We start from the raw sequence: 230,686 nt of genomic DNA on the forward strand, positions 1-230,686 counted from the left end.
CATATCGCTATACAAAGCAGGATAGGCGTCCCTGCCCTGACCGGTATCCGGGTCGGGTGATTCATCGTAATCCATATTCGAATGGACATAGTAGGCGGTAATGCCGGCCTCTGTCCGATCGGTGATCCGGCCGTTTAAATTTCCTGCGATGGTGGTGTTGTCGTAGTAGTCAATTTCCTGCGGATCCGGGCTGTCCGCCCTGGATAGGCCGCCAGTGTCCGTACGCGTCGCCTGAAGGCTATAATCGATTCGATTGGTGCCCCCGCTCAGCGCTGCGTTCTCTTTGAAGGTGCTGTACGAGCCGCCCTCGAATCCGGCTGACAGTTTGGGTTTTCCTTCCCATCTTTTGGTAATGATGTTGACGACACCACCCATGGCGCTGGAACCGTACAAGACGCTCTTGGCGACGCGAACCACTTCTATGCGCTCGATATTGTCCGTCCGCAGATTGGCAATGGAAAGCGCGTTGGTCGTCGAGCTGGGATCCTGCACCCGAACACCGTCGATCATGACAATGGTTTGGCCATTTCCGGCGCCGCGGATATAGAAATAGTCTGCACCGCCGGGGGGGCCGTAGGTGTTGATGACAACACCGGGCACGTCATTCAACACTTCGACAACGGTTTGCTGTAAATTGTCAATATCATTCCCATTTGAGGCCAGGGTAACCGCATTTGGAATTTCTTTTCTATTTTTTGATGATGACCCGACTTCAAAGCCAGGGCAGGTACAGGGGCCTGCCCCTACGACCCGATCAACTGCATATTTGCAATTATTTTTGTTTGTTACAACCAGATTAATTTTTAGCCTATTTTTACTATCATGTGAGTCGGCATGGAATATTATAAATGCGGTTAGCCTGCATTTGAGGCCATGCCATTCATGGATTTTGGGAAACGGATAATCCTCAAAAAGACCAGAGACGTATTTTCTCAGTATCATTGATGGTCGCCTGACCATAAGCGATATCATCGAAATCAGAGGGGTCATGACGTTCAGCAGGCGCGCAGCCAAACGCAACCAACAGCACCAAGACGACCGCCCAAAACCCCAAAACGGGATAAGTCCGTTGATTGTCCATCCTGTTTTCCTCTCTCATCTTTTTCACAGGTTAAGTGCAAAGCGCGGCTGTTGGTATTAAAAATTATCCCCCAATCACTTCTCCGGAAGCTTGAAAAAATGCCTTGGCCGATGACCAGGGAACAATTTGGGATGAAAAATAGCGGCCAAATCCGCGATGATCTCATCGGTTTTGTCTATGGATTCCCAATACCATGGCATGGAGCACCAGACATTGCCATCTCTTACCGACTTGATGTCAGCCAGCATGTCGTCTCGGGTAACCAAGGTTTCTATGGAGGAGATGCCGTAGGCTGGAGAGGTTTCCAGTATATAGACATTGGCATGTTTGGCCCGCACATAGAATTCCTCCAGCGTAATATTGCCGTACCCGCCCATATAGCCTTTAAGGTCCAGGTCCTGAAAAATATAGTCTCCCCCACCGATAGCAATCATGTTGGCTGTCACTGATTTCGCACTCGGTACATGGACCTTGCCATCGAATACCCCACCGGCCATGACCCGGGGATGGGTATGGGCCGCCGCACATCGTGCAGATACGGCGGCAATTTTTTTTGCGGCACGATTAAACACCTGTTGGGCATCGTCTTCCCGGTCATAAAAAGCAGCGACAAACTTGATCCATTCCAAACGTCCCAGCGGATGGGCCTCTTCGAAACAATCGATAATGGCAACGGGAATATTCAATTCATCGAGCTTGTGAATCAGCTTTTTATTCCAATTACCGGCAAAGAAAACGTCCGGGCTGAGCACTTTCAATCGCTCGTAGTCCATGGGGCCATCACAACCTAATTTTATGACTTCTCCTTTGGCAATCTTCTTTTTCAGGTCGTCCATATAACAAATGTCCATCCGCACACCAACGCCAACAATACTCTCCAATACATCCAGGGGCCTTAACAACGCAGCGTAAACAGCCGACTCCAATGCCACGCGGTTGACGGGAATCGTGATTGTGGGCAAATTCCGGTAGGCAGACGGGATTGGCTTTCCCCTGGGCGCCAGGAGCAATGATCGCCCCGCGCCGTCGGTCACTTTTCTAAAACCGTCTTCAAGGTGGCCCATCCTGAACAAGCCGGCATGCTGGACGGGCAAACGATCGGCCGCCCAGCCGTCAACACAGCTTGTTGAAATAAGGATAGAGAAAAAAACAATCAGCGTAACGTAACCGATAATCCTGTTAAACGTTCCGGCAGCGCATCCTTTTCCGCAATCCGCTCTATTCATCAAAATACCTTATCATTCTCTCGTATTCGTTTTTAAACAGCCGTATCGTTGCCCCATTCTTTAGACGACCGCCAATTGAAAGTGACGATGCCTTTTCAACTTTTTCAGGCGATTTTCCTTTCCCTCAACTCCTCGGCCAGTTCCGGCAAAAAGCCCGAAAGGTGGACGGCTTCACCAGGACCGACGACGATCTCCCACTCCGGCAGGGCGTTTTCCAGTTGGGCCTTGAACTCGGCGTTGCGGGCGGAAATCACCAGTGTTCGATGGTCCACCCGTTCCTCCAGCTTGCATTTCTTGACGAACCGGACCGTGTTTTCGGCAACGAATTTTCCCTTGTGGGTGCTGTGTAGACAATGGTGGCACCAACACATGACATCCGGCTCGGTGATCCGCTCGAAGCAGAGAAAAACCGGTATACGCGAGACCTCCGCCGCCAGGGAGAGATTGTAATAGGTCAAGGCCCAGGACGATGCAAGGATTAGCGGTGCATGACGATCCGGCTCACCGATTGCGTATACGCCCTCGGGGGTCATCATCGGCTCCTGGGGATCACTGAAAAGCGCCATGCGCTCCATGAGCAGCGGATAAAGACTTTCTCCCTGAAGATCGGAAAGCACCACGATACCGGCGTATTTGGCGATAAATGTAGCTGCGATCAGCGTTTCCATGGATAGGTCGTTGGTCATCTCACAGGGAAAGGTGATGGTCGGATAACTCAAGGTACCGATGGCTTGATGGATGGCCGCACGGCGGATGTGGATCTGGTCGGCGAACGCCTCTTTAAGTGTCCGTACGCCGGGATCCATAACGATCTCTTTCACACCGGCATCCGTTAGCCGCCCGGATAGCTCGCCCAGTTCGGCAAGCCCTTTGGCCTTCGCGACCAGTGGACAGGCGTGTTTGACGGCCAGCTCGGCCATGGATTCGGCATTGTCCGCTGTTGCCGCATAGATCAGGGGTTTCGATTCGGCGCAGCAGGCCAGACCGGCGGCCATGACCACGGGATCATCGCTCATCAGAATCAGCCTGGCATCACTACACCGGGTAATTTTTTCAATCAGCGCGACGAATTTATCAGGATCCTTGGATTGGCCATCGATAGCCAGCAAGTCCGCGCCCAAAAGGCACCCCATACGCTGATAACGAAGTTCACCAAACCGCTTCAGCCGGTCCTTTACGTCAGCGTCGGCCATGGTGTCAGCTATTCGCATGGCCAGACCGGTCGGATTGTTGAACCGCTTGTCATGCCGGAACATGACGGACTCGCCGCCGATTTTAAAAGCCAAGTCACCCCTGCCAATGGTAACCGGCCTGATCGGCGGTGCCTCGGCCTGAGCCAGCTTTTCTTTAACCGCATCCGAAACATACGGACAGGCGGAAAGCTCGATTTTGTCCGCCGCCAGACTCATGGCGAAAGCGATACAAGTGGCCAGTCCGCACTCCCGACAATTGGTCTTGGGCAATAGTTTGTAGATGTCCATTCCTGACAGTGCCATGTTGAACTCCTCTCCTTTTTGATGAACTTCTGTTCATCGTTAACTTGAACGACCATCGTTACCCAATGGATCGTTGCCACGATCCTAAAGATGTCGCTTTGAGGTGTTCACCGGCGGACCCGCCTAACTAAAAATCCCCGTGCCCAAAATGGACACGGGGATTTCCGTTTTTTATCCCTGGCAATGGTATTGATGCCGCAGCCCCCTGAATCCCGAGAGTCTGTACAGCGATCATCACAGGCAGGTCTTCTGGCTTCACTTTCCTTTCTGGCGGCCTTCCCGTTCGATAAACAGTGGCCTTACTTGACTTGCCAAAAAGCGTGCCTTTCAGTATAGCCCTCAAAAGCACGTGTGTTACAGCGGCGGGTCCGCTCCCGATTCGCACGGGATTCCCTATTATCTCCGGTGGAGCACCTGTGAGCAATATCTTAAAACAACGATTTGTCTATTAGAAAGGCAGCGGCGGCATGTCAATACAAAAATCGGTTTTCTGTATCAAGGATCTTAATCCAATGGCTGATTCTGATCGGTGACTTGTGCTTTGACAAGCCTCGATGACATGCCTTATGTTTTATGGATTCGGGGCTCACGTTACCCAAAAAGGCAGAAAAAGGTATGGTAAAAAAACTGGTTATCGCATGCATGGTCCTTATTATCATGGCGCTTTGCGGCGTGGGACTGTCGTACCACCATCTCATGTCATGGGCCGATCAGTCTGGGGCAGCACCGGGGAAAGAGAAATTGTTTACCATCCCCACAGGCCAGGGGCTGAGGCAAACGGCGCGGGTGCTGGAGCAGGAAGGGCTGATCTCCAATGCTCTGCGGTTTACCATTTTCGTCCGGCTTGAAAAACAGGACAAACGGCTTCAGGCGGGGGAATATTTTCTCTCCACCGCGATGACACCAAGGCAGATTCTGGGGCAATTGGTCAAAGGGCGGGTTCACCTTTACCGCGTTACCGTTCCCGAAGGATTCAACCTGGTCCAGATCGCTAGCGCTGTTGCCGCTGCCGGACTGGCCCCGGAAGCGGAGTTTCTCGCCGCCACCCGTAATCCGCAGGTTGCCAAAGACCTGGGGATTGACGCCGATACATTGGAAGGCTATCTGTTCCCGGACACCTATTACTTTCCCAGCGGGATGCACAGCAAAACCATCATCGCCACCATGGTCAAACAGTTTCAAAGCGCCTTTTCCACGGAATGGGCAACCCGGGCCAAAGAGATGGGCATGAGCGTGCATGAGGTGGTAACCCTGGCCTCGATCATCGAAAAAGAAACCGGCGCCCCTGAAGAACGCCCGTTGATCTCTTCGGTCTTTCACAATCGTTTAGAAAAAGGAATGCGTCTTGAAACCGACCCCACGGTGATTTACGGGATTCCCGATTTTGACGGCAATATCAAGCGCCGCCACCTTGAAACCTATACCCCTTACAATACCTATAAGATAAAAGGCCTGCCTCCCGGCCCGATTGCCAGCCCGGGCAAAGCAGCCATGCAGGCAGCCCTTTACCCGGCCCAAAGCGACTATCTTTACTTCGTTTCCAAAAAAGACGGCACGCACCAGTTTTCGGCCACCATCAAAGAACACAACGCCGCTGTGCGCAAGTACCAACTAAGGAAAAGACGGTGAAAAAGCCACCTGAAAAACTCCGCTCCGGGTTTACCACGGGCGCCGCGGCAGCTGCTGCCGCCAAGGCCGGACTTCTATTTTTACTCACCGGCCAGACGCCGGCATCGGTAACCATCCGGTTTCTGACTGGTGAGCCGATCCGTATCGCCGTGCATGGCTGCACGCAAGTTTCCCCGAATAAGGCCCGTGTAACGATCATCAAGGATGCCGGCGATGATCCCGATATCACCCACAAGGCTGAAATTGGGGCTGAAGTAACGCTGGATGATACGGCCTCCCCTGGCACGCGTCATATCACCGGCGGGATCGGTGTCGGTGTGGTCACCAAGCCCGGCCTTGAAATTCCGCCGGGCCAGGCAGCCATTACCCCGGGTCCGATGACCATGATCACCAACAGCATCAAAGAAGTGCTGAGCGAGCATCCCACCGATGCCGGTATCCAGGTGAACGTTTTCGTCCCTGAGGGAGAGCGGCTGGCGCAAAAGACCCTCAACGCCCGGTTGGGCATCCTGGGCGGGCTATCGATATTGGGAACCACCGGTATTGTGCGCCCCATGTCCCACGACGCCTACGTGGCCACCATCGAAAAGGCCATGGATGTGGCCCGGGCCGCAGATGCCACCCACCTGGTGCTGACCACCGGCCGGCGCAGCGAACGCTTTTCCCAAGCGTTGTGGCCACATTTAAAGGATGTGGCCTTTATCCAGATCGGTGATTTTTTTCAAAAGGCGATGTCCGCAGCGGCCCAACGCGGATTTGATTCTGTGACACTGGCGGTTTTTTTCGGCAAGGCGGTCAAGATGGCTCAGAACATTCCCCATACCCACGCGGCCAAATCCGAGTTGACCCTGAAAACCCTGGCACAGTGGACCCTTGAAATATCCGGTAATCAGGTGCTGGCGGATTCGGTTGCAAAGGCCAATACCGCCCGGCACGCCTTTGATCCGCTCATGGCCGAGGCACCGGCGGTAGTAGCCCATGTGGCCGAACAGGCCCGGCGCTGTGCACAAGGGTTTGCCGATCATCGGCTGAAGGTTGGCTATGTGATTTTCGACTATGAAGGCATCGTCGTTGTTGACACCGAAGCGGAATAGAGCTAGAGTATTTGGTCTTGCTTTTTACCAAGCAAGTCGAAGATGACTATCATTTGGCAATGTTCCCGGATGATGCGAAATGTCAATCGCGAGATAAAAGCATCATAGAAAAAAGGCAATCTTAAGTGTCCTCACCAGTCACCATTATCGGCACAGGCGTCAGTCCAGACGACCTGACCGAAAAACAGCGATCCATCATCCGGTCGGCCGACGTTCTCGTGGGCGGCAAGCGGCTTCTGGCCCCATTCGAAGATTTGCTCTGCCGGCGTTTTGTGATCGACAAAAATCTCAAGGCGCTGGGTGATTTTCTGGAGCGGGAGATGATCGACCAGACCATTGTCGTGCTGGCCTCCGGTGATCCCCTGTTTTTCGGCGTCGGTACTTTTCTCATGCGTCGTTTAGGGGGCGACCGGGTACGAATCCTGCCCAATGTTTCCGCCGTTGCCACGGCCTTTGCCCGGCTGGGCGTGCCCTGGCAGGAGGCGCGGGTCATCAGTCTGCACGGCCGCAGCCATACGGGCCAGCTGCTGCATCATCTGTCGGTTGGCGATACGGTGGCGGTGTATACGGATCCGTCTCATGATCCTGTATGGCTGGCCGCGCTGCTTGCGAAAAATGGGTTGGATGACGTGACTTTTACCGTACTGGAGCAATTGGGCACACCCGCCGAGCGCATCACCCGGACCACGCCGGAAGGCGCCCAGACGCAGACATTTTCCGCGCTCAACCTGGTCGTGCTGCAACCCGATTCAAAACGCCAGGCCCGGCCCGCCCTGTTCCCCGGCATGCCCGACGATTGGTTTGTGCACGAAAAAGGGCTGATCACCAAAGCCGAGGTGCGCGCCGTGACGATTTCCCGGCTGCGTCTTTTCGATCGTGCGGTTTTCTGGGACCTGGGCGCGGGCAGCGGGTCGGTCTCCATCGAAGCCGGCCAGTCGATCACGCGGGGAAGTATTTATGCCGTGGAACAGCATGCCTCACGCATCGCCCATATCCATGAGAACATTACTCGTTTCGGCATTGGCAACATCAAGGTGGTCGAGGCCCGCCTGCCGGACGGCCTTGACGAACTGCCTGATCCGGACCGAATCTTCATCGGCGGTGGGGGTGAGAATTTAGGACGCATCATCCGCACGGCGGCGGACCGTCTGAACAAAAACGGCATTATCGTGGTCAATACCGTGTTGATCGACAATCTGACTGCCGCCCGGCAGGCGCTGGACGATTTGGGGTTTGATGTGGATATGGTCCAGATTCAGGTCAGCCGGGGCAAATCCATGCCCTACAGTCAGCGTTTTGAAGCGGCCAATCCGGTGTGGATCATTACCGGGTGCAGGGGCTGCGAGGTGTAAGGTGTAAGGTAGAAGGTAGGGGCTGCGAGCTAAATACAACAAAAGGAAGAAAAAAACAGTGAATGATTCAACTACCGCATCGAAAACCACCAGCACCCATCCGATCATCTTCTGTGGTGCCGGCCCGGGTGATCCGGACTTGATTACCGTCAAAGGCCAGCAGGCCCTGGCCGATGCCGATCTGGTGATTTACGCCGGATCACTGGTCCCCGAGGCGTTGCTCAAATGGACCGCTCCTGATTGCCAGCACCAGAGCAGTGCCGGCTTGCATCTGGATGAAATGGTCGCCATCATGGCCGAGGCCTGGCAGGCCGGAAAACGCGTGGTGCGCCTGCATACCGGCGATCCCAGCCTTTACGGCGCCATCTTCGAGCAAATGGCCAAGCTGGCCGGCAGGGGGATCCCCTACACGGTCATCCCCGGTGTAACGGCCGCCTTTGCCGCGGCAGCAGCCATGAAGGTCGAGTACACCCTGCCCGAGGTATCCCAGACCTTGATCTTGACGCGCATGGCCGGACGGACACCCGTACCGGAGGCTGAAACCCTTACCGCTCTGGCCGGTCACCAGGCGACCATGGCCATTTACCTGAGCATTTCGATGATTGATGAGATGACGCGTATACTTTCCGAGGCCTATGGACTGGACGGGGCCTGTGCGGTTGTCTACCGCGCCAGTCAGCCGGATGAGAAAATCTTTTGGACCACGACCGCAAATCTTGCTGAAACGGTAAGAGAAGCAGGCATCAAACGCACCGCGCTGGTAGTGGTGGGCCGGGTGCTGGATGTGAGCCTGGAAACCCTGGCCCACGAATCCAAATTATACGACCGCCACTTTGCCCACGGATTTCGTGAAGCGGATCAGGCCCGGTGAAAAAAGACGCACCCACACACACTGCCGTCTGGGCCCTGACCCCGGGCGGTGCACGCCTGGCCGGTCAGATTGCCGGTGCCATGCCCGGCAGCACGGTTTTTCTCAAGGACACCGTGGCCGGCACCGTGGACAGGGCCATCCCTTTTTCACGCTTGAAGGATGCCATCCAAAGCCGGTTCAACGCATTTTCCCAGCACATCTTCATCATGGCCACCGGCATTGTGGTGCGCAGCATCGCCGGCCATCTGGTAAACAAAATCCATGATCCGGCCGTGGTAGTGTGCGACGAGCTCGGCCGGTTCGCCATCAGCCTGGTCTCCGGCCACATGGGCGGTGCCAACGCCTTGGCCCAAACCGTATCGGCAATCACCGGCGGCCAACCGGTGATCACCACGGCCACGGATGTCAACCAGAAGCCGGCCATTGATCTTATTGCCAGACGCCATGGCCTGGTCATCGAAAACCCGGCAGCCATTAAAACGGTAAACATGGCACTCATCACCGGCGCGCCCATCTTTGTTCACGATCCATTTAACCAAGTGATCCCGCATCTTCCGGCAAAGCAGGTCAAGCCGTTTGACAACCTGCCCCCTGACGAAAAGCAAGCTGCTGCCGTTTATGTGGACCACATCTGTCTTGACCTGCCCGGGCAGGTACTGATATTGCGACCCGGTTCCCTGGTGGCCGGCATGGGGTGCAACCGGGGCACGGATGTGGGCGAAATGCGCGATCTGCTGGAGCGTACGTTTCGCGCAGCCGGTCTGTGCCTTGCCAGTTTGCGCTGCCTGGCCTCGGTGGACCTGAAGGCTGATGAACCCGGCCTCTTGGCCCTGTCCGAATCATTGAAGGTCAAGATCGCCTTTTTTACCCGACAGCAGCTTAACACCGTCGCCCAGGTCCCCAATCCCTCGGCCATGGTAGAAAAGCACATAGGAGTTCAAAGCGTATGCGAAGCCGCAGCCTTGCTGGCGACTCAACAGGGACGGCTGATCGTCCCCAAACAGAAAACAGCCAACGTCACCCTGGCGGTGGCGGCCGACACCTGTACATCGTCGGCATCGGACCCGGGGGACCGGACCACCTGAGCCAGCGCGCGGCCCAGGTATTGGAAGCAGTGGATGCCGTCGCCGGCTATACCACTTACATCGATCTGATCCGGCCGCTGATCCAGGGCAAACAGATCGTCAGCACGGCCATGAAAAAAGAGATCGACCGTGTCTCGGCCGCCCTTGATCTGGCCCTGGCCGGCACATCCTGCGCCGTTGTCTCCAGCGGTGATCCAGGCGTTTATGCCATGGCTGGGCTGGTGCTGGAGATGTGCCGCGAACGGTCCATTGCCATCGGCGGCACGGATAATCCAGACAATGGGGACCAGCTTTGCATTGAAATCGTGCCCGGCATTCCTGCGCTTTGCTCCGGGGCCTCGCTTCTGGGTGCGCCCCTGACCCATGACTTTGCCGCCATCTCCCTGAGCGATCTGCTCACCCCCTGGGAAACGATCGAAGCCCGGCTCGAGGCCGCCGCCAGCGCCGATTTCGTGATCGTGATCTACAACCCCAAAAGTCGCCGCCGGGCCGATCACCTGACCCGGGCGCAGCAGATCATCATGGCTCACCGCGATCCCTCAACCCCGGTGGGCATTGTCACCGGCGCCATGCGGGAAAACCAGCGCATCAGCCTGACCACCCTGGAACAGTTGCATCAGGCCGAAGTGGATATGCAGACCACGGTGTTTGTGGGAAATTCGAATACGTTTTGCTATGATGGGTATATGGTTACGCCTAGAGGGTATTCGAAAAAATATAACATCAATAAATAGTATTAAGTTTGAAGTGTTAAGTGTTAAGGTAATGAATGCTATCGTTTTTTATTTTCAATCGGCCCGATCCTTCACTTAACACTTAAAACTTAACACTTAACACTTTTTTTTTATTATGTCATTCAAACAAGGCTACATACAAGTTTACACCGGTGACGGCAAAGGCAAAACCACCGCCGCCATCGGTCTGGCGATCCGGGCTGCCGGTGCCGGGCTGAAAGTCTTCATCGCCCAGTTTATCAAGTCGGGCGATTACAGCGAAATCAAGGCCCTTGAGCGCTATGAAGATTTGATTACCGTGAAGCAGTATGGGTATGGACGCTTTTTTAAAGGAAAACCCGCGGCGGAAGACATTGCCATTGCTCGGGAAGGGATAGCGGCCATTCGACAGGCGTTTCTCTCCGGTGACTACCAGGTCGTCATCATGGAAGAAGGCAATGTGGCCGTAACCTGTGGTCTGTTTCCCGTAGAAGAAATTCTGTCCTTGATGGAAGAAAAGCCCGGCCAGCTTGAACTGGTCATTACCGGCCGCGGTGCCAATGTGCAAGTGATTGAAAAAGCCGACCTGGTCACTGAGATGCGGGCAGTCAAGCACTACTACCAGACGGGCGTGGCGGCAAGGACGGGAATCGAGAAATAGCTCTTGCCTGCCCAGAAACGGCATATTTCACCGGCGAACCCGGATGAAATATGCCGTTTCTGGGCAGGCAAAAATGTTCATATAGAGCCATAACAATATGAAAAACAAAACAAATCATTCATTGATAGCCCCCTGTATCGCCGTATTCGGCACCGGCTCCGATGTGGGCAAAAGCGTTATTGCCGCAGCCCTGTGCCGCATCTTTGCCGACCGGGGCTTGAACGTGGCCCCCTATAAAGCGCAGAATATGTCCAACAACTCCGGGGTTACACCGGAAGGGCTGGAGATGGGCCGGGCCCAGATCGTCCAGGCCGAGGCCGCCGGTATTCCGCCCCATGTGGACATGAACCCCATTTTACTTAAACCCACCAGTGACGTGGGCTCACAGGTGGTATTGCTCGGCGAGGCCATCGGTAACCAAAGCGCCATGGACTACCACCAGAAAAAGCGCCGATTGGTGACCGAGGCCAATGGCGCCCTGGACCGCCTGCGTGAGAAGTATGATCTGGTTGTCATGGAAGGGGCCGGCTCCTGCGCCGAAGTCAACCTGATGGATCACGACATCGTCAACTTTCCCATGGCCGAGTATGCCGAGGCGCCGGTGATTCTGGTGGGCGATATCCATCGGGGAGGTATTTTCGCCCAACTGGTGGGCACCATGGAATGCCTGCCACCGGCTTTTCGCAGTCGGGTGGCCGGGTTCATCATCAACCGCTTCCGGGGGGATTTGCGACTTTTCGAGGAAGGGGTGCGCTGGATCGAAAACAGAACCGGCCTGCCGGTTTTTGGTGTGCTGCCCTGGTATAATCACATCCGCATTGATCCGGAAGATTCGGTGGTCATCGAGCGGCCCTGCTCGGTTGGCCCCCAGACGGATGGACGTCCAGCCGTGGCCGTGATCCGCATCCCGCATATCTCCAATTTTACCGATTTCGATCCCTTGACCGCAGTGAGCGGCCTTGGCGTTCACTTTGTAAAGACGCCCCAGGATTTGTCCATGTTCAAGGCGGTAATTCTGCCCGGCTCAAAAAACACCCGTTTTGATCTGGACTGGCTGAAAACCAGCGGCTGGCAATCTAAATTAGATGCTTATCAAAAGGCCGGCGGCCATATCACCGGCATCTGCGGCGGCTACCAAATGATGGGCCTGGCCGTACATGATCCCGGCGGCTTGGAAGGAGCGCCGGGGACCACGGATGGCTTGGCGTTTCTGCCGGTGGAGACTACGCTCAAGGCACCCAAAACAACCACGCTGAGCCGTTTCGACTGGGACGCCATCGCTGGCACCGGGTACGAAATCCATATGGGGCAAACCATTTTAAAGGAGGGTCGCCCATTGCTTGAAGTACACGAGCGCAACAGCCAACCGGCTCATGATGCGGATGGCTGCGTAGCTGAAAACGGCCTGGCCATTGGCACTTACATGCACGGTCTTTTCGACACCCCGGCCCTGATTGCCCATTGGCTTGAAACCGTGGGTATTTCAGGCGTGGATGTACCGGACACGGGCGGCCTGGCAGCCAAGATGGAGCAGTATGCGCTTTTGGCTGAGCATTTTTGTCGGTATGTGGATATGGAGCGAATTGCCAGATTAATAAAGGTTGAAGGTTGAAGGTTGAAGGTTGAAGGTTGAAGGTTGAAGGTTGAAGGTTGAAGGTTGAAGGTTGAAGGTTGAAGGGAAAATGGCAGTATGCTGCCATTTGCGCAAGCAAGATTACGCGGAATGTCAAATTTGATGAAATTAAAAATGATGATCGATTACGATTACGCGCACGAGCACGAAAAACGCCAATGCCCGTCGTGCTCGTGCTCAGTGAAGCGGTGCTCGTAATCGTAATCGGAAAATTCGGCATGGCATGATTACAATTGCTGATGCCACCGATTTAATAAAAAGAGAAACGACCATAATCCTTCAATTGACATTTAGATTTGTCATTTTAGTGGTGTTTAACAGAAGAATTTCTCAAGGTTTTTTTAAATGAGTTCAAAAGAAAAAATCCTGGTTCTGGGCGGTTGCCGCAGCGGTAAAAGCGACCATGCCCTGAACCTGGCTGAAAACATGGGCAGTCGCCGCATCTTCGTGGCCACCTGCGTGCCCCATGACGACGAAATGAGAAATAGGGTCAAACGGCATCAGGCCGAGCGCAGTGATGCCTGGCAAACACTGGAGGTCCCAGTGGATCTGTCCGGTGCCATTGCCGACCATAGTCCGCTGGCGGATGTCATGCTGGTGGACTGCCTGACCCTCTGGCTGAACAATCTACTCATGGAAACCGAGGATGTGGAGCGCATCCGGGAGCATATTGACCAGCTGGCCCAGGCGGTGCAAAACGCGCCGAATGCCATTGTCCTGGTCTCCAATGAAGTGGGCGCCGGCATCGTTCCTGAAAACCGCCTGGCCAGGCTTTATCGTGATCTGGCCGGCTGGACCAATCAGGCCATGGCCGCCGTGTGCGACCGCGTGATCTGGACCGTGGCCGGCATTCCCGTAACCATTAAACCCCCGTTTCAAAGTGCTACCCCATGAACGCCTTCATTGCATCGCTGCAGTTTATCAGTGGCCTGCCGATAGGCAAGCCACGACCCTTTGATCCAAGAGGAATCATCGTCAACTTTCCCCTGGCCGGGCTGGCCATCGGCCTGATCCTGGCCCTGTTCGACGGGCTGGCCATGGCCCTGTGGCCACCAATGGTTGCGGCGGCACTGGATGTCGCCCTGCTGGCGGCGATCACCGGCGGCTTCCACCTGGACGGACTGGCCGATGCAGCCGACGGTCTGTACGGTCAGCGGGAGCGTGAAAAAAGCCTGGCGATCATGAAAGACAGCCGCGTCGGCGCCATGGGCCTGATCGCCGTGGTCTGTGCCCTGCTCGTCAAAACCATGGCCCTGGGAGCGGTGGACCAGACGCGTTTCCTGGCCCTTTGCATCGTGCCGGCCTACGCACGCGGGGCCATGATTTTTGGCATGCGCTACCTTCCCTATGCCCGCGGCGAGGAAGGCACCGGCAGCGCCTTCTTTGAAACCCGGTTGACCACCACGGATTTCAGATATCTGATCGTTCCTGCGGCTCTCTCCCTGTTTCTGGGATGGCGATTTATTGTGCTGAACATTTTTTTCGCTGCTGGGATCGTCGCCCTCTTATGGATCTACAAGAAAAAACTAAACGGCATCACCGGTGATATGCTGGGCGCCATGGCCGAAATTACGGAGGTGGTTTTGTTTCTGGCGGTGAGCGTGGGAGGTGTATCATGATCACGGGTCACGGCGGTAACATCTATGAATTGGCCCAGCGGTTGGGCTGCCAGCCATCCGAGATCATCGACATGAGCGCCAATGTCAATCCGCTGGGCCCCATGCCCGAGTTGATGACTCACCTTCAGGCCAACCTGTCGGTGATCAACGCCCTGCCCGAGGTGGATGCCGGCGGCATCATCCAGACGTTCAGCCGGTTTTATAATGTGGCGCCGGATCAGGTCATGGCCGGCAATGGCACTACCCAGCTGATTTACCTGATTCCCCGGGCCATTGGCGCCAGGCGCGCGCTGATTGTCGGTCCGACCTACTCGGATTACCGGGATGCCTGCGCCATGAATCGCGTGGCCTGCGAGCATCTGATCTGCCGGGAAGCCGATGATTTCGTGCCCGACATGGCGGCCATCGAGAAAAAGGCAGCCGGAGCGGATCTGGTGTTTTTGTGCAACCCCAACAACCCCACCGGCAGCATGGTATCACGCGAGGCCATCGACGCCCTGTGCCGCGCCCTGCCGAAAACCATGTTTGTCATCGATGAATCCTATCTGCCGTTTGCATCGCAGCCTGAGAAGATCAGCATGATCACAACCGATCTTCCCAACGTGATGGTGCTCAACTCCATGTCCAAGGCGTTTCGCATCCCGGGTCTGCGCATTGGCTTTGTCAAAGCAACGCCGGCCCTTTTGGAGAAGTTGCGTGCCTACACCCTTCCCTGGTCGGTCAACAGTCTGGCCCAGACGGCGGTATCATGGCTGATGACCCATCCCAAACCGGTAGGCGCCTTTCTTGCAGCGACCCGGACAATGCTGGGCACTCAAAAAAATGATATTCGGGCCACGCTGCACAGCCAGACCGGCATCCGTTGTTTTCCATCGGCGGCCTCATTTATTCTCATGCGCCTGCCTGACAACCTGAACGCACCGATGGTCTGGCAACACATGGCCAATCATGGAATTCTGATTCGCGACTGCGCTAATTTCACCGGTCTGGACGAATCTTTTATCCGCATGTCCATGAAAAAAGAAGCCCAAAATTACCGGGCCACCAATCTGCTGGTTCAATTCTGCCGTCACCATGACGGTAAAGGAGACGCACCCCATGTACACTGACGGCCTGGTCCTGGCGCTGATCTTCGGCGTGCTCCTGGATATGCTGCTGGGCGATCCGCGCTGGATGCCCCATCCCATCCGCTGGATGGGCAAGGCCATTGAGCATTTAGAGCCCCGTTTTCGCGCCATGCAGCTTACGCCCCAGGTTGCCGGCGGTCTCATGGCGGGAGCACTGGTAATGGCCGTGTGGCTGATCAGCCTGCTGATTGTTGTGTTGGCAGACGCCATTCATCCGTTGATCGGCATCCTGGTCCAGGCCGCCATGATATTCACCTGCATTTCCGCTCGCGGTCTGGCCGATGCCGCCCGACAGGTGGGTAAAGCCCTGGCCGGCTCCGGCCTTGCTGCCGGCCGCCGGGCCGTGGCCATGATTGTCGGCCGGGAAGTAGACCAGCTGGATGAAACCGGCGTTACCCGGGCAGCCGTGGAAACCGTGGCCGAAAACCTGGTGGACGGCGTCATCTCACCGATCTTTTTCGTGGTTATCGGCGGTGCGCCCCTGGCCATGGCCTATAAAATGGTCAACACCCTGGACTCCATGATCGGCTACAAAAACGAGAAATACCTTTATTTTGGCCGATTTGCCGCGCGCCTGGACGATTTGGTCAATTTTATTCCCGCCCGTCTCAGTGTGCCGCTCATCGCTCTGGCGGCCAGCCTTTTTGGCGGCAACTGGCGATCCGCCCTGACCGTGGCCCGACAGGACGCCCGCGCCCACGCCAGCCCCAATGCCGGCTATCCTGAAGCAGCCTTTGCCGGTGCGTTAGGGGTGTGGATGGGAGGGCCCAACCGGTACCACGGCCGCGTGGTTGAGAAACCGGTGATTGGCCAGGGATTGGGCGATGTCGGACCAGCACACATCCAAAAGGCCTGCCGGTTGATGCTCTCCACCTCATTTTTGTCCTACACCATCGCCGCGTTGATAATTCTGGCCATACAGAGCATGGGATAAGTCCGATGGCAAACACCCATTTACATGATCACGCTGTTCCCGACGGATTGAAGACCATCGCCAAAGGCCATTTCCCCTTTTCCCTGGCCTGCCCGTCCTTTATCTTCCGGGCGGATTACGTGGAAAACGTGTGCCGGCTGGCACCGTTCGTGGATGAAATCCAGCTTTTATTTTTCGAAAGCCGGTTTGAAGACAGCCTGCCCTCCCCGGCCCTGATCGATCGACTGACCGAGCTGGGCCGGGAAAAATCGCTCACCTATAGTGTGCATCTGCCCTCGGATATTTTTCTGGGACACCTTGAAAAGGAAGAGCGGCAGTTCGCCGCCGACGTTTTGATCGATATCATCAGGCGTTGCGCACCCCTTGCCCCGAGCACGTTCACCTTGCACCTGGAGCGCGACCCTTCCGAAACAAATGACCAGCGCTGGCAGGCAAACACCACCGCCACCCTTGAATCCGTTCTGGAAACCGGAGTTGACAGCCGCTGCATTTCCATTGAAAATCTGAATTACGATTTTCGACTGGCCGCCCCGATTGTGGAAGCCCTGGATCTGTCCGTGTGCATGGATATGGGTCACTTGCTGGCCCATGGCAGGACGCTCGCGCCTTTTTATCACTACTGGCAGGATCGCATCCCGGTCGTCCACATTCATGGGGTGGACGATAGCCGGGACCATCTGCCCCTGGACCGGCTCTCAACAGATCACGCAACCGATTTGCTGAATCTGATCGGTGGCTTTGGGGGCGTGGTGACGGTGGAGGTTTATTCGGTGGGGGGGCTGGAGGCATCGCTGGGGTGGTTGAAGGAAAGGGTGATGGGTGATGGGTGATGGGTGATGGGTGATGGGAAAAAATCCAATTCTATACGATAAAGCACGCAAAATCGAACTTTTGGCGCCGGCCGGAACGCCCGAGAAACTGGAAATCGCCGTGCACTACGGTGCCGATGCGGTCTACCTGGCCGGAAAGGATTTCAGCCTGCGCAACCTGTCGGGGAATTTCTCACATGAGGAAATGCTGGCGGCAAGGCGATTTACCAGGGATTGCGGCGTGCGGATGTATGTCACCGTCAACATCTACTCACGCAACCACGAGGCGGATGCCATCACCGGCTATCTCGATTTTTTAAAAACCGTGGAACCCGACGCCATCATCGTTGCCGAACCGGCCATCTTTACCCAGGCCCGTAGGCAAACGCCCGACATCCCGGTACACATCAGCACCCAGGCCAACACCACCAATACGGGAACGGCTCGTTTCTGGCGGGACTTGGGCGCCAGCCGGGTCAATGCGGCCCGTGAGCTGAGCCTTGAGGAAATTCGCGAGATCGTGCAGGACAGCGGCATCGATGTAGAGGCGTTTGTCCACGGCGCCATGTGCATGGCGGTATCGGGACGCTGCCTGATGTCCGGCTTCATGGCCGGACGCGAGAGCAATCGCGGCCTGTGCTGTCAACCCTGCCGATTTCATTACACGGTGATGGAAGAGACCCGGCCCGGTCAGTACTTCCCCATAGCTCAGGACCAGCGCGGCGCCTATATCTTCAACTCCCGGGATCTTTGCATGATCGAGCACCTGCCGGCCATGATCGATGCCGGAATCGCTTCACTTAAAATCGAAGGGCGCATGAAAAGCATCCACTACCTGGCCGGGGTGGTCAAGGTCTACCGGGAAGCCATTGACTGCTGGTACAATGATCCGGACCATTATCAGTTTCAGCCCCGCTGGCTCACGGAACTGTCCGCCATCAGCCACCGGGGGTACTGCACGGGATTTTATTTTTCTGATGCGGCTCAGACGGCCGCCAACAGTGAGAACTTGATCGTTCCTGGCCATCGTTTTGTGGCCAAGGTGCTCCAGGATGCGGATGCCGCCGGTGGGGTCCGGGTGGGCGTGAAGAACAAAATCCATGCCGGTGAAACGGTTGATGTGCTGTCTCCCGGGGTTTCCACCCGGCCGGACCGGATCATCAAAATAACCGATGAGACGGGTCTGTCACAGACGCTGGCTCAACCCGGCACCACGGTGACCCTTTACCTTGAAACACCACCCAAATGTCTTGACCTGATCCGCATGCCAACCGATGCTCTGAAGCCAAAAGATTCAGCATCGTGATGTTTGCCCCAATGGCGATTTTTCTCAATCTTTTTTATGCAACATTGGGGGTTGGGTTGCGCCAGCCGTCTGATGCCCGTTCCATTGGCTGGTCGATCGAATGATTGATGGGCGGCAAGTGAGGGCCGATTGAAAACCACCATACACCGTATAATTAAATTTATCTTCCCGATCTTTATTCTCACACTGTCTATTTTTTTCTTTTTCGGCGGCCCGTATTCATATTCCGCCCGCTCCTTTCAAGCCGTTTGGAACTTGGGCCATATCCTTTTTTTCTCGCTGTTGCCGCTTGTTTTATTTTATTTTAAAAAAATCCCAAATAAATTCAGCGTGCATAGCGCCCTGGCCCTCGCCCTGGCCCTCATATTGGGAGCAGGCGTCGAACTGGCACAATCCAGCCTTATTGGCCGGGAACCGGACCTTTACGATTTCTTCCGAGATCTCATCGGAGCGTTGCTTTGCATCTCTTTTTTCCTGCCATCCAGAAAAAGTCTTCCCAAACCGGCCCTGACCGTCATCCAGTCATGCACGCTGGTCCTGATCGTTTTTCAAATTCTACCGCTGATCAACGCGCTTCACGATGAACATCTGGCCCGCAAACAGTTTCCGCTGCTGTGTGGCTTTGAAACACGGCATGAAATCGATCGGTGGTGGGCGGCGACCCAATCGGTGACGGTCGATCAAACAGTGCACCGAACAGGCAAGGCGTCCATGCGTGTCGTATTCGACACGAGAAAATATGCGATGGTGGAATTGGCACATTTCCCAAGAAATTGGGAAGAATTTTCTTTTTTGGAGTTCTCTGTATATAATCCGTCTGCTGAAGAAATTCAGTTCCGTTTGTCCATCCACGATGATGATCCGTCTGAAACCGGCAGCCGCTATAAAGATCGTTTTAAAGGGTACTACCGAATATCAAAAGGGTGGCATACGTATCGGGTCAACCTGGAAAGAGTACGCCAATACCCGAAAAATCGGCTGATCAACATGCAAAAAATCATGGGCGTCGGTTTTTACACGATCAAACTGCCACACCCCCGAGCGATCAATTTGGATGACATTCGACTGATCAAATAACACGAATTAGAAACAAAAACATCATGATTATTGTCGCCGACAATCTGCGTATCACCCAGCCCGCCATCGCCCGCGCCGTGGAAAGGCTGGATCCTGGGCCCATCCAACGTATGGCTGTAGCCTGTCGGAATGCCGGTGCCGACGCCATTGATATCAACAGCGGTCCGCTTTCCCGGGATGCTGAAAAGAAAATGACTTTTCTGGTAGAAACCGTGCAGGCGGCCGTGGATCTGCCGCTGGTGCTGGACACGACCAATCCCGTGGCCATGGCCGCGGGGCTTGCCGCCTGCCGGCAACCGGCGATCATTAACGGGGTGTCCCTGGAGCCCGAGAAACTGGAGCGCATCCTCCCCTTAGCCGGCGAACACGGTGCTGATCTGATCTGCTATCTATTGCGTCCCGACGGCCATGTGCCGCCGGACGCTGATGGACGCATGGAATCTGCCGTGGCCCTGTTCAATGAATGCCAGGCCGCCGGCATCGATCAGGAGTGTTTGATCTTCGATCCCATCGTCGCCCCCCTGGTCTGGCAGGACGGCAATCGCCAGAATATGGCCAATTTGGCGGTTATTCGCGCCCTTCCTGACCTGTTGGGGTATTCTGTGAGAAGTATGGCCGGGCTGTCCAACCTGACCACCGGTGCCCCGGATGCCGATACCCGCATCCGCTATCAGTCTGCTTTTCTGCCCATGCTGGCTGCCGCCGGCACAACGGTGATGCTGATGAATGCGCTGAATCCAAAATTGATGGATCTTGTCCGGGCCTGCCGCAATATTATCAGTGAGGAAATATTTTCCTGGTGATGCGCCTGATTGTTGGGTTTCGTCCCTCAACCCAACCTACAAACTACAAAGCCCACACACCGGTAATCGTAGGTTGGGTCGAGCGCAGCGACACCCAACAATTCACCGCGAATCCTTTTATTGGTAGCGGCCGAACTGCTCAGCCGCCTCCATGAATGCCATCACCTTGATGGGCGCGGCATCAGCCGGGAATTCACACCCCGGGGCGAGGATGAACCCGCCGGGGTTGGATTTGCCGGTTTCAATCACGGATTTGCAAAGCTCAACGATCTCATCGTAGGGTTTCTCGACAATTGCCAGGGTGTCCACATTGCCGCAGATGATATCCTTTTCGCCAAAGGCTTTCATCTGGTTGGCAATGGGCGTTTCCGGTCCAAAAATCCAAATGTAGCGGCCATGCCAGTTGCAGGCTTCTCTCATCTGAACATAATAAGGAATGTTGAGATTCTGGTTGCCGCATGGGTGCATCAATACGGTTTGAATGCCCAATTCCCTGATCTTTTGATTCACTTTCAAATTATACGGATGCACCATCTTCTCGAACTGAGCCGGTGAAATCATGCCATTGACTTCCATGGGACCGGCCTGGAACGGCATGCAATTCTCAGCACCATACTTGTCCGCAAAATAGCACAAGGCATTGATAAACATGTCGCTCACTTTCTCCATGAGCATGTGAACCGCGTCCGGTTTGGACATCACCCAGGTTAAAAACTGCGTTGTCTCCGCGACTTGCGCGGCGGCCGAAAAGACGCTGCCGACCTGGAACCCGGCCGGCATGCCAAGCGCAACACAGCGCTCGGCCGTTTGATCGGCAATGGCATAGGCTCCGGGGAGTTTTTTCTTAAAATCAGGCACCTCAAGCCTATCGATATCCTCAAGGGTTCTCACCGGATGATTGATGACGGCTGGTGCGGTATCGCCATTATTTTTGGGCATCTGGATTTTGCCACCAAACTCCCATGGTCCGCAGGCCGCATATCCATACAAAGGAGATTGCTCATATCCATGCAGGCGCATGCTCATCAGATTGGCGTCAAAATAGCGATCTCCATTTGACCAGAATTCGTCCAGAGGCATCCCTGCTACCCTGGCGGCATAGGCTTGAATGAACGGGACGACCGGGACGCGGTCTGGTTTTTTTCGGTTGAGCACGGCCAGCATGCGTTGTGGGGGGGTCATGGCTTTAGTCACGCAGATGCCTCCTTTGAGTATTCAAGTCATGGACAGAACTTTTTTGACCAGCTTTTCAATTCCCGCACCCACATCCTTGATGCCGGGCCCGAGCATGTAAGCGGGCGTGGTAACGATCTTGTGGGCTTCGTCCACGGCGATCTCGTCTACAGCGCAGAGCTGGTGCTTGACGCCGATGGCGGCCAGGGCACCGATCACGCCTTCCTCTTTTCCTACGGTCATCAGGGGTTTCATATCCTTAAGGGCCATGCCCACGGTGGCCGGTGCGATACACAGGGCGCCGATGGGTTTTCCGGCCAGCACCATGGCCTCGAGCAGTTGCTTGACTTGACTGTTGACTGATGATTCCGGGCCTTTGAAGGCGAATTCGCTCAGATTCTTGGCCGCACCGAATCCACCGGGCAGGATCAGGGCGTCGATCTGGTCGGCGGTGATATCGGCCAGGTCTTTGATTTCTCCCCTGGCGATACGGGCCGCCTCCACCAGCACATTGCGGGGCGGATCCATCTCCTCTTGGGTCAAATGATTGATCACGTGCGCCTGATTGATGTCCGGCGCCATGCAGACCACCTCGGCGCCCTGCTGGTCCAGGTAGAGAAGGGTCAACACGGCCTCGTGAATCTCCGCGCCATCAAATACCCCGCAGCCGGAGAGCAGTACGCCCACTTTTTTGGTTGTCATATTCTTCTCCTTAATTATTCGGATTTCAGTCTAACGTCATCCCCTTCGTAACCGTTGTCGTTGTCGTAATCGAATTACGACTACGCCAACGATTACGACCACGAAAACCAAATGTGTGGATCTGGCCCATAATTTCCTGAAAACCTTTAGCCTGACGATATGGGAGGTTAACCCAATTGCTCCGCAACTAGTTCGGCAATGTCAAACGCCTTTGGATCCTCGGTGAACTTCTTGGTGCCGTCGGTAATCATCAGCAGACAGAAGGGACACGCCGTGGCGATTTTATCCGCGCCTGTGTCCAGGGCCTCCTTACTGCGCCGCTGGTTGATGCGCTCTCCCACTTCTTCGGCCCAGTAGTTGCCGCCGCCACCGCCGCAGCAAAAGCTGTCCGCACCATGGTTGGGCATTTCCACCAGCCGGCCCACCCGGCTGATCAGCTCACGCGGTTCATCGAAAATGTGATTGCGCCGCCCCAGATAGCACGGATCATGGTAAGCAATGGTTGTGCTGCTCCAGCCGGGCGTAATCTTTTTCTGGGCGATCAGCTGCTCAATGAACACAACATGGGGGATCAGGGTATAGTTGCCGCCCAATGGCGGATAGTGCCGGGAAAAACTGTTATAACAATGCGGACACAAGGTAATGATCTTTTTCACGCCCAACGCATCGAATTCCTCGATATTGGTCTGAGCCAGTTCCGAGAACAAAAACTCATTGCCCATCTGTTTGGCCGGGTCACCCGTGCAGCGTGATTCTTCAAGAATACCATAGGAAACGCCGGCCTTGTCCAGAATGCGCACCATGGCACGGGCAATTTTCTGGGCCCGTTCCTCGTAGGTGACCGAGCAGCCGGTCCACAGCAAATACTCGGTTTCCCCGGATGCGAACACCGGCACATCCAGATCCTTACACCACTCCTTGGGGCCGGACCCGGTGCCGAAAAATGGATGTGCGCGCTGTTCCAGGCTGCTCAATGCTTTGCCCATCAGCTCGGGCACCCGCGACTGCTCCATGACCAGGTTTTGCCTGAATTTCAAAATGGTCTTTGGCTGATTGATGCACGCCGGACAGGCTTCCATGCAGGCCGTGCAGGTGGTGCAGGCGAAAATCGCATCGGCCGTGATCTCGTCGATCAAGCCGTCGTCCTCAAAACCGCCATTGGTCAGCCGCTCTGCCAGGGTCAGCATAACCCCTTTGGGAGACAGGGGCTTGCCCGTGCTGGCCGCCGGACACACTTCATGGCACCGGCCGCACCACAAACAGGCGCTGTAATCCAGCAGCCGCTTGCGCGTGAAATCGGCCAGGCTGGCGCATCCCAGGGTCGGCATTTCCTCGGCCTCCTCATCGTCAAAGGTGGCGAAGTCGATCACCCCCATCTTGCTGCCCGGCATGGGATCGGCCAATGCCGCATTGGTGGGCACCAACAGGATGTGCATCATGGGTGAAAAGGGAATCGCGGCAATGAAGGCCATGCACAAGAGTCCATGTCCCCACCAGAGCACCTGATGGGCGTCCAAGGCATCCGCCGGCAGCCAGCCGGCCAGCGCATTGCCCACAAATGCATAGGTGTCCGGGCCGTTGGCGGCGATGCGCAGTCCTTCAAGCAGAAAACCGGAAACCAGGACGATGGCCAACAGGCTGATCTGAAGGACAAACCCGGCCCGGGCCTTGGGAGCCATCAGCCGTTCAGGCGGCATCAGTCGGCGAACGAGAAAAAAGAGCACACCGATCAGCGCCAGAAGGCCGGCCAGATCCAATCCAAAGGACATCACCCATTGGTTGAAGCCCCCTTTGAACACCGGCACCCCCCCCCAGACGTTGAGTACCACCAAGCTCGTGCCCACAAAAAGCACCAGCATGCCCCAGAACACAAAACCGTGAGCAATACCGGTAAAGATCTTTTTGTAGATTTTGGCGCCCAGGATACCTTTGAAGACCAGCGAATGCACAAACACAGGTCCGATCTTGCCGGGCAGATCCTTAACCGGCGTCCGCAATCGGACCTTGCCCTTCTGAATCCGCTTCCAGTGCATCTGGATGCCGTAAACGAAAATTGCCACCGCCACCAGGGCGAAGGCATCGATCAGGATGCCGTAATCAATGTTCCAATAGGGGATGCGCGCCATCTGCTATTCCTCTTTCAATGCCTGAATAAGCGTGGGAATGACCTTTTTATAATCTTCAACAATGCCGAAGCGGGCCCGCTTGAAAATATTCGCGTCCTCATCTTTATTGACCGCCACCACGCATTTGGCATTGGCGATGCCGGCCAGGTGCTGGCTGGCACCCGAGATGCCAACGGCAAAGTAAACCGACGGGGCCACGATGTTGCCGGTCTGACCGATCTGCATGGACGGATCGGCCCAGCCTTCGTCCACTGCGCCGCGTGAGGCCCCCACACCGGCCTTGAGAAGGTCGGCAATCTCCCGGATCATGGTAAAATTCTCTTCGGCACCGAGTCCCCGGCCACCGGAAATGATCACTTCGGCATCTTCCAGGGGGATGCCTTTCACCTCAGTCGCTTTTTCGGAAACCAGGGTAACAGGAGCATTCTCGGAGGTTAACGCTTCGGCTGTTGTCGTGCCTTCAGCTGTCGCCGGTTCAAAATACTTGCGCCGGATGGTCAGAATCGCCGGTGTCTGGCTGAGAGAGAATGTGGCCACGGCCTTCCCCCCGTAAATGGGCCGCGCAACGGTCTTGTCCGCGGACGCCTCGATGACCTCAGTTAGCACGGGTGCGCCCAATCGAACACTCAACGGGCCGGCGATCTCGGTGCCCACCGTCGTGGCGGATAGAAGCACCAGCTCGTAGCCTTCCTGCTGGATCAGCTTGGCGGCCCCATCGATCAAATTGGCGGGCACCGTGTCACCGGTAAAATACGCCTTGCCGAATGTGCCCGGAATTTGGTCAGCCCCCAGGGCCAGGATGTCCGGCGTATCCCCGAAGATCCGGGCCACGGTGACCAGCTCTCCAATTCGTTTCGCATCGACGACCTCTATGATGAGAGTTTTCATAGGTATCTTTCCTCCCTTAATTTGCTCAACAGGATTTTTGACGTCTCTGCGATATCATCCAAAGGCAAAAATTCGCAGACGGATTCCACCGTTGGGATTTCAACGGATTTCTGCTCAACCGTCATCGGCTCTGCAGCGATGCCTTCGATCTTCTCAACAGGTTTCTTTTTGGCCGCAAAAATGGCCCGTACAACGGGAATACGCGGCACGTTTTCAGGGATACTGGTAATGGATAGCACCGCTTTACCGGTAAACGAGAGCTCTCGGGTCCCATCTTCATGAATCTGCGAAACCGTCCACGCATCTGAATCCGCGTTGATATGGCTGACCTGGGAAATAAACGGGGTATTCAACATGCCGGCCAGAATGCCATGCACCAGCCCCCGGTCCATATCCGCCGATTGCTGGCCGGCCAGCACCAGATCCACGTCCCCTATTTTTTCGATGGCCATTTTAAGATTGGCCGCGATCACGAATGGATCGTCCGAATCGCCCATCACCAGATGAAGCGCATCACCGCCCATGGCAATGGCTTTTCTCAGGACGGCAATATCATTGGTGCTGCCGTATGAAATGATGCTCAGCGTCGCCCCGTTTTTCTCTTTCAGTTGGACGGCCGTTTCAATGGCATTCTCGTCATACAGACCGATCATTCGTTTATAGCGGCTGTGGGCACGCCCATCGGTCAACTCGAAATCACTGGCCGGTACCTCATAGTCCGGCACCACTTTGGCAAGTACCGCGATATGCATTTGGCTTACCTCCCTTTAAATCCAAATTTGTTTACAGTTTACGGTTCACAGTTTACAGCTTAACCGTGAACCGATAACTGTAAACTGGTAACCGATTTTACCGCCCCTTCCACTCCGGTTTCCGTTTTTCACTGAACGCCTGGAATCCTTCCTTGCGATCTTCTGTATCCCGCAGTGCGCCCCAAAGCAAGTGGGAGAAAGCAATGCCGTTATCCAGGGTCATGTCCAGCCCCATCACGGCGGCCTGCTTGGCGGCCTTGACACTCAAGGGCGCATTGCCGGCAATCTTCGTGGCATACCCGGTGGCCAGGTCCATCAGTTCCTCTGGCCGGACCACATCGGAAATCAATCCCACACGGTAGGCTTCCTGGGCATCGATCATCTCGCCGGTGAGCAGCATCTTCATGGCCACGGCCTGGGGGATGGCCCGGGGCAGGCACTGGGTGCCGTTGAGGCCGGCCAGGCTGGCCACCTTGACTTCGGTGAGGCCGAACTTGGCGTTGCTGCTGGCAATGCGCAGATCGCAGGCCAAAGCCATTTCCAGCCCGCCGCCCACGGCATAGCCGTTGATGGCGCAGATGATCGGCTTCCAGGTCTTCATGTGCGGAATGATCGGCTGGCCTTCACGCAGCCAGATGGAGGCCATGCATTCCGCCGGCGGCGGGGTCTTTTTCATGTCCGTGCCTGTACAAAAAGACTTCTCACCCGTGCCGGTCAGAATGGCGACGCGGATATCATCGTCATTGCGGACTTCGGCCCAGATCTCGGCCAAACGCATAACGGATTCGGGATCCAGCGAATTCATGGCCTTGGGCCGGTTCAAGGTGATAAACGCGATATGGTTTTCAACTTTAAATTCAACACCCATGCTAATCTCCTTTTTTTTATTCCTCGGTGGCAACGATAAACGGATCATACGGTTTTTTCTGGCGCAGCAGGGTCCGGGCCACGGTCCATCGATGGATCTCGGACGGGCCTTCAAGGATGCGCCAGATCCGTACCATGCGGGACACGTATTCGATGCCCAGTTCCTTGGACAGCCCCAGACCGCCGTGCATCTGAATGGCTTTATCGGTGATATCCCAGAGCATTTCCGTGGCCAGGACTTTCAGGGACGATCCCTCGACACGCAAATCGGTGATGCCCTGATCGCTTTTCCAGGAGGCGTAGTAGAGCATCCAGCGCACACTCTCGAGCTGCATGGTCGCATCGGCAATATAGTTCTGGATCGATTGGCGATCGGCCAGGGGCTTGCCAAAGGTGACCCGGTTGTTGGCCTGATCGATCATCATCTGGATGATGCGCTCGGCCATGCCGGTACAGCGCGAGGCCAGCTCGATGCGGCGCACGCCAAAGCGGTTCTGCAAGGGAATGAAGGCCTTGCCGATATCTCCTAAAATCGCCTCGTCGCCCACTTGTACATCCTCTAATATCAGATCCCAGGTGGGCATGGCGCCGATAACCGGAATCTCCCGTCCCACGCGCACACCGGGCATGTCCTTATCGATGAGAAAGGCGGTGAAACGGTTCTTGGTGGGGGCTTCCTTGTCGGTCACCGCGATCACGATAAAAAAGACATTGTCCTTGTCACACTTGCTGATAAAGGTCTTGGTGCCGTTTAGAATCCACTTGTCGCCTTTTTTGACCGCCGTTGTCTTCAGACCGCTGACATCGGATCCGGCACCCGGCTCGGTACAGGCCATGGCCGAGTCAAGCTTGTCGTCCACATAAGGCTGAAAATATTTCTCACGCTGACCGTTCACACAGCAGCTGTGCAGATAGTAAAGGTTGGGCGCGTCCGGCGGCAGCATGAATCCGTGGGGTGAGAAACCGACGAACGAGCGGCACATTTCCTCGAGAACCAGGGTCTTGGCCAGCATTCCCAGCCCCTGGCCGCCAAACTCCTCCCCCACCTCGATGCCCCAGAATCCCAGTTCCCTGGTGATCTTTTTCAGGCGCTCGGTATCTTCCTTGGGTAGCAGGGGCCCCGGCACGGTCCACAGGCTCATATCACGTTCCAGAAAATCTTTTTCCAGGGGCAACAGCTCGCGTTTGACGAACTCGCGCATGGATTCCTTAAGCATCATGTATTCTTCGGAAATGGCAAAATCCATATATTTCTCCTTGCGTTCAGAAGGTCTCTTTTTTCTCGTTCTACGCTCCCATGCAGAGCATGGGAGCCAGGCAAAATTTCTCCTTGTTTACAAAAGGTCTAAATCAGAATCTTCTCTTCCGTCATCTGGTCCACTTGAGCCTCGCTGTAGTCCAGCATGCCGGTCAACACCTCACGGGTGTGCTCCCCTAACAGCGGAGCTGCCGTGTTCATTTCGATGGGCGTTTTGGAAAAAATCACCGGTGCTCTGTTGTAAAGCGTGGAACCGACCACCTGATGATCGAGATAGGACCAGAACTCACGCTTTTGCAAATGCTTGTCCTCGATGGCGGCGCGTGCGTCATTGACCATACCGGCCTTGACGCCTTTGGCCATCAACAATTTCATTAAATCATCGGAATATTGAGAAGCGGTCCAGGCCTCAATCTTTTCATTGAGCTCGGCTTCGTTGGCTTTGCGGTTTTCAAAGGTTGCGAATTTCTCTTCTTCGGCCCAGTCCGGGTTGCCCATGGCTGCTTTGAAGGCATGCCATTCATTGTCGTTGAAAACGGCGATGGCGATCCATTTGCGATAGCCAAGGGTGGTGTACACGCCATGCGGGGCTGCATTGACGTCGCCATAGCCCAGGGGCTCGAAGATCGTGCCATCGGCGGCATAGGCCATGGCGTCGGTGGGTTTCAGGGCAATGGCCGAATCCAGTTGGGAAATGGCAACGGTTTGTCCTTTTCCCGTTTTTTTGCGTTGAATCAGGGCGGCCATGATACCGAAAAGGGTATGGCCGGGCACCATCACATGATCGGTATAATTCGTGCCCGTGCCAAAGGGCCTTTTTTCAGGAAACGCCGCTCTGGCGGTCAGTCCGCAAAGGGCGTTGAGGTTGTAACCGAATCCCATAAATGAGCTGTGAGGCCCTTTTTCGCCCTGAAGACTCATGGTGACATAGATTATGCGCGGGTTCATTTCCCTTACGTCTTCCCAGCCCAGGTTCCACTTCTCCATCTGCCCGACTCTGAAATTATTGATGATAATGTCGCTTTTCTTAATCAAGCGTACGGCCACGTCTCTGGCATCGGGGTGGCTCATGTTGAGGGAAATACATTTTTTGTTCGGGTTGCGGTTGGCGAAATAGCCGCTTCTTTCAAGGCCTTCGGAATTGCCATCCTTGAACGGATCACCTTTGCGCAGAAGATCGGGCCGGGTGGAACTTTCGATCTTGATGATTTGTGCTCCGCATTGCCCTAATACATTGGTTGTAATGGGACCGGCACCGACCCATGAGAAATCGCAGACCACCAGACCGTCAAGTGCTCTTTTCAGATTAGCCAACATAGATAATACCCTCCTTTGTGAGCGTGTCGATGTCGGATTGACTGTATCCTAACTCACTCATGATATCGGCCGTATGCTGACCGAGGGTCGGGGCGCTATTGCCCAGGCGCCACTTGAAATTACCGAATACGTATGGTGCACCCGGGTAAACCACCTCGCCGCCAAGCGTCTCGTGATGCTGGGTTTTCCAAAACCCGGTATGCTTCAACTGGGGATTTTCCAGAAGGTCCTTGCCGTTGCTGACCGGTGAAACGGCGACACGGAACGACTGGCCTCTTTCGTACAGGGTGAGTTTGTCGTATTTTCTGGTGTAGCGCTCAAAAATGCGGCAGAATGTTTCGTACCCTTCTCTGGACTGGCGATAGGCGGGGCTGATCCATTTGTCGTCTTTAAGGACGTCCAACTCTTCTAAATTTTCTTCTTCCATCCAGTTCAAAAACGTTTTCCACATGGCCTTGTTGGCCCCGATAATGGCAACCAGGGCGATATAACCATCCGTGCACGGATGCACCGTGGCGGAGCCGGCTTCCGTGCCGCGGCCTCTGCGCAGCACGCCTTCAAGGTCCCAGAACTGGGCCGCATTCTCCAGTGCCATGCCCACCGATTCCATGCAGCACACATCTACAAATTGTCCGATGCCGGTATCCTGGGCAAATAAAAGCGCAATGGACGATCCAACGGCGGCATAGGCCTCGGCCATGCGATAGGCCTGATCATCGCAGGCTCTTACGGGCTTGTCATTGTCGGCGCCGGCCAGATAGAGAAATCCGCCCATGGCGCTGCAGGTCAGATCGCATCCGGGAAGATCTTTGTAGGGTCCGAAGCTGCCAAAGGGCGTGATCGCCGTTTGGACCAGCCGGGGATTGACCGCGCTGAGCCGGTCGTATGACAGCCCTAAACCGTCCAGGTAACCGGGAGCAAAACTCTCGAAAAGCAAATCCGCTTCAGCGCACAGCTTCAGGAAAACATCCTTGCCCGCTTCCCTCGTGATATCAAGGGCCATGCCGCGTTTACCAACATTGTAGTAGAGGAATTGAAGACTGCTGTCCGGTCCCGGTTCATTTTTGTAAAACGGTGCGCGTTTTCTGAGCGGATCACCGGCCAACGATTCCAGATGAATCACATCCGCGCCCAGGCCGGCATATAATTTAGCTGCGTATGGTCCCAATTCTCCCGTAAAGTCGAGCACTTTCAACCCTTGAAGAGAATTTTCCTGATTTTGCTCTCCCATTTAAGTCCCCCCTGCTCTATTCAATGAATAAACGCCAAGATTTTCAACCCGGCTCTCAACCCGTCAACCCGAAAACAGGCTCCGGCCACCGCACACATAGATGACCTGTCCGGTGATAAACGCATTGTCGTCATCGGCCAAGAACAGGATCGTGTTGGCGATATCGTCGGTATCGCCCAACCTTCCCGTCGGTTGTTTGGACAACAGAAATTTCTGGTTTTTCTCGGGCAGTTCGTCCCACATGGGTGTATAGATCAATCCCGGTGCAATACAATTGCTGGTAACGCCCTTGCGTCCCAGTTCAAGCGCCAGAACCCGCGTCAGGCCGACCAAACCGGCCTTGGCCGATGTGTACGGCGCCTGTCCCGGCCCGCCCAGCCAGGCCCGGGAGGCGATATTGATGATACGGCCATGATTGTTGGGAACCATATGGTTGTGGGCCGCCTGACTGCACAGAAAAGCGCCTTTAAGGTTGATGTCCACCGTCAGATCCCAGTCCTGTTCAGTGAGTTTGCGCAGCGCACCGGCTCGCTCCATACCGGCATTGTTGACCAGAATGTCCAGACTACCGAAATTATCGACCACGGCCTGAACCATGGTATCCACCGATGCTTTACTGGAAATGTCGGCCACCTGCCCCATCACGGTCAGCCCATCGGCTTTGAATTCCGCGACGGTCTCCTCAACTTTTTCGGGGACGATATCGTTGATTACCACCTTGGCCCCGTTTTCGGCCAACCGGCGGGCGGTCTGTCTCCCCATCCCGCTGGCGGATCCGGTAATCAGGGCGACACGGTTTTGAATTCCCATTCTATCCTCCTTAAGCCCGTGGGCGATGTTGATTGTGTTTACTGCTTAAATGGACATCGAAAAATAGGCGCTTTTGCCGCCACAGACGAAAAAGGTCTGACCGGTGACATATTTGGATGTATCCGAGGCGAAGAAACCAACGGTACGGGCCACATCGTCGGCGGTTCCCATTTTCTGTACAGGAATCCGTTTGGCCATTTTTTCACAATCCTCATCGGACATGGCAGCACTTTTAATATCCCCTTTGGCCACACAGTTGACCGTGACATCGTCTTTGGCGGATTCAAGCGCCAGGGACCGGGTCAAACCGAATATGGCGGATTTTGCGGCCGCATAATTGGATATGCCCGGCAATCCAATGTACTCAAGACTGCTCAGATTGATGATGCGTCCGTATTTATTCTCACACATCACGGGCAGCACTTCCCGGCAGAAATAGAAAATCGGGTTCAAGTTGATATTGATGCCGTCCTGCCACTGGTCATCGGATATTTCCCTGATTGCAGCGCCGTTTGGGGCGTCCACGTTATTAACCAGAATATCCACCCGGCCATAGTCCGCCACCACCCTGGCCACAGACGCTTTCACCTGCGCCGGATCGGTGCTGTCCATAACCAGGCCGATGGCCTGTCCGCCCTCGGACTTGATGCGGGCAACCAGACTGTCCACACTGTCCTGGTCGGTACCGCTACAGATGACCGTTGCCCCTTTTTGGGCCAGACGCGAGCTGATGGCCGCGCCGATTAGATCGGTGGCGTTAGAAACGATCGCGACTCTGTTGTTTACGACCTCCATGATTGCTTATCCTCCTATGCGTTGATGTTGCCCATTAAAAGGACGCGCTTTGGGCGTCGACCGCTGGGTCCGACGCGCCCCCAGGGTCCTGATGCTACCAATCGCTGACCAGCATGTGCATGGTGCACGCGGCGTGTTCGGTGCCCGACAAGCCGCCGCCGGTCACATGGCTCATGGCCACCTTTGGGATGGGCTCCACCTGGTAGCCGTTGCATTGTCCGCGAAGCTGCTTGGTATTGGCGGCAATCTGCGCCGCACCGGATGCGCCGATGGGATGGCCGTAGGAGAGCATGCCGCCGCGGGGACTGAACACGCATTGACCACCATAGGTAGACTGGCCGTCCCGCAGGAATTGGAGGCCATCGCCTTTCTTGCATATGCCCATGCACTCGTAGTAGAGCAGTTCGGCGATGGTAAAGGCATCGTGCAATTCAACGATATTGACATCTTCAGGCCCGATGCCCGACTCTTCGTACAGTTTTTGGCTGGTAAACTCGGTGATGTCATCACCGGTGATGTCGCGGGGACGATTGTGGTAGGGGCCGGAGGTAACAACGCTGCCGGCGACCTTTACCGGCTTTTCAATACCAAGCTTTTTAACCATCTCTTTTGAGCAAACCACCACGGCGCCGGCGCCGTCAGCAATACCGCAGCATTGCTGCAGGGTCATGGGGTAGGCAATCATACGGGAGTTGACCACTTCCTCAACAGAGATTTCTCCTTTGAACCAGGCGTGCGGATTGTGCGTGGCATGCTTTCGGTTTTTAACGGTGATGAGCGCAAAATCTTCAATCGTGGCGCCCCGGTCATGCATATAGCGTGTGGCCCGCATGGAATATTTGGCGGTCATGACGCCGCCGTGCATGCCTTCAAGATCACCTTCGGCCGGGGGGAAAGCGACGCCGGATTTGCGGTGCAGGGTGTGGTTTTCCGCCCCAATGCCCATGGAGACCTCGGTGAGACCGTAGGCCACATCCTTTATAGCCAGATGAACTGCCATGGCACCGGCCGAACAGGCACTCTCCACGTTGATAATCGGAAGGGTGGAGAGCATTCCCAGGTCCTTAAAGATGGTTTGGCCGGTGACCAGGCCGTTATGGGCATTGCCCACATAGGCGCTTTGAACAACACCGGGTTTGTCTATTTTGGCATCTTCCATTGCCTGTCGGGCCGCGATTCTGCCTAATGCGTCAAAATCCAACTTATGCTTGCCGAAAACGGTTTCGCCGACACCGGCAATGTATACGTCTCGTTGTAGTTTCATATGGGGTTTCCTCTTTGACCGCTTTTGATTAAACGGCTGCTTTCTTGAATTTATAACTGGTGATGGGCTTGCCATCCTGATTCATTCGAAGCTCTCCGACGGTAAGTTCAACCGTTTCGCCACACGTAAACGTTTCCACCTCTCCTTCCAGCGTTGCAAATATTCTTAAGTCTTCAGGAAGGTCGACGTACCCGACGATATAGGGGGCCTTCATGCCTGCCTGAGGCGTATAAACATCCGCATAGCTGTAAAGTGTGCCCTTCCTGGAGAGGGGCACCATCTCGAATTCTTCACCCCAGCAGTTGGGGCACGGGGACATTTTTGGAAAATCAAGCTGCCCGCATTTCTTGCATCGATAGCCCTTTAAAAAGGGTGGAGATCCATCCTCTGGCACTTCCAGCAGATCGGGATGAAAAAAAGTGATGTCCGGTTCCTTTTCTTTTGCCTTTGCCATTTAAACCCCCTTTTTAATTGAATGACAATCTCTATTACAAGTTCTTAGAAAATAAGTTATGTCAGTTTTTTTACTATTATATCAATAATTTTAATATTTCTGCGATTTTTTAGAGAACATTTAATAATGATTATTATTTTATTTTTTTCCCTCTTGAGGCTTATTCAAGCATAGTCATCAAAACGTTGTCAATACTTATTTTTTGAACAAAAATCATACAAATCCGCTTATAAAATTGTTTTTATTATATATTTTAATTTTTTGGGTCGGATATTTTTTTATATGCATGAACACATATTAGATAAAAGGGTTTTATATGTTCTTTCATTTATGATTATTTTTCAGAATATACCTCAATAATATTGATGTCGAACTTTAATCAACTTTAATTTTTTGCTAATATTTTTCTTTACCACCATATTTCTTTATTTTATCAATTATTTTAAAGTTTTTGATTAATTTTATATAATAAGCTAAAAAAACCTCTTGACATCATGGGACTATTCATATTGAATGTGGCTCAATTACGGTGAACAAAATTCATTGTTTGACATTTTTTCAAAATCTATTGGGGTAAATGATTCAAAAAAAGCCCTTCCAATCATTTCCCCATCGAATCATGATCTTTTCCAACCTTTGGCCAATACGGCCAATCAGCTAATGGCAGCGCCGGATTCGGATTTGTCTGTTTCCAATCAAGGGACATCGGGTCCGGGTGATATTGTTCAACAAAGTCAAGCATAGGAGGAACGCAAATGGCTATCTGTGGAGAATGCGCACATTTTTTCAAAATTCCGGAAACGGACTTGGATTATGAAGAAGGCAAGGGGGATTGTGTCTGTGAAAGGCAGGATCAGAAAGGCCGTTTTTGGCTGTCCAAGCCTGTATTTGAGAAAGATGCCGGGTGTGACGAGATGAAGCCAAAGCATTGATGTAATCTAAAAGGGGAGGAACCAATAATGCCTACAACGGAAAGAACGAAGAGATTAAAGGAAAGATGCCGCTTCAAACACGTTGCCGGTGGAGAGTACGTCGATCCGGCGGTCAGAGCAGGTGTGGAAAGGGCCCGCTACGTTACGGAAGCCCACAAAGCAACCATCGGGAAACCCGTTTGCATCCAGCGCGCTCGCGGGCTCGAAAATATCCTCAAAAAAATGACGGTTCATATTCAGGATGATGAACTGATCGTAGGCGCCAACACCGAACATCCGGATTACTTTCCATTGTATCCAGAGCTTTCCTATTTCGCCACCATCGATATGGTGGAGAGCCCCTACTGCAAAAATCAGGAGGAAATGCGTGAAATCGCCGAATACTGGCGCCCTTTTACCATTCAGCGAAAAGGCGAATTCTATTTTACCCAGGAGGAACTGGACGTCATGTATTCCGCCACGACGGTCCAGCCGCCCATGTTCGTCACCGCATTCTCCAGTATTATGCCGAACTATGAGTCGGTATTGGAAGACGGGCTGCAAAAACGTCTCGACATGGTCGATACGAAAATCGCCGAAGCCCAGGCCCAAATGCGCCAATCCCCTTGGATCGCCAAAGATAAGCTGCCTTATCTTGAAAAAATTGACCAGTGGACGGCCATGTCCATTGCGCTCAAGGCGGTAATGGCCTGGATTCAGCGCTATGCAAGACTGGCCAAAAACATGGCCGAAAACTTCGAAAACGATGACCGGCGCAAGGAAGAACTGCTCGAGATCGCCGACATCTGCCGGCACATCTCCATTCATCCGCCGCGGGGGTTGCGCGATGCCATGCAGCTCAAATGGTTTACCTATCTTCTCTGCCATTCCATTGAGCGTTACAGCAGTGGCTACGGTCAGAAAGAAGATAAAATTCTCTGGCCCTTTTATAAGGCCAGCGTGATCGATAAGACCGCTCAGCCCATGACCCGTGAGGATGCCGTGGAGCTGTTTGAATGTGAACGGTTAAAAGTATCCGAACATGGCAGCACCAAGGGGCGTCAGTTACGGGAATTTTTCGCCGGGGCCAACGATCTTTTCATCCTGACATTGGGAGGAACCAACGCCGATGGCAGTGACGGCTGCAATGACTGTACGGACGCCATTTTAGATGCCACGGAAAGCATTGTGACCACCGAACCGTCTATCGCCTTCCGCTGGAACAAAAACGGCCGTGTCGAAACCAAGCGTAAGGTATTCAACTGCATTAAAAAGGGATTCGGCTTCCCGTCCATCAAAAACGACGAAAAAAATACCGAGCAGCTGATCAAATACTTCAATGTTCCCGAAGAACAGGCCCGCGAATGGGCGTTGGTGCTTTGCATGTCGCCGGGTGTTACCGGCCGCCGGGGCACGCAGAAGACGAGAAGTGAGGGCGGCTCCGACCTGTATCCCGCCAAGCTGCTCGAAATTGCACTCAACAACGGTTTCGACAGCTTTTTCACCGATATGCAACTGGGCCCCAACACCGGGGATGCCCAAAAATTCCAGAACATCGAAGATGTCTGGGAAGCGCTGAAGGCTCAAACCCGTTATGCCATCGACCTGACGATCCGCTCCAAGGACGTCGGCCGGGTGCTGGAAGCCAAGTACCTGTGCTGCCCGTTCATCTCCAGTATCGACGACGGCTGTGTGGAAAAAGGCATGGACGCCAATGAACTGGCAGAGATCCCCAACCCGTGGCACAACCTCATCGGCGGCAATATCGTCGTCGTCGACTCCCTGGCGGCGATTCAGAAGCTGGTATTCGAAGAAAAGAAATACACCATGGAAGAGCTCTTGACCGCTCTGAAAAACAACTGGGAAGGTCACGAGGAGATGCGTCTGGATTTCTGGAACGCGCCGAAGTTCGGTAACGACGACCCCTATGTCGACAGCATCGCCCAGCGGTACTACGACATGATGGCCGACGAATTCAAGCGGGTTCGCACTTACTCGGGGACCTATCCCCTGCCCTTGGGCCAGTCTGTTGCCGGCTATATCGTTAACGGGCCGAAAACCGGTGCCACACCCAACGGACGCCACGGTGGAGAAGCCTTGGACGATGGCGGTATCTCTCCCTACATGGGATGCGACACCAAAGGCCCCACGGCCGTTCTCAAGTCGGTCGCCAAGGTGGACACCACCAAATACAAGGGCATGCTGCTCAATCAGCGCATGTCGCCTGAGATGATGTCCAGCGACGCAGGCTTCGACCTCTGGCTGTCCTACATGGACACCTGGCATTCAATGAACATCGACCACGTTCAATTCAATGTCATCTCCTCGGACGACATGCGTGAAGCCCAGAAAGAACCGGAAAAGTACCCCAACACCATTGTCCGTGTGGCCGGGTATAGCGCTAAATTCATTGATCTGGCTCGCTATTCTCAGGATACGATCATCGCTCGTACAGAACAGGATTTAAGGAATTGATCTGCTTCGGTGTTTCGTTGTAATAAAACCATCCGACGCATAAAGCAGCGATCAATATGGATGTCGCCTTAGATGAGAAGGCGGCATCCATGACCCCAAAGCGTGTCTGGCCATAACCGATTAACTCGACCCAAAAAAATGGAGACATACCGCCATGGCAACCTGCAAAGACTGTAAATACATCACCCCTTCTCCCACCGGCGATCCAAGCAAAGGTGTATGCATTCAGGCAAGGTCAGAACTGCCGAAAACCCAAAAAACAAGCACAGCCATCAAAGGCAAAATGGTAAAGAAATCAGACGAGGCCTGCGACAAATTCGAAGGCGGTGAATCCTGGAAAAACATCAAGGATCTTTTGTAAACCAATTTGGTTTGTCAATGGTCCCCATCTTCCATTCTGGCGATGCCATCGCACCGGTAGCGACAATCACCACCATTTGACATGCATTGCCCGAAAAGGTTGTGTTGGAGCGCGTTTTATCCCCCGGCTGCATATAGCCGGGGTCAAGGAGGAGCATTCCAATGAAAACCGAATCCCATATCGACGGTGAACAGTTTCTCATCACCAATATTCAACGTTTTTCAGTAAACGATGGCCCGGGTATCCGGACCACGGTCTTTTTAAAAGGATGCCCGCTGCGTTGTGCGTGGTGTCATAATCCTGAATCCATCAGTCCCCTCGAAGAATTCTTTTTCGATGAAGAAAAATGTGTCCGCTGTGGAAGCTGCGTGGACGCATGTCCACAAGGGGCGATCAAGCCCCCGGTAAAACGACGATTCGTTAAAGAGATCGAAGTCAAACCGATCATTTCCTCATCCGGCTCGATTCTCGACAAAATCAAAGACGGCACATTCGGATCTGAAGAGATCGAACGCTCGAGCCAAACCCTCGCCGAAGGTGAGGAAATGGCCGCCGAGATCTCTCCCCCAACCTTTGACCGCGATACATGCGTGCATTGCATGAGTTGCGTCGATGCTTGCCGGTATGGTGCCCTTACCCGCGCGGGACGCAAGACAACGATCACAGAAGTCTATGAGGAAGTTCTGCAAGATAGGAAGTTCTATGACCGATCCGGCGGCGGCATGACCATCTCCGGCGGCGAACCACTGATGCAACCGGATGTAACCCGCGAACTGTTTAAACGCGCCCGCCAGGATAACATTCACACTGCCCTGGATACGACCGGGCTGGCCAAATGGGAAACCATCGAGAGCATTTTACCGTTTGTCAATCTGGTGTTGTTCGATATCAAAACCCTGGATGATGTCAAACACCGTAAATGGACGGGTGTATCCAACCGTTTGATCCTGGAGAATGTCAAAAAAATCGCAGCGTTCGGCACAAAAATCAGACTGCGCTGCGTGATCGTCCACGATGTAAACTACTGGGACCTGGATCATGCACGACGTGTCGTCGCCTTTGCCAATACAATCGGCGATGCCGTGGCGGGCATCGACATCATGCCCTACCACAATTTCGCGGATAAAAAGTACGAAAAGCTCGACCGAAAGCATTTTTTCAAGGGTTTCCCCAATATTTTCAGAGAAGATGTAGAGGACTATCGCCGGTTGATCGAAGAAAACGGCCGCTGGAAACCAACCATCGGCGGCTTGCTGGGAGGCGAACAAGAAAGTGGTCTTGATGCGCCACCCACAGACACGCCCGCAGCGTCCTCGGCCTAAACACCGATTGGCAGAGATAAAATAAATGCAACATTCGGTTTACGGACTAAGAGGTATCCCATTGAACTCGTACGAAAAGAAAAACAGCCTGGAAATTCCGCTCCCGGACCCCTTTTATTACACGGATAGTGAAACCCTCAAAATTCTTAAAATCATACATAATATTTCCCGCAAGCACCCGGTCAACGTACTGGTTTCAGGCAAACAGGGGTGCGGCAAATCGTCTATCGTCAGACAATACGCCGCCTTCTATCAGAAACCGCTGGCCACCTTTCAGGTGGGGATTCTGTCCGAACCCGGCCAGCTTTTTGGTGAATATACCCTTGAAAACGGAGAAACCCGATACAAGCAGTTCCTTTTTCCAGAGGCGATTCAAACGCCAAATTGTGTCATTCATCTCGAAGAGATCAACCGTCCTGAACATCCCAAGGCGCTCAATATGCTCTTTTCGCTCCTCTCCGATGACAGAGAAGTTTGGATGGACGAGCTGGGCACGCTGAAAGTCGCCGATGGCGTGACTTTTTTCGCCACCTTGAATGAGGGTGACGAATATATCGGTACCGAACTGCTCGATCCGGCGCTGCGCGACCGGTTTTATATTCTTCTCATGGACTATTTACCCCGTGAGGTGGAAAAGGAGGTCCTGACCCAGAAAACCGGTGTGGATCAGAACCAGGCCGAAGCGATCATGGAAGCCATCTGCGCCCTTCGCGGTAACGCCGACCTGGCCATCGAGATCTCCACCCGCACGACACTGATGATCGGAGAGATGGTTGCTGCGGGAGGCAGCCTCAGGGACGGAATTGTCACCAGCCTCCAGACCGATAAAGAGGCGCTCGAATCGATCCTTTTGTCCCTTCAGGTTGAAAAAGGCGTCGTCGAAAAAAGGGAGCTGGACTATATCCGGTTTGCGCCCGAAGCGCTTGAGAACTGATGGACATCACCAGACTAAACGGCAAGACGGTGATCGACCGGTTTCACCTCAGCGGTGAAAAAGGATACTCCGAATTCTGGCGGCGGAACAAATCTCCTATTGAGACCTATGAGATGGCCAGACTGCTTGGCGGCCTGCGTAAAGTGGCCTCTTATGTGGGCCGCAACAGCGGAACCATTATCTGGTCCGGGATGGATGCCGAAGGCGCCATCGCCATTGATCCAGCCCCGTTGATGGGACAGTATCCCGTACCGGCGGCCAAGGTGGACCGGGTTATCGGCCAGACCATCAGGAAAGCCTACCGCAAAACGGAATGGTCCGACCGGTTTTTAAATCTGGCGCAAACCAAGGCCAAGCTGCCCGTCCGATATGCGTATAAATTTCAGCTATTTTTCAATATGTGCGAGAACGTTTATCTGGACTGTCTGTCCAACCGGACGGCGCTTGGCTTTTACACCGAAGTGGACCGCAGGCACACCATCAATGCGGCCTTCGATGTGGCCTCGCACCCGCCCACCATTTCTGAACTGTTGCATATCTGGTGGGACATCGCCACCGATAGAAACGGTCAACGCTACAAACAGCCTTATGTGGACACCTCATCGCGGGGAATATCTCAACGCACCAGCCTTGAAAAATTTTACAAAAAGCCCATCGAGTTATTGAACACGCTCGTTGAACCCCTGGTCGACGCATGTCCCCGCATTCAAGGCGTAACCGAAAGGGGTAATTTTCGAATCGATCTTTATCAGATGATCTGGCCGACCCTTTTTGATATCATCAAATTCTGGCCCACCGATTCCAAGGATCCCTTCCTGCTGCTCAGAAAAGTCGGCAAGAATGTCCTGGGTCCGCCAGGCCATGAGGATCGGCCGCCCCCGCCGGTGTATTTTTCCAAAGAGATTCAAAAGATCATGCCCAAGCGCACGATCGAGTTTACCGAGCGTGTGAAAGAGGTGATCATTGACAAGGAAGACGCCGTGGCCCGCGTTGCCAGCAACGACATCGTCATGCCGGCACGCAACAGGCTCAATAAGAAACTGCTGCATCAGCTCAAACTGGTGATAAAAACAGCGGCCCAGAAAAAAACGCTGTTTAACAGAGGGTTGAAAACCGGAAAAATCGATCGCCGCCGACTTTACCGGGCACCGACCACGGGAACGATTTTCCAGACCGGAAAGGATGAATTCGAGCTGGTCAACGATATCATTCTGCTTATCGATGCCACTGGATCCATGGCCTCCCAGGACAAATGGGAGGTCGCCGAGGAGATCTATCAAACCCTTTTCTCGGCGATCAAATCGTATAACAAAAATGCGCGTCTTTTTGCCTATAATGAGTTGAAAGACGTCTGCCAGCTCACCGAGCTGCACCGGCGTGACAAGTTTTACAGCATTTTCCCCCATGGCAAAACCGCATCGGGAGAGGCGCTGATCGCCACGGCCCTGCGTTTTAAAGACACGCATAAACGGCCGTTTATTATCCATATGACCGATGGCGCCTCCAATTGGGGCTGCGGTGTCGAAAACGCGATTCATACCTGTCGGCGCAACCGGATCAATCTTCTCACCTTAGGCATGTGGTGCAGCAAAAGCAGCAAAAAGCAACTGGTCGCTGAATATGGCAAGCTGGTTCAATTTGTCGATCATCTTGATTCACTACCCCGCCTTTTCAGAACCCTTTTGAACCGGAGCAAGTGGAGTTGACAATGGAAAAAAAATCGATCGAAATCGCCAACGGCGAACGTGAGCGTTTCATACAGGAAATTCTCGATTTGGAATGGGACATGTTCCGGTCGGTCAACAGTGCCGCCCCGGCATCCTGCCAGGAAAACCCGGAAACGTTTCGAAAGGTTCGCAGCAGTATCTTTCAGCTGTGGCCACGCAAGCTGCTGGCCGCCTATCTGATCGAGCTGACAACGGCCAAGCGTCGCGGACGCAACCTGTTCACCGAAAAATACGCGCGCATGGACAATCTGATCCCGCCCATCAACACCAATCCGGCAATTGATAAAATCGTCGCCATCGAGGCCCAATGGCAGCAGGAAATAAGTGATTTGTATCCGGCCCTTTACGCCCGTTCCTGCCGGCAAACCGGCCAAGCCGACGGCGGGATGGATTTTTCGGTGTATCTTCGATCTGAACTTGAAACCTATGGCGACACGGCGCTGGAGATATATTACGAATGGGTCGAGCTGGCCAGACGCGCAGGGATGAATTACTCTCTGACCATGCTGAACAATCTCGTTATGAATAGTGGTTTCGACAGCCTTGACGAAGCGGAATCCTACTGGAGTGAAAAGATTGGAATCACATGATGGCGGCCTCACCCCTGCCTATGGCCTGGATCAAGGAAAATGAAAGGGCTAATTTTATCAGAGGAATTCTACCGCTGTGTGGGCAAAAAGATGATCGACGGCAAGTTTGCCGCCGATCAAGATCGGATTGCCGTGGGACTGGTGGGACTCGGTTCGGAATGCTTTGGCTTTGATGATACCCTGTCACAAGATCATGACTGGGGCCCCGGGTTCTGCTTATGGCTGGAGAAAAACGATTTCAACCGCATCGGCGGCGCCCTTCAGGAGGCCTACCGGTCGCTTCCGGCCACCTTCATGGGATTTCGTCGCTCAACCAGCGCATGGGGCGCCGGACGCGTCGGCGTGAGGGAAATTGGAGATTTTTACGCCTCGTTTACCGGGTTGGCAGTCGCCCCCACACGCGTCGACAACTGGCTGACTATTCCCGAGGCCAATCTGGCAGCCTGTACCAACGGCAAGGTATTTCATGATCCCTTACGATCCTTTACAGCCATCCGCAAGCAAATCCAGGCCCACTACCCGGAAGACGTGCGCCTGAAAAAGATTGCCGCCAGGTGCATGACGGCCGCCCAATCCGGCCAGTACAACTATAACCGATGCATCAAACGCAACAATGCCTACGCGGCCCGGCAGGCCCTGCTCACATTTTGCGAAGCCGCCCTAAACCTGGTGTTCCTGCTCCACCGCCGCTACATGCCGTTTTACAAATGGGCCTTGGCAGCGGCCAGACAATTGCCGGCGCCCGGGCCTGAGATTGCCGCCGCCGTGGATCAATTAAACAGACAAGACCGGCAACCGGCCTGTCAGGACGCCATCGACAACATTTGTGCCATCCTGATCAACGCCATTCAAGCGCAAGGGCTGAGCGATGCCAACAGTACATTCCTGCTGGATCACGGGCCTTGCGTCCATGCCGGAATTCGGAACCATACCCTAAGACAACTGGATATATGGTGGGGAGGAAATTGACGTCCAATGAAAAATCTACTCGTTATCGGAGGAAGTTATTTTGCAGGGAGAGTCTTTGTCGAGCTGATGGCCCAATCGGATCGTTATCGCATCCACGTGTTCAACCGGGGACATCTTCGCATGGGTATCCCCGGTGTCGTGCAATTAACCGGGGATCGTGAGATTGCCGATCAAATTTCCGACAGCATCCCGGATCATCACTGGGATGCGGTGGTTGATTTCTGTGCCTATACACCCGGTGCCATCGATACCCTGCTTGACAACCTGCCCGGCACCGTCGGCCACTACATTTTTATCAGCACGACCTCAGTCTATGCGCCCACCCAAAACGTTCCAGTTACGGAAAGCGCCGCCAAGGTGGATGGGCCGCAACCGGAATTGGGAGAATTTGCCGAGTATGGCTATCAAAAATGGCTGGCTGAGTGCGCCGCTCAAAAAAAGTGCCAATCCAAAAATATTGCCTACACGATTCTGCGGCCGTCCATTATCTACGGCCGTTATAATTATGCGCCCCGTGAATCTTTTTTCTTCGATCATATGATTGCCAACAAACCGCTGGTCGTGCCTGAAGATCCCAATATCTTTTACAGTTTCGTTTGGGTCGACGATATGGCGGAAATGGTCGCGGCTTGCCTGGAAAACGAAGCGGTGCAGGGGCAGGCCTTCAATATCGCCGGAGAAGAGATGATCTCTTACATCCGCATGGCCGATACCATCGAAGAGGTGTGTGGTCGCAAAATCGAGCGGCGTCCGTTGAGTATCGAACAGATCATTCACCAACGGGCGCCCATGCCCTTTCCGCCCGACGCGCATCTGCTTTATGACGGCCGGGCACTGAATCAGACAATCGGTTATGAACACACCCCGTTCATCCTCGGTATGGCCAAAACATGGAAGGACTACCAACGGGTGGTGCAACGTAGAATCGCGTCCCAACAAGGGCGGATGAAAGCACGCTCTATCGCTTGATCGTTTAACCTACCAATACAAGCATGGGATTTGAATAGATGACTGAAAAAACCGACCTGACGGTGAAACTGGCCACGGCCCTTGCCCGACATACCGAGAACCAGAAGGTAATCCGCTGCCGGTTAACGGAAAACGAAGACCTTAACGCCCTGTTGAACCGTCTTGACGGTCAATTTGCAGGACTGCGAGCCGTAATCTGCAATGACGGCGCCGATATAGTCGACAGCATCAATGTGTATGTCAATGGCGATAATGTTCGCTATTTGCAAGGATTGAGAACACCGCTTAAACATGGCGACGTGATCAATATTATTCCTGCAGCAGCAGCGGGTTAAGGCGGCAACCACAGACTTCTCAAACAGGCGCTTAGATCCGATTGAGCAGATCCTTAAAAAGGAGAAAACATGATCGTCGACAGACCCGGGTCCCATTTTATTTTCATTGTTTCTCGTGATCATGTGTACAATGATTACAACTATATCCGATATGAAGGCAAACCGCTCACAAACAAAGAGTATTTGCAATATTGGGGCAAGTGGGTGTTCTTCGGTGGGAGGGACACATTAAGGCAGTTTGCAGAAAAGCTGGATCCCTTGGTTGAAGAAAAGACCATTCCAGCGGCCAAATATGATCGGGAAGTGATCGATGCATTTGAACTGGGCGAATGCGTCATGTGCATTTACTGCGATTTCCGGCAGCGGGACGATGTATGGCAGGCGTTGGAATCCATCGGTGTCACGGACAAAATGTGGGTATTCGAAAAGGAGACCATGGAACGGTGGCTACCGGGTGGCCATCTTCTTGAAAAATGGATCCAAGGCAGAGATCTGACATCCGAACAAGCCGATGCGGTTCGTGCTGATGCGAAGCGAACCTTTGAACAGATGTTTGCCGATGAAAATGCTGAGTTTAAGGGTGTGATGCAGTAAACAGCCGGGTCACATTTTCGTTTTCGTAATCGTTGTCGTTGTCGTCATATCCGATTACGATTACGACAACCGCTTCGCTGACAACGATTGAAAGGTGCCATGCCCCATTGTTTTACAAATGATAACAGCCGGTTTTCCAGGCAAATCCGCTTGCCCGAAGTGGGGCCGACCGGTCAAAAAAAACTTCACCGGGCAAGTGTACTATTGGTCGGTTGCGGGGCCTTGGCCTCCTCGGCAGCCTATTATCTGGCTGCCGCCGGAATCGGCAGAATCGGTATCGCGGACCATGACCGTGTTGAAATAAGCAACCTCAACCGGCAGATATTGCACGATACGCCCCGGATTGGGATGCGCAAGGTGGACTCGGCTTACCAGACACTCAAGGCGCTGCATCCCTCGCTAAAGCTGCAGACCATTGCGCGCAAACTGACAACTATCGAGGCGTTGAGCCGGATACTGGCCGGCTATGATATGCTCATTGATTGCACGGATAATTTCCCGACGCGTTATCTGATCAATGATGCCTGCCTGCAACTGAGCAAACCATGGGTATATGCCTCGGTTTCCGGCTTTGAAGGCCAGGCCATGACCATCATCCCCGGCAGGGGGCCTTGTTATCGATGCCTGTATCCGTCGGTGCCGGTCCATACCAACCAAGCAGAATCGGTGATGGGTGTTTCTCCCGGTATCATGGGCATCATCCAGGCCGCCGAAGCCATTAAATATTTTCTCGGTATCGGGAGCCTGCTGGTGGGACGCATGCTGTTTGTGGATTTGCTGGAAATGAATGTCTCACCGTTCAACGTTTCCAGAAATAAGGATTGTCCGGCGTGTGCACGCCATTTCGCATGAAAGGCACAACAGGGCTCATTTTATGACCCTTAGATTGGCCCGTATTTTCAGGGATTCCTTTTTTTGCCGTCTTTGCAGAACCGCTCTCAAGGCCGCTTTGCAAATGACCTCGGGCCGGTCTTCGGTTTGCCAATAGGCGGCATCGTCATGGTAGGCCAGATTGATCATTTTGGCAACGACCATTCGAGCGGATTGGATATTGTTTGAATAACCGCGCAAAGGATAATAGACATTGATGCCACCTTTGTTGGTGTGCATTTCCATCGGACCGAAAATTTCGTCGTCAACGACCTTGTTGCCCATAATTTCTGTGGCCACCAATCGGTCCAGGCTTGGCCCAACAATAGATTCATCTAACTGATATTTATCCATAATATATATCTCCGGAGCTTATTTTCCATGTACCACGGATTGATGACAAATACAATGTCGGGAAAAGTCCTTAAGAAAACCGCCTTTTTGGGATCTATCGTATTATGGCGGACCCATCATAACCCATTTTCAATGGCAACAGTCGCCATGTCTATGAAGTATTACTTCGATTGAAAATATCAAACAGGGCGACAGGAGATTTACTATGGTTTCCCCTCAAATGTTGACAGACCTATCCTTTTTTGAAGAATTATCCGAGTCGATGATCAAGCGACTGGCCTGCCTGGCAGAAATAAAAACGTATCCGGAAGGAGAATTTCTGAACAAAAAAAGAAAAGAAGCCAATTTCTTTTACATCCTTTTAGAAGGAGAAATCAGCCTTGAGGTGGAAAGCCTGACCGGAAAAACAGTTCGCCTGGAAACCATTGCGCCTGGCGCTGCCATGGGATTCTCATCGCTGATCGACATGGCGCCCAAACGCTATCTCAGTGATGCCAGAGCACTGACACCGGTAAAAATATTACGCTTTCCTTCCCATGAGATGAGCCTTCTTTTTTACCAGGATTTTGAACTTGGATACCTGATCATGAAAAAAATCGCTTGGGTAGCCAAGCAACGTTTGATAAACCGCACATACCCTGTTGAAAAACCCTAATCGTGGAGTGTGTTAAATCATGCAATGGAGTGTGGGCAAGATACTCAGCAAAAGAGCCGTACTGACTCCCGAACGGATAGCCATCCGTTTCGAGGGTCAGCCGATTACCTACCAGGCGTTGAACGCAGAGACCAACCGCCTGGCCCATTTGTTCCAGGACAAGGGATTAAAAAAAGGCGATCGCATCGCTGTTGATCTGCTAAATTGTCCCGAAATGGTCGCCTGCTACATGGCTGCAGCCAAATTGGGCCTGATTTTCGTACCGCTTAATTTCCGCATGGTTAGTCGCGAACTGGAGTATCAATTGAATCAGTGCCAATGCCGGTTGCTGATTTTTCATGATACGTTTAAGGACCGGATCGAGCCTATCCGCCACGCTGTTGCGGTGGAAGAAGACAAATTCATCTGTTTGTCAACGGATGCAAAAAATGCCCCGATCCACCCGGACTGGACCATGGACTACCATCAGGCGCTCTCAAACATGGCATCGACCGAGCCTGAAATCGATCGCCCCATTGATCTTGACGACCCGCTGATCATTCTCTACACCTCGGGTGTTACCGGGGCCCCCAAGGGCGCTGTGATCACCCATGGCCAGACCTATTTTAAGTGCTTCCAAAATATCAACTACACGGACATGCGTCAGGACGACATCTTTCAGAGCCAGGCGCCACTATGTCACTCCGCCGGTCTGTGCGCGGTGACCACGCCCGCCCTGTGCCGCGGCGCCACCTTGCTGATGCGCCATCATTTCGATGCGGCCACCTTTGCCAAAGATATCGAAAAATATCGGGCCACCCTCGTATTCGGCTTGACGACGATGTTCCGTTTCATTCTTGAGACCGGCCTTTTGGATTCGCTCGATTTTAGCAGTGTGAGGATGTTTTTCGGCGGTGGAGAGAGAACCTCACAGGATTTTTTGGACACATTGGCTGAAAAAGGAATCCATTTACTGGTCGGTTTCGGTCAGACGGAAAATTCGGCCATGGTGCTCATGCCGGAGTGGGCCGCGGACAGTAAACCCGGCGCCATGGGCCTGCCCAATTTCTTCACCGAGCTGTGGGTTGAAAATCCCGAGGGTGAGCGCCTGCCTGTGGGCGAGATCGGTGAAATCGTCGCCATCGGACCCAATGTGATGAAAGAATACTGGCATATGCCGGAGGAAACGTCTCAGGCCATTGTCAATGGCGTGCTGCATACCGGTGATCTGGGCTATCTGGATGAGGACGGATTTGTGTATCTGGTGGACCGGGCCAAGGATATGTACCGCAGCGGTGCGGAAAATGTCTACCCCGCCGAGGTGGAGGCGGTATTGGCCGATCATCCCAAAATCGAACTGGTGGCTATCATCGGGATTCCCGACCATAAATGGGGTGAGACAGGCAAGGCCTATATCCAATGCAAAACAGGTGAGGACATCACGCTGGCCGAGGTGCATGAATTTCTTGCCGGCAAAGTGGCCAAATATAAATTCCCCACCTGCATCGAAACCATTGACGCGATGCCGAAGACAGTGTGGGGCAAGCTAAAAAAAGCCGAACTCAAAAAAATGCATATGCAACGTCTTGACCCGACCTATACCAGTGGATTGAAAAGAGAAAATTAGTACCTGAATCATGACAAAAATGTCCATGCTCAGGCCGGCGACATAAAGGGCCCCCATCACGCCGATAAGGGCAAGCGGCATTGTTATCAGAATCAGCACGGGTTGCCTGAAGGATTCCAAAATGGCCGCCAGACACAGCGCCACCAGAACGATGGCAACAATCGCGGCTTCGACCAGGCCTTCCTGGGCTTCGGCCATCGTCTCGGTATAGCCGGTAAAACGATAGTCGTACCCTGGCGGAAAGGCACCTGCATCCTGGATGGCAGCGGATATTTTGCTGACGGCCGTACCCAGCGGCAGGTGTTTTTCAAGATTGGCCATGAGTTTTGAGACGCGCTGTTTGTCCTTGCGGGTGATTTGGGACGGCGTACGGGTTTCAGCCACCGAAGATATCGTTTCCAGGAGCACGGGCTTGCCGGGATCGCCCGGAAATTGGAAACGTGATACCTGCACCTTGCCTTCCTGCTTTTCCATCAGTACGACGATGTCATAGTTGCGTGCATTTTGCTTGAAGGTGCCGGCGGTAAGCCCTTCGATGTTTCCTCGAAGGGCCATCCCCAGGGTCGTTGTAAAAATGCCCCTGTCGGACAGCACCGGCCGGATGGGCCGAATGCAAAGTTCGGGCTTGCCGGCGCGAACCGTGGTGTCGATGTCTTTGAGCCCGAAAATGGCGTTGGACAGATGCTGTGTATTCAGGGCCAGCCGGTCCAGGGTGGCCAGAGACGGGCCGGCGATCTCCATCTCAACGGGAACCTCCATCCCGCCACCGACGGTTGCCGGTTTGCTGACCGTGACGATGGCTTCCGGATAATTTTTCAGTCGTGCCCGGATCCTGGCGATGAGTTGATCGACCGGTACGTCGCGCTCATCGCGGTCGGGAAACTTCAGCAGCAGTTGGGCCAGATAGACGCCTTCGGACGACTGACCGATGATGCCCTCGACGTTGCCCACCGTCACCAACTGATGCTGGATTCCCGGAAGATCGGCCAGGCGACGGTCCACTGCCTGAACGCGCCGCCAGGTTTCGTCAAGGGCGTAGCGGGTCGGGTATTCAAGCTTGACGATCACCTCGCCGCGGTCAATGCCCTGGAACAGGTCAAAACCGATCTCAGGTACCAGACGCAGGGTGTATATCAGCATACCAACGACCACGAGAACAACCAGCAACGCCGCGACACGGTATCGTTCGATGAACGCCAGCATTTGCCGGTACCGTTCCACCACGGTGCTAAAACGCCGGTTCCAGCCCGACTCCAGGCGCGCCAGAAGGGTCCGGCGGTTTGGGTCGCGGGGACGAAGGAGAAGCGAACAGAGCATGGGCGTCAGGGTAAAGGAGATGAACAACGACACGAGGGTTACGATCACCATGGTCAAGGCCAGTGGTTTGATGAACATGCCCACGGTCCCGCCCATGATGGCCAGGGGGAACAGCACTACCGTATTGGTCGTCGCACTGGCCAGAACTGCGATAAACGTCTCCTTGGCACCCAGCGCCGCCGCTTCCTTGGGGGGTGTTGCGTCGTCCAGGCGTTTGACGATACCCTCGAGCACGACAATGGAGTTGGCGACCAGGATAGGTCGTTACAATGGTAATAAAAGGCGCGTCCATCTTGGGCATGAATTCCAAGCCCATTTTGCGGGATGCATTCAGGCCCAGCAACACCAGGCCGATGATCAGGCAACTCATCGCTACAGGACGTTTAATGGAAAGATTGGATAGAAACATTACTCCACGTCCGCTTTGACTTCAACAACGGCCATTTTGTCATTCAGCCGTTCCTGCCCCATGCAAACAATCGGCATGTCCGGGGCCAGGCCGTCCCTCAGAACCTGTACCCAGCCGTCGGATTCCAGTCCGGTCTCAACGGCCAGCATCTGCGCCCTGGCGTCTTTTACCGTAAAAACAACCCGTTCCCGCCCTCGCCAAAGGACAGATACACTAGGGATGCCCAGTCCGGTTCGTTTTTGCAGAACCACGGCAACGTTGGCGCGCAGGCCCGGAACGACACCGTGTGGCGGCGCTTTCAGCAAAGCCTTGATCTCGAATGTGCGCAATGTGGGATGGACGGTGGGGCTTTTTGTGGTAACGGTCAGCGCGCCGATATCGATGCCGCCGGATTCAACCCGCAGGATAGTCTGTCCTTCCACCACATGCGCGTAGTAGGCTTCCGGCAGGTAAGCGGAAATTTCAAGAATGGCGGGATCAACAATTCGAAGAACGGCCGTGCCCTTCTTCTCGGCAACTTCGCCAGGCTCCATCAGGCGTTGGCAGACGTTTCCGGTGATGGGGGAGGCAACCCGGGCATCAGCCAGGTCCTTCCGGGCAATGGCCAGGTTGCTCCTGGCTTGTGCTTCCCGGGCCTGGGCCAGCACCAATTCGGCATTGGCCTTCTTAAGGGCGGCACGCACCTGTTTGAGTTGCGATGCCTGGGCTTCCAGACCGCTCTTGGTGCCGACGTTGTGCTGGTTATAGAGAAGGTCGTAACGATTGAATCGGCTGTCTCAAGAATCGATACGCGGGGACCGACAGCGCTATGGCGACAAGACCAACGATGATCAAAATCTTTGTTGATCTTTGCATATGCGTCTCCTTTTGGGGATATGTCTGTCACTGCGCAACAGCGTCATCGCCGTAGACCGAAAAACACGGCAGGAGAGAAACGTGAACGATCTCAACGGGTAGAATGGGCATCCGCTTCATCAACAAGGCGGATGAGTTCGTCGATAAATGCCTTGCGTTGCTGGCGCGTATACGTCGCCGTGCCCAGCAATTCGGACAAGAGCAATCCCTTCAGGGCACAAACGGCGATTCTTGCGAAAGCTGGGGATATTCCGGCGGCTTCTGCGTCTCTGATGATCGATTCATGATACTGTCTGGCCGCTTCGAGCAGTCTGGGATCATGAGACCCAGCAGCCAACAGTGCAGCCGCAATGGGCTTTACCTTTTTTTGCCATAAGGCTTCCATTGAGTGGATATGCGCTTTGAGCGTTCGGGCAGGACTTCTGTCCAGCTTGGCCAATTGCAATTTTCGGGCGCTGGTCAATGTCTCCTCGAGCCGTGATACCATCCCTTGAAGCAAGGCTTCCTTGGTTTGAAAATGATAGAGCAATCCGCCTTTGCTTACTTTGGCCCTTGCACTGACCGCATCGAGTGTCAGATGGGCGGCACCTTTTTCGCGGACAAGATCGGCAGCGGCATCCAGTATGGCATCTCGGCGGTTCCTTTGGGGACTCACGATCGTCTCCTTTCAAACCATACGGCAGTGAACGCGGGTACGCATCCACATTTCTTTAACAAGTATATACCGTCCAGACGGTATATATAAAGATTTTTTTACCCTGCCTTGGGTTTTGATAGCGTGGACACACACGATATTTTAAATTAAAAAATTTTGTAGCCTGAAAAATAGCCCAATTTTAAGTTGCAACAGATCTTTGTCTTTGTCGGCGCTTGGCCTTCGACCTAATACCCTATCAAGGCCACCATATCCCCATGTCCTTGATGCTTTGAATTGTTTGTTGAACAGCTTTTTGGCCGCCTAATATCTGAATAATGGGAGATAGCGTTCGAATGACCTTAAGCAGATCACTGCGATGATAGTTGGAATAGTGGGAAAGAATTTTGCGCCAGAGTGGATAAAGCGCTGTCTTCGGGAGTTTCATCATACAAGGCACCAAGTCGCTCAGAACATCAATCTGACAAGAAATGTTCTGGATCGAACTTAAAGCATTCCACGTTTCAGATATTAATGACCCGGGTATGTAGTGCGTTAAGATTTTTAGCGCTTCTGCGCGATGCGATTCATTTTTGATATTGCGTGCGACTTTCATCGCCTGTGGTAACAGGTCCTCAGGAAGTATTGGTCCCAGGCGCCTGAGCTGCTCTACATGATCCATTTCACATTCGATATTGCGCACAGCCGCCAGTTTGGCGGCCAATGCGGCATGTGTGATCGCTGGTGTCGACTCGCTTATTTTCTCTGTTTGCGCGCATTCTTTCTCCATGGTCAAAATTTCGGCCAACAATCCGGCCAACTCATCATGCGACGGTATTTTTAACCGCCGCGGTGCAAGCTTTTCCAATGCATTGGACCGCAAAAAGTCATCTTTGATGTTTTGTACGGCTATCCATGCTTCATCGATCAAAGAATCATGAAGAAGTGGTTCTATCTCCATGAATGTTTCCGCTCTGTAAAGCTCAAATTCAATGCAGCGAGCAGCGTCCAATGCCTCGGTCATCACCGCTTGCCTTTTTTTCGGCCTGACTCGCTTGGCCAGTTCACTCAGCGCCCGGACGCGATAATAATTATCAGAGATACTGCGCGCCGCAGATAACACCTCAGGTAGCAAGGCATCGGGCAGTGTCATCGGAAGATAGCCCATCAGCTCACAGCGATAGACTTCATTTTTGAAACTGTGCAAACAAACGATTGCTTCTGATAACAACGGCCCGGTCAAGTAGGGTGCCATCACACTGAAAGCATCAAAGCGAAAAAATTCGTTCTTGATGCTGGCGGCGACGGACAGCGATTCGGCAAGTAACGCTTCGGACAGGTAGCATGCGATCGCGTTCAATAGCTCGTTTCGGTGAGCCACGCTTTTTTCTATCAGCGATATCGCTTCTGTGAACAAAGATTCAGGCAGGTAAGACGCCCATTTACATAGCACATTGACACGTAAATATTCGCTGCTGATCGTGCGTACAATCGATAACGCTTTATGCAGCAGATGTTTGGGCAAATAAGCGGCCAGTCCGCTCAGCGCATTGGCGCGGTCGGACTCGTGACTGATGGTTACCATCTTGTCCAGGGCTTCAAGCAATAATGGCTCAGGTAAAAGTGGCGCCAGCTCACACAGGACCTTGGCCTGATATGTGTCGTTGCTAACGTTGAATCCTGCCTCCAAGGCCTCGGCGAGCACCAAATCTGGTGGCATCGGCATGAGCAATGCCATCTCGCGCAACGCTTCAGCACGATCGAACCTGCTGCCCAGCACCTTTGCGGTGGATATGGCCTCGTCCAGCATTGTCTGCTGTTCTGGCACGGGTAGCCGTGTGGATAGCTCACCAAGCAAAACCGCTGCCAGAAAGCTGTCTGCTATGGCGCGGACGGAAACCAGCCCTTCCGGCACAAGCACCTCGGGCAGATGTAAGATGAGTTCACTCAACACCTGTGCTCGAATAAATTCTTCATCTATTGTGTCGGTAATGAGCAGTGCTTCGGCCAATCGTGCTGCAGGCAGGTTTGGTATTAGCCGCATCAGCACGGCGGCACGGTAGTTTTGCTCTCGGATATCTTTTACGGCGGCAAGGGCCCTGGTGGATGCATCCGTCAGTAACGAATCCGACAGATTCGGTATGAGATCACACAGTATTTCAGCATAAAATGAAGATTTTCTCAGATTTCCGAGGGCGGTCAAGGATTTGCTCAGCAAAAAATCCGGAAGGTACGGCAAAAGGGCCCGAAGGGCTTCACAACGGTAGGATGCATATTGAAAAGAGTCAACAACGCACAGGGCTTCGGGCATTACTGACTCGGGGAGATACATTGCTAAGATACGTATTCCTCTAAGGCGATCGATTTCCTCCTTTAAGTTTCCCACAATAGCGATGGCGTCGATGAATAGCGGCTCGGGCAAGTGCGGCGCCAGTGTTCCCAGCACAACAACACGATATAATTCATTGCGTATTGTGCCAACCACTGTGAGCGCTTTTTTTAAGAGACGCTGCGATAAGAGGGGAGCTAACATGCCGAATGATTCGAAAAGTAATGGTTCGAGTTTTGTGTTGCATGCGGCATCCAAAGCCTCGGCCAATATGGATTGTTGTTGTGGTTCCGGTAGTCGTTGTGCCAATCGGGTTAGCGCTTTGGCGCGGTCAATCTCATTTTTAATCGTGCGAACGGCAGCCAGCGCTTTTTCGACTAATGGTTCAGGCATCAATGGTGCGAGTCTTTTCAGCAGCTCGACGCGTTCATGTGGATCTTCAATACAATTTGCCGCAGATAGCGCCTCGGCCAACTGAGATTCGGGCAGGTGATTTGCCATCGCACACAGAATCCTGGCACGATAATATTCATTTCCAAGTTTCCTTGTGAGATCTAATGCGCTTGGTAGAAGTGACGCGGGTAAAGAAGGAACCAGATCGCACAGCACCTCGGTGCTCGCGCGTTTTTCTATGGTTTTGCCGGCGACGGATAGCGCTTCAGCCATTACCCACTGCTGCTCCGACGCTGTCAGGTATGGCGCCAAGCCCTTGAGCGCCTCGACACAATCTGCCCCGCTGCCAACATTGCGGGCGAAGTACAGCGCGTCGTCCAACAGATATTCCGGCAGGTATGGTGCCATCCCGATCAAAGCCATGGTACGGTAATATTCATCTTTGATGCGCATTGCTGCAGGAAATACCTGGGCTAACAAATACGTCGGCAAGAACGGTGCCGCCGAACTCAACGCCTCAGCCAGGTCGGGCTCACGAGCGATGTCGATCAAGACGCTCAAGGCTTTTTTCAGCATGGGTTCAGGCAGGTGGGGTGCCAGCGTGCTCAGCGTCAAGACACTTTCAGATTTGTACGCAAAGGCTACAACCGCTTCCAGCACTTCTTCTAAAACGGATTCCCGGGATTCGGTCATGCGGGACGCAAGCTTTTGCAACACCTTGGCACCAATGCGGCGACTGGCAATGTTGCGCGCAGTCGCTATCGCCTCGATGAACACCTCCTGCTGCAGCTCGGGCAGGTCGCACGCCAGCTCGCTCAGGGCTTTCGCACGGTCCACCTTGCTAACGATACTGCGTGCGATGGCGAGCGCTTCGGTCAGAACCTCTTTGGTTTGATCCGACTCCGGCAAAAGCAGTGCGAGTTCGTGTAGCGCCCTGACGCGATCATATTCATCCCCAATGGCGAGCACATCCGCCAACGCATCGGCTAACAACGACGCCGGTAAAAGCGGTGCCAATTCGTTCAGCGCCTCTGCGCGATCGGCTTTGTTTCCGATGCTGAGTACGGTCAATAATGCCTCGGATATCACTTCTTGACGTGGTTCGTCTATTTGGTGAACACAATCCAGCAGACTACGTGATAGGGAATCCGCTAATTCGATGCCGCGCACGGTGGTCAGCGCCTCAATCAACACCGTTTGTCGCTGAGGCTCGGACAGGTAGCGCACCATTTCGCCTAACACTTGTGCTCTAAAAGGCTTGTCCTCAATATTGCGTACCGCAGCCAAGACTTCGGCTGACATTGATTCAGGCAGATGCGATATCAGCTCGATCAACACCTGAACCCTAGTGGGTTCATCTTCAATTTTCTGCGCCATGGCCAGCGCTTGGGATAATATTGACTCCGGAAGGAACTGTATAAGATCAATCAACGCCAGCGCACTCATTGTTTTATCTCCGGCGCTTTCCACATAGGCAAGGGCTTCAGCCCACATGGGTTCAGAAGGATTCTGGACCAGAAGCTGTTTTAAGACTCTGTAACGATCATAGCGGTCCTCCAGGCTCCAAATGGCGACGATCGCCTTTGCAAACAATGAAATCGGAAGAAAAGGTGTCAACTGAATCAAGGATCGTCGTCGATAGCGTTCATCTCCAATACTGCGAGCAAGGGATAGTGCTTCTTCCATCAGCGAGGCCGGCAGGCGTGGTGCCAGGTTTTTTATTAACTTATATCGCCTGTTCTCATCCTTGATGTTGCGCACAACGTCTAATGCCTCTGCCAGCATTGGATCGGGCAGTTGTAGACACAGATCATATAACACCTCGTCACGTTCGGACACACCTAAAAGGTCAAACGCGGCGTCCAATATCTCACGTAGCACGTCTTGCTGCTGCGAATCGGGCAGATACGAAACCAAGCGCTGAAGTTTTTCAATGCGGTAGAAGCCATTTTCACTTTCGCGCACTGCGTTTAATACTTCTCTTATTGCCACCGCCTGTATGGGCATAGAAAGGTGTGGAATCATTGCTTGAAGCGCATTCACACGGTGATGGTCGGATTCGATGTTGGTTACGGCGTCCAACGCTTTGGCTAACAGAGATGCAGGCAACTCTGGAACCAGCGTTTGAAGTGCAATAGCGCGTGAATAGCTATCTTTGATGCTGCTTGCGACTTCTAACGCTTCAGCCAACAGCGATGCGGGCAAATCTGGGACCAGTGATTTAAATGCATTATCGCGATCAAAGCTGTTCGCGATGTTGCTTGTGGCATGCAGCGCTTCGCGCAGCGCCTCCTTCTGTGTGAATGCGGGCAAATGTGGCGCCAGTGCTTTAAGTGCATAAGCGCGATAATACCCGTCTGCGATGTTGCTTACGACCTTCAATGCTTCAGCCAATAGCGCCTCAGATAGGCGCGGTGCCATCGCTTTAAGCAGGTAAACAAATGGATAATGCCTTATTTCGCATGCCATTTCCATCGCCTTGACAAACATCGATTCCGTCAAGTGTGGAGCAATGGCTTCAAGTGCATCACCGCGATCAGATCTGTTTGCGATGTTGGCTACGGCTTTGAATGCTTCAGCCAACAGTGGTTCAGATAGACGCGGTGCCAGCGCTCGAAGCAAGCTGACAAAATAATAATTCCCTGTGTTGCGCGAGATTTCCATCGTTTTAGCAAACAGCGACTCCGTTAAATATGGAGCTATTGCTTTAAGTGATCTATCGCGATAATTAACGTCTGCGATGTTGCTTGCGACTTCCAGCGCTTTAGTTAAAAGAGATTCGGGAAAATGGGGAACCAGTACTTCAAGCACATCAACACGATACTTTTCACTCGAAATATTGTTTACGCCATCCAAAGCCTTGGCTAACAGCGACTCACTCATGTAGGGTGCCAGTTTATAAAGCGCTATAGTGCGTTGATGGACCTCGTCGAATATACTTGCATCTTCCACTGATTTTTGCAGTGCCTTCCGCTGTAGATGAAGAAACTCTTTTTGCATCGGTTCGGGTAGCTTCGGCAAAATCACCCCGAGCAGTTCAAGATACTCAAACACACTATCACTATCGGAAGCGGTTGTTAGAAATCTGAGAATGGCCTTGCGCTGTTGAGGCTCGGGCAGCAGGGGAACCACACTTTCGATAAATTTAAGATGTTCATGTACCGTCCCGATGGCATCCATCGCTCTCAGCGCACCATCTATTGCGTTCTGCTGTTGGTCCCCGGAAAGCTTCGGTATTAATGTTTTAAATATTTCAAGACGCTCAGATGCATCCTTGATGATATGTGCATCGGTCAGTAATTCGCTAAAAAAATTTTGTTGCTGCTGTTCGGGTATATAAGGCTCCAGTTTTTGGAGTATTTCAAGCTGATCGATTGCATCCCCAAAATTGCGTTCTGTGGCCAGCACCTGGGTCAGTATCCCCTGGCGCTGACGCTCGGGCAGTTCAGGGAGCAGCTCCTGTAGCACTTTGAGTCGTTCATATTTATCCTCAATATTCTGTAAAGCGGCCAGTGTTTCGCCGATTACCATTTCATTATGTGGCTCGGGCAGGTGCAGTGCCAGCATGCGATAAACTTCAATACGAGCAGTCACATCCTCAATGTCACGCGCAATGTTCAGCGTTTCGCTTAACAGTTCCTCCGGCAAGCACCCGCTTAGTGTCTTCATCACCCTGGCACGCACAGGGTCGCTCTTGATGGTTTTTACCGCGGATAAAGCCCCGGCCAGCATTTGCTGTGACTGGGGCGCCTGCACTTGTTGTGCAAGCTCAATCAGTGTCTGGATACGCAGCTCTGTATCAGGTATTTTCACTGCATAGGCAAACGCTTGCGCAGGCGTCCACACTTGTGTTTCTATCAGCGTCATTAGAAGCTTAAGCGGAATATCGCCAGCAAGGCTGCTGACACTGGATCGGCAAAACGCGCTGCGAATTTCCACATCCAAATAAGGAGGGTTTTCTCTGGATTCGATCGCCAAGGCATCGGCGCGATCGGCGGCCCGCCAGACATGTATTGAATCATTAAGAAACCCGGCGTAGCTGCCTTTATCGATTTTATACCAGGCCTTGAGCCAGTTCTCGTTGACCAGGTGCTGCATTGCATCGATCCCGCAACCGGTACGTTCCAGGTGTGGGCGGTAATACTGGATGATGTAGGATGAAACGTCGGCCGGCTTCAACTCCCCTGCATTGATTGATGTTAAGGTTTTATTACCCCAATGGACAAAACACATTTCCTGATCTTGCGCTTGTTCTGCAAGCTGCAATCGGTTGTAAAAATAATCGGACAACCGTGGATGAGTAAAGGCATAGCCTTGGGAAAAGCCATCACCAATGACAAAACGATTCAGCGGACGCAATACATCCTCCAGCGTCCACATGTTTAGGTTGGCTTCAGGCGGTGCAAGCTGCGATAAGTCGTTCAGGAATAAAGGGCCCAGCGCACATGCGAAAATATTCAGAAGCGTTTGCACGGCAGGCTCGCGCAAAGGTGCCTGTTTACCCCATAAACGACGCTGGTCATCCCACCAGCGTGAAAAAAAACCATCAAGCCCCGGCTGGATATGGCATAGGTCCTCGGGTTGCAGGCTTACCGCGGCCTCCCCGCGCGTCCAGAGTTCCATTGTGTAGAGCCGGACCAACAGCGGATCGCCACCACTCAGGCGGTGCAGCTCACTAACGATATCAACACGCGCCCCCAGTCGATCGAGCGGGAATGCCATGCGCGTCAGGACATCGGCCACACCTGATGGTGTCAGCGGGTCCAAGGCCATCGCCTTTGCCCGCTCAGGCTGATCCCAGCCAAGGCGCCGGAGCCACGCAGACGAATCCGCGTCACCAGCAAGATATCGTGCGGATAAAACGATTCGTGTTGTCGGGGGCAATGAGAACGGAAACAGGTCAGGCCCAACCTCCCAGTCCGCTGCTTCATCGGTTCCGTCAAAGATTAAGATCAGACGTTGCCCACTGGGTAAAGGGAGGTTGAGATAGTTCGTCATCATCATCCGCCAGACTTCAACGGACGTGTCAGGCGATAACGATAAATCGTCACCATGAAGCGATGCCAACTGAGCCGTTATCGTAGGAAAGGCAACGCTTGCTAAATTGGTGCGGAAACGGATACTCACCGGAAAGAAGATGACGTGAACATTGGCGGTGGTGCTCAGCAACTGTTGACTCCAATGTGCCAACAGAGCGGATTTCCCCCGGCCGGCCGGTGCAGCGATTAACAGGCGAGCGGGCTGCTTCGGATCGTTGAACCAGGTATTTAAAAAGTCCAGATCAGTGTCGCGGCCACCAAAAGGAACGGGATGTCCGGATGATCCCAGATATTCCTCAAAAAAATTGCGAATGCGGCCGGCATAATCGATGGATAGGGCGGAGGCACTCTCAACGATGATATTGATGTCGCGGCCGGCGGCAACCTCGGTCATGGCAATGGCAGCAGCCCCGGATCGGCCTGCTGCCTTTATGCGTTTGGGTCGTTGGGTTCCTCAGATCCCGCACGAACGCCCTTGATATTGATATCGCCGTCAATCTCCACCTTAGTGACCTTGACACCGGATCCACTGGAGCGAATGTCAGCGATACTAAGCGACGCACCTTTAATATCTTCAAGACTGACGCCAATAACCTCAACCAATTCTGGTGCTTGATTCACAATGAGTTTTAGGAACATTTCGGTTTGCGCCAACAGGTCCAATTCTTTGTCAACGTTGGCCTTCACAAGATTTTCCTTCAGGGCTGCACTGCGGGCCGGTGAGTCGGGAGCCTGTTCGATTTGTTCGAGGCTCGGAATAATTGCTGGCAGTTTTCGTACGAGGAGCCTTTTTAATGCAGCATAACCGTCCTTAACAACTTGGGTGGTGGTGTCTTTGAGCCCCGCCGCGCCTCCAAGCGCAAGTGCCGTCGATATTGCGGTTATCACATCCATAGTCTTATCCCTCATTGTTGTATAAGGTTGAGCGGTTGCCGAATCTTATTTTAGTAGATTAAGGATAAGAAGTTGCTTTTTTACATCTAAACTATGTCAAGCCACTGTCTGTGTGTCAATACATTTGTGAATACAGGATGTTGTGCATGATGGCCATGGCATTTGGCGATTTTCCTCAATCATTTTTATGGTATATTGGGGTTTTCTCGGTTTCTGGGTCGAAAGGCTTGGCTATCGTTTCAAGCCTTGCGCGGTGGCAGCAGTTCGGTGAAATCAAGGGCTGGTAAAAAAATAAGGGCAGCATCGTTCGCCATGCTGCCCTTTTAATCCAAATCGACGTGAAGCGTTCTTCCCTCCACCTCAATGCGGGTAGAAGCCCAAATCATAAACTTCGTATTCGGTGGACCCGTCGAGGTACTCTTCGAACTTTTCTTCGTTGGCTTTTCTTTGATCACTATTTTTCCAGTCCTTCCATTGGTCTATGCTCCGCCAATTCGATGCAACGATGACCCGGAAAGGATCTTCGTGGTCCCACATGGTCTCGGATGACATGTACCCCGGCTTACCCATGGCACCGTAACGGACCTCCCTGAGCATATTTTGGATTTCGTTAAAATAGCCCTCTTTAAACCTTCTCTTGATCAATACTTTAATAGCCATGGAACCCCCCTTCGTTAGAAGTTAGAAGAAATTAATGCCTCACCTGTCAGGCAAGTCGGCCAGGACTTATTGCAACTTCTTCGAGGTGGTCTAATCGCGGCCATTGGAGATGACAAAATTCGCTTTTGAAGTAATCGAAACGAAAAGGCCGAATGCGGCAAGCTTAAAAAAATGATATCGAAGATAACTCAGACTGTCAACTGGAACGTATCAATGCAGTGAACACCGTATTGCATAAATTAAGCGCCATCATCCTCATTTAAAGAGTGAACAAGCCACAACGCATCAATCACCAGTGCCTTGCATTTGCCAGATAGGCCTGTTTTGTATAAGATGACTTTATCCGTATCAATTATGGATGCAATTTATCACCAACGTTTTAACACTTAACTAAACTGGGTATTAGGATTTTTTCAATTATGCAGGTTTCGCACTGTATTATATACGCTGTTTTGTTTTTTTTCTGTCTTCCCTTCATCTGCCAGGCCAATGCGTTGATTTACCCGGTTTGCGAAATGGTCAGTCCTGAACAGTTGGCAGCCCTTTATCCATCCCCCCTTTATCCGAGTCAGCAAAAAAACGGCTGCCGCTGGAGTGATAAACCAAACGGACGGGCCTACTTTCAAATCGGTATTATTGAAAATTCAAAGAACCTTCGTCAGTTTTTCGAAAAGCAGCTCCCTTCTGGCTATCACCTTGAAAAAATTAAGGATATAGGAAATCGGGGGCTTTATACACAATCCAACGGCTATTTATCGGTGGTTGCCATACGGCAAGGGAATTGGGTATTGGTCAGCACCGTGGATCTTCTCTATATAAAAATGGGTGATGGGCGACAAAACCAGCTTTGGGACATTTTTCGCGGGATATTGAAAAGCCTGAAATAAAGCAGGGCCTCCATCATAGCCCTGCCCTATTTCTTATTGAGCGCAGGTGATGGTTGATGGATTTTCAGCAATCAATTAGAAAGATGATCTTTGATTTTGGCAACGAAATAGCTTAGGGTTCGCGCAAAAATAAATTCACAAATTGTCAGTGTTCAGGCGCCCGCTCAGCAAGGCGCGAAGACAAAGGAATATCAGGCATATTCCGTGTTTTCGCAACGCCGCTGAGCGGGATGGATGGGCGCTGAAAATGTGAAGTTATTTTTGCGCGAGCCCTTAGCTTAAATAGCGGTTTTTTCTGCTTCGCTTTCGTCGCTCTCCCTTCCGCCTGTCGATATCCGGATCAAGCATGGTGTAGACCTGCCGTCGATCCTTTCCGCTCCTTTTTTCAATAAATTTTTCCTCTGTCGAGGTTGGATGGGTGTCAATTCGATCAATCATTTTTCCTTCCCTCTTTCGCTTTTTTGCTTTTGTACTTTGAGTTTTCAGATCCGTCACCGTCCATTCGCAATGGCAATAAAAAGAAGCTTAGCAATCGACATACCATTATTTCGATTTGCGTTTTATACATTGATATTATTTGTAATTTATTTAAATACAGCTAACTTCAGGTTAGATTTTTATGAAGTATATTTCCTAAGCATGGGAGATCTTTTTCCAATTTTACTATTTATGTCAGTTCGTAGGCGGCCAGTTTATTGTACAGTGAACGGCGGCTGATCCCCAAAATGGAGGCGGTACGGCGTCGGTTGTTATTGGTCCATTTAAGTGTCCGAAAAATAATTTCCCGCTCTGCCTCCTTGAGTGTGCACCCGATGGGCAGGCTGATTTTTTCAGGCTGCTTGCGTGTTTTCTGCAAGCGCTCGGGAAGGTGGCTGGGCAGGAGAATCCCGCCGGTGCAGTTCAGGACCGCGCGATGAATCACGTTTTTCACTTCTCTGACATTTCCAGGCCAGTCATAAGATTCCAGGATCGAGACACTATCCGGTGATATACCGACAACATCACGCTGATAATCATCGCTGAACTGTTTTAAAAAATGATTGACCAACAGGACGATATCCCCTCCCCGTTCACGCAGCGGGGGCAGCACAATCTGAAAAATATCCAGTCGAAAGAACAGATCCTCCCGAAATTGGCCCTGTTCAACCGCCTCGGAAAGATTTTCATTGGTGGCGGTAACAATACGTACATTGGCGGAAATGGTACGCGTGCCGCCGATACGTTCAAGTTTGCGGGTTTCCAGCAGACGCAGCAGGCTGATCTGCACCTTTTCGTCGATCGTGCCGATCTCATCCAAAAAAATGGTGCCGCCCTCTGCCTTTTCGAACAACCCCCGGTGACTTTTTGTAGCGCCGGTAAAGGCTCCCTTTTCATAACCAAACAATTCGCCGGCCACCAGTTCCGGTGGCAGTGCCCCCAAATGAATCGGAATAAACCCCTTTTTGTTACGGTCGCTCTGCTGATGAATGGCTCTGGCAACCAGGTCCTTGCCCGTACCGGTTTCTCCGGTAAGCAAGACCGGCATGTCGGTGTTGGCCGCCTGCCGGATCTGCCGATAAACATCGATCATTTTTGGTGAGCCGCCGATCATTTGTTCAAAAGATGTCTTGCGGGCTTCGGACTTGAGCAGCAGGTTCGGCGTGTATTGCGGCTGATGAATCAATGCCGCCTTGATCAACATCTCCAGTTCAACATCCGGAATCGGCAGTTTGCCGTATTGATAGGACCCTCTTTTGAGGGCCGAGAAAACCAGGGACATATCCTTTGATGAGGATAAAAACAGAATTTGGGTGGCGGCACTTTTTTCGGAGATGATATCCAAGTACTCCATGCCTCGAATGCGACCGAAACGGGCCACGCTACCCGTTAGAATCATAATATCAATTTCATTTTCTTCAAAATGCTCAAACCCGTGCTCAATTGTCTGCGCTGCACGGATGACAAATTTTTTTTCACTGCAAATACGCTTTAGTTGACGAATCAGTTCGACGCCGCGCTCAATCACTAAAATGGTTATCTTTTTCTTGGTCGTCTTTATTTCTATCATAATTAATTAACCACACTGGCAGGTTGACGGTTGAACAAGAACGTGAAGGACCAACGGTCCCTCAAGTCACCTTTTACGCACAGTAGATGTGCTTAATGTAAATATATTTTACAGTCAAGAACAAATTCCCCGTCCGCCTCATCTCTGTCTTCATTTTTCCAGTAGCATATCTATTATATTGTTTTTTTGTTATTTTGTTATTTTTTTATTTTTTTGTGGCCTTACAAAAAAGTGAATTGTATTTCAAAAATGTATATTTTTTACACAACAATTGTTAGCTCCTTATGAGGATGTGCATTAATTTCCCATTTCAAAACAATCAATACTGACGATGGATTTCATTTTCATTGCTCACGCCACTCATAAAGATTTTTTATACCTTTATTCTCAGAAGGTTAAACAACTTTCCAAAACATATGGTACGCTTATTGAAGTGGGATAAGCGTTCGGGCAGGCAAAACAATAATATGTCCTTACAAACAAGATGTGCCTATCCAATTGAATTTTCATTAAATAATAAGCTTTAAATACAAAAAGGAGGATATAAAGATGACTACCTGCAATTTGCAGATAGAGTATCCTGACAAATCGTGTGTGTTGGATCAAGATGAGGAATTCTTTCATGTGGTAACCGACGATGGACAGGAACGCATCAAGATACATGAATATGATCGTGTTTACGATATCCCCGGTCTGTATGAAGAAGTTGTCTATAACCGGCTACAATGCGATTCTCCCCAGGTGATCTCCGATTTACTTAAAGATACCCTTCAAGACCATGGCGACGGGCAGGACCCCTTGCGTGTGCTTGATTTTGGTGCCGGAAACGGAATTGTTGGCGAGTGTTTGCGCGAAGCAGTCGACACCGAGGCCATTGTCGGTATCGACATCATCAAGGAAGCAAAGAAGGCTGTCAAACGTGATCGCCCGGAAATTTATGACGATTACTATGTCATGGATCTCAGCCAGCCTGAAAGTCATGATGAAGAAAAACTCAACAATTGGAATTTCAATGCGCTGGTGACCGTGGCGGCGTTGGGTTTCGGTGATATTCCGACGCAGGCGTTCATCAATGCGTTCAATCTGGTTAATAACAACAGCTGGGTTGTTTTTAACATCAAAGACCGATTTTTCAGCGAAGACGATGAGACCGGCTATAATGAAATATTGCAGGATATGATCGGTAACAATCTGAAAGTGTACAAAAAGCACCACTACTGCCATCGTCTCTCCATGGCGGGAGAACCCCTCTATTACTATGCTGTCGTCGGTCGTAAGGAAGTCAATTTCTGACCTGCCCGCCCACTCAATCTGGCTGATCGCTCCTTCGAGCATTTTCTTTCCTGTCGGTGGCACCGTCTGGAAAATTTGCACAAATTACACCGCCAAATGATCGGGTATTTCATGCCGTCCGAAGACCGGCCTTTGTCCTGATTCGTCTGGTATGATTTGTGTCGTTGGGCAAGATGCAGAAGAAATAATGATAAATCAAATAGCAGTATGGAAAAAGTCCTCAATTGGACAATATGCGTTAGACTAGAAAGGATTGTAATGAGTAAAATTAAAGCAGCTCATGTATTTACATCGGAATCGGTTGGTAAAGGTCATCCTGACAAACTGTGCGATATGGTATCAGATGCCGTACTGGATGCATGTCTGGAAAAAGATCACCGCAGTCGAGTGGCTTGTGAAACCATGGCCGGATTCAACCTGGTCGTCAATGTCGGTGAAATTACCTGCCAGGATTTCGAAACCATCGATACGGAAAAAATTGCCAGGCAGACAGTCAAGGACATCGGCTACGATAATCCAGAGCTGCGTTTTTATCATGACTCTTTTGAATATCTGTCAAGAATTCACGGCCAGTCTCCAGACATTTCCCAGGGTGTCACCGAAGGCGAAGGGCTCTATGAAGAGCAAGGCGCCGGCGACCAGGGCATGATGTTTGGCTACGCCACCAATGAAACCCCGGAAATGCTTCCGGTCCCCATTGCCTTTAGCCATCGTCTGCTACTCTCTTTGGAAAAATTGCGAAAGAACAACACCATTGATTATCTTCGGCCGGATGCCAAAGCGCAGGTTTCGGTAAAATATGATGGGGGCCAGCCACGTGAAATCACCTCGGTTGTCGTCTCTCATCAGACGGATCATGTCTCGGCAGAGCGGGTCCGCAAAGATGTTATCGATGTCATCCAGGAGGAACTGTCTCCCTCCGGATTATTGAAGGATGACACCGAATTTTATGTGAACCCCACCGGAACCTTTATCTTGGGGGGACCGTTTGCTGATGCAGGCTTGACCGGACGCAAGATTATCGTTGACACCTATGGTGGGGTCGGCAGTCATGGCGGCGGGGCCTTTTCCGGCAAGGATCCGTCCAAAGTGGATCGATCGGCAGCGTATTATGCCCGGTATGCCGCCAAAAATATTGTCGCCGCGGGCCTGGCCGACAAATGCGAAATTCAGGTCGCGTATGCCATCGGTGTTGCCAAACCGCTGTCCATCAACATCGACACCTATGGCACCGGTCGTGTAGATGAGACGGCCATCCAGGGCATTTTGGAAGATGGTGATCTGTTTGACTTCCGTCCAGCAGCGATCGTCGACCAGCTAAATCTGCTCAAACCCGATGGTTGGAGCTATGCGCAAACCGCAGCGTACGGACATTTCGGACGCGATTGCTTTTCCTGGGAAAAAACCGACAAGGCAGAAGTGCTCAAGCAGATATTCAAAAATATCAAAGCCGCTTAATCTGAAAAAGTATCTACGACAACGAACAACTAAAGGACGACATTAATGCAACACGCACAAGCAAATTCCCTCAAACCATCTGATGCTGCTGCGGAGTATTTGGTAAAAGATATCAACCTTGCTGATTTTGGCCGGCGTGAAATTGAGATTGCTGAAAAGGAAATGCCAGGATTGATGGCCATTCGGGAGAAGTATGGTCCGTCCCAGCCCCTGAAAGGCGCACGCATCACGGGCAGCCTGCATATGACGATTCAAACGGCGGTTCTCATCGAAACCCTACTTGCCCTGGGCGCACAGGTGCGTTGGGCGTCTTGCAATATCTTCTCGACCCAGGATCATGCAGCGGCTGCCATTGCTGCAGACGGCGTTCCGGTGTTCGCCTGGAAAGGGGAAACCCTGACCGAATACTGGGAATGCACACGGCGGGCGATGACTTGGCCGGGTAATCAAGGGCCCCATCTGATTGTTGACGATGGCGGTGATGCCACGCTGATCGCCCATCGTGGTTTTCAGGCCGAAAACAATCCCGCCATCCTGGATGAGCTGACCGACAACAAGGAACTGCGCATCATCAACGCCGAGTTGAAAAAGGGGCTGGCCGAGGACAATCAGTTTTGGCATCGGGTTGTCGCTGACTGCAAAGGCGTTTCCGAGGAAACCACCACGGGGGTGCACCGTCTTCAGCATATGGCCCAAAACGGTGAACTTCTCTTTCCGGCGATCAATGTCAATGACTCGGTCACCAAAAGCAAGTTCGACAATATCTACGGCTGCCGTGAATCTTTAGTGGACGGCATCAAACGGGCCACCGACGTCATGGTGGCGGGTAAGACGGCCGTGGTCTGCGGATTTGGCGATGTGGGTAAAGGATGTGCAGAGGCGTTCTCTGCGCATCGGGCGCGGGTCATGGTCACCGAGATCGATCCCATTTGTGCGCTGCAGGCTTACATGGCGGGATATCCGGTAGTGACCATTGAGCAGGCCCTGGCTGAAGGTGATATTTTTGTCACCGCCACGGGTAACTGCGATGTGATTACCGCCGAGCACATGGCCGGCATGCGCGATCAGGCCATCGTTTGCAACATCGGGCATTTTGATAACGAAATCCAGGTGGATGCGATGGAAGCGATGCCTGGTGTCGAAAAAATCAACATCAAGCCCCAGGTGGACAAATTCCAGTTTCCCGACGGGCACGCTATTTTCATGCTGGCCGAGGGACGTCTGGTCAACCTGGGCTGTGCCACCGGTCACCCGAGTTTTGTGATGTCCAACTCGTTCACCAACCAGGTGCTGGCGCAGATGGATTTGTGGCAAAACGAACAATCAATCGATGTCAGACGACTGTCCAAGGAACTGGATGAAGAGGTCGCCCGCCTGCACGTCGAGAAGTTAGGTGGTACACTCACAAAATTGAACAAGAAACAGGCCGATTACATCAATGTTTCAACGGAAGGCCCGTTTAAACCCGAGCATTACCGGTATTAAACGCTCCGTTTAGGTATTTACCAGGAGGTTTATTGTGAAACAACCCGACGTAACAACTTTTCGCCCGCGCATGCGGGTACTCAACGAAGCGCAGGCCTGGGCCATTCACCATGCGGCCCTTGAAATCCTTGAAAACACCGGTTTCGTTATGAAGCATCCCCAGGTGCAGCAAATGTTGCTGGATGCCGGGTGCCGGATCGACAGTGACGGCCGCACGCTGATGCCGGCCCGCCTGGCCGAGGATGCAATCCAGTCCGCCCCCCGCCAGATCACGCTTTACGACCAGCAGGGCAATCGCTGTATGCCGCTGGTGGACGATAAGTTTTACTACGGGACCGGATCGGACACAATCTTCACTATCGATCTGGAAACGGGTGAGCGCCGTCGAACCCGACTTGCCGATAGCGGCAATTTCGCCAAGCTAGTGGATGGCCTGGAAAATATCGATTTTTCCATGTCCATGGGCAATCCCGAAGATGTTCCCATCGAAGAGATTTATGTGCACGTCTTTGCCGAAATGGTGAAAAAAAGCAACAAACCCATTTGCTTTATCGCCGACAGCGGCAAGGACATCGCCAAAATCCATCAGATTGCATCTCTAATCGCCGGTGGCGATGACGAATTGGCTCGCAAACCGTTTCTGCTCAACTACTCGGAAGCCATCAGCCCGCTGCGCTATCCGCAAAATGTCATGGAAAAACTGGTTTTCTGCGCCCGTAAACGGATCCCCATCTGTCTGCCCTCGGGATGCAATGCCGGCGGTGGCGGCCCTGCGACGTTGGCCGGATCCATGGCCCTGGGCCTGGCTGAAAACCTGATCGGGCTGGTCATTCATCAGTTGACCAATAAAGGTGCGCCATTTCTCTTTGCACCCAACGTCAGTGTGCTGGACATGCGCCATACGGTGATTTCCTATGGCGCCACCGAGTGGAGCCTGACCCAGGCGGCACTGGCCGACATGCGCGATATGATCTACAAGCTTCCCATCTGGGCCTTTGCCGGTTCCACGGATTCAAAGACGGTCGATGCCCAGGCCGGCGCCGAAGGGATGCTCTCGATCATCACGTCCATGCTCTCTCGCTGCAACTTCATCCATGATGTGGGATACATCGAATCCGGCCATACATCATCACTGGAGATGGTCACCATGGCCGATGAACTGGTGGCAATGAGCCGCTATTTCGTTGAAGGCATGCGCATTGATGACGACACCCTGGCGCTGGACGTGATTGACCGCGTGGCGCGGGGCGGGAAGAGCAGTTCGGTTTTCATCAGTGATCCGCATACGTTCAAACACTTTAAAACGTCTCTGTTCAACCCTGAGCTTTGCGACCGCAGCCGTCACGAGCATTGGAGCAACAACGGCGCCAAGGATATGCAGCAGCGCTGCAATGAAAAAGCCAAACAGATTCTGGCCGACCATCAGGTGACGCCCAAATCCGATGCCGTCCTCGAAGGCATTCAGGCGGTCCTGGACAGCAAGGAAGAATTGCGTAACTAATTTTTATCACAGCGGGGATTTCAATTCTGTTTGTGTTTTTAGTATGGTCTGACGCTGGTTAATGCTTTTGCGATTTTACCAAACCCATCAGTCAGATAGCAGGCCCTGTGGGAAGTCCCCCATTCCCCAGGGCCCTTCCTATATGTGGGAAATTTAGGAATCAATAATACCCAACGCAGGCACGCTGGTATTTTGGTACCGGATTGAATTATCTTATCGCTATAAAGTCAAAACTTTATCTAATTTATCAGTCATGATATCGATGAAAAGTTGCCCCAATGGAGAAAGAAAATAACTAATTTTATCACCACCGTTCATTTCTCCACCACCTTGAAACCTGATAAAACCTGTCATAGCAAGGTTTTCCTTTGTATTTTTGAGGAATTCATCACTTGCATCAGCAATTCCAAGTAAAGCATTAAGATCATCTATAAAAGCAAGGTCAATTGCGGAAGAAAGCCTTCTGAATTGTGAAAATGTTATTTTATTGGATAGATAGCAAGCAAAGCATTTCCCTACCATGTCAGGCTTTTCAAGGTTATCCAGACGTTCTAAGATCAGGACCAATGTTTGTCCGACCTTCCTCTTCAAGTTCGGATCATTTCGGATTTTTTCCTCGAACGCTTTATTTTGCTCTTTTGTTACGTCTTTCAATCTAAACAGAAACCTTGCAACCTTTGCCAAGAAAATGCGATTTCGCATATCAAGGCTATCTTTGAATATTCTCGCGATAACACCAACAACAGGGAGCTCTTTTATAAAATCCTTATCCAAAAACTGGTCGAGTCCGATTTCTGAAATTTCAAATGCAATATCGTCAAGATCAGGACTATAAACGCTATCAACTAACTGATTAGGAAGTTTATGAAGTTCCATGTTCAGGCCCTCTGTTAATCGAGTAGAAAATTGATATTCTATCGACGTCTTAATAACACATTCCGAATAGGGACATAAAATGGACGATTTAAGCCTATGATCGTAGTTGGAACCAATTCTTTATCAGCAAATTAGGATTTCACATATAAAGTTTACTTTTCACCGGTGGAAGTTGTCAATTGTTGTGACAGATGGTTCTTGTGGTAATCGTTATAGATGTCTGCTGCTTTCGACAGTTTCATTGCCGACCTCCTGTTCATTTTGGGTTTAAAAGCGCGGGCTATGCGGCCCATGTACAACCATGATAAATAGGTGCAGGGTACATCTTCAAGAACACTTATTTTTTATAAACGGGGTAATTCAAATTTTAGTATGCATGAATATTGGTAAGCATGGTCATACGATCGGTCATTGTTGCCTCCCAGAATTTGCCCCCCTGACGGGGTTTCCGATCTCACCGCATCTTCCCGGCGGCGGGATCTTGGAACCGCGTTAGATGTCTTCCCGCATAGGCGACTATAGCGGAAAGCTCGACAATCGCCCAGTTTAGGCTTTTATGATCCAGATCAAACAGCGATATGTATCTGGGTATAATTCTTTTGTCGTCCAAGGGCTAAAAATCAAATCACATAATACGATGTACCTGCTTGAGACTTTCGAAAACAAGAGTGGTCATTTCGCCGCCTTCGAGCAACCGGAGCTATTTATCAATGAGTTGCGCGACTGCTTTCGCCTGATGCGCTGAGCGGATTAAGTGTCAGGTAATTAAAGGTTCTTCACTGAATCAAGCACAAGATTGCAGAATTTTGTACAATCTTCGTCTCTCGTTTCAAATGAAGTTACAAGACGTACGAGAACTTCATTATCCTGCAGGACAACGCCCTGTGGCAGTGCTTCGATGTACCACTCGTGAAATTCGGCACCTGCATCGCGCAACGGGTCAGCTATCGTTTTGGGCATTTCAAGAAAAATTCCGCTGGCGGGCAACCCAGGGAAGCGACGGCATTTGCGAAACGCGCACCATCCATGTGGACAAATAAACCGTTCGCTTTACAAACATCACTGAGTGCTCGGACTTCGTCTGGGGTATAAACAAGGCCGACTTCACTTGCCTGCGTGATGCTTAATGCCCTCGCCTGAGGATTGTGGGGTAAATCTCTTCCCGCATTTTTAAAATAGTGATCGAAATGCTCTGCCGTAATCTTCCCGGATCCGTTCGAAATGGATACCATACGGGCGCCGCCGGTGAAAAGCTCGGGTGCTGTCGATTCATCGAGCAAAATATGGGCTTGATGATGGCAAAGAATTGCCTCCCATGGTTGTACAAGGCAAGACAGGGCCAGGGTGTTCGCTGCGGTCCCGGTAGATACAAAATAGGCTTCCAATTCGCAGTCAAACGTTCGCTTCAGCGCATCGATTGCCTGCTTTGTCCATTGATCATTGCCGTACCCTTGCGTATAGCCCCTATTGGCAACTGTCATCATTTCCAGAACGTTAGCGGATGCCCCGGTCTGGTTGTCACTACCGAATATCATTTATTGTCTCCTTGGATTCCAAATAATTCGGCGGCGTTTTTACCGGACAGCCGTTGCAGCGCGTCAATTCCAATATCGCATTTTGCCAAGGCCTTGAGCTCCCTGTCCCAGGCATAGGGGATATTCGGAAAATCCGAGCCATACAGAATCCGGTCCGGCCGTTAGCGATTGAGATGGATGGTTTCTCCGTGCTGGAAGTAATCGGTGTTCATGTCAAAACATTGTACATGCGCGTGGAGTTTGATCCGCCCTGCTCCCGCGTCAAATGCTTCCTGCAAGATCGTTTCGGCATTTTTTTCTCCCGGATACACGGTGGCCAGACCCGTCACGCGCCCTTCGAAAGCGACACATTCTTGCAGCATATATTGATTCAGTTGTCTGGCAATGCCGGGCTTGTGGGCATACTGAAGCGCTACGACATGCTGGATCCCGTGCGACAGCAAAAAGTCGAATATTTGGGACGTCGTCATCCGATACCGGATCGGCCAGGCATTTTCATCGAACCATTTCCAAATGGAGTTAAAGATGTCGCGGGGAAAAACATGGACATGGGCGTCAATCACAGGCGGCAACCCGGCCGGAACCCATACGCCTTCCGGATCGTTCAACGACGGCATGTTGGTTTTTAGCATCGCGGTGCCTCCATGCGTTTGGCAGCTGTTGGGTGGCTCACCCGTTGAATCGATTCTGGTGGTTACCCATTATCTCCATCCATGCTAAGTCGAGTTTGAACGATTTTCCACTGACATTTTTTGGTACGCAAGTAAAGATTCGGATTGACAGACGATGCGGGACAATATATTTGTATGTACAAACATTATTGAGGTGCAAATGACACAAACAGCGAACATCCTGCATCACTGTCTCTACTTTACGGCCAACACCCTGACGCGCGTGATCAGCCGCATGGCAGACGAAGAATTCCGGCCCACCGGCCTTTCGCCCTCGCACGCCTTCCTGATGATGCTGGTCAACGACCGTCCCGGAATAGGCCAGAAGGAACTTTGCGGGCAGCTTCATCTGGCACCCTCGACGGTTACCCGCTTCATCGATGCGATGGTTCACAAGGGCTACCTCACTCGGCAGACCGACGGTAAACTCTCGCGAGTGTATGCCACAGACGCCGGCCAGGCGCTTCAGGCGGATATTGCCAACGCCTGGGCAAGGCTTCACCATCGTTACGCCAAAATACTGGGGCTCAAGTACGGCGATGCTCTGACAGCGATGATCGATGATGCCAGCCTGAAACTCAGCGAAGCGGAATAATTTTTTTAGATTTTTTATTTGTATGCACAAACAACAATAGAGCATAAACCCAAGTCATCATCTAAAAAAGGAGCAATAAAAAATGAAACCCATCGGAGCCGTCAACGCCCTTTATCCCATGCCCACCACATTGGTCGGCGCAACGGTAAACGCCAAACCCAATTTTCTGGCGGTCGCCCATGTGGGCATTTTGAACCATGGAACACCGCAATATCTCTCCATCGGCTTGCATAAAAGCCACTATTCCAACAGCGGCATTCATGCAAACCGAACCTTCAGTATCTGCCTGCCTTCAGAAAAGCTGATGGTCAAAACCGACTACTGTGGTATCATGACCGGAAAAAAAACGGACAAGGCCGACCTGTTCGATGTCTTTTACGGCGACCTCAAAACCGCCCCGATGATTCGGCAGTGTCCGGTCAACATGGAGCTCAAACTACATGATGTGTTGGATTTTAACACCCACGATATCTTTGTCGGCGAACTGGTGCAAACCTATGCTGATCAGAGCGTGGTCGTGAACGGCAACATCGACATCGCCAGCCTGAAGCCACTGCTCTTCGACATGGCCAGCAAACAGTATTGGTCACTGGGTCAACCAGTGGGTAAGTGCTGGAATGTGGGGAAAGCACTTAAAGGAAAATATGAAACAAGCTGAAAAAGAGATTCGACTAATCGCTACCTCACACGGCTGCGAATTGTATGGCTATGCTGATCTTAAAGGCCTTACAACGGGAAAATTGGCGACTTTCCATCGAGGTATATCCTTTGTATTCCAGATGGAACCGTGGGTCATGGGACAGCTTGCCCAGGGTCCCACGGATGCCTATTCCGTTCTATATGAACAGGTAAATCTGCGTATAGACGCGCTTTCCGCCGAGGTGGCAAGAGCATTAACGAGGAACGGTCACCAAGCCTGGGCGTTGCCGTCTTCGACACGTAGTGATCCTGTGAACATTCGTGGCGATTTTCAGCATAAAACCGCTGCAACCCGGGCCGGATTGGGCTGGGTGGGGAAAAATTGCCAGCTTTTAACTAGGCGGTGGGGGCCTTGGGTGCGTTTAGGCACTGTTCTCACTGATGCACCTCTTGAAACCGGAAAGCCCATAGAGAAGAGCTTATGCGGCAAATGCACCAAATGCATTGATGCTTGCCCGGCGCAGGCGCTGAAAGGAGGCAGTTGGCGTCCGGGAGTGGATAGGGATATTATATTGGATGCCTGGGCATGCGATCGATACAAAAAGGACCATTTTCATAGATTTCACGGTGGTCATAACTGTGGAATCTGCACCCAAGCCTGCCCGGTGGGACAGAAGATACTTCGAAAATAGATAAATGTTACTTACATATTGCACCGTCTCTCTGCCGATCCGCCTGGCGGCAACAATTTCGACATTGCGAAACCAGATAATTGGATCGAGCCCCACTTTTTTCGCTTCACTCCTCAATTTCCTGACTTTTGCTGGTCCGGCGTTGTAACTGGCGCTATACCCTGAATCCCGGCGGATCGATTTACGGATTTCCTTGCACGGTTGAGAATACCTTTATGAACCGGATAAAAAACCGGACCCCGATCAAAGGGTTATATCTGGCCAGCGCCTGGGGATGCGCCGGCCCTGGATACGCCCCCGGCCTAAAGGGTGGTGAACGCACCTTTAGGCACGTGTTGGAAGATTGGGCTTGAGACTACAAACAACACCGCTATTTCTCAATGCAATTGCCGCATTGTAATCAAACGTTTCGGTAGGACTGAAAACCCGGTGATATATCAACCGTATCACTGGTCAGGTTAAATTACATGTGTTGTAATCAAAGGTTTTGAAAGGGTCTAAAATTTACAGATTATTTAGAGAGCGTCTTTATCGACCTACTATACATTGGACCGGTTTAGCCAGAACAAACATGCAAACTGAACATGGCCACATTTCCCGGGTCCAACCGCAAGAAATGGTATTAGTCAGATACAACGGCCTTATGGATCGGAGGTGATATTCATATCAGGATACAATTCCTTTGCACATTTTGGACAGAGGCTATGGCTGAATTGGGCATCGGATCTGTCCTGAACATATTGCTCGACCTGCTGCCAGTAGCCGTTATCATTCCGGATATTTTTGCAGTTCGCACAAATTGGAATAAAACCACGTAGTGTTTTTACTTCGGCAAGAGCTTTCTCAAGCTTATTAATTATGGCATTCTTCTCCGATTCCGCCTTTTTTCTATCTGTGATATCCCGGCATATACAAAGTATCAGCTTTTTCCCTCTGTAAGTCGCACCATTGTTGCTGAGTTCAACATCTATGATCCTGCCGTTTTTACAACGATGTTGTGTCTCAAAATGATGACCAACAAAGCCGACATCTTTGGCTAACTCCATAATTTGTCGCTGGTTTAATTGGACATCCCAATCCCACACATGAAGCTGGTGAACTTCCTTTTTCGAATAACCGAGCATATCAGCGAATTGAGTATTTGCCGCAGCAACCTTGGCATTTTCGTCTATAACAACAATGGCGTCCCCTGATTCCTCGGCCAGGAGACTCCTCCAATGAATTTCATCTTTAAGTAGCTGTTCGGTTTTTTTGAGTTTATTATTCAAATTGATAAAAAAAACACACACGATTGGGGTAATTATTAGGGGTGCTATAAATGATATTAAAAGCGTATAGTTAATCCTGATTGCTTGGTTTTCACCCCAGATCGTACATAATATGAGGGTGATCATCATGGAAAGCGAAATAGACCCTATTGTAATTATTATGGTTTTTAAGACGTCTTTTTTATAGCTCAAATTTTTGATGGACTTCTCATCTTCGATAGAGGCAGCGATCTTCATTTCCCTTTGGCACTTCGATCATTCCGGATGATCAATATTTTGATGTTTATCTTTAAACCTTGCTAATTCTCTGGTCTCTGGTTTCTAACCTATTGATCATTCATAGAAAAATATGATCATATTTGAAATTATATCGGCATACTACGTCCCTTCTTTAGTACTTTTTAGATTGTGAAAGATCAACTTAGTGGAATTTTTCGATTTTGACGTTAGGCTGAAAGATAGATCTTATAGACAGAAGCTACTCGCTTTTGTCAAAACTACAGCATTCCACCATCTGGAGACAGCGTTGAATTTGGTAGAAACCATGATGTTGTAGTTGGCGAAGCGTCGGTTCGGTTGGGGTTACATTTTGTAAGAATTTAATACCCATCATTTCAGGTGCGTTCGAATACATTGAGATAACCACACGAATTGCTAACCATTTGATTTGTTAAGGGTATTTTCCGTCTCAGTGGCGCTCAAAAACCTGTGTTTTAAGTTATCTACAAAAATGTCAGTTTATGGCGATGGAAAGACCGTATCTTCACAGGCGATGTTTGGGCATACGGTATTGCTAATCTGTAGGTGCCGCAAAATCGATTTCGGTTCAAATGAATGTTGATATCTGCAATCGGGGTAGACTGGCACTTCGTTGGAGAAAGCGCGGCCTGGGCACAAAGTGAAAAAGGCAACCGGTGGGTGGAACGGATTTTGTCGTTCAAAGAAAGCTGCTGTCTGAAAGCAAAGTCTACTCTTCCAGTACTTGCAGATTGCATCAAATCTTATTTTCAAAACACGATGCCGGATCTTTCTTGGATTTGATTCATCCGATAGCAACTTCGTGAACACATACGCTTCGTGGTCACTTGGCCTAAGAGGGTATTTACGGACAATAAAGGGCAGCACTCCATTTTTTTACCCCTCATTGGTCAAACATCAACGTAATGCCTCCAATCAATATTTTATCCTCGGTATCTCCAAAAATTACGCCAAGACCCAATACAAGCGATCCTTGAGGAGACATCGAAAAATTGTCTATCTGATAGCATGTCGGCCCAAGAGCTGTTCGATCGGTAGGATCATCAAGCAAGATAGGAGCTTGATCCGGTGTGGTCATCTCAGTCATACGGGTCTGTTTTATATATGTGGAACCCAGCTGTGATGTTTCGATTTGATAACAGACCCTCACGCCAGTAACTTTTTGTGCCGCCGGCCCCTGTGGTAGGGGCAGATCAATATTCACAAATTCAAGTCGGCCAATCTCCTTCGCGGTCACAAGAAGCGCATGCGGAGGGGAGACAGCCTGTTCCACTTTGATTGTGGCATGAAGTGTCGGACTCACCGTAGCCGTGATCGGACTATAGGTCATTGTATCGATTGAAGAGCAGCTCATGGTTATTGTCAGTAGTAATATTGCATACCCAATAATGATGTTGTACCATTTCTTTTTCATGTGTCCTCCTTTCTCCGTCAGAGATCAATTCGTTGAGGTTTTGAAAAACATCGCTTTTTTTAAAGGTGAGTTTATCCTTTAGCATGTCATTAGTTGTAGCGGTCTGCAAACATAAACGAACCGGCTTTAGGTGCCACCCATATTCGTACGTAAAGATACGCTAAGGAATTCATCGTATCGCCTTGGCCAATCATAAGAACCGGGCTGATATCAAAGGTTTTTTTACCCCTTATTTTTTTTCAATCCTACCACGATATGTTTCATTAATTTCTTTCAGCTCTTCAATCAAATTGTTTGGCCAAACTCGACTTTCAACCAAAACTGTTCCGTCTTCAAGTTCAACAGGCGAATTTCCAAAACTATCTCTGAAGGTTTGAATATGTATTGGTGTATATGACCTATGATGAGAATAGCTCGCACTGTCTTCCCGTGTCAAATCTTGTAATAGATGAAATTATGTAATCTCCTTGGTAAATAGGCTCGGATAAAGATTTGTACAGAGAGCCGGTCAAAAACTTTTATTCCCATCTATCGACAAAATTCTTAGATTATGGCGAGTATCGGAGCATATCATCATTATGGAGCAAACGCATCCTGGAAATGCAAAGTGAAAATGGCAACCGGTGGGTGGAACGAATCCTCTCGTTTATAGAGACTTGCCGACTGCAACTGAACTGGACGATTCAAATTCTGGTATGCATGAAAATTGGCAAGCATGGTAACACGACAGGTCATTATTGCCTCCCAGAATTTGAATCGCCCAATTTAGGTTGGGGCTATACCCCGTGAACTATTACTAAAATCAAATAGAAATCGTTGATTTCTTCACCCCCTCACGTATTGCGTCCATAGCAGTGTAATTGGTATTTCCTTTCCAATGCTGAAAAGCTACAATCTGATTCAGCCTCAATGAAAATTCTAATGATTCGATTCCGTCTTCATAATAGTTTGAAGGAAATTTTTCTATTTCAGGTGTTTTTTCATTTGACAATTCCAAAATATATTCGCTTATTTCTTTTTTCTTTTCACTTTCATCATCATTGCCACTTTTTATTTTTAGTAGATCCTGTGTTATTTTTTCAGGATCTCTGATTGTCAGATTACCTGTTTCAAAAAGCTGATTCAATGTGCTCACTGAAGCTGCTTCTTTCAGGCTAAATAACCTGTTTATCGTCGTAATATCTGTGACTTCAGCCACAGATTTTGGTATATGTTCATCAAAAAATGCAATTCCATAAATTGCTCTTTCATGTGAGCGTAAATTCAGAACAATATTTTTACTGTTTTCAAAGATAAATTCTCCAATAATGACAATATTTTCCCCGCCAGGATCATGTTCAAATTCCAATTTTCGAGCCTCACCGGTATAGAGCCATACCCATCTTTTATGATCTGAATCGTACTCCATGCATTTCAATTTGGAAAATACATCATTCAGTTTTAATACATCATCAACAGTATAGTGAATACGTACAGGTTGAAAAATTTCACCTGTTGCTGTGAATGCTATTTGATTCATTTTTTTCTGTTTTGAAAGTGATGTTTTCAAGGTTTTTACACTTTGTTTTTTCCGCTTATTTTTGTTCCTATTTCTTTTTTTAGATTTCATTTAAAAAATTCTCTTTCGAAGATTAATTTATCAAACTGTTGTTACGCCTTTAGCCATCTGCCCTTAATATTCGCAGGATTGCTTTTTGAGTACCTGACCCCAGATCCTCTGCTTAAGAGAATTTCGACCTGGCTTGAAAAAACCGGCGTTATGGTTGTTGTTTTGCAGTTGGAGGGCACGCAGACAAAGAAAGGATCTGTTTTGCGCACATTCCCCTCATACAGATTATGCCCCTAAAACTGAACGGCTAAGATAGAAAATCGGCTAAAAATTGGGTAGATAGCCAATTATTACAGGGAGAAAGTTTGGTTCGCCCCGATTATGCCGCCGATTATGCCAATTATGCCGAACCGATTATGATCAGCTGGTGAAACTAACGGGCCTATGATTTTCAGCCTTATAAACCGCCGATCAACATCTTGATTCCTACCGCATAGAGGAGAACGGCAAAAATCTTTTTCAACTTTGCCACGGGAAGGCTATGGGCCAGTTTAGCTCCCAGGGGTGCTGTAAATACACTGGCGGCCACAATGCCGAACAGCGCGGTCAGATACACGTAGCCGATGCATCCGGCAGGCAGATCGCTTGCAGACCAGCCATTGAGGATATTCCCAGCAGCTCCGGCCAGGGCAATGGGCAGGCCAATGGCCGCTGCCGTGCCAATGGCCTGGTGCATGGCAGAATTATGGAAGACAAGAAAGGGCACCGACAGGGTTCCTCCGCCAATCCCGACCAGGCTGGAGAAAATACCGATAATACTACCGGAAGCAAACATGCCGGCAGTGCCCGGCAATGCCCTGGATGCCTTTGGCTTAATGCCGAGCAGCATCTGCGTGGCCACGTATATCAGAAAAATTCCAAAAAAGATTTTCAGGAAATTGGTGGACAGTTGTGCTGCTACCCAAGTTCCGAAAAACGTGCCGATCAGGATTCCCGGAGTAATGCTGACAACGGTGGGCCACATAACAGCGCCACGCTTATGATGAGCCAGCAGACTGGAAATGGAGGTGAAAATGATCGAGGCCAGGGATGTTCCCAACGCAAGGTGCAAAATATGCTCATGGGCAATGCCCAGGGCAGCAAAGGTGAAGGTAAGCATAGGCACGATGACCAGCCCACCGCCAATCCCAAGGAGTCCAGCGAGTACGCCGGCAAAGGCTCCGAGGGCAAGATAGATCAGAATAATTTCCATCGTTTATCTCTCTAACCGCACTTAGGCATGCAAAATGTCTTTACTCACCATGGATGTAGAGGTTGTGCCGGTGAGCACCATGGACTGAATGAGCTCGCCTTTAATCTTGGACAGGTAACTCTCCACCCCCTGTTGCAGACCGCCCACGGCGGCAACGGAGATGGGACGACCAATCATAACCGCATCCGCACCCAGGGCCAGCAGCTTCAACACATCGCCGCCACTGCGCACCCCACCGTCTGCAAGGATGGTGACTTTGTCTTTGACCGCATCGGCAATGGCTTCAAGCACGTCAGCAGCTCCTGGAGCAAAATCCAGTACCCGGCCACCATGGTTGGACACCACAATTGCATCAACACCGGCTTCAGCGGCCAGCAGGGCTTCATCAACGGTCATCACACCTTTGAGGATGAATTTAAGCGAGGTGGACTCAATAATCTTACGGAGCTGGGAAGGATTTTTAGGAGAAACAGGTCTTCCCATTTCACGCAGCGTGACCAGACCGGCAGCGTCGATATCCATACCAAAGGTATCGATCCCTGCTTGCTGTGCTTTTTCCAGTTTCCGGTAAAATTCTTCATTTTCCCAGGGCTTAATAAAAGGAATGCCCTGCCCCTGATTCTTTGCAATGGAACTGAAACCGGATTCATGGATAAAATCAGGGACACCATCACCGGTGCAGCCAAGGGTTCCCGCAGCTACACATCCCCCAATGACCGCATCGGTATATTCCTCTTCAGCGATGCCTCCACCCATATTAAAACTCACGCCGCCAATGGGTGCTGCAAGCACAGGTATGGATAATTTACGGCCCAGGAAAACTGTGCTGGTATCAGGCGTGGTCACGTCATGGATTAGACGCATGTTAAACCGATACTTTGCCAACGCTTCCAGATTGGCAGCAAAAGAAGCGCCTGTTCCCAGACCGCCCATGCCCGGGACCTGTCCCACACAGGCTTTCCCGTTGCATTGGGCGCAAACCCGACAATAGCCTTTCATCTTTTCGCGCGCTGTCTCTAATACTTCTTTCATGATGTTCTCCTGTTCACTTCATGTTCAAGCGGCTCCTCTGTGCGCTGTGCTTTGACCAGTTGTTCAAAATTGGCCTCCACCTGCTGCATATGCTTTCGCATGATATCCGCAGCCTTTGATTCAGCATGTTCCTCCAGCGCTGCTGCCAGTTTGCCATGATATTCCATGGAACGGACATTACGCGCATAGCTCTGCAATTCCTGTGAACGGCTCTCTGCCAATGCCCCGTGCAAAGCATCATACAGCTCGCTGAGAACCATATTCCCTGCTGCCTGGACGATCTGGGAATGAAACTGATCATCAAGGGTTGCCTGGATCTTTCTATCCTCCAGATTTTCTTTCTGCAACTGTACATTTTCCTTGAGTGCCCTGACCTGCTCAGGGGTTATTCTTTTTGCCGCAAGGCGGGCAATCTGCGGTTCCAGGAGATTTCTCAGCTCAAAAATATCCGTCAGCCGTTTATGACGACGGGTAAATCCATCTACGATGCATGCCAGCGCTCCCTGGGATACAAAGGTACCGGCACCACGACGACTTACCAGCACGCCTTTCTCCGCCAAGGCTTTGATCGCCTCGCGCACTGTATTACGGGAAACCTTAAAACGTTCCGCCAGGTCACGCTCCGGCGGGATGCGTTCTCCTGCCTCGAACTGACCACAGGTGATGAATTCTTCTATTTTTCGTACTACTTGATCGTGTCGTATTTTCTGCATTTGCATTACACCTGTAAAAATTGGCCCAACCAATTTAGCTACTACAAAAAAAGCACCTCTTTTGTCAATAATTTTGGTTCTGTTGCGAAAAATTCTTTTGGGCCGAGAGGATGATTGCAGACTATATCTGAACAGTCGGTGTTTGTGAAACCTTTACCTGTCGGCGTTCATTCCAGGATTAAGTCCACAGACCTTTTTTGGACCGGTTGGATATTACCGGACATTTGGAGTTGACAAACCGTACATATGTTCATTATATAGTTATTTGCGCATATGTTCATTATCTGCCAGGCGGATTCGAAATAAAATTGAGTGGGGGGGAGCAGGACAGTAATTTTTTTTATTTTCGGCACACCGGAGGAAATCGGTAATGAAAAGAGTCGTTAATACACTTTGCTTTATGTGTTCTGTACGCTGCCCGATTCAGGTAGAAGTGGAAAATAATCAGGTGCTCCGCATACGGGGCAACCCCCATGTGCCGGCCATGAACGGCGGCATCTGCCCTAAGGCGGCGGCTGCCATTGCCGGCCTGAACGACAACCAGCGGGTGCGCTTTCCCCTGATTCGTACCGGTGAGCGTGGGTCGGGCCAGTGGAAACGGGTGAGCTGGACGGAGGCACTTGATTATACGGCCGACAAGTGCAAGGAAATTTTCGACAAGTACGGGGCCAAAAGTTCCATTTACTGTGAACGGGCCAACCTGATTTCCGATATTTCCAAATCGTTTCAAAAGGCGATCGGCTCACCGAACCATTTCACCCACGACACGGTCTGCAAAGGGTCCATCAACACGGCCTGCCGCTCGATCATCGGATATACAGACGGCCAGATCAACGCCGACTGGTCCAATGCCAAACACGTGGTCCTCTATGGCCGCAATGTTTTCGAATCCGTCGAAATCAAGGCCATGAACAGCTTCATTTCGGCCCTGGAAAAGGGCACGAAGCTGACCTACATCGATCCACGGGTAACGATTACGGCGGCCAAAGCCACCGATTATAAAATGATTCGCCCCGGCGGCGACCTGGCCCTCAATTATGCCCTGATGCACGTCATCATCGAGGAAAGACTCTATGATGCCCAGTACGTGAGACGATGGGTGGAAGGGTTCGAAGAGTTGTGCAGCTTTGTCATCCCCTATACGCCCCAATGGGCCGAAAAGGAGACCGGGATTTCAGCTGAGGAGATCGTGAGCCTGGCCCGGGAAGTCAGCAAGGTCAAGCCGGCGGTGGTTTTTCATTACGGCTATCGCGGTTCTCACCATCCCACGGAAACGTACTTCCGCCGTTCGATCCTGATCCTCAATGCACTGATGGGCAGTATTGAAAGCAAGGGCGGCCTCTTTATCAAAAAGGGTCTCAAGGACGCTGGCTACAAGGCCGGGTTAAAGACCTTCTCATCTCAACAGTTTCCCGAAATGGAGGACACGCGCCGCTTTGACGGGTGCGGCCAGGACAAGTTCCCCATTGCCGATCCGTCCCATGGCGTCGGTTTCATGCTGCCCCATGCGATTCTGAACGAGGACCCCTATCCGATCAAGGTGTTGTTTGCCTTCCGCTACGACCCGCTGCTGTCCAACCCGGACTACAACACCAATCTCAAGGCGCTCAGGAAGCTGGATCTGATCGTGGCCAGCGATGTCAACTTCGGGGGCACCACCGCTTTGGCGGATGTGGTTTTACCCGAATCATTTTTTCTGGAGCGTTCCGATCCGCTGCAGATGGGATCCAGTCTGAAACCGGCCATCAACCGTCGGATCGCCTGCGTCGAACCGCGTTTTGATACCAAGCCGATGTGGTGGATTGTCAAGCAGCTGGCCGACCGTCTGGGCGCCGGTCACTATTTTCCCTATGAAACCGCAGAAGATATATGGAATTACCAGCTAACGGATCTGGACATCAAGATCGAGGATTTCGATGAAACCGGTTTTGTATCGCTGAGCGATAAGGCGATCTGGTGGGACCGCAACGACGGGATCAAGTTCAAGACCCCGTCCGCCAGGATCGAGGTGCTTTCCAACCTGATGGAAAGCCATGGGATTCCCTCGCTTCCGCCCTATGAAGCGCGTGATGAGAAGCCGGGGGCCTTCAGACTGATGTGCGGTCGCTGCGTGACCCACACGAACGTAATGACCCAGAACAACCTCTATCTCAACCACCTGGTTCCCGAAAACCGGCTCTGGATCAACGACCGCCGCGCCAGGGAACTGGGAATTGCCGACAACGACCGCATCCTTGTGGAATCCAAGGCCGGCAAGGGTGAGATGTGCGCATATGTCACAGACATGATCCACCCCGAAGCCGCGTTCATGCTCCACGGATTCGGCCATGTGGAGGTCGACAGCAAGCGCAGCTACGGAAAGGGAGCGCCCGATGCGCTCTTTCAAGAGCGTCTCCACGACAAAATAGGCGGCAGTCCGGCCCTGGATCATAGCTGGATCACGGTTACGAAAATTTGAAACCGCACCGGTTTCTCGGAGGTATTTAACCTATGGGCGATTATATCATTTCCACCAACCCGAAACGCTGCATTGCCTGTCATGCCTGTGAGATTGCCTGCAAATCAGAGAAAAAGCTTCCACTGGAGGTGACCCTGGGCAAAATCGTCGTCCTGGGCCCCAAGATGGTCAACGGCACTCCCAATATGACCGCCGTCTTCGTCCCCTGTTTTCACTGTGAACAGGCATGGTGCATGGAGTCCTGTCCTACGGAAGCCATTCGGCGCAGGAAAAAAGACGGCCTCGTTTATATCATTGATAGTCTGTGCGTCGGCTGCAAGGCCTGCATCACGGCCTGTCCGTGGCATATCCCCCAGTGGAACGCCGAGGCCGGCAAAGTCGTCAAGTGCGACCTGTGCATGGATCTCATCGACGCCGGCGAGGAACCGGTGTGCGTATCGGTCTGCCCCACCAACGCGCTGCAGTTCTGCAAACCTGCCGAGCTTTCCAACAAGACCCGGGAAACCTACGGCAAAGGATTGCTTGAAAAGAAACTATGGGCGACAAAGGTGCGCTGATGATGGCCCCACTGGCGACTTTCCCCAAGGGCGGGGTCCATCCCAAAGCGAACAAGGACCTCAGCAGCGCGTTGCCCATCGAAACCATGCCCGATCCGTCGAAGGTGTCGTTGTTTCTTAAACAGCATGTCGGCACGCCCTGCCAGGTGGCTGTGCCCCATCGGCCGGATCCCAGGGGCGATCAGGCGGTCAGCGAGGATCTTCTTTTTTCCAGCGGGCACCCCGGGGCGCTCTTCAGACTGCTGGTGGATAAAAAGGACAGGGTCAGGCAAGGCGACCGGATTGGCGAAATCGGCACCCAACTCGGCGCGGTGCTCCATGCCAGTGTCGGCGGCGCGGTGCTGGGGGTGAAAAACATACTCCATTACCAGGTCGGCAAGGCGCCGGCCATCGTGATCCGAACCGATCCCGAGGCCGTCCCAGCGACCTGCATGCCAGTGGACTGGCGGCGCTTCTCACGGGAGCAGATCCAGGAGCGCATCGCCGCGGCAGGGATTGTCGGCTTAGGGGGCGCCGGATTTCCCACCGACGTCAAGCTCAACGTCAAACCGGGCGTCAAACTCGACACCCTGATCCTCAACGGCGCCGAGTGTGAGCCCTATATCACCTGCGATCATCGCGTGATGGTGGAAAAGGCCCGGGAAATCGTCGAAGGCGCCAAAATTCTACTGACGGTGCTGGGTATTACCTACTGCGCCATCGGCGTAGAGAACAACAAGCCGGATGCCATAGCGGCGCTGAACGAGGCCATCGACCACGCGGATTCGACCGACGGTTTCAAAATCGAGGTCAAACCACTGGCGGTCAAATATCCCCAAGGGTCGGCCGATCAGATCATGCAGAGTATCACCGGCCGGGTCAGGCCATCGGGACAGCGCTCCTCAAGTATCGGAATCATCGTCCAAAACGTCTACACGACCAAGATGGTCTACGACGCCGTGGTTCTGGGCAAACCCCTGACGGAACGCGTAATCACCGTCACCGGTCGTGCAATCGCGCGACCGGCGAACCTGCGTGTCAAAATCGGCACCCACATTTCGGAAATCGCGGACTACCTTGGCGGCACCACGGCAGACCTGTGCAAGGTGGTGGTCGGCGGGCCGATGATGGGCTTTGCCGTGTCCGATTTGGATATGCCGATCACAAAAACCACCCCGGGTATATTGTTCATGAACCATGATGAAGTCGATGCACGGGCCCACGGCCCCTGTATCCGGTGCGGGTTCTGCCTGGATGCCTGCCCCATGGGACTGGAGCCGAACAATATCGGCATCTACGTGGAGGCCGGCAGGGGGGCGGAAACCGAGCCCTTTGGTCTGATGGACGATTGTTTCGAGTGCGGCAGTTGTGCCTACGTCTGTCCGGCCAAGCGGCCCCTGGTGCAGTTTATCCGCCTGGCCCGGCTGGAAATCAACCAGGCCCGCAAGCTCAAAGAAGCCAGGGAACAGAAAAGAAAAGCAGGATAATGGAAATAAAGCGCTCCCCCATATCCCATCAGTCGTGCGATGGCGTCGACGGCCACCATCTGCTGGTATCGGTGTCGCCCCATCTGAAAGCCGATATTACCGTGTCCCGAATCATGTGGACCGTGGTCGCCTGCCTGATGCCGCCGCTGATCTTGTCGATATTCGTCTTCGGTTTTCAGACGCTGATCATCACCGCCGTCAGTGTGGCCAGCTGTCTGGCCACCGAGGTGATCTCGCAAAAACTCCTGGGGCGTCCGGTCACCATCAAGGATGGCAGCGCCGTGATCACCGGCCTTTTGCTGGCCTATGTCATTCCGCCCGGGGTTCCCTTATGGATGCCGGTCTTTGGGGCGGTGATGGCCATATTCGTCACCAAAATCATCATGGGCGGCCTCGGTTTCAACATCTTCAACCCGGCCCTGATCGGCCGCGCCTTTCTGGTTGCCACCTACCCCGTGGCCATGACCACGGCCTGGCTGGCGCCGATCCGCAACGCGGCCATTTTCAGGAACATGGGCGCCGGTGTGGATGCCGTCAGTTCGGCCACACCGCTTTACGTGTTGAAGCATTACGGCATGGCGGCCATGCTGGAGCAGTTCGGGTCCCGGGCATCGGTGTACACCGATTTTTTCATCGGGTTCAGACCCGGATGCATCGGCGAAACATCGGCCCTGCTCCTGCTGGTAGGGGGGCTTTATTTGATCTACAGGGGATACATCCGCTGGCACATCCCGGTGTCGATCATCGCCACGGTGGGCCTTCTGACATGGATTTTCGGCGGCGAAGGGATGTTCACCGGTGATCCGCTGCTGGCGGTGCTTTCCGGGGGGGTGATGCTCGGGGCGTTTTTCATGGCCACCGATTACGTCACATCACCGACCCAGCGCAGCGGCCAGATCGTTTTCGGCATCGGTGTTGGCGCACTGACCGTTCTGATCCGGCTCAAAGGCGGTTATCCGGAAGGGGTCTGCTACGCGATTCTGCTGATGAACCCATTGACGCCGGCGTTGGATCAATGGTTCAAACCAAAGCGCTTTTCCCAGGGGGCGGTCCAATGAGAGAGATTATCAAGATTACCGTTGCCCTGACCATTTCCTGCCTGGTGGCCGGCCTCGTCATCGGCACGACCTTCATCTTCACGGCCAAGGCCAAACAGCACAACGAGCATCTCAACGTGCAGCAGACCATGCTCGGCCTGCTGGGATATGGTCCCCAGCGACCCGCAGCGCCCGACCTCGCGCTGCACCCAATTTACCGCTACATCCTGCGCAATACGGATACGCTGCGCATGGGCTATATAGTCCCGGCCGTAAACGGCGACGGTGAAGGGGTCGCGTGGGTCGTGCTCGATCTGAAAGGCCGATTTCTCGAACGCCACGATTTGTCATTGACAGCCGAGGCGGCCTTATCCGCCGAAGACCGCAAAAAGGCCCTTTCCAAAACGCTGAAGCCGGGAACTGAAATCGATTTTGCAGATACCATGATCGTCGCCTGTCTCAATGGCAAGCGCACGGCCTATCTGTTGCCCGGTGAGTTTCCCGGGTTCAAGACCTTTATCAAAGCCATGGTGGCCCTTAACGCCGACTTTCAACTGCTGGGGCTGGAAGTGATCGAGCACGAGGAAGATCCCGGACTGGGCGGTGAAATCACCCAGGATTATTTTAAAAACCAGTTCGTCGGCAAATCTTTCGAAACACTCAAGCGGCTCACCGTCATCAAAAAGCCGCTGCCCGCGGACTACGAACGCTATCTCACATCCATGGGCATGGGGGACAGCGGCCTGCCGGAGGGCGAGGCGGCCGAGATACGCAGGCGGTATAAGGATCAGGATATCCATGCCCTGACCGGCGCCACCATATCCAGCGCGGCGGTGACCAACGGTGTCAAGGCCATGGTCAAAAAATTTGCCTATCGCATTCAGATTCTGGATCAGGCCCTGGCGGATGGTGACGTTACGGTTCTTTTTTAGTCCGTAGAAAGGAACAACCCGTGGCAGCAACCACAAAAACCAACATGCAGCTGGTCGTCAACGGCCTGCTCAACGAAAACCCCATCTTTCGACTGGCCCTGAGCATGTGCCCGGCCGTGGGCATCAGCACGACGGTGGCCAACGGACTGCTTCTTGGTGTGGCCGTTCTTTTTGTACAGGTCTTTTCCAGCTGCACCATTGCCTTGATCAAGGACCACATTCATCCACGCATTCGCATTCCGACCTATACCTTGACGATTGCCACCTGGGTGACGGTGATCGACCTGGTGCTGGCGGCCTTCTTGCCGGTGGCCTACAAGGCCATGGGCATTTTCGTGCGCCTGATCGTCGCCTTTGCCATCATCACCATGCGCCTGGAGGTATTTGCCTGTCGCAACACCGTTATCGCCTCGTTCTGGGACGGAATCGGCATGGGTTTCGGCTTCATGTTCGGCATGGTGACGCTGGGGGCGGTACGCGAGGTGATGGGCATGGGTACCTTTCTCGGTTACGATGTGCTGGGGTTCAGGCCCATGCTCTTTTTCGTATTGCCGGCCGCCGGCTTTTTCCTGGTCGGGTTCATGATGGCGGTTTTTAATTATGTGGAGACGCTCTACCAGCGGCGGGTGAAACGAGGATCGTGACATGAAAAAAGATACAACGGCAATCTGGACGATCTTTCTGATGATCGCCACGGTTCTGATCGGCGGCTGCAAAGCGTCCCATTTCATCAAAACGGCCCGGTTCGAGAAAGCGGACCAAATCGTGCTGACCTTCGCCGGACCGGTGAATGCTGACTGGGCCGCAAATCCCGACCATTTTACGGTCAACGAAAAACCGGACCCCGACATCCTTCTGGACGTTAAAAGCGTCAGCCTCAACCCGGATCAGACCCAATTGACCATCACGCTGGCCGATCCCATCAACCCGGACCAACCCCACCAGGTGATGGTCAAGGAGATCGTTTCCCAGGGCCGCAACCTGGGCACCCAGGGGGTTCTCGTATCCAAACCCTACTTCGGATACCTGTTCAGCATTCTGCTGGGCGCCCTGCTCATCCAGAACTTCGTCTTTTCCAAATATTTGGGGCTCTGCGTTTTTTTCGGGACGTCCCAGAAAAAAAGTACCGCCGTGGGCATGGGCATCACGTTTACTTTCGTTATCGTCTTCGCATCCTTGATGTCATGGTTCCTTTACCAGTTCGTACTCAAGCCCTACCGCCTGGACTACCTGCAAATCATCGTCTTCATCGGGCTGGTATCGCTTACCGTTCAAGCCGTGGACACGATCCTGCGCAAGATCAATCCGGCCCTGTTCAAGGCTTTCGGCGTTTACCTAGTGCTGGTGATTGCCAACTGCATCGTTATCGCCGTGCCATTGATCCTGGCCGACAACGAATACAATATGCTGGAAAGCCTCATGCTGGCCCTGGGCGCCGGGCTTGGATTTCTATTGGCCCTTTTCCTGATGTCTTCGGTGCGTGAGCGACTCGAACTGGCCGATATTCCCCCATCCTACCGGGGGCTGCCCATCGCGTTCATCGTGGCCGGTCTTTTTGCCCTCTCGTTCATGGGCTTTTCCGGTATGTCGATCTTTTAAGGAAGGTTTCCCATGGATCCGTTATACATCAAACTGGCGATCGGCGGGCTGGTGCTGCTGGGCAGCATCGGGCTTTTTTTCGGCATTGGCCTGGCACTGGTAGCGCACAAGTTCGCCGTTGAAGTCAATCCCAAAGTGGAAGCGGTCAAGGAAGTGCTGGCCGGCGCCCAGTGCGGCGGATGCGGCTTCGCCGGATGCGAGGCGTATGCCGAGGCCGTGGTCAATGATCCGGATGTTCCGCCCAATTTGTGCTTCCCCGGTAAAGCGTCGGTGGCGGAAGCCGTAGCCCAGATCACCGGCAAGCAGATGGGGGCCATGGAGGACCTGGTGGCGGTCGTCCACTGCGCCCGATCGATCCGCAAGGACTACAAAAAATACGATTACATTGGGTACGGGCGCTGCTCGGGGGCCAACCTGGCCTTTGCCGGTCCGACGGACTGTCAGTACGGGTGCGTTGGTTTCGGCGAATGCGCCGGTGCCTGCCCCTTTGACGCCATCACCATGGAAAACCATTTTCCGGTGATCGACGAAGACCTCTGCGTGGGGTGCGGCACCTGCGTCAAAACCTGTCCGAAGCATCTGATCACGCTGGTACCCAAAAAAGCGCGCGTCGTCGTGCGCTGCAGTACCCAGAACACGGGCAAGCTGGCCCATCAGATCTGCGAGGCAGCCTGTATGCACTGCCAGTCCTGCATACGGGACTGCCCGGCCGAGGCTGTCGGCCTGGTCGACGGGATCATCCGCATCGATCATCACAAGTGCCTGGAATACGGGCAGCAATGCGATGAGGCCTGCATCAAGGCCTGTTTCATGGCCCATGCGATTCAGCCCCATCTTGCGCGCCCCTTGTTTCAGAAAAGTGACAGTTATGAGCCGACTGCCCAGGAGGCGCTTGCCCTGTAGAGGAGCACCGACCCAAAAAAGCGATTCAGGCACTGGATAGGAAATTTGTTATGACAAACGGCGCCAGTATCCTTTTCGGCACCGGGATTCTCCTGGCCGTCGCACTGGCATGGTTTATCCTTTACTACTGGCTCAATCCCCACGTATCGAGCCCTGACGGCAAGGCACGGGTCATCGGCAGCTGCGGTGACATCATGGAGATCCGTCTCCGGTTCGAGAAAGGGTGCATGATCGACGGTTCTTCGTGGACCAACGGCTGCGCCTACAGTCTCAACTGCGTCCTCGCGGCGGTGGATCTTGCCAGGAACAAAACGCCGGAGGAGATCCTGGACGTCGATTCGGCCATGATCCGCAAGGCTGTCGGCGGTCTTCCGAAAGACCACTGGCACTGCTCGACCCTTGCGACCGACACCCTGCATGCAGCCATCGACGATTACATGCAGGCCGGCCTGAAGAAAACCATGACCCCATCAATTTCTGATGAACTCGTAAAAAGTCGCCATTCGGACGGATTCGTAAAAAGCCCGAGATCAAGGCTTGCGAATCCTGAGGAATGAGGCGTACATACGGTACTCCGCAGTGACGAAGGATGAAGCGTAACGCCGATATCGGGCTTTTTACGAATCCGTCAATTTCTGATCAGAACCGCCAGGTGCATCATATCCGTGCAACCGCTTTGTGCCAACAGCCCCAGTGCATAATCCCTGAAGCGGGCATCCGGCTCGACCACTTTCGTGAAGGAATAGATCAACCGAGTGACCATGTCAGGATGAAAATTCTTCCGGTGCCATGCCGCCATGCCGATCAGATAGGTCTTGAGCATGGCGAAATTCAAGACCATCACAATGTAGTCTTCGTACAACCGCCGGCCTGTATGAAAGCAAAAATCGTGATGCAGCAGATAGCTGACAAGGTAGTTTTCCAGCATGAATCCGTAACGCCGGAAAAACGGACGGTAGATGTGATCGAAGGCGAAATCGTACCGGTTGCCAATGGTCTCGGTGAACGGTTGCGTACCAGCGTAGTCAAGTCCGGCAAGGCACTGTTCGGTGCAGCACTTGAAGGCGGTTACGCAGACGGACGAAATTATTTCGTCATGGAGCCGTCTGATGAGTTGCAACTGCATCCCGGTTATCTTGGGTGCCGCTTCGATCCGCCCCATTACTTCGCCGGATTCCATGCGACGGGTAAACGCGTCCACTATCGCCGGCACCACATTCGCCCCAGGCCCGGTTCCAGAGAGGCTGACCATCTCCAAAAGATAGCCGAGCGCCAAAAGCCGCCGCCACAAGGCAAGTCGCCGGTTTTGCAAAATGGACAAAGCGAACGTCCGCAACGTCAGGCCGGCGGTTTCCACATCGTAAGAAAGCTTCGGCTCGACCGCACGCATCGTTGCAACCGTTTCAGAATCCAGGTGCGTTTCTATGATGGTAATTTTTTTGGGGGTTGCCAGCGCACGCCGCGCGATCTGTGGGCAGGCCAGGGATGCGGAGATATCGATCCATCCCTGTCTGGCCCGCAGGTGCCGGGGGAAAACGGCACAGGTATCCGGAAGCCATTCCTCACCCAGTTCGGCATGAATCCGGCAGCGCTGATCCCGGGTAAGAAAGGGGCACGCCGCTTCTCCGGAGCGTTCAATTCGTGCATAGCGCGTGAAGGAGGGATCCTGGGTATTGCGCCGGACCGCGGCACGAAGCCGCTGGCCGAGAGGGGTGGATGCCGATTGTCGATACCGCTGGTAGGATCGTTTATCGACGATGACATCCCAACCATAACAGCAGTGGTCTTCGCACTTCGGACCGATGCATTTGAAATCCGCCAGATACACCGGCATTTTTAAAACCATCTGATTTTTTTCCATCATGCTTTCAACTAAACTGGGCGATTCAAATTCTGGTCCATCGGAGTGTCCGTCCACAAATAAGCAAATTGACCATTAGTAGGAAGGCACTGAATTTGATAGTCTCGCAAAAAATTCAGCTACCGACTATCTTTTGGGAGATGAGGATGGTTAATAATGGCTTTTCGCCAGCCCCGCCTCGATATTGGCGACATCAACCCAGACAGTATAGAACTCGTCCCTGTGGTCACCCTGCCAATCAGCCTTGGCTTCCCAGATCACTGATCCCTTCTGGTGTTGATTGACCCCCAGTGTGACCTCCACGACATCCAGACCGTAACGCTGTTTCAGCTCATCCAGGGGCAAAGGGAGGGCATCAACCACGGCGAATTTTCCGTTCAAGTCATCCAATAGGCCCAGGAAAACGCTGTCGTCACCTTGCTCACGCATCATATTGAATTCAGGGTTGAGCAAGAATACCGGGCTGCGGTCCTCAAAAAAGGCGTATAACAGGTCCGGGCCTGCAGAATCGATCACTCCGAGAGAGCGCCTTGCCTTGTCGACCAAGGCCTGATCCACGGTAACAATCGCGCAGCCAACGTGCTTTTCGTTCTCCGCCGGGTTTAAAACATGGGCTACAAGGTACATGGGATTTTCTCCTTGGTTGGAATTCAGTTTTAAAACTGCGGCTTACCATTCTTCGTTCAGCCACTGTTGTATAGTTACCTAAATTATACACAGCATCCTATTAAAATGCGGATCGGCATTACCGATGGGAAGTTTTCATCAATCCACCTCTTTGATGAAAAAAGAGATGGCTCAACAGTTGTGTTTCCGCTATCGGGAACAACCCAAAAAAGAGACTAAACAGGTCAGACATGACATGGGCATATCTGGATGTTTATGAGCTATGTTTGACGATTGTTGGAGTATTGATCGCTCTCATAAAAAATGTTTTCCGAGCTAATACTCAATACTATTACGGCTGGTCAGCATTGACAAGCAAAAAAATGCGTTTTTCAAACAGCAGCGCGTTAACTGCTATCTATTCAGTTTAAATGGTAAATTGGCTATTTCTGAAGGCTATTAGATAAGCAACTGGGCGGTAACCACAGCATCTGCCGGTATTGATTTGACCCCTTCGGGAATGGCAATCACCCCTTGGGCGCTGGCAATGGATTTGATACGGCTGGTAAGTTTGTTTGGTTTGAAAAGGGTATAAGCATCGGTGGGATGCAACGTTCCATAAACAAATTCGGTCCAATCGATGTGACGACAGGTCAGCGCCTGGCTCAGCTTGACAGGCATGGCAGGCAATGCTGGCCGACGATCCCCGCTCAGTTTGAGAAGACCGGGGAGTGCGATTTGGATAAATGCAGTAAAATTCGATGGCGGCCCGCCGGGAAGTAAAAAAACCGGTTTGCCTTTGAGCATACCAAAGCCCACCGGCTTGCCCGGACCCATACGAATCCAGTGGAATACTTTTTTCCATCCAAGGCGGTTTAAGGTTTCAGCCACAAAATCCCTGTCGCCCGACCACGCCCCACCGCTGGTAATCAGCGCATCATGGGTATCGATGGCCGCATCGATATTTTTGGTGATGATGTCGGGTTGATCGATTAGAATGGAAAAAGAGGTCGCAATCCCATAGCGCTGGCACCACGCCTTCAGCATTTCCAAATTACTGGCATAGAGTTTACCGGCGGGCAGCGGATTACCGGGGAGCACCAATTCATCCCCTGTCGCCAAAATCGCCAGCGATGGTTGACAATACACCGGCACCTGGCTGAAGCCTGCGGCAGCAATGAGGCCAATCATGCCGGGGGATAGGCGGCTACCCTTGCGGGCGATGCGCTCCCCTTCCCCAACATCCGCACCTTTGCGCATAATGTTGCGTCCCGCATGGGCGGTATTGAAAACCGTCAGCGTATCTTCTGTCCGGGTCGCAAATTCCTCGGCCAATACCGCCGTGGCCCCATCGGGAATTTTTGCACCGGTTTGAATTCGAATGGCGGTTCCACCGGTCACCGCCTTTTGGGCGGGAATACCGGCGGCGGCCATATCGATGACGCTCAGAGATATTTTGTTTTCAGGGCTTGCGCTTTGGATGTCCTCCGACTTTACCGCGTAGCCGTCCTTCATCGAAGAATCGATGGATGGTGAACAGACCTTTGAACAAAGATCCTCGGAAACGATTCGATCCGCACACGCATCAAGGGATACGATTTCGCTTGTCAGCGGCCCGATTGTATCAAGTGTGGCCTGAAGCGCGTCCTTATAACCGAGCTGTTCTTTGGGCATCGATATCTTCAATTTCAGCAGTCAGCCCCAATGGAACCCCATTGGGGCTGACGCATGGTTTCAATTGTTGGCTCTGAGAAAAACCGGTATCGTATTTTTTTTAAACCTACATATCACTTTTCAGGTATTTTGCAATCTCTTGGAAAACGCGTTGCCCAGTTTTTCATATCCGTATTTATCAATCAACGCATCCAATCCGGCTTCCATCTCACTGACCTCAACCTCTTCATCCACCTCCTCTTCGCGCTCTTCGTAGATGAGCACGTCGTTGAGGCACCACTCCACACACAACGGACCGCTTTCGTTGCCCTCACACATGTCGCACTTCAGCGGAAGGCCGGAATCCGGATCTTTGAACAGATCCCGTGACGGGCAGGTGGCTCGGCAAAAGGTGCACTCGTCGTATTCTTTGCCGTCGATAATATATTTGTCTCTGCCCATGCATTCGGCAGGCGTATATTCACCGGCAAACACCGGCAGCCATATGTCCTTGAGACGGTGGGTGATGACACGAATTCGGGATGCTGCCGGGTTGATGGTGCTGTATTTCGGGTCGGAGTGAAATCCGGAACAAACAATCTCGCAGGTCCGGCACCCGTTGCATTTATCCGCATCGATTTTGATTGTCTTGATTGTTTTCTTAATCTTGGCCATTGTTCAAGATCCCCCTCTTTTCTAAGTCGTCGGCGACGTAATCCAAATCTAATTCGTGCAATCTTTCCCGGGTTGGAATACCTTCCGTGTCCCACCCCTTGTATTTGTAATATTTCATCATCAGCGTTTCTTCGAGATCTGGAAAGCGATGTTTCCAGTGATCTGCCGGTGGTAATTCATCCTTCCGGCGCAAACCTCGCATGTTGTTGAACGCCCGATGCAGGTTGCGGCTGCGGTTGACCATTTTTCTGACGTCTTCCTTATCCACATCCATGCCGGTGGCAGCCGAGATCAATTTTGGATAGTTATGCACATGGTAAGGCGGCTTCAGGCAGAAGGACCCCATACCGGCGCAGATCCCCAGTGCGTCATCGATGTTGTGCAACATTTCCATCCAATCCACGATTTCCGAGGCGATCTCAGGCGGTGGATATTGGGGATTGGCCATCTCGCCGCGCGGCTCCCAATCAACAAAATACTTTTTGAATTTCTCGTCGGGAAGTTGGGGCCAGTCTTCGACAAACTTCTCACGCATTTCCTTTTTGGGAAAGGCAGCCTGGGGCCAGTTGCCCTCGATCTGGGTAATACTGATTTTTTCATTGGTGGCAAACATCAGATAGTACAAGGGGTCGAGCATACCGAGCTTGATATTCATCTGCTCGTGTTTCTTGGTGGTATTGTGATCGAATTTTTCGGCTCCCTTGCCGATGCGCCGTGCCGCCCAGTAGGTACCGTCGGCCAGGTAATCACCGATCCCCTCTCGCCGGGCAACCCGGTCGAGCAGCCAGAAAAAGCGGCCCTCCTTGTCCGTCGGGCAACCCTCGAAATCCTCATCAGTGAAGATTCCCGCCTCATAGAGTTCCACACCAAAGGCCAGGATCTGCGGCGTTGAAAAGGAGTCCAACCCATATTCAAAGGCCTGTTTGCAGATTCTCCAGGTAAAATCCAAATCATCGACAAAGGCCGCCATGGTATAGGTCAGTTTGGAGAAACATTTTATCATGTAGGGCGGAACATCGTCGTGGTTGATCAACGCCCCGCACTGCTGAGGACAGTTAAAACAACTGATGAACCGTTTAATGGCTTTGGTTTGACTGTTGGTCCAGGTTTTATCGATCTCATCGGTCCAGAAATCTTTCCGGCGCACACGGGCATTTCCCCAGGCGAAACTTTCCGTATGCCATTTCTCGTCCACATGCTTCATCATCTGTGGTGACCCAATCCCGGACATGATGGGCATGATTCCCGGCAGGGGATTATTGTTGCGGAAATTGATGTATTCGGTGATCTCCTTCATGTGATCCATGAATTCCTCACCACGGGCCAAGTTGACCGGTTTGGTCCCCCGCACGGCAATGGCCTTGATATTTTTATCTCCCATCACGGCGCCACCGCCGCCACGACTGGAGCTTGATCGCGACTGTTCAATGGACGCCGTAAAACAACGATTCTCTCCCGCCAAACCAATGGCCGCCACCTGAACGTTCGGATCCTTTAACTCCTCACGAATCAGGTCCTGGGTTTCGACAGCCCCCTTGCCTTTCAGATAGGAGGCGTCCCGCAGTTCCACCTTGTCATTGTTGATATAAATATAAATCAACTCGGGCGACTTGCCGCTGATAACCACTTTGTCATACCCGGCATACTTGAGTTCGGACGACCAGAACCCGCCCATCATAGGATAGGCCAATAGCCCCGTTTGTGGTGAGATAAAACTGACCAACGTACGGTTGGCACTGAATGCCGGTGTTCCGCACAAGAGACCCGTGCTGAAGATCAACAGGTTCTCGGGATCAAAGGCCTGCACTTCGGGACCCACCCGATCATAGTGGATCTTGACGCTGGTCCCCAGCCCTCCCAAATGCGTTTCCAACAATTTTGGATCGGTTTCGACTCTTTCGATATTGCCCCTGGTTAAATCGATTTCAAGATTATATCCGGCTTCTGCGTATCTCATTATCAGTCACCTCCATCTATGGATTTGTGCCTATTTAAAGGTTATGGATGTCTTTAAGAATGACCGGTTATTTAGTGCCCATCCAGAAATGGCTAATTTGCCCGATATCGGCGTTGCCCGAAAAATTTAATCCTCGGAATATCAAGCATATGCCTGTGGTTAAATTTTTCGGGCGCCTTGATCTCAACCAAATTTTCCTATTTCTGGATGGACACTATTTAGCGACTATTTTCAAATGCCCCGATGGTAAATCGCAGGCCATGTATTTTTTCTGGAGGTGGCTTCCGTCGTCTGACAATGTCCTTTGCAGCGGCACCTGGGAAGCCCGCTTGTGGTCTTTATTCCCCCCATGCTCAGTATTAAAGGAGTCAATCCGAGAAAATGGGCTGTTCTCATTTTTCATCGTTCGTCCACTGGAACTGTTGATGGTATGTGGATATCCCATCATTTTTAACAGCGCCGGCTTGATGAATTGGTCAAAGGAAAGCATGGTTGCAGATGGATTTCCCGGCAATCCAAAAATCAAACTGTTCTTGATCGTTCCGAAGGTGGTTGGCTTGCCCGGTTTGGCAAAGATATTCGAAAACCGGATTTCCATCCCCAACGCAGCAAAGGCCTTATGCACCAAATCATATTTGCCTCTTGAGGTCCCACCTGAAGTAACGATGACATCCGCACGCAGCGCCTCAAGCAAAATCGCTCGTTGTTCATCGATGTCATCGGCGACAATTCCCAGCATCAGCGGGATGGCGCCAAGGTCAAGCACTTGGGCGGCCACGGTGTAAAGGTTCGAACACATGGCTTTCGACGCTGAAGGCGGTTCGTGAAAGTCAGATAGTTCATCACCCGTTGAAAGGATCGCCACAACCGGTTTTCGGTGCACATAAACATAGGCCCGCCGAAGACTCGCCAGGGCGCCAACCTCAATAGGAGAGACAACATCGCCGGCCCTAAGAACGATATCGCCTTTTTTCAGTGAATCCCCTTTAAACCGAATGCCATCTCCGCGCTCTGGTTGACGGGTGCATATGACGGTACCGTCTTTTTCTACGGTATCCTCTATTTTTATCACTGTATCCGCGCCTTCGGGCACCAGGCCACCGGTCATGATACGCACGGCCTGTCCATCTCCGACCACCGCACCACAGGGTCTTCCGGCCGGCGATTCGCCGATGATTCTGAACTTAACCGTTTCTTGGGCGGCGCCATCCACAAGCGATTGATGGCGCACCGCATAACCGTCCATCGCTGAAATATCCGTTATGGGAAGATCTTCGACAGCGACGATATCCTGAGCAAGCACTCTGTTTAAGGTGTCCAGAATAGGAACACTCTCGCGTCCTAAAACCGGCGTCGCTTCCAATATTAATTGTTGTGCCTTTTTTAGATCGATCATTTCTGAAAACCTCATTTGACTGTTCTGAAGTCGCAACATTTATATCAACATCGACATAACGTAAAATGCGACTGTTCCGGATACGTTTATTGCAGACTACAGCTTCAATGAATTAATGCTTGGTATCAGCCTTAAAAGGCGGGTTTACAGAAAACAACGATTCGGTCAGCACATAAGCGGCCTGGAGCGCCTCGGTGGGGCACAGCTCGAAACACTCCTTGCATTGCCAGCATTCCTGGGCGGCAATCTCGGGGATAAAGCTGATCTCCTTGCGCGTGCCCCGGTCGATGAACCCAACCGCGTGTTTGCCCTTGACCTCGGCACAGTAGCGCACGCACAGCCCGCAGTGGATGCAAAACGAGGCCTCTTTCTCAAAGCGGTTGGGATCCGCACCGTATTCCTTGGCCAGTTCAACGAGTTCGAAGGAATCCGGCGCGTGGGCCAGTTGCAACTCCAGAATCATTTTGCGGATGCGGTCGATCTTCTCCGTGCGGGTGCGCACCACAATACCGCTTTCCACCGGGTACACGCAGGAGACCACCAGCTTGGTTCGACCGCCCTGCTCGACTTCCACGATGCACAGCCGGCAGCCACCGTAGGGCTCCAGTTTTTCGTGGTAGCACAGGGTCGGGATATAGATGCCCACGCGCTTGGCCGCCTCCAGAAGGGTCATCCCCTCGCTCGCCTTCACCTCTTGTCCATCGATCTCCAAATGAATTTCACTCATGATTATTTTCTCTTTCTGATTGTGCGCTCTTCTTCGGGGATGGGATCCGGTACCGGGACACCGGACAGCTTGGTCACCGCGCCAAACCGCGGCGGACAGGCTTCAAAACAGGTCCCGCACTTCGTGCACTTGGTCTGGTCCACGATATGAACCTTGTTCTTGCCGCCGATAATCGCATCGGCCGGACACTTGCGGGCGCAGACCATGCACGCCTTGCACTTGGACGGATCAATGTAAAAAGAGATAAGCTCCTTACAGGACAGCGCCGGACAGCGTTTTTCATTGATATGCGCTTCATACTCGTCCCGGAAATAGTGCAGGGTGGAAAGAAACGGGTTGGGCGCACTCTTGCCCAGGGCGCACAGGGCCGCCTCTTTGGCGGTCTCGGATAGGGCTTCGAGCAGTTCGATGTCGCCGGGTTTGCCCTGCCCTTTCGTGATATTGGTCAGAATCTTGAGCATCTGCCGCAGGCCCTCGCGGCAGGGCACGCACTTGCCGCAGGATTCGTCGGTGAGAAACGCGATAAAGTAGCGGGCCACGTCCACCATGCAGGTGTCCTCGTCCATGACGATCATGCCGCCCGAGCCCATCATCGACCCGGCCTTGGTCAGCTCGTCAAAACCCACCGGCAGGTCCAAAAGGTCCTCGGGGATGCACCCGCCGGACGGGCCACCGGTCTGCACGGCCTTGAACTTGCGGCCTCCGGGAATGCCCCCGCCGATCTTGAAGATGATGTCTCTGAGGCTCGTGCCCATGGGGACTTCCACCAGCCCGGTATTGACGATCTTGCCCACCAGGGAGAAGATCTTGGTGCCCTTGGAGCCTTCGGTACCGATACCGGCAAACCAGTCCGCGCCCTTGTTGATGATCAGCGGCACGTTGGCCCAGGTCTCGACGTTGTTGAGCACCGAGGGTTTTTCCCACAGGCCTTTGATGTTGGAGCGGATGTACTTGGGACGCGGCTCCCCGACCCGGCCCTCGATGGCCGTCATCAGGGCCGTGGACTCACCGCACACGAATGCGCCGGCGCCCTTGTGCACCTTGACCACGAAGTCAAAGCCCGAACCCAGGATGTTCTTACCCAGGAATCCGTACTCCTCGGCCTTCTGGATGGCCGTGTTCAGGTTCTCCACGGCCAGGGGATATTCCTGGCGCACGTACACATAGCCTTCGTGGGACCCGATGGCATAGGCCCCCAGGGTCAGCCCTTCCAGGATCGAGTGCGGGTTGCCCTCGAGCAAACTACGGTCCATGTACGCCCCCGGGGTCGCCTTCGTCCGCATTGACGATCACGTATTTGACCGGTTCCGGATCATTTTTCGAGCCTTCCCACTTGCGCCCGGCCGGAAATCCGCCGCCGCCCCGGCCGCGCAGGTTCGACTTCTTGACTTCCTCGAGCACGTCTTCCGGACTCATCGTCGACAGGGCCTTGGTCAGGGCCGAGTACCCGCCGATGGCCAGGTAGTCGTCGATGCTCTTGGGATCCACGCTGCTGTTGGAGCCAAAAAACGATGCGCTCTTGGTTCTCGTAAAACGGAATCTTGGATTCGTTGATGATTTTCTCGTTGGTCGCCGGATCATCAAAAAGCAGACGCTCGATAACCTTCTTGTTCTGGATCGTCTCTGTTATGATCTCGGGCACATCCTCCGGCTTGATCTGAAAATAACAGATCTCGTCCGGATGAATCACGATAATCGGTCCCCTTTCGCAAAACCCGTGGCAGCCTGTGCGGCGGATATCCACTTTGTCGGTCAGGCCCTGTTTTTCCAGCTCAGCGGCAAGGCTGGTGGCCACATCATGGCTGCCCGTGGCATGGCAGGCCGAGCCGGAGCACAAGGTAATACACGGTTTGTTGGGGTCTCGTTGGGACACAAGCCCCTGCCTAAACGTTTCTAATTCAGCGGGTGAATTTATCAGCGACATATTCTCTTCCTACTCGTAGTTTTTTAATACCGCAGCCGCCTCGGCAGGCACCATCTTGCCGTGCGTCTTCCCATCAATCTCCACCACCGGGCCCAGGGCACAGCAACCCAGACAGTTCACCGTCTCCAGGCTGAACTTCAAGTCCAGGTCGGTTTCGCCGGGCTTGATGCCTGTCAGATCCTGGACCGCGTCCAGAACCCGCGTCGCTCCCCGCACGTGGCAGGCCGTGCCCATACAGATGTGAACGCCATGCCGCCCCTTGGGCACCAGGCTGAAGGCTTTGTAAAATGTGGCGATGTGCTGGATCCGGGTCAGCGGTACCGCTAAGCGCTCACTCACCTGCTCCAACGCTTCCTTGGGCAGCCAGTTGTTCTCACTCTGAATGTCCAGAAGTACCTGGATCAGATAACTGGCTTCGCCGTGATATTTTTCTATGATCTGATCGATTCGCTGTTTATCCATTTTGTTTCCACACCCCTTTGTTACACACCCCTTGGAAAGCGCCAGCCAATCTCCAGTTCGGCGCTATATTGAAAGATTAGTGTTAAGTGTTAAGTTTAAAGTGTTAAGTGAAGGTATTCTGTCTATTTAAATCGGATCCGATCCGCCACTTAACACTTAACACTTCTAACTTAACACTTTTTCCAACAGAGACGGCTTCCAACTGGCCCTACGCCAACGTGTAACTCTTTTGCTCCTCATCATATCGAATCAATCTCTGCCGCGATGAGGAGTTGATGTGCCTGGACAAGTCAGACGGGTTCAGCCCCAAAATATCAGCCATTTGCGCCGTTGAAAGGGGTTTGTCCTTGAGCAACGTGGTAATTTGGCTGATGGCCAGTTTGTTGATGATCAATTCCTCGAACAGCCGGTCAAACTCAGGGCTGGTGAAAAACGCATCGTACGCGGCCTTGGATTTGGCCGGGAACCGAAGCCGTTCCCGTTCCACCAGTTTCATGTACGGCACCAGCTGCCTGACCGTCTCCAGTTTGAACTTAAGCTGCTCGGCACTCATGCCCTCACCCTGGCCAATGGGACCCAACGCTTTGATCTCTTCGGTAAACTTGTCGGTCTCCTCGGCCAGAAGATTGCCGTCCGCGCCGGACATGAACCGGATCCGGAGCCGTTCCGGATTCAAACCGATGTGCTGCATGATCTTGCGGCTCAGATAGGTGTTGCTCAGGGCATCGTAGTTGCCGTGGGTGATGTAGTTGCACTCATCCAGTTTGCAACCGCCGATGAACACCCCGTCCTGGCCGGTTAAAAAAGGCCCTGAAAATGAACTCCAGGTCCACCCCGACCCGAGCACATGACGCGAATCAGCCTGATGTCACTTGCATACTGTAGTCTGGAAACTCCAGCTAAATCGGCTGCACCGTATGCTCACCAGTGACAGACGAACCCTAATATTTTGGGCTTGAAATCTTTGCTTGCGCTCATTTGGGGTTGCTCCTTTATATTTAAGAAAAAGTTCTCGTCTTGTTTTTTCGCGGGCATGGCCCGCTCTTACAAATCGTGTTGTGTTGCAATCACCGACAGCCGTTGTTGTACGTGAAAGCGTGTTTGAAAATGCTGGATCAGCCCCGATAACAAGGCGGAAAACGGCTCAAAAGCGGAGCATATATGACAATATGTGAGCATTTTGAGATGTTTTCCAACGCCGGTAGCGGGGCTTAGGCGGCGTTTTCAAACATGCTTTCAAACTGCCGCCTCCTCGATCTGCTTGATTATCTCCTCGGCCGTCACCGCCGCATCGATCTGGCTGCACAGCTCGTCGTTGGTAAAGTGCTTGAGCACAATGGCGTTGGTCGGGCATTTGGCGTTACACACCCCGTCGCCCTTGCAAAGTACCGGGTTGACCCAGGCTTTGCGGCCCAAGGGGGTCTCGCGGAACGAAATCGCATCGTAGGTACAGGCCGTGATGCAGGCCCCGCAGGATACGCAGTCGTTGTCGTTGACCTCGCATACCGCGCCCGAAGCCACCACGGTGTCCTTGGACAGCAAGGTCAGTACGCGGCCGGCCGCGCCGTAAGCCTGGTTGATCGACTCCTGGATGTGCTTGGGATAATGCGCCGTACCGCACAGAAATACACCGTCCGTGGCAAACTCCACTGGACGCAGCTTCACGTGCGCTTCCTTGTAGAATCCGTCCGGGCTCAAGGTCACCTTGAACAGGCCGGCGATTTCCTCGGTGGTCTTGGCCGGCACCACGGCCGCGGCCAGGGAAAGAATATCGGCGTCCAGCTCCAGGCCCTGGCCCAGGATCTGATCGGCCACGGTGACCTTGATCACCTCACGGCCATCTTCTTCACTGGTGCCGGTTTCCACCTGGGGCGGATCCGAGGGCTCATAGCGGATGAACCGCACGCCCTTGTCCGAGGCCTCACGGTAGTAGTCTTCGCGCAGGCCGTAGGTGCGCATGTCGCGGAACAGGATGTCGATGTCCATGTCCGGATTGATGGCCTTGAGTTTCAGAGCGTTTTTTAATGGCATGGCTGCAGCACACCCGGCTGCAGTAGTTGCGATCCTCATTACGGCAGCCCCACGCACTGGATCATGACCACGCTCTGGGCACTGGCCACCTTCTCATCATCCGCGGCGATCTGCTCGCTCAGCTCCAGGTGGGTAACCACCCGCTCGTCCTGGCCGTACAGGTACTCGGTGGGTTCATAAACGTCCGCGCCAATGGCGATCACCGAGGCGCCGTGCTTGATCTGGGTGGTCCCGCGTTCCGACTCGACCGTGGTCACGAAGTTGCCCACGTAACCGGCCACATCGATGATGGTAGCGTCGTGCAGCACGTAGATCGACGGGTGCTGGTAGATTTTACGGATCAGGTTGTCCACGTAGGTTTCCACATCCATGCCCTCGATGGTGGTGTGGATGCGTCGGGCCATCCCGCCCAGATCCTTGCTGCGCTCCACCAGGTGCACCGGGTGTCCCTGCTCGGCAATGGACAGCGCGCAGGTCATGCCGGCGATCCCGCCGCCCACCACCAGGGCCGCCTTGTTTACCGGCAGGTCGAACTCTTGCAGCGGCTGCAGCTTGCCGGCCCGGGCCACGGACATACGGATGATGTCCTTGGCCTTTTTGGTGGCTTCTTCTTTTTTGTTTGGAATGCACCCACGAGCAATGCTCACGGATATTGGCCATGTCCAGATAGTATTGATTGAGACCGGCCTCTCTGAGGGTATCCCGGAACAAGGGCTCCAGGGTCCGGGGCGAACAGGCCGCGATCACCACCCGGTTGAGCCCTTTTTCCTGGGCCAGGTCGGTAATCTCCTGGGCCGAGTTCGTGGCGCAGGAGAAAAGCTGTTCCTGGGCATAGACCACATTCGGCAGGCTCATGGCGTACTCCACGGCCGAGGGTACATTGACCACACTGGATATATTGGCCCCGCAGTGGCATACGAACACCCCGATGCGCGGCTCTTCCTGGGACACATCCCGCTCAGGCGGATAGATCCGCTCCTTGGCCAGCTTGCCCCGCCGCCGGTCCAGCTGTGTGCCCACCTGGGAGCCCGCCCCGCTGGCCGTGAACACCGACTCGGGAATATCTGTGGGGCCCTGGAAGGCGCCGCTTACATAAATCCCTTTGCGGCTGGTGGCAATGGGGTTGGTATGGTCGGTCAGGTTGAAGCCATGATTGTTAAGCTGAATGCCAAAGATCTCGGCCAGCTGTTTGTTATTGGCCGGCGGATTGAGCCCAACACTGAGCACCACCATGTCGAACTCTTCTTCCTTGACGCCTTCATTGGCCGTGGCGTAGCGCACCCGCACATTGTGATTCTCGGGGGTTTTCCCCCGGCAATGGAGGCGTAGCTGCGGATAAACTGCACCCCGGGCAGGTCTTCGGTGCGCTGGAAGTAGCGCTCGAAATCCTTGCCAAAGGCCCGGATGTCATTATGAAAGATCGTACATGTGGTATCCGGTTCGTGGTCCTTGGTCAGAATCACCTGCTTCTGGGTATAGGTGCAGCACACCCCGGAGCAATAGCTGTTCTCACCCTCGGTCACCCGCCGCGAGCCCACGCACTGGATCCAGGCGATGTTCCTGGGGTGTTTTTTATCCGACGCCCGCAGCACCTCGCCCGAATAGGGGCCCGTCGAGGACAACAGTCGCTCGAAATCCATGCTGGTTACCACGTTGGGATACTTTCCATAGCCGTATTCCGCCTTTACACTGGGATCGAAGGGCTTGATGCCGGAAGAGAGGATGATCGCTCCGACTTCAACTTCGATTTTCTCTTCCTTTTGACTAAAGTCGATTGCATCCGCCTGGCAGACGCTTTCGCAAATCAGGCATTTTTTCTCTTTTAGAAACAAACAACTATCATCAATATAAGACACCAGAGGAATCGCCTGCGAGAAATAAACATGCACGGCTTTATTACTTGATATCTCCTGGTTGAACGGATCCGGATATTCCACCGGACAGTATTTGACGCAGGTCCCGCAACCCGTGCATTTGTCCTCTAAAATATAACGCGGACGCTTTTTCAGGGTAACCTTGAAATCTCCTGTTTCCCCTTCCACGCTGCTGACTTCAGTAAGAGTCAAAACTTCAATATTTGGATGCCGGCCGACCTCGACCAGTTTGGGTGAAAGAATTCACATGGAACAGTCGTTGGTCGGAAACGTCTTGTCCAGCTGGGCCATGTGCCCGCCGATGCTGGGCGATTTCTCCACCAGATAGACCCTGAAACCGGCCGTGGCCAGATCCAGGGAGGCCTGGATACCGCTGACACCGCCGCCGACAACCAAAACATCACCGAAATCTCGGCTTTTCGGCTGCCCAGAGAATTGGTCGATGATTTCCTTGGGCAAAATATCGTTTCTCATTTTTTCTGTCCCCTCATCGGATATGTGTTTCATTGAATTGGTATTTATTTTTCGGAGCATGTTTGAAAACGCTGGATCAGGTCCGATAACAAGGCGGAAAACGGCTCGATTGCTGCGCATATATGTGAGCATTTTGAGCCGTTTTCCAACGCCGTTAGCGGGCCTTAGACGGTGTTTTCAAACATGCTCTTAAAGCGCATCGTTGATGATTTCCGTAATATCCTTGATTTCCAGTACGTCATCGAATTCAAGGTTCAGGCGGCTCTCCTCAAAGTTGGTGATACAGTATGGACAGGCCGTGGCCAGCACCTGGGCGCCGATTTCTCGGGCCTGCAACAACCGCAGGTCCGAAAACCGCTCCTCCTTGGGCGTGTCCATCCAGATCCGGCCGCCGCCGCCACCACAGCACAGGCTGTCCTGATGGTGATCCGGCATCTCCATCAGCTCCAATCCCGATACCGCGCTCAATACATTCCGCGGCTCATCGTAGATCTGGTTGTGCCGGCCCATGTAGCAGGGATCATGATAGGTCACCTTTTTGTCAAACCCCTTACTTAAGGTCAGCCGGCCACTCTCGATCAACTCGGACAGATACTGCGCCATGTGCACCACCTCGAAGTTGACCATAAACTCCGGGTATTCGTTTTTGAACGTATGATAGCAGTGCGGTGAGGAAACGATGATCTTACGCACACCGGCATCGATGAAGGTCTTGATGTTGTCCTTGGCCAGGGTCTCGAACACGTCTTCAGCACCCGTCTTACGGATGCTCTCCCCGCAGCAGCTTTCTTTTTCACCCAGAATCCCGAAACGCACACCAGCCTGGTTGAGGATGTTGGCCGTGGCCACGGCCACCTTCTTCATGCGCGGGTCGTAGCTCAAATAGCAGCCCACAAAATAAAGTGCCTCCATCCCCTTCTCAAACGGCTTGACCGGCAGGTCCTTGGCCCAGTCCGAGCGCTTGCCGCGCTCGTTTTGAAGCGGGTTGCCCTCGGATATCAGGCTGGCCCGGGCCGTGCGCGCCGATTTCACCGAGGCCGGAAACACCTCGTATTCCGAGGCCACCCGACGCAGGGATACACTCACATCGATCTGTTTGACCCCGCGCGGACAGCGCTCGGGACAGCGGCCGCAGGTCGTGCAGCGCCAGATATCCTCGCCTTCGATCTCGGTCAGGCCATAGGTCGCTTCACGAATGATCTTGCGCATGCTGAACGCTCGCACCCGGTTCCACGGGCAGACGGTGTCACACAATCCACACTGAAAGCAAAGCCGGAAGGCTTCGCCACCAGCTTCCTTGATCTCTTCGATGACTTCTTTAAAGGGGGCGACTGTTTCCACTGTTTGTTAACCACTTCTTTCGATTTTGTGTTTTTGCTTCGGACGGTTTCTCAATCGTTTTGAATCCCTATTTTTAAACGAAACAAAAAGTAACCACTTGAAATTCTGAAAATAAGCTATTAAGTAGCTATATAGTAGTTACTTATGCAATTAAGCCATAATGTAGCTACATGTCAACAGAAATCTATTAAGAGGTAATATTTGTTAGTCTTGACGGAAATTAAAACTATAAATGACAGAAAATTACAATAAAAGAAGAAAAGCACCGCGGCCTAAATCGAGATCCCACCAACGGCATGATCAAGGTGACGTCAAGCGAATAATCACGATATCATGAATGAAATCATCGCTTCAGACCAATAAAGGCCAACCAGTCCCATTTAAGAAACTCGCTATTTATTAACTTGCTAAAATAATAGATGGCTCAAACGTTGTGAAAACCGTTTGTTCGGTAGGGGCAAGCAAAGGCATCGAAAGGAAAATTGGATGGTTTCAATAACGCTTGCATTTATTCTTTCATGACCTGATATGTCCCATCCAGCCGCGCAACCATGGCATCATAGCGCTGCATCAATGCATCTTTTTGCTTGTCGCAATCGGCTGCGCTTAGCTTGCCAGTTTTGCGTACAACATCCAAAGCGTCCAGCTCATTGTCCAGCCAACGGTCCGGGTCAAAATTGTAGGTCATGGTTGTCCTCGGTTAATCAGGGTCTATTAAGGGCTCGCGCAAAAATAAATTCACATTTTCAGCGCCCATCCATCCCGCTCAGCGGCGTTGCGAAAACACGGAATATGCCTGATATTCCTTTGTCTTCGCGCCTTGCTGAGCGGGCGCCTGAACACTGACAATTTGTGAATTTATTTATGCGCGAACCCTAATCTTATTTTTCAACCGATTGATTGGCAATACGGTTAATAATGGATGCAGCGTAACCGGCACCATAGCCATTGTCAATATTGACCACGGTCACCCCATTGGCGCAGGAATTAAGCATGGTCAAAAGGGCTGCCAGACCACCGAAGCTTGCCCCATAGCCGACACTGGTGGGAACAGCGATCACCGGTTTGTCGGTCAGTCCCGCAGTCACACTGGGCAGGGCACCATCCATCCCGGCCACCACCACCAACACACTGGCCGATTGGATGGTTTCGCGTTTGGACAACAGACGATGAATCCCGGCCACCCCAACATCGACGAGCCGCTCCACACGGTTGCCCATCACCTCGGCCGTCACTGCGGCCTCCTCGGCCACCGGAATATCGGCGGTACCGGCGCACATCACCAGAATCTTCGTACGGGTCGGCGTCACCGGACGGCGATTGATGACCACGATGCGTGCCGCCGCATGGTATTCGACGTGATCAGAAATGGTTTTCAGTGCGTCGTAAACGTTTCGATCAGCCCGGGTGGCCATGATGTTGGCGTCTTTTTTGATCAGTCGCCGGGCAATTCCCACCACCTGTTCAACGGTCTTGCCCTGGCTGAAGATGGTTTCCGGGTAGCCGCTGCGTAAGGATCGATGGTGATCCACCATGGCATACCCCAAATCCGCATAGGGAAGATCCGTTAATGTGCCAATCGCCTGTTCCACAGACATGGAACCGATTTTCACTTGCTCGAGCAATTGATGCAATGATTTTTTATTCATCTTTTTTCCAAGGCTGAATAGGATCTCGCTTTGGCTATCATTTATCATACATTGCCGATTGTGGGTATGGTTTCGTGACGTTCTGTTTTCGCACCCACCGGTGTGATAACATCGACCATGCACGTCCTGATGAGAACAGCCTGGTCAGCAAACAGTCAAAGGGCCGGTCATTCCTTAAGGGGTGACGCGGCCCTTTCTATAATCAAACAAATGAAGAATCAGGCGTTAATTATATGCAGCCCTGCCGTCATCGCAAGGCTCATCCGCACCTGCCCGACCGGCGTGTTCGGCGGTGCCGGACAGGGTACAGGCCTCGGTGTCACCCTCCCCTGCAGCGGCCAGTTCACCAGAGGTTTGGCCCGGCGCGTATTCGGCTGCGGCCATTTCCTTGTATTTGGTATAGCGCTGGGCAAACTCGGTCTCCAAACGGGTGTGCAGGGTCTTGGCTTCATCCGGGAAGATTTTCTGCAAGGCGGCGTAACGCACTTCGCCGGCCAGAAATTCCTGCATACTGCCGTCCGGTTCCTTGGAATCCAGGATGAACGGATTCTTGCCTTCATCGTTGAGCGCGGGGTTGTAGCGGTACAGCGGCCAGTACCCGCTCTTGACGGCCAGGTTGGTTTCTTCCTGGCTCTTGCCCATGCCCTTTTTAATGCCGTGGTTGATGCACGGGGCGTAGGCCATGATCAAGGAGGGGCCATCATACCCTTCCGCTTCGGTAAAAGCCTTGACCAGCTGCTGTTTATTGGCTCCCATGCCCACATTGGCCACGTAAACATAACCATAGGTCATGGCCATGGCACCCATATCTTTTTTGGCCGTTTTCTTACCGGATGCGGCAAACTTGGCAATCGAGCCCGTGGGCGTGGCTTTGGAGCTCTGGCCACCGGTATTGGAGTAGACTTCCGTATCGAAAACCATCACATTGATGTCTTCTCCCGAGGCCAGGACATGGTCGATGCCGCCAAAGGAGATATCATAGGCCGATCCGTCACCCACGAAGATCCAATGCGACCGTTTTTGGAAATGACTGGACAGGCTTTCGATTTTCTCCAAAAGCGGGTTATCCGAATAGGCGAAAAGCATCTCTCGGATCTGATTGCCGTATTGTTTGGCCCCTTCAGGATCTTTCATGTTGTCCAGCCAGCCTTGCATGGCGGCTTTCAGTTCATCGTCAATATCCGTGTCCAAGGCCTCGGTGACCAGTTCAGCCAATTGCTTGCGCTGCTGCAAAGAACCGAGCAGCATACCATAGGTGAACTCGGCCGGATCCTCAAACAGGGAGTTGCCCCAGGTGGGGCCGCAGCCTTCACTGTTAACGGTGTACGGAATCGACGGTGCGCTGCCGCCCCAGATGGACGAGCACCCCGTGGCATTACCGATCACCATGCGTTCACCGAACAGCTGGGTGAGCAGTTTGGCGTAGGGTGTTTCACCGCAGCCGGCACAGGCACCGGAGAACTCAAGCAGGGGCTGGTAGAACTGGCTGCCCTTGACCGTGTTGCGATTGACCAAGCCCTCGCGGACCGGCAGGCTGGAGGCAAACCGCTGGTTGGGAACCTGGGTTTCAATTTGCGTACTGAGCGGTTTCATGACCAGGGCCGGTTTTTTGGCCGGACAAATATCGGCGCAGTTACCGCAGCCCAGGCAGTCCTCGGCAAAGACCTGCATGCGGAATTTGTATTCCTTGAGTTCCTTGCCCAAGGCTTTCTTGGCCTCGAACCCCTCGGGCGCTTCTTTCAATTCATCGTCGGTCACCAGCACCGGCCGGATGGCCGCGTGGGGGCAGACCATGGCGCATTGGTTGCACTGGATACAATTATCGATGTCCCACTCGGGCACATTGATGGCCACACCCCGTTTTTCATACTGGGTGGTGCCCACCGGAAATATACCATCCGGCGAAAAGGCGCTGACCGGCAGTTTGTCGCCCTGCTGAGCCAGCATGGGACGCATTACATCGCTCACCCACTGCGGCTCGTCCGCGGCAGCGGCAGCCACATCACCGGCATCGGCCCAGCTGGCCGGCACATCGATCTCCACCAGGTGATCCAGGGTTTTGTCCACGGCGGCGTGGTTCATGTTAATGATCTTGTCGCCCTTTTTGCTGAACATCTGTGTGATCTGATCCTTGAGGTAGGCGATGGCGTCGTCCACCGGAATCACATTGGCGGCTTTGAAAAAGGCCGTCTGCATGATCATGTTGATGCGCCCGCCCAAGCCGACTTCTCCGGCGATCTTTACCGCGTCGATGTTGTAGAATTTGAGCTTCTTGCGCGCGATGGTCCGACGCATGGCAGCCGGCAGTTTGTCTTCCATCTCCTCAAGGCTCCAGGGGCTGTTGAGCATAAACGTGCCCCCGTCCTTCATGCCTTCCAGCACGTCATAGATGTTCACGTAGGCTGGATTGTGGCAGGCGATGTAGTCGGCGCTGTCGATCAGGTAGGTGGATTTGATGGGGGTTTGACCAAAACGCAGGTGAGAAATGGTCACGCCGCCCGATTTTTTGGAGTCATAGGCAAAATAGGCCTGGGCATACATATCGGTGTTGTCGCCGATAATTTTAATGGCGCTTTTGTTGGCGCCCACCGTACCATCGGCGCCCAGCCCCCAGAACTTGCATTGCACCGTGCCTTCCGGCGCCACATCAAAACCCGCTTCCACATCCAGGCTGGTGTGCGTGACATCATCGACGATGCCCACGGTAAAATGATTCTTGGGTGCCATGCCGTTCATGTTGTCGAACACCGCCTTGACCATGGAGGGGTTGAACTCCTTGGAGCCCAGTCCGTAACGGCCATTGACGATGGTCGGCATGTCGCCGCGTTCCATGAAAGCGGTGCACACATCCTGGTAAAGCGGATCACCCAGGGCACCCGGTTCCTTGGTGCGGTCGAGCACCGTGATGCGACTGGCAGTGGCCGGAATCGCCGCCAGCATGTGTCGGGCGGAGAAGGGACGGAACAGTCGTACCTTGACCAGCCCCACGGACTCACCGCGGGCATTGAGATAATCCACCACCTCTTCGATGGTCTCACACGAAGAGCCCATGGAAATGATCACCCGGTCGGCATTGGGATCACCCACATAGTCAAATAAATTGTATTTGCGGCCGGTCAGCGCGGATACTTTTTTCATGTAAGCGGCTACAATGTCCGGCAAATCGTTATAGAACGGATTGACGGTTTCCCGCCCCTGAAAATAGATGTCGGGATTCTGGGCCGTGCCGCGCAGTTCAGGGTTCTCCGGATTTACGGCACGGGCACGAAATCCCGACAGGGCTTCCATGTTGATCAGGCCGGCCATGTCTTTGTAATCGATCAATTCGATCTTTTGAATTTCATGGGAGGTCCTGAAACCATCGAAAAAATGCAGGAAGGGAACGCTGGATTCGATGGCCGCCAGATGGGCGACCAACCCCAGGTCCATCACTTCCTGCACCGATGCGGAACCCAAAATCGCAAAACCGGTCTGGCGCACGGCCATGACATCCTGATGGTCGCCAAAAATGGACAAGGCATGGCCGGCAATGGCGCGGGCGGTCACATGCAGGACCCCGGGCAGCAGTTCACCGGACATTTTGTACATATTCGGAATCATCAGCAGCAGCCCTTGGGAGGCGGTATAGGTTGACGTCAAGGCACCGGCGGCCAGAGCGCCGTGAACCGCAGCGGCTGCACCGGCTTCGCTTTGCAACTGGCGCACCAGCAACTTTTGGCCAAAGGCGTTTTTTCGTCCGCCTGCGGCCCACTCATCGCAGATTTCGCCAATGGGGGAAGACGGCGTGATGGGATAGATGGCGGCCACCTCACTCATGGCATAGGCCACGTGGGCGGCGGCAGTGTTCCCGTCGATGGTTTTCATTTTTTTTGTCATCGCTGCTCCTTGTATTCAGATCCGAATGCCGCCTTGAAGTACTCGCGGTTTAAGCGTGCAATGTTGGTAATCGAGATTTCCTTGGGACATTCCGCCTCGCATTCGCGTTCGTTGGTGCAGTTGCCGAAACCGAGATCATCCATGGTGGCGAGCATGTTCTGAACCCGCCTGGCCGCCTCGGGCCGCCCCTGGGGTAAAAGGGCCAGGTGCGAGACCTTGGCCCCCACGAAGAGCATGGCCGAGGCATTGGGACAAGAGGCCACGCAAGCCCCGCAACCGATGCACTGGGCCGCATCCATGGCCTTGTCGGCATTTTCCTGAGGGACCAGGATGGCGTTGGCATCCTGTGCGCCACCGGTGTTGACGGATACATAGCCACCGGCCTGGATGATCTTATCCAGGGCACCACGATCCACAACCAGGTCCTTGATCAGTCTGAAGGCCCGTGAACGCCACGGCTCGACCACCACGGTATCGCCAGTTTTAAAATGACGCATGTGCAATTGACACAAGGTGGTGCCTTTCTCCGCGCCGTGGGCCCGTCCGTTGACCATGCAGCCACACATGCCGCAGATTCCTTCACGGCAGTCGTTGTCGAAGGCGATGGGATCCTTGCCGTCTTTGGTCAGTTGTTCGTTGACCACGTCGATCATTTCCAAAAAACTCATATCCGTCGAGATACCGTTGGCCTTATAGGTTTCCAGGCGCCCCTTGGCATGCGGGTCCGCCTGGCGCCACACCTTGAGCGTCAGGTCTATGATTTTACTCACTTGTAGCTCCTTTGGGTAAGTTTGACATTCTCAAATTCCAAGGGTTCTTTGTGAAAGGCCGGATCGGTTTCATCGCCCTGGTACGCCCAGGCCGCCACATGGCAGAAATTCTCGTCATCCCGCAGGGCTTCATTTTCCCCGGTCTGGAAGTCTTCGTTGAAGTGGCCGCCGCAGGACTCCTGGCGCGCCAGGGCGTCGAGGATCATCAACTCGGCAAACTCCAAAAAGTCGGCCACCCGCCCTGCCCGTTCCAGGCTCTGATTGAATTGCGACTTTGAACCGGGCACCTTGACGTTCTTCCAGAACTCGGCGCGCAGTTCCTGGATCATGCCTCTGGCTTTTTCCAAGCCGGCATTGTTGCGCGCCATGCCGCAGAAATCCCACATGATCATGCCCAACTGGCGGTGAATTTCGTCCACCGTGCGCTTTCCATTGATGGCCAGCAGCTTGTCGGTACGTTCGGTGATCTGGCGCTCTTGCTGCACGAAAGCCTGATTGCTGCTGGCGACGGCCTCCAGTTCGGTACCGGCCAGGTAACCGCCGATGGTGTAAGGCAAAACAAAATAGCCGTCGGCCAGACCCTGCATCAGCGCGCTGGCCCCCAGGCGGTTGGCCCCGTGGTCGGAAAAGTTTGCCTCGCCAAGCACGAAAAGGCCCGGCAACGTGCTCATCAGATTGTAGTCGACCCACAGCCCCCCCATGGTATAGTGCACGGCCGGGTAAATCATCATGGGTGTCTGATAGGGATCGTCGGCGGTGATCTTGGCATACATCTGGAAGAGATTGCCGTACTTCTTCTCGATCACATCCTTGCCGTCGCGGGCGATGGCATCGGTGAAATCGAGGTAGACCGCAAGGCCGGTCTCGCCCACGCCTTTACCCGCATCGCACTGCTCCTTGGCATTGCGCGAGGCCACATCGCGCGGTACCAGGTTGCCGAAGCTGGGATACTTGTTCTCCAGGTAGTAATCGCGTTCCGACTCGGGGATCTGATGGGGGCTGCGGGCATCGCCCGGACGCTTGGGTACCCACACCCGGCCGTCGTTGCGCAGGCTTTCGCTCATCAAGGTCAGCTTGCTCTGGTAGGTGCCGTGAACCGGGATGCAGGTGGGATGAATCTGGGTGAAGCAAGGGTTGGCAAAACAGGCCCCGCGTTTATAGGCCCTGAAGGCGGCGGTGACATTGGAGGCCATGGCATTGGTGGAAAGGAAAAACACATTGCCGTACCCGCCGGTGCACAACACCACGGCATCGGCGCTGTGGGATTCCAGTTTGCCCGTCACCAGGTTGCGCACCACGATGCCGCGGGCCTTGCCGCCCACCACGACCACATCTAGCATTTCACGGCGGGGAAACATCTCGATCTTGCCCAGTCCGATCTGGCGCGACAGGGCGCTATAGGCCCCCAGGAGCAGTTGCTGGCCGGTCTGGCCGCGGGCGTAGAAGGTCCGCGAGACCTGGGCACCGCCAAAGGAGCGGTTGGCCAGGAGCCCGCCGTAGTCTCTGGCAAAGGGGATGCCCTGGGCCACGCCCTGGTCGATGATATTATTGCTCACCTGGGCCAGGCGGTAGACATTGGCTTCCCGGGCTCTAAAATCACCGCCTTTGATCGTATCGTAAAAGAGCCGCCAGATGCTGTCGCCGTCATTGGGATAGGTCTTGGCAGCGTTGATTCCCCCCTGGGCGGCGATGCTGTGGGCCCTTCGGGGGCTGTCCTGGATGCAGAACGTTTTAACATTGTAGCCCAGCTCGGCCAGGGTGGCCGATGCCGAACCGCCGGCCAGCCCGGTGCCGACGACGATGATATCGAATTTGCGTTTATTGGCCGGGTTGACCAGCTTCAGTTCGAAGCGATGCTTATCCCATTTTTGCTCCAAGGGGCCCGAAGGCACCTTTGCGTCAAGCTTCATAATCAATCCTTATATTTTACGAATTCGTCCGAACGGCGACTTTTTACAAGTTCATCATATCAAACAGGCTCTTAGACACTGAGACCGACAAATAGGGGAATGCAACTAAAGCCGATCCCGATGGCGATGGCGAACACCAGGCCGGCGGCTGAAATGATGGGCATATACTTCCCATGATTCATCCCCAGGGTCTGAAACGCACTCCAGAATCCATGGGAAACGTGCACGGCCACGATCAGCATGGCCGCCACGTAGATGGCGACATAAATGGGGTTTTGGAAAGCGGCGCTGACGATTTCGAAAATCGTGGTGGCGGATTTATCCACGAAATGAAAGTTCAGCAGGTGAAACAACACAAAGCCAAGAATCAGCAGCCCGGTATAAGGCATGGTGCGTGATCCCAGACTGCGCCCGCCGGCGCTTTTATTGACACGATAGCGCTGGGGACGGGCGTTCAGGTTTTGCAGGAAAAGAATCAATCCGGTGGCGACATGGATCAGGGCCATCAGCAAAAGACCGATTTCGGCGGCCCTTAGCAAAGGCCCCAGTGCATGGAGGTGCTCGGCATAGGCGTTAAATGGATCGCTTCCGCCATATATGGTCAGGTTGCCGGCCAGGTGACCGGCCAAAAAGCCGATGAATCCCAGACCGGTCAGGGCCATCAGCAGTTTCTTGCCGATGGATGATTGAAAGGTGTGGATGAGCCAGTTCATTAAAGCCTCCCTTGGGCGTCAGGTATGCGGCAATGGGTACAAAGAAACCGGGCCTTGCGGCCAGCGGTAAATGGGCGATCGATGCGTTAAGCCCGATTTCCATTTCATCGCGCGAAGCACTACAGCGTTTTCAACAGTTCAACCAGCTCCTTGACGGCATCCGCCGAATGATCCAGAGCCTTTTGCTCCTCGGCGGTCAGCTTGATCTCGATCACCTCCTCGATCCCACCGGCACCCAATTTCACCGGTACGCCGATGAAGAGGTCGTTGATCCCATATTCTCCCTGCAATAGCGCCGCGCAGGGTAGGATCTTCTTCTTGTCCTTGAGGATCGATTCGGTCATTTCCACGGCGGCCGAGGCCGGGGCGTAATAGGCGCTGCCGGTTTTGAGCAAGGAGACGATCTCAGCGCCTCCGTTGGCCGTCCGTTCCACCAGTGCCTGGATGCGGTCGGCGGAGATGAGCTCGGTGATGGGAATACCCGCCACGGTGGAGTAGCGCGGCAGGGGCACCATCGTATCGCCATGTCCGCCCAGGACGAAGGCGTGGGTATTTTCCACGGAAACCTTCAGTTCCATGGCGATGAAAGCCCGAAAACGTGCCGAATCGAGAACCCCGGCCATGCCGATTACCCGGTTTTTGGGAAAGCCGCTGGCTTCAAGGGCCACATGGCACATGGCGTCCAGGGGATTGCTGACGATGATCAGGATCGAATCGGGTGCCTGGCGGCTGACTTCGGTAACCACGGAGCGCATGATCCCGGCATTGGTCTTGATCAGATCGTCGCGGCTCATTCCTGGTTTGCGCGGGATGCCGGCCGTGATGATGACCACATCCGAATCCTTGGCCGCATCATAGCCGTTGGTTCCGGTCAATTTGGCATCATGTTTTTCAATGGGCGCGGCCTCGGTCAAGTCCAGGGTTTTTCCCTGGGGAACGCCTTCGACAATATCGATTAGCACCACGTCACAGAGTTCTTTTTCGGCCAGGCGCTGCGCAGCAGTGGCGCCCACATTGCCGGCCCCCACAACGGTTACCTTTTGATGCATTTCATCGTTCTCCTTCGTTTGAGTATTGTTCAACGTTTGAATTACTGATCGGTAAAAAACCAATTACGCGTCTTCTGCCTTACCAGGGCAGAAAAGGTCGCTTTCGCCAGAGTTCAAGGCGAGTGTTGAGAAATGGGGGCTGCCGTGGCAGGGAAATGATAGCGTCGCATCAGGAGGAAGGATCTACGTTTAGCGACTGGCGTCGCGTAGGCGCTGATCAATCCACGGCCCCCCATTCCCCTCCCCTTCATCTGCCGAGCGATCTCACTTGTTTAGGCGGCCATATCGGTGACCTTTTGGTCCGCGTCTTTGGTTTCCTTGTTCACTTTTCGCTTTAAAAAGTAGCCTTCCGGATCACACGTTTCGCGCAGCAGGCGCAGATCCGCTTCCGAGGGGGGGGTCATCTCCTTAAGATCCGGGGAGATGAGCAGCTCGAAACCGACGAGGTCTTGAATATCGGCGGCACTCATTCCGGGCAGGACCTCGAGGAGCATCATGCGACGGGTCTCATGGTCGAAGCCGAACAGGGCCTGGTTGGTGATGACCCGGTAGGGACCGGCCCCCATCACCCCGGCTTTACGGCGATAGTCGGGCGTTCCGTCGCCGAAGCCGATACTGGTAACAAAGTCGAGCCGTTCGACGAATCGGCGTTTTTCAAGAGCCATGATCGAAATCGTCTTTTCACAATTGGCCGCCATGGCGCCGGCGCCGCCGCTGCCGGGAAATCGGGTCCCCGTGCGGCTGTATGTCCCGCCTTGAAAATGGGAGTTGATGTTGCCGTACATATCAATTTGGGCACCGCCGATGAAGGCGTAGTCCGCGTATCCCCGCTGGGTCAGCTCAAAGGCCGCGCACAGGCCCTTGGCGAACAAGGCCTTGCGAAAGGCCCGGGTGTCACCCACGGAAAGCGGCATGCCCTGTTCGAGTATCGCCGCCAGGGAGCCGGCTTCAAAAATCATGTTCAGGTTGGGTGCATGGGTGAGTTGGGCGTGCATGGCGGCAATGATGGGCAATCCCGTGCCGACAAAAACGATGGTTTCGTCTTCCAACACCCGTGAACCGGTGTACGCAATCATTTCAAATGGGCCATATTCTGCCATTAGGGATCCCTCCTTTTCCGATGAGCCATCGGTAGCTGTTGTTAACGTCGCTCAGTCTTTGATAATGGGCTGCATGCCGTCTTGAAGCCTCAGCTCCTTCAATAACTTGTATGGCTTCTGAGCCAAAAACCCGTCAAAATCGTCGACGCCAAAAATATGCTGATCGTAGTAAGCCTTGAGTTTATCCTTGTTGCCGGTCTTTCTGAATTCGTCGCAAACGCTGCGAAACTCCTGAAAGTGGGGCATGTCGAACCAATAATAGCCGTAGCAGGCCCCAGGGGTTGACCCAAAGGGCTGTTCGATCACGGAATCGACCACCGGATAGGGAATCTCGGTCAAATTTGGATAGTTGCGGATATTCTCGTTGGGAATGATCTGCTCCGTGGTCACGATGCAGGCGGTAGCGGCCTGGGCGATCTCGGGGCAGGTGCACAGGGCACCGAAAATTCGGCAGTTGCCGTACTTGTCGGCCATGGGCACATGGACGATCCCCACATCCGGATGACAGGCCGGCACCAGATAGGCATTTTCCTTGGAGAAGGGGCATTCGATCATTTTGCCCCGGTTGAGCAGTTCCATATCGCTGCCGCCATGGTCGCGGGTAGGAATGAAAGGGATGCCCATGGCGCCGGCCTTGAAGCGCGCCGACATGCCGTAGTTGGTGTAGTCATCCAGTTCGATCATCCCATTGGCCATCAGGTACCGAAATAGAGGCGCAATGCCGATAACCTCATAGCCATACCAGGCCAGTTCGATGCGTTTGATGGAGACATGATCCGGGTCGAGAATCATGGCGCCGGCCAGCAACTCCACGCAGATGGAGTTGGATTGGAAAGAGAGGGTCAGGTCCCGGGCGCCGTGGCGAATGATCTCATGGATGATGGCCACGGGAACCCGGGTGTTGACGAAACCGCCGATGCCTAAATTGATGCCGTCCTTGATATGGGTCGCCACCGCCTCCTTCAAGGTGGTGCGCTTGTCGTGAAGCCCTTTTTTTTTGGCGACGGCGGCTTTCCTGGCCTCCATGGGCGTGGGGCCCCAAAACGCAAAGGGGCTGTCTTCACGCGCCGCGACTTCCCCTTTTTGGGAAGTAATGTTGCCGATGTTGGAACAGGCATGGTTATGCATGACAAAGTCCTCCAGGTTGAATTGCTACAAGTCTACGTCATTTTCTCACTGGCTTGTCGAGAAGGTAAATGGCTATTTTCGCGCGCGTCGAGCCAAGCTACTATAGATAAAAAGCACAGTAAATCGGCGCCGACCTGTTTTTCGGTGTAAGACAAGAAAGCGAATTGTCTATAGGTTGGCAACCTACAAGCGGAGGGAATCGATTCGGGAAACGCCATGGCCAGTCAGACGCGTTTCCCAACCAGAAAGGGATTCGGATCGGAGAGGAAATTACCGATCCTTAGCAGCCACGTTCATGCCAGCGCACGGCAAAACGAATCAATTCAGTGGCGTCTTGAAGTCCTAATTTTTCTTTGATGCGTTCGCGATAGGTGCCGATGGTCTTAATACTCAAGTTAAACTTTTCGGCGATTTTCCGGGTGTTATGCCCCTGGGCGAGGCAGCGCAATACCTCGAGTTCGCGATCGCTCAATGTGTCGATCAGATCGGCCGGGTCGACGGGACTACCGGCGGGATGGGTGACAAAGCGGTTTAAGATCGAATGGATTACACGCTTACTGGCGTATATTTCTCCGGCCAATACGGTTCTCACGGCCTTGACGATGGATTCGGATGTCTCATGTTTACGAATGTACCCCCGGGCGCCGGCGGCAATTGCCCTTCCGGCGTACAATGATTCGTCGTGCATGGAGAGCACCAATACAGGCAGGGTTTTAAAACGCTTGTTGATATCTCGAATCAGTTCGATTCCGCTGGGACCTTCGAGGGTGATGTCCACGATGACCATGTCAGGTTTCAGCCTGAGAATTTTATCCCACCCCTCGGTTACATTAGACGCCTCACAGCATACCTCGAGATCTTCTTCCTGGTGGATCAGTTCCTTGAGCCCGAAAATGAACACCGGATGGTCTTCGACGACCAGGATTCTTATTTTTCGTCCCTTTCCGGTCTGGTTTTCAGTTGATTCCATAATCGCTCCCGCTGAGTGAATCGTTGCTACGAAATATAACCTCAACCATTGTGCCAACGCCAGGCGTACTGCACATATTGAAATCGGCATTAATTTTTTTCGCCCGCAAGGCCATGATGCGCATACCGATACCGGCGGGTCGTTCCATGACTCCGGTGCCGTTATCCTGGATGCAAATCCAATATCCGCCAAGCGTCTTCAATAGGGTGACGATGATTCGATCCGCACGGCTGTGCCGCACAGAATTGTGGGTGGCTTCATGGATGATGTAATAAAGGTGGGTGGCCATGCTGTTGTCATGGAAAACAACCGCATCTTGACACATCAACTCACAATGGATTCCGAATACATCGTGGATGTTGTTGACCAGTTCCTGAACGGCGGAAATGAATCCGTCGATGTCCAGATTGACCGGACACAGCCCCCGGTTGAGGTTGCGTGCCTTGTTGATGGCCTCCATGGTCAATGCGCGCGCTTTCTCGGCAAGCTCTGCCTCCTCGAGGCCTTTATCGGCCAGTTTCTTTTTCAGCACCTTGCCGAGCACTTCGATGCCGATCAAATGGGGACATAGATCATCATGCAGGTCCTGTCCAATGCTCAGGCGTTCCTTTTCACTGATATCCATGATCTCCTTTTCCATGCGCAGGGCCTCGGTCACGTCCTCGATGGTGGCCAGAATGCACGGCTGTCCCCACAGCTCGATGCGTTCTGCAGATAGGTGCCCCGTGCGGATATGATGGGACTTTGTCCGAAATTCAATCGTTACCCCGCGAATACGCTGCTCCTGGGCGACGGTCCGAATGATCATTTGAGCATCTGCTGCATGAGCGAACAGACCGGTCTCGGCCAGGGTGCAGCCGATCAGCTCGTTTGGCGCATAGCCCGTTGTGGTGAGCAGGCTATTGTTGACATTGATAAACCGCTGCTTTTCTAAAGTGGCGATGAAAATCGCGTTAGGACTGGATAGAAAAGCCTTTGAGAACATCTCTTCTGAGTCGCGCAAGGCGTTTTCGACCTGTTGGCGTTCGTGAATCTCTCTTTTCAAATCGGTACTATATGCTTCTAATTTGGTCATGAACGTGTTGAAGTAAACGGCCAACTGACCGATCTCATCCTTTGTGGATGGCTGCATTCGCACCGTGAAATCACCCGTGGCACCGATATCGAAGCGATCCTTCAACTCGCGCAGCGGGTTGGTGATGGAAGTGCTGATCAGGAAGGTAATGCCGATAAACAACACCAGCGAAAAGGCCAGGCCAATGAGCATCAAACCGCGGATATGGCCCAAGGGGGCGTAAAACTCATCCAGGTAACTGCTCGAGGCCACAATCCAATCCAGCTCGGGCATAAAACTGAAAATGACCAGTTTTTCTCGTGAATTCAATTCGCCGGGATTTTTCCAGGGATAGATGATTTTGCCGCTTCGCTTGCGGCAGACCTCCTTGATGAATTCTCTGCCCGACGCATCCGTTTCGGTGCTGATATTGACCCCCTCGAGCTGGGGATGAATCACCAATGTCCCCGTAGTGGTCATCACGTATGGGTAGCCGGTCTTGCCGAACTGCAAATTCAAAATTTGTTCACGAAAATCATCGACATTGACCAGTTGGCTAAACTCCTCACGATAGGATGATGCCGAGATGATCCAATCCCAGGGTTCGAAATAGGTCATATGTAAAGCCTTGGGGCGTGCTTGTCGCTCACCAGGGTTTCTCCAGTCATATTCGAGGTATCCGGATTTTCTCTTTTTTTGTTGATTCACGAATGAGTGGTGAGAGATGTCGATCCCTTGCAGCGTCCGCTGGGGATGAACCTGCAGCACACCGTAACTATCGATGCAATAGATATAGCCCGAATTGCCGATTTTTTGACTAAGCAGTATATTCGCTGCCCGGCGCTTGGCCTCCTGTTCGGAAAAAGCCCCCTTCAGGAATTGATCGTGATAGTAGGAGACGATATCGCAATTTTTCTCCACAACCGCACGCAGGTAGTTTTTCAAGGAGACGGACACCGAGGTTTGGACCATGTCCAAAATTGTCGTCGTGGACGTGTTGAGCTCATTTTCGATATTATTGTGGATCGTTTCGCGCACGAGATAATAGATGATGCAGGCGCCCACCACCAAGGCAACAACAAACCCACCAAAATAACTAAAAAAAAGCTTGTATCGAATGGGTTGATTGGCCAAACGGTGCTTCAATTGCTTGATCTTCATAACGTCAACCCCGTGTCCAGTGATGGCGTCGTCATTGATGTCAAAGTCGTTTGGATCGGGTCTTGGTGGGGCCAATTTAGCCGATTAACACCGTTTCGGTGGTATCGTCAACGCCTTTCCCTTCCTAGCATATGCCCTCAACGAAAAAGGGCCGTGTCATCCCTTAAGGGGTGACACGGCCCGTTATTGATCGTTTAGAAAAATGAAGAATCAGGCGTTAATTCCCAGCCCTTCCGTCATCGCAGGCCTCATCCGCGCCTTCCCGACCGGCGTGCTCGGCGGTACCGGCCAAGGTGCAGGAATCACTGCTATCATCTGCTTCAGCCAGTTCACCAGCGGCCTGGGCAGGTTTGAACTCCGCTTCAGCCATTTCCTTGAGTTTGGCATAGCGCTGGGCAAACTCGGCCTCCAAACGGGTGTGCAGGGTCTTGGCTTCATCCGGGAAGATTTTCTGCAAGGCGGCGTAACGCACTTCGCCGGCCAGAAATTCCTGCATACTGCCGTCCGGTTCCTTGGAATCCAGGATGAACGGATTCTTGCCTTCATCCGTAAGCGCGGGGTTGTAGCGGTACAGCGGCCAGTACCCACTCTTGACCGCCAGATTGGTCTCTTCCTGGCTCTTGCCCATGCCCTTTTTAATGCCGTGGTTGATGCACGGCGCATAAGCCATGATCAAGGAGGGGCCATCATACCCTTCCGCTTCGGTAAAAGCCTTGACCAGCTGCTGTTTATTGGCTCCCATGCCCACATTGGCCACGTAAACATAACCATAGGTCATGGCCATGGCACCCATATCTTTTTTGGCCGTTTTCTTACCGGATGCGGCAAACTTGGCAATCGAGCCCGTGGGCGTGGCTTTGGAGCTCTGGCCACCGGTATTGGAGTAGACTTCCGTATCGAAAACCATCACATTGATGTCTTCTCCCGAGGCCAGGACATGGTCGATGCCGCCAAAGGAGATATCATAGGCCGATCCGTCACCCACGAAGATCCAATGCGACCGTTTTTGGAAATGACTGGACAGGCTTTCGATTTTCTCCAAAAGCGGGTTATCCGAATAGGCGAAAAGCATCTCTCGGATCTGATTGCCGTATTGTTTGGCCCCTTCAGGATCTTTCATGTTGTCCAGCCAGCCTTGCATGGCGGCTTTCAGTTCATCGTCAATATCCGTGTCCAAGGCCTCGGTGACCAGTTCAGCCAATTGCTTGCGCTGCTGCAAAGAACCGAGCAGCATACCATAGGTGAACTCGGCCGGATCCTCAAACAGGGAGTTGCCCCAGGTGGGGCCGCAGCCTTCACTGTTAACGGTGTACGGAATCGACGGTGCGCTGCCGCCCCAGATGGACGAGCACCCCGTGGCATTACCGATCACCATGCGTTCACCGAACAGCTGGGTGAGCAGTTTGGCGTAGGGTGTTTCACCGCAGCCGGCACAGGCACCGGAGAACTCAAGCAGGGGCTGGTAGAACTGGCTGCCCTTGACCGTGTTGCGATTGACCAAGCCCTCGCGGACCGGCAGGCTGGAGGCAAACCGCTGGTTGGGAACCTGGGTTTCAATTTGCGTACTGAGCGGTTTCATGACCAGGGCCGGTTTTTTGGCCGGACAAATATCGGCGCAGTTACCGCAGCCCAGGCAGTCCTCGGCAAAGACCTGCATGCGGAATTTGTATTCCTTGAGTTCCTTGCCCAAGGCTTTCTTGGCCTCGAACCCCTCGGGCGCTTCTTTCAATTCATCGTCGGTCACCAGCACCGGCCGGATGGCCGCGTGGGGGCAGACCATGGCGCATTGGTTGCACTGGATACAATTATCGATGTCCCACTCGGGCACATTGATGGCCACACCCCGTTTTTCATACTGGGTGGTGCCCACCGGAAATATACCATCCGGCGAAAAGGCGCTGACCGGCAGTTTGTCGCCCTGCTGAGCCAGCATGGGACGCATTACATCGCTCACCCACTGCGGCTCGTCCGCGGCAGCGGCAGCCACATCACCGGCATCGGCCCAGCTGGCCGGCACATCGATCTCCACCAGGTGATCCAGGGTTTTGTCCACGGCGGCGTGGTTCATGTTAATGATCTTGTCGCCCTTTTTGCTGAACATCTGTGTGATCTGATCCTTGAGGTAGGCGATGGCGTCGTCCACCGGAATCACATTGGCGGCTTTGAAAAAGGCCGTCTGCATGATCATGTTGATGCGCCCGCCCAAGCCGACTTCTCCGGCGATCTTTACCGCGTCGATGTTGTAGAACTTGAGCTTCTTGCGCGCGATGGTCCGACGCATGGCAGCCGGCAGTTTGTCTTCCATCTCCTCAAGGCTCCAGGGGCTGTTGAGCATAAACGTGCCCCCGTCCTTCATGCCTTCCAGCACGTCATAGATGTTCACGTAGGCTGGATTGTGGCAGGCGATGTAGTCGGCGCTGTCGATCAGGTAGGTGGATTTGATGGGGGTTTGACCAAAACGCAGGTGAGAAATGGTCACGCCGCCCGATTTTTTGGAGTCATAGGCAAAATAGGCCTGGGCATACATATCGGTGTTGTCGCCGATAATTTTAATGGCGCTTTTGTTGGCGCCCACCGTACCATCGGCGCCCAGCCCCCAGAACTTGCATTGCACCGTGCCTTCCGGCGCCACATCAAAACCCGCTTCCACATCCAGGCTGGTGTGCGTGACATCATCGACGATGCCCACGGTAAAATGATTCTTGGGTGCCATGCCGTTCATGTTGTCGAACACCGCCTTGACCATGGAGGGGTTGAACTCCTTGGAGCCCAGTCCGTAACGGCCATTGACGATGGTCGGCATGTCGCCGCGTTCCATGAAAGCGGTGCACACATCCTGGTAAAGCGGATCACCCAGGGCACCCGGTTCCTTGGTGCGGTCGAGCACCGTGATGCGACTGGCAGTGGCCGGAATCGCCGCCAGCATGTGTCGGGCGGAGAAGGGACGGAACAGTCGTACCTTGACCAGCCCCACGGACTCGCCGCGGGCATTGAGATAATCCACCACCTCTTCGATGGTCTCACACGAAGAGCCCATGGAGATGATCACCCGGTCAGCCGTGGGATCGCCCACATAGTCAAACAAATTGTACTTACGGCCGGTGAGGGCGGATACTTTTTTCATGTAGTCGGCAACGATATCCGGTACATCATCATAAAATGTGTTGACCGTTTCCCGTCCCTGAAAATAGATGTCGGGATTCTGAGCCGTACCGCGCAGCTCCGGCGCTTCCGGATTGACCGCCCGTGATCTGAAATTCTCCAGGGCCTCCATGTTAATCAACTTGGCCATGTCCGCGTAATCGATCAATTCGATCTTTTGAATTTCATGGGAGGTCCTGAAACCATCGAAAAAATGCAGAAAGGGAACGCTGGATTCGATGGCGGCCAGATGGGCGACCAATCCCAGGTCCATCACTTCCTGCACCGATGCGGAACCTAAAATCGCAAAACCGGTCTGGCGCACGGCCATGATATCCTGATGATCGCCAAAAATGGACAACGCATGGGCGGCAATGGCGCGGGCGGTCACATGCAGGACCCCAGGCAGCAGTTCACCGGACATTTTGTACATGTTCGGAATCATCAGCAGCAGCCCCTGGGAGGCGGTATAGGTTGAGGTCAAGGCACCGGCGGCCAGAGCGCCGTGAACCGCGGCCGCTGCACCGGCCTCGCTTTGCAGCTGGCGTACCAGCAGGGTTTGACCAAAGGCATTTTTAAGCCCGTTGGCGGCCCACTCATCGCAGATTTCTCCAATGGGGGAAGACGGCGTGATTGGATAGATGGCGGCCACCTCACTCATGGCATAGGCCACGTGGGCGGCGGCAGTGTTCCCGTCGATGGTTTTCATTTTTTTTGCCATAACTGCTCCTTGTTACGGGTTAGATAGATGACATCGACTCTGCGGCAACCAGTTTAAGGGGGGGGTTACCGCAGAAGTTTAATTACACATAGCAAACGGCGGGAGAAATCAAGAATCTTGGGTGCACCGGTTTTGCTGACGACTTACGAAAAAGACGATATTTAAATCACATTATTTCAGAATTGGCAAGTATAAAGTGAAGATGGTTTAGTGTCATCTAACTTTTTCAATTATTGAATTTATGCTCATTTCTCATTCACTTTAGCTCAATCGGCCATTTCATCAAAGCGGCACTTGAGCATCAACGATTCTCCGTCAAACGAAGTTTTTACCTTATACGGCAGCGTCTTGAACAGATTGATCATGGCTTTGTTCTTCGGCGATGTATAAGCCACCAGACCGGTAATGCCATTTTCACGGGCCGCCCGGGCGAGTTTGCGAAGGAAAATTTTTCCCAGCCCCTTGCCCTGATAGTCTTTGGAAATGGAAAAGGCCACCTCGGCAACGTTGCTTTCGATTAGCAGAAGATATTCGCCAACCCCGACCACCCGGCCAAAGCCGAACTCACCCACCACCGCCACCAGGGTAAGGTCCTTGATGTAATCGATCTGGGAGCGAGTCTCCACGTCATTGCGGTCAAAGCTGAGCTTGTCATGAAAAAAGCGCAGTTGAACGTCTTCCTTGTCAAGGCTGTAGTAATGTTCCTGAATGCGACGTTCATCCACCGGCTTGGACGGCCGGACAGTGATCTTCTCATCACCGTATTCGATAGTCTCTTCCAGATGAATGGGATAAATGCCTTTGGTTGCCTCGCCCAGGCGACGATCGCTGCCAATCAGCCGAGCCTCCTTGGCCGCACTGAAAAGCCAATCGCGATGATCCGGGTGAGCAATACCGATCAAGGCCAGTACGCGTTCCTGGAGACTCTTGCCAAACAGGTTGACGGCGCCATATTCGGTGACCACATAGTGCACGTCCCCCCGCGGTACCACGACAGCCGCGTCCCCCAGAGACGGTACAATATGACTGCGCTTGCCGTCCCGGGAGGCGGAATAGAGCATGATAATCGACTTGCCGCCCTTGGAGCGTTTGGCACCCCGCACAAAATCCGGGATACCGGAAACACCGGCGAAAAACGTATGCTCGGACGCCTCGGCCGCCACCTGTCCGGTAAGGTCCATGGAATGGGCCACATTCATGGAGACCATGCGATTATGCTGAGAAATGACAAAGGGATCGTTGACATAGTCCGAAGGCCTGAAATCCACGGCTGGATTGTCATGTAGAAACTCGTAAAGGTTGGGGCTGCCGATGGCGCAGGAAGCCACCAGTTTTCCATCATTGAGCCCTTTTTTGCGGTTGGTGATCACCCCCTTGGCATACAGGTGCATGATATCATCGGTCATGTATTGGGAGTGAAATCCCAGATCGTTCTTTTCGCCCAGTCCCTTGATGGTGGCCTGGGAGGCGGCGTCGAGCCCCATCTGCAGGGTGGTCCCGTCCTCGATCAGCCGTGAAATGTGCTTTCCAGCCCACTCGGCGGCACCGGACCGCTTGCGCAGATCAACCGATAACAGCGGTTCTTCATGCTCCACAATGACATGCACCTGGTTGACATGCAGAAAACTCTGCCCCATGGTGCGGGGCATTTTCGGGTTGACCTGGGCAATTACCAGATCGGCGCTTTGGGCAGCGGCCAGGGTGATATCCACGGACACCCCCAGACTCAACCAGCCGAAATCGTCTGGGGGCGCAACCTGGATCATGGCCACGTGGATGGGCATTTTTCGTGATAAAAACAAGCCCGGCACCTCGGACATATTCATGGGCGTAATAAACCGCATGTACCGGGCGATACTCTCCGTATCCGCAGAGCCTAAGTAAATGGTCCGGATATTCAGACTGTGGTCGTGAGTCTTGTCAGCAATTTCGGACAGCGATGTGGTCTCGCGGCTCATCAGCCGCACAATTTCAAGCCCGCTGAGTTTGAGGGTGGCCTCGGACAGCGCCTTGACCAGCGCCTGGGGCTCTCCCGTGGCGCTGCCGATAAACACCCGCTGACCCGGGCGAATCATGGCAATGGCCCCCGCTGCTGTTTTGCGTTTTTCCACATAGCTGTCTGCCCAGTATATCGACCGTGTCATGATCCGCCTCCTTATCGCCTATTTGAAACATTGGGTTGAAGTGCGCGGCCGGATTGATCGCGCTGCCGGCTACTCGGGCATTTCCAAAATAAAGCGACAGTCCGCCACGGTAACGCCCTCTCCTTCCGGGTGGACCAGCAGCGGGTTGATGTCCAACTCCTTGATCTGCGGGTGATCCACGACCAGTTCAGACAGCCCCACCAACATCCGTTCGATGGTGGCAATATCCGTCTTGGGTGCACCGCGATAGCCGCAGAGCAGTTTGTGTCCCTTGATGCTGCGCACCATGTTGCGGGCACCATTGCGGGTCAGCGGCGCCAAACGGAATGCGACGTCCTGGAAGATCTCCACAAAGATACCGCCGATGCCGAACATGATCAGCGGACCAAAAGTGGGGTAACGGGTCATTCCCAGAATCACCTCGTGTCCCTTGGGTGCCAGCCGTTGAATCAGCACGCCGGTGATCTCTGCGTCCGGACTATAGGCCTTGGCGTTGTCCACAATGGTCTGATAGGCCGTCATGACCGCCTCCCGACTGTCCGGGCCCACAATAACACCGCCGGCATCGGATTTGTGGATGATCTGGGGCGAGACGATTTTCATCACCACGGGAAACCCCATCTTTTCCGCTTCATCACCGGCCATTTCCGCGCTTGTGGTCAGAACCGTGGGCAATACATTGAAACCATAGCACTTGAGCAGTTCCGTACCACCGATTTCACCCAGGTAGGTTTTGCCCTGTGCCAAGGCGTCGGCAATGATTTCCGCGGCCCGCTGTTTGTCGTGTTTGACGGAAAATGGCGCCAGTTCCTGGCGATTGAGCCAGCGGGAATAGCGGTACAAGGCGCCGAATGTTTTTGCGGCACTCTCTGGGAAACGATACACCGGCACCCCTTTTTCCTGCAGATATTTCACACCGGCGGACACATCGATAATCCCCATGAAACAGCACAGAATCGGTTTGTGAGAACGGCGGGCAATGCGGACAATGGCCTCGGCGGTACCAATGGCGTTGGTCATGCTCTGGGGCGTTAGAATTACCAGGGCACCATCCACACCTTCATCTCTGATAACGGCTGTAAGCGCATTTTCATACCGATCCTGGGCCGCATCACCGATCACGTCAACGGGGTTGTTGAAATTGGCTGTCTCGGGCAAATGACTTTTCAGCGCTTCGACGGTCTCCTCGCTGAATGTGGCCAGCTCCAGCCCCGAGGAAACGGTCATGTCCGTGGCCACGATCCCGGGGCCGCCGGCATTGGTGACAATGGCCACCCGGTTTCCCAGCGGCACCTTGCGCCGCATTTTACCCAGGGCGTTTTCATTTTTGTAGGCGAACGCAGTGCCGAAATCGAACAGCTCGTTGATGGACTCCACCCGGATAATTCCACTCTGCGTAAAAATGGCATCATAGACCGATTCACTGCCGGCCAGTGATCCGGTGTGTGACGCGGCGGCCTGGGCGCCGGCGCTGGTCCGACCGGATTTGATGGCCAGTACCGGTGTCGGCCGATCACCGCCGGTAATTTCCTTGACGGCCTCGATGAATTCCGGCCCCCGCTGCAGCTCTTCAATGTAGAGCATGATCACTTCGGTTTCCGGATCGGCGTGAAAATAGCGCAGCAGATCCAGTTCATCCACATCGGCTTTGTTACCAATGGAAACAAATTTGGAAAAACCAAAGTCCTTGTCCGCCGCAAAATCCAGCACCGCGGTACACAAGGCGCCACTTTGGGAAATAAAAGAAATGTTCCCCGCCGACGGCATCCTGGATGAGAAACTGGCATTGAGCTGCACATCGGCGTTGGGATTGATCACGCCCAGACAGTTGGGCCCCACTACACGAACGCCGGCTTCACGGCACATGTCCACGATCCGCCGCTCAATCTCGAGCCCCTCGCCGCCAACCTCCTTGAACCCTGCGGAAACAATGACCACCGCTTTGACGCCTTTATCGATGGCATGGGCGATGGCGGTTTCCGCGAAACGTGGGGGAAGAATGATAATCGCCAGATCGATGGAATCCGGTATATCCTGAATATCCGGATACGCACGCACGCTGGCAATGGATTTGGCTTTGGGATTTACCGGGTAAAGTGTACCGGTAAAGCCGCCTTTAAGGATATTGACAAAAATATCATGTCCCACTTTTCCGGGTGTACTAGAGGCACCCACCACCGCCACGGATGACGGGTTAAACAATGCATCAAGGCCTTCCATGATCTTAACTTTCCTGCTTTCTTTCGTTATAAATAAAAAAGGGATCGTGCTGGCTTCAAGCCAAACGCGCATCCCGATCCAAAGTTGGCCATCAAAACTCAGTCGATGACCGTCTCGCTTTCACTTTCTGCTAAATGTTGCCGATATATCAATCCTACTATTTAAAACGGGCGTAGTCCAGCAGTCCTTTTTACTATAGTGTTTAAGATAATGTTTTTGGCAAGGCCAGAGGGAGGAAGCTGTATAATCAATACTGCGACGACCGATAACGCAGCCCAAAAACATTATCTTGAATGCTATACCATTTCAGGTTGAGGCAGACCACCGACCACACCGAAATTGGTTTGACCATTAATACTCAAAGGGCATCCAGCCTGTCAAGCACAAAAGAATCAACACCCTTGAAATTCATCATCCTGCATGCTATTTAAGGCTGGTTCATTAAAAAAAAACATATCAAAAAAAGAATACGCTTACACAATTCATATTTTGGTCAGACCAATATTTCGTTATATCTGGCACATTCCCACGCATTGTGCAAGCCAATATGTTGAATTCAATGGAGTCCGATTTCAAGTATGCCACCCAAGCTTAAACCCATCAAACCCAAACGCATTTCCGATCAGGTCTTTGATCAACTGCGAGAATTGATTTTTCGTGGCGAATTCAAAACCGGAGATAAAATTCTAACCGAACGGGAACTGGCCGAAGCCTTCAGTGTCAGTCGCACCTCGGTGAGAGATGCCATCAACAAACTCGTGGTCATGGGGCTTCTGGAACAGCGGCAGGGCCAGGGTACATTTGTCTGTACACCGGAAACCAGAGATAAAAACCTGATCGGAACCATGGTGGAATCCCAGGATGCCTCGATCACCGACCTGCTCGAGGTCCGCATGGGCCTTGAGTGCAATGCCGCGGCCCTGGCTGCCACGCGGGCCGTGGACAAGGATTTCAAGTTTATGGAAAAAAGCATCGAAGAGATGCAAAAGGAGGTCGCCTCCGGACGATTGGGTACGGAAGCCGACGCGGCGTTCCACATGGCCATCGCCTATGCAACCCAAAATCCCCTTCAAGTCTTTATCATGAAGAATTTTTACGACTTTCTTTTTACCGGCATCAAAGTCAACCTGGAGGGACTCTATCAAATTCCAGCCAATATCGACACGATTCTGGAGCAGCACAGGCAAATCTACCAGGCCATCCGGGACCATGACCCGGAGGCGGCGTACCGGGCCATGAAACAGCATATTGATTTTGTTCACCAGTTCTATAAGAGACAGGGAAAATAGCGGGAAATTAACGATTCATGTTACCTGGCCAAATGGTCGATGACCATTTTGATGGACACTTTCATCCTGTTAAAGGCCTTGGCCAGTTTGGCGATTTCATCTGTGCCGGATGTATCGATATGGGTTTCGAATCTGCCCATACTGATATCGTCGGCGTTGTTGGCAAGATGCTTGATAGGACTCAAAATCATTTTTGAGAATAAAAAATTGATGACCACCACCAACAGCACAAAGGCCAACGCAATTATTTTGACAAACAGCATAGTTTTGTTTCTGGTGTTTTCAACGACCACACTTGCCGGCACTGAAACGGTCAAGGTACCAATGACTTCTCCAACGGATCGATGGAAGCCGTTTTCATTGCCGTGTCTATATTCATACCGGTCCAATAGCTCCTTGGGGGCCAAGCTGGGTTCACTGTGGCAGCGCATGCACCGCTTTTCAGCCACAATGGGTTTCATGATACAATAGACTTTTTCTTTTCCCTGGATTCGATATCCCTGCCACGCTTTCAATTCTGGATTGGCGGAGAACTTCTCAATAATGCTCATCTCAAACACATCGGCCTGGTTTATCGGATTGCGTGGATGAGGTGCTGCATGTTTGAAATAATATTGAGGGTATGACGCTTGGATTCCGTCAAAAATAGTTCGGGCGCAGAATGAAGAAGACATCCCTTCGACGATGAATCGGTCAGGCAACGCCTGGTATAAGGCGGGTTTGATGACGTTGCTGGTAAAATCGCGGGTTTGCTCCATTGTTGTCATCAACAGATGGGCTTTTTCGGAGACCTGATTTTCGGCATCTTTTTTCAGTCCGGAATCCGCTAAGAAATAAAGCATGATGATGGCGCATAAAAAGACGACGCAGATGGCTAAATTAAATTTAGCCCTTAAGCCGAATGATTGGGTGGAGGGATTGTCTGGTGCAAAATTCAAATTGATCGTCTTTTTTTTCGTGAGGCTCTTTGTTTCCGGAGGACGATTACCCACGTCGATCGCTTTTGTTTGCAGTTGCTTTTTCTCAGCAGCCTGGTTCTGCTCTGCATCCTGCTCGTTTCTGGAATCAGCGGCAACGATAATATGAGAGCATACCTTGCATCTGTATTTCAAGTTTGTTTGTCCGGTATCGGTGCCCTTGACAATATAGCGTTTTCCACATTTATCGCATCGGATAATTCTCGTGGAAGGATCTTTTGGTTCTAATTCCGTTAGCATGGTTTTCTTACATTCGTTATTTTTCTGGCATTAGGGTCTCATCACTGACGTTCGATACAACTTCGTGGGAAATGACAAATCAGATGTAAATAGAGAAAGAGAGAAGGAGAAGTCGCGTGAAGTAACATCGAAATTTGGCATCCATACCCTGCATCCTGGCAAATTGCAACAGGAAAAATACATACTCTTTATGAGTACTTTTTAATCAGATCGCCATATTTCTCATATAAAATTGAGAAGCCACCGCGCTCGCCCCCGTTGACACAAAATGAAAAACGGCTCGAAAGCGTCCCCCATATTGTAAAAAACAGGTGTGCGCGTTGAGCCGTTTTAAGGCACCGTCATTGAGTCTTAGACGGGATGTTGGGTCAGAAGGCGTTTACAGGAGATTTTCGAAAAAGTCGTTTCCCTTGTCGTCAACCAGAATAAACGCCGGAAAGTCCTTGACCGTGATCATATAGATCGCCTCCATGCCCAGTTCAGGATATTCCAGTACTTCCACCGAGGTAATGCACGCTTTGCCCAAGCGCGCAGCCGGACCGCCGATGGACCCCAGATAAAACCCGCCATACTTTTTGCAGGCGTCGGTAACCGCCTGGGAACGATTCCCTTTGGCCAGCATGACCATGGACGCGCCCTGGGCCTGGAAGATGGGAACATATGAATCCATGCGCCCGGCTGTCGTGGGACCGAATGATCCGGAGGCATAGCCTTCAGGCGTCTTGGCCGGACCGGCGTAATAAATGATGTGATCCTTCAGGTACTGGGGCAGGCCCTGTCCGCTGTCCAGCCTTTCCTTGAGCTTGGCATGGGCAATGTCCCGACCAACGATGATTTTACCGGACAGTTTTAGCCGCGTCGCCACTGGATATTTGGTGAGGATGGCCCGGATATCGTCCATGGGCTGGTCAAGGTCGATGGCCACCGCGTCGTCCGCCTCCCCTTTCGGCTCGGGCAGATAGCGCGCTGGATCGGTCTCCAATTGTTCCAGGAAAATTCCGTCGGCGGTAATTTTGGCCTTGATGTTACGATCCGCGCTGCAGCTGACCCCGATGCCGATGGGACAGGAGGCGCCGTGCCGCGGCAGGCGCACCACACGGATATCATGGCAAAAATATTTGCCGCCAAACTGAGCACCAATCCCCAACTGTTGTGCACGCGCCAAAAGCTCTTTTTCCAACGCTAAATCACGGAAGCCGTGCCCGGTCTCACTGCCGGCAGATGGCAGCGTGTCCAGATATCCGGCCGAGGCCAGTTTCACGGTTTTCAGATTGAATTCCGCCGATGTTCCGCCCACCACCACGGCCAGATGATACGGCGGACAGGCCGCGGTGCCTAAGGTTTTCATTTTGGCGGTAATAAAATCCACCAGGGTGTCCGGATTGAGCACTGCCTTGGTTTCCTGGTACAGGTAGGTTTTGTTGGCTGATCCGCCGCCTTTGGCGATGAAAAGGAATTTATACGCATCCCCTGGGGTGGCGTATAGTTCCACCTGTGCCGGCAGATTGCACCCCGTGTTTTTCTCTTCATACATACTCAGGGGCGCATTTTGCGAATACCTCAGGTTACACTTCGTATAGGCGTTGAAGACCCCCTTGGACAGGGCCGCTTCATCATTCTCACCGGTCCAGACCTGTTGCCCTTTCTTGCCCATGACAATGGCCGTGCCCGTATCCTGGCACATGGGAAACGCCATCTCAGCGGAGATGACGGCATTTTTAAGCATTTCCAGGGCCACATATCGATCATTGTCCGAGCTGTCCGGATCATCGAGGATCTTTTTCAGTTGAGCCAGATGCCCAGGCCGCAACAAGTGCGAAACGTCCCGAAACGCCGCTTCAGCAAGCCGTTCCAATCCCTCTGGGGCCACCTTGAGAATGGTATTTCCGTCGAACTGGGCCGTGGAGACATGATCGTTGGTCAACAGGCGGTAGGGCGTATCATCTTCACCCAGGGGCAGCAGCTCTGTAAACTTGAATTCTACCATGGGACTCCTCCTTATTCTTAATCTATTAAATGATTCTCGAATCGACGCCAAATCGATTGCCATGTAAAAATGAAGGGAGTTAATTTAGTGGGCGGGGTTTGATATTGTCAAGGTATTAAATGATGAGGGTCCAGATAACCATCAATCTGGACACACGCAAAACGATTGTGGATGCGTTATATCACGGGACACTGGCGGAAAAATGCACTTGGCCGTTTGCAAACCAAATAAACAAAAGGAAAAAAGAAAAATGGCAAAAAAAAGGGTATCCTCAACCAGCTAACAACCTGTTCAGGTCTTTATCCTTCTGGCGCCACAGGTCGTTAAGCCATTTTTGAAAATTGCGTTTAAACTGGACATCCTTCAGGTAATCGCCCACAATCTGGTTGGTAATGGGCAGGGTTTTCACGCGGACTTTGATTTCCTTGACCCGCCCGCAGGCAAAGTCCCAGAAAGTGGCTGCGCCCTGTGGATAGGCAATGGTAACATCCACCACCTCGCGCAGTTTGTCGCCCATGGCCGCCAGGACAAATGCTATACCACCGGCGCGGGTGCGAAGCAAATGCGTGTAAGGCGATCGTTGGCGGGCATGTTTTTCGTTTGTGAATCGGGTCCCCTCTACGAAATTCATGATCGAAACAGGCAGGTTTCTGAATTTTTCACAGGCTTCTCGGGTAATGTCCAAATCTTTGCCAATTAAATGAGGGTGTTTTTTCAAGTACTGACGCGAGTAACGCTTCATGAAAGGAAAATCCAGCGCCCACCAGGCTTGCCCCAGAAAAGGAAACCAGAACAGCTCCTTTTTCAGAAAAAACTTCAAAAAAGGAATTTTGCGGTGAAACACATACTGGAGCACCAGAATATCCACCCAGGATTGATGGTTGGCCACCACCATGTACCACCCTTTTGGATCAAGATTCTCAATGCCTTCCACATCCCAATGGATCCCGTTGAGCAGTTTCTGATTCAGCTTGTTCACGCCGATCCAAAAGTTGGCAATGGCCGTCAAGATTTGCCGGCACAGGTTTTGAATCGCCTTGAAAGGCAAAATCAGCCTGATCAATGCCACGATAAATATTGGAATGCAGCAAATAATCGTATTGAGCAAATAGAACAACACTGAGAAAACCCCGCGTGTTCCTTCAAATATCGTCTTAACCATGAAATGCCTCGCTGATAGCTATGAATAATGCATACACTGATTTGGTCGGCATATTTATTAAAACGGTCAAGAATCGACAACCCGGTGTTTGATGTCTGACAAAAGTTTTACAATCACGGAGAAAGAATGATGCGCACACAACCCGAAGGGCAGCGGGCCAAACCATCGTTGCGGTCCCCATGGCGCCTGGCACTACACGAAGTGATTTTCGAGGCGGACACCCCGGCGGGAAAAGGATTTGACGTTATCCTGATCATCAGCATTCTGGCAAGCGTAATAGCCGTGATGCTCGACAGCATCGCAAATGTACGGTTTGCCTACGGAGGCCTGCTTTACCGCATTGAATGGTTTTTTACACTGCTTTTCACCATTGAATACCTGATGCGTATAGTCTGTGTCGGCCGGCCACTGCATTATGCCATCAGCTTCTACGGAATCGTCGACCTTTTAGCGATTATTCCCACCTACCTCAGCCTGATTCTTCCGGGCAGTCAGTTTCTGTTGGTTATCCGCATCCTGCGTATTCTGCGGATCTTCCGCATTCTCAAGCTGGTGCCCTACCTGAAGGAGGCGCATCTTTTGTTGAAGGCACTAAAGGCCAGCGGACGTAAAATTGCCGTTTTTCTTTATACGGTACTGACCCTGGTGGTCATTTTCGGCTCCCTAATGTATGTTATTGAGGGGGAAATCAATGGGTTCACCAGTATTCCACGCAGCATCTACTGGGCCATCGTCACGCTGACCACCGTCGGTTATGGTGACATTTCTCCCCAGACCAACATCGGCCAGTCGGTTGCATCCATCGTTATGATTTTGGGCTACGCCATTATTGCCGTGCCAACCGGCATTGTTACCGTTGAGATGTCTCATTCTTTTAACACCCCCATATCCACCCAGGCCTGCCCTGAATGCAGCGCCGAGGGACATGATACGGATGCCCGGTATTGTAAATTCTGTGGTGCAGCCTTGTAACCCCCAGCGTTGCAACAGTGAAATCATAATATCATGCAGACCGATTATCGTTGCAAGGCCATAAAATCGTTCATATAACGAGTATATGCAAGCGAACCTGGAAAACCATTTTCTGTCCGATGGCACATTGAAAATAATCCTGTCCGGGTATTGGACCATTGACCAGACCGTTCCATCGATTGACAGCATCGCGGACCTGCCTGACACGACCGCCACGTCACGTATCCACTTCGACAGCAGGGATCTGCATCGGTGGGACAGCAGCCTCCTGGTATTCCTTGGCGCACTCCTGGGCCGCTACGATGCGCCCCATATTGCTATCGACCTGGATGGATTACCGGCAGGGGCACGGCAACTGCTCAAGCTATCCCAAACCGCCTCTCCCCGACTCGAAACCGCTGCATCAGCATCATCTTTGTCCCTTCTGGCGCGCATCGGTGAAGCCGGGATTGAAGGGCTTGCGGCGATAAAAAAAACCGTTGATTTCATCGGAGAGCTCGTGCTGGCCGGCATGCGTATGCTATCCGGCAGGGCCCATGTCCGATCCGCCGATGTTTGGCTTGTGGTACAGGAATGCGGTTGGCAGGCCCTGCCCATTGTTTCCCTGATCAGTGTCCTGGTGGGGTTGATTCTGGCGTTTATGGGCGCGGTCCAGCTGCGTATGTTCGGGGCGCAGATCTTCATTGCCGATCTGGTGGGCATCGGCATGGCACGGGAAATGGGGGCGGTAATGACCGGTGTAATCATGGCTGGCCGCACGGGAGCGGCCTTTGCAGCGAACATCGGTACCATGCAGGTCAATGAAGAAATCGACGCCCTGCAAACGCTGGGGATATCACCGGTTGATTACCTGGTGCTCCCGCGTATTATTGCCCTGGTGCTGATGATGCCGCTGCTTTGCATCTATTCCGATATGATGGGAATGGCGGGTGGCATGGTGGTGGGGGTCGGCGCATTCGATATTTCCTCGACCCAATACCTGACCCAGACCCGTCACGCACTGACCATAACCCATCTTGGCATCGGCATCGTCAAAAGCGCGTTTTTCGGTTTGATTGTCGCCTTTTGCGGCTGCATCCAAGGGATGCATTGTGGACGCAGCGCGGCGGATGTGGGCAAGGCCACCACCTCGGCGGTCGTCATCGCCATTGTTTATATTGTGGTTGCCGACGGTTTGTTTGCAGTGTTGACCAATACGCTTGGCATATAGGTTAGGGAGGATACCCCATGGATACCAAAGCGGCCCCATCGCCCCATATCGTCGTTCGCGATCTTACCATGGGATACCAGGATGTGGTTCTGATGCGCAATCTCGATTTCACAGTCAATCGCGGGGACGTGTTTGCCATCATGGGCGGCAGCGGATGCGGCAAAAGCACGTTGCTGCGCATCCTGATTGGCTTGAAAGCCCCTTCTGCAGGCAGTGTCCATTATGGTGAGATCGATTTCTGGTCGCTTGAAGAAGACCAGCGCAATCACATGCTGCGCCGGTTCGGCATTCTCTACCAGAGCGGTGCGCTGTGGAGTTCCATGACGCTTTCGGAAAACATCAGCCTTCCCCTGGAACTGTATACCGACCTAAATTCCGCGACGATCCGTGAAATGGTACATTTCAAGCTTTCCCTGGTGGGGCTGGCAGGTTTTGAAAACTACTATCCATCGGAAATTTCCGGTGGCATGCGAAAGCGGGCCGGCCTGGCACGGGCCATGGCACTAGACCCCCAAGTGCTGTTTTTTGACGAGCCATCCGCCGGTCTGGATCCGGTCAGTGCCAAAAACCTGGACGATCTGATCCTTACCATCAACGACAGTCTGGGGGCCACGGTCGTTATCGTCACCCATGAACTGCCCAGTATCTTTGCCATCGTGAGCAATGCCGTATTTCTGGACATCCACACACGAACCGCTGCAGCCACCGGCAGTCCCCGGCAAATGCTGGAATCCTCGGATAATGCAGCGGTAATCCGTTTCCTCACCCGCGGATCATCAAACGCGGAGATAAGCAAGGAAATCTGAATCAATGGCAAAAAGAATCAACACCACATTGATCGGCGCGTTTATTGTCGGCGCCATCACCCTACTGGTCGCCGTCATTCTGGCCCTGGGAGGCAGCAGCCTGTTTAAGGAATCGGATCATTTTGTGCTTTATTTTTCCGGTTCGGTGAAAGGCCTGGGAATCGGAGCACCGGTCCAGCTTAAAGGGGTGACGCTGGGCAAAGTTACGGCGATCAACCTGGTTTATGATCTTGAAAACGAGTCGTTTCTCAATCGTGTGGCATTTGAGATCACGGAAGGGGCGATCAAAGTCTGCGGTTCTCCGCAAAAAGTAAAGGCGCTCAGTGAAGAATCCACGATGGAGGAAACCGTCGACAAGCTGGTGGAGGATGGCCTTCGTGCCAAACTTAAAATTCAAAGTGTCCTCACCGGTCAGTTGTTGGTCGCCTTTGATTTTTACCCCGAGACCCCCATTGATCGGGTTGGCCTCAAAGACGAATTGCACGAATTGCCCACGCTTCCATCGGATATGGATGCGCTGGAACAGACCCTGGAAAATCTTGATATCGGCGGCCTGGTTGATTCTATTAAAAACGCGGCCAAGGGGTTTGATACGCTTGTCAATTCCTCGAGTATGCAAACGCTGGCGGCCAACCTCAACCAAACCCTTGCAGATTACCGCAAGCTGGCAGACGACCTGAAAACCGAAACGCGCGTAATGCTGGCCGATGCCCGCCGATTGATCAAGACCACCGAGACCCAGATTCCTCCAATGGCCCAGGGAATAACCGCCACCGCCGCCGACCTGAAGAAAACCATCATCCACCTGGACCAACAGCTGCAACCGGTCATGACATCCATCGAAGCCGCTGTGGTGTCGGCCGATCAAGCATTCGATCATGCCGATGCCATGCTTTCCAATATGGCCTACTTGTCGAGTGAGGAGTCGACCCTCATTTACCGGATCAATGAGACACTCACCGAAACACGCAAAGCCGCTCACGCCCTGGCGCTTCTGGCCGACTATCTGAACCGTCACCCAGAAGCCCTGCTACGCGGCAAAAAAGCTGAGGGAGGAACAAAGTGAGACCGTGCATACTCTTGGTCATCATAGCCATGCTGCCCCTTGTGGGAGGCAGCGCCTGTGTCAATGTAGGCGCTGGTCATTCACCCGAAACCCGATTTTTCCTGCTTGAAGCCAAGTCTGAACACCGGCCGAAACCAGAATGGGTCCAGCAGAAAAGGTTGGCCCACACCGCGATCGGCATTGGTCCGGTAGCACTTCCCCGTTATTTGGACCGGCCGCAAATCCTGACCCGCGTCAACAATCAGGAACTGCTGTCGGATGAGTTCAACCAGTGGGCCGAGCCGCTCAAGCTCAGCATTCCCCGCATCATGGGAGAAAACCTGGTCTCCCTTGGCGGGGGTGGGCGTGTCCGCATATTCCCCTGGCCCCAGTCCGCACGGATCAACATCCAGGTATCAATGGATATCCATCGTTTTGAATCCGACGCCAAGGGTAAGATTATCCTTAAAGCAACCTGGCGTATTGTAGATGTAACGAATCGTCAAACACAAAAGGAGCGGCTGGCGATCATAGAAAAGGCATCGACGGGCACGGGCATCGGTGGCAGGGTGGAGGCAATGAGCTTGGCGCTGGCGGACCTTTCGCTTGAAATCGGGGAAAATCTGGCGGAACTCATCCAGACACAAAAAGCATCAACCGCGCCGGAAAACGGATGAAAGCGTTCATGGATGTCCATCCAACGCCGCCCTGACCGCTTGCCCGAGCGTATTCCAGGTGTACGGTTTTTTGATATACGGCCCGGCCCCCAGGCGAATGGCGGCGTTGACGCGTTTGGTTTGTGAAAAACCGCTGGCGATGACTGCTTTCTGATCGGGGTGAATTTCAAGGATTTGTTTGAATGTGTCCAAGCCGTCCATGCCCGGGTCCATGATCATATCCAGGATGACCACATCCACCCGGTTGTCTTTCAAATATTCAACCGCCGCTTCACCGCTGGCGGCCACGGTGACCCGGTATCCCAATTGGGTCAACAGATCTGAGGCGATTTGACGCTGCTCCTTTATATCGTCCACCAGCAAAATGGATTCACCGTTTCCTTGGTAGGCAGAAACCGTGTCTTTGTCATCATCAACAATGGCCGGTATGCCCTTGCGGGTAACGGGGAAATACAGGCTGAACCGGGTGCCCTGCCCTTCGATACTGTCCACATCGATATATCCCCGGTGGTCCTCGACGGTTCCCCATACCACCGCCATACCAAGACCGGTACCGCTGCGGCCCATACTTTTTTTAGTGAAAAACGGCTCGAAAACATGCTCGAGGTCAGCCGGTGCGATGCCCGTGCCATTGTCCCTTACCGTTAGCACGACGTATTCTCCCGCTTGAATATCACTGTATCCTTTGAAAGGGCGGTCCAGAAAGCAATTGTTGGTACGAATTTTTATCATTCCGCCCTCGGGCATGGCTTCGGCTGCATTGGAAACAAGGTTCATCACCGTTTTCATCAAGTGCACATCTGACCCTGCGACATAGAGCAAGTCGGGTTCCAGTGATACATCAACGCGCACCCCTGGATGGAAGGACAGCATTTTATGGTGCTCCGGACTTTCAAGATACCGCTTTATGATGGCATTCAGGTTCAGTACCTTGCTGGTCACCACGCCTCTTCGGGTCAGCGTCAACAGGTCCTGTACAATGGCGGCGGCTTTTTTTCCCGATTCCTGCATCACCAGAATCGGTTTTCGAAGTGTGCTTTCCGTTGGAAGCTGCAATAAAATTAAGTCAGGATAGCTCACAATACCGGATAAAATATTGTTCAGGTCGTGGGCAACCCCGCCGGCCATGGTCCCCAGGATTTCCATTTTCTGGGCCCGCTGCAGCTTTTGGGTCAGTTTTTTTTCGGCTTCCTCGGCACGTTTTTTTTCAGCCAGATCGATAATGATGCCGCGAATTCCCACCGGCCGCTGGGATTTAACCACCGGTGTGGTATGAATTTCAACGGGAAATGTTCGGCCATCCAGGCTGCAGGCCATGGCCTCGAATCCATCCAGTTTTTTCCCACCGAGCAACTGTGGAAACTGTTCGAGAAAAGCTTTGGAAGATTCAAAGGAGAGCAGCTGAAAAACACTGACCCCACGCTTGATGTCATCTTTGGAAAACCCCAGCAGTTTCGTGGTGTTGCGATTGGCAAAGGTCAGCGTACCGTTGGAGTCCGTCTCGAATACAATTTGAGGCAGTGAATTGGCCAGTTCCCTGTATTTTTCCTCACTTTCGCGCAGTGCCATTTCAGCCTCGGTCCGATCATCGATTTCCATCCGCAGCTTTTTATTAACGCTGCGAAGTTCGACTGTACGTTCCGCCACGATGGATTCAATCTGCTGGTTTTTCAACGTTAATTTTTTTTCCGCCCGCTCTCGTTCCTGAATTTCTGCTTTCAAACTGGCAATCAAGCCGATTTTTTCGTGTTTGGCAGCTAAAAAATCGTAAATTTCCCGGTTTAACCGCCGAGCCGCCATAAACATGAACACACAAAAAAAGATCAGCATTGTCCCCATGGCCAGATGGAGTTTGTCACCATCCATAAAAAAGACAGCCACCAGGGGAACCATGGTGGGGATGCTGAAGGCGAAAAAGCCCTTGATAATGGAGGCGAAAACGCCCACCGATCCAGCAACCATGCCGCCCAGTACAAACGTGATGACCACTTGATGGGTCAGCGACGAATCAGGAAAAAGAAAAATGGGAACCGCGCCCCAAAGCCCGCCTGAAACGGCCAATGAAATGGTTAGGATTGTCCTGCGTGCGTTAATTTTATCTGAGGTGAGCGGGTGCTTGTGAAAATAGAGCTGAAGCACCATTCGGCAAGCACAAACGATAATAACACTGCTCATCCATAGCAGAACCCGATTACCTGGCACCGTGCCGTACAATACCATGGCAAGAATGATGGAAAGCAGCGCGGTGGCGCTGATCCCCAGGGTCGTCTGGTCGGTGAGACGTTGTACCTGGTCAATGGCGATGTTTTGCTGCGTTGGTTTTTCGCGTTCCAATACACTGTCCTGGTGTGGCGGTTTTATTCTTTATGTCATCGACTTCTTTTGGAAAAGCTTGACATAAAATAAAAGTCGTGTTCAAGCTTCTATCCCCATACAAGATAGTTGCAGAACAGCGACTGTCGCATCCTGCCGATTTTCGTCAAGAAAATACCCCATGGATGGTCGTCTGACGACTATTGATGCATTTCCCGGGGGGTTGAATCACAATCACACGACCGGCAATTTCTCTTTTCTGAAAGATTTGCCTTTTGGCATGGCCTGTGCTGTGTTCTCAGCGTTGACACGTTGTTAACAGAAATAATGGTCGATGGAAAATCGATAACCTCAGCAATTGTAATTGCTGAGATGTCCAGCGGGAATTCCGTCGATCCATAGTAAAAATGGATGAGCACCAACGAAAAGGAGGAGAGATAGTATGGCGGCCATTGGTTTGATCCGTTGCGAAAAGAACGAGAATCGCTGCCCCTTGACCGGATGTCTGAAAAGCCTGGAAAATCGTGTTCAGGGGTTTTCCGGTCACGAGCAGACGGAATTAGTGGGTGTATTTACCTGTCATTGTCCGGGGGATGACCTCATCGACAAAGCCAAAATTCTAAAGAGCAAAGGCGCCGACACCATTCACATCTGCACGTGCACCTTCGCCAGTAAAAATGACGGAGCGTGGGTTCAAGGGGGGGGGTTCTGTGAAAAGGTAGATGAATTGATGCAAAACGTTTCAAATGAAGCCCAGATTACCTGTATCAAGGGCACCGCTCACCTTCCTGAGGGTTACCAGCCCCAAACGTTTAGTTAGTGTCCATCCAGAAACGGCGCCTTTCACCCGATTCCGGCGTTGGGCAACAAATTCAAATCCTCAAAATATTACTAATATTCCTCCGGTTTGAATTTGTTGGCCGCCTTGGACTCGGGCAAAATTCACCATTTCTGGACGGACACTAGTCAGTGACAATCATATGAAAGCCGAACTCGATTGTGTTCCCTGCTTTGTACGCCAAGTGTTGCAGGCGGTCCGGATAGTGTCATCCGATCCATCCGTGCATGAACAAATGGTGCGTGAAATGCTGCCTTGGATCGCTGAAATGGATTTTCGACAGCCGCCACCTGTTTTTGCTCAACATGTTTACCGCCGCTTACGGGACCTCACGGGGGTGGCCGATCCATATGAGTCCATCAAAATCCATTTGAATCGCATGGCCACCCAGGTGGTATCACGGTTAACGGCGAGGCTCGAAACGGCAACGGACCCACTGCTCACTGCCGCCAAACTGGCGATTGCCGGCAACGTGATCGATCTGGGGGCCAGCGATGGCGTATCCGAAAGCGACGTCGTGGAATCGGTCAACCAGGTGTTGGCACAGCCGCTCGGCGGTGATATTGAACGGTTTCGGCAGGCAGTGGGTCGAGCACGGCGAATCCTCTATCTGGCGGATAACGCTGGCGAAATTGTTTTTGATCGCCTGCTGATCGACACCCTTGGTCCCGGGCGGATTACCATGGCGGTGCGAGGGGAAGCCGTGATTAACGATGCGACCATGGCCGATGCGCTGGCCGCGGGGCTTCCTGAAATCTGCGATGTCATCGACAATGGCTCAGACGCTCCGGGAACATTGCTCGATGACTGCAGCAGCGCTTTTTGCCGGCAATTTGACGAGGCCGACTTGATCATCGCCAAGGGCCAAGGCAACTTCGAAAGCCTTAGTGAATACAAAGGCAATATCTTCTTTTTTTTCAAGGTCAAATGCCCGGTGGTGGCGACCCATGCAAAACTTCCAGTCGGTACCCACGCCCTGTTGGAATCCCCCCTCAAATTGTGAATTTTGTAAGAATCCAAACAACTTGACAGGGTTCATACCTTATGGTAGCCTCAATTGCGATGAGAGGTTCCATTCAGATTTTATAAACACTGCCGATAATGGAATTGTATAAAGATTCCACGCGGGTCAGGGTCGCTCACGTGGATTGCTGTTTTTGATCCAAAAGTAGTTAAAAACGATGGTAAATGGGAGAATACTATGGGCGGTCGCCAAAAGTCCGATGCGCAATCTGAAAGCGCAAATGACCAAAATAATAACGAGGTCATCGATTTGACGCAGGTCATCCAAGAAGGCAAAAACGATGATGTCATAGATCTTACCAACGTCATTGATCAACCTAAAAAAGACCCGGATGCACTGAATGAAACCACCGACCCGTCACTTGACACAGATGACGCCCTAATCGATTTAAAAGAAGCGAATATGGATGAGGAAGCGCTCATCGATTTTGCGGAAATGGAAAAAACCCTTGAAGTTGACATTGCCGAATCATTGTTGGAGGAGGATGAAAACGAAGACGCCATCGACTTAGCGGAAGCGGCGACACCCGATGCGGCCCTTGACGCCGACCTGAACGATGATAGTAAAGATGACGATGAAGAAGAAGACATCATCGACTTGGCCGAAGCGGCGATACCCGATGCGGCTGTTGATGCCGATCTGGACGATGATGGTAAAGAAGACGATGAAGATATCATCGACTTAATGGAAGCGGCGATACCCGACGCTGCCATGGATGCCGATCTGGACGGTGAGGGTAAAGACGACGATGAAGATATCATCGACTTAATGGAAGCGGCAACACCCGACGCGACTGTTGATGCCGATCTGGACGGTGAGGGTAAAGACGACGATGAAGATATCATCGACTTAATGGAAGCGGCAACACCCGACGCGGCTGTTGGTGCCGATCTGGACGGTGAGGGTAAAGACGACGATGAAGATATCATCGACTTGATGGAAGCGGCAACACCCGACGCGACTGTTGAGGCCGATCTGGATGAAATCGCCGATCTTGACCCCACCTCTGAAATTATTGACCTTAATCTCGCGGAAGCGTCCATTCCCGCCGATGAAAACATAGATGACGACATCATTGACCTTGCGGTCATGGAAGAAGCCCTGGAAAGGGATCTGTCGGATACCTTGACGGATGACAGCCAGGACGATGAAGAGGAGGTCCTGGATCTGTTGGACTCGGTGGAGCCTGACATACAGGCAGTTCAGGAAGACAATGCCTCCGATTCTTCACCATCCAAGCCCCCCTTGTTTGCGGACACACTTGATACGAACGAAGAGATCGATATCCCTACCACCCAGGATACCGGGTACGATGAAGACCTCTTGGCACCGGATGAATACGATAATGACGACGACATCATCGACCTTGCGGAGATGGAAGCAGCCCTTGACACAGACATCTCCGAAAACATGCTTGAAGACGACCATAAGGAAGAAGAAAATGTCATCGATCTGTTAAGCGGTGCAGCGCCGAAACCCCTTGAAGCCATAGACGGAAAGGATGAAACGAGAGATGTGGGCCTGCCCCTGGACACAATAGATGAAAAGTCACCACGTGAAGAATCGCCAGCGGGCCCCCCTGTCTCGCTGTCCGAAGACCAGATCGAGGCAGCCCTTGAACGAACGATCCGCAATATCTACGGTGAAAAAATTGAACAACTGATGATCCAGACCATTGAAAAGACGGTTTTGCAAGAGATCGCAAAAATCAAGCAAGCCCTGATGGAAAATGATGACGACGTGTCGAATTGACCGTCTGCCTACTTTGAACAATCAACGTTAATGGGGATTATTTCAGTAATCCCCTTTTCCTTTTTATGCGGCCTGGTTACCCGACCTGGCCGTTGGCATAAGGAGTGTTTACCCCATGAGTCGTGATTTGCTGAGCAAAAGCTATTCCCCCGAAGATGTTGAAAAACGCTGGTACGCTTATTGGGAGCAGGAAAAACTGTTCGCTGCCGATGAAAATACCGCCAAGCCCCCCTATTCCATTGTTATTCCACCACCCAACGTCACAGGCGTGCTCCACATGGGTCATGCGCTGAACAATACCATGCAGGACATTATGTGTCGTTACCGACGTCTTAAAGGGGATAGTGTCCTGTGGATGCCCGGCACCGACCATGCCGGTATTGCCACGCAAAATGTGGTCGAAAGAAAGCTGGCGGCCGAGGGAACCGATCGACATCAACTCGGTCGAGCGAATTTCATCAAAGCCGTATGGGACTGGCGCAAGGAGTACGGTAGCGCCATCATCAATCAACTCAAGCGACTGGGGGCATCCTGTGATTGGGATCGGGAGCGCTTTACCATGGATGAGGGGCTGTCCAAGGCGGTAAGAAAAGTTTTTGTCCAGCTGTATGATGAAGGCCTGATCTACCAGGGCGATTACATCATCAACTGGTGCTGCCGGTGTCATACCGCCCTGTCTGACCTGGAAGTGGAGCATGAGGATCTCGACGGCCATTTTTATCATATCCGGTATCCGTTTGCCGACGGGTCCGGATCGGTCACTGTGGCCACGACTCGACCGGAAACCATGCTCGGCGATACGGCCGTCGCCGTTCATCCCGACGATGAACGGTATGCCGATCTGTCCGCTACCGCGGTGATCCTGCCGCTCATGAATCATGAAATTCCCATCATCCGTGACGCCTATGTGGATCTGTCCACCGGCACGGGCGCACTGAAAGTCACGCCGGCCCACGATCCCAACGACTTCGAAATCGGCACGCGCCACAACCTGCCATCCGTCAAGGTGATTGCCGACGATGGCACCATGACTGAAGCGGCGGGTCGGTTCAGCGGTATGGATCGCTTTGAATGCCGCAAAGCCGTTGTCGAGGCCCTGCAGGCCGAGGGTTTGTTGGAGCGCATCGAGGCCCACCGCCACAGTGTGGGGCATTGCTATCGTTGCAAAACCGTGGTCGAACCCAACTTATCCCGTCAATGGTTCGTTAAGGCCAAACCGCTTGCCGAAAAGGCCATTGAGGCGGTGGAAACCGGTAAAACCCGGATTATCCCGGAATCGTGGACCAAGACCTATTATGAATGGATGTATAACATCAGAGACTGGTGTATTTCGCGCCAGATCTGGTGGGGTCATCAGATTCCGGCCTGGACCTGCCAGTCCTGCCAGCGGATGATTGTGGCCATGGAAACGCCGGATGTTTGCCCGGACTGCGGATCGGCCGACCTGGTTCAGGAAACCGATGTGCTGGATACCTGGTTCAGCTCGGCCCTGTGGCCCTTTTCCACCATGGGCTGGCCGGATCAGACGCCACTGCTTAAAAAATACTACCCGACATCGGTCCTGGTCACCGGCTTTGATATTCTCTTCTTCTGGGTAGCGCGCATGATGATGATGGGCATTCATTTCATGGGCGAGATCCCCTTCCGCGATGTTTACGTGCATGCCCTGGTGCGCGACGAAGAAGGCAAGAAAATGAGCAAATCCAAGGGTAATGTCATTGATCCGCTGAATGTCATCGAACAATACGGCACAGATGCATTCCGCTTCACCCTGGCCGCCTTTGCCGCTCAGGGGCGGGATGTAAAAATGAGTGAGAAACGGGTCGAAGGCTACCGCCACTTTATCAACAAGCTGTGGAATGCGGCGCGCTTTTCGCTGATGCATGTGCAGCAGGGATTCGATGCCATCGACGCGCCCAACATCTCACTTCAGGATCGCTGGATCATTTCCCGTCTCAACCGGGTCGCCAGACAGACTGAAGCGGCGCTTGACGCCTACAAGTTCAACGAAGCTGCCGGTGCGGTGTATCAATTTGTCTGGCACGAGTTGTGCGACTGGTATCTGGAGGCCATCAAGCCCACATTGTACGACAACGACAATGCCGAAAAAAAGAACGCAACCCTGTCCGTTCTCTACACTGTTCTCAAACAGGCCCTGGTTCTGATGCACCCCTTTGCGCCCTTCGTAACCGAGGAAATCTGGCATAGCCTGCCCGGCACAGATGGATCGATCATGCAGGCCCGCTGGCCGGAATCCATCGCACCCGGTGAAGACGACACCGTTGAACAGCAAATGGAAACCATCATGGCCGTGATTACCGGTGTCCGTAATGTCCGTGGAGAAATGAATATTTCTCCGTCTACGGCCCTGACCGTGGCGGTGTTACTCGAGGATGATGCCCCACAAATCGGAGACCTGATCGAATCCAACCAGACGCTGATTTCCAACCTGGCACGCCTTACCAGCATTACCGTGGATGCAAAAATGCAACGGCCTAAAGCAGCAGCCACCGTGTTGGTCCAGAATGCCACCGTTTTTGTCCTGCTGGAAGGGATTATCGACTTTGCTCAGGAACATTCCCGCCTGGAAAAGGAGATCGGCAAACTTTCCAAGGAACTGGCCGGGATGAGCAAAAAGCTGGGCAATGAGGATTTCCTGAGAAAAGCACCGCCTGCGGTGGTGGATGGGGTGAAGGAAAAGCATGCAACCATGCTTGAGAAAAAACATGCCCTGGAGGCGACCCAGGCGCGCATCAAGGAAATGATGGAATAACCATGCATACCACACAAGACCTGATCGATCTGGCATTGAAGGAAGATATCGGCCCCGGCGATATCACCACGGACAATATCGTTCCCGTAAACGAGAAGGGCCAAGGTGTTATCGTGGCCAAACAGGACCTGGTTATCGCCGGCCTGGAAGTCGCCGAAAAAGTGTTCACCATCCTTGACCCAGAGACCCGATTTACACGCCACGTCAAGGAAGGCGATCGTGTTGCCAAAGGCACCACGGTTGTTACCATCGAGGGCACGCTGGCCACGCTGCTCAAAGGCGAGCGCACGGCCCTGAACTTCCTTCAGCGCCTGTCCGGCATCGCCACGCAGGCACGCGATTATATTGCCGCTGTTGCCGGGACATCGGTCAAGCTGGTGGACACCCGCAAAACCACCCCGGGATGGCGGGTTTTGGAAAAATATGCCGTGCGCATTGGCGGCGCCTATAACCACCGCATGGGCTTGTACGACGGTGTGCTGATCAAAGACAATCATATTGCCGCAGCCGGCGGAATCGCCCAAGCCGTGGAACGGGTCCGTCAGGCGATTTCACATCTGGTCAAGGTGGAGGTGGAGACCACCACGCTTGAAGAAGTCCAGGAGGCGCTTGTCGCCGGCGCAGACATCATCATGTTGGACAATATGGACCTGGATCAGATCCGTGAAGCGGTGGGAACAATCAATAAAAAGGCCCTGGTCGAGGTGTCCGGCGGGGTCACCCGTGAACGGCTCAAGGATTTGGCCCAGACCGGCGTGGATCTGATCTCCATCGGTGCCCTGACCCACTCGGCTGTCGCCGTGGACCTCAGCATGAGAATAACCAAGACATGATTCCCATTCGAGACACCACCCCATCGAGAACCGTCCCGGTGGTCAACAACACCATCATCGGCATCAATGTGGTGTTCTTTCTGGTACAATTGGCTCAGGGACCAGACCAAAATCATTTCGTCTATGTGTACGGCCTGGTCCCGGCCAAACTCACCGATCCGCGCATATCCTCCTATTTTTCCTTCGGCCAGCAGATCATTTCGTTCTTTACCTTCATGTTTCTGCACGGTGGGTTCATCCACCTGATCGGCAACATGTGGTCCCTTTTTATTTTCGGTGACAACGTCGAAGACCGCCTGGGCTCGCCTCGCTATGCCCTGTTCTATCTGCTTTGCGGTATGGCTTCCGGCCTGGTCCACTTTATCTTCAACGCCCATTCCAATATCCCCACCATTGGGGCCAGCGGTGCCATTGCCGGTGTCATGGGCGCTTATTTCATTCTTTATCCCGGTTCACGCATTCTGACCCTGATCCCGATCATTTTCATACCCTGGTTTGTCGAAATTCCAGCCTTTATTTTTCTGGGATTCTGGTTTCTATTGCAGTTTTTAAACGCCGCCGGAAGCGGTGGGCAGGCCGGCGGAATCGCTTGGTGGGCCCATATCGGGGGGTTCATTTTCGGGGTTATTTTTCTCAAACTTTTCGATCGCATTCCCACGACCGGCGTTGCCGGCAGGCTGCGCCAGGCAACCGAAAGAAAGCATTCCCACCGCTTCCAGGTGGTGAAAACCGCTCACGGAAAAGAGGAAGCCAATCTTTACGGGACCCTGACCATTACCCAGTACGAGGCCATGGTTGGCGCGCGCAAGCTGATCACGGTCCCATGGGGGCTGCAAAAACGCCTGTACCATGTAATCGTGCCCCAGGGTATTGGCGACGGCCAGGTACTGCGCCTAAAAGGGGTGGGCCAATCCAAGGCCGACGGCACGCGGGGAGATATGATGCTAAAGATCAAGATTCAGCATGTTTAGGATCGGAAATGAAATAAATTGACACAAGAGGCCAGCACAAGGTATTCTCAACTATTAAATGAGAATAAAGGAGAGATCAATGAGTGGAAGCATCTACAAGATCATCGAATTGGTGGGAACCAGTCAGGCAAATTGGGAAATTTCCGCGGAAAATGCTGTGGCAACCGCATCAACGTCTTTAGAGGATCTTAGAGTAGCGGAAGTTTCCAAATTAGACTTTACGGTTGAAGATGGCATGATTACCGACTTCCGTACGCGCCTAAAAGTATCATTCAAATATGAAACAGATTGATCAAGAAATCCTTTTGTAAAACTGAACCACGCCGTCAACCGCCCGCCGGCCAACCCGATCGACACCCTCCAGGTAGCGCAGATGGGCAATGGCCTCCCCCGTGGCGAACCACTGTTGAACAATGGGAAAGTCATTCCAGGAATCCGCACGGATATCCCATGTCATTTTTGAAGCGACGTCATAGGCGCACAGGGTTGCGCCGTCAAGGATAGCCATGACTTCATCAAGTCGCCGCTGATGATGATCCTGAAGCTCGCGAATGCGGGCCCGGTGGTCGGTGAACAATCGTCGATGGCCGGGCAGCACCAGATCAACATCCAGATCCAATACCTTTTCCAGACTCTGCAGATAACTGTTCAGCGGGTTGCGATCATCGGCCCAACACTGGATGTTAGGGGTGATGTCGACCAGAATATGATCTCCGGATATCAGAATCTTTTTATTCTCTTCGTACAGACAGGTATGCCCCATGGTATGGCCGGGGGTTTCAATGCACGCAAAGCAATAATCCCCGTACCGGATCTTTTCTCCATCGGTGATGATTTTAAATTCCGGAATCCATCCTGATCCGAATTTGCTTGCCGGATGGGTGGCAAGGGCGATCCGCAGCCCATCCACAGGGAAGCCGTGTTTACTGGAATAATCAAACATCCACTCCAAGCCGTCCCAGGACTCCACAATTTCCGCGTCCGGCCGGTTGAACCACACCCGTGTGTCCGGCGTCGCCAGTTCTGAAACCAGGCTGTAATGATCCGCATGCAGATGGGTGATGAAAATATCGGTTTGGTCCAGTGAGATACCGATCTCCTGCAAGCCGCTGTGCATGGCAGTAAGGCAAGCCTCATGGTTCAGGCCGGTATCGATGAGTAGGTTTTTCTCGGCCTTCTCGGCCGCTCGAATCACGTAGGCATTCAGGTATTTCAGCGGCGTCTCAGGCAGCGGAATTTCAATACGGAACAGATTCGGTTTCAGTTCTTCAATCATGGGCCCTCTCATGCAATATCGACAGTTTCCCTAAGCGCCTGTTTGATAAATCCGTCATACGCCCTTCATGTGGCGGTATCGGGCAAGGCAAACTGTTTTTGTTGCACAAGCAGGCAAGATAATCAATCCGTTTTAAAATTGTTATTCGTTGCTCATTGGTTGTCCGATCCGGTTTGGTCATGCTCATTGAGCATAACAGCCGAAGCGCGACCAGCTTAGCGCCGGCCAATAGACGTAAGCCACCCGTCCCATGATGTCTGCCAAGGGGATGGGGCCGAACTCTCGGCTGTCGCCAAAATGCCTTTGATCACCGGCGGTCATTTGCCGGTTATCCGCAAGCACAACGCATTGGCCGTGGGGCACCACCCGCGGCGCCATGTTGACCGGTCGAGTAGGATCGACAATCACCGGATAGCGATGCCGCCCATTGTCTTCAACCATCACAAAGGTAATCGATAAAGTTGCTAATGGATAGCATCAAAGTTCCCGGGCGGGAGCAAATGCGTCAGGTGGGGAAAGGTATCGTATTCGTGGGGCAGTTCCATGGCGGCAATCAATTCGTCCTGAAAATTTTTCATCGTGCTCAACTCGACATACGCCACCCGGCGGGCAAGTCGCTCGGCCTCGACACGTTTGCGGCGACTCAGTAGCGCCGCCCGGCAACCATCGCCGGCAGCATTGCCGATGGCGGTGATACACTCGATGGCACAGTCGGGAAACATGCCGATCACAAGGGCCATTTGGGGATCCACGTGATTACCGAACGCACCGGCGATCTTGATACGATCGGGGCGCTCGAGCCCCACACGCTTGAGAAGCAGTTTACACCCGCTGTAGATGGCGGCTTTGGCCAGCTGGACCTGCCGAATATCATTTTGTGAAATGGTTACCGCGCGCCCAATACTCGTCTCCGCGTCCCTGGCAATAATGAATTCCAGCATACCGGTCTGGGAATTTTCCCGTAGCCGATCGGATTTGCCACTGGCGACAAACGCGCCGGATTTGGCAACCAGGCCGACCATGAAGAGCGAGGCCACTGCATCGAGAATCCCACTACCGCAGATGCCCTTGACCTGCATGTCGATGGGCGAGGATTGTCTGCGCCATGCATCCCGGCCGATCACCTTGTAGTCCACATCAAAAGTGGTCGGCGCGATGCGCACCCGCTCGATGGCACCCGGTGCCGCGCGCATGCCGAATTCGATTTGCGCGCCTTCAAAGGCCGGTCCGGTCGCACAGGAGCAGGAACTGCAAATCTGGCGCCGGCGGTTGCCGATGATCAGTTCGCCGTTGGTGCCGATGTCGACAATCAATACCGTATCGTCGCTGTCCTGGGGCGCTTCAATCAACATCACGCCGACATTGTCCCCGCCCACAAACCCCGCTTCGATGGGCATCACATACACACGGGCAGCCGCACCGACCTTAAGGCCCAGATCGCGCGCCTTGATGCTCAGGCCGGCATGGTTGGCCGGTGCGAAGGGCACATGCCCCAACGGCTCGGGATCCAGTCCCAGCAGCAAATACTGCATCAGGGTATTGCCACAAACGGCCACATCCACGATATCCGCCGCACAGACCGGTGGTGGATCCAGCGACGCTGCCGCCTGGGAAAGCGCCTTTTCGACAAGCCGGTTGACCCCATCGATCACGGTCTGGTTCAGCTGTGCAAGTCCGTCGGCATGATCCAGGTGATAGCTGATACGTGAAATCACATCCTCGCCGAATTGGATCTGGGGATTCATGCAAGACGCGGTTGCCACCACGTCGCCGGTCTGAAGATCGCAAAGGTAGGCGGCCAGCGTCGTCGTCCCGACATCAATGGCCAGCCCATAGGGCCGGTGGCCCTGGCCCGGCTCGATACGGATAATCTCCCTGTTCATCCAGATGCTCGCGGTAACCGTTCCCCGGCCATCATGGATGCATCGCTGCAGTGCGCGTAAGGGATGAATATCGATGCCCAGCCCCCTTAGCCCATGCGCCATCTCGAGAGCACGATACAGCCGCTCCAGGTCTCCCGTGGGCACCTCCAGACTCGCCTTAGAAAGCCTGACAGGGTAGACTTTAACGGCCGGATCACAATCCATGTCAATCGGCCGGGCATCCTTGGTGATCACCTGCTTTCCCGGCCGTGATTCCTCCGGGACATAGATCAGCAGGTCCCCGCTGATGGTTGTTGCACATGCCAGCCGGAGCCCTTGCTCTCTTTCTTGCGGGGTGATGTGGGCACCTTCCATGTCCCGCCAGGGGCCGGCGTTGTCAGGGTCGGATTCGATGCCGTGTTTACTGAAGGGCCCGGATTCGATGCGCACCCGGCACTTGCCGCAGACCTGCTCACCCCCACAGAGCGATTCGATGCCCACCCCTATCATTCGGGCGGCATCCAAAACGCTTGTACCAACCGGAACGCGTCCCTTTCGTCCTGACGGCTGAAAGATGACCAAGGGATCAGGATGATGCATGGTTTATCCCCCCGCAACGGCCCGCGACTCATTATAGTGTCCGTCCAGAAATAGGAAAATTTGGTCGAGATCAAGGCGCACGAAAAATTTTACCACAGGCATATGGTTGATATTCCGAGGATAAAATTTTTCGCGCAACGCCGATATCGGGCGAATTAGCCATTTCTGGACAGGCACTATCTAATGCCAGTGCTTGGCAAGCCGATCCAATTCCCGGCGGGTTTCCGCCGGCAAAATGTCCGGTTGGCATTTCATCCGTTCCAGCGTCTGCTGGCGCAAGCGCTCTTCGAATCGCAGGCCGCCATTTTCCAGCCAGGATGCGTGATTGGATCGGTCGAACATATTGGAATACCACACTTCGCGGAAGTATTGGCTGGTATGATCGGAATTCATAAAATGGCCACCCGGGCCGACGCTGTGGATGACCTCCAGCGCCATGTGTTCGTCATCGATCTCAATGCCCCGGAAAATCGGATTGAGCATATCGATCACCTCGTGCACGAGGACCATGAAGGTTGGCGAGGCCAGGCTGCCATGGTCGAGCAGTCCGCAATCGTGAATCAGGTTGGCCCCGCTGAGCGCAGCCGCCATTAACGACATTGTGGCTTCAGCAGCCGCCTGGGCGTCCGGCAATTTGGCGTCGGAGCAACCGGCGGTGCCGAAATAGGGAAGCTTGAGATAGTGAGACATCTGTGCCAGGGCGGCGCCCATCAGGGTCATCTCCGGGGCGCCGTAGGAAAAGATCGTCGTGCGCATGTCCATGATGGTGGCAAAGGCACCGTAGATAAACGGGGCCCCCTTGCGAACCAGCTGGGTAATCACCAGTCCGATCAGCGATTCGGCGGTTCCCTGGACAATGGCGCCGGCAAATGTCGCCGGGCCGGTGCTGCCCGCCTGGGGTGCCCCGTAGCAAATCTGTGGAATCCGCTTCTCGGCGCAGAATATGATCTTCTCCAGCGTATCGTCGCCAAGTACCAGCGGAGAAACAGGATCGGCGAGCATGGCGATGGTGGGGGCGTTGAGAAATTGCTTCTCGTCGCCGGCAATCAGGACCGCCATGTCATAAATGTCCTTGAGGCTGTCGATGTCCCGGCAGCAGAAAACCATGGGTTTTTGACTGAAGGTCAGAGCTTCCTTGAGCACCAACCGGTCCGCCAACTCGGGCGGCACATCGTTGGCCAGGCCGAAGGTCATCCCCCAATGGTAATTGGGCAACACGTCCAGGAGGGATGCCATGGTGCGGCAGTTATCGATTTCGAATTTTCGTCGTTCACCGGCGATGGGTTCCAGATAGTCGAGACAGTCCAGACTCGGACCGAACCAACTGCGATTACGCTCCAGCTTCACGGTTCGTTCACCGCTTCGTGTTCCCAGCACCACACGGGACGGTGCCCGGTTCAGGGCGTCCTTGACCAGCCAATCCGGAACACGAACCCGGTCCCCATCAATCCGGGCCCCGGCCCCATCCAGAATGTCCAGGGCTTTGGGATGGGTAATCTTGACACCAGTGTGCTCCAGAACTTCCATGGTCGCCATGTAGACGTCCTCGACCTGATCCGCCTTGATCACATCGAGCCGTGGCTTCATTTTGGGATCGAATCGTCTCTCTTTCATACGACCGCCTTTTCGTTTTGAAACATCGCAATCAACGCCCATATGACAAACTGGGGGCTTTGCAGTCCATTTGCCTTTGCCACGCTTAAGTAAACATCTTAATGTCCAGTTCTTCGTTTTTGTGACGCGCATCGGCCAATTCACAGATGCGCCGCATCTCCTTGACCATGGCCTTGTCCAAGAGCGGTTCGGTATCGGCTTCCAAAATCTCGATCACATGCTCGTGGATGCGCTGCCCGTAACGCTTCGCGCCGGCTATCTGCCAGTTTTCCCAGTTTTGGCGGTGGATGAACTTAGGCCGCCAGATCTGTGTCTTGAACCGCTCATAGGTGTGGTCGTGCTCCATGAAATGCCCTCCGGGGCCGACCTCGTCGATCACATCCAGAGCCATGCTGTCAGGGGTCACCGCAATGCCCTGGATGATGCGCTTGACCATATCGATGATCTCGTCGGCGGCCACCATCAAGGCCGGGCTGCTGGTCAGGCCTGAATCGAGGTAGCCCACGTCGTGGATCATGTTGCCGCCGACCAGCCCGGATGTGGCAATGTTGATGGCTGCCTCCATGGCGGCCTGTTCGTCGAACAGCTTGGCGTCCGAACAGCCCGCCGTCTCGTATTCGGGCACGCGCAGCCACTTGGTGATGTCCGTGTATGCAGCGCTGAGTAGCGCCATTTCCGGCGACCCATAGCAGTAGATCGTCGAGAGCATGTCCATGTTGGACATCAACCCGCCGATGATAATCGAGGCGCCCGGCTTGCGCAGCTGGCTGAGCACGATGCCGAAAAGGCTCTCGGCCAGGGCCTGAACCAGCACCCCCGCCAGGGTCGCCGGAGCCGTAGCGCCGGCCAGCGGACAGGGGGTATAAACAAAGGGGATGTCGTTATCGCAGCAGAAAAGCAGCTTTTGGACCACTTCCCGGGAATGGCTCAGGGGCGATACCGGCTCGATGTAGAGGGAAAAGATGGGCCCCTTGCGCCACGCTTCACTTCCGCCGATGCGGATGTAGGCCATCTCCAACTGATCGCGGACCCCTTCCACGTCAACCGCCGTCGTGTTGATGGGTTTGCTGGTGCCCTCGAGCATGGCCAGATACTGCCATCGATCGTAGGTCCCCACGGCCGTATCCTGGGTGATGCCCAGGGACATGTGGAAATCGTAATTGGGCAGTACCTGGCCGATGCGGGCCAGATTCTTGACATCCTGGTAGGTACTGCGCCGGCGTTCGCCGGTATACGGGTCCAGGGTAAACGGCGTGTCGGAGCCCCCCCCGTAGTATATCTGGTTCTTGTACAGCTCCATCCGGTAGCGGCGATCCGGCCCGATCAACACCACCTTGCTGGGGACCGTGGCCCGGGCCACATCGACCATGGAGGGGGGAATTTTCACTAGGCTGCTTTTATCCGTGGTCCCCTCGACGATGGCGCCCCCGGCGTGGGCCACATCAACGCCTTCCTGGTCGTACACACGCACGCCGGTCTCATACAATACGGTCAGGGACGCATAGTAGATGGCCTCGATCTGATCCTCGCTCAAGACCGTAAATCGGGGCGTCGCGTCGATATCGTAGTTGTGTCGGGTAACCCTCATGATTTGTTCTCCTTAAGATGGCGATGACCGTTACTTGCTCGTATTTGACACTCACCCTGCTATCGGCCGGCAATGACCAGACGCGGCAGATCAGTTGCCATGGATGAGCGTCCTGGCCAGTTCGGCCCCTGCAATGGCGTTGTGGCCGTATCCGTCGGCACCGATTCGGGTTGCAAATTCGGCATCCACGGGTGCGCCGCCGACCATGACCTTGACCGAATCGCGCAAGCCGGCCTGCTTGATTGCCTGTATGGTTTGCCCCATGGACCGCATGGTGGTGGTCAACATGGCCGACATACCCACCACGTCCGGTCGATGGACTTTGATCGCCTCGGTGAAGGCGTCGGGCGATAAATCGAATCCCAGGTCAACCACCTCGAATCCGGCGCCCTCGCACATCATCCCGACCAGGTTCTTGCCGATGTCGTGCATGTCCCCGGCAACGGTGCCGATCACGATTTTTCCCACACGCATTGCCTTTTTTTCGGCAAGCAGGGGACGCAGCAGTTCCTGCCCGGCATGCATGGACTTGGCGGAACGCAGCACTTCAGGAATGAACATCGACGCGGCCTTGAAGCGCTTGCCCACTTCGGTCATCCCGACGATCAGCCCTTTTTGCAGAATCGCATCCGCCGTCAACCCTTCATCCAGCGCTTTTTGGATCACCTTGGTGATGCCCTCGATGTTGCCTTCAAGAACGCTTGTAGCGATATACTCGAGTGTCTGGCTCATGGTGATGGCTTCCTTTACTTGGCTTTTTCAGCCGTTGTCTTTTTCTTCACGCGGTCCTCGGCAGCGGCCATAATGGTGGTGATCGCCGCCTCGGTTTCCGGTCGTACCGCAGCGGGATGGTGGGTGGCCAGAATCTCCCGCGTCCGCTCGATCACCCGCTCCCGCATGGTCAGTTTGCCTTGCGCGGTCCACTCATCGTAATTGTGACGATCGCACAGCCGGGGATACCAGAACTCGGTCTTGAAATGCCGCATGGTGTGATCATGGTAGAGATAATGGCCATCGGGACCCACATCATGGATCACATCGACAGCCAGGGTTTCCGGGGTCACCTCGATGCCGCGGGTGATACGCCGGGAATAGCCGATGGCATCGTCCATCATCACTGTTTGCAGGATGGAACCGGTCATCCCGCTCTCCGTGTAGCCGACATCGTGGCACAGGTCGCCACCGCTCAGGGCGGAGAAGAAGACAGAGAGCGACCCTTCGAGCGAGGCCTGTTCATCGAGACATTTGGAATCCGTGCAACCACCGGTCTGCCAGAGCGGCAAACCGCAATAGTGCGCCAACCCGGTGGCGCCGGCCATGATCAGACTGAGTTCGGGAGCCCCGTAGGTGAGAATCATGGCACTCATGTCCATAACCGAAAGCACGCCGCCCATGAAAAACGGCAAACCGGGCCGGATAATCTGGGAAAGCACCAGGCCGATGAAGGATTCCGCCGTGGTCTGGATGATGATGCCGGCCGGCGTCACCGGGGCCGTACCACCGGCCAGGGCACAGGTGGTGAAGATCACCGGCACGGCATGGCGGGCGGCAAAGATGACCTTGTCCACCGCCTCGAAGGTACTCACCAGCGGCGAGAGCGGCTCGCAGTAGTGGATGTAATTGGGGCGGATCTCGAAAGCCGCCTGTCCTCCGGCTTCGGCGACGGCGATCTGGTGGATGTCATTGGAATCGTCCCAGCCGTAGGACCAGGCCACGATGGGCTTGGTGGTCAAAGGAAACATGGTCGCGAATTCATAGGCCGCGGCAAGGTCCGTGTGAACGTCGCTGATCGTGCCCAGGGATTCGCAAAAATCAATATTGGGCAGGGCGTCGACCACGGTGGCCACGATGCGCGCGTCATCTTTGACATATGGCCTGCGGGCCAGGGTCTCGACGTCGATGAAATTCGGCGGGGTCGGCCCCGGACCGAAGTGGGCCCGTCCGGGACCGATATGAATATCGTGGGCGGGATTGCCGTCCCGCGCATAGATCGTAAAGCTGCGCGGTGCCGTGGAAAGCGCGCGTTTGACGAGATGCGGCGGGACGTACACCCGTTTATCTTCCACCCGCGCCCCGGCATCGGCCAGAATCTGGCGGGCCTCTTCGTGGTGAACGTCGAGGCCGATCTTGTTCATGACGTGCAGCACGCCGCCAAACAAGGTTTCCAGTTGATCCTGGGAGAGCACCTCGAAACGGACGCCCGCGTTGACACGGTAATTGGTTCTCATCGGTCGACTCCTTTCTGGCCATTGCTGTGTCCGACAGCCCATTGCAACCCGACCCGCGTGATCCATTATTAGCCGGCGGCGATCAGTTCCCTCGCCTTATCGGCTGCAGCGGCCGCGTCCGCTGCGTAGCCATCCGCACCGATTCGGTCGGCAAAGGCCTGAGTCACCGGTGCCCCGCCGATCATGATCTTGACCTGGTCCCGAACACCGGCTTCCTCCAGGGCCTTGATCGTATCCGCCATGGTGCGCATGGTGGTCGTCAGCAACGCCGACATGCCCACTACGTCAGGTGCGTATGTATTGACCGCCGCGACGAAGGCTTCCGGTGCGACGTCGGATCCCAGATCCCGTATTTCGAAACCGGCCCCCTCGCACATCATTCCCACCAGGTTTTTGCCGATGTCGTGCATGTCTCCGCGGACCGTTCCCAGAAGCACTTTTCCCACCATCTGCACCCCATCTTTGACCATCTGCGGCTTGATCACCGCCATGGCATTTAGCATGGCGCGCGCGGAGCGCATGACTTCAGGCACAAACATCCGCCCTGTCTTGAATTCCTTGCTGACGTGATCCATCCCGGGCATCAACCCCTGGTAAAGAATCGCCTCGGCGCTGCAACCACCGTCGATGGCATCCTGGGCCATCTGGCCGGTGTCGTCCTTTTCTCCTTCGATCACCGCCGAGGAAATGCGCCTTAACATGTCATCCATGGCCCCTTCTCCTTTCCCGTTTCTATGCATGCGGCCGCGATTTTTCTTTCGTCCGGTCGATCGGTGGGCAGGCGGAAAACCACGCATGGACATGAAACGCCGCGATCCATATCAATGGCATCGTCGCCCCCGATGTCCCATTCGACGATTTCTTTTGTTTTACTTAAGGATATATGCCCGGTTGGGGCGGTATGGGCACCGACGCCGATATTCGGCGCGCGGCGAAGAATGATCACCGTGGGTCGTTCAAAGGAAATGATCGGGGAGCAATTTTCAGCCATGTCACACCTCACGGCCGGTCGAGTTTTTGGGAAACAGGGAACATTTCCGCGTTGTCAACAAACGACGTTAGCCAGAAAAAGAACTATTCGGTGTGAACGAACCGGAGTCACAAACAAGATGGGATTTTCCACTCGACCGCTATCCAAAGAATGACAGGTAATAACAGGTCGGTGTGTGCAAAAATAGCGGGTACAAATTGGTCTGATGAACTGATTATAAGATTGACAGATCCATCGAAGATGTGTCAAGGGAAAAAAATGACTTTTCGTTTGATTCAAAAACATTCGACCCCCGTCCTGGTAATGCGCGAAATTCTTGACGGTATCGAATCCGGGCAATTGAAACCCGGAGATAAACTGCCCACCGAACGGGAATTGACCAAAATGTTCGGGGTTGCCAGATCAACCATTCGGGAGGCCACCTCGGCGTTGACCCTGCTCGGCTATCTTGAAGTGACCCAGGGCCGGGGCATGTTTTTGAGTAAAGACCTGCCGGTCGGCAAACCATCCGATTTCGACCTTGACGATATTCATGCGGCCGCCACCATCATGGACCTGGTCGAAGTTCGGGGCGTGCTTGAATGCCATAACGCAAGCCTGGCGGCCGAGCGAGCCGATGCCGACGATATCCATCGTATCCGCCAGGCGGTTATCCAAATGAAAGCCACCACCGGTAATCTGGAACAATTTATCCGGCACGATTTCGATTTCCACATCGCCCTGGCCAACGCGTCCCACAATCAAATGATTCATGCCATGATGAAACGCATCGTCGACAAGGTTCATCGGGAGTACGAAAAATTTATGCCCAAAGCGCTGTTCCGCCGCGATGAAGCGACGTTGACGGCCGAGCAGATTCTCACGCATCTGCTAAGCGGCGATGGTGAAGCCGCGGCGCAGCAGATGGCCGCGCACTTGAATCTGGTATCCAAAGAGCTCAAGCACATACTGCCCAATGCCCAATGGATTCGTAAAAAGCGCCGGTAACATAAGACGACGGTGAGTCCTTGACAGCAATAGTCAATGCAAGTAGTCTTTTAAGATATAGACCATAAATGGTAACACCATTTAATTACGGATTCGCGGTTCGATTCATCCGTCATCGACAGCATTAGACAAGCCGTCGCACTCATTGCATTATTGTTCCCGCCCACCGCCACCATCACTTTTCATCTCGAAATTCGCGAAACGCCCTTCTTCCCCGTGCCTACCGTCAGCGTCGAAGCACTAAATCGTGTCCGATGTCGACACCTCGCGTTGAATCAAGTCTGTTTCATTTGTGCTTTGCGAGCACGTGCACAATAGGCGATCCCGGTAAAATCGCTTGAATCGTGGCTCTTGAAGCGGTTTTCATCACCCACAATGGAAGGGAGGTTGGCTATGAAAAGGCGGGACCCCATACATCCACTCGTCCTCCAACTCAGGCAGGATCTTGCCGCTGGCAAAATAAGCCGACGGGAATTCCTGCGCTATGCCGCGCTGCTGGGCGTTTCGGTGACGGCGGCATCGCAAATGGCCGGGATGATATGGCCGAAAAGAGCCCTGGCCACAGGGATACGGCGCGGTGGCACCATCAAGGTGGCGACAGGCATCCAGAAAGTGACCCATCCGGCCCAGTTTTCCTGGGTGGAGCCCACCAACATCATGCGCCAGGTGGCCGAATACCTGACCTTTACGGACAAGGACAACATTACCCACCCCTATCTACTGGAAAATTGGCAGGCCAGCGACGATCTCAAGACCTGGACGTTGACCCTGCGCCAGGGCATCAAGTTCAACAACGGCGACGGCCTGACAACCGATGATGTGATCTTCAGCATGAACCAGTGGCTGAACAAGGACGTGGGGTCATCCCTGCTGGGCATGATGGGAGGCTATCTGGATCCAACCGGTATCGAGAAGATCAACGGTTACCAGGTCAAGCTGCATCTCAAAAAACCGGAAATCGCCGTGCCCGAGCACCTGTTCCACTATCCGGCGCTGATCCTCAACCACCGTACCTTCGAGGGGGATTTCGTCAAGGCCCCGCATGGCACCGGCCCCTATACGCTGGATGTCTATCGGGAAAGTGAACGCGCCGTTTTAAAACGCCGCTCGAATTACTGGCAAACGGGTACCGATGGAAAACCACTGCCCTACATGGACAGTTTCGAATTTGTCGATATGGGCGACGAGATGGCACCGCGCATCGCGGCCCTGCAATCCGGTGAGATCGACATGATCGATCTGGCCACCACCGGTGGGACGGCGGTCTACAAGGCCCTCAAAGATGATCGGCGGGTGCAGGTCAAACCCATCGGCACGGCCCAGGCCCGGGTCCTGCGCATGCGCGTTGACCTCAAACCGTGGGACGACAACCGCGTGCGCATGGCCCTCAAACTCTGCCAGCACCGTGAAAAGATCCTGGCCCTGGCTTATTTTGGCCAGGGGCTTCAAGGTCATGATTTTCATGTCTGTCCCAAGCACCCGGAATACTGTGAAAAGCCGGTCCCTGCGTATAATCCCCAGAAGGCCAAACAGCTGCTCAAGGAAGCAGGCTATAAAGACGGTCTGCGCGTCAACCTGGCCGTGGGCTCGGAATGGACCGACGTTGTGCGCTATGCCGAAATCCTCAAACAGGATGCCGCTCCAGCCGGCTTCAACGTCGTGCTGCAGACCATGCCCACCAGCCAGTACTGGGAAAAATGGACCGAGGTCGACCTGGGCATCACGCCGTGGACCCATCGCCCCCTGGGCACCATGGTGCTGAACCTGGCCTACATCAACGACGCCGAGGGCAATCCAGTGCCATGGAACGAGACCAACTGGGCTGATCCCGAATTCAGCCGACTGCTGGAGCAGGCCAACGGCACTCTGGACGTGGACAAGCGGCGCCAGATCTTCTGCAAACTTGAAAAAATTCAATGGGAAAAAGGCTCCATCGGCATCGCCTGGTGGCAGAACAACTGGCAGATCATCACCAAACGGGTTCAAAACTCCGATCCGCACCCCACCGGCTACATGCTTTTCAACGAGGTTTGGCTTTCCAGATGATGGGAACCGAAAATGGCGAAATTCATCCTACGACGGTTCTTTCTGCTGTTGATCACCATGTTCCTGGTGTCGGTGGCGGTGTTCATGATCACGGAGGCCTCGCCGGGCAACGTCGCCAAAAACGTGCTGGGCGCGTTCATCACCCCGGAACAGGAACGGTCCTTTTTGGCCCAGATGGGGTTGGACCAACCGGCCTATGTCCGCTATTTCTACTGGCTCTTCGGCAGCGACTGGCTGGCGGCGCGTAAGGTCGGCCTGCCGCTTACCCGTACGGTCACCGACGACGGGTTCGTAGAGTGGTGGGCCGTGCGCCCCGACGGTGCTCTCGTGCGCTGGAAGCTCGAAGGCGACAATCTCATCGCCGTGTCCAAGCTGCCCAGTGTCGGCATCACCAGCGAATACAATAATGACAATCGCTGGAAGGCCGGCGCGGGCACGACCCAGACCGTCTGGGGCGTCGATACGGCCAACCATGTGGTGCGCTGGCAAAAAGGATCGGACGTGAAGGTCTGGTCATTTGTCATCGGCACCGGCTGGATGGAATCCACCGGCGGCCCGATGGAATACATCCCTTTGAAAAAGGGATTCATTCGGGGCGACCCGGGAATTTCCCTGCGCACCGGCCGCCCGGTGTCCAAAACCATCTTCACCCGGTTGCGCAATTCCATCGTGCTGGCCGGCATCGCCTTCGTGCTGGTCATGCCCCTGGCCCTGCTGCTGGGATTGATCGCCGGGCTGAGGGAAGGCTCCCTGCAGGATCGTGTTCTGTCCATCGGCGGGATGATGTTTTCGGTAATTCCCGAATTCGCCACCGGTATTTTTCTGATCCTGATCATGGCCGTGTGGCTGCAGTGGGTACCCGGCGCCACGGTTTTCGGCGAACAGGCCCCCTGGGAACGGCCCGACATGCTGATCCTGCCCGTATTGACCCTGACGCTCATCGAATTGGGCTATATCCTGCGCATCACCCGGGCCAGTATGGTGGAAGTGATGAAATCACCGTATATCCGCACCGCCTTTTTGAAAGGCCTGCCCTACTGGCGGATCGTGTTCAAGCACGCCGTGCGTAATGCCCTGATGGCGCCCATCACCGTGATCATGCTGCACGTCAACTGGCTGATGGGCGGTATCGTCATCGTCGAGGTGGTATTCGGCTATCCCGGATTGGGCAAATATCTCCTCGACTCGGCCATGTTCAAGGACATCAACGCCCTGGAGGCGGGGGCCATGATCCTGGTGCTGCTGGCGGTGGGCACCCAACTGGTGGCCGATATCATTTACACCTTTTTGAACCCGCGCATCCGTTACACCTGACCCTTTAGGCGGTCGACCGACGGAGCGCCCATGGGCCATAATGAGAGATGCCATGTCCGGAACCGAAACCGCAGACGACCAGTCCGATCAAGCGCTGGTCGACACGCCCGAAGCCATCCCTGCCCAGCGCGGCATGTGGCGCCGCATGCAAGATGGGATGGCAGTCCTGCTGGCCTCCAAAACAGCCACGGCCGGCCTGATCATCGTGATGTTCTGGGTGGGCGTGGCGATTTTCGCGCCCTTGCTGACCCCCTACACCCCGCTGGAGCAGGACTGGCACCATCCCAACAGCGCTCCCAGCATCCAGCACCCCCTGGGCACCGACGAGCTTGGCCGCGATCTGTGGTCGCGCCTGATCTACGGCGCGCGCGTCGTCCTGGTGATCCTGCCGGTTTCCGACCGCTTCTGGATTCCCGGCGGAACAGCCATCTGGGGCGTCATCGTGGCGTTGATCGTGGGGGTGACTCTCGGCCTGGTGAGCGGCTATTACGGCGGCTGGATCGACGAGGTGACCATGCGGCTGTTGGATGCCATGATGGCCGTGCCGATCATCCTGCTCTACCTGATCATCATGGCCGCCCTGGGGGCCTCCGCCGTTAACGTCGTGCTGGCCATGACCATCGTGGGAACGCCCGGTATCGCCCGCCTGGTACGCAGTCTGACCCTGGATATCCGCACCCGGGAGTATATCCGCGCGGCGGAAACCCGGGGAGAAAGTCCCTGGTACATCATGTTCGTGGAAATTCTGCCCAATGCCCGCGGTCCCATCATCGTGGATGCCATGCTGCGGGTCGGCTATGCCATTTTCGCCATGGGAACCCTGGGTTTTCTGGGATTGGGCATTCCGCCCCCGTCACCGGACTGGGGCAGCATGGTGGCCAAGGGCCGCGAGTTCATTCTGGCCGGCAGTCCATGGGCGGCGATGTGGCCGTCCATTGCCATTGCCTCCCTGGTGGTGGGACTGAACCTGCTCGCCGATGGATTGCGTGAGGAGTCCATGCGCTACCAATAACACCCAAGATGGGCGATTGGCTTTTAGCCGTTAGCGCTTATTAATTGCTCAGTCGGTCGTCTGGGCTGAAACGTGCAAAGATCCAAGGAGTGGTGATGACCGTCAACGATACCGACAGACCGGCCCAAATCGTCATTGACGTCGACCACCTGAGCATCGCCTATGCGACGCGTAAAGGCGATGTCGAGGCTGTTCGCAATGTCTCTTTCACCGTACGGGAGGGAGAAACCGTCGGGCTCGTGGGCGAATCAGGATGCGGCAAGAGCACCATCGCCTATGGAATCGTCAACCACCTCGGTCCCAACGGCAAGATCACCAGCGGGCAGATTCGTTTCCAGGGCACCGAGCTGGTCGGCAAGAGCGCCGCACAGCTCAAAAAACTCCGGGGCAACCGGATCGCCATGGTGTTTCAGGACCCCATGCAGGCCCTCAACCCGTCGGTACGGCTCGGGGACCAACTGGCCGAGGTGCTCACCTGCCATCGCCAGATGTCTCGCAGTGAAGCGTGGGACCGCTCCATTGCCATGCTCAAGCGGGTCAATATGCCTGACCCGGGCTCCATCATGCGCCGCTATTCCCACCAGATCTCCGGTGGCCAGCAACAACGGGTGGTCATTGCCATGGCAATGCTCAACAATCCGGCCCTGTTGATCATGGACGAGCCGACCACGGCCCTGGATGTCACCGTTGAAGCTGCGGTGCTGGACCTGATCGAGGAGCTCAAAACGGATTTCAAGGCGGCCAACATCTTTATTACCCACAACCTGGGCGTGGTGGCTCGGGTCAGTGATCAGGTCTGCGTGATGTATGCCGGCCAACTGGTGGAAAAAGGACCGGTGGTGGAAATTTTCAAGCACCCCTGCCACCCATATACCCAAGGACTCATGGCGGCGGTTCCCAAATTGGGCGACAGCAAACTCGATTCCATGCTCTACCCCATCCGCGGCCGGGTACCGGCACCGGTGGACCGGCCGCGCAACGCCTGCGTCTTCGCGCCTCGCTGCGACTATGCCACCGACCGCTGCCGCGAAGCGTTGCCCACGATGGTACAGCTATCCCCGGAGCACGCGGCCCGCTGCCTGTACGCCCGCGAAATCGATCGGCATCCACCCGCCGACCGTCAACGCGCGCAGGCCGCCCAAACCGCCACCTTGCAATCGTCCCCGGGCGAAGCAGAAAGCCTTTTGCAGTCCGAGCATCTCAAACTCTACTACACCCAGGAATCCAATTCCGTGGTGAGTCTGTTCGGTATGGGAGAAAAAAAATATGTCAAGGCCGTCGATGATGTTAGTCTGCGTCTGGCCAAAGGCCGTACCCTGGGCCTGGTTGGCGAATCCGGATGCGGCAAATCATCACTGGTCAAAGGCCTCATCGGTCTTGAACCGCTCACGGGGGGTGAGCTCAGTTTCCTCAATATCGATGTCAACGAAGAAGTAACCGAGCGCAGCACCGACCTGATCAAGGAGATGCAGATGGTGTTTCAGAATCCGGACTCCACGCTAAACCCATCCTATTCCGTCGGCAAACAGATCGCCCGCCCCATTCGGCATTTTGGAACCGTTCCCAAAGCCGAGGTCAAACAGGAAGTGTTGCGACTGCTCAAAGCCGTGCGCCTGGGACCGACCTACTACGATCGCCTGCCCCGGCAGCTTTCCGGGGGCGAGAAACAGCGTGTCGGCATCGCCCGGGCCCTGGCCAGCCGACCGGACCTGATCATCTGCGACGAGCCGGTGTCGGCCCTGGACGTGTCCGTTCAAGCGGCGGTCATCAATCTGTTGCTGGAAATCCAGCACACCTTCGGGGCGTCCATGATCTTCATTGCCCACGATTTGAGCGTAGTGCGCTACTTTTCCGATGACATCGCCGTCATGTACCTGGGAAAAATCGTGGAAATCGGCCCGGCCGAAAAAATCTACGATCCCCCCTATCATCCCTACACCGAAGCACTGTTAGCGGCCGTGCCCATCGCAGACCCGGAAGCCGAGCAGAAAGAGATTCGTCTCAGCGGCAATGTACCCAGTGCCCTGAACCCGCCCCACGGCTGTCGGTTTCATACCCGGTGCCCCCGTCGTCGGGAAATGCTGCCCGATGGCGGCCGGATCTGTGAGAAGGAGAACCCACCCTGGCAGCAAAGTGCGGCCGGTCATCGCATTCTGTGTCATATTCCACTGAAGGAACTGGAGAAGATCGCCCCGGTCGTGCACACGGCCGCACGATAAGCGACAGCCAATTTTTATAATTTTTTGGGAGTTGAAATGAAAAACGCAAGGCAGAGGTTGGAATGACCATCAATTGGAAGCACCGACGGTTTACCGGGACATCAGATGTTCATCCATTTTTTCAACATCTGCTTAATTAAATTCTTGTAGGGGTTGGGTCTTCTGCTCACGGCACCGTGGGACTTGAGAATATTTTGCACGCTCCGATTACTCGCAATACCAAGATCGGTATGGTTGTGGTTTAATCGGGCGCAGCAACGAGGGGCATTGCAAGCCTACAGATAGGTGCCCTCGAGGAGAAACCGGGGGATGTAGTCCGATTCCACGGTCACCGGCTCGCCGCGGTCATAAACCATGCAGGCCATGCATAGCAGCTCAATGGCGATCCAGCTTTTTACAGGAGCCTGATCTTCCGGCGTATTGCGCTCGTAGTAGGTACAGTGGGCGGCCAGGTTTTTGGCCAGCATCTCGTTGAAGTCGGCGTCCCGGTTGGTAGTAAAGGCCAGCAGGGTCTCGAACTTGCCCAGGGTGATATCCAGCAGCCAGTCATCGGCATTTTGCAGGTCAACGCTGCTAGAAAAGTCCATTAACTTGCTTCCATAGTCGGACCGGCCCAGGTGCAGGCTCTGGAGGGCCTCCACCAGCAGGTACTCCGCCTCGCTGTTTTTGGTGGCGCTCTGGCGCAAAATCTCCACGGGAAAGCGGGCCAGGGAGTCCATGCTCTCCCGGTCGCGCATGACCGCGGCCAGAAAGTAGGCCGTCTGCCAGCGCGTGGGAAAGACTCTGCCGCCTTCCAGAATCCCGCGCCCGTTCCAGGTAACCGGCGGCAGGTCCAGAATCTGGACGGTCTGTTCCTTTTCCGGCTCGCGCGCCAGCTCGAAGTAGGCCGCGTAGGCCTTGCTGCCGTAGCGCAGCCACTCCACGGCCAGGCGGTCGTTCTCCTCGGACCGGCGGTAGCTGAGGTGGCGGGCAAGCCTAAGAGAGTCTTCACCCAAAGTAAGGATGTTGTCTCTTACTTTATGAAGTTTATCGCGTACATCCGCTTGCTTCAAAAAAGCGATTTCATCATCAATACCATCTTGCCAGGGTTCATACACCCGCTGATAGTTGTTCTCAGCCATTTACCTTGTCTCCTGCAGCACGGCGCTTGGACTCCACGACCAATACCTCACCCTTGCTGTTTTCATATTTTTACCTGCACCCTTATATTAGCTTCAGCGTAGGCGCAATGCGGTTCAAATAAATGGCCTCCTGTTCGTCCAGAATGGCGTTTAGTATTTCTTGGTTCGTACGCAGATTCATGAGCACCGCGCGCAGCACCACGGTGTCAGGCTGGCCGGATCGCCGCAACGTGGTGCGGGAAACAAAACTGTTGCCGGCCTCACGCTGCATTCGTTGGACTTTGATATTTATCTTATTCAACAGTCGCAATCGTTCTTGATCATTGACCGTTTGCTTTGAATCCTTGGATTCGCGTAGCGCCTCCGGTACAAGGCGGTAAGTCAGGATGTTGAGTTCCGGCGCAGTGATGAGTTCAAACATAGGACGGCGCTTGATTTCTTCAGCAAAAGCCTGGGCGATTTCAATACCGTGATCAATGAGCAGCGCGTATCCACCGGAACCCATAATGTCCAACGCACTTCCCAGGACCAGCGACGTTGCCGAACGCGATCCTGCCAAAGAGCGAATTCCCAGATCGACCGACCCCGGGCGGTTAATGTAAGCGGCATGATAGGCCACCGCATCCATGGCTTGGGGATCCTTAAAAAACACCATGCCGTTGGTCATGGGCAGGTAGAATTGTTTATGTCCGTCAATGGTAACCGAATCCGCCAACTCAATGCCTTTGAGCAACCCGCAATAGTTTTCCGACAGCAATACCGGCCCGCCCCAGGCCGCATCCACGTGAAAGTGCACGCCGAACTCGCGGCACAGCCCGGCAATCTTGGGCAGGGGATCCACAGTTCCCGTTTCCGTGGTACCGGCAATTCCGATAACCGCCATGACCGAGGTTTCCGGATCCCGGTGATGATCCTTGAGCATGCGCTCGAGCACGGTAAGATCCACACGGTTGGCGCTGTCCACGGGAATCGGCGTCACCGCGTCATAGCCCAGACCCAACACACCGGCGGACTTGCGGATAGAGTAGTGTCCGAGTTCAGAAACCAGAATCGTCAGTTTGCGCAGGCCACGGTCGTTAAGGGCTTTGGCCACGCCGTCGCGTTCGGCGCCGGCGTAGCCCGATGTAGCCGGCAACAGACGGTTGCGGGCCACCCAGAGAGCGGAAAGGTTGGCCAGCGTACCGTCTTCCACAAAAGAGCCCAGGGTGCTTTCGGGCTTCTGGATGTGTGTATCATAGAAGGTGTCGTCAAAATTGAACAACAGCCGGTGAACCTTGGCAAGCACCTGCCGTTCGTACACACTGACCACCTTGGAGGTCTCCAGTTTTACCGGATTCTGGTTCAGGGCGGCAACGATGGTGCTCAAGTGAACCATGAAAAAAGGAATCGCCGAGGTCATGTGACCGATAAAATAGGGAGAGGAAATGTTGACCGCCTGCGGGGCGATCTCTTCGATGATTTCGGCGATCACATCGGCCAGTTTTTTAATCGGCGTGCGCGCGATTGTCGACGCGGTGAACTGCTCGGCAAGTTCTTTCAAGGGGATCTCTTCGGTGATTCCCACATGCCTTCCTAAAAAGTCATGCAGGCCAAACAGGATCTGTTCCATATATTTGGTAAGCACATTGCGGGATTGCTCGTTCTCCGGCTTGTGGAAGATTCGCTCCAGGGCTTGGTAATCAGCGACCAGTTGAGGACGGCTTTTTTGCGTTGTCATTAAAAATACCTCGTTTGAAATTCAGTTCGCGCCATCCGGCGGATACACCGAAGGAAAACATTGTAAAAGCATGGTTTCCCCCAATGTTGCAACATCGGGGGACAGTCACCAGGTTCATGTGATGATGCTCACAAGCTTTCATTGGCCATTATGCTATAGATTTGATCCGTACCCCATTTTCAGATCGGCTACAACAACGATGTCAAGGAAAACGCTTGCCCGCTTTTTAAAGGAGGAACCGATGGAACGCTTTACATGTCTTTTTTTTCTGTTATTTTTGTTGGCCACGCCATCGAATGTCATGGCAACGCCGATTTTATTTTTTCAAACGGATTTTGAGCGTTGGTCATTACCATTCTTGTCCAAGAAAAATTTTGTAAAATCCATCGATCACTTTCAATGGGCAAAGATTTGGCAACAGGCATTGGAAGCCTGGCCGTTTGGATGGCAAAAGAAAAACTGGGCTTGTTTTATGCGACGGGTATGAACGGTTTTCAATTCGCCCCCCGATTCAATGGGGCCAATTGGACGATGGTTGAAGACGCCGGCATTGGAACTGCGCTTTACTATAAAATGTGAGAAACAGGCCATCTGGACGGGCGCTTCGATTACCAGTGGGTGGGTTTTGATAACTCACTGCCACCGACGAACCTTCTGGAAAACAGGGCATGGTCTATTTCACTTGACAGTGAAAATAAGACGGGGCCTGTGGGAAACGATTCATGTACGGCAACCCGTGAATCTGAAGTTGAAAAATCTTTATTTGTCCGGGTTCCGGAACCCACCACAATCATCTTGTTGGGCATTGGCCTGCTTGGATTGGCTGGATCTTTAAGAAAAACATTCAAATTTAATCAGACAACGATGGTTTAAATGGGCACAAAAATCATACAGATTACATCATTCACATAGCCATCGTCCCGCTTGTATTCCCGGTAACCGTCAGAGACCTGCAGTCCCAACGCATAGCATCGCCCTTCCAGATCCATAATCGTCGATTCGCGCTCGCCCTTTTTGTATCTGAACAAGCCATCCTTGAGTGGCAACTGGCTTCCAACCGGATAGTCAGGGTTGGTAGAAGAGATAACGGTTTTCCGGCGGTCAGTAAAAACACTGAAACTGCCCGGCAAAACCTGCTTTTTTTCATCCCTTGGCAGGACATCGGTCAGCATGGCCTGAAATTGGGGTTCGGCATCGAACACGATTTGAATGACGCCCACAGTACGTCGCTCGTCTTCGGGATCTCTCACGGCGGTGCTATAGATATAGGTGGCGCGACCGCCATAAAGCGGTGTGGGCAGAAATTCGGAAACGCAATAGTCCCGGCTGGACGAAAGCCTCAGTGCCCGGCGGACAAAATCGCTATCCAGTTTCGTGCCCACAATATCCTGGCCCACAGCCAGCCCGTCATCCAGAACATGCTCGGACAGTTCTTCCGGCGGGTTGGACACAGCGATGACCACGCCTTGTGGATCAGCCAGTACCAACCGCAGATAAGGCGTGTAAAGGTTGTTGATGTACTGCAGGTTGGCGGTTAACGCCTGACGTTCGGCATCACTCAACGGCTGGCTTTGATGTTGGGTCAGAAGCTGGCGGAACATCGGCGTCAGCGCCCACCAACAGACATCGTTTGCCCGCTCATAGAGGTTGCGGTCGGCGATGTTGTTGCCCTGAAAGGAACGGAACTGAACATCGTTGAACAGTGATGTCACAATGGTTTCCTGAAGATTCTGGATGGCCGCATTAAAAAGGTCGTCAATCTCTTCGCCGATCCATTTCACGTATTGGAGAACCTCCACGAAGGTCTTGTTCTGGAATTTGGTGGCTTTGACCCGGCCGTTGATGCTGTCCAGCTTCATGTCGTCCAGCAGTTCCTCGGACGCATGTTTGATGGATGAAAGCTCCCCGGAAAATTCCTGAAGACTGTTCACCAGTGCCTTGTCCAGAGCGTCACCGGACCGCTGCGTCTTAAATGCGACCTCGATATCGATCATGGCCATGGCATACCAAGTCAGCCCGTAAAACCCTTGATACCCATCCGTTGCCACCATACTGGCCAGGTATGTCCGCCCATTGAACGTCAGGAATCTGAAGTCGGCGTCCAAATCAACGTTAATTTTTTTTGCCGGCGGCAAAACGTTGACATTGCTGGCGCACATGACGGTGCCGTCAGCGTCGAGAATGGCGACGATGATCTGTGGATTGCCCTGATTCAGATCCTTGAATATGCCGGTCATCTCATCCTCGAAATCAAAGCACAGGCACAACGTGCCCAGTGCCGCATGCAGATCGGGATCCTCGATTTTCTGCGAGTAGATCAGGGATTTTCCATAACCGGGCCGCAGGTCTGTGTCCCGATAGGTCTCGACATATTTATCCTCGCTCAGGTGATGATGAAGGTCGATGGCCTGGGTCTTTTTCAGCAAGGCATCGGTCGATTGCCTGGCGGTGTTGCGCGCATCCAGATTGGCCTGGACCCGCCCGGCCTCATCCAGCACCAGAATATCGTTGTAAACGGTATATTCGTACTGATAATCGGCAAGCCGCTGTCGAATAGATTCAGCTTTCCGGGCGATCAGATCCGGCTCTTCTCCCGCTTTGACCTGTTTCAGAAAACCGACGATTTCGGCGTCCGTGGCCAGATAACCAACGTCGGCAGTGCGTTCGAAAAGGTTGCGTTTGAGGATGTTGATGGCAAACTTGGCCGCATCCGTGACCTCGAAAATGACCTTCTTGGCCATCTCGAAAAGAATCGCATCCACCAGCCGTCCTTGAATTTCACCGTACTTGGTCATGGTAGAACGCATGTCCTGAATGAGCGGCGTGAATAACCGGGCCGCTTCAACAGGCATGCATCCCGTCTCTATCGAGCCGGCGGTGATAGCGCCGACCCAACGATTATTGATGGAGCGGAATTTATCGATATAACGGTTGACAACGGGGATGGATTTAATCAGCCTGTCTTTGTTATTTTGAATAATGGTCGGGTCCATGGATAGTTCTGTGCTCCGATTCATCAGACAATTTGAATATTTCCGCAAACACCTGCAACACTCACCCAATGCAGCTTTTTTTCGGTCTTTTTATTGGATACTTTAACAATAATGTTGCAACAAAAATATTGTATTACATTTTTGTAATTTATTTCACAACGTTTTCAAATTCCATTTGCTAATGCTACAAAAAAAGGAGAAAAAGGAAATGATGGATCCTACAAACATGCTCAAGCAAATGGTAAGTTTCAACAAGGCCGCTTTTGAGAACTCATTCAAGAGCTTCGTCCGAATGCAGGAACAGGCCGAGCAAATGACCATTGACCTGTGCGATAAGACCCCCTATTTTCCCGAAGCCGGCAAAGAGGCAATGGGCAGTTATGCTGCAGCACATAAAAATTTACATGATCATTTCTTTGCCGTGATGGATGACGGATTCAAGAAGGTGGAAGCGTATCTCGCTGACTGATAAAAAAGGATTGAGGTGTAAAGATCGATCCCAAAAATGAAATCTTCTCACCTCATTGACAAGTGGGTGAATCTTTAATAGTACAGATTAACATTTTCCCGTTAGGATAATCGATAGCACGACTCTCCATAGCGAGTAGACATCATGCGTTAAAAAATGGGATGCAGACGAAAAGGGTAGGTTAATAAAGTAGGCGGATTCTAAAACGTCAGCATCAGCACTGCGTGGAGAAAATAAACCTATCTTTTCGATAGGTTAAGAGTTGTTGTTTTATTCGTACAAGCCAAAACTATTTGGTCTTACATTTAATGGTCAGACCTTAATTGGCCTTACGTAATATATATAATTAATCTTGTCAACAACTATTTCTTCTGGTAGATAAAAGAGTCAGCCAAATCAACAATCAAGGGGAATGATGTTTTCTTTTCAGCCAATCAAACAATCCAACGCAACAGAAGAAGTTCTAGGGCAGTTGAAAGAGGCCATCCTCAGAGGGACGATAAAAGAGGGAGAGAAACTCCCATCGGAAAGAGAATTGTCCAGTTTTTTCAATGTTAGCCGGGGGGTGGTACGGGAAGCTATCCGCGGCCTTAAGGCCACGGGTTTTGTCGAAATCAAACAGGGGCCTCTTGGTGGGGCGTTTGTTAAAGAGATTTCTTTGGGGCTTTTAGAGACCGGATTTACTGATTTATTTTTTGCAAATAAACTATCGATTGCCGAAATTTTAGACGTTCGTCAATACATTGAACCTGAAATTGCACGGCTGGCGGCATTAAATGTTAACGATCAATACCGGAAGAAACTGGAAATTGCTCTGGCTCAGGAATATCAACCGTTTGAATCGCCCGACGACCTGTTGAACAAACTTACAGCGGTTCATTTCATCCTTGCAGAAATGTGCGGGAATCGGCTCTTCGAGGGAATGATTTCTGCGATTATTTCGCTGAACCACCGAATTATTAAATCATTATTGGAAGAGCTGTTGAAAGGACATGGTATTGGGGAGCATGATGAAATTGTCAAAGCCGTTATCGCTGGTGATGCGGAAGCCGCCCGGAAGGCCATGGCGCGCCACGCGTCGAACTTTAAACGGGTATTTCTTGAATTAGAGGAATCTGAAGGGTGGTTGTGGAACCCTAAGTTTTAAAAACTGATCGTCAGCCATTCAGGTATTGATCTGATTCGAATCGAAACCGTTAACATTGGTATCGGGCGTTGTATTTTTGGGGTCCTTCAGCTCTTTCATCAAATTGTCCAATTGCCTGCGAACCTCCGGCGCCATATCCTCCATCTCTTTGATCACCCCATCCATCCATTTGATGAACTCATCATGGTGTTCCTGTCCAAACGCCTTCAGATTATCGATGGTCTCCTCGGAAAGCCTGCTGGCCGACTCAAGGATATCCTTGACCATTTTTTTATAATGTTCCGTCCATACCGCAGCAGCTCTTTTTTCCAGACATGCTGTTTCGAATCGGTAACCACGATACCCCTGAAATTGATGGCCGCTTTTAATAATGGGCCGGTTTTCCATGCAGTTTTTAACAAGCAGACATTTACGATCATTATCCATTTTGTCGGCTGCGATGGTAAACACAGCCGATTCGTTGATCTGTTTTTTATGGTCACTGTAAATTTTGGCTTTGATGGTCCCTTGTCGGGGCACTTTCGATTGAGCCGTTGTGACTTCGCCAATGACCTGACCACTCATATAGACCTTGTCCTCCTTTTGGATGGCCTCAAGGTCGGATACTGATATTTCCACCTCAATTGCCGGCCAGAGAACGAAACTGCACCCATCCGTACCGACAAAGGCGATGCTTCCCAGAAAAACAGACAACGCTAAAAAGAAAAATCTTTTCACCTCTTACTCCTTATATCGGGAAATACCGGTGTTTTTTTTGCGACAATTAAAAACCCTTCGACATCCTTGCCCGACTGCTTTCTGATAATGGATTCGGATTTTTCCACGGGTTCTAATCCGTGGTGCCTCAGGCAATTTTCAATATATTCCTGAGTGTGGGCATAGCGGCCGCTGGGAAAGAGCTGGTAGCCGGTGCTGTTATCTTCCAGTTTCTCCACCGAAAGAGCAATGATTCCGCCGCAAACAAGATTCGATGATATCGATTGGAAGATCGGATCCAAATTCCCGAAATAGACAAACACATCAGAGCTGTAGATAAGATCAAATGGTGTGGGAAAATCCCAGTCTTGAAGGATGTCAAAGACCATGAGCTCGTCGTAGATATTTTTCTCTTGAGCTTTTTGGAGCATTTTTGACGATACATCGACGCCGATTAGTGATTTTGCATAGGGCCGGTAGAATTGCGAGCCCAGACCGGTACCGCAGCCAAGATCAAGCACCACCATTTCTTTCGTCAGATATGGTGACACGAGATTAAACAGGAGTTCAGGGGTTTTGTACGCTAGTTCATTGACTAGGATCTTTTCAAAAGTGCCGGCACACTGATCAAAAATCCGGCTTACGTGCTGCGCCGGGACAGCATCGGGTGGTGTTGCTCTCCCCAGGCTTTGGAGCATGAATCTTGCCGCCTCGTCATCCGGATTGATCTCCAGCACTTTGTTGTATTGGCACTCGGCCTCCTTGAATTGCTCGAGCTTTTGCAAAGAAACCCCTAAATTGAAGTGGGCCGTCGTATAATCGGGTTTGATTTCAATGGCCTTTTTGTACGACCGTGAGGCATTCTCAATCAGATGAAACTCGTCCTGGGCAACGCCCAGGTTGTTCCATGCCTCCGCAAGATCAGGAGCAAATGCCACAGCCCGTCGAAAACAGGAGATGGCCTCATCCGGCTCGCCTACTTCCCGGTAGGCCACACCGAGATTGTTCCATGCCAAACCAAATCTGGGCTCCTGTTTAACAATGGCGCTGTAAATGTCTATGGCACCGTTGTAATCTTTTTCCACCTGCTTGAGCCGGCCCAGGTTATAGCATGCCGATAAATGGGGAGGATTAAGGTTGGCTGCTTTTTCAAAAACCTTTTTTGCCTTATCCATTTGACACTGGTCCAAATACACGGTTCCGAGTGCGTTCAATGCCGATCCCGAATCTGGATTGTCCGTCAACATATATAGATAGGCTTTTTCCGCTTCGGCAAGCCGGCCTTCTTTATGAGCCAACGTCGCTTTCTTGAAACTGTCTTCGATATCGTCTTTCATGATCCTTAATGGAGTTATTTTTTAAAAAAAATCTTTACGGCTAACAGAGATAATGTCCTTGCCTTTGTTAAACGGGAGAATCGGAATGGAGGAATTCACTTCTCGAATAATCTGGAAATAAGTAACAAATGCAGCGATGGTGTATCGATGGCCGTCCCCACTTTGCAGCGTGCCCAGATGGGCGACGCCTTCAAACATGCCCTGAGCACCAATGGTTGCACGCTTTTGCAGACACCAGTTATCCTGCCCTTATCGTAGATATACCCCAACAAGTTTTGCTTGGTAAAAACATCCAGCAGCTGGTGCCCGGTTATCTCAAAGAATCTGTCTCGCGTCAGTTTTTGAGCTTTTGGCGCAGTTAAATAACTGATCGCGGAGCAAGAAGACAGGGCTAAAATCATCAGTCCCATGCACACAAGTCGAAATAAATTCTGCATACCGATCCTTCTTCGCCAAAGAGGTATCGCCTCCAATTCATTCAAAATGATCAGAGCTATAACATAGCCCCGTTAAAGTATAAACCCCCTTGAATCCAGGTTACCGTCTACAAAACCGCATGTCGTTTTTTGATGATAGATGCTATCCGTATCTTCTCATCCATAGGCGGACATCTAAAAATCCCCATCAAGAAAAAGACCTGGCACCATGGCCCATTGTTACGTTTTTGTATTTTCCATCTCAACCGCATACGATTTTTTTTACCGGGTTTACAAACTGCTGCAGACCAACTAAAACGGAGGCCGTCGTCATTCGTCATCGTTCATTTTCCGTTCAGGCGATCACATTTTCCATGATGGTGATACCCGATGTTGATGCTGGCCGAAGAAACCGTTTACGAAGAGGAAATCAAAAAAACGAATTGATCATTCAATCCAAAACCAATTCCATCACACAGGAAAAACCATGACTTACCGATTCCACCACATCCACCTGCTATGCAGCAATCTTGAGCACACGATCGACTTTTTTACTCAAACCCTTGGCGCCCGGTTGGTCGCCCGCCCGAAATTCGGCGGAGCCGAGGGAGCCTCTCTTGATCTGAATGGCACGATCATCAATCTCAGGGTCGCCGGGGATAACGAAACTGTCAATGCAAACGCAACGATGCCCGTTTACGGCTACCACCATATGTGCGTCCAGGTCGACGATGTGGATGCCGCTTATCAGGAACTCACCGATAAAAATGTTGAATTTCTCGTTACCCCCCGCAATACGCCCGACAACCTGCGCGTGGCTTTTATTAAAGGACCGGATGGCATTGTGATCGAGGTATTACAACACCTTTAAGCAGGATGGGCATAGATAGTGCCCATCCAGAAATGGCCAATTTGCCCGATATCGGCGTTGCGCGAAAAATTTAATCCTCGGAATATCAACTATATGCCTGTGGTTAAATTTTTCGGGCGCCTTGATCTCAACCAAATTTGCCTATTTCTGGATGGACACTATATATGATATCTTCGCCATCCACTATTTCCCGCTTGACGGGCGCGATCTGCTTCGCGCCCGTTATAGGCCCTTAATAATTATTAGCACAATAAAAGCAATCATTACCAAAAAATCATTGCCACCTTTTCAATTGAAAAGGTCCATTAGCGTCCTTCTCCGTATTCTTTTAGTAAGCTTTTTAACCCTTCTGGGTCACAAGATTTTAATTTATCTAAAATTTGCTTTGCATTTTTTTTAACGCGTATTTCTTTTGAGGCTTTTATCTCTTCTACTTTGACTTGTAGTTCCTTAAGCGCTTCTAATGTTTTAATATTTTTACCATTTAGATCGAGTTCATCTACCATGGATAATAGCACTTCTGTAAGCATACCAATCTGTTTGCCATAAGAAGCAACTTTTAAAAAAACCTCTTTCTCTATTTCACTATCACCGACTTCTGAGTCGATAGTACCGAAAAACCAGTCAGGTTCGATTCTTTGGTTTACATTTCCACTCAGTGGGAAATTGAAATTAGATTGTAGCCAGGGTAACATTGAAGCCTCCTTATCTAAAAATCATCATTTTTGTTTTTCGCTTCGATCATATTCCTGCACACCTACCAGATACAAACTGCATGGCTCTGGTGATAAGATTAACGATTGTCGCTTGTAGAATGAGTGAAACAGACAACAGTGCCAATCCACGGCGATGCCGATATTGGATCGGTTTTTCAAAAAAGTGTGCAAACAACTGGGTATTAAAAGAGTATACAGGCCATTAGATATAGTGGTTGATATTTTACTGTCGCTTTTAGTATCGTTTTTCTGACTTTCCCTCGTGCTCGTGCTCAGCGCAGCGGTGCTCGTAATCGTCATTTGCATCATACTCGGCTTGCGATTCCGCAACACCATCGAATTTCATCGCCAGCCGAGTCAGCTCGGTTCCCAGTCGGTAAACGTCAAGTCGATCATGGTCAAATATGGTTTCGGTCATTGAAGAGGCTCTTCGATTACGAGCACGAGCACCGCCGTTAGCGGCTGAGCACGAGCACGATCTATTGCATAAGCCTGAACATGAAGACATTCAAAAAGTCGTCTTAATACTACCGCTCACCTTGGCTATCATTATTGTGTCGCCTTAACAGGCTGATTCGGATCCTCAAGCACCGCACGAATAGCCGTGGCCATTTCCTGGGTGATCACCGGTTTCTTGACCAGCCCCTGAATGCCCAGGGCCTGGCATTTTTCTTCGTTGATCTGATCGCTGAAGCCGGTACAAATGATAATCGGAATCTCGGGCCGAATGTTTCGGATCTTGTCGGCAAACTGCAGGCCGTTCATATTGGGCATGGTCATGTCGGAAATGACCAGGTCAAAGGACGCGGGATTGTTTCTGAATACCCGCAGGCTGTCAAGGCAATTGGTCTGAGCAGTTACAGAATATCCAAGCCGTTTGAGCATCACTTTCATCATCTTGGCCACGCCCTCTTCATCATCAACCAGAAGAATACGTTCGGCGCCGCCCCGAATCGGTCGAATATCACCGCCGTGTTGTTCTGCCGCGTCCATCTCGACGATGGGTAGATACACATCAACTCGGGTTCCTTGACCGGGCGCGCTGCGGATACGCACATCCCCCTTGCAGTTATTGATGATTCCCTTGACCGCGGCCAGGCCGAGCCCCGTTCCCTTGCCTTTCTCCTTGGTCGTGAAATAGGGATCAAAAACTTTGTCCAGAATCTGTTTATCGATGCCGCACCCCGTGTCGGCAACCGTCAGGCAGGCATACTGGCCAGGCAACAGTAAAGGAGAAAGACGGTGATCGAAATCGAGCTGAATCTGCTTGAGGGTGACGTTGAGCTTGCCACCGTTTTCCTCCATGGCATGGTAAGCATTGGTGGCCAGGTTCATCACAATTTGATGGACCTGCGTCGGATCGGCGACGACCATCTTGCAATCCGGATCGATGTCCTGTTTGATATCGATGGTGGTGGGGATTGACGAACGCAGCAGTTTGAGCACCTCCTTGACAATCGGTTGCAGATTCAGCGGTTTGATTTCCGTGTCTTTTTGGCGGCTAAACGCCAGGATCTGGGCGACCAGATCCTTTGAACGCAGCGCGGCCTTGAGGATTTGGTACGCATATTTCTGCATCGGATTATCGGCTGGCAGATCCTGTTTTCAAATTTCCGCATAGCCAATCAAGGGAGAGAGAATATTGTTAAAATCATGGGCGATCCCGCCAGCCAGCGTTCCGATAGCTTCCATCTTCTGCGCCTGCTGAATCTGCCGTTCCAATTGCTCCTTGGATTCCTCAGCCTGCCTGCGTTTAGAAATATCATTCACCACGCCTTCGTAATGCATCGCTCGGCCGTATTCATCAAAATAGGCGCGCGTGCTGTTGGTAATCCATAACGCCGACCCGTCTTTGCGTTTGATTTTTGTTTCAAAATCGTTCACCATCCCGTCGCGCTGAAGAATCGACTGGAATCGGCGGCGATCCTCCGGTTCCATGTAAAACTGCTGACCTATATCGGAGACGCCGTTAATGAGTTCATTGGGATGGTCATAGCCCAGCATTTTGGCAAAGGCCGCATTGGCGCCTAAAAAACGCCCTTCCGGAGTGCTTTGAAAAAAACCCACAATGGAGTTTTCAAAGATGCGGCGGTATTTTCCCTCGCTTTTGCGCAACTGTTCCACCGCATTCTTGCGCTCGGTGATGTCGCGGCAAGATTCGATGATTTTGACCACGTTAATGTCGTCATCAAAAATGGGCGCGGCAATAATTTCGACAAACCGTTTTTCTCCTTTATCATTACAGTGAATGTGCTCCAATCTGACCGGGCGTTTGGTTTCAAAGATCCGTTCCAACGGACATGGGTGATTCTCACCGCTGCAAGGGTGATCGCTATCATGACTGACCCGATGGCATGTCAGCCCGTTTTTAACCGGGTCGCGCGTGCCAGCCATGGCCAGTACGGTTTGGTTGGCCAGAGCAATGGTATAATCCTTATTGATCACCATCAGCGCTTCTGGAAACCCATCGACGACCGTTTGCAAAAATGCCTGGGCGCGTTCGCGCTCCTGTCGAGCCAGCATTGACTGCTTAAGGCGTGATTTAAGCTGCAGGGCGTAAAAGCCGCTCACCACAACGATGGCCAGCATGATGTACACCCCCAGCAACCAGAGCCAATACTGCTGCCAGAAATCCGCCACGGAAACCCGGCCGAAATCCTGATAGGGTGGCAGCCGAAGGTCCATCAGGCACTCGTGCACCGGCTGGTAGTTTTGGGGGATCGTCCACCCGCCATATTTACCGGAAATGGCTGCCGGATTGGACGCGGGCATGCGCATTAAGGCCACGGCTACCTGTTTGGCCAGATCGCTGTCCGTATGACGGGCTTTTGCAAAAGGCCATTCCGGATAATGCCGTGTGGAATGCAAAAAGCGAACATTGCCGTCGCAAGGGCGATGCAGGTTGATCACTTTGAATTGCTGCAGTACGATTTTCCCTTCCAATGCCATCCGTTCCAATGTATCGCTTCTCACGCAGCCCGCATCGATTATCTGATCACGCACCGCATAAACCACCGCATCATGGGTTCCGCCATAGCTTAATCGTTTGAAATCGCGATACGGATCAATGCCCTGGGCTTTCATCGCACGCCACTGCATATGCCAGCCCCCCATTGACCTTTTGTCAACAGCCATCACGGTTTTGCCACGCAGGTCGTTCAATTCATTGACATCCGATCGATCCATGCGGGCAACCACCACCCCGGCAAACAGGGCATGGGCCGCTTTATCCGAATCAAGGTTATTCAAGGTGGCGATTCGCGTAACGCCGAAGCGGACCTCCAATTCAACATAAAACGATGGATTGGCGAAGATAAAGTCAACGGTTTGGTTTTGAATGGCGTTGAAAATTTGATCGAAGTCCAGGGGCAGGATAGAAAATGAGAATTCAGGGATCTGCTCTGAAAGGTATGCGGCCGTTGGTCCCCACTGGTAAAGACATTGCTCCCTGCCCCGTTTGGCCAGGACCCCGATTTTTATCGAGTCGCGCCCGTCTAAAAATTCATCGCCGGGTTGCAGGGTGCCAACAGGCAGGTGATTGTCCTCAATCGGTTGCTTTGCGTCAAGCCGGGCATAAGAAGCCGTAGCCACTACCCATGCCAAGGCCATTAGCAGGATAAAGCCGATCTTGTTCACCTTTTTCATCCCTGTTGGTTGCGTAACCGATCGTGGGGGGAATAACGGTATACGCCCCATATCAAAACTCCATCCATATAAAAATGCATCATGATTGGTGAATGGTGAAAACGCCGGATATCGGTAAGCGAAGCGGCATCAATCCCAGGGCAGGATTTTCATTGGCTGTTGCGGGTGCGATGGAATAGGAAAAAAGGAGAAACAACAGCTACAAGCGACGTGAATCAAACGGTTCGTCTCAATTGGTGCAGACAAAGCTGTTATCAAATTACACCGTTTTAATTATCATAATGGAAATACTTTGTGGATGACAAGGTTTTTCTACATATTTGAGACAGTTGGATAAAATTAGGATTAGTTTACAGGCAGATACCCTTTGGCCAGCTGGGTGAAGTCGTCGATCTGTTTTCTTTTCCAGGCACTGCCCTGCCCTAGTTCCCCAGCCATGAGATCGGCGACATCCGCAGCAGCCGCAAGGCTGGCGGCCACATCCAGAATCAGCGCACGGGTACGGCGGCTCATCACGTCTTCGAGTGTAATGGCCATTTCATTTCTGACCGACCAGATCACCTCGGCTTTGATATAAGGTAGATTGGGATGCAGTTTTTCGCCCATGCGTGAATCTTCGTCCACAATGCGCTGAACAAACATGGCATCCGAGCCAAAATCGCGCAGCGGATCATCAGTATCCATGTTTTTCAACCAGCCGTGAATGCGCAGCGTTGCCGTTGGGCAATCGATTTCAGGCAGCCCGGCGATCATGGCCGCCTGCTTGACCGTATCCTGGGCCATGCGACGGTAGGTGGTCCACTTACCACCAGTGATGGTAACTAGGCCGGACTGGGACACCTCCAGATGGTGGTCCCGGGAAATGGCCGCCGTCTTTTTGCCCTCCCCTGCCGCCACCAATGGCCGGATCCCGGCAAACACACAAAGGATATCCTGAGCAGTGGGATCCTCCACCATATATTTGGCTGCATGCTTGAGGATAAACGCGATTTCCGTATCCAGGGGGTGTGGTTCGAGGCTGGCCTGCGCTACCGGTGTATCGGTGGTACCCACCAGAACCCGGTCGTGCCAGGGAACGGCAAACAGCACCCGACCATCCTCGGTCTGGGGCACCATGATCGCCGTCTCACCCTTGAGGAATCGCTTGTCCAGAACCAGATGGATCCCCTGGCTGTGGGTAATGATCGGGCTAGCTTCGGGGGTGTCCATGTGCAGTATTTCATCGGTGAATATCCCGGTGGCATTGATCACCACCCGGGCGCGCACTTCATATTCCGATCCGTCCAGTTGATCCCTGATCATCACGCCGTCAACCATCTGGCCTGAATAGGTCAACCCGGTAACCTGCATGTAGTTGATGGGGATGCCGCCGGCATCGACAACGGACTGCGCCAGGTTGATGGCCAGGCGGGCGTCGTCAAACTGACCGTCGTGGTAGATGATACCGCCGCGCAAACGGTCCGGCTCAAGGGTCGGGATGCGTTCGAGCGTCTCTTTGCGGGAAAGCCATTTGGAGGCCCCCAGCCCCAAACGGCCGGCCAGCAGATCGTAAACTTTAAGTCCGGCGCCGTAAAAAGGGCCATTCCACCAATCGTAGTTGGGAACAATAAAAGACTGGTTATAAACCAGGTGGGGAGCGTTTTGCATGAGCAGCCCGCGTTCATGAAGCGCCTCAAGCACCAGGGACACATTGCCCTGCTGCAGATAGCGCACCCCGCCGTGAATCAATTTGGTACTGCGACTGGAGGTCCCCTTGGCAAAATCGTGCTGCTCCACCAGAAGGGTTTTGTACCCGCGGGCGGCTGCATCCAGCGCGCATCCCAGGCCCGTTGCCCCGCCACCGATCACGACCATATCCCAGTAGCCGTCATAACTTTTCAGTGTATTGATGCTTGTTTTTCGATCCATGGAGGACTCCGTAGTTAGGTGTTTAGCTGTTTAGGCCGAAGGCTGAAGGGCTGTTGGATCGCCCCGATTTTATAGGTGTTTAGCGGTTTTGGCTGAAGGGCTGTATGAATTCTGTCATTTGATAATCTATGGACCTTTATTCTTAAACGGATTCCCCAATTGTCTGCAATTGGTTTCATCTATGCCCTAAACCCCTTCAGCCCTCAGCCTACCCCCCTAATTTCCTTCAGCCTATCCCCCTACTTTCACGAACACTCCTCATTCTTAAGCGAACACGCCGACAGAATCTGATCCGGATGGGACTGGTCCCGATAGACAGTGATGCCCTTGAGGTTCATGGTGGTCGCGTTCATAAAAAGGTCCAAGATCTGGTCCGGGGTGATGGTTTCAGGCAGGTTCACAGTTTTGGAAACGGCGTTGTCCGTGTATTTCTGAAAGGCGGCCTGGATTTTCAGATGCCAATCCGGAGAAATATCCCAGGCGGTCTGAAAAATCGCCGGATCAATGGTCTTGCCCGCCTTTTGGTAGCTGGCATAAATCGGATGTACATCCGTGTAAATCTCACCTGCAATGCGACGCTGCACGTCAAAGGCGAACACCGGCTCCACACTGCTGCTCACCCCGGCAATCAGGCTGATGGTGCCGGTCGGCGCCACAGTGGTCAGGGTGGCATTACGGCGGTGCTTGATCCCCCTTTGCTGAAATACACTCTGGGGGAACCCGGGAAAGTTCCCCCGTTTTTGCGCCAGTTCAGCCGAGGCCGTCTCGGCTGCCTGTTTGATGGCCAGCATGATCGATTCGGCCAGTTGCACGGCACGCTCGCTCTGGTAGGGAATCCCGAGCAGGATCAGCATATCGGCAAACCCCATCACGCCCAAACCGATCTTGCGGTTGAGCCGGCTCCATTCCTCGGTTTGCGGAATGGGATGCCGGTTGACTTCCACCACATTATCAAGAAAGTGGACCCCCAAATACACCAGTGACGCCAGTTTCTGGTAGTCCACGGTCCCGTTTTCGATAATCCGGGTCAGATTGATTGACCCTAAAGTACACGACTCGTATGGCAAAAGCGGTTGCTCACCGCAGGGGTTGGTGGCCTCCAGCATTCCCAATTCCGGCGTGGGATTGGCCTTGTTGATGCGGTCAATGAAAAGGATGCCCGGATCCCCGGTTTCCCAGGCGCTGTCCGCCATCATGCGCAGCAGTCGCGTGGCTGATTTTCGCGCCACCACGGCACCGGTTCGCGGGTGGACCAAAGCATAGTCGCAATCTTTCCTGACGCAGGCGATGAATTCGTCATCCACAGCCACCGACAGATTGAAATTGCATAAAAGACTGCGGTCGCGCTTGGCCGTGATAAAAGCCTCGATATCCGGATGACTGACATGCAGCACGCCCATGTTGGCGCCGGGTCGCACCCGGTTCTTGTCAATCAGGTGGGTGGCCGAGTCGAACAGACGGATAAAAGAGACCGGTCCGCCGGTGACCCCCGAGGCGGGGAAAATGGTATCACCGGCAGGACGCAGCCGGCTGAAGGAAAAACCGGTTCCGCCGCCGGTGCGATGAATCAGCGCGGTATCCTTGAGGCTCTGAAAAATCGACTCCAGATTATCCTCCACCGGCAGGACAAAGCAGGCCGCCAACTGGCCCAGGGGCCGGCCGGCATTCATCAGACAGGGTGAGTTGGGCAGAAAGGCCAGCGTGGTCATGGCCTCCTGGAACCGGGCGGCGGTTTCTCCCACGGACGCTTGCGCATCAAACAGCCGGTCCGCTTCCGCGACCACCCAGGCCACCCGCGAAAACACGTCCGGCGGCGTTTCGATGATCTCCCCCCGGTAATTGCGGGCAAGATAGCGTTTTTTCATGACATCTTCAGCCAGGGGCGTAAGCTGGAGCGAATGCATGCAATCAACCTTTCGTGCTGTTGGTTTTCATTTGGCGGGTCGCGCGTTATCCGGGTATTACCAACGGACCCGCCGGCGCATAAACGGAAAAAAGCAGAAAACCGACATAAAGGCAATAGATCAGGATGGCCAGCCCCCCCTCCCAGCGGGCCATGATCCGTTCTTTGCCGGTGAACATGAAAACAAACAGCAAGACGCTGGCCGCCGTCATGACGCCCATGTCCACATGGTTTTGGGGCTCAAAGGGCAAGGGGTTCACCACCGCACTCATCCCCAGGACAAAAAACACATTGAAGATATTCGATCCGACCACGGTGCCCACGGCAATCTCCGCCTCCCCCCGCCGGACGGCCTGGACACAGGTGATCAATTCAGGCAGAGATGTTCCCACGGCGACCCCGGTCAGCCCCATGACCCCGCTGGGCATGCCCAGCATACCGGCCAGTATCGCGGCACCGTCGACGGTCATACGACCGCCAAAAAGCAGGCCGCAAAAACCGACGATGAATTTCAAGCCTGTCGGGCCATAGCGGACATGGTGCATGGCCGGACCATACGGCAACCCGGCAACCGGTGCGCCGATGGTGGCCGCATAGACCATGAAAACCCCAAAATAGCCTAAAAGGACCAGGCCGTCGCTGCGGTTGACGGCGGAAAAAAAGAAACTGTCAATGGCCATATCACCGGCCACCACCCACAGGACCACCGCGGCCAGCAGACTGAAGGGGATTGCTTTCCAGACCGTTTTCCTGGGGATGCGCAGTGGCCGGATCAGGGCCGATATCCCCAGGATCAATAGGATATTGGCGATGTTGCTGCCGATTCCATTGCCCAGGGCAATGTCCGTATCACCGCTTATGCTGGCGGCAATGTTGACAAACAGTTCCGGTGCCGAGGTGCCGAAAGCCACCACGGTCAGACCGACCACCATGGGAGAGATGTCAAGCCCCCGGGCCAGCCCGGCGGCCCCGTCCACAAACAGCCTAGCGCCCTTGATCAAGAGCGCCAGGCCGGCCAGCAGCAGCAACAAATAAAAGGTCATGCGGCGGTATGATCCGGTTTGGTTGGTCGGCCCGGGCCGCCATGGCCATGGGCAATTTCCCAGCGCTTATCCAAGAAATATAGGATCGGCACGGTCATGCGCGAAAAAAGCAGCGATGCCACCTCACCGGCCATCAGAGAAATGGCCAGTCCCTGAAAAATGGGATCGAACAGGATCACCGAAGCCCCCACCACCACAGCCGCGGCAGTGAGCATCATGGGCCGGAAGCGCACCGCTCCGGCATCGATAACAGCCTGATCCAGCGGCGCGCCTTCGGCCAGGCGCAGCTCGATGAAATCCACCAGGATGATGGAATTTCTGACCACGATCCCTGCCCCGGCGATAAACCCGATCATGGAGGTAGCCGTGAAAAATGCCCCCATGGCCCAGTGGGCCGGTAAAATGCCGATCAGCGAAAAGGGAATCGCCATCATGATCGTCACCGGGGTGGAAAAACTCTGGAACCAGCCCACCACCAGCACGAAAATCAGCACCAGTACCACGGCAAAAGCCAGCCCCAGGTCGCGAAAGACTTCATAGGTGATGTGCCATTCGCCGTCCCATTTCATGGCAAAGCGCTGGTCGGTCTCGGGCAGGGCCGCGGTGTGCTGCTCAATGTGATACCCCTCGGGCATGACAATGGCGTCGATCTTTTTTTGCAGCTCCAGGATCGCGTAAACCGGGCTCTCCTTGGCGCCGGCCACATCGGCGATCACGTAAACCACGGGCATCAGGTTTTTATGGTAGATGCTGCGGTCCACCAATGTTTTCTCGACGGTGACCAGATCGGAAAGGGTCACCATACGACCGCCGGCATCCTTGACATTGATCGATTTGAGCATTTCCAGCCCGGCCCGCATGGCCAGGGGCGGCTGCAGCACGATGGGTACGTCTTCCTTTTCCAGTTCCTGGTGCAGCAAGCCGGCCGTGGTGCCGGAAAGGGCGGTCTGCAGGGTCTGATTGACGTGGGCCACGCTGATGCCGTGCAGGGCGGCCTTTTCCTGGTCAACCTTGATCCGGTAACGGGTCTGCTCATCTTCCATGAACCAGTCCACATCCACGACCCCTTCGGTCTCTTCGAACAGGTCGCGAATTTTCAAGGCCAGTTCCCGCTGGCGTTCATAATCCGGTCCGTAGACCTCGGCCACCAGGGTCGAAATCACCGGCGGTCCCGGCGGCACCTCGGCCACTTTGACCCGGGCGCCATACCGCTCGGCAATGGCCTGCAGCGGGATTCTCACCCGTTTGGCGATCTCATGGCTCTGCTGTTTGCGATGGCCCTTCTCGGCCAGGTTGACCTGGATGTCCGCCTGATTGGGCGACTTGCGCAGGTAATAATGCCGCACCAGGCCGTTGAAATTGAAGGGACCGGCCGTGCCCACATGGATCTGATAATCAACCACCTCGTTGACCGTGGCCAGGTAGTCCCCCATTTCAAAGGCCACCGCGGCGGTGTCTTCCAGGGTGGCGGAATCCGGCATGTCCAGCACCACCTGGAACTCGCTTTTGTTGTCAAAAGGCAGCATCTTCACCTTGACCAGGCCCACGCCCACCATGGCCATGGCGCCCAGCAGCAGGACGGCCACGCCGATCAAAAACGACCAGCGCCACAGGCCATTGTGCAGCAGGTGGTCCATCACGTTACGATACAAACGGGTGGCCCAGTCCTCGGTGTCGTGTCCACCGCCATGGCCGTGGCCGCTACCGCTGCTTTTAAGCAGGCGCAAGGCCGCCCAGGGGGTCACGATAAAGGCCACGATCAGAGAAAAAACCATGGCTGCCGAGGCACCCACGGGGATGGGGCGCATGTAGGGTCCCATGAGCCCGCCCACAAACGCCATGGGCAGGATGGCGGCGATGACCGTCAGCGTGGCCAGAATCGTGGGGTTGCCCACCTCATCAACGGCTTCAACGGCGACGGTCAGCCGTGGCCGTTCCCTGTTCTCCGGTAGTCTCAGGTGACGAACGATATTCTCCACCACCACGATGGCATCGTCCACGAGGATACCGATTGAGAAAATCAAAGCGAATAGTGTGATACGGTTGAGCGTATATCCGTACAGATAGAACACCGCCATGGTCAGGGCCAGGGTAACCGGGATGGCAAAGGCCACCACACCGGATTCACGGTGCCCCAGGGTAAACCAGATCAATACGGTCACCGACACCACAGCGATCAGCATATGCCAGAGCAGCTCGTCGCTTTTCTCCTTGGCGGTTTCGCCGTAATGGCGGGTGATGGTCATGTGAACGTTATCGGGAATCACCGTGCCCTTGAGCCGTTCTACGCGTTCCAGGACCTTCTCGGCCACACTGATGGCATTGGTGCCTTTGCGTTTGGAAAGGGTCAGGGTAACCGCCGGATAGGGGGCCTTGGCGGTATCTTCGGGTGTGAGGCCTTTCTCACCCGCCGCCGGCCCGGTACCAAAGAAAACATAATTCTCGGGAAGCGGCGGGCCGTCAACCACCGTGGCCACATCCCCGAGATATACCGGTCGGCCCTGGTAGGCGGACACCACCACATTGCGCACGTCTTCGGCGGTCTTTAAGAAACCGCCCGTATGGATGATGATCTGCCCCTGGGTGGACGGATAACTACCGGCATCGGCCGCCTGGTTGGCGGCGAAAACCAGTTGGGAGACGGCCACCGGGTCCAGTCCGTAGCCGGCCATGCGTGCCGGATCGAGCTGCACTTCTACGCGCCGGCTCTCACCGCCGATCAGGGATGTGATCGAGACATTGGGTTCTCGTTTGGCCTGGTCTTCCACTTCGGCGGCCACCCGCCGCAAGAGGTAGGGTTCTACCTCTTCACTCCAGAAGGTCAGGGCCAGGATGGGAACATCGTCGATATAGCGCGGCTTGATCAGTGGCGGGGTAATACAGCAGGGAATGCGGTCCATGTTGGCCATCAGCTTGGACTGCAGCCGGACGATGGACTCCTCCTCATTCTGCCCGACCAGAAACCGCACCACGGTCATGGCCATACCCGGCATACTGGTCGAGTAAATGTATTCGACGCCGGGAATCTCCCAGAGCAGTTTCTCCATGGGCCGGGTCACGCGCTGCTCCACTTCGGCGGCATCGGAGCCGGGCATCTGCACGAAAATGTCGATCATGGGCACGATGATCTGGGGCTCCTCCTCACGGGGCAGCGCCACCACCGCAGCCATGCCCAACAGAATCGAGGCAATGATGATCAGCGGCGTCAACTTGGAATTGATGAAATAGTCGGCAATTTTTCCGGCAGGACCGTATGATTGGCTCATTTTGCAAACTCCACAGCAGATCCGTTGGTCAACTGAACGGGCGGCGCGGTCACCAGCCGGGTGCCGTCCGTTATACCCGAAATCACTTCCACCTGATCGGTGAATTGTCGTCCGGTGCGAATCAAACGAAAGTGGGCAATGTTTTTGTCATCCACGATAAACACGCCGGTCAGCTGCCCTTGCCGCACCACCGCCGAAGAAGGAATGCGTAACATCTGCTGCTGCCCGATGGTCAGCGGCACCCGGGCGAACATTCCCGAACGCAGGGCCTCCATGGATGGAACGCCGACCTGCACCACAAACGTACGGCTGCCCTGATCGCCTGCCGGCACAATCACATCCACGGTTCCGTCAATGTCTAAGGCCTGGATGGCCGGGATACGGACCTTGACCGCCTGTCCCGTGTGCACGGCACGGATATATGTTTCGGGAACCACCACATCCACGCGGTAGCCCCCTTCCCGCTCCAAGGTCAACAGCGGGGTGCCCGGTGCCGCCAGCGCACCGGCATCGGCCATTTTAGCCGTCACCTCGCCATCAAAGGGCGCCAGCACCTCAGCATCCTTGCGGGCCACCTGGGCCGATTCCACCGCTGCCCGGGCCTGGCTGACCCGGCTGCGGGCCGCCTCCACCATGGCTTCGGCCTGGGCCAGGGACGCCTGCGCCTGCTTGTACTGAGCGTCCACGGCTTCAAAGGCCTCCTGGGTGATGGCACCGCCAGCCAGCATTTTCTTGTTGCGGGCATAGGAAAGGCGGGCCTGCTGAGCGCCGGCTTCGGCGGCCGAGCGCGCGGAGATGGCACCGGTCTCGGCCTTTTGGGCAGCGGCCAGGGCCGCCAGGGCCTGATCCAGTTGGGCAACCACCTGGCGGTCATCCAGCACCACGAGCAGATCCTCTTTTTTGACCTGGTCGCCTTCCTTGACATTGAAGCGCTGGATGACGCCCATGAGTTTACTGGACACCGTGGCCGACAGCTTTGCTTTCACCGTGCCGACCGCCTCGTATACGATGGGCTGGTCGGCCTGGTGAATCTCCATTACCGGCGCGGCCACCGCCGGTCCCGGATTCTTTGGTGTCGTTCCGGGTTCAATTTTCTCCGAGCAACTCTGAGAAAAAAGCAGCAGCAAAACACCCATGATTGCCGGTAAACCAATTTTTCGCATGATCTATTTCCTCGGAAGCTGGTATAAAGGGTTAATCTAAAATCCAGGTTATGCTGTTCAACTACCTGTCGTTCGCCCAAAGGACGAGTAAACGGGCTTGAAACCGTTGCTCATGTGGTTGACGTTTATGTTTATCGATGGATCACCAGATGGAAAGCCGATCAGCTCCAGCGCAAGCGCCCTCTTCTCCGATCCTAAGCAAGCGCCTTTTTCCATGAAGCCTGATATTACATTTAAATCATGCCACCCAAACGATTTCAAGTTCAACTCAAAAATCAGCGTTCAGGTATCAGCGACAGTTTTCAAAACATCATTTCAATTTCGCATTTCGATCTATGGTATTAGAGCGGCAGGGGACGGATGGGTTACAAATGAAAATCACCTTGAGGATCTGAACAGACGCCTGCCCACTGTTGCAACGTTGGCGTTTTGTTATGATCTTGACAGGGGCGCCTAACGGACCACGGAGAATCCCAGGCGGAAGGCGTGCGAGCGCTCCTGGTAGTCGATCAGATTTTCAGCCAGGGCGTTGGTATATTGAACATGGATGTAACTATCCAATGTATTGAAGAGAAATCGATGCAACGGGTAGGTCAGATCCAGTTGAATGGAAGGCCCTTCGGAAGCCCACCGAAAAGAGGTGTTCAGCACGAAACTGTCCATTTTACCGATTTTAAAGCCCAGGTCAAAATAGCCGCGATATTGGTCCAAGTCCGGGTTGGTTTCGTTGTCATTATTCGCATACAGCCAGAATTTAGGTGATAACTGCAGCAGAAAATGATGCGCATTGCTCAAAAACATGAATATCGGCTGGGCATATATGAAATTGGTACTTCGAGATCCGTCGCCGCCACGACCGTTGGATTCATGCTGAACCCCGGTTTGCAAAAATACCCCCTTGACCTTCGGCCCGGCGGCAATGAAATTTTTTGAGACCCAGAACATCTCCGGTTTGTAGCTGTTATCCTCAAACGGCGCCGAACTTGAACCAAGGTCCCAAAATGAGGTTTGCGTGTATCCAAAATGAAATCCTTTGACCCAGGGATGATACTCGGCCACAACCGATTCCGGATTGAAAAAACGATAATTGAAGCTGATCTGGAACTTGCTTTTGGACAGATCCGTTCCAACCAAAAAGTACATGGGTTTATAGCCCCCCATGTTTCCGATGTATGGCTGGTAAAGGGTAAACAGGGAATCCAGGGTGGGAGAGACATCTTCCACAGAGGGGTCCTGCTGTGGCGCTTCGATGTCAAACAGAACCACCGGTACACGGATTTCAGATAGTCGCATGCTTACCGTTCCACTGACCTGGGATGGCGGATCAAACGCGTAACACGCCCGGCCAGGGATCTTTTTTTGGAGATCTTCGTCTTTTTCCATCCTGCGGGCAATTGCGGTATAGGTCTTTTTGCCGTTTTCAAGGACACAGACCAAGTGATCAGGAAACGCACCAGTGGACGGCAATTCGGATTCTTCCCCATCTGATGTGAAAATCGAGAATGCGATGTGTTCACCGTTAGGCCAGCGGTCCTTGGCCATGGAGATAAAAATGTCGGCGGCATCCACCATCTGTCCTAAAGCGATGCACATCGCCAAAACAATGATGGTTAGCAGCAAAGCAAATTCATTTTTTCTGTTCAAAAAGATAATATTCACAATCCGTCTTTCAATCTGAAATTTCTTTTTTGGATGGGACGTTTAGCACATTCGTGGTCTTGCTATCAACGTCAATCTCCTCTATCCGGCCTTTGCGCCGACATGAAGGATACGTCCCTTTGCTCACCGTTGATTGATTTTCCACTTTCCATGCTCACGTGATTTCATTCGGCAAATTGCCCTGCCCCCCCGATGCCGGCATTCACCCGCCCGCAGAATGTGTCTCAACCATAAGGATCACCACAAGCGGTTTCCTTGAGGTTGTGCATCAATCGCAGGTTGTGATCCCCCCCACAATCTGGTATTTTTGTGGATAAGCGATTTTTTGAGCGTATACACATACCCCTTATCAAAGCTGCTTACCCCCAATCTATCCAAAGGAGCCTTGTATGAGAATTCATATGGCCAAAATCATCGTGTTTGCTTTTGGTGGATTGTTGGTTTTTGTATGGCTTGCCGGGTGCAGTTCCCAAACCCAAAGCACCCAAGGCAGCCTGGTCGATGTTACGGTAAAGGAGATTGCGCTGATGCCGTTTCTGGCCGGCCAAATGGCATCTCCCGACGCTCCCATTGCCACTGTCTCAGCGCCTCGTAAAGCCGAAACAGCAATCATTGAAAACGTCAATTTACCGGACGGAACGGCTCTGATCATGAACCGGATTGTCAATACAGAGCTCAAAATTCGCTTCGCGGAACGATTGATCCCGCCCCAGCTGGTAAGCGAGGCTTATCAGCCGCTGCTGATGGCCCCTGAACTGGATACGCCGCGAAAACGGGCGATCCGCCTGGGAAGCGCACTCAAGGCCAACCTGGTAATGGTGGGAAACATATGGTGGTACCGCGAAAGGGGCGCCTTGACGCAAATGCCGGACAACCCGGCCTCGGTGGGATTCGAGCTTACCTTGATCAATGTTGAAACCGGCGCAAGGCTCTGGCGGGGTCGTTTTGAGGGCACCCAAGAAGCCCTGACCAGCGATCTGCTCGGCGGAGTGGAACGTCTGAATATGGGATTGCGCTGGCTCTCCGCCAAGGAACTGGCTCGTTATGGTGTCAAGTCGGTCCTGGGGACCCTGCCCCTAAAATAATCTCATTCAATTCGCCGAAGTCGCAGACCTGATTTTTTTGCAGGCTTGCGGATTCCCCCGTTCACAGGATTTCGAATAGGCCTGCATTGCCTGTTGCATTTCGTGCATTCCCTCAAAGGCCAGCCCCTTGGCAAAAAGCAAGTCGCTCCAACAAGGATACCTTTTCTCAAGCAGATCGATGTAAATAATGGCTTTGCGCCAGTGCTGATTCCGGATGTAACGATGGGCCCGGGACAACTCCCGGCCGGGTTCAAGAGCCGCTGATAGCACCGGTTCCATCTCCTCCTGTAATGAAAAAGCCCGCTCCTTTTTCTCAAGCATTGCATCGTTCATTTCCGCTTTCACAAAATCAGCCAAAGAGACCCGGCTTTCGATATTGACCGAATAGATGCTACCATTTTGGGAAAACGTTTCCTCGACAAGGTCATAGTCGAGTTCATCGGCCACGAGACAGAAAATTTCTCTCTGCCTGTCGGCGTAGTCCTTCAGCAACCCTTGGCCGGCCAATTGTTTGGCCAACCACAAAGCGGCCTTGTAGTTAGCACCATAAAGGGCCAGGGCGCGGGCAATCTCGGCCGTATCCCCCGTGCATAGTCGATATGAGCACTGTGTTGCTGTCCGTAGTTCCTTTTCACCTGAGTCGGCCGCCAGGACGAACGGATGCCCAATTAGTACTGTCAGCGCCAGCCATGGCATCAAAAGTATCGGCACCATTTTCAATTTAACGGGTGACATATGAACAGTCCTTTATTTGCTGTACAAAACCAGCCGATAGACATGCCAATGCGACAACCCAAAATGGATACTCGTACCCAAGGCATGCCATTAGCTATTAGCAGTTAACCATTGATCAACAATTCTTCAACATTATTTTGCTAATCGCTTACCGCTAACAGCTAATTGCTCATGGTCATGTCAATTCAAATGGGCGCGGGTCTGCGGCCCGCTGACCAGCATGCTGTTGGTCAGGGTCGATTGGGCGACCTCCATTTTGCTTCCGAAAATAAGATTACGTATCAGTCCATGGCCATAGGCACCGGAAAAAACCAGGGCATCGTGCGGCAATGCGTACAGGTTGTTGGCGAATTGACCATCCATGAACTGGTGGCGCTGGCAGCAGACGCGAGCAAGGGATTTTTCCAGACCCGCTTCACGGATGCGCTGTTCATAATAGGCCTCATCCTGCTCCATCTGGATATACAGATCCAATGGGAAGCCGGACCGCCAGGATATGCGGATTGCGGATCGAAGCGCGTTGATGGAGCTGTCCGAGCCTCCAAACAACACGGCGATGCTTTTCCAGGGTTTAAACAGCGAAGATGTCATCAATACGGGAAACGTGCCCGAGCGGATGATCCGCCGGACTTTCGGGCCGATATATCCCAAACCGATTTTCGAACTCAGGTCGCTGATACTGCGCGGGCAGGTCATGAATGCAAAATGGGTGGGAATGTCCGGCAAGTCGCTGTTCGTGCGGTTTTTAGGAACCAACAGGTCGGGTTTCAATCCCCTTTCGGCGGCCAGGCTGAAGGCTCGTTCGGCTGCCGTTTCCGGAGATGACAGATAAGAGCGATCCAGATCGACCTGAACGGCGTCGTGATCAAAATACATCATGAAGCGAACCGAATCCGGGATGTAAATGGTCAGCCCCACATCCAATAATTGACAGAAATAGATAGACTGCATCAGGGATTCGCGTCCCAGCGGCGTATTGCGAAATACATGGAACAAATTGGCATACATAATCGTTGTCACCTCGATCGGAAATGCAAAAAGCGGGTTGCCCCGCTTCATGCGTTTTTTGACTTATCAGTGTTTCAGGACTTACCTGCCGGTACCAGCGTCTCGGTGGTTCCATTGTGCCTGAAGGCCAGCTTGAATGACGACCCGTTGTCATTCCATTTCTGGCTGAGAGACCATATCTCGGCGTCACCCGATGTCGGCTGCACCTTGACCTTGACGGTGTAAGTTCCCTTATCGACACCTTCGATCTCGGCAGTGTAGGACTGCCCATCAAGCACCACCGTCTTTGGGGTGGCTGAGAGGTTGATGTCAACAATCCCGTCACCTTGGGTCCGCTGCCACTTGCCGCTGACCTGGGTTTCCAGGTCCGTTGAACTGGTGCAAGCGCAAAAAACCGGCAGAAGAAGCATGACGCACACTGTCAAAAGAGGAAAAGCTTTTGCATTCAACGTCTTTTTCATGATGGGCCTCCATTGGATAGGGGGTGGGCAGATGGACGTGCCTGCCGGTATCGATGGATTATGCCAAACCGTTGCAGGACGCCAGGAAAACCGTTGGAATCAAGCCGCGAACACCTGATCGTTGTTTTTTAGCTGGAAACGGTTCGGGTTAGCACAACATGGATTGGTTGAAGAGATAAAGCGGGATGAATGAACGCCGGACGGCCGTCGATGGCCAGGATGCCCGGCTGATACACGAAAGGGTAGAAAAAATCGGTTTGGTCAGCTTTCCCACAGCCGATTCAGAGTCCGTGGGTTCCGTATCGGCAGGTATGGCAAACAGCGTGGGGAGCAGTACGGCCACCTGTTTGGGGATACGCACAGATCCTGCACAATGGGCACAGGGGGTGTGGTGATTGGCCCAGCTGTAAATGGGACTTGCGTTTGAATCAAGCCTGACGAAGGATGGGGACGTGTGTTGCCCGGCGGTTAAAACCGGAGGCAGCAAAACCGAGTGGAGGTAAATCAGACAAAGCAGAAAAAGTGCAACCGGAAATAAGACGCACCTTAACCATGGGCCCCAACGGCCGCAGCCATATGCGTTTATACCTGCAGTTGGGATGGGATGCATCATCGTCTCCAGGCTTGCTCCCCCTATTGTGAAAAGGCAGGCCACGTGTTAAGCGACCTGTCTTTTCACAATAGTTTTATTTTCGGCCATCGTCAAGTCGTGCCAGTTCCTTGAGAATCCCCAATGGACTTTGATGCATGGACAGCTTTTGAATGGCTTCCATGCGTTTTTGATTTTGCTCGAATTTCCTGGTCATTCGGGCGTGATAGGCCTCCTTCAATGATTCGACCAGTTTGTCAAAATCATAGGGCTTCTCGAGATATTTAAAGGCACCGAGCCGGGTGCATTCTACTGCGGAATCCACGGTGGCATGCCCGGTCAGCATGATGATTTCGATAAATTTGTGGTTCTCTTTCAGCGCCTTCAGAACCTGGGTGCCGTCCATACCCGGCATCTGCAGATCCACCACCGCCACGTCGAAGCCGCCCTTGCCGGCCGCAGCCACAGCGTCATCGCCGTTGTCTGCTGTCGTTACATCAAAGCCCTTGATGGCCAGTCGATCCGACACGGCTTTTAAGAATTTGACTTCATCGTCGACCAAAAGGATCTTAATGGTGTTCTCCGGTTCCATGGCACCCTCCTACTGCTTGTGGGTTAAGATAACAGGCGATCCGATCTGTCCAACTTAGTGTCCATCAATCTATTGTAGGCACTAGTTTACTTTCTGGGCGGTTCGTGCCTGTTCGATTTTCTCTTTTGCGGCCTTGATGGTTTTGCTCAGCTCTTCAATGTCGACTGATTTTGACAAAAATGCAAAGGCCCCCAATTCCATACAGGTTTTTTTATCGTCTTCTGATCCCTGACTGGTCAGCACGATCACTTCGATGCCCGGACGGTTCTGTTTCACCTGACGCAGCACTTCGATCCCGTCGATACCGGGCATTCTGAGGTCCAGAATCATGACATCGGGTTCATCCTCTTCGGCCAGGGACAGGGCGGATTCGCCATCATAAACCACGGCGGAATCCAATTCTCGCATCATCAGGCGTTTGGACAGGGTCTGCACGTACTTTTTCTCGTCATCCACCAGCAGGATCTTGGACGGCGCCTCAAAATCCTGGCGCCGATAGACATCGGTCTGATAATATCCCGGGCCCACCTTTGTCTCCACCGCGGTTACCCCCGGCACTTGCAAGGCGATTTCCTTGAGTTCATCTTCAAGATGATTGAGTCGCAATACATGTTTGTTGATGATCAGGGTCACCAGACCGTCCGTGACCTCCACACCCACCGTATGGCCTTTTTTAACCAGAGCGATTTCCACATTGGCGGCGATACTGAAATCAGCGACCGCCGACTGAGACCTGCCGACAAGCTTGAACACGGGGTTGGCGATGGATTCTTGAATCGTCATGGCAATCGCTTCCACCGATGTTTTGTCGGTCGGCAAGGTGACGTCGTAAAGGGATGTGCTCCACGGATCGTATACATCATGAAGCATATGCATCCACGCGGCACATTGGACATCATCTTTGTGGATGATCTTATTGGCCTCGGATGACGAAACATTCAGTTCCTTTTCAGCCGTGGCCACACGCGAGGTCATGTCCGCAATCAAACACACGCGAAGAACGTGGCTGATGTCTTTCGGGATCAATTGTCCGGCAAAGCCGCTGATGATCATCTCGTCTTCGGCCAAAAGGGATGACAGGGCCAGCCGCAGATAAGCGAGCGAGCGCTCCCGCTCATGGGTCAGGCGATTGAACACCGAGACTTTCTCGGAAAATACACGGACGATCTTGTTTTCAGGGATACTGGAAAGCCGGCTGGCCTCGGCAACGATGTCCGGGTCTGTGAGTTGCCGATAACCGGTACGCGAAGCAATTTCCTCGATAATCTGTTTTTCGTTGCAGTAACTGCCGCTGAACAAGGTAATGACTGGCATGAATAACTCCTTCCTTTAAGCTTCAACAAGTTGGCAAGCGTTCAATAACGGGCAGTTCGCTTCCGGATTATTCTCGTGAGCCACTTTATGAACGGCGACAATGCCTTTTTCCAGGGTCGGATAGATATGGTCCTCACCAATTTTCGCTAAAAAGTGCGTCCGTTCGAATACTTCCATGACCGCTTCGTTGACTCCGCACATGGAGATATCGATTCCATTGCTGCGCACCCGATCCACAATCAGTGACAAGGCTTCCTCACCCGATGCATCGATATCATTGATTCCCTGGGCAGCAAGGAGAATATGGTTGAGTCCGTTTTTGGTCTGGACCATCTCGGTGATCGTATCCTCCAGATAGCTGGCATTGGCGAAAAACAGCGGGCCGTCAAAACGGACCAGGGTCACGTACGGGCATTCATTGAGGCCATGGGTGGTCACGCAGCGCAGTTCCTCATCCTCCGAACGGGACAAGAAGACCACTCGGGGACGCATGCTCTTGTAGAGAAAAACCCCCAGCGAGAGCGCCACACCGATATAGATCCCCTTGTCCAGATGCGGGGCGAAAACCAGGGTGCCGGCAAACGAGATGATGGAGATCGCGCCGTCATACCATTTGGCCTTCCAGGCATGAATGAAACCGGAAACGTTGAGAAGACCGATAACGGCCATCATGATAACGGCGGCCAGCACCGCTTGAGGTAAATGATAAAGCAACGGGGTGAAAAATAAAAGCACAATCACCACCGCCATACTGGTAAAGACGCTGGACAGACCGCTGACCGCACCGGCTTGCAGGTTGACCGCCGAGCGAGAGAAGGACCCCGAGGTCGGATAGCTCTTGCCGATGGCGCCGCAGATATTGCCCAGCCCCTGACCGATCAGTTCCTGGTTGGGATCCAGTCGGTGTCCGGTTTTACCGGCCATGGACTTTGCAATGGCGATCGCTTCCATGAATCCCAATAAAGAGATGATCGCCGCATACGGCATCAGATGCAGCATGACGCCGAAATCGATCTTGGGAACACTCAAGGATGGCAGGCCTTTTGGAATGGTGCCGACTACCGCACCGCCACCCATCATTTTCAGCTGGGCCGTATCCAGCGCCTCGTTGCCGACTTTGACGCGCCACGTGCGCCCATCGCTTTCAAGCCCGGCTGGCACGTTGTCCTTGACGTAAAATTTAATCGACTCGTCATCCTGAACAACGCCGGCAAAATGGATGGCGCGCAACTGCTCCCGGTATCGGTGGACATCCTCCTTCTTGTGCGTGATGGTCAGGTTGGTCACCTCCAGCATATGCTCGGCATCCAGAACGCCGATCTCATCATGGCTCTTCTTGGCTTTGGTGGAGGCCTCACCCAGTTGGGTGCGCTCATCGGCAAGCGTTGGGATGGCCAGTGCGGCTTGATTGAAATCCTCGATCAGTTGGCGCGCCTCAGGAGATTCAATGGCATTGATGTCCACCAAGCGGTCATGCTGAAATCCGGTGGCCCAGGAGATGGCCGTGGTAATCACAACGGCCACGAGAACATTGGGAATTCGCGGTGACAGCCATTTGAGGCCATACATGATGCCAAAGGCAAAGATACCGATCAGCAAGGTTGGCCAGTGGGTGTAGTGGATCGCCGCCTTGACCACATTGATAATGGTTTCGTAATGGTGCGGGGCGTTATCCACATAAACACCGAACATTTTCGAAAGCTGAGAAGAAGCAATAATCAGCGCGGCGGCGTTGGTAAAGCCGTTGACCACCGGGTGAGACAAAAAGTTGACCACCAGCCCCAGTCGCAACACGCCCAGGGTCAGCTGAAAGATGCCCACCATCAGGGCCAATAATACCGCATAAGCGACATATCCGGGACTGCCGGCGGTGGCCAATGGCGCCAGGGAGGCGGATGTCATCAGCGATACAATGGCCACGGGACCGGTGGCCAACTGGCGACTGGAACCGAACAAGGCGGCAATCATGGGTGGCAAAAATGAAGCATACAATCCAAAGTAGGCGGGCAACCCCGCAAGTTGGGCGTAAGCCATGGATTGGGGGATCAGAACCAGGGCCACGGTCAAGCCTGACAGCGCATCCACCTGAAAGGATGCCTTGTCGTAGTTTTTAAACCACGCCAAAAAGGGAAAAACCTTAACCAACATGTGCTACTCCTATGCTTAAAGTGTGTGAGCGAGAACGGGTTCTGCTAATCATTTTTCATGGGCAACGATCGCCCAGGCAATATCGCTAACTTATTTCCGGGCATCATCCAACTGCGCCATTTCCCGAAGCAGCCCCAATGGCGATTGATGCATGGACAGCCTCTGGATCATTTCCATGCGTTTGCGGTTGCTTTCAAACTTCTTCTCTATCCTTGCTTGATAGGCATCCTTGAGGGCCTCCACCAGCCTGTCGAAATCATAGGGTTTTTCAAGAAACTTGAATGCCCCCAGCCGGGTGCACTCGACGGCCGCCTCCACCGTTGCATGTCCGGTAAGCATGATAATTTCAATATACCGATGATTTTCCTTGAGAATTTTCAAAACCTGGGTGCCGTCTGTTCCAGGCATCTGCAGGTCAACGATGGCCACGTCATAGCCGCCTTTCTTGGCTGCAGCGATGGCGTCATCACCGTTTGTTGCGGTCTTTACATCAAAGCCCTTGATGGACAAGCGCTCGGACACCGCCTGCAGAAATTTTTCTTCATCATCGACCATTAAAATTTTTATGGTGTTTTCAGCTTCCATTGTCCCCCTCCATCAACGTGGGTTAAAAAAACTGGATTTCTCAGCCAACATGTCTGGCATCCAAAAACGTTGCTTCATCGATTGCAGACGGCACGATCAGTTCCAACCAGTCAGCGGTGCTGTCACATCTAATGGTGACGCCAATGGATTCCGCCATGGTTTGGAGCAAGGTATCGGGAAAGACCTGAAAACCGTTTAAACTGAATCCTGAAAAAACGATTTTCCAGCCCTTTTCATCATCGTTCGCATTGACACCAATCGTCACCTCCGCGCTGTTTCCCGTGTGTTTAAAGGTGTACACCAGGGTCTGATAAATAATGGCCTGCAGCAAAAACGGACACGTTGCCACCATCGGCGGCGTCCCGTCCAATTTAGCGATGGTGGTCCTGCCCGCAAAACTAAGATAGGTAGAAAGGTTGATCGAAAGATCCAGGACGTCCATGAGATTGACGGACTCGACGGGATGATCGATGCTATGAGAAAAGCGGTTCATCTGCCGAATCACGGCAAACCCGCGCTGAATTTCCTCTACAATACTTTTTGTGCAGTCGCTGAGCATATCCGGCGCAACCGGCGTTCCTGACGACGCCATGTCAGACAGATCCCCCAGCAGTCCGGCAGTCTCGGAGATGATTGCCATCACATTTTTCAATTCATGTGAAATGGAGGCGTTGACCCGCCCAAAATAGGCCAGCGCATCGTACCCAAACTTGGTGTTGGTGTGTTTCATCTATTTTCCTCACCGTGTAAACATGATCCGCGTCGTTGATCCCGCCGGATAATTGGCAGGCGCCCATCCGGCATTTTTAAGGCAGCCTTTCAGGCGCCTGGAATCAACCGATTCAGGGTTTCAATTAACTGTTCAATTTTAAGCGGTTTGGGCAGACACTCCTCTGCCATGATTCGTCCTGTCTCATGATCCGTGCCGGAACCATGACCGGTTAAGAAAACGAACTTCATTTCCGGATCCAACGCACTGAGTTGGCGTCTCAATTCAAGTCCGCTAATCCCTGGCATTTTCACATCCAATACAGCCACATCAAAACGGCTTCCCGCCTCGACCGCATCCAGGGCTTTTTCGCCGGAGAAGAAGACCTGCGCCATAAATCCCCGCAGTTCGAGGCGTTTGGATAGCATTAAAGCAAACTTTTGTTCGTCATCGACCAATAAGACCTTCATGCTTGGATTTCCTTTTTGGCGTTGACGGGCAAGGTGATCACAAACGTGGTGCCTTGACCGGTTTGGCTCTCAACCGTGATGTCACCATGAAGCTTTTGGACCAGTCCGTAGGTAATGGAGAGGCCCAGACCGGTGCCCTGCCCCTCTTTTTTGGTAGTAAAAAACGGCTCGAAAATTTTATTCAGGTGTGTTTCGGAAATGCCGCAGCCGTTGTCCTCGATGAACAGTTGCACATGATCATCGTCACTCATCTTGGCCCGAATGTCCAAAAAGCAGCCATTGTCGATGGCATGAAACGCATTGTTGACAAGATTGAGAATAATCTGCTGCAGCTTTCCCCGATCGGTTTCGATCAGCGGGATGGTGTTCGGAATATCCACATGAATGGAAATATCACGGTATTCAGCCTCTTTTTTGTGGAAATTGATCACATCAGAAACCATATCCTTTAAATTGATGGTCTGGGTCTGAACATCAAAGCGCCGGGCAAATCCCAGAAGCTGCCGTGTAATGGTCCCGCAACGTTCCACGGCCTCGATAATGGAATCGATATGCTCCACCAGTTCAGGATCATCTTTGTACGCTTTTGTAAAGGTGAACAGATCCTTCACATAACCGGCCGTTTCGTTGATCAAGGCCAAAGGGTTGTTGATTTCATGGGCCACGCCGGCAGCCAGTTGTCCGATGGAGGCCAGTTGGCAGTTCTGCTCGGCCATGACCATGGTTTTGGCTTTTTCCCGGTCGGCCCGGAAAATCCGATTGACCATGAACGAAGACGTCAGGGTAATGACCACGGCCAAGACCAGCCCGCTGGCAAACAGAAACCAGTTGATTTGCCGCCGCAGATCGAGCCAGACCTTCATCATGCTCTGCTTTTGTTTGACCACCATCAGAATAAAGGACGTGGGCACGATTTTGGTTGAGATATAGGCATAGCCGACCACAATCGGCTGTCCCTTTGGATCGATGGCCACCCGACTGCGGGTCCGTTCATCAAAATCCGGGACCGGGATGGTCATATGGTTCGCTTCACCTTTATAAAAACTGGAGGGCGTTTGAATCACACCTTCGTGATTGATCAAAAAAATGTCCGCATGCTCGCCGGTTTTATAGGATTCTAAAGTTTGTATCAGCCGTTCGGTTTCCAGCGTTGCCCGTAAGATGAAAAAATGTCCGTCCGGCTGCTTGGATTTGACGGCCACCACAATGTGCGGGAGATCACGATGTCCGGAAAAAATCTCGCTGACGCAGGCATTGCGATCGACACAATCCCAAAACCAGGGTTGGTTGCTGTAGTCCTTGCCCTCCAGATTAAATGGGCCGGCATAGGCCACCTGGGTACCCGTATCGGCAATCACGCTTAAATCGGTCAGTCCACCAAAGCCTAATTTTAGATTCCGCAACACATCTTTGAGGTGCCCGGAATCGGTCAACTTTTCATGGCCCATCTCATTGGCCGTGAAGGTCAATGCCGCCAACCGCTCCTCCAGAAAAAACGTCACCGCCCGCCGTGCATTGGACGCCACGCGTTCGGTGCGCAGCAGGGATTCAGTATCAATGGAGCGTTGGATCAGCTGGTAGTAGATAAGGGTCATGACCACCAGTGGGAGTAGCGCGGTGGTCATCAGCGTAAAAATCGCCATGCCCCATGTCTGCTTGTAATTCTTAAAGGTGTGGTAAGTGCTGAGGTGATCATCCTCTCGATCATGAAACTGAGGCCACATGGAACCTAAGAATTTGCTAATGGATGTTATCATGCCGATTTTTCTCTGATTTTGGCCATGATGCTGATCAGCTGGTCAATGTCCACGGGTTTGTTGATGAATTCATAGGCACCGCATTTCATACACTGCTCACGATCATGATCCGTTCCGTGCCCAGTTAAGATCACGACTTCAGTTGTGGGTCGGTCCTGTTTGATTTGCATCAGTACCTCAGTGCCATACAAATCAGGTAACCTCAGATCTAAAATCACCAATGCAAACGCCTCGCTGGCATGAAGATCGATTGCGGTACGACCATCGTAGCAAACCTGGCAGGTCAGGCCGCGCAGCGTTAATCGTTTAGCCAGCATATCCGCATAGCGTTGCTCATCGTCGACAATCAATATATTGTTTTGTTTCATTATGCAACTCTTTTGTGTTGACTGACCGTTTTTCATGATCTATATGAAACATATAAATGAAATAGTTTTATTTGTAAACACTTTGGTTTGTTTTTTTCGATAATGAAACACTTATTTTTTCACGTTGATCGTAAACAGTCATAAAATCAATCTATTGACACTTGTTAAGGGCGACCGGTTACCCCCAACCACCCGGAAACCTCAATTGAATTCTTGATCAAACGTTTTCCATGTGATTCAACTGTGTTTGCCCCCTTGGACCCTGACGGGAAGAGAGAAACCATGAACAAACAGATCAAGCGCGTCCTCCTGGTGGATGACGAAGAAAAACTACTCCATTCCATTGCCCAGCGCATGAAAGTGCTCGGATTCGAGCCCCTCATGGCAACCAGCGGTATGGCGGCCATCGAAATTGCCATGCAAGACTCCATCGATCTGGCTATTGTCGACCTTCAAATGCCGGATATGAATGGCCTGGTGACGATTACCAAACTTAAGGAAATCAAACCGGGTCTCAAAACCATGCTGCTCACCGGCCATGGGAACGAAAAAATCAAACAGGCCACCGAGTCGCTCAATACCCTGTATTTCGAAAAAGATGAGATGGGTGACTTCTGGAGTTTCATTAAAAAGCTGAATACGGATGGCAACGTCGTGGTCATCCGACCGGCACAGGCCGCAGGCGGTAATGGCAATTCATCGCCCACGCCCATGTCCAATGCCATCGAAATACATTCTCCCCAACAGTTCAAGGATGCTGAAACGGAAAAACTATCGCCGGCCAAGGTGACCGCCCATCCAGAACCATTCACAAAACTAAGGATTGTCGGTGAAACCCCCGCCATGCAGGAGTTGCGAAAAAGCATCCGGCGCCTGGCACCGCTGGATTGCACGGTAATGCTGTCCGGAGAAGCCGGAACCGGCAAGGAACTGGCAGCTAGGGTGATTCATGCCCAAAGCGGCCATCGAGATCAGCGTTTTCTGGCCATTGACTGTCGTGATCTGGGCAGTGAGTCATTTGTGCGCCAGCTGGTGGGGTATGGAAATGGCGATCTGTACCAGGCGGTGCAATCCAGACGGGGTATCTTTGGCGGTCAGCAGGTGGGCACGATCTTTTTCGACCGGGTAGAGGAAATGCCTGAGGCCATGCAGGCCCAGCTGCTGAAGACCATCGATACCATCGATCGGACAAGGGCCATTGCCGGTCAGGGCAAAAGTACCGATGTGCGCATTCTGGTCGCCACGGAAACCAACTTGGCCAAACAGGTTGATGACCGTCAATTTGATGAGGCGCTATACGACCAATTGATTTTCTTCAACCTGGCCCTTCCCCCCTTACGGGATCGAAAGGACGATATTGCACCGCTGTGCAGCTATTTTCTTAGAAAACTGAGTGATGATTTCAACAAGCCGGTCGAGTCGATCGCGCCTGAAGTCATCGATGTTTTCCTGTCCTACGATTTTCCCGCCAATGTCCGGGAACTGGCCCACATCATCGAACGGGCCGTGATTCTGGTGGATGACAAGACGATCCACCTCAGCCACCTGCCGGAACGTTTTCTCAAGGACGCCGCATCCCCTAAGGAGGCAGATCCTGAAAATTTTCTGACCTTGGCCGAAGTTGAGAGCCACTATATCGTAAAGGTGCTTCAGGCCGCCGGCGGGAACAAATCCAAAACCGCTGAAATTCTGGGCATCAGCCGCGCGGCATTGTGGCGCAAATTGAAACATATCAATGCCAATACAAAACCAGCGAAATGATCTTTACTGGACGACCATAGTGTTGCAAAAAGCAACGGATCGTTCTGTTTTTTGCAACATTCACAAGCATTTGATTTAATTAATAATTTTAACAACCTCCAATCGTCGTTGCGAATTGTAACGTTCAAAAAGCGCATCGCCCCCTCGCAATTCATAATTTCGCTGTGATATTAAACAGTTAAAATTAATTCCAAATCTGGTATCAAGGTTGCTGAGACGTCATTAGTTAAACCCTAATTATTACCCGCAGCAAAAGGAGTAGCCAATGACGACGCACCTGTGCATCCACGGTGACCTGTTTACCCAAACCCAACCCATTGTCGACTGGATCGCCACGCGCACCGGTTGGCCCGTTGTCTCAGATCAGGACCTGGTTGAAGCGGCAGGAGAGCGATTCGCATTACCGCCCCACCGCCTTGGGTATGCTTTAATGAAACCAGAGGGCGTGCTGAGTCGGCTAACCCACGGCGCTGAGCTGGCCATGGCCAGCGTGCAATCGGTAATGGTGGACAAACTATCGCTAAAGACCACGATCTTCCATGGAACCTTGGGATTGGCGACATCCCGGCAACTCCCCCAGGTATTGAATGTCCTGGTCACCGCACCCACCCGGTTTCGGGTAAAACGCGCCTGCCAGACCCAGGCAATCAACGAACGGCAGGCCCGATCTCTGATTCGCCAGGAGGATCACAGGGAATTTGAGTGGTGCCGATACGCCTTTTGTAATGATGATCGTTTTGATACGGATGCCTATGACCTTGTCATTGCCTCGGATCGACTCGACACCGAATCGGCAGGCAGTCTTATTCTTGAGCAGCTGATGCGGACTCAGATGCAGACAACCATCAATACCGCCAACCGGCTGGCGGATCTGAAACTTGCCTCCGCGGTGCGGGTCAACCTGGCTAAAGGCGGGCACCGGGTCTCAGTCGCGGCCCGAAACGGTCGCATCCACTTGACCGTCGAGCGTCCGGTCCTTTTTTTTGATCGACTGGCCAGAAAGCTGAAGCGACAGATGATGCAGATGAAAGGCGTCCGGCATGTCCAGATCGACGTCGGCCCGGATTTTTTTCAATCCGATATTTATCGTCGGTGCCGGTTTGCGCTTCCGGCCGAGGCTGAATTTTCAAGCTTTACGCAATGTCGCCAACGCCTTTACGATAACGCCGCAGCCTGTTTTCCATCCACATCAGAAAAAAAGATCCCGCAGGAACGAATCACTGCCGCCCGGCAGCTGTTTTCCAGCGCCTCGCCGTGAAGCGCAGCACCGCTTATTCTCCACCCCCTTCGTTTTTCACTCAACCGCCACAGGCCGCGATCCATTTTACCTGTGGCGGTTGACATATTAAACCATCCGGTTATACAACCGCCTCATTCACAGCACTGTCCAGGAAACAGCCATGACGATCAGCATTCGCAAAAAAATAGCCATCAGCTTCATCCTTTTCATCATGGTCAGCACCCTGATCTGGTTTCTGAATTACTATAAATATGATTTGATTAATGAAAAATTACAAATCATTGAGAAGAAGGACCAGGTATTCAATTTGATCCTCGAGGCGCGGCGTTTCGAAAAAAACTATTTTCTCTTCAGCAATGCCGATGATCTGAGCCACGCCATCGATTATGTCAAGCAGGCCGAAATACGCCTCAAAGAGATCATCGCCGTTCACAGCCGCTATACACTGGAACGGGATCTGGAAAAAAGGCATCAGATGCTGACGGAATACCGCCATGCACTGCAATCCATCATCAACCATTCAACGTCCCCATCCTCCACTTCCATGCCGGTGGCGGATCAGCGCGCAAGCAGTATTGTGAAGCAGAAAGAACAGATTCGAGATTTAGGCCACCGCTTGACCAATGACTTTGAGTCCATCCTCGTCCGGGAACGCCGCCTGGCCATCCGACTGGTGCACGAATCCGGATACTATCTGTATTTGGCGCTGGCGGCGATCTTTGTACTGACCTTTGGCATCGCGGTATTCATGTATTTCAATATCAATAAACCACTGGAATCCATCGAAATCGCCATCCGAAAAATCGCCTCGGGCGCCTATGCCGGCATTCCGGCCAGCTCCAGTGGTGATGTTTTCGATTCTTTAGTCACCAGTCTGAATCACATGATCCATGAGCTTAACCGGCGTAATGAACAACTGGTGCAAAGTGAGAAGCTGGCCTCTTTGGGCACACTGACCTCGGGCGTCGCTCATGAACTGAACAACCCGCTTAATAATATTTCTACATCGGTACAGATTCTCATCGAAGAGATTGATGAGGAAAACACGGAATTCAAGCGTGAGCTGCTGGAAGAAACCGAGAAACAGGTCGAGCGGGCCAGGGATATTGTCAAAGCCCTTTTGGAGTTCTCCCGCAAAGGCGCCTTTAACCCCAAACCAACGCCATTTAAAAAACTGATGACCCGCACACTTCAGATGGTCAAGGGCGACCTGCCGTCCAGCGTCGACCTGCAGGTCAATATTTCCGAACATATTCAGGCCGATCTGGATGCCCAACGGATTCAGCAGGTATTGATCAATCTTGTTCAAAACGGGGTTCAGGCCATGCCCGACGGCGGCACCCTGAAAATCAGCGCTGATCAACCCGAGGGTGAAGATCACTTCTGTTTTCGTATATCGGATACCGGTGTCGGCATTGAAAAGGATGTCTTAAGCAAAATATTCGACCCGTTTTTTACCACCAAAACCGATGGACGCGGCTCGGGCCTGGGCCTTTCCATCAGCCACGGCATTATCCAACAACACAAGGGCCATATTCTGGTGGAAAGCCGGCCCGGCGAAGGGACAACGTTTACCGTATGCCTACCCAATCGACTGACTTCGAAGATCTGAACAAGCCCCATAAGGAGACCCTGCTGGTCGTTGAAGACGAAGACCTGGCGCGTAGAAACCTGATCCATATCCTCACCCGTGAGGGATATGATGTCATCGGTGCCGAAAGCGGTGAGAAGGCCGTTGCCCTGTTGAAGCAGCGACCCTTTGACCTGGTCATCACCGATTTTAAAATGGGACGCGTGGATGGACTGCAGGTCCTTGAAAAATCTAAAGCGCTGCAACCGATGGTTGAGGTCATCATCATTACCGGTTATGCCACGGTGGATCTGGCGGTCAAGTCCATGAAGGACGGCGCCTTTTACTATATCGCCAAGCCTTACAAAATCGACCAGGTACGCAAAGTTGTCAGCGAGGCGCTGATCAAGCGTCGGCTTAGGCTCGAAAACCAACGTCTGCGCGAAGAACTGCAGCGCAATCGTCCGATGCCGGCACTGATCGGCAAGAGCCCGGCGATGGAAAAAATCCGTGAGACCATCCGGCAGGTAGCCCCGTCGGATACGAATATACTGATCCTTGGTGAAAGCGGCACCGGAAAGGAAGTGGTTGCCAAGGCCATCCACCTGCTCAGCAATCGCCAGTCCAAACGTTTCGTGGCTTTCAACTGCGGTTCGTTTACCGAAGAATTGATGGCCAATGAACTCTTTGGCCACGAAAAAGGTGCCTTTACCGGCGCGGACCGCGAGCACGCCGGATTGTTTGAAGTCGCCAATGGCGGAACGGTGTTTCTGGACGAAATCGGCGATATGCCGCTGACCATGCAAATCAAATTGCTGCGCGTCATGCAGGAACGGGAATTATTGCGCGTAGGCGGTGTCAATCCCGTTGAAGTCAATGTTCGTTTCCTGGCCGCGACTCACCGCGATCTGCACGAAGACGCGCGTTCCGGTCAGTTTCGTCAGGATCTGTACTATCGCCTCAACGTCATTACGATCCATATTCCACCGCTGACCGAGCGCCGAGAAGACATCCCCCTTCTGGCCCAGCGTTTTCTGGCCCGAATCGCCGGTGAAATGCAAAAAGAGATTCACACCATGGATGCCGAGGTGCTGGATCTGCTCGATCAGTACAGTTGGCCGGGCAATGTCCGCGAGCTGGAAAACGTCGTCGAGCGGGCGGTGGCGCTGGCCACCACATCCACGATTGGTGTGCAGCAACTGCCCGACCATATCCGCAATCTCACCATAGAGACCTACCGCCGCAGCGGGGATAGCATTCCCACACTTGAGGAACAGGAAAAACATTACATTGAGTGGGTACTAAAAAAGACCGACGGCAACAAGACCCAAGCGGCCAAAATCATGGGCATCGATCGGGTATCCCTGTGGCGCAAGCTGAAGCGCTATGGATACAATGAGAATTGAGACCGATAAGCAGCATGATGGCTTGCTGCTTTATTCTGTATGGTCGAGGCAATTGCCTCGTTTTGATGCAATCCATTCATTTCAATATAATAAAAATGAGTTGTATCCCGCCTTCATTGCTTTACGCTTCATTTTGATTCAATCCTTTTCCTATTTTTCCCGGCAATCATTTTCTAAAAAAGTCCTAACATTCAGAAACAAAAACAAATAATGCTGATGGCACGTGGGTTGCTGTATGGATTGCCAGGAGCAATCACACCAATTCCGGCATTTGATGCGACTTAAGATTACGGAGGCAAATAAAATGAAACGATTAACGAAAGCGGTATTATTTCCGGTCAGATTTTTTGCTTATCGCTGGAATCGTGTTCGTTTGTTTTATTGGGCCGATCGGCAGTTGTATGAACTGCACGCCGTGTGTGTCATGCCGCTTTGGTATTATCAATGGCTTTACCATACCGGTCTATGGCTGGTGAAGTTTCAGAACTTCAAATCTCTTGCCTACCGGGCGATTCATACGATTCCGTATAAAGTTCGGTTTCAAATCGCGTAAAGGAAAGCAACAATTGGTTGCCATCCTTACCGGATGGCTTGATCAAAAATATGAGGAAATTGTCAAATCACAAGGCAATTGACGGTAAACGGATCTCCCACCGCTTACCGGAGGCAGAAAGGACGGCAGTTAATGGCCATGAACTTTAAGATGTTCCAGCTTAAAAACAAATACAGCGTTCATCTCAGCCTCAATGGAGACTTTGACGGCAGCTCAGCCCACGAGTTGATCAACAATTTGCAATCATACGGCACGGAAGTTCACCAGGTATTCATCAACACCAATGGATTGACATCGGTCCATCCATTGGGTCGGCTTGTGCTCTATCGCAATCTGCCCGCCATGCGTGGTGGTTCCCAAAACCTTATCTTTCTTGGCAATCATCGGCAGCAACTTTCCAGACCGTGGATCCAGTAAAGAGAGTGAATCAAGGGATATTGAGCGCTTTGTAGACAACCGGGCAGCCATTGCCGTGCGCTTTGCCACTGACCAGATGCTTAAGATAGACGGGCTGACCGCAGTATTCGCAGATTTCCTGCACTAATTTGTTCGTGCCGAAAAAGTGTCCGCATGCACTGCAGATATTTTTGGTATCTGGACTGGCATTCATTCGGCCGCATACCGGGCAGGTCAGTTCTCTGGACCTGTTTTGGGCCTCATCAAGGTGTTTTTGCCGCTCTGCAGCCTCACGTTTTTCAGATAAAATCTTTTTCGCGCTCCTTTTTTAATAAATCGATATTGATGATAATTCATGGCAAAAGCAGCTCAAAATGCAAAGATCAAAATGCCGGGTGAGGTTCTGACCCGTTTATCAAAGTAAATATCGGCAGAATTAACTTGGACTACAGGAAGGCGAATGGTTTCGATGCTCTTGTCATGGATGTGCGGGAGGTCCTTTTTCATACATTTGAAGTAGGAACGGAACCTGGAATTTTTCAGGGCGGTGGGAGCTGCAATGATTTTAACAGTCAAACTTTTTGAATATTATTAGTTGTCATGATTACCCGCGGCCATTTCCCATTTACAACGCAGAGTCTCTGGGAAACAAAAAACGAAGTACTAACCGTCTTTTTATTTTTTATCGGTATGATTCTTGTCGGTATTGCTTCATTGGGTAGAATGTGGTGTTCGCTCTATATTGCCGGGTACAAAGATGACAAGCTAGTGGTACAGGGGCCTTACTCAATTTGTCGAAATCCACTGTATTTTTTTAGCATGATAGGAACTCTTGGGATTGGGTTCGCCACAGAGACCCTAACTTTTCCTATACTATTCATACTAATGTTCGCTCTTTATTATCCATTCGTCATTAAAAGTGAGGAAAAACGGCTCAAACAACTTTTCGGGGCTTCTTTTGAACAGTATACGCAGAGCGTTCCAGCCTTTTTCCCAAAATTTTCAAATTTTTCTGAACCTAAAGATTACCTTGTAAAACCATCTGTATACCGGAAACATATTTTTAGCGCATTATGGTTCGTTTGGATAGTTGGTGTACTCGAATTAATCGAGGGATTAAGGGAAATCGGTCTGTTTCCTTCTTTCTGGTCAATTTTTTAAAGCCGGGATTTGGCCTGACCGTCATTTCATTGTTTATTATTCCCAAAAGCGTTACTGCATTTGGCAGCTTGTAATGGAACATCACAATAATCAAAGATGTTTGATATATATCTGTATCATCATAAATAGCTATACATAGTAAGGCTTGTTGATACTGCAATCGACATCCTTGACCCCGGGAATTTTTGCTACCGACGAAACGATCTTGTCATACAGGTCGGCCTGGATCTGGTCTTGGACCTGGTGCTGAACATCCGGGCTGGTTCCCCCCGAGGTTTTCAGCTTCTGTCCTTTTACCTTTATCTCGGCAATGCCTGCCTTGCACGTCACATCGGCTTTGCAAATCCCTTCGAGGATTAGCTTAATATGACTTTCCAGGGCAAGATCCGCCATTGCTACCTGGGATGCCTGTGTGGTCTTGAAGGTGTCGTATGAGGCTGTCTGACAGACAATATTGCATGCATCGTCGATGCTAAGCCCATCGATATTTAGAACCATATCGTAAAGCCTGGGATCGTTCATATCGATTCTGCAAATCGTACGATACCATTCGGCCCGCTCATGATCCTCCCGTTCGATGAGATTCACGGCCTCTGTCCTGCTGATTTGCTGTCGGCGCTGCACCATGTTGATGCGTTCCTCCATATCGGCGATCACTCTCACCTTGAGGACGTGAGAAATGTCGCCGAGCAGGATTTGTCCGGCAAAACCATGATAAACCACATTATCCGTGACCACGTGTTCCAGCAACATGGCCTGGAACCGGTCAATAAAGCGCTGCCGAACATGGGTCAACCGTTCCAACAGGCCCGGTGCATCATGAAGTGATTCGAATAATTTGTCTTCGGAAACATTGAAAAATTGGGATGTTTCCAGCAGAACTTCCTGGCTGATGCATTCGTAGCCGAGTTTTTCGGCGACGTATTCGGCAATTTCCTTACCGTGGCTGAAGCATCCCCTGGAAATTGTAATGATTGCCATATTAATCGCTTCCTTTTTAAACGCCGTAGAAAAAATAGAGAATGCTCAATTCCACAACCAGAAAGATGATGGTCATGACAAAACCGGCCTTGGCGTAATCGACGGTCCGGTATCCGCCGGGTCGCATGATCAACGCATTGACCTGATGGGTGGGCAAAACAAAGGTATTCGACGCGGACAGGCCCACCACCAGGGCTGCCATGCGCGGGTCTGCGCCGGCCATCACGGCCATGTTCATGCAAAGCGGCACCAGCAGCACGGTGGCGCCCACATTGGAAATGACCAGAGTAAAGCAGGACGTCATAATGCCGACGACGGCAAGGAGCACAATCGGTGCCGGCTGTCCCAGAAGCCCCAGTACTTTTGTGGCGATAAAGGCCGCCGTTCCGGTCTTCTCGAAAGCCATACCCAAGGGGATCAACCCGGCCAGCAAAAAGACGGTCATCCAGTCAACGGAACGATATGCCTCGTCAACGCTCAGCACGCCGGTAATGATCATTCCCAGTGCACCGGACATCAAGGCCACGGAAAGCTGAATCTTGAAAGCGATGATCTGCAGCAGTGACAGGGCCAGCCAGAAAACGGCCAGCTTGGCTTTCTGGGGTCTGAGGATTTCTCCTTCCAGGGGCGTAGCAAAGGTCAGGACCCGTGGTTGCGGCTGATTTTTCAATAAATGAAATCGCTCCCACGGCCCATGCAGAAGCAACGTGTCCCCCATGGCCAACGCAATCTGAGACAAACCGGTATAATAGATTCGGTTTCCTTTGAACAAGGCCACGGGATTGAGGTTGTAAAGCTCCTTGAAGTTGATTTGATTCATGGTCTTGCCGATCAGCTCGGAACGGGGAGACACCACTGTCTCGGCCATGCCGGCACTGGTTCGGGCGAGGCTGTCGGCAAATGTTTCGAGCCCCGCTTTGAGTGTCCACCCCAATTCCTGTGCCATTTTGCGGACGTTTTTCTCTTTTCCGACCACGGCGATCTCATCGCCGGCCTGGATGTCGTTGTTGCTTCGAGGCGTCAGGTTGGTCCGTTTTTCGCCGGCATGATGAACGGCCACGACAGTGACCAGGAATTTGGACCTGATGTGAAGGTCCTGCAGCGTCCTGGGCCCCGTAAAACCGTCCGCTACAGTGAGTTCGAAAGTATTGCCCAGAGCCTTGTATTCCTCCATCAGGGCGGCGGTTACGCCGCGATCGGTCTCCCCCGTGCTGGCCGGCAGAATATACTTTCCGAACAGCAGGAAGTAGACAATGGCGGCCACCAGCAGGCAGATCCCGATGGGGGTTTGAGTGAAGAGCCCGAAGGGGGCCAGTTTTTCTCCCCCCAGGGTCATCAGGTCGTTGAGCAGAATCGTGGGACTGGCTCCCACAAGCGTGAGGGTACCACCGATAATGGCGCAAAATCCCATGGGCATGAGAATCCGCGACACCGGGATATCCATGCGTTTGGCGATGCGCTGGGTGGCCGGCAAGAACAGTGCCGCCGCACCGATATTCTGCATCATGCTGGAAATCACCCCCACCGCACCTGAAATCAGGGATATCACACGGCTCTCACTGTTACCGGCCAATTTGATAATCGGCCCGGCGACCTGGTTCATGACACCGGTTTTATCCAGCCCGGCACCGATGATAATCACAGCGATAATGGAACAGACGGCATTACTGCTCAATCCCACGAAGGCCTCTTTGGGTGAGATCAGACCGGTCAGCGGCAACAGAACCATCATGATGATGCCGACGACATCCACCCGCACCCATTCGAAAACAAACAGCACGACAGCGAACGCCAGCATGATCATCGTCAAAATCATTTCGGGGGTCATCCAACAAACTCCTCTCCATCATTGATAAAATCATCGTCTTCCCGCGTCAAAGGCGCAGGCAGGTGGATTCGTTATTCCTTACGAAACCAGAAACAAAGGCTGAAGGCGATCAACACCAGTGCCACGGACAGAAAAAAATGGGCATCCATTTAAAGTTCTCCTTAATCGGTTTACAAATTACGATCACAGTCGATCCAGCGGCATTCGGCGTTAGATCATCGAATAGACCAGCATCTCACTGCGAGGCCGATTGCTGTCGGCAATGCGATTCACGGTCGAAGGCGGTTGCTGCTCGGAGATGACGAACTCGATATTGCCGTACTCGCGCTGCACATTCGTCAGCGCCGCTTCGGCTTCGTCGAATTTGACCACATGGACAAATGGAATTCCGCTTTCCTCGGCACGAAGGCGAAAGGACATGGCACGTTTTTCGGAAAGGCTCTTGAATTCCTCGCAAAGCTTTTTTTGCGACGTCGATAAAAGGTTGAAGGCACCGCAGGAAAGCGGCGCACTGTTCAAGGCCAGAATCTCATAGGACATGCGCTGGGCCATATCAATGGCATAATCAATGACTTCATTGGAGAACATGCTTTCGTGCCCCATGACCACCAGTCGACCTTCCACATCGCCACGATCTTTTTCGGTCAACATCGCGTTATCATCGATGGTCGCCGCGGGAAGCCCGTTCTCGGATACGGGAGAATCGGTCTGGGTGATCTTTTTTGCTCTTTTAAAAGGATTTCGCATGGGGTCACACCTCCTGGTTGTTGGGTACAGTTTTCATCGATCGATCCTTTTCTTCTTGCCCCGAAACGATCTGCATCAGTTTTGCTATACAGTTGTTATCAAGTCATATGCCATGGTTTTCGACTAATGCTAACAGACTGTTTTTATATGCATTTTAATTATTCCCGACCAATAAAAAAATCCGAACCAAACCGTTGCCATATGCAACAGACCGCCCAAGTCAACGGAAATAGCTATTATTTTCAACATATTATAACCTGTTACAGAAAAACCGAAAACCGTTGCACATCGCAACATCCTCGTTTCAGCGACGACCATGGGAACCTGTCGGGGGATAATCGTTCCCCCTGCCATGTGCCTTTGTTGCCGGCTGACACCCATCTACTCATGTGAACAAGCAAGGAGACTATCAATGCGGAAAATGCGGATCTTCAAAAAGGAGGCCCCACCGGAAATACAGGAAACCCAGATCAGCGAAATCGACCAGTACCGACAGGCATTGCAAAATTCAGGCATGCCACCGGAAGCCTTGAAGACAACGCTTAAGGAAATCGATCGAATCGCCAAAATGCCCGCCGGCAGTGCCGAGCATACCATTGGGGTCAACTATCTGGACTATCTGACCCACCTGCCCTGGAACCATGCCACTGAAGATTGCCTGGACCTTAAGACGGCACGCCAGGTTCTGAATGCCGAGCACGATGGCCTGTCGGAAATTAAAATCCGGGTCATGGAGCACCTGGCGGTAAGAATTCTGCAGTCCGAGCGACGTCATCACATCCTGGTCGTGGATGATGAAAAGCTGACCCGCAACAATCTTCAGCATGTGCTGACCCGGGAAGGCTACCAGGTGGCCACGGCAGCCAATGGGATTGAAGCCATCGACTTTATAAAGGACCAATCCTTTGATGTGGTCATCACCGACCTGAAAATGGACCAAGCCGACGGGATGCAGGTACTGGGCGCCGCCAAACAAAAAAATCCGGATACCGAGGTGATTGTCATCACCGGCTATGCGACCGTACCGGCGGCCGTATCGGCCATGCGCAAAGGGTCCTTTCATTTTCTGGCAAAGCCGCTCAAGCTCGATGAAATCCGCAGTACGGTAGAAAACGCCTTGCGACGCAAACTGACGCAGTTGGATAGCCGCGGCCCGGTGCTTTGCTTCATCGGCCCGCCAGGGACAGGCAAAACCTCCCTGGGACGCGCCATCGCCAGAAGTATGCAACGCCGGTTTGTGAGCATTTCCCTGGCCGGCATGAAGGATGAAGCCCAGTTGCGGGGGCACCGGCGCAGCTATGTGGGCGCCCTGCCCGGTCGCATCATTCAGGAAATCCGTCGATCGGAGACCTGCAATCCGGTGTTTATGCTCGATGAGCTGGATAAAATCAGCCAGGAGTTCAAGGGTGATCCGGCGGCGGCCCTGCTGGAAGTGCTCGATCCTCAGCAGAACCCTCAGTTTATGGACCACTATCTGGATCTGCCCTTTGACCTGTCCAAGGTGATGTTCATCGCCACGGCCAATACGATTGATTCCATCCCCGAGGCACTGCTGGACCGTCTGGAGGTGATCGAATTGTCCGGCTACACCGAATCGGAAAAAACCGGGATTGCCTTCAACCATTTGATTCCCAGGGAAATCAAGGCCAACGGGCTGGATGGCCGCCCCATCGTCTTCACCGCCGGCGCAGTGACGCGCATCATCAATGAATACACCCGTGAAGCCGGCCTGCGCGACCTTCAACGACAAATTGCCAGCCTGTGCCGTAAGACCGCCCTTGCTCAAGTGGATCGGGGACACAGCGCCGAATCAGTCACCATCGATCGAAAAATGGTAAGCAAACTGCTGGGCCCGCCGCGTCACCTTTTTGAAGTCAAACAGGCCAAGGATCGCATCGGTGTGGCCACAGGGTTGGCCTGGACCCGCACCGGCGGTGAAATCGTTTTTGTCGAGGCGACCCGCATGCGCGGGACCAACCAGTTGACGCTCACCGGCTCACTGGGCACGGTGATGAAGGAATCGGCTCAGGCAGCCATGAGCTATATTCGCAGCCATGTGGACCGATTTGATATCCCGGATTCGTTTTTCGAAACGCACGATATTCATATCCACATCCCGGCCGGCGCGATTCCCAAAGACGGCACCTCGGCTGGGGTGACCATTGCCGTGGCCGTGCTGTCCATGATTACCGGCCGGCCCTGTTACCGGGACGTGGCCATGACCGGCGAGTTGACCCTGACCGGTCGCATTCTTCCGGTGGGGGGAATCAAAGAAAAACTGCTGGCCGCCCACCGCGCGGGTGTGGGGTCGGTGGTAATCCCCGCAAAAAACATTGTCGATCTGGAAAAAATTGGCGAGGATGTCAAAACGGACCTTGACATTGTGCCCATCGAAGACCTCTGTCAGGCGATTGACCGGGTGCTCAAGACGGACGATTTGAAAATTGGACATTGAATCATCCATGATCTTTACGCTATAAATTGAATCATGCCTGACCACGCAGACGATGCAAAAGTGCCAAACCGTCTGGATGGTTGTCACTGCTCAGCGATGAAAACGATCTTCAGTTTCTAAACAATGAAACTGCAACTGGTTCGAGCCATCCATGACGCCCCTACGATCCTGGATCGCTTTACCTCGGGCAAGGAACGCTTTGTGGCTTTCTTTCGAACGGCCCTGCTCACCCATCTGAAACGCGACAATGTCGTTTTTCACGGTCTGGCTGGGCATTTTTTCCTGCAGGACATCGCCCATTGTGCTCAAGGTGCGCATCAGTGCCGACCTTGAGGATCGGGTGCGCGAGGAGATGCAGCGGGAAGGGATTTCCGGCGACGAAGCACGCATGGTGCGGGTCAATGACGATAACGAACGGCGCAAGTGGGGCCAGCAGACGTGATAAGATCACTCAAATAAATGGACGCAATCATTGCTGAAAATAATTACCAAGATACCAACCCTGTTCTCGAATCTTTCGATGCGGCTGCTGCGTTCGCCGGCCCGGGTATCGATCATGGGCTTTGCCGGCCTGATCGTCTGCGGCACCCTTTTGCTGCTGCTCCCCATAGCAACCGTCGACAAACCGCTAAACGTTGTGGATGCCCTGTTCATGTCCACATCGGCCAGTTGCGTCACCGGCCTGTCGGTAATGGATATCGGATCACAGCTGAGCCTGTTCGGCCAGTTGGTGATCCTGGTGTTGATCCAGGTGGGCGGCCTGGGCATCCTGACCATCTCAACCCTGCTGCTGATGATGATGAAGGGCCGACCGACCCTTTCCGGGCAGGCCCTGATCAAAGACACGTTTACCTATGGCGAAGGCAAACAGACCGCCGCCGCAGTCCTACGCGCCATTTTCCTCACCGCGATGGGTATTGAGGCAATCGGTGCCCTGTGTCTGTATTTGCGCATCGCTCCCCAGGCAGGCTGGTCATCTTCTGCCTATCCGGCCGTGTTCCATGCCGTCAGCGCGTTTTGCAATGCAGGCTTCTCGCTGAATGCGGACAGTTTTATGGGATTTCGTGAAGATTGGATCATCAATGGCACCCTGGCCGGCCTGATCATCGTCGGCGGCATCGGGTTCGTGGTCATCGCCGATGTGAAGGACTGTTATATAAGCAGAAAAAAAACGCATAGAAGGCTTAGCCTGCACAGCCGCCTGGCCCTTTCCGCCACCGCCGTCTTGATTCTGGTGGGAACCGTGGCGATTCTGTGCATGGAATGGCGCAACACCTTGGCTCCCTTGAGCATGCCCGGCCGACTGCTGGCCGCTCTGTTTCAATCCATCTCGGCCCGCACCGCCGGGTTCAACACGCTCAATATCGGACTCATGGCCAACGAAACCCTCTTTTTTCTTTGCATCCTCATGTTCATTGGTGCCTGTCCCGGATCATGCGGCGGTGGCGTTAAAACCACCACGGTTGCCGGCCTGGTGGTAATGGGCATATCTCGCCTGCGGGGGTTCAGGCGGCCTCAGGTGTTTCTCCGCACCTTGACCGAGACCAGCATGTCCAGGGCCACCAGTGTGGTAATGATGAGTGCGCTGGTCATCACCCTGGCCATCATGGTACTGATGATGAGCGAATTGGGAGACCTTCCCCATACCCATACCCGTGGACGATTTCTGGAACTTTTTTTTGAGGTCATCAGTGCCTTTGGCACCGTCGGGCTGTCAGCGGGCGCAACCAGCAGTCTTTCCACACTGGGCCGCATCACCATCATCCTGCTCATGTTCATCGGCCGTCTGGGCCCCATGGTGATCGGCCTGGCGGTTAGCCAGGAGCGGATCAGCCGCGTGCACTATGCAGAAGAAAATATCATGATCGGATAATTACAATGAAAAAACAATTTGCCATTATCGGGCTGGGAAATTTTGGTTTTTATCTTGCCACGGCCCTGTTTCAAAAAGGTCATGAGATACTGGGAATCGATATCAACGCCAAGCAGGTCCAGGAAATACGTGATCAGATCAGCCGTGCGGTGATTGCCGACGCCACCGACCCCCAGGCACTGAAGGAATTGGAACTGGGCAAAATGGACGCCGTGGTCATCTGTATCGGGTCCATCCTCAACAACTCAATCCTGGCCACCCTCAATGTCAAGGATCTGGGCGTCAAACGGGTCGTGGCCAAGGCGGTCAGCGATCCCCACGGCCGTATCTTACGTAAAATCGGTGCCGATGAAATTTATTTTCCTGAAAAGGATCTGGCCCTGACCGCGGCCCAGCGCCTGGACAACCCCAATGTGCTCGACTATTTGCCCTTTATCGAAGGATACAGCATCGTGCAACTGGCCCCTCCCAATTCTTTTATTGGAAAAAACCTCATCGAACTGGATCTGATCAACCGGTTTGGTGTGCAGGTCATCGCCATTAAAGAAATGGTGCCGGAAAACGTGATCATGATCCCCACGGGCCGTTTCGTGGTCAAGCACAGCGATATTCTGGTTATTTTAGGGCCTGACGCGGCGCTGGCCGAGTTACAGGAGGAACCAGAATAAACGAATCCGTTTATCCGGAAAGCTATAGCTGATATCTGTTCCAGCATAGTAGCATAAATTTTCCTGATCTATGGTTCCGTGTTAAGTGTTAAGTTTAAAGTGTTAAGGAAAGGCATCCTATCGATTCCTATATAAAATCAGATCCGTTCCACCACTTACCACTTGAAACTTAACGCGCTTACAAAACAACCTTGTCAGGAGCTTTTCGTCTCCAACTTGAGTTTTGTGGAGAACTGCGTAAACGAAGATGGTTCATCGTCTGGTAATTGTGGTAAACCAACTCACCATGGCGGCCACCAACAAGGCCCCTATCATATTCAAAGCAGTAAAAATCAATGCAAATCGCCAGCCGAAATAGCCGATCATCAGGGGGAGCAGAACCGGTTTGACGGCCCGGCAGGACAAAAAGTTGGCCAGATAAAAATCAGAGGCCCCCTTTTCCCGGATGGCTGCCAAAAACGGTAGCCAAGCATACACAGGCCCCATGGAAAGGATGCCGGCCATGGATGAGAAAAAGAATCCCTTTATTCCTGCACGTCTGCCTAAGAAACGCGTAACATGGGCAGGGGTAACAAAAAGATTCAGCACAACCATCATCACAAATGCAACAAGCAATGGCAGCGCGATCTGTTTGAGCACCGTTATGCTTTCCAATAGAGCATTGACGGTGCGGTGTGGTGCAACCCAATAGACCGCCATATAAACGGCAAGCATGCCGATGGGAAAAAGCCAGTACTGTTTTCTCCGGCTGACCGTCGATTGTTCCTGATGTGCATCTTTTTTCATCACAGGTGGCCCCCGGTCAAAACTACGGTCAATATCGATACAAAAATGGCCATCAGAAAAGCGGCGACCAGCCGGACGATGGCAAACCGCGCGCCAAGGGCCGAAATTTCAGCAGGAAGCTGCAACACCCCCACGTTTACCCAGGTCATCATCAAGGCTGCCGCACCAAACAGACTGGCGCCCATATTGAGCAAGGTTTCGCCGACCACATAGCTGTTTGCCGGATTGCCTGTGAAAATGCTCCCCAGACAGGCCCCCCAAAGCGTATCTTGAATCACATGGCCTGAAAAAATGGTCATCAATAGTTCCCGAGAAACGAAACCACGGAAAAGTCCGACCAACAAAACGACGCCGGTTAAAAAGGGAAGAATGCTGATAAACTGCCTTGCCGCTTTTTGGAATGCCGGCCGCAGCGGCGGGATGGCTCGGGCAGGCGCCATCTTCAAACTCGACGGTTGGACAAACGCACCCTGTTTGTATTTTTCAATGACATCCGCTACCCGGCCGCCAACCGGCGTAATCACCGCAATCCCGTTTTTTTCAAGTGTGCTGGCAATATACGGAGAAATAAATCCGGATAGAATCGCCTTTGCCCCCATGCTTAGAACAATGGAGACCGCCTCGATACCGGCCCCCGGACCTGCGGATGGCGACGGCCCGGCCACAGCCTCAAAGGACATGTCATCAAGATCGACAACCAGCAAATAGGCTGCCGTGCCCAGCCTTTTTTCAACCACTGCATCAAGCTCCGGTGCATTGGCGGGAATTGCAATTTTCATTTTATTAACTTTTCGATCCTAAAAGCAAAAATGCCTGCAGGTCCACTTCGTATGAATGCGTGAGCATGGTTGTTAAGCAATGCAGGCATAAGCAGCGCTTTGACCATTGTATCAACAATGTCCGTGAATCCACACAAGACTTGACATTAGAGCATATGCCGATTTATTTTTTATATATACTCAGACAATTCACATACCATGCAATTCAATATTTTTTAAGGTGCAATCGAAATGAAAGCGCCCCTATCTGAAGACGATATCCGCCAAATGGCCGCCCGCTGGTTGCCCTCTTCCCATAACCTTAAACGCATTCGAATCATTACCGACACAACTGATTTCTTTCGGGTGGACTACGGTGATGTGGTTGTGCTTGGCGATGATTCCTATCTCATTCGCCACAATGCCAAGGAAGGACGGTTTGGAATCGATGACGATGTTAAATTTTGGGTGAAGCGGGCCATTGATCTAAAAACCGGAAACCCAAAGATCCTCAAGTTGGTCTTTTACGAAAAGTTTACCAGCCATGTCGGCGCCATCGCCTTCGAGTGCTTTCGCAGCCCCAGAAAAGAGGCTCGGATTCTGGAACTGGTCAGCGGCCATGAAAACTTCATGCATGGGTATGCGATAACGGATCAAGCGGAAAATATCATTCGCGTGCTTGAAGTTATCGAGGGGAAAACCGTCCATGATTATGTGCTGAGCATGAAGCTGGACCATCAAACCTATTTTCATGATCGTTTTCCCGTCATTTTAGATAATTTTATTGAATGCATCAAAGCGATCCGTTTTCTTCACGAGCATGGCGAAAAACACGGAGACATTCGGCGGGACCACATTCTGATAGACCGCCATAGCCAACGATACCGATGGATTGATTTTGACTTCAACTATCGGCACCGGGAAAATGTATATGGTTACGATCTTTTTGGTTTAGGCAATGTGTTGATATTTTTGGCGGGAATGGGAGATGTGCTGCTACCGGCACTAAAGAAAGAGAAAAACCCGGCATTGGATACGCTGGTAGAAGAAGATCTGAACATCGTGCTTAACCATCGCGTCGCCAATCTTAAAAAAATTTACCCTTACATACCCGAATCCCTCAACACAATCATGATGCATTTTTCCAAAGGTGCCAATTGGTTTTACGAAAGCACGGAACAATTGCTACATGATTTGGATGCTTACCAAAAGTCAATCTGAACGCTTTGGTGATCAAGGAGTAAAAAACAATGGACACTGACAATAAATATAACCGGAACATCCTCATTGCCGTGGACGAATCGGAAAACGCCCGCCGGGCAGTATCATACGTGGGGCAATTCCTTTCAGGCCTAAAAGGTTTCAAGGTCCTGATTCTGCATGTCATTCCCGAACCCGAAGAAGATTACTTCCCCAATCCGGCGGAAAAAGACAAATGGCTGAACACCCACAAGCAAAAGATTGATGATATGCTCGAGCGTTATCGCGAAATTCTGATCAATGAAGGATTCGACCCGCAGGATGTATCGGTCCAGTCGACACTTCGCTACTGTCCCTCGATGGCCAAGTGCATTCTGGCCGAACGTGACCAAACGGAGTATAGCACCATTGTGGTGGGTAGACAGGGGCTTTCGCGAAGCGAAGAGTTCCTCTTCGGCAGTGTTTCCAGCAAAATCGTCAATCATGCACGGGACTGTACGGTATGGGTAGTGGAATAGAGATTTTATTCCATCTGCACCGATGCCGCCTGTTTTAGTCAACAGCTTGACAGGTCATCAAGTTGTTCAAAAAAAAGGGGGGAATCATGACGGTAAAAAAAATTTTGTGGCCAACAGACTTTTCCAAAATATCCGAAACCGCATTACCCCATGTCAAATCACTTACCGAAAAATATGATGCAGAAATCCATATCCTTTATGTTATCGAGGATACGGCTCATCATGACGGTTGGTATGGGGCATTTGATAAGAAACACGTCGATGAACTGATGGAACATGCAAACAAAACGGCAACCAACCGGTTAGGCCAAATTTGCGAGAAATACCTGGAAGGCTGTCCGCTTTATGTCAAACATGTGGCTGTCGGTGATCCTGCAAATGAGATATTGAACCTGATAAAAGGGGAAAATATGGATTTGGTGGTCATGGCCAGCCATGGGGAGAAAGGCCATTTTCGATTTGGTAGCGTCGCAGAAAAAGTCCTGAAAAATTCACCCATTCCAGTGACAGTCATTCCCACTGAGCCAAACCAATAGATCGAGCCAAGCTGTGTCCATATAAAAGTTAACCCCAATGTTGCAGCATTGGGGTTAGGATTGATTACGTTCGCCGTTAGCGGGCCTTAGACGGATTTATCAAACAGGCGCTAAGACCCACTCAGCCTGAAACTCTTCTGGATAGCCGTAACATAAGGTGAAATCTGGGATTCGAGCTCCTCCAGGTACCAAAGCGAAAAGAAATACACCTGCCCTTGTTTCAGCATCAGCATCATGGGTGAGCGAACTTTTAAGGTGCGTCCGTCCTGCTCTATTTCTTTATCGAATACACCGACAAACGCACGATTGCCATTGAGTTCGGTTTCGGAAAACGCCTGTTGTTGAGAAAAGCCATTTCCCAGGAGATATTTGGCATTGACTTCAACCATTGCCGACTCAGTCATCCCTTTTTCAGCCGCATAGCTGTTCAACTGAACCTGCAATGCAGACACACTGCACTTTAAGAAATATTGTTCTTTCTCGATCGACTCATTCATATTCCATGCGTCATTGGTCAGGTTAAAAGCAAAGCCGAGCTTGCGGTTTACACATGCCACCTTCCCGCTATCATCTTTGATGAGCTCTGCATCGGTCACTTTAGTTTGTGAGGCTGGCTTTTCACCCTGACTTTTTGAACTTGGCAAGTCGGCTAATAAAACTTTGCCTTGTTTCTTTAACACCTCTTTGACAATGTTGATGGGGATGGCAAAATTCAGGTTTTGGCCGTCCTCCAACCCTGCGGATGTCACCCCGATTACCTCTCCCCGCATATTGAATAGGGGGCCGCCACTGCTGCCATGGGAGATGGGCACACTGATCTGAATCATCTTGAACCCCTGGCCTGAATCGCGCCAGGCACTGACCAGACCGTCTGATATGGTATGCTCCATGCCCTTCGGGCTGCCGATGGCAACGGCCTGTTCACCCAATACGACTTTGTCTGAATCTCCCATTTTAACGACGGGTAACGGATCGCTTGTGTCTAATTGCACCACGGCCAAATCTCTGGGAGCATCATAGCTGATCACATGGGCAACAGGGTACTGCTTGCCATTGGGCAGTCGCATCTCGATGTATTTGCCATCTACGACAACATGATGATTCGTTACTGCGAATCCATCTTTGGTTATGACAAACCCGCTGCCCGTTTTGAAAACTTTCTTATTCTCATCCGCCACCAGAACATAGAGCACGGCTGAGCCGTATGTTTGTTCGATTTCATAAGGCCTTAGTTCTCTTTGCCCTTTGTCTTTGGCTGCAACGGCCGATTCATCCAATCCAGCTAACGGTTCCAAGACGCTGATCATAAACCTTGCCAGATCATTGCCTTTTTCCATTTGCGCGATGAGTTCGAACTGCTTTTTGGCATCGGCAAACTTCTTTAGCTGGTAATAGCTGTTGGCCAACATGCCCCTTAACCATGAACTCATGGGGTCCTGGTTGACGGCCGTGGTTAAAACATCCACGGCTTGCGCGTATTGTTTGTTGGCCATCAGCGTTTGCGCTTTCATGCCCATTTCAAAAGAATCCACCTCTTGGGACGCCCAACCAGTCGCCACCAATAATTGGCTCACAATCAAAACGACAATGGTCAAATGACAACAAATTTTCATTCTTCCCCCTTGATATAAGAGAAATTCAGTTCATGGCCGTCTGACGTCGACCTCAATTATCATTTTATTCCCCCCCACTC

At 52.9% G+C, this 230,686-nt stretch carries 197 protein-coding genes, 4 pseudogenes and 1 riboswitch (1 of these 202 cut by a window edge); of the genes and pseudogenes, 88 read left to right on the forward strand and 113 right to left on the reverse strand.

Annotated elements, in window-relative coordinates:
• The 4 genes from Dvar_RS24470 to acsC all read right to left on the reverse strand — a co-directional run.
• On the reverse strand, positions 1-990 hold the 5' portion of the coding sequence (locus tag Dvar_RS24470; RefSeq protein ID WP_419655743.1) for a TonB-dependent receptor plug domain-containing protein. 1,071 nt of this gene lie to the left of the window's left edge; the window shows 990 of its 2,061 coding nt (coding positions 1-990); the start codon lies at positions 988-990; its stop codon lies off the left edge, out of view.
• Positions 908-1,081 (reverse strand): hypothetical protein, encoded by a 174-nt coding sequence (locus Dvar_RS24475; RefSeq protein ID WP_419664246.1) that lies wholly within the window; start codon positions 1,079-1,081, stop codon positions 908-910. Before Dvar_RS24475 ends, Dvar_RS24470 begins: the two co-directional genes overlap by 83 nt.
• A gap of 74 nt (positions 1,082-1,155) precedes the next feature.
• A complete protein-coding gene (locus Dvar_RS24480; RefSeq protein ID WP_419655744.1) occupies positions 1,156-2,307 on the reverse strand; it encodes an ABC transporter substrate-binding protein in 1,152 nt (383 codons plus the stop codon).
• Positions 2,308-2,411: 104 nt separating this feature from the next.
• Positions 2,412-3,803, reverse strand: coding sequence for an acetyl-CoA decarbonylase/synthase complex subunit gamma (acsC, locus tag Dvar_RS24485; protein WP_419655745.1), 1,392 nt, complete (start codon positions 3,801-3,803; stop codon positions 2,412-2,414).
• A gap of 221 nt (positions 3,804-4,024) precedes the next feature.
• Positions 4,025-4,236, reverse strand: a riboswitch (cobalamin riboswitch).
• 182 nt (positions 4,237-4,418) lie between these two features.
• Here acsC and mltG point away from each other — a divergent pair.
• The 16 genes from mltG (at position 4,419) to Dvar_RS24565 (ending at position 20,516) form a co-directional block, all read left to right on the forward strand.
• Positions 4,419-5,432 carry an endolytic transglycosylase MltG gene (mltG, locus tag Dvar_RS24490; RefSeq protein WP_419655746.1) on the forward strand — a complete coding sequence of 338 codons (1,014 nt, stop codon included), beginning with the start codon at positions 4,419-4,421 and terminating at the stop codon, positions 5,430-5,432.
• On the forward strand, positions 5,429-6,526 hold the full coding sequence (gene cbiD / locus Dvar_RS24495; protein ID WP_419655747.1) for a cobalt-precorrin-5B (C(1))-methyltransferase CbiD: 1,098 nt from the start codon (positions 5,429-5,431) through the stop codon (positions 6,524-6,526). The genes mltG and cbiD overlap by 4 nt, the downstream gene beginning before the upstream one ends.
• 125 nt (positions 6,527-6,651) lie before the next feature.
• Positions 6,652-7,878 (forward strand): precorrin-6y C5,15-methyltransferase (decarboxylating) subunit CbiE, encoded by a 1,227-nt coding sequence (cbiE, locus tag Dvar_RS24500; RefSeq protein ID WP_419655748.1) that lies wholly within the window; start codon positions 6,652-6,654, stop codon positions 7,876-7,878.
• Positions 7,879-7,936: 58 nt separating this feature from the next.
• Positions 7,937-8,749, forward strand: coding sequence for a precorrin-4 C(11)-methyltransferase (cobM, locus tag Dvar_RS24505; protein WP_419655750.1), 813 nt, complete (start codon positions 7,937-7,939; stop codon positions 8,747-8,749).
• The gene (locus Dvar_RS24510; RefSeq protein WP_419655751.1) at positions 8,746-9,834 is read left to right on the forward strand and encodes a cobalt-precorrin 5A hydrolase; all 1,089 of its coding nucleotides are present in this window, start codon (positions 8,746-8,748) and stop codon (positions 9,832-9,834) included. The genes cobM and Dvar_RS24510 overlap by 4 nt, the downstream gene beginning before the upstream one ends.
• Positions 9,831-10,568, forward strand: a complete 738-nt coding sequence (gene cobJ, locus Dvar_RS24515) for a precorrin-3B C(17)-methyltransferase (protein ID WP_419664155.1) — start codon at positions 9,831-9,833, stop codon at positions 10,566-10,568. The genes Dvar_RS24510 and cobJ overlap by 4 nt, the downstream gene beginning before the upstream one ends.
• Before the next feature lie 115 nt (positions 10,569-10,683).
• The gene (locus Dvar_RS24520; RefSeq protein ID WP_419655752.1) at positions 10,684-11,208 is read left to right on the forward strand and encodes a cob(I)yrinic acid a,c-diamide adenosyltransferase; all 525 of its coding nucleotides are present in this window, start codon (positions 10,684-10,686) and stop codon (positions 11,206-11,208) included.
• Positions 11,209-11,305: 97 nt separating this feature from the next.
• Complete coding sequence (locus tag Dvar_RS24525) at positions 11,306-12,820, forward strand: cobyric acid synthase (protein ID WP_419655753.1); 1,515 nt, start codon at positions 11,306-11,308, stop codon at positions 12,818-12,820.
• 366 nt (positions 12,821-13,186) lie between these two features.
• Entirely contained in the window at positions 13,187-13,735 is a 549-nt protein-coding gene (cobU, locus tag Dvar_RS24530) for a bifunctional adenosylcobinamide kinase/adenosylcobinamide-phosphate guanylyltransferase (RefSeq protein ID WP_419655754.1), read from the forward strand.
• Positions 13,732-14,460 (forward strand): adenosylcobinamide-GDP ribazoletransferase, encoded by a 729-nt coding sequence (gene cobS, locus Dvar_RS24535; RefSeq protein ID WP_419655755.1) that lies wholly within the window; start codon positions 13,732-13,734, stop codon positions 14,458-14,460. The genes cobU and cobS overlap by 4 nt, the downstream gene beginning before the upstream one ends.
• Entirely contained in the window at positions 14,457-15,569 is a 1,113-nt protein-coding gene (gene cobD, locus Dvar_RS24540) for a threonine-phosphate decarboxylase CobD (protein ID WP_419655756.1), read from the forward strand. The genes cobS and cobD overlap by 4 nt, the downstream gene beginning before the upstream one ends.
• Positions 15,559-16,521, forward strand: a complete 963-nt coding sequence (gene cbiB, locus Dvar_RS24545; RefSeq protein ID WP_419655757.1) for an adenosylcobinamide-phosphate synthase CbiB — start codon at positions 15,559-15,561, stop codon at positions 16,519-16,521. Before cobD ends, cbiB begins: the two co-directional genes overlap by 11 nt.
• A gap of 5 nt (positions 16,522-16,526) precedes the next feature.
• Positions 16,527-17,351 (forward strand): cobamide remodeling phosphodiesterase CbiR, encoded by an 825-nt coding sequence (cbiR, locus tag Dvar_RS24550; RefSeq protein WP_419655758.1) that lies wholly within the window; start codon positions 16,527-16,529, stop codon positions 17,349-17,351.
• A gap of 13 nt (positions 17,352-17,364) precedes the next feature.
• Positions 17,365-18,636, forward strand: a complete 1,272-nt coding sequence (locus tag Dvar_RS24555; protein WP_419655759.1) for a peptidase U32 family protein — start codon at positions 17,365-17,367, stop codon at positions 18,634-18,636.
• A 255-nt stretch (positions 18,637-18,891) separates the two neighbouring features.
• Entirely contained in the window at positions 18,892-19,713 is an 822-nt protein-coding gene (locus tag Dvar_RS24560; RefSeq protein ID WP_419664156.1) for a VanZ family protein, read from the forward strand.
• 23 nt (positions 19,714-19,736) lie between these two features.
• Positions 19,737-20,516 (forward strand): dihydropteroate synthase, encoded by a 780-nt coding sequence (locus Dvar_RS24565; RefSeq protein WP_419655760.1) that lies wholly within the window; start codon positions 19,737-19,739, stop codon positions 20,514-20,516.
• 117 nt (positions 20,517-20,633) lie between these two features.
• On the opposite strand, the gene Dvar_RS24570 is transcribed toward Dvar_RS24565, so the two are convergent.
• The 13 genes from Dvar_RS24570 to Dvar_RS24630 form a co-directional block, all read right to left on the reverse strand.
• The gene (locus tag Dvar_RS24570; RefSeq protein WP_419655761.1) at positions 20,634-21,710 is read right to left on the reverse strand and encodes a uroporphyrinogen decarboxylase family protein; all 1,077 of its coding nucleotides are present in this window, start codon (positions 21,708-21,710) and stop codon (positions 20,634-20,636) included.
• A 21-nt stretch (positions 21,711-21,731) separates the two neighbouring features.
• Positions 21,732-22,391 (reverse strand): isoprenoid biosynthesis glyoxalase ElbB, encoded by a 660-nt coding sequence (elbB, locus tag Dvar_RS24575; RefSeq protein WP_419655762.1) that lies wholly within the window; start codon positions 22,389-22,391, stop codon positions 21,732-21,734.
• Positions 22,392-22,558: 167 nt separating this feature from the next.
• Positions 22,559-24,517: a (Fe-S)-binding protein gene (locus Dvar_RS24580; protein WP_419655763.1), complete on the reverse strand. Its 1,959-nt coding sequence runs from the start codon at positions 24,515-24,517 to the stop codon at positions 22,559-22,561.
• A 3-nt stretch (positions 24,518-24,520) separates the two neighbouring features.
• Positions 24,521-25,405, reverse strand: coding sequence for an electron transfer flavoprotein subunit alpha/FixB family protein (locus Dvar_RS24585; protein WP_419655764.1), 885 nt, complete (start codon positions 25,403-25,405; stop codon positions 24,521-24,523).
• Positions 25,402-26,157, reverse strand: a complete 756-nt coding sequence (locus Dvar_RS24590; RefSeq protein WP_419655765.1) for an electron transfer flavoprotein subunit beta/FixA family protein — start codon at positions 26,155-26,157, stop codon at positions 25,402-25,404. The genes Dvar_RS24585 and Dvar_RS24590 overlap by 4 nt, the downstream gene beginning before the upstream one ends.
• 97 nt (positions 26,158-26,254) lie before the next feature.
• Complete coding sequence (locus tag Dvar_RS24595; protein ID WP_419655766.1) at positions 26,255-27,025, reverse strand: enoyl-CoA hydratase/isomerase family protein; 771 nt, start codon at positions 27,023-27,025, stop codon at positions 26,255-26,257.
• Positions 27,026-27,041: 16 nt separating this feature from the next.
• Complete coding sequence (locus tag Dvar_RS24600) at positions 27,042-28,271, reverse strand: acyl-CoA dehydrogenase family protein (RefSeq protein ID WP_419655767.1); 1,230 nt, start codon at positions 28,269-28,271, stop codon at positions 27,042-27,044.
• A gap of 98 nt (positions 28,272-28,369) precedes the next feature.
• Positions 28,370-29,599 (reverse strand): CaiB/BaiF CoA transferase family protein, encoded by a 1,230-nt coding sequence (locus tag Dvar_RS24605; RefSeq protein WP_419655768.1) that lies wholly within the window; start codon positions 29,597-29,599, stop codon positions 28,370-28,372.
• Positions 29,589-30,830: a CaiB/BaiF CoA transferase family protein gene (locus Dvar_RS24610; protein WP_419655769.1), complete on the reverse strand. Its 1,242-nt coding sequence runs from the start codon at positions 30,828-30,830 to the stop codon at positions 29,589-29,591. Before Dvar_RS24610 ends, Dvar_RS24605 begins: the two co-directional genes overlap by 11 nt.
• Positions 30,831-30,893: 63 nt before the next feature.
• Positions 30,894-31,640: an SDR family NAD(P)-dependent oxidoreductase gene (locus Dvar_RS24615; RefSeq protein ID WP_419655770.1), complete on the reverse strand. Its 747-nt coding sequence runs from the start codon at positions 31,638-31,640 to the stop codon at positions 30,894-30,896.
• Positions 31,641-31,685: 45 nt separating this feature from the next.
• Entirely contained in the window at positions 31,686-32,435 is a 750-nt protein-coding gene (locus Dvar_RS24620) for an SDR family NAD(P)-dependent oxidoreductase (protein WP_419655771.1), read from the reverse strand.
• A gap of 94 nt (positions 32,436-32,529) precedes the next feature.
• On the reverse strand, positions 32,530-33,699 hold the full coding sequence (locus tag Dvar_RS24625) for a thiolase family protein (RefSeq protein WP_419655772.1): 1,170 nt from the start codon (positions 33,697-33,699) through the stop codon (positions 32,530-32,532).
• A 28-nt stretch (positions 33,700-33,727) separates the two neighbouring features.
• The gene (locus Dvar_RS24630) at positions 33,728-34,153 is read right to left on the reverse strand and encodes a Zn-ribbon domain-containing OB-fold protein (RefSeq protein WP_419655773.1); all 426 of its coding nucleotides are present in this window, start codon (positions 34,151-34,153) and stop codon (positions 33,728-33,730) included.
• A 513-nt stretch (positions 34,154-34,666) separates the two neighbouring features.
• Between Dvar_RS24630 and Dvar_RS24635 the strand changes: the two genes are divergently transcribed.
• The 13 genes from Dvar_RS24635 (at position 34,667) to Dvar_RS24695 (ending at position 46,192) form a co-directional block, all read left to right on the forward strand.
• Positions 34,667-34,897 carry a hypothetical protein gene (locus Dvar_RS24635; protein ID WP_419655774.1) on the forward strand — a complete coding sequence of 77 codons (231 nt, stop codon included), beginning with the start codon at positions 34,667-34,669 and terminating at the stop codon, positions 34,895-34,897.
• Positions 34,898-34,908: 11 nt separating this feature from the next.
• The gene (locus Dvar_RS24640) at positions 34,909-35,085 is read left to right on the forward strand and encodes a benzylsuccinate synthase gamma subunit family protein (protein WP_419655775.1); all 177 of its coding nucleotides are present in this window, start codon (positions 34,909-34,911) and stop codon (positions 35,083-35,085) included.
• A gap of 27 nt (positions 35,086-35,112) precedes the next feature.
• A complete protein-coding gene (locus Dvar_RS24645; RefSeq protein WP_419655776.1) occupies positions 35,113-37,539 on the forward strand; it encodes a glycyl radical protein in 2,427 nt (808 codons plus the stop codon).
• A gap of 154 nt (positions 37,540-37,693) precedes the next feature.
• The gene (locus tag Dvar_RS24650) at positions 37,694-37,900 is read left to right on the forward strand and encodes a hydrogenase (RefSeq protein WP_419655777.1); all 207 of its coding nucleotides are present in this window, start codon (positions 37,694-37,696) and stop codon (positions 37,898-37,900) included.
• A 161-nt stretch (positions 37,901-38,061) separates the two neighbouring features.
• A complete protein-coding gene (locus tag Dvar_RS24655; protein ID WP_419655778.1) occupies positions 38,062-39,222 on the forward strand; it encodes a glycyl-radical enzyme activating protein in 1,161 nt (386 codons plus the stop codon).
• Positions 39,223-39,283: 61 nt separating this feature from the next.
• Positions 39,284-40,156: an AAA family ATPase gene (locus tag Dvar_RS24660; protein WP_419655779.1), complete on the forward strand. Its 873-nt coding sequence runs from the start codon at positions 39,284-39,286 to the stop codon at positions 40,154-40,156.
• On the forward strand, positions 40,156-41,862 hold the full coding sequence (locus tag Dvar_RS24665) for a vWA domain-containing protein (RefSeq protein WP_419655780.1): 1,707 nt from the start codon (positions 40,156-40,158) through the stop codon (positions 41,860-41,862). Before Dvar_RS24660 ends, Dvar_RS24665 begins: the two co-directional genes overlap by 1 nt.
• A gap of 2 nt (positions 41,863-41,864) precedes the next feature.
• The gene (locus tag Dvar_RS24670) at positions 41,865-42,473 is read left to right on the forward strand and encodes a DUF4125 family protein (protein WP_419655781.1); all 609 of its coding nucleotides are present in this window, start codon (positions 41,865-41,867) and stop codon (positions 42,471-42,473) included.
• 39 nt (positions 42,474-42,512) lie between these two features.
• Positions 42,513-43,442, forward strand: coding sequence for a DUF4037 domain-containing protein (locus Dvar_RS24675; protein WP_419655782.1), 930 nt, complete (start codon positions 42,513-42,515; stop codon positions 43,440-43,442).
• A gap of 6 nt (positions 43,443-43,448) precedes the next feature.
• Positions 43,449-44,411, forward strand: a complete 963-nt coding sequence (locus Dvar_RS24680) for an NAD-dependent epimerase/dehydratase family protein (protein WP_419655783.1) — start codon at positions 43,449-43,451, stop codon at positions 44,409-44,411.
• A 38-nt stretch (positions 44,412-44,449) separates the two neighbouring features.
• Positions 44,450-44,746: a MoaD/ThiS family protein gene (locus Dvar_RS24685; RefSeq protein WP_419655784.1), complete on the forward strand. Its 297-nt coding sequence runs from the start codon at positions 44,450-44,452 to the stop codon at positions 44,744-44,746.
• Between the two features lie 69 nt (positions 44,747-44,815).
• Positions 44,816-45,340: a hypothetical protein gene (locus Dvar_RS24690; protein ID WP_419655785.1), complete on the forward strand. Its 525-nt coding sequence runs from the start codon at positions 44,816-44,818 to the stop codon at positions 45,338-45,340.
• 99 nt (positions 45,341-45,439) lie between these two features.
• Entirely contained in the window at positions 45,440-46,192 is a 753-nt protein-coding gene (locus Dvar_RS24695; RefSeq protein ID WP_419655786.1) for a HesA/MoeB/ThiF family protein, read from the forward strand.
• A 15-nt stretch (positions 46,193-46,207) separates the two neighbouring features.
• On the opposite strand, the gene Dvar_RS24700 is transcribed toward Dvar_RS24695, so the two are convergent.
• Positions 46,208-46,564, reverse strand: a complete 357-nt coding sequence (locus Dvar_RS24700; protein ID WP_419655787.1) for a hypothetical protein — start codon at positions 46,562-46,564, stop codon at positions 46,208-46,210.
• Positions 46,565-46,769: 205 nt separating this feature from the next.
• Between Dvar_RS24700 and Dvar_RS24705 the strand changes: the two genes are divergently transcribed.
• Together Dvar_RS24705 and Dvar_RS24710 are read left to right on the forward strand one after the other, a co-directional pair.
• Positions 46,770-47,219: a Crp/Fnr family transcriptional regulator gene (locus tag Dvar_RS24705; protein WP_419655788.1), complete on the forward strand. Its 450-nt coding sequence runs from the start codon at positions 46,770-46,772 to the stop codon at positions 47,217-47,219.
• A gap of 19 nt (positions 47,220-47,238) precedes the next feature.
• Complete coding sequence (locus Dvar_RS24710) at positions 47,239-48,825, forward strand: class I adenylate-forming enzyme family protein (protein ID WP_419655789.1); 1,587 nt, start codon at positions 47,239-47,241, stop codon at positions 48,823-48,825.
• Here the strand turns inward: Dvar_RS24710 and Dvar_RS24715 are convergent.
• The 5 genes from Dvar_RS24715 to Dvar_RS24735 all read right to left on the reverse strand — a co-directional run bounded on the left by Dvar_RS24715 (position 48,745) and on the right by Dvar_RS24735 (position 60,695).
• The gene (locus Dvar_RS24715; protein ID WP_419664157.1) at positions 48,745-50,400 is read right to left on the reverse strand and encodes an efflux RND transporter permease subunit; all 1,656 of its coding nucleotides are present in this window, start codon (positions 50,398-50,400) and stop codon (positions 48,745-48,747) included. The genes Dvar_RS24710 and Dvar_RS24715 overlap by 81 nt on opposite strands.
• A gap of 150 nt (positions 50,401-50,550) precedes the next feature.
• A complete protein-coding gene (locus tag Dvar_RS24720; RefSeq protein ID WP_419655790.1) occupies positions 50,551-51,234 on the reverse strand; it encodes an efflux RND transporter periplasmic adaptor subunit in 684 nt (227 codons plus the stop codon).
• A 263-nt stretch (positions 51,235-51,497) separates the two neighbouring features.
• The gene (locus Dvar_RS24725) at positions 51,498-52,061 is read right to left on the reverse strand and encodes a TetR/AcrR family transcriptional regulator (protein ID WP_419655791.1); all 564 of its coding nucleotides are present in this window, start codon (positions 52,059-52,061) and stop codon (positions 51,498-51,500) included.
• 238 nt (positions 52,062-52,299) lie between these two features.
• Entirely contained in the window at positions 52,300-60,195 is a 7,896-nt protein-coding gene (locus tag Dvar_RS24730; protein ID WP_419655792.1) for a hypothetical protein, read from the reverse strand.
• A 35-nt stretch (positions 60,196-60,230) separates the two neighbouring features.
• A complete protein-coding gene (locus Dvar_RS24735) occupies positions 60,231-60,695 on the reverse strand; it encodes a hypothetical protein (RefSeq protein ID WP_419655793.1) in 465 nt (154 codons plus the stop codon).
• A gap of 146 nt (positions 60,696-60,841) precedes the next feature.
• Between Dvar_RS24735 and Dvar_RS24740 the strand changes: the two genes are divergently transcribed.
• Positions 60,842-60,982: a hypothetical protein gene (locus Dvar_RS24740; protein WP_419655794.1), complete on the forward strand. Its 141-nt coding sequence runs from the start codon at positions 60,842-60,844 to the stop codon at positions 60,980-60,982.
• A gap of 73 nt (positions 60,983-61,055) precedes the next feature.
• Here the strand turns inward: Dvar_RS24740 and Dvar_RS24745 are convergent, their stop codons facing one another.
• Positions 61,056-61,355: an antibiotic biosynthesis monooxygenase family protein gene (locus Dvar_RS24745; protein WP_419655795.1), complete on the reverse strand. Its 300-nt coding sequence runs from the start codon at positions 61,353-61,355 to the stop codon at positions 61,056-61,058.
• Positions 61,356-61,888: 533 nt separating this feature from the next.
• Between Dvar_RS24745 and Dvar_RS24750 the strand changes: the two genes are divergently transcribed.
• The gene (locus Dvar_RS24750; protein ID WP_419655796.1) at positions 61,889-62,242 is read left to right on the forward strand and encodes a hypothetical protein; all 354 of its coding nucleotides are present in this window, start codon (positions 61,889-61,891) and stop codon (positions 62,240-62,242) included.
• Between the two features lie 273 nt (positions 62,243-62,515).
• Here Dvar_RS24750 and Dvar_RS24755 read toward each other — a convergent pair whose 3' ends face one another.
• On the reverse strand, positions 62,516-62,680 hold the full coding sequence (locus Dvar_RS24755; protein WP_419655797.1) for a hypothetical protein: 165 nt from the start codon (positions 62,678-62,680) through the stop codon (positions 62,516-62,518).
• A gap of 229 nt (positions 62,681-62,909) precedes the next feature.
• A complete protein-coding gene (locus Dvar_RS24760; protein WP_419655798.1) occupies positions 62,910-64,289 on the reverse strand; it encodes a sigma-54 dependent transcriptional regulator in 1,380 nt (459 codons plus the stop codon).
• 549 nt (positions 64,290-64,838) lie between these two features.
• Between Dvar_RS24760 and Dvar_RS24765 the strand changes: the two genes are divergently transcribed.
• The 4 genes from Dvar_RS24765 (at position 64,839) to Dvar_RS24780 (ending at position 70,026) form a co-directional block, all read left to right on the forward strand.
• Positions 64,839-65,582 (forward strand): class I SAM-dependent DNA methyltransferase, encoded by a 744-nt coding sequence (locus Dvar_RS24765; protein ID WP_419655799.1) that lies wholly within the window; start codon positions 64,839-64,841, stop codon positions 65,580-65,582.
• A gap of 258 nt (positions 65,583-65,840) precedes the next feature.
• A complete protein-coding gene (gene metK, locus Dvar_RS24770) occupies positions 65,841-67,040 on the forward strand; it encodes a methionine adenosyltransferase (RefSeq protein ID WP_419655800.1) in 1,200 nt (399 codons plus the stop codon).
• Positions 67,041-67,085: 45 nt separating this feature from the next.
• Positions 67,086-68,525, forward strand: coding sequence for an adenosylhomocysteinase (gene ahcY, locus Dvar_RS24775; protein ID WP_419655801.1), 1,440 nt, complete (start codon positions 67,086-67,088; stop codon positions 68,523-68,525).
• A gap of 34 nt (positions 68,526-68,559) precedes the next feature.
• Positions 68,560-70,026 (forward strand): trimethylamine methyltransferase family protein, encoded by a 1,467-nt coding sequence (locus Dvar_RS24780; protein WP_419655802.1) that lies wholly within the window; start codon positions 68,560-68,562, stop codon positions 70,024-70,026.
• Positions 70,027-70,245: 219 nt separating this feature from the next.
• Here Dvar_RS24780 and Dvar_RS24785 read toward each other — a convergent pair whose 3' ends face one another.
• From Dvar_RS24785 to Dvar_RS24800, 4 genes are all read right to left on the reverse strand, one after another.
• Entirely contained in the window at positions 70,246-70,902 is a 657-nt protein-coding gene (locus tag Dvar_RS24785; RefSeq protein ID WP_419655803.1) for a hypothetical protein, read from the reverse strand.
• 944 nt (positions 70,903-71,846) lie between these two features.
• Complete coding sequence (locus Dvar_RS24790; protein WP_419655804.1) at positions 71,847-72,437, reverse strand: threonine aldolase family protein; 591 nt, start codon at positions 72,435-72,437, stop codon at positions 71,847-71,849.
• Positions 72,434-72,586 (reverse strand): hypothetical protein, encoded by a 153-nt coding sequence (locus tag Dvar_RS24795; protein WP_419664158.1) that lies wholly within the window; start codon positions 72,584-72,586, stop codon positions 72,434-72,436. Before Dvar_RS24795 ends, Dvar_RS24790 begins: the two co-directional genes overlap by 4 nt.
• Before the next feature lie 12 nt (positions 72,587-72,598).
• Positions 72,599-73,069 carry a hypothetical protein gene (locus tag Dvar_RS24800; protein WP_419655805.1) on the reverse strand — a complete coding sequence of 157 codons (471 nt, stop codon included), beginning with the start codon at positions 73,067-73,069 and terminating at the stop codon, positions 72,599-72,601.
• A gap of 199 nt (positions 73,070-73,268) precedes the next feature.
• Here Dvar_RS24800 and Dvar_RS24805 point away from each other — a divergent pair, with 199 nt between their 5' ends.
• From Dvar_RS24805 to Dvar_RS24815, 3 genes are all read left to right on the forward strand, one after another.
• Positions 73,269-73,703, forward strand: a complete 435-nt coding sequence (locus tag Dvar_RS24805; protein ID WP_419655806.1) for a MarR family winged helix-turn-helix transcriptional regulator — start codon at positions 73,269-73,271, stop codon at positions 73,701-73,703.
• An 82-nt stretch (positions 73,704-73,785) separates the two neighbouring features.
• Positions 73,786-74,361, forward strand: a complete 576-nt coding sequence (locus Dvar_RS24810) for a flavin reductase family protein (protein ID WP_419655807.1) — start codon at positions 73,786-73,788, stop codon at positions 74,359-74,361.
• Positions 74,348-75,034, forward strand: coding sequence for a 4Fe-4S double cluster binding domain-containing protein (locus Dvar_RS24815; RefSeq protein ID WP_419655808.1), 687 nt, complete (start codon positions 74,348-74,350; stop codon positions 75,032-75,034). Before Dvar_RS24810 ends, Dvar_RS24815 begins: the two co-directional genes overlap by 14 nt.
• A gap of 641 nt (positions 75,035-75,675) precedes the next feature.
• On the opposite strand, the gene Dvar_RS24820 is transcribed toward Dvar_RS24815, so the two are convergent.
• The 6 genes from Dvar_RS24820 to Dvar_RS24845 form a co-directional block, all read right to left on the reverse strand.
• Positions 75,676-76,539 carry a PAS domain S-box protein gene (locus tag Dvar_RS24820; RefSeq protein WP_419655809.1) on the reverse strand — a complete coding sequence of 288 codons (864 nt, stop codon included), beginning with the start codon at positions 76,537-76,539 and terminating at the stop codon, positions 75,676-75,678.
• Positions 76,540-77,443: 904 nt separating this feature from the next.
• Complete coding sequence (locus Dvar_RS24825) at positions 77,444-77,974, reverse strand: hypothetical protein (RefSeq protein ID WP_419655810.1); 531 nt, start codon at positions 77,972-77,974, stop codon at positions 77,444-77,446.
• Between the two features lie 802 nt (positions 77,975-78,776).
• Positions 78,777-79,583, reverse strand: a complete 807-nt coding sequence (locus Dvar_RS24830; RefSeq protein ID WP_419655811.1) for a hypothetical protein — start codon at positions 79,581-79,583, stop codon at positions 78,777-78,779.
• A gap of 397 nt (positions 79,584-79,980) precedes the next feature.
• The gene (locus Dvar_RS24835; protein ID WP_419655812.1) at positions 79,981-80,775 is read right to left on the reverse strand and encodes a sulfite exporter TauE/SafE family protein; all 795 of its coding nucleotides are present in this window, start codon (positions 80,773-80,775) and stop codon (positions 79,981-79,983) included.
• A gap of 21 nt (positions 80,776-80,796) precedes the next feature.
• On the reverse strand, positions 80,797-81,807 hold the full coding sequence (locus tag Dvar_RS24840; RefSeq protein ID WP_419655813.1) for an alpha-hydroxy-acid oxidizing protein: 1,011 nt from the start codon (positions 81,805-81,807) through the stop codon (positions 80,797-80,799).
• A complete protein-coding gene (locus Dvar_RS24845) occupies positions 81,804-82,520 on the reverse strand; it encodes a FadR/GntR family transcriptional regulator (RefSeq protein WP_419655814.1) in 717 nt (238 codons plus the stop codon). The genes Dvar_RS24840 and Dvar_RS24845 overlap by 4 nt, the downstream gene beginning before the upstream one ends.
• Positions 82,521-82,890: 370 nt before the next feature.
• Between Dvar_RS24845 and Dvar_RS24850 the strand changes: the two genes are divergently transcribed.
• Genes Dvar_RS24850 through Dvar_RS24890 form a run of 9 tightly spaced genes read left to right on the forward strand, consistent with a single transcriptional unit; the run spans position 82,891 to position 92,029 of the window.
• Positions 82,891-84,978, forward strand: coding sequence for a molybdopterin-dependent oxidoreductase (locus tag Dvar_RS24850; protein WP_419655815.1), 2,088 nt, complete (start codon positions 82,891-82,893; stop codon positions 84,976-84,978).
• A gap of 32 nt (positions 84,979-85,010) precedes the next feature.
• Positions 85,011-85,535, forward strand: a complete 525-nt coding sequence (locus Dvar_RS24855) for a 4Fe-4S dicluster domain-containing protein (protein WP_419655816.1) — start codon at positions 85,011-85,013, stop codon at positions 85,533-85,535.
• Positions 85,514-87,001, forward strand: coding sequence for an electron transport complex subunit RsxC (gene rsxC, locus Dvar_RS24860; protein WP_419655817.1), 1,488 nt, complete (start codon positions 85,514-85,516; stop codon positions 86,999-87,001). Before Dvar_RS24855 ends, rsxC begins: the two co-directional genes overlap by 22 nt.
• Positions 87,001-88,059, forward strand: a complete 1,059-nt coding sequence (locus Dvar_RS24865; RefSeq protein WP_419655818.1) for an RnfABCDGE type electron transport complex subunit D — start codon at positions 87,001-87,003, stop codon at positions 88,057-88,059. The genes rsxC and Dvar_RS24865 overlap by 1 nt, the downstream gene beginning before the upstream one ends.
• Positions 88,056-88,970 carry an FMN-binding protein gene (locus Dvar_RS24870; protein ID WP_419655819.1) on the forward strand — a complete coding sequence of 305 codons (915 nt, stop codon included), beginning with the start codon at positions 88,056-88,058 and terminating at the stop codon, positions 88,968-88,970. The genes Dvar_RS24865 and Dvar_RS24870 overlap by 4 nt, the downstream gene beginning before the upstream one ends.
• 20 nt (positions 88,971-88,990) lie before the next feature.
• Positions 88,991-89,614, forward strand: coding sequence for an electron transport complex subunit RsxE (rsxE, locus tag Dvar_RS24875; RefSeq protein WP_419655820.1), 624 nt, complete (start codon positions 88,991-88,993; stop codon positions 89,612-89,614).
• Position 89,615: 1 nt separating this feature from the next.
• Positions 89,616-90,569, forward strand: a complete 954-nt coding sequence (locus Dvar_RS24880) for an Rnf-Nqr domain containing protein (protein ID WP_419655821.1) — start codon at positions 89,616-89,618, stop codon at positions 90,567-90,569.
• Between the two features lie 12 nt (positions 90,570-90,581).
• The gene (gene rnfB / locus Dvar_RS24885; RefSeq protein WP_419655822.1) at positions 90,582-91,472 is read left to right on the forward strand and encodes an RnfABCDGE type electron transport complex subunit B; all 891 of its coding nucleotides are present in this window, start codon (positions 90,582-90,584) and stop codon (positions 91,470-91,472) included.
• A gap of 50 nt (positions 91,473-91,522) precedes the next feature.
• Positions 91,523-92,029: an iron-sulfur cluster assembly scaffold protein gene (locus tag Dvar_RS24890; RefSeq protein ID WP_419655823.1), complete on the forward strand. Its 507-nt coding sequence runs from the start codon at positions 91,523-91,525 to the stop codon at positions 92,027-92,029.
• Positions 92,030-92,100: 71 nt separating this feature from the next.
• On the opposite strand, the gene fliB is transcribed toward Dvar_RS24890, so the two are convergent.
• The 29 genes and pseudogenes from fliB to Dvar_RS25035 form a co-directional block, all read right to left on the reverse strand.
• Positions 92,101-93,318 carry a flagellin lysine-N-methylase gene (gene fliB / locus Dvar_RS24895; RefSeq protein WP_419655824.1) on the reverse strand — a complete coding sequence of 406 codons (1,218 nt, stop codon included), beginning with the start codon at positions 93,316-93,318 and terminating at the stop codon, positions 92,101-92,103.
• Between the two features lie 165 nt (positions 93,319-93,483).
• On the reverse strand, positions 93,484-93,960 hold the full coding sequence (locus Dvar_RS24900; protein ID WP_419655825.1) for a hypothetical protein: 477 nt from the start codon (positions 93,958-93,960) through the stop codon (positions 93,484-93,486).
• Between the two features lie 438 nt (positions 93,961-94,398).
• Positions 94,399-95,613, reverse strand: a complete 1,215-nt coding sequence (locus Dvar_RS24905; RefSeq protein ID WP_419655826.1) for a molybdopterin molybdotransferase MoeA — start codon at positions 95,611-95,613, stop codon at positions 94,399-94,401.
• A 120-nt stretch (positions 95,614-95,733) separates the two neighbouring features.
• Positions 95,734-96,267, reverse strand: a complete 534-nt coding sequence (locus tag Dvar_RS24910; protein WP_419655827.1) for a (4Fe-4S)-binding protein — start codon at positions 96,265-96,267, stop codon at positions 95,734-95,736.
• The gene (locus tag Dvar_RS24915) at positions 96,254-98,224 is read right to left on the reverse strand and encodes an aldehyde ferredoxin oxidoreductase N-terminal domain-containing protein (protein WP_419655828.1); all 1,971 of its coding nucleotides are present in this window, start codon (positions 98,222-98,224) and stop codon (positions 96,254-96,256) included. Before Dvar_RS24915 ends, Dvar_RS24910 begins: the two co-directional genes overlap by 14 nt.
• Positions 98,225-98,438: 214 nt before the next feature.
• Positions 98,439-99,620 (reverse strand): gephyrin-like molybdotransferase Glp, encoded by a 1,182-nt coding sequence (gene glp / locus Dvar_RS24920; RefSeq protein WP_419655829.1) that lies wholly within the window; start codon positions 99,618-99,620, stop codon positions 98,439-98,441.
• Positions 99,621-99,732: 112 nt separating this feature from the next.
• Entirely contained in the window at positions 99,733-100,347 is a 615-nt protein-coding gene (locus tag Dvar_RS24925; RefSeq protein ID WP_419655830.1) for a 2Fe-2S iron-sulfur cluster-binding protein, read from the reverse strand.
• Between the two features lie 2 nt (positions 100,348-100,349).
• Positions 100,350-100,592 (reverse strand): annotated as a pseudogene (locus tag Dvar_RS24930) (indolepyruvate ferredoxin oxidoreductase subunit alpha); the annotation flags it as partial.
• A 102-nt stretch (positions 100,593-100,694) separates the two neighbouring features.
• Positions 100,695-101,630: pseudogene (locus tag Dvar_RS24935) on the reverse strand (complex I 51 kDa subunit family protein); the annotation flags it as partial.
• Complete coding sequence (locus Dvar_RS24940; RefSeq protein ID WP_419664159.1) at positions 101,590-101,721, reverse strand: hypothetical protein; 132 nt, start codon at positions 101,719-101,721, stop codon at positions 101,590-101,592. The pseudogene Dvar_RS24935 and the gene Dvar_RS24940, both read right to left, overlap by 41 nt.
• Positions 101,660-102,271, reverse strand: coding sequence for a (2Fe-2S) ferredoxin domain-containing protein (locus Dvar_RS24945; RefSeq protein WP_419655831.1), 612 nt, complete (start codon positions 102,269-102,271; stop codon positions 101,660-101,662). Before Dvar_RS24945 ends, Dvar_RS24940 begins: the two co-directional genes overlap by 62 nt.
• A 9-nt stretch (positions 102,272-102,280) precedes the next feature.
• Positions 102,281-102,733 (reverse strand): complex I 24 kDa subunit family protein, encoded by a 453-nt coding sequence (locus Dvar_RS24950; protein WP_419655832.1) that lies wholly within the window; start codon positions 102,731-102,733, stop codon positions 102,281-102,283.
• 208 nt (positions 102,734-102,941) lie between these two features.
• Positions 102,942-103,711, reverse strand: a pseudogene (locus Dvar_RS24955) (hydrogenase iron-sulfur subunit).
• 258 nt (positions 103,712-103,969) lie between these two features.
• Positions 103,970-107,112 (reverse strand): annotated as a pseudogene (locus Dvar_RS24960) (FAD-dependent oxidoreductase).
• A 189-nt stretch (positions 107,113-107,301) separates the two neighbouring features.
• Positions 107,302-108,453 carry a (Fe-S)-binding protein gene (locus tag Dvar_RS24965; RefSeq protein WP_419655833.1) on the reverse strand — a complete coding sequence of 384 codons (1,152 nt, stop codon included), beginning with the start codon at positions 108,451-108,453 and terminating at the stop codon, positions 107,302-107,304.
• 508 nt (positions 108,454-108,961) lie between these two features.
• Complete coding sequence (locus Dvar_RS24970; protein WP_419655834.1) at positions 108,962-109,141, reverse strand: hypothetical protein; 180 nt, start codon at positions 109,139-109,141, stop codon at positions 108,962-108,964.
• 193 nt (positions 109,142-109,334) lie between these two features.
• Positions 109,335-110,102: a nickel pincer cofactor biosynthesis protein LarB gene (larB, locus tag Dvar_RS24975; RefSeq protein WP_419655835.1), complete on the reverse strand. Its 768-nt coding sequence runs from the start codon at positions 110,100-110,102 to the stop codon at positions 109,335-109,337.
• A 225-nt stretch (positions 110,103-110,327) separates the two neighbouring features.
• Positions 110,328-113,978 (reverse strand): pyruvate:ferredoxin (flavodoxin) oxidoreductase, encoded by a 3,651-nt coding sequence (nifJ, locus tag Dvar_RS24980; RefSeq protein WP_419655836.1) that lies wholly within the window; start codon positions 113,976-113,978, stop codon positions 110,328-110,330.
• Positions 113,975-114,736 (reverse strand): succinate dehydrogenase/fumarate reductase iron-sulfur subunit, encoded by a 762-nt coding sequence (locus Dvar_RS24985; RefSeq protein WP_419664160.1) that lies wholly within the window; start codon positions 114,734-114,736, stop codon positions 113,975-113,977. The genes nifJ (Dvar_RS24980) and Dvar_RS24985 overlap by 4 nt, the downstream gene beginning before the upstream one ends.
• A gap of 8 nt (positions 114,737-114,744) precedes the next feature.
• A complete protein-coding gene (locus tag Dvar_RS24990) occupies positions 114,745-116,658 on the reverse strand; it encodes a fumarate reductase/succinate dehydrogenase flavoprotein subunit (RefSeq protein WP_419655837.1) in 1,914 nt (637 codons plus the stop codon).
• A 71-nt stretch (positions 116,659-116,729) separates the two neighbouring features.
• Positions 116,730-117,371: a succinate dehydrogenase cytochrome b subunit gene (locus tag Dvar_RS24995; RefSeq protein ID WP_419655838.1), complete on the reverse strand. Its 642-nt coding sequence runs from the start codon at positions 117,369-117,371 to the stop codon at positions 116,730-116,732.
• 119 nt (positions 117,372-117,490) lie between these two features.
• Positions 117,491-118,420 carry a malate dehydrogenase gene (gene mdh, locus Dvar_RS25000; RefSeq protein ID WP_419655839.1) on the reverse strand — a complete coding sequence of 310 codons (930 nt, stop codon included), beginning with the start codon at positions 118,418-118,420 and terminating at the stop codon, positions 117,491-117,493.
• A gap of 272 nt (positions 118,421-118,692) precedes the next feature.
• On the reverse strand, positions 118,693-119,520 hold the full coding sequence (locus Dvar_RS25005) for a CoA-transferase subunit beta (protein ID WP_419655840.1): 828 nt from the start codon (positions 119,518-119,520) through the stop codon (positions 118,693-118,695).
• Between the two features lie 51 nt (positions 119,521-119,571).
• Positions 119,572-120,648 carry a CoA transferase subunit A gene (locus tag Dvar_RS25010; RefSeq protein WP_419655841.1) on the reverse strand — a complete coding sequence of 359 codons (1,077 nt, stop codon included), beginning with the start codon at positions 120,646-120,648 and terminating at the stop codon, positions 119,572-119,574.
• A gap of 280 nt (positions 120,649-120,928) precedes the next feature.
• Positions 120,929-121,618 (reverse strand): response regulator, encoded by a 690-nt coding sequence (locus tag Dvar_RS25015; protein WP_419655842.1) that lies wholly within the window; start codon positions 121,616-121,618, stop codon positions 120,929-120,931.
• Positions 121,605-123,833 carry a cache domain-containing protein gene (locus Dvar_RS25020; RefSeq protein ID WP_419655843.1) on the reverse strand — a complete coding sequence of 743 codons (2,229 nt, stop codon included), beginning with the start codon at positions 123,831-123,833 and terminating at the stop codon, positions 121,605-121,607. Before Dvar_RS25020 ends, Dvar_RS25015 begins: the two co-directional genes overlap by 14 nt.
• A 217-nt stretch (positions 123,834-124,050) precedes the next feature.
• A complete protein-coding gene (gene nifJ, locus Dvar_RS25025; RefSeq protein WP_419655844.1) occupies positions 124,051-127,695 on the reverse strand; it encodes a pyruvate:ferredoxin (flavodoxin) oxidoreductase in 3,645 nt (1,214 codons plus the stop codon).
• A gap of 266 nt (positions 127,696-127,961) precedes the next feature.
• Positions 127,962-129,839 (reverse strand): GNAT family N-acetyltransferase, encoded by a 1,878-nt coding sequence (locus Dvar_RS25030; protein WP_419655845.1) that lies wholly within the window; start codon positions 129,837-129,839, stop codon positions 127,962-127,964.
• Positions 129,840-129,908: 69 nt separating this feature from the next.
• On the reverse strand, positions 129,909-132,059 hold the full coding sequence (locus Dvar_RS25035; RefSeq protein WP_419655846.1) for an acetate--CoA ligase family protein: 2,151 nt from the start codon (positions 132,057-132,059) through the stop codon (positions 129,909-129,911).
• Between the two features lie 578 nt (positions 132,060-132,637).
• Here Dvar_RS25035 and Dvar_RS25040 point away from each other — a divergent pair.
• Positions 132,638-133,348, forward strand: coding sequence for a FadR/GntR family transcriptional regulator (locus tag Dvar_RS25040; protein ID WP_419655847.1), 711 nt, complete (start codon positions 132,638-132,640; stop codon positions 133,346-133,348).
• Positions 133,349-133,368: 20 nt separating this feature from the next.
• Here the strand turns inward: Dvar_RS25040 and Dvar_RS25045 are convergent, their stop codons facing one another.
• The 3 genes from Dvar_RS25045 to Dvar_RS25055 form a co-directional block, all read right to left on the reverse strand.
• Positions 133,369-134,460 (reverse strand): c-type heme family protein, encoded by a 1,092-nt coding sequence (locus tag Dvar_RS25045; protein WP_419655848.1) that lies wholly within the window; start codon positions 134,458-134,460, stop codon positions 133,369-133,371.
• A 484-nt stretch (positions 134,461-134,944) separates the two neighbouring features.
• Complete coding sequence (locus tag Dvar_RS25050) at positions 134,945-136,552, reverse strand: fumarate hydratase (RefSeq protein WP_419655849.1); 1,608 nt, start codon at positions 136,550-136,552, stop codon at positions 134,945-134,947.
• 271 nt (positions 136,553-136,823) lie between these two features.
• Entirely contained in the window at positions 136,824-137,714 is an 891-nt protein-coding gene (locus Dvar_RS25055) for an acyltransferase (protein WP_419655850.1), read from the reverse strand.
• A gap of 126 nt (positions 137,715-137,840) precedes the next feature.
• Here Dvar_RS25055 and Dvar_RS25060 point away from each other — a divergent pair, with 126 nt between their 5' ends.
• The 5 genes from Dvar_RS25060 (at position 137,841) to Dvar_RS25080 (ending at position 142,424) form a co-directional block, all read left to right on the forward strand.
• Entirely contained in the window at positions 137,841-138,686 is an 846-nt protein-coding gene (locus Dvar_RS25060; protein ID WP_419655851.1) for an ion transporter, read from the forward strand.
• A gap of 85 nt (positions 138,687-138,771) precedes the next feature.
• Positions 138,772-139,896: an MlaE family ABC transporter permease gene (locus tag Dvar_RS25065; protein ID WP_419655852.1), complete on the forward strand. Its 1,125-nt coding sequence runs from the start codon at positions 138,772-138,774 to the stop codon at positions 139,894-139,896.
• A gap of 17 nt (positions 139,897-139,913) precedes the next feature.
• Entirely contained in the window at positions 139,914-140,702 is a 789-nt protein-coding gene (locus tag Dvar_RS25070; RefSeq protein ID WP_419655853.1) for an ABC transporter ATP-binding protein, read from the forward strand.
• A 4-nt stretch (positions 140,703-140,706) separates the two neighbouring features.
• Positions 140,707-141,768: an MlaD family protein gene (locus tag Dvar_RS25075; RefSeq protein WP_419655854.1), complete on the forward strand. Its 1,062-nt coding sequence runs from the start codon at positions 140,707-140,709 to the stop codon at positions 141,766-141,768.
• Complete coding sequence (locus tag Dvar_RS25080) at positions 141,765-142,424, forward strand: PqiC family protein (RefSeq protein WP_419655855.1); 660 nt, start codon at positions 141,765-141,767, stop codon at positions 142,422-142,424. The genes Dvar_RS25075 and Dvar_RS25080 overlap by 4 nt, the downstream gene beginning before the upstream one ends.
• A gap of 6 nt (positions 142,425-142,430) precedes the next feature.
• Here the strand turns inward: Dvar_RS25080 and Dvar_RS25085 are convergent, their stop codons facing one another.
• Positions 142,431-144,758 carry an ATP-binding protein gene (locus tag Dvar_RS25085; RefSeq protein WP_419655856.1) on the reverse strand — a complete coding sequence of 776 codons (2,328 nt, stop codon included), beginning with the start codon at positions 144,756-144,758 and terminating at the stop codon, positions 142,431-142,433.
• A gap of 421 nt (positions 144,759-145,179) precedes the next feature.
• Here Dvar_RS25085 and Dvar_RS25090 point away from each other — a divergent pair, with 421 nt between their 5' ends.
• From Dvar_RS25090 to Dvar_RS25120, 7 genes are all read left to right on the forward strand, one after another.
• Positions 145,180-145,557: a CGGC domain-containing protein gene (locus tag Dvar_RS25090; protein WP_419655857.1), complete on the forward strand. Its 378-nt coding sequence runs from the start codon at positions 145,180-145,182 to the stop codon at positions 145,555-145,557.
• 160 nt (positions 145,558-145,717) lie between these two features.
• Positions 145,718-146,578 (forward strand): damage-control phosphatase ARMT1 family protein, encoded by an 861-nt coding sequence (locus tag Dvar_RS25095; RefSeq protein ID WP_419655858.1) that lies wholly within the window; start codon positions 145,718-145,720, stop codon positions 146,576-146,578.
• 198 nt (positions 146,579-146,776) lie between these two features.
• The gene (locus Dvar_RS25100) at positions 146,777-148,351 is read left to right on the forward strand and encodes a hypothetical protein (RefSeq protein WP_419655859.1); all 1,575 of its coding nucleotides are present in this window, start codon (positions 146,777-146,779) and stop codon (positions 148,349-148,351) included.
• 115 nt (positions 148,352-148,466) lie between these two features.
• The gene (locus tag Dvar_RS25105; protein ID WP_419655860.1) at positions 148,467-151,124 is read left to right on the forward strand and encodes a valine--tRNA ligase; all 2,658 of its coding nucleotides are present in this window, start codon (positions 148,467-148,469) and stop codon (positions 151,122-151,124) included.
• A 2-nt stretch (positions 151,125-151,126) separates the two neighbouring features.
• A complete protein-coding gene (gene nadC, locus Dvar_RS25110) occupies positions 151,127-151,957 on the forward strand; it encodes a carboxylating nicotinate-nucleotide diphosphorylase (protein ID WP_419655861.1) in 831 nt (276 codons plus the stop codon).
• Positions 151,954-152,928, forward strand: a complete 975-nt coding sequence (locus Dvar_RS25115) for a rhomboid family intramembrane serine protease (RefSeq protein ID WP_419655862.1) — start codon at positions 151,954-151,956, stop codon at positions 152,926-152,928. Before nadC ends, Dvar_RS25115 begins: the two co-directional genes overlap by 4 nt.
• Positions 152,929-153,007: 79 nt before the next feature.
• The gene (locus tag Dvar_RS25120) at positions 153,008-153,220 is read left to right on the forward strand and encodes a dodecin family protein (protein ID WP_419655863.1); all 213 of its coding nucleotides are present in this window, start codon (positions 153,008-153,010) and stop codon (positions 153,218-153,220) included.
• On the opposite strand, the gene Dvar_RS25125 is transcribed toward Dvar_RS25120, so the two are convergent.
• The 9 genes from Dvar_RS25125 to Dvar_RS25165 all read right to left on the reverse strand — a co-directional run bounded on the left by Dvar_RS25125 (position 153,221) and on the right by Dvar_RS25165 (position 163,087).
• Positions 153,221-154,204, reverse strand: coding sequence for an MBL fold metallo-hydrolase (locus Dvar_RS25125; RefSeq protein WP_419655864.1), 984 nt, complete (start codon positions 154,202-154,204; stop codon positions 153,221-153,223).
• Positions 154,205-154,387: 183 nt separating this feature from the next.
• Positions 154,388-154,645: a S26 family signal peptidase gene (locus Dvar_RS25130; RefSeq protein WP_419655865.1), complete on the reverse strand. Its 258-nt coding sequence runs from the start codon at positions 154,643-154,645 to the stop codon at positions 154,388-154,390.
• Positions 154,646-154,668: 23 nt separating this feature from the next.
• Positions 154,669-156,666, reverse strand: coding sequence for an ASKHA domain-containing protein (locus tag Dvar_RS25135; protein ID WP_419655866.1), 1,998 nt, complete (start codon positions 156,664-156,666; stop codon positions 154,669-154,671).
• 180 nt (positions 156,667-156,846) lie between these two features.
• Positions 156,847-158,280: a trimethylamine methyltransferase family protein gene (locus Dvar_RS25140; protein WP_419655867.1), complete on the reverse strand. Its 1,434-nt coding sequence runs from the start codon at positions 158,278-158,280 to the stop codon at positions 156,847-156,849.
• An 85-nt stretch (positions 158,281-158,365) separates the two neighbouring features.
• Positions 158,366-159,868, reverse strand: a complete 1,503-nt coding sequence (locus Dvar_RS25145; protein WP_419655868.1) for a trimethylamine methyltransferase family protein — start codon at positions 159,866-159,868, stop codon at positions 158,366-158,368.
• A 90-nt stretch (positions 159,869-159,958) separates the two neighbouring features.
• The gene (locus Dvar_RS25150) at positions 159,959-160,600 is read right to left on the reverse strand and encodes a corrinoid protein (RefSeq protein WP_419655869.1); all 642 of its coding nucleotides are present in this window, start codon (positions 160,598-160,600) and stop codon (positions 159,959-159,961) included.
• Between the two features lie 14 nt (positions 160,601-160,614).
• Positions 160,615-162,096, reverse strand: coding sequence for a trimethylamine methyltransferase family protein (locus tag Dvar_RS25155; protein ID WP_419655870.1), 1,482 nt, complete (start codon positions 162,094-162,096; stop codon positions 160,615-160,617).
• A gap of 68 nt (positions 162,097-162,164) precedes the next feature.
• Positions 162,165-162,806, reverse strand: a complete 642-nt coding sequence (locus Dvar_RS25160) for a corrinoid protein (protein WP_419655871.1) — start codon at positions 162,804-162,806, stop codon at positions 162,165-162,167.
• Entirely contained in the window at positions 162,791-163,087 is a 297-nt protein-coding gene (locus Dvar_RS25165; protein WP_419655872.1) for a hypothetical protein, read from the reverse strand. Before Dvar_RS25165 ends, Dvar_RS25160 begins: the two co-directional genes overlap by 16 nt.
• Before the next feature lie 258 nt (positions 163,088-163,345).
• Here Dvar_RS25165 and Dvar_RS25170 point away from each other — a divergent pair, with 258 nt between their 5' ends.
• From Dvar_RS25170 to Dvar_RS25190, 5 genes are all read left to right on the forward strand, one after another.
• Positions 163,346-164,074 (forward strand): FadR/GntR family transcriptional regulator, encoded by a 729-nt coding sequence (locus tag Dvar_RS25170; protein WP_419655873.1) that lies wholly within the window; start codon positions 163,346-163,348, stop codon positions 164,072-164,074.
• 393 nt (positions 164,075-164,467) lie between these two features.
• Positions 164,468-166,120, forward strand: coding sequence for an ABC transporter substrate-binding protein (locus Dvar_RS25175; protein WP_419655874.1), 1,653 nt, complete (start codon positions 164,468-164,470; stop codon positions 166,118-166,120).
• A 12-nt stretch (positions 166,121-166,132) separates the two neighbouring features.
• Positions 166,133-167,434, forward strand: coding sequence for an ABC transporter permease (locus Dvar_RS25180; RefSeq protein ID WP_419655875.1), 1,302 nt, complete (start codon positions 166,133-166,135; stop codon positions 167,432-167,434).
• Between the two features lie 52 nt (positions 167,435-167,486).
• The gene (locus Dvar_RS25185; protein WP_419655876.1) at positions 167,487-168,446 is read left to right on the forward strand and encodes an ABC transporter permease; all 960 of its coding nucleotides are present in this window, start codon (positions 167,487-167,489) and stop codon (positions 168,444-168,446) included.
• A 95-nt stretch (positions 168,447-168,541) separates the two neighbouring features.
• Complete coding sequence (locus Dvar_RS25190; protein ID WP_419655877.1) at positions 168,542-170,665, forward strand: dipeptide ABC transporter ATP-binding protein; 2,124 nt, start codon at positions 168,542-168,544, stop codon at positions 170,663-170,665.
• Between the two features lie 275 nt (positions 170,666-170,940).
• Here the strand turns inward: Dvar_RS25190 and Dvar_RS25195 are convergent, their stop codons facing one another.
• Together Dvar_RS25195 and Dvar_RS25200 are read right to left on the reverse strand one after the other, a co-directional pair.
• A complete protein-coding gene (locus Dvar_RS25195) occupies positions 170,941-171,786 on the reverse strand; it encodes an immunity 49 family protein (protein ID WP_419655878.1) in 846 nt (281 codons plus the stop codon).
• 82 nt (positions 171,787-171,868) lie between these two features.
• Complete coding sequence (locus Dvar_RS25200) at positions 171,869-173,503, reverse strand: aminotransferase class V-fold PLP-dependent enzyme (RefSeq protein ID WP_419655879.1); 1,635 nt, start codon at positions 173,501-173,503, stop codon at positions 171,869-171,871.
• Positions 173,504-173,744: 241 nt separating this feature from the next.
• Here Dvar_RS25200 and Dvar_RS25205 point away from each other — a divergent pair, with 241 nt between their 5' ends.
• Both Dvar_RS25205 and Dvar_RS25210 read left to right on the forward strand, forming a co-directional pair.
• Positions 173,745-173,990 (forward strand): hypothetical protein, encoded by a 246-nt coding sequence (locus Dvar_RS25205; RefSeq protein ID WP_419655880.1) that lies wholly within the window; start codon positions 173,745-173,747, stop codon positions 173,988-173,990.
• Between the two features lie 221 nt (positions 173,991-174,211).
• Complete coding sequence (locus Dvar_RS25210; protein WP_419655881.1) at positions 174,212-174,376, forward strand: PEP-CTERM sorting domain-containing protein; 165 nt, start codon at positions 174,212-174,214, stop codon at positions 174,374-174,376.
• Here the strand turns inward: Dvar_RS25210 and Dvar_RS25215 are convergent.
• Entirely contained in the window at positions 174,373-176,496 is a 2,124-nt protein-coding gene (locus Dvar_RS25215) for a hypothetical protein (protein WP_419655882.1), read from the reverse strand. The genes Dvar_RS25210 and Dvar_RS25215 overlap by 4 nt on opposite strands.
• Before the next feature lie 208 nt (positions 176,497-176,704).
• Here Dvar_RS25215 and Dvar_RS25220 point away from each other — a divergent pair, with 208 nt between their 5' ends.
• Together Dvar_RS25220 and Dvar_RS25225 are read left to right on the forward strand one after the other, a co-directional pair.
• Entirely contained in the window at positions 176,705-176,965 is a 261-nt protein-coding gene (locus tag Dvar_RS25220; RefSeq protein ID WP_419655883.1) for a hypothetical protein, read from the forward strand.
• Between the two features lie 412 nt (positions 176,966-177,377).
• A complete protein-coding gene (locus Dvar_RS25225) occupies positions 177,378-178,112 on the forward strand; it encodes a FadR/GntR family transcriptional regulator (protein ID WP_419655884.1) in 735 nt (244 codons plus the stop codon).
• Between the two features lie 18 nt (positions 178,113-178,130).
• Here the strand turns inward: Dvar_RS25225 and Dvar_RS25230 are convergent, their stop codons facing one another.
• Genes Dvar_RS25230 through Dvar_RS25240 form a run of 3 tightly spaced genes read right to left on the reverse strand, consistent with a single transcriptional unit; the run spans position 178,131 to position 180,343 of the window.
• A complete protein-coding gene (locus Dvar_RS25230; protein WP_419655885.1) occupies positions 178,131-178,829 on the reverse strand; it encodes a hypothetical protein in 699 nt (232 codons plus the stop codon).
• On the reverse strand, positions 178,826-180,145 hold the full coding sequence (locus tag Dvar_RS25235; RefSeq protein WP_419655886.1) for a tetratricopeptide repeat protein: 1,320 nt from the start codon (positions 180,143-180,145) through the stop codon (positions 178,826-178,828). The genes Dvar_RS25230 and Dvar_RS25235 overlap by 4 nt, the downstream gene beginning before the upstream one ends.
• A 21-nt stretch (positions 180,146-180,166) precedes the next feature.
• Positions 180,167-180,343: a hypothetical protein gene (locus tag Dvar_RS25240; RefSeq protein ID WP_419655887.1), complete on the reverse strand. Its 177-nt coding sequence runs from the start codon at positions 180,341-180,343 to the stop codon at positions 180,167-180,169.
• Between the two features lie 705 nt (positions 180,344-181,048).
• On the opposite strand from Dvar_RS25240, the gene Dvar_RS25245 reads away from it, so the two are divergent.
• Complete coding sequence (locus Dvar_RS25245) at positions 181,049-181,432, forward strand: VOC family protein (protein WP_419655888.1); 384 nt, start codon at positions 181,049-181,051, stop codon at positions 181,430-181,432.
• A gap of 305 nt (positions 181,433-181,737) precedes the next feature.
• Here the strand turns inward: Dvar_RS25245 and Dvar_RS25250 are convergent, their stop codons facing one another.
• The 9 genes from Dvar_RS25250 to Dvar_RS25290 form a co-directional block, all read right to left on the reverse strand.
• Complete coding sequence (locus Dvar_RS25250) at positions 181,738-182,127, reverse strand: hypothetical protein (RefSeq protein WP_419655889.1); 390 nt, start codon at positions 182,125-182,127, stop codon at positions 181,738-181,740.
• A 256-nt stretch (positions 182,128-182,383) separates the two neighbouring features.
• Positions 182,384-182,566, reverse strand: a complete 183-nt coding sequence (locus tag Dvar_RS25255) for a hypothetical protein (RefSeq protein WP_419655890.1) — start codon at positions 182,564-182,566, stop codon at positions 182,384-182,386.
• Positions 182,567-182,697: 131 nt separating this feature from the next.
• Positions 182,698-183,726: an ATP-binding protein gene (locus Dvar_RS25260; protein WP_419655891.1), complete on the reverse strand. Its 1,029-nt coding sequence runs from the start codon at positions 183,724-183,726 to the stop codon at positions 182,698-182,700.
• Positions 183,727-183,753: 27 nt separating this feature from the next.
• Positions 183,754-185,784 carry a PhnD/SsuA/transferrin family substrate-binding protein gene (locus Dvar_RS25265; RefSeq protein ID WP_419655892.1) on the reverse strand — a complete coding sequence of 677 codons (2,031 nt, stop codon included), beginning with the start codon at positions 185,782-185,784 and terminating at the stop codon, positions 183,754-183,756.
• Between the two features lie 354 nt (positions 185,785-186,138).
• Positions 186,139-187,701 (reverse strand): FAD-dependent oxidoreductase, encoded by a 1,563-nt coding sequence (locus Dvar_RS25270; protein WP_419655893.1) that lies wholly within the window; start codon positions 187,699-187,701, stop codon positions 186,139-186,141.
• Positions 187,702-187,946: 245 nt separating this feature from the next.
• A complete protein-coding gene (locus tag Dvar_RS25275) occupies positions 187,947-189,605 on the reverse strand; it encodes an adenosylcobalamin-dependent ribonucleoside-diphosphate reductase (protein ID WP_419655894.1) in 1,659 nt (552 codons plus the stop codon).
• 46 nt (positions 189,606-189,651) lie between these two features.
• Positions 189,652-190,647 (reverse strand): sodium:calcium antiporter, encoded by a 996-nt coding sequence (locus Dvar_RS25280; protein ID WP_419655895.1) that lies wholly within the window; start codon positions 190,645-190,647, stop codon positions 189,652-189,654.
• Positions 190,644-193,913: an efflux RND transporter permease subunit gene (locus Dvar_RS25285; RefSeq protein ID WP_419655896.1), complete on the reverse strand. Its 3,270-nt coding sequence runs from the start codon at positions 193,911-193,913 to the stop codon at positions 190,644-190,646. The genes Dvar_RS25280 and Dvar_RS25285 overlap by 4 nt, the downstream gene beginning before the upstream one ends.
• Entirely contained in the window at positions 193,910-195,076 is a 1,167-nt protein-coding gene (locus Dvar_RS25290; protein WP_419655897.1) for an efflux RND transporter periplasmic adaptor subunit, read from the reverse strand. Before Dvar_RS25290 ends, Dvar_RS25285 begins: the two co-directional genes overlap by 4 nt.
• A gap of 97 nt (positions 195,077-195,173) precedes the next feature.
• Between Dvar_RS25290 and Dvar_RS25295 the strand changes: the two genes are divergently transcribed.
• Positions 195,174-195,533, forward strand: coding sequence for a hypothetical protein (locus Dvar_RS25295; protein ID WP_419655898.1), 360 nt, complete (start codon positions 195,174-195,176; stop codon positions 195,531-195,533).
• On the opposite strand, the gene Dvar_RS25300 is transcribed toward Dvar_RS25295, so the two are convergent.
• Complete coding sequence (locus tag Dvar_RS25300; RefSeq protein WP_419655899.1) at positions 195,530-196,735, reverse strand: phospholipase A; 1,206 nt, start codon at positions 196,733-196,735, stop codon at positions 195,530-195,532. The two genes, Dvar_RS25295 and Dvar_RS25300, sit on opposite strands and share 4 nt — an antisense overlap.
• 389 nt (positions 196,736-197,124) lie before the next feature.
• On the opposite strand from Dvar_RS25300, the gene Dvar_RS25305 reads away from it, so the two are divergent.
• Positions 197,125-197,820: a hypothetical protein gene (locus Dvar_RS25305; RefSeq protein ID WP_419655900.1), complete on the forward strand. Its 696-nt coding sequence runs from the start codon at positions 197,125-197,127 to the stop codon at positions 197,818-197,820.
• Between the two features lie 6 nt (positions 197,821-197,826).
• Here Dvar_RS25305 and Dvar_RS25310 read toward each other — a convergent pair whose 3' ends face one another.
• The 12 genes from Dvar_RS25310 to Dvar_RS25365 form a co-directional block, all read right to left on the reverse strand.
• Positions 197,827-198,555: a hypothetical protein gene (locus Dvar_RS25310; protein ID WP_419655901.1), complete on the reverse strand. Its 729-nt coding sequence runs from the start codon at positions 198,553-198,555 to the stop codon at positions 197,827-197,829.
• A 180-nt stretch (positions 198,556-198,735) separates the two neighbouring features.
• Entirely contained in the window at positions 198,736-199,563 is an 828-nt protein-coding gene (locus tag Dvar_RS25315) for a universal stress protein (RefSeq protein WP_419655902.1), read from the reverse strand.
• A gap of 74 nt (positions 199,564-199,637) precedes the next feature.
• Positions 199,638-200,024, reverse strand: a complete 387-nt coding sequence (locus Dvar_RS25320; protein ID WP_419655903.1) for a hypothetical protein — start codon at positions 200,022-200,024, stop codon at positions 199,638-199,640.
• A gap of 148 nt (positions 200,025-200,172) precedes the next feature.
• Positions 200,173-200,385, reverse strand: a complete 213-nt coding sequence (locus Dvar_RS25325; protein ID WP_419655904.1) for a hypothetical protein — start codon at positions 200,383-200,385, stop codon at positions 200,173-200,175.
• Between the two features lie 325 nt (positions 200,386-200,710).
• The gene (locus Dvar_RS25330; protein ID WP_419655905.1) at positions 200,711-201,205 is read right to left on the reverse strand and encodes a response regulator; all 495 of its coding nucleotides are present in this window, start codon (positions 201,203-201,205) and stop codon (positions 200,711-200,713) included.
• Positions 201,206-201,286: 81 nt separating this feature from the next.
• A complete protein-coding gene (locus tag Dvar_RS25335; protein WP_419655906.1) occupies positions 201,287-202,519 on the reverse strand; it encodes a response regulator in 1,233 nt (410 codons plus the stop codon).
• 15 nt (positions 202,520-202,534) lie between these two features.
• Positions 202,535-204,667, reverse strand: coding sequence for a SulP family inorganic anion transporter (locus Dvar_RS25340; RefSeq protein ID WP_419655907.1), 2,133 nt, complete (start codon positions 204,665-204,667; stop codon positions 202,535-202,537).
• A gap of 90 nt (positions 204,668-204,757) precedes the next feature.
• Positions 204,758-205,252: a response regulator gene (locus tag Dvar_RS25345; RefSeq protein WP_419655908.1), complete on the reverse strand. Its 495-nt coding sequence runs from the start codon at positions 205,250-205,252 to the stop codon at positions 204,758-204,760.
• Between the two features lie 40 nt (positions 205,253-205,292).
• Positions 205,293-205,982: a hypothetical protein gene (locus Dvar_RS25350; protein WP_419655909.1), complete on the reverse strand. Its 690-nt coding sequence runs from the start codon at positions 205,980-205,982 to the stop codon at positions 205,293-205,295.
• Between the two features lie 89 nt (positions 205,983-206,071).
• Positions 206,072-206,431, reverse strand: coding sequence for a response regulator (locus Dvar_RS25355; RefSeq protein ID WP_419655910.1), 360 nt, complete (start codon positions 206,429-206,431; stop codon positions 206,072-206,074).
• Positions 206,428-208,188 carry a sensor histidine kinase gene (locus Dvar_RS25360; RefSeq protein WP_419655911.1) on the reverse strand — a complete coding sequence of 587 codons (1,761 nt, stop codon included), beginning with the start codon at positions 208,186-208,188 and terminating at the stop codon, positions 206,428-206,430. The genes Dvar_RS25355 and Dvar_RS25360 overlap by 4 nt, the downstream gene beginning before the upstream one ends.
• Entirely contained in the window at positions 208,185-208,556 is a 372-nt protein-coding gene (locus tag Dvar_RS25365) for a response regulator (protein WP_419655912.1), read from the reverse strand. The genes Dvar_RS25360 and Dvar_RS25365 overlap by 4 nt, the downstream gene beginning before the upstream one ends.
• A 282-nt stretch (positions 208,557-208,838) precedes the next feature.
• Between Dvar_RS25365 and Dvar_RS25370 the strand changes: the two genes are divergently transcribed.
• The 6 genes from Dvar_RS25370 (at position 208,839) to Dvar_RS25395 (ending at position 215,503) form a co-directional block, all read left to right on the forward strand.
• Complete coding sequence (locus Dvar_RS25370; protein ID WP_419655913.1) at positions 208,839-210,317, forward strand: sigma-54-dependent transcriptional regulator; 1,479 nt, start codon at positions 208,839-208,841, stop codon at positions 210,315-210,317.
• Positions 210,318-210,582: 265 nt separating this feature from the next.
• Positions 210,583-211,575: an AAA family ATPase gene (locus Dvar_RS25375; RefSeq protein WP_419655914.1), complete on the forward strand. Its 993-nt coding sequence runs from the start codon at positions 210,583-210,585 to the stop codon at positions 211,573-211,575.
• A 142-nt stretch (positions 211,576-211,717) separates the two neighbouring features.
• Positions 211,718-213,169, forward strand: a complete 1,452-nt coding sequence (locus Dvar_RS25380) for a sensor histidine kinase (protein WP_419655915.1) — start codon at positions 211,718-211,720, stop codon at positions 213,167-213,169.
• Entirely contained in the window at positions 213,136-214,533 is a 1,398-nt protein-coding gene (locus Dvar_RS25385; RefSeq protein WP_419655916.1) for a sigma-54-dependent transcriptional regulator, read from the forward strand. The genes Dvar_RS25380 and Dvar_RS25385 overlap by 34 nt, the downstream gene beginning before the upstream one ends.
• Positions 214,534-214,837: 304 nt before the next feature.
• Entirely contained in the window at positions 214,838-215,086 is a 249-nt protein-coding gene (locus Dvar_RS25390) for a hypothetical protein (RefSeq protein ID WP_419655917.1), read from the forward strand.
• A gap of 132 nt (positions 215,087-215,218) precedes the next feature.
• Entirely contained in the window at positions 215,219-215,503 is a 285-nt protein-coding gene (locus Dvar_RS25395) for a hypothetical protein (RefSeq protein ID WP_419655918.1), read from the forward strand.
• A 10-nt stretch (positions 215,504-215,513) separates the two neighbouring features.
• On the opposite strand, the gene Dvar_RS25400 is transcribed toward Dvar_RS25395, so the two are convergent.
• The gene (locus tag Dvar_RS25400) at positions 215,514-215,696 is read right to left on the reverse strand and encodes a hypothetical protein (RefSeq protein WP_419655919.1); all 183 of its coding nucleotides are present in this window, start codon (positions 215,694-215,696) and stop codon (positions 215,514-215,516) included.
• Positions 215,697-216,082: 386 nt separating this feature from the next.
• Here Dvar_RS25400 and Dvar_RS25405 point away from each other — a divergent pair, with 386 nt between their 5' ends.
• Entirely contained in the window at positions 216,083-216,643 is a 561-nt protein-coding gene (locus Dvar_RS25405) for a methyltransferase family protein (protein ID WP_419655920.1), read from the forward strand.
• A 129-nt stretch (positions 216,644-216,772) separates the two neighbouring features.
• Here the strand turns inward: Dvar_RS25405 and Dvar_RS25410 are convergent, their stop codons facing one another.
• The 3 genes from Dvar_RS25410 to Dvar_RS25420 all read right to left on the reverse strand — a co-directional run bounded on the left by Dvar_RS25410 (position 216,773) and on the right by Dvar_RS25420 (position 220,199).
• Positions 216,773-217,624, reverse strand: coding sequence for an AAA family ATPase (locus Dvar_RS25410; RefSeq protein ID WP_419655921.1), 852 nt, complete (start codon positions 217,622-217,624; stop codon positions 216,773-216,775).
• Positions 217,625-217,640: 16 nt separating this feature from the next.
• Positions 217,641-219,452 carry an SLC13 family permease gene (locus Dvar_RS25415; protein ID WP_419655922.1) on the reverse strand — a complete coding sequence of 604 codons (1,812 nt, stop codon included), beginning with the start codon at positions 219,450-219,452 and terminating at the stop codon, positions 217,641-217,643.
• A gap of 210 nt (positions 219,453-219,662) precedes the next feature.
• Positions 219,663-220,199, reverse strand: a complete 537-nt coding sequence (locus tag Dvar_RS25420) for a hypothetical protein (RefSeq protein ID WP_419655923.1) — start codon at positions 220,197-220,199, stop codon at positions 219,663-219,665.
• A gap of 412 nt (positions 220,200-220,611) precedes the next feature.
• On the opposite strand from Dvar_RS25420, the gene Dvar_RS25425 reads away from it, so the two are divergent.
• The 4 genes from Dvar_RS25425 to Dvar_RS25440 all read left to right on the forward strand — a co-directional run bounded on the left by Dvar_RS25425 (position 220,612) and on the right by Dvar_RS25440 (position 225,195).
• Positions 220,612-222,654, forward strand: coding sequence for a S16 family serine protease (locus Dvar_RS25425; protein ID WP_419655924.1), 2,043 nt, complete (start codon positions 220,612-220,614; stop codon positions 222,652-222,654).
• 247 nt (positions 222,655-222,901) lie between these two features.
• Positions 222,902-223,096 carry a cytidylate kinase family protein gene (locus Dvar_RS25430; RefSeq protein WP_419655925.1) on the forward strand — a complete coding sequence of 65 codons (195 nt, stop codon included), beginning with the start codon at positions 222,902-222,904 and terminating at the stop codon, positions 223,094-223,096.
• Positions 223,097-223,126: 30 nt separating this feature from the next.
• Positions 223,127-224,527: a TrkH family potassium uptake protein gene (locus Dvar_RS25435; protein WP_419655926.1), complete on the forward strand. Its 1,401-nt coding sequence runs from the start codon at positions 223,127-223,129 to the stop codon at positions 224,525-224,527.
• Positions 224,528-224,532: 5 nt separating this feature from the next.
• Positions 224,533-225,195, forward strand: a complete 663-nt coding sequence (locus Dvar_RS25440; RefSeq protein WP_419655927.1) for a potassium channel family protein — start codon at positions 224,533-224,535, stop codon at positions 225,193-225,195.
• A gap of 252 nt (positions 225,196-225,447) precedes the next feature.
• On the opposite strand, the gene Dvar_RS25445 is transcribed toward Dvar_RS25440, so the two are convergent.
• Both Dvar_RS25445 and Dvar_RS25450 read right to left on the reverse strand, forming a co-directional pair.
• Positions 225,448-225,981, reverse strand: a complete 534-nt coding sequence (locus Dvar_RS25445) for a hypothetical protein (protein ID WP_419655928.1) — start codon at positions 225,979-225,981, stop codon at positions 225,448-225,450.
• Positions 225,981-226,760, reverse strand: a complete 780-nt coding sequence (locus Dvar_RS25450) for a NifB/NifX family molybdenum-iron cluster-binding protein (RefSeq protein WP_419655929.1) — start codon at positions 226,758-226,760, stop codon at positions 225,981-225,983. Before Dvar_RS25450 ends, Dvar_RS25445 begins: the two co-directional genes overlap by 1 nt.
• 231 nt (positions 226,761-226,991) lie before the next feature.
• On the opposite strand from Dvar_RS25450, the gene Dvar_RS25455 reads away from it, so the two are divergent.
• From Dvar_RS25455 to Dvar_RS25465, 3 genes are all read left to right on the forward strand, one after another.
• Complete coding sequence (locus Dvar_RS25455; protein ID WP_419655930.1) at positions 226,992-227,960, forward strand: protein kinase domain-containing protein; 969 nt, start codon at positions 226,992-226,994, stop codon at positions 227,958-227,960.
• A gap of 29 nt (positions 227,961-227,989) precedes the next feature.
• On the forward strand, positions 227,990-228,457 hold the full coding sequence (locus tag Dvar_RS25460) for a universal stress protein (RefSeq protein WP_419655931.1): 468 nt from the start codon (positions 227,990-227,992) through the stop codon (positions 228,455-228,457).
• An 86-nt stretch (positions 228,458-228,543) separates the two neighbouring features.
• On the forward strand, positions 228,544-228,993 hold the full coding sequence (locus tag Dvar_RS25465) for a universal stress protein (RefSeq protein ID WP_419655932.1): 450 nt from the start codon (positions 228,544-228,546) through the stop codon (positions 228,991-228,993).
• Positions 228,994-229,103: 110 nt separating this feature from the next.
• On the opposite strand, the gene Dvar_RS25470 is transcribed toward Dvar_RS25465, so the two are convergent.
• Positions 229,104-230,588, reverse strand: coding sequence for a trypsin-like peptidase domain-containing protein (locus tag Dvar_RS25470; RefSeq protein WP_419655933.1), 1,485 nt, complete (start codon positions 230,586-230,588; stop codon positions 229,104-229,106).
• Positions 230,589-230,686 lie beyond the last annotated feature (98 nt).

The sequence above is a fragment of the Desulfosarcina variabilis str. Montpellier genome, from assembly GCF_048565275.1.
GTDB classification, from domain to species: domain Bacteria; phylum Desulfobacterota; class Desulfobacteria; order Desulfobacterales; family Desulfosarcinaceae; genus Desulfosarcina; species Desulfosarcina variabilis.

Coding starts and splice junctions, on each gene's coding strand:
- Dvar_RS24475 (WP_419664246.1), bottom strand. CDS start 1,081: ATGGACAATCAACGGACTTATCCCGTTTTGGGGTTTTGGGCGGTCGTC.
- Dvar_RS24480 (WP_419655744.1), bottom strand. CDS start 2,307: ATGAATAGAGCGGATTGCGGAAAAGGATGCGCTGCCGGAACGTTTAAC.
- acsC (WP_419655745.1), bottom strand. CDS start 3,803: ATGGCACTGTCAGGAATGGACATCTACAAACTATTGCCCAAGACCAAT.
- mltG (WP_419655746.1), top strand. CDS start 4,419: ATGGTAAAAAAACTGGTTATCGCATGCATGGTCCTTATTATCATGGCG.
- Dvar_RS24520 (WP_419655752.1), top strand. CDS start 10,684: ATGTCATTCAAACAAGGCTACATACAAGTTTACACCGGTGACGGCAAA.
- Dvar_RS24525 (WP_419655753.1), top strand. CDS start 11,306: ATGAAAAACAAAACAAATCATTCATTGATAGCCCCCTGTATCGCCGTA.
- cobU (WP_419655754.1), top strand. CDS start 13,187: ATGAGTTCAAAAGAAAAAATCCTGGTTCTGGGCGGTTGCCGCAGCGGT.
- cobS (WP_419655755.1), top strand. CDS start 13,732: ATGAACGCCTTCATTGCATCGCTGCAGTTTATCAGTGGCCTGCCGATA.
- cobD (WP_419655756.1), top strand. CDS start 14,457: ATGATCACGGGTCACGGCGGTAACATCTATGAATTGGCCCAGCGGTTG.
- cbiB (WP_419655757.1), top strand. CDS start 15,559: ATGTACACTGACGGCCTGGTCCTGGCGCTGATCTTCGGCGTGCTCCTG.
- cbiR (WP_419655758.1), top strand. CDS start 16,527: ATGGCAAACACCCATTTACATGATCACGCTGTTCCCGACGGATTGAAG.
- Dvar_RS24555 (WP_419655759.1), top strand. CDS start 17,365: ATGGGAAAAAATCCAATTCTATACGATAAAGCACGCAAAATCGAACTT.
- Dvar_RS24565 (WP_419655760.1), top strand. CDS start 19,737: ATGATTATTGTCGCCGACAATCTGCGTATCACCCAGCCCGCCATCGCC.
- elbB (WP_419655762.1), bottom strand. CDS start 22,391: ATGACAACCAAAAAAGTGGGCGTACTGCTCTCCGGCTGCGGGGTATTT.
- Dvar_RS24580 (WP_419655763.1), bottom strand. CDS start 24,517: ATGGCGCGCATCCCCTATTGGAACATTGATTACGGCATCCTGATCGAT.
- Dvar_RS24585 (WP_419655764.1), bottom strand. CDS start 25,405: ATGAAAACTCTCATCATAGAGGTCGTCGATGCGAAACGAATTGGAGAG.
- Dvar_RS24590 (WP_419655765.1), bottom strand. CDS start 26,157: ATGCATATCGCGGTACTTGCCAAAGTGGTGCCGGACTATGAGGTACCG.
- Dvar_RS24595 (WP_419655766.1), bottom strand. CDS start 27,025: ATGGGTGTTGAATTTAAAGTTGAAAACCATATCGCGTTTATCACCTTG.
- Dvar_RS24600 (WP_419655767.1), bottom strand. CDS start 28,271: ATGGATTTTGCCATTTCCGAAGAATACATGATGCTTAAGGAATCCATG.
- Dvar_RS24605 (WP_419655768.1), bottom strand. CDS start 29,599: ATGTTGGCTAATCTGAAAAGAGCACTTGACGGTCTGGTGGTCTGCGAT.
- Dvar_RS24610 (WP_419655769.1), bottom strand. CDS start 30,830: ATGGGAGAGCAAAATCAGGAAAATTCTCTTCAAGGGTTGAAAGTGCTC.
- Dvar_RS24615 (WP_419655770.1), bottom strand. CDS start 31,640: ATGGGAATTCAAAACCGTGTCGCCCTGATTACCGGATCCGCCAGCGGG.
- Dvar_RS24620 (WP_419655771.1), bottom strand. CDS start 32,435: ATGGAGGTCGTAAACAACAGAGTCGCGATCGTTTCTAACGCCACCGAT.
- Dvar_RS24625 (WP_419655772.1), bottom strand. CDS start 33,699: ATGAAACTACAACGAGACGTATACATTGCCGGTGTCGGCGAAACCGTT.
- Dvar_RS24630 (WP_419655773.1), bottom strand. CDS start 34,153: ATGGCAAAGGCAAAAGAAAAGGAACCGGACATCACTTTTTTTCATCCC.
- Dvar_RS24635 (WP_419655774.1), top strand. CDS start 34,667: ATGTGGCTCAATTACGGTGAACAAAATTCATTGTTTGACATTTTTTCA.
- Dvar_RS24640 (WP_419655775.1), top strand. CDS start 34,909: ATGGCTATCTGTGGAGAATGCGCACATTTTTTCAAAATTCCGGAAACG.
- Dvar_RS24645 (WP_419655776.1), top strand. CDS start 35,113: ATGCCTACAACGGAAAGAACGAAGAGATTAAAGGAAAGATGCCGCTTC.
- Dvar_RS24650 (WP_419655777.1), top strand. CDS start 37,694: ATGGCAACCTGCAAAGACTGTAAATACATCACCCCTTCTCCCACCGGC.
- Dvar_RS24655 (WP_419655778.1), top strand. CDS start 38,062: ATGAAAACCGAATCCCATATCGACGGTGAACAGTTTCTCATCACCAAT.
- Dvar_RS24665 (WP_419655780.1), top strand. CDS start 40,156: ATGGACATCACCAGACTAAACGGCAAGACGGTGATCGACCGGTTTCAC.
- Dvar_RS24670 (WP_419655781.1), top strand. CDS start 41,865: ATGGAAAAAAAATCGATCGAAATCGCCAACGGCGAACGTGAGCGTTTC.
- Dvar_RS24675 (WP_419655782.1), top strand. CDS start 42,513: ATGAAAGGGCTAATTTTATCAGAGGAATTCTACCGCTGTGTGGGCAAA.
- Dvar_RS24680 (WP_419655783.1), top strand. CDS start 43,449: ATGAAAAATCTACTCGTTATCGGAGGAAGTTATTTTGCAGGGAGAGTC.
- Dvar_RS24685 (WP_419655784.1), top strand. CDS start 44,450: ATGACTGAAAAAACCGACCTGACGGTGAAACTGGCCACGGCCCTTGCC.
- Dvar_RS24690 (WP_419655785.1), top strand. CDS start 44,816: ATGATCGTCGACAGACCCGGGTCCCATTTTATTTTCATTGTTTCTCGT.
- Dvar_RS24695 (WP_419655786.1), top strand. CDS start 45,440: ATGCCCCATTGTTTTACAAATGATAACAGCCGGTTTTCCAGGCAAATC.
- Dvar_RS24700 (WP_419655787.1), bottom strand. CDS start 46,564: ATGGATAAATATCAGTTAGATGAATCTATTGTTGGGCCAAGCCTGGAC.
- Dvar_RS24705 (WP_419655788.1), top strand. CDS start 46,770: ATGGTTTCCCCTCAAATGTTGACAGACCTATCCTTTTTTGAAGAATTA.
- Dvar_RS24710 (WP_419655789.1), top strand. CDS start 47,239: ATGCAATGGAGTGTGGGCAAGATACTCAGCAAAAGAGCCGTACTGACT.
- Dvar_RS24730 (WP_419655792.1), bottom strand. CDS start 60,195: ATGACCGAGGTTGCCGCCGGCCGCGACATCAATATCATCGTTGAGAGT.
- Dvar_RS24735 (WP_419655793.1), bottom strand. CDS start 60,695: ATGGATGTGATAACCGCAATATCGACGGCACTTGCGCTTGGAGGCGCG.
- Dvar_RS24740 (WP_419655794.1), top strand. CDS start 60,842: ATGATGGCCATGGCATTTGGCGATTTTCCTCAATCATTTTTATGGTAT.
- Dvar_RS24745 (WP_419655795.1), bottom strand. CDS start 61,355: ATGGCTATTAAAGTATTGATCAAGAGAAGGTTTAAAGAGGGCTATTTT.
- Dvar_RS24755 (WP_419655797.1), bottom strand. CDS start 62,680: ATGATTGATCGAATTGACACCCATCCAACCTCGACAGAGGAAAAATTT.
- Dvar_RS24760 (WP_419655798.1), bottom strand. CDS start 64,289: ATGATAGAAATAAAGACGACCAAGAAAAAGATAACCATTTTAGTGATT.
- Dvar_RS24765 (WP_419655799.1), top strand. CDS start 64,839: ATGACTACCTGCAATTTGCAGATAGAGTATCCTGACAAATCGTGTGTG.
- metK (WP_419655800.1), top strand. CDS start 65,841: ATGAGTAAAATTAAAGCAGCTCATGTATTTACATCGGAATCGGTTGGT.
- ahcY (WP_419655801.1), top strand. CDS start 67,086: ATGCAACACGCACAAGCAAATTCCCTCAAACCATCTGATGCTGCTGCG.
- Dvar_RS24785 (WP_419655803.1), bottom strand. CDS start 70,902: ATGGAACTTCATAAACTTCCTAATCAGTTAGTTGATAGCGTTTATAGT.
- Dvar_RS24790 (WP_419655804.1), bottom strand. CDS start 72,437: ATGATATTCGGTAGTGACAACCAGACCGGGGCATCCGCTAACGTTCTG.
- Dvar_RS24800 (WP_419655805.1), bottom strand. CDS start 73,069: ATGCTAAAAACCAACATGCCGTCGTTGAACGATCCGGAAGGCGTATGG.
- Dvar_RS24805 (WP_419655806.1), top strand. CDS start 73,269: ATGACACAAACAGCGAACATCCTGCATCACTGTCTCTACTTTACGGCC.
- Dvar_RS24810 (WP_419655807.1), top strand. CDS start 73,786: ATGAAACCCATCGGAGCCGTCAACGCCCTTTATCCCATGCCCACCACA.
- Dvar_RS24815 (WP_419655808.1), top strand. CDS start 74,348: ATGAAACAAGCTGAAAAAGAGATTCGACTAATCGCTACCTCACACGGC.
- Dvar_RS24820 (WP_419655809.1), bottom strand. CDS start 76,539: ATGAAGATCGCTGCCTCTATCGAAGATGAGAAGTCCATCAAAAATTTG.
- Dvar_RS24825 (WP_419655810.1), bottom strand. CDS start 77,974: ATGAAAAAGAAATGGTACAACATCATTATTGGGTATGCAATATTACTA.
- Dvar_RS24830 (WP_419655811.1), bottom strand. CDS start 79,583: ATGAAATCTAAAAAAAGAAATAGGAACAAAAATAAGCGGAAAAAACAA.
- Dvar_RS24835 (WP_419655812.1), bottom strand. CDS start 80,775: ATGGAAATTATTCTGATCTATCTTGCCCTCGGAGCCTTTGCCGGCGTA.
- Dvar_RS24840 (WP_419655813.1), bottom strand. CDS start 81,807: ATGAAAGAAGTATTAGAGACAGCGCGCGAAAAGATGAAAGGCTATTGT.
- Dvar_RS24845 (WP_419655814.1), bottom strand. CDS start 82,520: ATGCAGAAAATACGACACGATCAAGTAGTACGAAAAATAGAAGAATTC.
- Dvar_RS24850 (WP_419655815.1), top strand. CDS start 82,891: ATGAAAAGAGTCGTTAATACACTTTGCTTTATGTGTTCTGTACGCTGC.
- Dvar_RS24855 (WP_419655816.1), top strand. CDS start 85,011: ATGGGCGATTATATCATTTCCACCAACCCGAAACGCTGCATTGCCTGT.
- rsxC (WP_419655817.1), top strand. CDS start 85,514: ATGGGCGACAAAGGTGCGCTGATGATGGCCCCACTGGCGACTTTCCCC.
- Dvar_RS24865 (WP_419655818.1), top strand. CDS start 87,001: ATGGAAATAAAGCGCTCCCCCATATCCCATCAGTCGTGCGATGGCGTC.
- Dvar_RS24870 (WP_419655819.1), top strand. CDS start 88,056: ATGAGAGAGATTATCAAGATTACCGTTGCCCTGACCATTTCCTGCCTG.
- Dvar_RS24880 (WP_419655821.1), top strand. CDS start 89,616: ATGAAAAAAGATACAACGGCAATCTGGACGATCTTTCTGATGATCGCC.
- rnfB (WP_419655822.1), top strand. CDS start 90,582: ATGGATCCGTTATACATCAAACTGGCGATCGGCGGGCTGGTGCTGCTG.
- Dvar_RS24890 (WP_419655823.1), top strand. CDS start 91,523: ATGACAAACGGCGCCAGTATCCTTTTCGGCACCGGGATTCTCCTGGCC.
- fliB (WP_419655824.1), bottom strand. CDS start 93,318: ATGGTTTTAAAAATGCCGGTGTATCTGGCGGATTTCAAATGCATCGGT.
- Dvar_RS24900 (WP_419655825.1), bottom strand. CDS start 93,960: ATGTACCTTGTAGCCCATGTTTTAAACCCGGCGGAGAACGAAAAGCAC.
- Dvar_RS24905 (WP_419655826.1), bottom strand. CDS start 95,613: ATGCCCAAAGAACAGCTCGGTTATAAGGACGCGCTTCAGGCCACACTT.
- Dvar_RS24910 (WP_419655827.1), bottom strand. CDS start 96,267: ATGGCCAAGATTAAGAAAACAATCAAGACAATCAAAATCGATGCGGAT.
- Dvar_RS24915 (WP_419655828.1), bottom strand. CDS start 98,224: ATGAGATACGCAGAAGCCGGATATAATCTTGAAATCGATTTAACCAGG.
- glp (WP_419655829.1), bottom strand. CDS start 99,620: ATGATCGATCTAAAAAAGGCACAACAATTAATATTGGAAGCGACGCCG.
- Dvar_RS24925 (WP_419655830.1), bottom strand. CDS start 100,347: ATGAGTGAAATTCATTTGGAGATCGATGGACAAGAGGTGAAGGCGAGC.
- Dvar_RS24945 (WP_419655831.1), bottom strand. CDS start 102,271: ATGTCGCTGATAAATTCACCCGCTGAATTAGAAACGTTTAGGCAGGGG.
- Dvar_RS24950 (WP_419655832.1), bottom strand. CDS start 102,733: ATGGATAAACAGCGAATCGATCAGATCATAGAAAAATATCACGGCGAA.
- Dvar_RS24970 (WP_419655834.1), bottom strand. CDS start 109,141: ATGACCTACAATTTTGACCCGGACCGTTGGCTGGACAATGAGCTGGAC.
- larB (WP_419655835.1), bottom strand. CDS start 110,102: ATGAATAAAAAATCATTGCATCAATTGCTCGAGCAAGTGAAAATCGGT.
- nifJ (WP_419655836.1), bottom strand. CDS start 113,978: ATGACAAAAAAAATGAAAACCATCGACGGGAACACTGCCGCCGCCCAC.
- Dvar_RS24990 (WP_419655837.1), bottom strand. CDS start 116,658: ATGAAGCTTGACGCAAAGGTGCCTTCGGGCCCCTTGGAGCAAAAATGG.
- Dvar_RS24995 (WP_419655838.1), bottom strand. CDS start 117,371: ATGAACTGGCTCATCCACACCTTTCAATCATCCATCGGCAAGAAACTG.
- mdh (WP_419655839.1), bottom strand. CDS start 118,420: ATGCATCAAAAGGTAACCGTTGTGGGGGCCGGCAATGTGGGCGCCACT.
- Dvar_RS25005 (WP_419655840.1), bottom strand. CDS start 119,520: ATGGCAGAATATGGCCCATTTGAAATGATTGCGTACACCGGTTCACGG.
- Dvar_RS25010 (WP_419655841.1), bottom strand. CDS start 120,648: ATGCATAACCATGCCTGTTCCAACATCGGCAACATTACTTCCCAAAAA.
- Dvar_RS25015 (WP_419655842.1), bottom strand. CDS start 121,618: ATGGAATCAACTGAAAACCAGACCGGAAAGGGACGAAAAATAAGAATC.
- Dvar_RS25020 (WP_419655843.1), bottom strand. CDS start 123,833: ATGAAGATCAAGCAATTGAAGCACCGTTTGGCCAATCAACCCATTCGA.
- nifJ (WP_419655844.1), bottom strand. CDS start 127,695: ATGGCAAAAAAAATGAAAACCATCGACGGGAACACTGCCGCCGCCCAC.
- Dvar_RS25030 (WP_419655845.1), bottom strand. CDS start 129,839: ATGACACGGTCGATATACTGGGCAGACAGCTATGTGGAAAAACGCAAA.
- Dvar_RS25035 (WP_419655846.1), bottom strand. CDS start 132,059: ATGGAAGGCCTTGATGCATTGTTTAACCCGTCATCCGTGGCGGTGGTG.
- Dvar_RS25040 (WP_419655847.1), top strand. CDS start 132,638: ATGCCACCCAAGCTTAAACCCATCAAACCCAAACGCATTTCCGATCAG.
- Dvar_RS25050 (WP_419655849.1), bottom strand. CDS start 136,552: ATGGTAGAATTCAAGTTTACAGAGCTGCTGCCCCTGGGTGAAGATGAT.
- Dvar_RS25055 (WP_419655850.1), bottom strand. CDS start 137,714: ATGGTTAAGACGATATTTGAAGGAACACGCGGGGTTTTCTCAGTGTTG.
- Dvar_RS25060 (WP_419655851.1), top strand. CDS start 137,841: ATGATGCGCACACAACCCGAAGGGCAGCGGGCCAAACCATCGTTGCGG.
- Dvar_RS25065 (WP_419655852.1), top strand. CDS start 138,772: ATGCAAGCGAACCTGGAAAACCATTTTCTGTCCGATGGCACATTGAAA.
- Dvar_RS25070 (WP_419655853.1), top strand. CDS start 139,914: ATGGATACCAAAGCGGCCCCATCGCCCCATATCGTCGTTCGCGATCTT.
- Dvar_RS25075 (WP_419655854.1), top strand. CDS start 140,707: ATGGCAAAAAGAATCAACACCACATTGATCGGCGCGTTTATTGTCGGC.
- Dvar_RS25090 (WP_419655857.1), top strand. CDS start 145,180: ATGGCGGCCATTGGTTTGATCCGTTGCGAAAAGAACGAGAATCGCTGC.
- Dvar_RS25095 (WP_419655858.1), top strand. CDS start 145,718: ATGAAAGCCGAACTCGATTGTGTTCCCTGCTTTGTACGCCAAGTGTTG.
- Dvar_RS25100 (WP_419655859.1), top strand. CDS start 146,777: ATGGGCGGTCGCCAAAAGTCCGATGCGCAATCTGAAAGCGCAAATGAC.
- Dvar_RS25105 (WP_419655860.1), top strand. CDS start 148,467: ATGAGTCGTGATTTGCTGAGCAAAAGCTATTCCCCCGAAGATGTTGAA.
- nadC (WP_419655861.1), top strand. CDS start 151,127: ATGCATACCACACAAGACCTGATCGATCTGGCATTGAAGGAAGATATC.
- Dvar_RS25115 (WP_419655862.1), top strand. CDS start 151,954: ATGATTCCCATTCGAGACACCACCCCATCGAGAACCGTCCCGGTGGTC.
- Dvar_RS25120 (WP_419655863.1), top strand. CDS start 153,008: ATGAGTGGAAGCATCTACAAGATCATCGAATTGGTGGGAACCAGTCAG.
- Dvar_RS25125 (WP_419655864.1), bottom strand. CDS start 154,204: ATGATTGAAGAACTGAAACCGAATCTGTTCCGTATTGAAATTCCGCTG.
- Dvar_RS25130 (WP_419655865.1), bottom strand. CDS start 154,645: ATGGTTGAAGACAATGGGCGGCATCGCTATCCGGTGATTGTCGATCCT.
- Dvar_RS25135 (WP_419655866.1), bottom strand. CDS start 156,666: ATGCATCATCCTGATCCCTTGGTCATCTTTCAGCCGTCAGGACGAAAG.
- Dvar_RS25140 (WP_419655867.1), bottom strand. CDS start 158,280: ATGAAAGAGAGACGATTCGATCCCAAAATGAAGCCACGGCTCGATGTG.
- Dvar_RS25145 (WP_419655868.1), bottom strand. CDS start 159,868: ATGAGGGTTACCCGACACAACTACGATATCGACGCGACGCCCCGATTT.
- Dvar_RS25150 (WP_419655869.1), bottom strand. CDS start 160,600: ATGAGCCAGACACTCGAGTATATCGCTACAAGCGTTCTTGAAGGCAAC.
- Dvar_RS25155 (WP_419655870.1), bottom strand. CDS start 162,096: ATGAGAACCAATTACCGTGTCAACGCGGGCGTCCGTTTCGAGGTGCTC.
- Dvar_RS25160 (WP_419655871.1), bottom strand. CDS start 162,806: ATGGATGACATGTTAAGGCGCATTTCCTCGGCGGTGATCGAAGGAGAA.
- Dvar_RS25165 (WP_419655872.1), bottom strand. CDS start 163,087: ATGGCTGAAAATTGCTCCCCGATCATTTCCTTTGAACGACCCACGGTG.
- Dvar_RS25170 (WP_419655873.1), top strand. CDS start 163,346: ATGACTTTTCGTTTGATTCAAAAACATTCGACCCCCGTCCTGGTAATG.
- Dvar_RS25175 (WP_419655874.1), top strand. CDS start 164,468: ATGAAAAGGCGGGACCCCATACATCCACTCGTCCTCCAACTCAGGCAG.
- Dvar_RS25180 (WP_419655875.1), top strand. CDS start 166,133: ATGGCGAAATTCATCCTACGACGGTTCTTTCTGCTGTTGATCACCATG.
- Dvar_RS25185 (WP_419655876.1), top strand. CDS start 167,487: ATGTCCGGAACCGAAACCGCAGACGACCAGTCCGATCAAGCGCTGGTC.
- Dvar_RS25190 (WP_419655877.1), top strand. CDS start 168,542: ATGACCGTCAACGATACCGACAGACCGGCCCAAATCGTCATTGACGTC.
- Dvar_RS25195 (WP_419655878.1), bottom strand. CDS start 171,786: ATGGCTGAGAACAACTATCAGCGGGTGTATGAACCCTGGCAAGATGGT.
- Dvar_RS25200 (WP_419655879.1), bottom strand. CDS start 173,503: ATGACAACGCAAAAAAGCCGTCCTCAACTGGTCGCTGATTACCAAGCC.
- Dvar_RS25205 (WP_419655880.1), top strand. CDS start 173,745: ATGGAACGCTTTACATGTCTTTTTTTTCTGTTATTTTTGTTGGCCACG.
- Dvar_RS25215 (WP_419655882.1), bottom strand. CDS start 176,496: ATGGACCCGACCATTATTCAAAATAACAAAGACAGGCTGATTAAATCC.
- Dvar_RS25220 (WP_419655883.1), top strand. CDS start 176,705: ATGATGGATCCTACAAACATGCTCAAGCAAATGGTAAGTTTCAACAAG.
- Dvar_RS25225 (WP_419655884.1), top strand. CDS start 177,378: ATGATGTTTTCTTTTCAGCCAATCAAACAATCCAACGCAACAGAAGAA.
- Dvar_RS25235 (WP_419655886.1), bottom strand. CDS start 180,145: ATGAAAGACGATATCGAAGACAGTTTCAAGAAAGCGACGTTGGCTCAT.
- Dvar_RS25240 (WP_419655887.1), bottom strand. CDS start 180,343: ATGTTTGAAGGCGTCGCCCATCTGGGCACGCTGCAAAGTGGGGACGGC.
- Dvar_RS25245 (WP_419655888.1), top strand. CDS start 181,049: ATGACTTACCGATTCCACCACATCCACCTGCTATGCAGCAATCTTGAG.
- Dvar_RS25250 (WP_419655889.1), bottom strand. CDS start 182,127: ATGTTACCCTGGCTACAATCTAATTTCAATTTCCCACTGAGTGGAAAT.
- Dvar_RS25255 (WP_419655890.1), bottom strand. CDS start 182,566: ATGACCGAAACCATATTTGACCATGATCGACTTGACGTTTACCGACTG.
- Dvar_RS25260 (WP_419655891.1), bottom strand. CDS start 183,726: ATGCAGAAATATGCGTACCAAATCCTCAAGGCCGCGCTGCGTTCAAAG.
- Dvar_RS25270 (WP_419655893.1), bottom strand. CDS start 187,701: ATGGATCGAAAAACAAGCATCAATACACTGAAAAGTTATGACGGCTAC.
- Dvar_RS25275 (WP_419655894.1), bottom strand. CDS start 189,605: ATGCATTCGCTCCAGCTTACGCCCCTGGCTGAAGATGTCATGAAAAAA.
- Dvar_RS25280 (WP_419655895.1), bottom strand. CDS start 190,647: ATGACCTTTTATTTGTTGCTGCTGCTGGCCGGCCTGGCGCTCTTGATC.
- Dvar_RS25285 (WP_419655896.1), bottom strand. CDS start 193,913: ATGAGCCAATCATACGGTCCTGCCGGAAAAATTGCCGACTATTTCATC.
- Dvar_RS25290 (WP_419655897.1), bottom strand. CDS start 195,076: ATGCGAAAAATTGGTTTACCGGCAATCATGGGTGTTTTGCTGCTGCTT.
- Dvar_RS25305 (WP_419655900.1), top strand. CDS start 197,125: ATGAGAATTCATATGGCCAAAATCATCGTGTTTGCTTTTGGTGGATTG.
- Dvar_RS25310 (WP_419655901.1), bottom strand. CDS start 198,555: ATGTCACCCGTTAAATTGAAAATGGTGCCGATACTTTTGATGCCATGG.
- Dvar_RS25315 (WP_419655902.1), bottom strand. CDS start 199,563: ATGTATGCCAATTTGTTCCATGTATTTCGCAATACGCCGCTGGGACGC.
- Dvar_RS25320 (WP_419655903.1), bottom strand. CDS start 200,024: ATGAAAAAGACGTTGAATGCAAAAGCTTTTCCTCTTTTGACAGTGTGC.
- Dvar_RS25330 (WP_419655905.1), bottom strand. CDS start 201,205: ATGGAACCGGAGAACACCATTAAGATCCTTTTGGTCGACGATGAAGTC.
- Dvar_RS25335 (WP_419655906.1), bottom strand. CDS start 202,519: ATGCCAGTCATTACCTTGTTCAGCGGCAGTTACTGCAACGAAAAACAG.
- Dvar_RS25340 (WP_419655907.1), bottom strand. CDS start 204,667: ATGTTGGTTAAGGTTTTTCCCTTTTTGGCGTGGTTTAAAAACTACGAC.
- Dvar_RS25345 (WP_419655908.1), bottom strand. CDS start 205,252: ATGGAAGCTGAAAACACCATAAAAATTTTAATGGTCGATGATGAAGAA.
- Dvar_RS25350 (WP_419655909.1), bottom strand. CDS start 205,982: ATGAAACACACCAACACCAAGTTTGGGTACGATGCGCTGGCCTATTTT.
- Dvar_RS25355 (WP_419655910.1), bottom strand. CDS start 206,431: ATGAAGGTCTTATTGGTCGATGACGAACAAAAGTTTGCTTTAATGCTA.
- Dvar_RS25360 (WP_419655911.1), bottom strand. CDS start 208,188: ATGATAACATCCATTAGCAAATTCTTAGGTTCCATGTGGCCTCAGTTT.
- Dvar_RS25365 (WP_419655912.1), bottom strand. CDS start 208,556: ATGAAACAAAACAATATATTGATTGTCGACGATGAGCAACGCTATGCG.
- Dvar_RS25370 (WP_419655913.1), top strand. CDS start 208,839: ATGAACAAACAGATCAAGCGCGTCCTCCTGGTGGATGACGAAGAAAAA.
- Dvar_RS25375 (WP_419655914.1), top strand. CDS start 210,583: ATGACGACGCACCTGTGCATCCACGGTGACCTGTTTACCCAAACCCAA.
- Dvar_RS25380 (WP_419655915.1), top strand. CDS start 211,718: ATGACGATCAGCATTCGCAAAAAAATAGCCATCAGCTTCATCCTTTTC.
- Dvar_RS25385 (WP_419655916.1), top strand. CDS start 213,136: ATGCCTACCCAATCGACTGACTTCGAAGATCTGAACAAGCCCCATAAG.
- Dvar_RS25390 (WP_419655917.1), top strand. CDS start 214,838: ATGAAACGATTAACGAAAGCGGTATTATTTCCGGTCAGATTTTTTGCT.
- Dvar_RS25395 (WP_419655918.1), top strand. CDS start 215,219: ATGGCCATGAACTTTAAGATGTTCCAGCTTAAAAACAAATACAGCGTT.
- Dvar_RS25400 (WP_419655919.1), bottom strand. CDS start 215,696: ATGAATGCCAGTCCAGATACCAAAAATATCTGCAGTGCATGCGGACAC.
- Dvar_RS25405 (WP_419655920.1), top strand. CDS start 216,083: ATGATTACCCGCGGCCATTTCCCATTTACAACGCAGAGTCTCTGGGAA.
- Dvar_RS25410 (WP_419655921.1), bottom strand. CDS start 217,624: ATGGCAATCATTACAATTTCCAGGGGATGCTTCAGCCACGGTAAGGAA.
- Dvar_RS25415 (WP_419655922.1), bottom strand. CDS start 219,452: ATGACCCCCGAAATGATTTTGACGATGATCATGCTGGCGTTCGCTGTC.
- Dvar_RS25420 (WP_419655923.1), bottom strand. CDS start 220,199: ATGCGAAATCCTTTTAAAAGAGCAAAAAAGATCACCCAGACCGATTCT.
- Dvar_RS25425 (WP_419655924.1), top strand. CDS start 220,612: ATGCGGAAAATGCGGATCTTCAAAAAGGAGGCCCCACCGGAAATACAG.
- Dvar_RS25430 (WP_419655925.1), top strand. CDS start 222,902: ATGTCGTTTTTCACGGTCTGGCTGGGCATTTTTTCCTGCAGGACATCG.
- Dvar_RS25440 (WP_419655927.1), top strand. CDS start 224,533: ATGAAAAAACAATTTGCCATTATCGGGCTGGGAAATTTTGGTTTTTAT.
- Dvar_RS25445 (WP_419655928.1), bottom strand. CDS start 225,981: ATGAAAAAAGATGCACATCAGGAACAATCGACGGTCAGCCGGAGAAAA.
- Dvar_RS25450 (WP_419655929.1), bottom strand. CDS start 226,760: ATGAAAATTGCAATTCCCGCCAATGCACCGGAGCTTGATGCAGTGGTT.
- Dvar_RS25455 (WP_419655930.1), top strand. CDS start 226,992: ATGAAAGCGCCCCTATCTGAAGACGATATCCGCCAAATGGCCGCCCGC.
- Dvar_RS25460 (WP_419655931.1), top strand. CDS start 227,990: ATGGACACTGACAATAAATATAACCGGAACATCCTCATTGCCGTGGAC.
- Dvar_RS25465 (WP_419655932.1), top strand. CDS start 228,544: ATGACGGTAAAAAAAATTTTGTGGCCAACAGACTTTTCCAAAATATCC.